At 42.3% G+C, this 192,117-nt stretch carries 168 protein-coding genes, 29 tRNA genes and 5 pseudogenes; 112 read left to right on the plus strand and 90 right to left on the minus strand.

Going from position 1 to position 192,117, the window contains the following annotated elements; genetic code table 11:
* Window positions 1–76: 76 nt before the first annotated feature.
* The 4 genes from V7K62_RS23060 to V7K62_RS23075 all read left to right on the plus strand — a co-directional run bounded on the left by V7K62_RS23060 (window position 77) and on the right by V7K62_RS23075 (window position 3,917).
* Window positions 77–1,279 carry a HEAT repeat domain-containing protein gene (locus tag V7K62_RS23060; RefSeq protein WP_334868195.1) on the plus strand — a complete coding sequence of 401 codons (1,203 nt, stop codon included), beginning with the start codon at window positions 77–79 and terminating at the stop codon, window positions 1,277–1,279.
* Between the two features lie 19 nt (window positions 1,280–1,298).
* Complete coding sequence (locus V7K62_RS23065; protein ID WP_334868197.1) at window positions 1,299–1,907, plus strand: hypothetical protein; 609 nt, start codon at window positions 1,299–1,301, stop codon at window positions 1,905–1,907.
* Between the two features lie 116 nt (window positions 1,908–2,023).
* The gene (locus V7K62_RS23070) at window positions 2,024–2,962 is read left to right on the plus strand and encodes a nuclease A inhibitor family protein (protein WP_334868199.1); all 939 of its coding nucleotides are present in this window, start codon (window positions 2,024–2,026) and stop codon (window positions 2,960–2,962) included.
* Window positions 2,963–2,993: 31 nt separating this feature from the next.
* Window positions 2,994–3,917 carry a hypothetical protein gene (locus V7K62_RS23075; RefSeq protein ID WP_334868201.1) on the plus strand — a complete coding sequence of 308 codons (924 nt, stop codon included), beginning with the start codon at window positions 2,994–2,996 and terminating at the stop codon, window positions 3,915–3,917.
* Between the two features lie 102 nt (window positions 3,918–4,019).
* Here the strand turns inward: V7K62_RS23075 and V7K62_RS23080 are convergent, their stop codons facing one another.
* From V7K62_RS23080 to V7K62_RS23090, 3 genes are all read right to left on the minus strand, one after another.
* On the minus strand, window positions 4,020–4,718 hold the full coding sequence (locus V7K62_RS23080; protein WP_334868203.1) for a DevA family ABC transporter ATP-binding protein: 699 nt from the start codon (window positions 4,716–4,718) through the stop codon (window positions 4,020–4,022).
* 72 nt (window positions 4,719–4,790) lie between these two features.
* A complete protein-coding gene (gene devC, locus V7K62_RS23085; protein WP_334868205.1) occupies window positions 4,791–5,966 on the minus strand; it encodes an ABC transporter permease DevC in 1,176 nt (391 codons plus the stop codon).
* Window positions 5,963–7,270, minus strand: coding sequence for an HlyD family efflux transporter periplasmic adaptor subunit (locus V7K62_RS23090; protein WP_334868207.1), 1,308 nt, complete (start codon window positions 7,268–7,270; stop codon window positions 5,963–5,965). Before V7K62_RS23090 ends, devC begins: the two co-directional genes overlap by 4 nt.
* Before the next feature lie 218 nt (window positions 7,271–7,488).
* Here V7K62_RS23090 and V7K62_RS23095 point away from each other — a divergent pair, with 218 nt between their 5' ends.
* Window positions 7,489–8,103: a TetR/AcrR family transcriptional regulator gene (locus V7K62_RS23095; RefSeq protein ID WP_334868491.1), complete on the plus strand. Its 615-nt coding sequence runs from the start codon at window positions 7,489–7,491 to the stop codon at window positions 8,101–8,103.
* Window positions 8,104–8,263: 160 nt separating this feature from the next.
* On the opposite strand, the gene infC is transcribed toward V7K62_RS23095, so the two are convergent.
* The gene (infC, locus tag V7K62_RS23100; protein ID WP_181928348.1) at window positions 8,264–8,776 is read right to left on the minus strand and encodes a translation initiation factor IF-3; all 513 of its coding nucleotides are present in this window, start codon (window positions 8,774–8,776) and stop codon (window positions 8,264–8,266) included.
* Between the two features lie 215 nt (window positions 8,777–8,991).
* On the opposite strand from infC, the gene V7K62_RS23105 reads away from it, so the two are divergent.
* The gene (locus V7K62_RS23105) at window positions 8,992–10,332 is read left to right on the plus strand and encodes a DEAD/DEAH box helicase (protein ID WP_334868210.1); all 1,341 of its coding nucleotides are present in this window, start codon (window positions 8,992–8,994) and stop codon (window positions 10,330–10,332) included.
* A 191-nt stretch (window positions 10,333–10,523) separates the two neighbouring features.
* Here V7K62_RS23105 and V7K62_RS23110 read toward each other — a convergent pair.
* Window positions 10,524–10,780: pseudogene (locus V7K62_RS23110) on the minus strand (helix-turn-helix domain-containing protein).
* Between the two features lie 244 nt (window positions 10,781–11,024).
* Window positions 11,025–12,941 (minus strand): DNA primase, encoded by a 1,917-nt coding sequence (dnaG, locus tag V7K62_RS23115; RefSeq protein ID WP_334868493.1) that lies wholly within the window; start codon window positions 12,939–12,941, stop codon window positions 11,025–11,027.
* 165 nt (window positions 12,942–13,106) lie between these two features.
* Between dnaG and tftA the strand changes: the two genes are divergently transcribed.
* The 8 genes from tftA (at window position 13,107) to V7K62_RS23155 (ending at window position 23,852) form a co-directional block, all read left to right on the plus strand.
* A complete protein-coding gene (tftA, locus tag V7K62_RS23120; protein WP_334868212.1) occupies window positions 13,107–14,459 on the plus strand; it encodes a hormogonium tapered terminus morphoprotein TftA in 1,353 nt (450 codons plus the stop codon).
* A 372-nt stretch (window positions 14,460–14,831) separates the two neighbouring features.
* The gene (locus V7K62_RS23125; protein WP_334868214.1) at window positions 14,832–15,920 is read left to right on the plus strand and encodes a TIR domain-containing protein; all 1,089 of its coding nucleotides are present in this window, start codon (window positions 14,832–14,834) and stop codon (window positions 15,918–15,920) included.
* Between the two features lie 231 nt (window positions 15,921–16,151).
* Window positions 16,152–17,177 carry a hypothetical protein gene (locus tag V7K62_RS23130; RefSeq protein ID WP_334868216.1) on the plus strand — a complete coding sequence of 342 codons (1,026 nt, stop codon included), beginning with the start codon at window positions 16,152–16,154 and terminating at the stop codon, window positions 17,175–17,177.
* Window positions 17,162–18,115, plus strand: coding sequence for an AAA family ATPase (locus tag V7K62_RS23135; protein ID WP_334868218.1), 954 nt, complete (start codon window positions 17,162–17,164; stop codon window positions 18,113–18,115). The genes V7K62_RS23130 and V7K62_RS23135 overlap by 16 nt, the downstream gene beginning before the upstream one ends.
* Window positions 18,108–19,820, plus strand: coding sequence for a VWA domain-containing protein (locus V7K62_RS23140; protein WP_334868219.1), 1,713 nt, complete (start codon window positions 18,108–18,110; stop codon window positions 19,818–19,820). Before V7K62_RS23135 ends, V7K62_RS23140 begins: the two co-directional genes overlap by 8 nt.
* A 1-nt stretch (window position 19,821) precedes the next feature.
* The gene (locus V7K62_RS23145) at window positions 19,822–21,471 is read left to right on the plus strand and encodes a formylglycine-generating enzyme family protein (RefSeq protein WP_334868221.1); all 1,650 of its coding nucleotides are present in this window, start codon (window positions 19,822–19,824) and stop codon (window positions 21,469–21,471) included.
* Between the two features lie 699 nt (window positions 21,472–22,170).
* Window positions 22,171–22,887, plus strand: a complete 717-nt coding sequence (locus V7K62_RS23150) for a hypothetical protein (protein WP_334868223.1) — start codon at window positions 22,171–22,173, stop codon at window positions 22,885–22,887.
* 41 nt (window positions 22,888–22,928) lie between these two features.
* Window positions 22,929–23,852: a hypothetical protein gene (locus V7K62_RS23155; RefSeq protein ID WP_334868225.1), complete on the plus strand. Its 924-nt coding sequence runs from the start codon at window positions 22,929–22,931 to the stop codon at window positions 23,850–23,852.
* Window positions 23,853–24,087: 235 nt separating this feature from the next.
* Here the strand turns inward: V7K62_RS23155 and V7K62_RS23160 are convergent, their stop codons facing one another.
* From V7K62_RS23160 to V7K62_RS23170, 3 genes are all read right to left on the minus strand, one after another.
* Complete coding sequence (locus V7K62_RS23160) at window positions 24,088–25,932, minus strand: tetratricopeptide repeat protein (protein ID WP_334868227.1); 1,845 nt, start codon at window positions 25,930–25,932, stop codon at window positions 24,088–24,090.
* Between the two features lie 123 nt (window positions 25,933–26,055).
* Window positions 26,056–26,826: a WecB/TagA/CpsF family glycosyltransferase gene (locus tag V7K62_RS23165; protein ID WP_334868228.1), complete on the minus strand. Its 771-nt coding sequence runs from the start codon at window positions 26,824–26,826 to the stop codon at window positions 26,056–26,058.
* 246 nt (window positions 26,827–27,072) lie between these two features.
* Window positions 27,073–28,140 (minus strand): glycosyltransferase family 4 protein, encoded by a 1,068-nt coding sequence (locus V7K62_RS23170; RefSeq protein WP_334868230.1) that lies wholly within the window; start codon window positions 28,138–28,140, stop codon window positions 27,073–27,075.
* 858 nt (window positions 28,141–28,998) lie between these two features.
* Between V7K62_RS23170 and V7K62_RS23175 the strand changes: the two genes are divergently transcribed.
* A complete protein-coding gene (locus V7K62_RS23175) occupies window positions 28,999–30,501 on the plus strand; it encodes an acyl--CoA ligase (protein WP_334868232.1) in 1,503 nt (500 codons plus the stop codon).
* A gap of 593 nt (window positions 30,502–31,094) precedes the next feature.
* Here the strand turns inward: V7K62_RS23175 and V7K62_RS23180 are convergent.
* A complete protein-coding gene (locus V7K62_RS23180; RefSeq protein ID WP_334868234.1) occupies window positions 31,095–35,765 on the minus strand; it encodes a GAF domain-containing protein in 4,671 nt (1,556 codons plus the stop codon).
* A 238-nt stretch (window positions 35,766–36,003) separates the two neighbouring features.
* Here V7K62_RS23180 and V7K62_RS23185 point away from each other — a divergent pair, with 238 nt between their 5' ends.
* From V7K62_RS23185 to V7K62_RS23205, 5 genes are all read left to right on the plus strand, one after another.
* Window positions 36,004–36,327 carry a YnfA family protein gene (locus V7K62_RS23185; RefSeq protein WP_334868495.1) on the plus strand — a complete coding sequence of 108 codons (324 nt, stop codon included), beginning with the start codon at window positions 36,004–36,006 and terminating at the stop codon, window positions 36,325–36,327.
* 673 nt (window positions 36,328–37,000) lie between these two features.
* A complete protein-coding gene (locus V7K62_RS23190) occupies window positions 37,001–38,449 on the plus strand; it encodes an ammonium transporter (protein WP_334868236.1) in 1,449 nt (482 codons plus the stop codon).
* A 194-nt stretch (window positions 38,450–38,643) separates the two neighbouring features.
* Window positions 38,644–39,510 carry an SGNH/GDSL hydrolase family protein gene (locus V7K62_RS23195; RefSeq protein WP_334868238.1) on the plus strand — a complete coding sequence of 289 codons (867 nt, stop codon included), beginning with the start codon at window positions 38,644–38,646 and terminating at the stop codon, window positions 39,508–39,510.
* A gap of 110 nt (window positions 39,511–39,620) precedes the next feature.
* Window positions 39,621–40,829, plus strand: coding sequence for a 4-hydroxy-3-methylbut-2-enyl diphosphate reductase (locus V7K62_RS23200; protein ID WP_334868240.1), 1,209 nt, complete (start codon window positions 39,621–39,623; stop codon window positions 40,827–40,829).
* A gap of 584 nt (window positions 40,830–41,413) precedes the next feature.
* Window positions 41,414–42,208, plus strand: a complete 795-nt coding sequence (locus V7K62_RS23205) for a class I SAM-dependent methyltransferase (RefSeq protein ID WP_334868242.1) — start codon at window positions 41,414–41,416, stop codon at window positions 42,206–42,208.
* Between the two features lie 95 nt (window positions 42,209–42,303).
* Here V7K62_RS23205 and V7K62_RS23210 read toward each other — a convergent pair whose 3' ends face one another.
* The 5 genes from V7K62_RS23210 to V7K62_RS23230 form a co-directional block, all read right to left on the minus strand.
* Window positions 42,304–42,456 (minus strand): lmo0937 family membrane protein, encoded by a 153-nt coding sequence (locus tag V7K62_RS23210; protein WP_334868244.1) that lies wholly within the window; start codon window positions 42,454–42,456, stop codon window positions 42,304–42,306.
* 308 nt (window positions 42,457–42,764) lie between these two features.
* Window positions 42,765–42,950: a hypothetical protein gene (locus tag V7K62_RS23215; protein ID WP_334868246.1), complete on the minus strand. Its 186-nt coding sequence runs from the start codon at window positions 42,948–42,950 to the stop codon at window positions 42,765–42,767.
* 242 nt (window positions 42,951–43,192) lie between these two features.
* Window positions 43,193–45,589 carry a glycoside hydrolase family 15 protein gene (locus V7K62_RS23220; RefSeq protein WP_334868248.1) on the minus strand — a complete coding sequence of 799 codons (2,397 nt, stop codon included), beginning with the start codon at window positions 45,587–45,589 and terminating at the stop codon, window positions 43,193–43,195.
* 70 nt (window positions 45,590–45,659) lie between these two features.
* Window positions 45,660–46,598 carry a cation diffusion facilitator family transporter gene (locus tag V7K62_RS23225; protein WP_334868249.1) on the minus strand — a complete coding sequence of 313 codons (939 nt, stop codon included), beginning with the start codon at window positions 46,596–46,598 and terminating at the stop codon, window positions 45,660–45,662.
* A gap of 61 nt (window positions 46,599–46,659) precedes the next feature.
* On the minus strand, window positions 46,660–46,983 hold the full coding sequence (locus V7K62_RS23230; protein WP_334868250.1) for an SDR family NAD(P)-dependent oxidoreductase: 324 nt from the start codon (window positions 46,981–46,983) through the stop codon (window positions 46,660–46,662).
* A gap of 978 nt (window positions 46,984–47,961) precedes the next feature.
* Here V7K62_RS23230 and V7K62_RS23235 point away from each other — a divergent pair.
* The 13 genes from V7K62_RS23235 (at window position 47,962) to V7K62_RS23295 (ending at window position 58,199) form a co-directional block, all read left to right on the plus strand.
* On the plus strand, window positions 47,962–48,456 hold the full coding sequence (locus V7K62_RS23235; RefSeq protein ID WP_334868252.1) for a DUF2231 domain-containing protein: 495 nt from the start codon (window positions 47,962–47,964) through the stop codon (window positions 48,454–48,456).
* Window positions 48,453–49,058, plus strand: coding sequence for a DUF2231 domain-containing protein (locus V7K62_RS23240; protein ID WP_334868254.1), 606 nt, complete (start codon window positions 48,453–48,455; stop codon window positions 49,056–49,058). Before V7K62_RS23235 ends, V7K62_RS23240 begins: the two co-directional genes overlap by 4 nt.
* Window positions 49,059–49,090: 32 nt before the next feature.
* Window positions 49,091–50,017 (plus strand): cytochrome c oxidase subunit II, encoded by a 927-nt coding sequence (locus tag V7K62_RS23245; RefSeq protein ID WP_334868256.1) that lies wholly within the window; start codon window positions 49,091–49,093, stop codon window positions 50,015–50,017.
* Window positions 50,007–51,662 carry a cytochrome c oxidase subunit I gene (locus V7K62_RS23250; RefSeq protein WP_334868258.1) on the plus strand — a complete coding sequence of 552 codons (1,656 nt, stop codon included), beginning with the start codon at window positions 50,007–50,009 and terminating at the stop codon, window positions 51,660–51,662. The genes V7K62_RS23245 and V7K62_RS23250 overlap by 11 nt, the downstream gene beginning before the upstream one ends.
* A 174-nt stretch (window positions 51,663–51,836) precedes the next feature.
* Window positions 51,837–52,502: a cytochrome c oxidase subunit 3 gene (locus tag V7K62_RS23255; RefSeq protein WP_334868260.1), complete on the plus strand. Its 666-nt coding sequence runs from the start codon at window positions 51,837–51,839 to the stop codon at window positions 52,500–52,502.
* A gap of 38 nt (window positions 52,503–52,540) precedes the next feature.
* Entirely contained in the window at window positions 52,541–52,786 is a 246-nt protein-coding gene (locus V7K62_RS23260; protein WP_334868262.1) for a hypothetical protein, read from the plus strand.
* A gap of 639 nt (window positions 52,787–53,425) precedes the next feature.
* Window positions 53,426–53,722 carry a chaplin gene (locus V7K62_RS23265; RefSeq protein WP_334868264.1) on the plus strand — a complete coding sequence of 99 codons (297 nt, stop codon included), beginning with the start codon at window positions 53,426–53,428 and terminating at the stop codon, window positions 53,720–53,722.
* A 121-nt stretch (window positions 53,723–53,843) separates the two neighbouring features.
* Window positions 53,844–54,131, plus strand: a complete 288-nt coding sequence (locus V7K62_RS23270; RefSeq protein WP_334868266.1) for a hypothetical protein — start codon at window positions 53,844–53,846, stop codon at window positions 54,129–54,131.
* A 176-nt stretch (window positions 54,132–54,307) separates the two neighbouring features.
* A complete protein-coding gene (locus tag V7K62_RS23275) occupies window positions 54,308–54,601 on the plus strand; it encodes a hypothetical protein (RefSeq protein ID WP_334868268.1) in 294 nt (97 codons plus the stop codon).
* A gap of 142 nt (window positions 54,602–54,743) precedes the next feature.
* A complete protein-coding gene (locus tag V7K62_RS23280; protein ID WP_334868270.1) occupies window positions 54,744–55,691 on the plus strand; it encodes a MauE/DoxX family redox-associated membrane protein in 948 nt (315 codons plus the stop codon).
* A gap of 111 nt (window positions 55,692–55,802) precedes the next feature.
* Window positions 55,803–55,946 carry a hypothetical protein gene (locus V7K62_RS23285; RefSeq protein ID WP_334868272.1) on the plus strand — a complete coding sequence of 48 codons (144 nt, stop codon included), beginning with the start codon at window positions 55,803–55,805 and terminating at the stop codon, window positions 55,944–55,946.
* A gap of 211 nt (window positions 55,947–56,157) precedes the next feature.
* A complete protein-coding gene (locus V7K62_RS23290; protein ID WP_334868274.1) occupies window positions 56,158–57,525 on the plus strand; it encodes an NAD(P)/FAD-dependent oxidoreductase in 1,368 nt (455 codons plus the stop codon).
* A gap of 263 nt (window positions 57,526–57,788) precedes the next feature.
* Entirely contained in the window at window positions 57,789–58,199 is a 411-nt protein-coding gene (locus V7K62_RS23295) for a peptidoglycan-binding domain-containing protein (RefSeq protein ID WP_334868276.1), read from the plus strand.
* A 424-nt stretch (window positions 58,200–58,623) separates the two neighbouring features.
* Here the strand turns inward: V7K62_RS23295 and V7K62_RS23300 are convergent, their stop codons facing one another.
* From V7K62_RS23300 to V7K62_RS23310, 3 genes are read right to left on the minus strand one after another with little or no spacing between them, the layout of a single operon-like run.
* Window positions 58,624–59,256 carry a nucleotidyltransferase family protein gene (locus V7K62_RS23300; protein ID WP_334868278.1) on the minus strand — a complete coding sequence of 211 codons (633 nt, stop codon included), beginning with the start codon at window positions 59,254–59,256 and terminating at the stop codon, window positions 58,624–58,626.
* A gap of 5 nt (window positions 59,257–59,261) precedes the next feature.
* Window positions 59,262–60,419, minus strand: coding sequence for an XdhC family protein (locus V7K62_RS23305; protein ID WP_334868280.1), 1,158 nt, complete (start codon window positions 60,417–60,419; stop codon window positions 59,262–59,264).
* Between the two features lie 33 nt (window positions 60,420–60,452).
* Window positions 60,453–60,656, minus strand: coding sequence for a hypothetical protein (locus V7K62_RS23310; RefSeq protein WP_334868282.1), 204 nt, complete (start codon window positions 60,654–60,656; stop codon window positions 60,453–60,455).
* Between the two features lie 303 nt (window positions 60,657–60,959).
* Here V7K62_RS23310 and V7K62_RS23315 point away from each other — a divergent pair, with 303 nt between their 5' ends.
* On the plus strand, window positions 60,960–62,126 hold the full coding sequence (locus V7K62_RS23315; protein ID WP_334868284.1) for a calcium-binding protein: 1,167 nt from the start codon (window positions 60,960–60,962) through the stop codon (window positions 62,124–62,126).
* 23 nt (window positions 62,127–62,149) lie between these two features.
* On the opposite strand, the gene V7K62_RS23320 is transcribed toward V7K62_RS23315, so the two are convergent.
* The 18 genes from V7K62_RS23320 to V7K62_RS23405 form a co-directional block, all read right to left on the minus strand.
* On the minus strand, window positions 62,150–63,757 hold the full coding sequence (locus tag V7K62_RS23320; RefSeq protein ID WP_334868286.1) for an MFS transporter: 1,608 nt from the start codon (window positions 63,755–63,757) through the stop codon (window positions 62,150–62,152).
* A gap of 4 nt (window positions 63,758–63,761) precedes the next feature.
* Window positions 63,762–65,078, minus strand: a complete 1,317-nt coding sequence (locus tag V7K62_RS23325; RefSeq protein ID WP_334868288.1) for a Gfo/Idh/MocA family protein — start codon at window positions 65,076–65,078, stop codon at window positions 63,762–63,764.
* Window positions 65,079–65,087: 9 nt separating this feature from the next.
* On the minus strand, window positions 65,088–65,321 hold the full coding sequence (locus V7K62_RS23330) for a hypothetical protein (RefSeq protein ID WP_334868290.1): 234 nt from the start codon (window positions 65,319–65,321) through the stop codon (window positions 65,088–65,090).
* A 502-nt stretch (window positions 65,322–65,823) separates the two neighbouring features.
* Window positions 65,824–66,537, minus strand: a complete 714-nt coding sequence (locus V7K62_RS23335) for a DUF4142 domain-containing protein (protein ID WP_334868292.1) — start codon at window positions 66,535–66,537, stop codon at window positions 65,824–65,826.
* Window positions 66,452–66,691 carry a hypothetical protein gene (locus V7K62_RS23340; RefSeq protein ID WP_334868294.1) on the minus strand — a complete coding sequence of 80 codons (240 nt, stop codon included), beginning with the start codon at window positions 66,689–66,691 and terminating at the stop codon, window positions 66,452–66,454. The genes V7K62_RS23335 and V7K62_RS23340 overlap by 86 nt, the downstream gene beginning before the upstream one ends.
* 14 nt (window positions 66,692–66,705) lie before the next feature.
* Complete coding sequence (locus V7K62_RS23345) at window positions 66,706–67,776, minus strand: aldo/keto reductase (RefSeq protein WP_334868296.1); 1,071 nt, start codon at window positions 67,774–67,776, stop codon at window positions 66,706–66,708.
* A 287-nt stretch (window positions 67,777–68,063) separates the two neighbouring features.
* Window positions 68,064–68,747 (minus strand): Crp/Fnr family transcriptional regulator, encoded by a 684-nt coding sequence (locus V7K62_RS23350; RefSeq protein WP_334868298.1) that lies wholly within the window; start codon window positions 68,745–68,747, stop codon window positions 68,064–68,066.
* A gap of 187 nt (window positions 68,748–68,934) precedes the next feature.
* Window positions 68,935–70,203 (minus strand): pilus assembly protein PilB, encoded by a 1,269-nt coding sequence (locus V7K62_RS23355; protein WP_334868300.1) that lies wholly within the window; start codon window positions 70,201–70,203, stop codon window positions 68,935–68,937.
* 252 nt (window positions 70,204–70,455) lie between these two features.
* A complete protein-coding gene (locus V7K62_RS23360) occupies window positions 70,456–71,643 on the minus strand; it encodes a HetZ-related protein 2 (RefSeq protein ID WP_334868302.1) in 1,188 nt (395 codons plus the stop codon).
* Window positions 71,644–72,263: 620 nt separating this feature from the next.
* Complete coding sequence (gene ureC, locus V7K62_RS23365) at window positions 72,264–74,012, minus strand: urease subunit alpha (RefSeq protein WP_334868304.1); 1,749 nt, start codon at window positions 74,010–74,012, stop codon at window positions 72,264–72,266.
* A gap of 46 nt (window positions 74,013–74,058) precedes the next feature.
* Entirely contained in the window at window positions 74,059–74,757 is a 699-nt protein-coding gene (locus tag V7K62_RS23370; RefSeq protein ID WP_334868306.1) for an urease accessory protein UreF, read from the minus strand.
* An 11-nt stretch (window positions 74,758–74,768) separates the two neighbouring features.
* On the minus strand, window positions 74,769–75,302 hold the full coding sequence (locus tag V7K62_RS23375) for an urease accessory protein UreE (RefSeq protein WP_334868307.1): 534 nt from the start codon (window positions 75,300–75,302) through the stop codon (window positions 74,769–74,771).
* 210 nt (window positions 75,303–75,512) lie between these two features.
* The gene (locus V7K62_RS23380; RefSeq protein WP_334868309.1) at window positions 75,513–76,382 is read right to left on the minus strand and encodes an urease accessory protein UreD; all 870 of its coding nucleotides are present in this window, start codon (window positions 76,380–76,382) and stop codon (window positions 75,513–75,515) included.
* Window positions 76,383–76,390: 8 nt separating this feature from the next.
* Window positions 76,391–77,023 (minus strand): urease accessory protein UreG, encoded by a 633-nt coding sequence (gene ureG / locus V7K62_RS23385; protein WP_334868311.1) that lies wholly within the window; start codon window positions 77,021–77,023, stop codon window positions 76,391–76,393.
* Window positions 77,024–77,185: 162 nt separating this feature from the next.
* The gene (locus tag V7K62_RS23390; RefSeq protein ID WP_334868497.1) at window positions 77,186–77,578 is read right to left on the minus strand and encodes an urease subunit beta; all 393 of its coding nucleotides are present in this window, start codon (window positions 77,576–77,578) and stop codon (window positions 77,186–77,188) included.
* Between the two features lie 29 nt (window positions 77,579–77,607).
* Window positions 77,608–77,937: an urease subunit gamma gene (gene ureA, locus V7K62_RS23395; RefSeq protein ID WP_334868313.1), complete on the minus strand. Its 330-nt coding sequence runs from the start codon at window positions 77,935–77,937 to the stop codon at window positions 77,608–77,610.
* Window positions 77,938–78,700: 763 nt separating this feature from the next.
* Window positions 78,701–79,051 carry a carbon dioxide-concentrating mechanism protein CcmK gene (locus tag V7K62_RS23400; RefSeq protein ID WP_334868315.1) on the minus strand — a complete coding sequence of 117 codons (351 nt, stop codon included), beginning with the start codon at window positions 79,049–79,051 and terminating at the stop codon, window positions 78,701–78,703.
* Window positions 79,052–79,136: 85 nt separating this feature from the next.
* A complete protein-coding gene (locus tag V7K62_RS23405; protein ID WP_334868317.1) occupies window positions 79,137–79,448 on the minus strand; it encodes a BMC domain-containing protein in 312 nt (103 codons plus the stop codon).
* 264 nt (window positions 79,449–79,712) lie between these two features.
* On the opposite strand from V7K62_RS23405, the gene V7K62_RS23410 reads away from it, so the two are divergent.
* Window positions 79,713–80,606, plus strand: coding sequence for an alpha/beta fold hydrolase (locus V7K62_RS23410; protein WP_334868319.1), 894 nt, complete (start codon window positions 79,713–79,715; stop codon window positions 80,604–80,606).
* Window positions 80,607–81,015: 409 nt separating this feature from the next.
* Entirely contained in the window at window positions 81,016–82,035 is a 1,020-nt protein-coding gene (locus V7K62_RS23415; RefSeq protein WP_334868321.1) for an acyltransferase family protein, read from the plus strand.
* A gap of 77 nt (window positions 82,036–82,112) precedes the next feature.
* Here the strand turns inward: V7K62_RS23415 and V7K62_RS23420 are convergent, their stop codons facing one another.
* Window positions 82,113–82,736 (minus strand): hypothetical protein, encoded by a 624-nt coding sequence (locus tag V7K62_RS23420; RefSeq protein WP_334868323.1) that lies wholly within the window; start codon window positions 82,734–82,736, stop codon window positions 82,113–82,115.
* Complete coding sequence (locus V7K62_RS23425) at window positions 82,736–83,371, minus strand: ParA family protein (protein ID WP_334868325.1); 636 nt, start codon at window positions 83,369–83,371, stop codon at window positions 82,736–82,738. Before V7K62_RS23425 ends, V7K62_RS23420 begins: the two co-directional genes overlap by 1 nt.
* Before the next feature lie 244 nt (window positions 83,372–83,615).
* Between V7K62_RS23425 and V7K62_RS23430 the strand changes: the two genes are divergently transcribed.
* On the plus strand, window positions 83,616–84,998 hold the full coding sequence (locus tag V7K62_RS23430; RefSeq protein WP_334868327.1) for a cytochrome P450: 1,383 nt from the start codon (window positions 83,616–83,618) through the stop codon (window positions 84,996–84,998).
* 116 nt (window positions 84,999–85,114) lie between these two features.
* Here the strand turns inward: V7K62_RS23430 and V7K62_RS23435 are convergent, their stop codons facing one another.
* Window positions 85,115–85,708 carry an acyltransferase gene (locus V7K62_RS23435; RefSeq protein WP_334868329.1) on the minus strand — a complete coding sequence of 198 codons (594 nt, stop codon included), beginning with the start codon at window positions 85,706–85,708 and terminating at the stop codon, window positions 85,115–85,117.
* Between the two features lie 253 nt (window positions 85,709–85,961).
* On the opposite strand from V7K62_RS23435, the gene V7K62_RS23440 reads away from it, so the two are divergent.
* From V7K62_RS23440 to V7K62_RS23450, 3 genes are all read left to right on the plus strand, one after another.
* Window positions 85,962–86,231, plus strand: coding sequence for a type II toxin-antitoxin system HigB family toxin (locus tag V7K62_RS23440; protein ID WP_334868330.1), 270 nt, complete (start codon window positions 85,962–85,964; stop codon window positions 86,229–86,231).
* A gap of 402 nt (window positions 86,232–86,633) precedes the next feature.
* On the plus strand, window positions 86,634–87,041 hold the full coding sequence (locus V7K62_RS23445; protein ID WP_334868332.1) for a helix-turn-helix domain-containing protein: 408 nt from the start codon (window positions 86,634–86,636) through the stop codon (window positions 87,039–87,041).
* Window positions 87,042–87,153: 112 nt separating this feature from the next.
* Complete coding sequence (locus tag V7K62_RS23450) at window positions 87,154–88,821, plus strand: HEAT repeat domain-containing protein (protein ID WP_334868333.1); 1,668 nt, start codon at window positions 87,154–87,156, stop codon at window positions 88,819–88,821.
* A 66-nt stretch (window positions 88,822–88,887) separates the two neighbouring features.
* Here V7K62_RS23450 and ccmS read toward each other — a convergent pair whose 3' ends face one another.
* A complete protein-coding gene (ccmS, locus tag V7K62_RS23455) occupies window positions 88,888–89,316 on the minus strand; it encodes a beta-carboxysome assembly chaperone CcmS (RefSeq protein ID WP_334868334.1) in 429 nt (142 codons plus the stop codon).
* Window positions 89,317–89,354: 38 nt separating this feature from the next.
* On the minus strand, window positions 89,355–91,163 hold the full coding sequence (locus tag V7K62_RS23460; protein ID WP_334868336.1) for an ABC transporter ATP-binding protein: 1,809 nt from the start codon (window positions 91,161–91,163) through the stop codon (window positions 89,355–89,357).
* Between the two features lie 276 nt (window positions 91,164–91,439).
* On the opposite strand from V7K62_RS23460, the gene V7K62_RS23465 reads away from it, so the two are divergent.
* The 3 genes from V7K62_RS23465 (at window position 91,440) to V7K62_RS23475 (ending at window position 94,872) form a co-directional block, all read left to right on the plus strand.
* A complete protein-coding gene (locus tag V7K62_RS23465) occupies window positions 91,440–92,288 on the plus strand; it encodes a prohibitin family protein (protein WP_334868338.1) in 849 nt (282 codons plus the stop codon).
* Window positions 92,289–92,454: 166 nt separating this feature from the next.
* Window positions 92,455–92,871 carry a DUF1824 family protein gene (locus tag V7K62_RS23470; protein WP_334868340.1) on the plus strand — a complete coding sequence of 139 codons (417 nt, stop codon included), beginning with the start codon at window positions 92,455–92,457 and terminating at the stop codon, window positions 92,869–92,871.
* A gap of 72 nt (window positions 92,872–92,943) precedes the next feature.
* Entirely contained in the window at window positions 92,944–94,872 is a 1,929-nt protein-coding gene (locus V7K62_RS23475) for an ABC-F family ATP-binding cassette domain-containing protein (RefSeq protein ID WP_334868341.1), read from the plus strand.
* Window positions 94,873–95,033: 161 nt separating this feature from the next.
* Here V7K62_RS23475 and V7K62_RS23480 read toward each other — a convergent pair whose 3' ends face one another.
* The 3 genes from V7K62_RS23480 to V7K62_RS23490 form a co-directional block, all read right to left on the minus strand.
* Window positions 95,034–95,648, minus strand: coding sequence for a hypothetical protein (locus V7K62_RS23480; protein WP_334868343.1), 615 nt, complete (start codon window positions 95,646–95,648; stop codon window positions 95,034–95,036).
* A 316-nt stretch (window positions 95,649–95,964) separates the two neighbouring features.
* On the minus strand, window positions 95,965–96,228 hold the full coding sequence (locus V7K62_RS23485) for a type II toxin-antitoxin system RelE family toxin (protein WP_334868345.1): 264 nt from the start codon (window positions 96,226–96,228) through the stop codon (window positions 95,965–95,967).
* Complete coding sequence (locus tag V7K62_RS23490) at window positions 96,228–96,473, minus strand: hypothetical protein (RefSeq protein WP_334868347.1); 246 nt, start codon at window positions 96,471–96,473, stop codon at window positions 96,228–96,230. The genes V7K62_RS23485 and V7K62_RS23490 overlap by 1 nt, the downstream gene beginning before the upstream one ends.
* Window positions 96,474–97,566: 1,093 nt before the next feature.
* On the opposite strand from V7K62_RS23490, the gene V7K62_RS23495 reads away from it, so the two are divergent.
* From V7K62_RS23495 to V7K62_RS23510, 4 genes are all read left to right on the plus strand, one after another.
* Window positions 97,567–97,962, plus strand: coding sequence for a hypothetical protein (locus V7K62_RS23495; RefSeq protein WP_334868348.1), 396 nt, complete (start codon window positions 97,567–97,569; stop codon window positions 97,960–97,962).
* 273 nt (window positions 97,963–98,235) lie between these two features.
* Window positions 98,236–98,994 (plus strand): ATP-binding cassette domain-containing protein, encoded by a 759-nt coding sequence (locus V7K62_RS23500; protein WP_334868350.1) that lies wholly within the window; start codon window positions 98,236–98,238, stop codon window positions 98,992–98,994.
* Window positions 98,991–99,623, plus strand: a complete 633-nt coding sequence (locus tag V7K62_RS23505; protein WP_334868352.1) for an ABC transporter permease — start codon at window positions 98,991–98,993, stop codon at window positions 99,621–99,623. The genes V7K62_RS23500 and V7K62_RS23505 overlap by 4 nt, the downstream gene beginning before the upstream one ends.
* Window positions 99,624–100,169: 546 nt before the next feature.
* Window positions 100,170–101,078 (plus strand): glycine betaine ABC transporter substrate-binding protein, encoded by a 909-nt coding sequence (locus tag V7K62_RS23510; protein WP_334868354.1) that lies wholly within the window; start codon window positions 100,170–100,172, stop codon window positions 101,076–101,078.
* Between the two features lie 446 nt (window positions 101,079–101,524).
* Here V7K62_RS23510 and V7K62_RS23515 read toward each other — a convergent pair whose 3' ends face one another.
* Window positions 101,525–102,154: a Uma2 family endonuclease gene (locus V7K62_RS23515; protein WP_334868356.1), complete on the minus strand. Its 630-nt coding sequence runs from the start codon at window positions 102,152–102,154 to the stop codon at window positions 101,525–101,527.
* A 303-nt stretch (window positions 102,155–102,457) separates the two neighbouring features.
* On the opposite strand from V7K62_RS23515, the gene ggt reads away from it, so the two are divergent.
* Window positions 102,458–104,269, plus strand: a complete 1,812-nt coding sequence (ggt, locus tag V7K62_RS23520; RefSeq protein ID WP_334868358.1) for a gamma-glutamyltransferase — start codon at window positions 102,458–102,460, stop codon at window positions 104,267–104,269.
* A gap of 47 nt (window positions 104,270–104,316) precedes the next feature.
* On the opposite strand, the gene V7K62_RS23525 is transcribed toward ggt, so the two are convergent.
* The 3 genes from V7K62_RS23525 to V7K62_RS23535 form a co-directional block, all read right to left on the minus strand.
* The gene (locus V7K62_RS23525; protein WP_292785151.1) at window positions 104,317–104,580 is read right to left on the minus strand and encodes a hypothetical protein; all 264 of its coding nucleotides are present in this window, start codon (window positions 104,578–104,580) and stop codon (window positions 104,317–104,319) included.
* A gap of 409 nt (window positions 104,581–104,989) precedes the next feature.
* Window positions 104,990–106,519: a M16 family metallopeptidase gene (locus V7K62_RS23530; protein ID WP_334868360.1), complete on the minus strand. Its 1,530-nt coding sequence runs from the start codon at window positions 106,517–106,519 to the stop codon at window positions 104,990–104,992.
* A gap of 29 nt (window positions 106,520–106,548) precedes the next feature.
* Window positions 106,549–108,192 (minus strand): M16 family metallopeptidase, encoded by a 1,644-nt coding sequence (locus tag V7K62_RS23535; protein ID WP_334868362.1) that lies wholly within the window; start codon window positions 108,190–108,192, stop codon window positions 106,549–106,551.
* Window positions 108,193–108,343: 151 nt separating this feature from the next.
* Here V7K62_RS23535 and V7K62_RS23540 point away from each other — a divergent pair, with 151 nt between their 5' ends.
* A complete protein-coding gene (locus V7K62_RS23540; protein WP_334868364.1) occupies window positions 108,344–108,958 on the plus strand; it encodes a TetR/AcrR family transcriptional regulator in 615 nt (204 codons plus the stop codon).
* Window positions 108,959–109,088: 130 nt separating this feature from the next.
* Here V7K62_RS23540 and V7K62_RS23545 read toward each other — a convergent pair whose 3' ends face one another.
* Window positions 109,089–109,535, minus strand: coding sequence for a DUF4332 domain-containing protein (locus V7K62_RS23545; RefSeq protein ID WP_334868366.1), 447 nt, complete (start codon window positions 109,533–109,535; stop codon window positions 109,089–109,091).
* Between the two features lie 778 nt (window positions 109,536–110,313).
* Here V7K62_RS23545 and V7K62_RS23550 point away from each other — a divergent pair.
* Complete coding sequence (locus tag V7K62_RS23550; protein WP_334868368.1) at window positions 110,314–111,516, plus strand: alpha/beta hydrolase; 1,203 nt, start codon at window positions 110,314–110,316, stop codon at window positions 111,514–111,516.
* 16 nt (window positions 111,517–111,532) lie between these two features.
* Here the strand turns inward: V7K62_RS23550 and V7K62_RS23555 are convergent, their stop codons facing one another.
* The 3 genes from V7K62_RS23555 to V7K62_RS23565 all read right to left on the minus strand — a co-directional run bounded on the left by V7K62_RS23555 (window position 111,533) and on the right by V7K62_RS23565 (window position 113,039).
* Window positions 111,533–112,051, minus strand: a complete 519-nt coding sequence (locus V7K62_RS23555) for a GNAT family N-acetyltransferase (protein ID WP_334868370.1) — start codon at window positions 112,049–112,051, stop codon at window positions 111,533–111,535.
* Window positions 112,035–112,334, minus strand: a complete 300-nt coding sequence (locus tag V7K62_RS23560) for a type II toxin-antitoxin system TacA family antitoxin (RefSeq protein WP_334868372.1) — start codon at window positions 112,332–112,334, stop codon at window positions 112,035–112,037. Before V7K62_RS23560 ends, V7K62_RS23555 begins: the two co-directional genes overlap by 17 nt.
* 72 nt (window positions 112,335–112,406) lie before the next feature.
* The gene (locus V7K62_RS23565; protein ID WP_334868374.1) at window positions 112,407–113,039 is read right to left on the minus strand and encodes a hypothetical protein; all 633 of its coding nucleotides are present in this window, start codon (window positions 113,037–113,039) and stop codon (window positions 112,407–112,409) included.
* 432 nt (window positions 113,040–113,471) lie between these two features.
* Here V7K62_RS23565 and V7K62_RS23570 point away from each other — a divergent pair, with 432 nt between their 5' ends.
* Window positions 113,472–113,903, plus strand: coding sequence for a biotin carboxylase (locus V7K62_RS23570; protein ID WP_334868376.1), 432 nt, complete (start codon window positions 113,472–113,474; stop codon window positions 113,901–113,903).
* A 197-nt stretch (window positions 113,904–114,100) separates the two neighbouring features.
* Here V7K62_RS23570 and V7K62_RS23575 read toward each other — a convergent pair.
* The 4 genes and pseudogenes from V7K62_RS23575 to upp all read right to left on the minus strand — a co-directional run.
* Window positions 114,101–114,313: pseudogene (locus V7K62_RS23575) on the minus strand (DUF2887 domain-containing protein); the annotation flags it as partial.
* Window positions 114,314–114,480: 167 nt separating this feature from the next.
* Entirely contained in the window at window positions 114,481–114,732 is a 252-nt protein-coding gene (locus tag V7K62_RS23580) for a YggT family protein (protein WP_334868378.1), read from the minus strand.
* A gap of 126 nt (window positions 114,733–114,858) precedes the next feature.
* A complete protein-coding gene (locus V7K62_RS23585) occupies window positions 114,859–115,212 on the minus strand; it encodes a hypothetical protein (RefSeq protein WP_334868499.1) in 354 nt (117 codons plus the stop codon).
* A 75-nt stretch (window positions 115,213–115,287) separates the two neighbouring features.
* On the minus strand, window positions 115,288–115,938 hold the full coding sequence (gene upp / locus V7K62_RS23590) for a uracil phosphoribosyltransferase (RefSeq protein ID WP_334868380.1): 651 nt from the start codon (window positions 115,936–115,938) through the stop codon (window positions 115,288–115,290).
* A gap of 279 nt (window positions 115,939–116,217) precedes the next feature.
* Between upp and crtH the strand changes: the two genes are divergently transcribed.
* Complete coding sequence (gene crtH / locus V7K62_RS23595) at window positions 116,218–117,720, plus strand: carotenoid isomerase (RefSeq protein ID WP_334868382.1); 1,503 nt, start codon at window positions 116,218–116,220, stop codon at window positions 117,718–117,720.
* A 31-nt stretch (window positions 117,721–117,751) separates the two neighbouring features.
* Here the strand turns inward: crtH and V7K62_RS23600 are convergent, their stop codons facing one another.
* Window positions 117,752–118,384 carry a DUF1003 domain-containing protein gene (locus V7K62_RS23600; protein ID WP_334868384.1) on the minus strand — a complete coding sequence of 211 codons (633 nt, stop codon included), beginning with the start codon at window positions 118,382–118,384 and terminating at the stop codon, window positions 117,752–117,754.
* 753 nt (window positions 118,385–119,137) lie between these two features.
* Window positions 119,138–119,596, minus strand: a complete 459-nt coding sequence (locus V7K62_RS23605; protein ID WP_334868386.1) for a hypothetical protein — start codon at window positions 119,594–119,596, stop codon at window positions 119,138–119,140.
* A 622-nt stretch (window positions 119,597–120,218) separates the two neighbouring features.
* Between V7K62_RS23605 and V7K62_RS23610 the strand changes: the two genes are divergently transcribed.
* Window positions 120,219–121,580: a serine hydrolase gene (locus V7K62_RS23610; RefSeq protein WP_334868388.1), complete on the plus strand. Its 1,362-nt coding sequence runs from the start codon at window positions 120,219–120,221 to the stop codon at window positions 121,578–121,580.
* A 720-nt stretch (window positions 121,581–122,300) separates the two neighbouring features.
* Here the strand turns inward: V7K62_RS23610 and purT are convergent.
* The 5 genes from purT to V7K62_RS23635 form a co-directional block, all read right to left on the minus strand.
* Window positions 122,301–123,464, minus strand: coding sequence for a formate-dependent phosphoribosylglycinamide formyltransferase (gene purT, locus V7K62_RS23615; protein ID WP_334868390.1), 1,164 nt, complete (start codon window positions 123,462–123,464; stop codon window positions 122,301–122,303).
* Window positions 123,465–123,529: 65 nt separating this feature from the next.
* Complete coding sequence (locus V7K62_RS23620) at window positions 123,530–124,012, minus strand: pentapeptide repeat-containing protein (protein ID WP_334868392.1); 483 nt, start codon at window positions 124,010–124,012, stop codon at window positions 123,530–123,532.
* A 59-nt stretch (window positions 124,013–124,071) separates the two neighbouring features.
* Entirely contained in the window at window positions 124,072–125,691 is a 1,620-nt protein-coding gene (locus V7K62_RS23625) for an ABC transporter permease subunit (RefSeq protein ID WP_334868394.1), read from the minus strand.
* A 44-nt stretch (window positions 125,692–125,735) separates the two neighbouring features.
* A complete protein-coding gene (locus tag V7K62_RS23630) occupies window positions 125,736–126,686 on the minus strand; it encodes an ABC transporter ATP-binding protein (RefSeq protein ID WP_334868396.1) in 951 nt (316 codons plus the stop codon).
* A gap of 205 nt (window positions 126,687–126,891) precedes the next feature.
* Window positions 126,892–127,746 (minus strand): mechanosensitive ion channel family protein, encoded by an 855-nt coding sequence (locus V7K62_RS23635; RefSeq protein WP_334868398.1) that lies wholly within the window; start codon window positions 127,744–127,746, stop codon window positions 126,892–126,894.
* Window positions 127,747–128,075: 329 nt separating this feature from the next.
* Here V7K62_RS23635 and V7K62_RS23640 point away from each other — a divergent pair, with 329 nt between their 5' ends.
* Entirely contained in the window at window positions 128,076–129,353 is a 1,278-nt protein-coding gene (locus V7K62_RS23640; protein WP_334868400.1) for an APC family permease, read from the plus strand.
* Between the two features lie 180 nt (window positions 129,354–129,533).
* Here the strand turns inward: V7K62_RS23640 and V7K62_RS31630 are convergent.
* The 3 genes and pseudogenes from V7K62_RS31630 to V7K62_RS23650 all read right to left on the minus strand — a co-directional run.
* Window positions 129,534–129,749, minus strand: a pseudogene (locus tag V7K62_RS31630) (sensor histidine kinase); the annotation flags it as partial.
* Window positions 129,750–129,788: 39 nt separating this feature from the next.
* Window positions 129,789–129,902, minus strand: a complete 114-nt coding sequence (locus V7K62_RS31635; RefSeq protein ID WP_442937329.1) for a histidine kinase dimerization/phospho-acceptor domain-containing protein — start codon at window positions 129,900–129,902, stop codon at window positions 129,789–129,791.
* A gap of 78 nt (window positions 129,903–129,980) precedes the next feature.
* The gene (locus V7K62_RS23650) at window positions 129,981–130,865 is read right to left on the minus strand and encodes an aldo/keto reductase family oxidoreductase (RefSeq protein WP_334868402.1); all 885 of its coding nucleotides are present in this window, start codon (window positions 130,863–130,865) and stop codon (window positions 129,981–129,983) included.
* A gap of 187 nt (window positions 130,866–131,052) precedes the next feature.
* Between V7K62_RS23650 and V7K62_RS23655 the strand changes: the two are divergent.
* The 5 genes and pseudogenes from V7K62_RS23655 to accD all read left to right on the plus strand — a co-directional run.
* Window positions 131,053–131,583, plus strand: a pseudogene (locus V7K62_RS23655) (HAD-IC family P-type ATPase); the annotation flags it as partial.
* 232 nt (window positions 131,584–131,815) lie between these two features.
* Window positions 131,816–132,916 carry a 3-isopropylmalate dehydrogenase gene (leuB, locus tag V7K62_RS23660; RefSeq protein WP_334868404.1) on the plus strand — a complete coding sequence of 367 codons (1,101 nt, stop codon included), beginning with the start codon at window positions 131,816–131,818 and terminating at the stop codon, window positions 132,914–132,916.
* A 216-nt stretch (window positions 132,917–133,132) separates the two neighbouring features.
* The gene (locus tag V7K62_RS23665) at window positions 133,133–133,393 is read left to right on the plus strand and encodes a hypothetical protein (protein ID WP_334868406.1); all 261 of its coding nucleotides are present in this window, start codon (window positions 133,133–133,135) and stop codon (window positions 133,391–133,393) included.
* Between the two features lie 116 nt (window positions 133,394–133,509).
* Window positions 133,510–134,421, plus strand: coding sequence for a prepilin peptidase (locus V7K62_RS23670; RefSeq protein WP_334868408.1), 912 nt, complete (start codon window positions 133,510–133,512; stop codon window positions 134,419–134,421).
* Between the two features lie 559 nt (window positions 134,422–134,980).
* Window positions 134,981–135,931, plus strand: coding sequence for an acetyl-CoA carboxylase, carboxyltransferase subunit beta (gene accD / locus V7K62_RS23675; RefSeq protein ID WP_334868410.1), 951 nt, complete (start codon window positions 134,981–134,983; stop codon window positions 135,929–135,931).
* Window positions 135,932–136,117: 186 nt separating this feature from the next.
* Here accD and V7K62_RS23680 read toward each other — a convergent pair whose 3' ends face one another.
* Window positions 136,118–137,539 carry an MFS transporter gene (locus V7K62_RS23680; protein ID WP_334868412.1) on the minus strand — a complete coding sequence of 474 codons (1,422 nt, stop codon included), beginning with the start codon at window positions 137,537–137,539 and terminating at the stop codon, window positions 136,118–136,120.
* A 493-nt stretch (window positions 137,540–138,032) separates the two neighbouring features.
* Here V7K62_RS23680 and V7K62_RS23685 point away from each other — a divergent pair, with 493 nt between their 5' ends.
* A complete protein-coding gene (locus V7K62_RS23685) occupies window positions 138,033–139,259 on the plus strand; it encodes an ABC transporter substrate-binding protein (protein WP_334868501.1) in 1,227 nt (408 codons plus the stop codon).
* A 16-nt stretch (window positions 139,260–139,275) separates the two neighbouring features.
* Here V7K62_RS23685 and V7K62_RS23690 read toward each other — a convergent pair whose 3' ends face one another.
* Genes V7K62_RS23690 through V7K62_RS23700 form a run of 3 tightly spaced genes read right to left on the minus strand, consistent with a single transcriptional unit; the run spans window position 139,276 to window position 142,406 of the window.
* Complete coding sequence (locus V7K62_RS23690) at window positions 139,276–139,668, minus strand: type II toxin-antitoxin system VapC family toxin (protein ID WP_334868414.1); 393 nt, start codon at window positions 139,666–139,668, stop codon at window positions 139,276–139,278.
* A 49-nt stretch (window positions 139,669–139,717) separates the two neighbouring features.
* Window positions 139,718–139,909 carry a type II toxin-antitoxin system Phd/YefM family antitoxin gene (locus V7K62_RS23695; RefSeq protein WP_334868416.1) on the minus strand — a complete coding sequence of 64 codons (192 nt, stop codon included), beginning with the start codon at window positions 139,907–139,909 and terminating at the stop codon, window positions 139,718–139,720.
* 49 nt (window positions 139,910–139,958) lie between these two features.
* Window positions 139,959–142,406, minus strand: coding sequence for an ATP-binding protein (locus tag V7K62_RS23700; protein WP_334868418.1), 2,448 nt, complete (start codon window positions 142,404–142,406; stop codon window positions 139,959–139,961).
* Window positions 142,407–142,660: 254 nt separating this feature from the next.
* Between V7K62_RS23700 and V7K62_RS23705 the strand changes: the two genes are divergently transcribed.
* From V7K62_RS23705 to petJ, 6 genes are all read left to right on the plus strand, one after another.
* Window positions 142,661–143,569, plus strand: a complete 909-nt coding sequence (locus V7K62_RS23705) for a carbohydrate ABC transporter permease (RefSeq protein WP_334868420.1) — start codon at window positions 142,661–142,663, stop codon at window positions 143,567–143,569.
* Entirely contained in the window at window positions 143,566–144,402 is an 837-nt protein-coding gene (locus tag V7K62_RS23710; RefSeq protein WP_334868422.1) for a carbohydrate ABC transporter permease, read from the plus strand. The genes V7K62_RS23705 and V7K62_RS23710 overlap by 4 nt, the downstream gene beginning before the upstream one ends.
* A 210-nt stretch (window positions 144,403–144,612) precedes the next feature.
* Complete coding sequence (locus V7K62_RS23715) at window positions 144,613–144,828, plus strand: hypothetical protein (protein WP_334868424.1); 216 nt, start codon at window positions 144,613–144,615, stop codon at window positions 144,826–144,828.
* Window positions 144,829–144,959: 131 nt separating this feature from the next.
* The gene (gene psbV, locus V7K62_RS23720; RefSeq protein WP_334868426.1) at window positions 144,960–145,451 is read left to right on the plus strand and encodes a photosystem II cytochrome c-550; all 492 of its coding nucleotides are present in this window, start codon (window positions 144,960–144,962) and stop codon (window positions 145,449–145,451) included.
* A gap of 251 nt (window positions 145,452–145,702) precedes the next feature.
* Window positions 145,703–146,122 (plus strand): plastocyanin, encoded by a 420-nt coding sequence (gene petE / locus V7K62_RS23725; protein WP_334868428.1) that lies wholly within the window; start codon window positions 145,703–145,705, stop codon window positions 146,120–146,122.
* Between the two features lie 235 nt (window positions 146,123–146,357).
* Window positions 146,358–146,702, plus strand: coding sequence for a cytochrome c6 PetJ (gene petJ, locus V7K62_RS23730; protein WP_334868430.1), 345 nt, complete (start codon window positions 146,358–146,360; stop codon window positions 146,700–146,702).
* Between the two features lie 542 nt (window positions 146,703–147,244).
* Here petJ and V7K62_RS23735 read toward each other — a convergent pair.
* Complete coding sequence (locus V7K62_RS23735) at window positions 147,245–148,783, minus strand: hypothetical protein (protein WP_334868432.1); 1,539 nt, start codon at window positions 148,781–148,783, stop codon at window positions 147,245–147,247.
* Between the two features lie 617 nt (window positions 148,784–149,400).
* On the opposite strand from V7K62_RS23735, the gene V7K62_RS23740 reads away from it, so the two are divergent.
* Together V7K62_RS23740 and V7K62_RS23745 are read left to right on the plus strand one after the other, a co-directional pair.
* Complete coding sequence (locus tag V7K62_RS23740; protein ID WP_334868434.1) at window positions 149,401–150,096, plus strand: esterase/lipase family protein; 696 nt, start codon at window positions 149,401–149,403, stop codon at window positions 150,094–150,096.
* Window positions 150,097–150,196: 100 nt separating this feature from the next.
* Window positions 150,197–150,856, plus strand: coding sequence for a cytochrome b N-terminal domain-containing protein (locus V7K62_RS23745; protein WP_334868436.1), 660 nt, complete (start codon window positions 150,197–150,199; stop codon window positions 150,854–150,856).
* Window positions 150,857–151,017: 161 nt separating this feature from the next.
* Here the strand turns inward: V7K62_RS23745 and V7K62_RS23750 are convergent, their stop codons facing one another.
* On the minus strand, window positions 151,018–152,937 hold the full coding sequence (locus tag V7K62_RS23750; RefSeq protein ID WP_334868438.1) for a cation:proton antiporter: 1,920 nt from the start codon (window positions 152,935–152,937) through the stop codon (window positions 151,018–151,020).
* Between the two features lie 326 nt (window positions 152,938–153,263).
* Between V7K62_RS23750 and V7K62_RS23755 the strand changes: the two genes are divergently transcribed.
* Window positions 153,264–153,336: transfer RNA gene (locus V7K62_RS23755), tRNA-Glu, on the plus strand.
* 90 nt (window positions 153,337–153,426) lie between these two features.
* On the opposite strand, the gene V7K62_RS23760 is transcribed toward V7K62_RS23755, so the two are convergent.
* From V7K62_RS23760 to V7K62_RS23770, 3 genes are all read right to left on the minus strand, one after another.
* Entirely contained in the window at window positions 153,427–154,014 is a 588-nt protein-coding gene (locus tag V7K62_RS23760; protein WP_334868440.1) for an SRPBCC family protein, read from the minus strand.
* Window positions 154,015–154,022: 8 nt separating this feature from the next.
* Window positions 154,023–156,041, minus strand: a complete 2,019-nt coding sequence (locus V7K62_RS23765) for a sensor histidine kinase (RefSeq protein ID WP_442937331.1) — start codon at window positions 156,039–156,041, stop codon at window positions 154,023–154,025.
* Window positions 156,042–156,857: 816 nt separating this feature from the next.
* Complete coding sequence (locus tag V7K62_RS23770; RefSeq protein WP_096535028.1) at window positions 156,858–157,193, minus strand: hypothetical protein; 336 nt, start codon at window positions 157,191–157,193, stop codon at window positions 156,858–156,860.
* Between the two features lie 437 nt (window positions 157,194–157,630).
* On the opposite strand from V7K62_RS23770, the gene V7K62_RS23780 reads away from it, so the two are divergent.
* Together V7K62_RS23780 and V7K62_RS23785 are read left to right on the plus strand one after the other, a co-directional pair.
* Window positions 157,631–158,137: an HNH endonuclease gene (locus V7K62_RS23780; RefSeq protein ID WP_322695765.1), complete on the plus strand. Its 507-nt coding sequence runs from the start codon at window positions 157,631–157,633 to the stop codon at window positions 158,135–158,137.
* Window positions 158,138–158,153: 16 nt separating this feature from the next.
* Entirely contained in the window at window positions 158,154–158,546 is a 393-nt protein-coding gene (locus tag V7K62_RS23785; protein WP_334868441.1) for an alr0857 family protein, read from the plus strand.
* A gap of 34 nt (window positions 158,547–158,580) precedes the next feature.
* On the opposite strand, the gene V7K62_RS23790 is transcribed toward V7K62_RS23785, so the two are convergent.
* Window positions 158,581–159,420: a polysaccharide deacetylase family protein gene (locus tag V7K62_RS23790; protein ID WP_334868442.1), complete on the minus strand. Its 840-nt coding sequence runs from the start codon at window positions 159,418–159,420 to the stop codon at window positions 158,581–158,583.
* Between the two features lie 508 nt (window positions 159,421–159,928).
* Between V7K62_RS23790 and V7K62_RS23795 the strand changes: the two genes are divergently transcribed.
* The 27 genes from V7K62_RS23795 to V7K62_RS23925 all read left to right on the plus strand — a co-directional run bounded on the left by V7K62_RS23795 (window position 159,929) and on the right by V7K62_RS23925 (window position 162,475).
* Window positions 159,929–160,002 (plus strand) — tRNA-Asp (locus tag V7K62_RS23795).
* A 4-nt stretch (window positions 160,003–160,006) separates the two neighbouring features.
* A tRNA-Glu gene (locus tag V7K62_RS23800) sits at window positions 160,007–160,083 on the plus strand.
* A gap of 3 nt (window positions 160,084–160,086) precedes the next feature.
* Window positions 160,087–160,159: transfer RNA gene (locus V7K62_RS23805), tRNA-Cys, on the plus strand.
* A gap of 10 nt (window positions 160,160–160,169) precedes the next feature.
* Window positions 160,170–160,245 (plus strand) — tRNA-Met (locus V7K62_RS23810).
* Window positions 160,246–160,248: 3 nt separating this feature from the next.
* A tRNA-Trp gene (locus V7K62_RS23815) sits at window positions 160,249–160,320 on the plus strand.
* 72 nt (window positions 160,321–160,392) lie between these two features.
* Window positions 160,393–160,463, plus strand: a tRNA-Glu gene (locus V7K62_RS23820).
* 7 nt (window positions 160,464–160,470) lie between these two features.
* A tRNA-Tyr gene (locus V7K62_RS23825) sits at window positions 160,471–160,593 on the plus strand.
* Between the two features lie 4 nt (window positions 160,594–160,597).
* A tRNA-Ser gene (locus V7K62_RS23830) sits at window positions 160,598–160,687 on the plus strand.
* A 4-nt stretch (window positions 160,688–160,691) separates the two neighbouring features.
* Window positions 160,692–160,766: transfer RNA gene (locus V7K62_RS23835), tRNA-Arg, on the plus strand.
* A gap of 21 nt (window positions 160,767–160,787) precedes the next feature.
* Window positions 160,788–160,862 (plus strand) — tRNA-Phe (locus tag V7K62_RS23840).
* A 6-nt stretch (window positions 160,863–160,868) separates the two neighbouring features.
* Window positions 160,869–160,943 (plus strand) — tRNA-Asn (locus tag V7K62_RS23845).
* A gap of 5 nt (window positions 160,944–160,948) precedes the next feature.
* Window positions 160,949–161,021 (plus strand) — tRNA-Gln (locus V7K62_RS23850).
* A gap of 3 nt (window positions 161,022–161,024) precedes the next feature.
* Window positions 161,025–161,100 (plus strand) — tRNA-Gln (locus V7K62_RS23855).
* A gap of 6 nt (window positions 161,101–161,106) precedes the next feature.
* Window positions 161,107–161,183 (plus strand) — tRNA-Leu (locus V7K62_RS23860).
* 6 nt (window positions 161,184–161,189) lie between these two features.
* Window positions 161,190–161,267 (plus strand) — tRNA-Leu (locus V7K62_RS23865).
* 1 nt (window position 161,268) lies between these two features.
* Window positions 161,269–161,341 (plus strand) — tRNA-Pro (locus V7K62_RS23870).
* A gap of 4 nt (window positions 161,342–161,345) precedes the next feature.
* Window positions 161,346–161,418, plus strand: a tRNA-Leu gene (locus tag V7K62_RS23875).
* A 10-nt stretch (window positions 161,419–161,428) separates the two neighbouring features.
* A tRNA-Met gene (locus tag V7K62_RS23880) sits at window positions 161,429–161,505 on the plus strand.
* 8 nt (window positions 161,506–161,513) lie between these two features.
* Window positions 161,514–161,586: transfer RNA gene (locus V7K62_RS23885), tRNA-Thr, on the plus strand.
* An 8-nt stretch (window positions 161,587–161,594) separates the two neighbouring features.
* Window positions 161,595–161,665: transfer RNA gene (locus V7K62_RS23890), tRNA-Gly, on the plus strand.
* 9 nt (window positions 161,666–161,674) lie between these two features.
* A tRNA-Gly gene (locus V7K62_RS23895) sits at window positions 161,675–161,746 on the plus strand.
* A 5-nt stretch (window positions 161,747–161,751) separates the two neighbouring features.
* Window positions 161,752–161,827: transfer RNA gene (locus V7K62_RS23900), tRNA-Val, on the plus strand.
* 6 nt (window positions 161,828–161,833) lie between these two features.
* Window positions 161,834–161,907 (plus strand) — tRNA-Arg (locus V7K62_RS23905).
* Between the two features lie 98 nt (window positions 161,908–162,005).
* Window positions 162,006–162,079 (plus strand) — tRNA-Ala (locus V7K62_RS23910).
* Window positions 162,080–162,085: 6 nt separating this feature from the next.
* Window positions 162,086–162,159 (plus strand) — tRNA-His (locus tag V7K62_RS23915).
* A gap of 7 nt (window positions 162,160–162,166) precedes the next feature.
* Window positions 162,167–162,249 (plus strand) — tRNA-Ser (locus V7K62_RS23920).
* Window positions 162,250–162,404: 155 nt separating this feature from the next.
* Window positions 162,405–162,475: transfer RNA gene (locus tag V7K62_RS23925), tRNA-Lys, on the plus strand.
* On the opposite strand, the gene nagZ is transcribed toward V7K62_RS23925, so the two are convergent.
* Window positions 162,476–163,564 (minus strand): beta-N-acetylhexosaminidase, encoded by a 1,089-nt coding sequence (gene nagZ / locus V7K62_RS23930; RefSeq protein WP_334868443.1) that lies wholly within the window; start codon window positions 163,562–163,564, stop codon window positions 162,476–162,478. It lies immediately after the preceding tRNA gene.
* A gap of 577 nt (window positions 163,565–164,141) precedes the next feature.
* On the opposite strand from nagZ, the gene pds reads away from it, so the two are divergent.
* From pds to V7K62_RS23950, 4 genes are all read left to right on the plus strand, one after another.
* A complete protein-coding gene (pds, locus tag V7K62_RS23935) occupies window positions 164,142–165,581 on the plus strand; it encodes a 15-cis-phytoene desaturase (RefSeq protein ID WP_334868445.1) in 1,440 nt (479 codons plus the stop codon).
* Window positions 165,565–166,497, plus strand: a complete 933-nt coding sequence (crtB, locus tag V7K62_RS23940) for a 15-cis-phytoene synthase CrtB (RefSeq protein WP_334868447.1) — start codon at window positions 165,565–165,567, stop codon at window positions 166,495–166,497. Before pds ends, crtB begins: the two co-directional genes overlap by 17 nt.
* Window positions 166,498–166,593: 96 nt before the next feature.
* A tRNA-Ser gene (locus tag V7K62_RS23945) sits at window positions 166,594–166,685 on the plus strand.
* A 193-nt stretch (window positions 166,686–166,878) separates the two neighbouring features.
* Window positions 166,879–168,198 (plus strand): ABC transporter substrate-binding protein, encoded by a 1,320-nt coding sequence (locus V7K62_RS23950; protein WP_334868449.1) that lies wholly within the window; start codon window positions 166,879–166,881, stop codon window positions 168,196–168,198.
* Window positions 168,199–168,261: 63 nt separating this feature from the next.
* Here the strand turns inward: V7K62_RS23950 and V7K62_RS23955 are convergent, their stop codons facing one another.
* The gene (locus V7K62_RS23955) at window positions 168,262–169,104 is read right to left on the minus strand and encodes a hypothetical protein (protein ID WP_334868451.1); all 843 of its coding nucleotides are present in this window, start codon (window positions 169,102–169,104) and stop codon (window positions 168,262–168,264) included.
* A gap of 527 nt (window positions 169,105–169,631) precedes the next feature.
* On the opposite strand from V7K62_RS23955, the gene V7K62_RS23960 reads away from it, so the two are divergent.
* The gene (locus V7K62_RS23960) at window positions 169,632–169,949 is read left to right on the plus strand and encodes a hypothetical protein (protein ID WP_265276097.1); all 318 of its coding nucleotides are present in this window, start codon (window positions 169,632–169,634) and stop codon (window positions 169,947–169,949) included.
* Window positions 169,950–170,148: 199 nt separating this feature from the next.
* Entirely contained in the window at window positions 170,149–171,876 is a 1,728-nt protein-coding gene (locus tag V7K62_RS23965) for a succinate dehydrogenase/fumarate reductase flavoprotein subunit (protein ID WP_334868453.1), read from the plus strand.
* 101 nt (window positions 171,877–171,977) lie between these two features.
* On the opposite strand, the gene V7K62_RS23970 is transcribed toward V7K62_RS23965, so the two are convergent.
* Complete coding sequence (locus V7K62_RS23970; protein ID WP_334868455.1) at window positions 171,978–172,400, minus strand: hypothetical protein; 423 nt, start codon at window positions 172,398–172,400, stop codon at window positions 171,978–171,980.
* Between the two features lie 340 nt (window positions 172,401–172,740).
* Here V7K62_RS23970 and V7K62_RS23975 point away from each other — a divergent pair, with 340 nt between their 5' ends.
* Entirely contained in the window at window positions 172,741–172,926 is a 186-nt protein-coding gene (locus V7K62_RS23975) for a DDE transposase family protein (RefSeq protein ID WP_334868457.1), read from the plus strand.
* Window positions 172,927–173,005: 79 nt separating this feature from the next.
* Here the strand turns inward: V7K62_RS23975 and ctpC are convergent, their stop codons facing one another.
* The 4 genes from ctpC to V7K62_RS23995 all read right to left on the minus strand — a co-directional run bounded on the left by ctpC (window position 173,006) and on the right by V7K62_RS23995 (window position 176,750).
* Complete coding sequence (gene ctpC, locus V7K62_RS23980; protein WP_334868459.1) at window positions 173,006–174,289, minus strand: carboxyl-terminal processing protease CtpC; 1,284 nt, start codon at window positions 174,287–174,289, stop codon at window positions 173,006–173,008.
* A gap of 213 nt (window positions 174,290–174,502) precedes the next feature.
* Window positions 174,503–175,729 carry a (E)-4-hydroxy-3-methylbut-2-enyl-diphosphate synthase gene (gene ispG / locus V7K62_RS23985; protein ID WP_334868461.1) on the minus strand — a complete coding sequence of 409 codons (1,227 nt, stop codon included), beginning with the start codon at window positions 175,727–175,729 and terminating at the stop codon, window positions 174,503–174,505.
* Between the two features lie 257 nt (window positions 175,730–175,986).
* Window positions 175,987–176,190, minus strand: coding sequence for a hypothetical protein (locus V7K62_RS23990; protein WP_334868463.1), 204 nt, complete (start codon window positions 176,188–176,190; stop codon window positions 175,987–175,989).
* The gene (locus tag V7K62_RS23995) at window positions 176,181–176,750 is read right to left on the minus strand and encodes an SMI1/KNR4 family protein (protein ID WP_334868465.1); all 570 of its coding nucleotides are present in this window, start codon (window positions 176,748–176,750) and stop codon (window positions 176,181–176,183) included. The genes V7K62_RS23990 and V7K62_RS23995 overlap by 10 nt, the downstream gene beginning before the upstream one ends.
* A 224-nt stretch (window positions 176,751–176,974) precedes the next feature.
* Here V7K62_RS23995 and V7K62_RS24000 point away from each other — a divergent pair, with 224 nt between their 5' ends.
* Both V7K62_RS24000 and V7K62_RS24005 read left to right on the plus strand, forming a co-directional pair.
* Entirely contained in the window at window positions 176,975–177,193 is a 219-nt protein-coding gene (locus V7K62_RS24000; protein WP_190955524.1) for a hypothetical protein, read from the plus strand.
* Window positions 177,194–177,651: 458 nt separating this feature from the next.
* The gene (locus V7K62_RS24005; protein WP_334868470.1) at window positions 177,652–178,686 is read left to right on the plus strand and encodes an isochorismatase; all 1,035 of its coding nucleotides are present in this window, start codon (window positions 177,652–177,654) and stop codon (window positions 178,684–178,686) included.
* Window positions 178,687–178,816: 130 nt separating this feature from the next.
* Here V7K62_RS24005 and V7K62_RS24010 read toward each other — a convergent pair whose 3' ends face one another.
* Window positions 178,817–179,710, minus strand: coding sequence for a LysM peptidoglycan-binding domain-containing M23 family metallopeptidase (locus tag V7K62_RS24010; RefSeq protein ID WP_334868471.1), 894 nt, complete (start codon window positions 179,708–179,710; stop codon window positions 178,817–178,819).
* A gap of 228 nt (window positions 179,711–179,938) precedes the next feature.
* Here V7K62_RS24010 and V7K62_RS24015 point away from each other — a divergent pair, with 228 nt between their 5' ends.
* On the plus strand, window positions 179,939–181,147 hold the full coding sequence (locus V7K62_RS24015; protein ID WP_334868473.1) for an HhoA/HhoB/HtrA family serine endopeptidase: 1,209 nt from the start codon (window positions 179,939–179,941) through the stop codon (window positions 181,145–181,147).
* 43 nt (window positions 181,148–181,190) lie between these two features.
* Here the strand turns inward: V7K62_RS24015 and V7K62_RS24020 are convergent, their stop codons facing one another.
* From V7K62_RS24020 to ispD, 3 genes are all read right to left on the minus strand, one after another.
* Window positions 181,191–181,538 (minus strand): DUF760 domain-containing protein, encoded by a 348-nt coding sequence (locus tag V7K62_RS24020; protein ID WP_334868475.1) that lies wholly within the window; start codon window positions 181,536–181,538, stop codon window positions 181,191–181,193.
* A gap of 163 nt (window positions 181,539–181,701) precedes the next feature.
* The gene (scpB, locus tag V7K62_RS24025) at window positions 181,702–182,253 is read right to left on the minus strand and encodes an SMC-Scp complex subunit ScpB (RefSeq protein WP_334868477.1); all 552 of its coding nucleotides are present in this window, start codon (window positions 182,251–182,253) and stop codon (window positions 181,702–181,704) included.
* Between the two features lie 171 nt (window positions 182,254–182,424).
* Complete coding sequence (gene ispD, locus V7K62_RS24030; RefSeq protein WP_334868479.1) at window positions 182,425–183,114, minus strand: 2-C-methyl-D-erythritol 4-phosphate cytidylyltransferase; 690 nt, start codon at window positions 183,112–183,114, stop codon at window positions 182,425–182,427.
* 69 nt (window positions 183,115–183,183) lie between these two features.
* Here ispD and V7K62_RS24035 point away from each other — a divergent pair, with 69 nt between their 5' ends.
* Window positions 183,184–184,143: a glycosyltransferase family 9 protein gene (locus tag V7K62_RS24035; protein ID WP_334868481.1), complete on the plus strand. Its 960-nt coding sequence runs from the start codon at window positions 183,184–183,186 to the stop codon at window positions 184,141–184,143.
* A 275-nt stretch (window positions 184,144–184,418) separates the two neighbouring features.
* Here V7K62_RS24035 and V7K62_RS24040 read toward each other — a convergent pair whose 3' ends face one another.
* A complete protein-coding gene (locus tag V7K62_RS24040) occupies window positions 184,419–184,889 on the minus strand; it encodes a CRR6 family NdhI maturation factor (protein ID WP_334868505.1) in 471 nt (156 codons plus the stop codon).
* 678 nt (window positions 184,890–185,567) lie between these two features.
* Between V7K62_RS24040 and V7K62_RS24045 the strand changes: the two genes are divergently transcribed.
* Window positions 185,568–186,014 carry a Fur family transcriptional regulator gene (locus V7K62_RS24045; RefSeq protein ID WP_334868483.1) on the plus strand — a complete coding sequence of 149 codons (447 nt, stop codon included), beginning with the start codon at window positions 185,568–185,570 and terminating at the stop codon, window positions 186,012–186,014.
* 68 nt (window positions 186,015–186,082) lie between these two features.
* On the opposite strand, the gene V7K62_RS24050 is transcribed toward V7K62_RS24045, so the two are convergent.
* On the minus strand, window positions 186,083–189,100 hold the full coding sequence (locus tag V7K62_RS24050; RefSeq protein WP_334868485.1) for a pentapeptide repeat-containing protein: 3,018 nt from the start codon (window positions 189,098–189,100) through the stop codon (window positions 186,083–186,085).
* Between the two features lie 143 nt (window positions 189,101–189,243).
* On the opposite strand from V7K62_RS24050, the gene V7K62_RS24055 reads away from it, so the two are divergent.
* Together V7K62_RS24055 and V7K62_RS24060 are read left to right on the plus strand one after the other, a co-directional pair.
* Entirely contained in the window at window positions 189,244–190,995 is a 1,752-nt protein-coding gene (locus V7K62_RS24055) for a DUF3685 domain-containing protein (protein ID WP_334868507.1), read from the plus strand.
* A 56-nt stretch (window positions 190,996–191,051) separates the two neighbouring features.
* Complete coding sequence (locus V7K62_RS24060) at window positions 191,052–191,759, plus strand: diacylglycerol/polyprenol kinase family protein (protein WP_334868487.1); 708 nt, start codon at window positions 191,052–191,054, stop codon at window positions 191,757–191,759.
* A gap of 157 nt (window positions 191,760–191,916) precedes the next feature.
* Here V7K62_RS24060 and V7K62_RS24065 read toward each other — a convergent pair.
* A pseudogene (locus tag V7K62_RS24065) lies at window positions 191,917–192,117 on the minus strand (hypothetical protein); the annotation flags it as partial.

Genomic DNA, 192,117 nt, shown 5'->3' on the forward strand with positions numbered 1-192,117 from the left:
TACCATATAATACACGGTAGGATAGGCTAGTCCTACCATGTAATACACGGTAAAATCAGCGTTTTTATGTTAAGTAATGTTTCGCCAACAGTATCACATTCGGGGCGCATCTCACCCGAATACACCAGCCACCGTTTTAAGACAGTTAGCTAGAGATTCTTATCTAGCTACAGTTCGTGCTGTCGCCAGAAATGCTAATACATTTCCTGAAACTTTGGAAGTGCTAGCTAGTCACCCAGATTTGACAACTCGTTTGGCAGTTGTTCGCAATCCCAACACACCACCCCGCGCACTTACTCAAATTGTTCTGAGTACCCAAAATTCAGGAAATACGCCAAATCAAACAGTGGATATGCTCAAAAGTGCATTTCCCGGCAATCATAATGATGTGCTGCAATCAATAGCTGGTAATCCTCGCACACCTATAGAAGCACTAGAGATTTTAGCAAGAAGAGAATTTATTGGTGCAACACCCGATCCGCAAGCGTTTTTTCCAGCTACAACCGATGATAGGATAGTGCGATCGCTTGCATACAACCCCAGCTTAACACCGCAATTACTGGGCATTCTGATCCAAGATCCTTCTGTAGAAGTGCGTCTTTGTTTAGTTCGCCATCCCAATTTGACAGAGGCTTTGTGGTTGCGTTTGGCAGAAGATACAGCAATATCCGTGCGTGAAGCTGTTGCTGCTGCAATCAATGCACCTGTAAGCATTTTGGAATTACTGGCGCGGGATGAACAAGTAGAGGTACGAACCAAAGTAGCCACTAACCGCAATACACCAATTACTGTTTTACAACTTCTCGCAAGTGACGAAAACCCCAGTGTACGCACTGCTGTAGCTAGTAATCCTCAGCTAGCTGAAACAATATTGACACAATTGGCTAACGATGAAAAAGTCGAAGTCCGCCGTGCAGTTGCTCAAAATGCCAACACCCCTGCACCCATCCGCGAAACCCTCCGCGATTTGATTGTGCAACCTACCACCCGCCAAACTAGTCCCACCTTGCGCGGACTCAATCGCCTCTACAATCCCAACACTGATGATATAACAACCATACTTGCAGAATACGCGAGTTCAGAAAACGCCTTTGTACGGTTGGTGACACTGCTTCATCCCCAAACTCACCATGAAGTATTGACACAAGGAGCGCAGTCTGCATCCTGGCTAGAACGCTACGCCGTTGCAGATAACCCCGCGACTCCAAGCGTTTTACGCCAGCAACTTACTCAGGATAGCAATCGAATTGTCCGCGCAGCCGCTAGAGTTGAGTTGTGAATAATTGAGGATGTTGCAGATGGCATACATTGATTTCACACTCGCCAAAGTTCGAGAGACTTTTCAGCTTGTAATTGATGAAAAGCGTAATCTGCTCAAAGATGTGTCGCCTATTCAACCTTCCGCCACCTTAACAACGCTCTTAGAAGAATATACTCAACTAGCAACTGCCATCAACACTGAAAAAGCCCGTTCAGAATTACTAATTATGCCAGTTTTAACGGAAGTTAGACGGCAGTTAAACTATCAAATTTCTCTGTTTTCTGGTACAGATTTTGATGTAGATGCTAGTAAAGGATTGAATGGGTTTTGTGATTTCATTCTCTGTGGTTCTGAAGAACAGTTTTACATTAAAGCACCTGTAATTACAATTATTGAGGCAAAGAATGAAAATATTAAAAGTGGCTTAGGACAATGTATTGCTACTATGATAGCCGCCCAGTTATTCAATCAAAATACTCAACAAGAACTTAAGACAATCTATGGAGTTGTCACTAGTGGAACCAACTGGCGGTTTTTAATGTTGGAAGGACTAACAGCATACATTGATATAGTTGAATACTACATCAATGATGTTGATAAAATCCTGGGTATTCTGTTGCAACCATTTCAATCGGCTTTGCTATAAGTATCTTCCTAAATCAGCATCTTTCAAAAGTTTCGGTGCGTTACGTACTCCGTTATAACACACTTTACACATACTAAGCTATTACTCAATAACAATTAATTTCAACCTATTACACTATGCAACCACAAACAGAGCAAATTCTAGCAACACTACAAGTTATTATTGAGCCTAAATCAGGCTTTCATTTACCAGGTCATGAAGATGGTGGATATATTTGTCCATTTGTTTGGGATGCATCCCAAAATGGTGAATTTAATATACTAAATCTCAGCCGTTCTCAAGGCTGGTTAAAACTCACAGACACTGATGCTACCATTAAAAATTGGCAGACAATGGATTATGCAAATAATTTTAATAGCTTTTCTTTGAATTCATCTGATAAAACTGCTTGGGCTGACAAAATAGAAACTTTATTTCAAATACTGAGTCAGAGTTTGCAAGACATGGAATCTTTTAATGTAAAAACCTCCTCTTACTTTCCAGAAAATGATTCAGTTGGTTTGATTGTTGGTAAAACAACAGATGAAAATTGGGTTGCTGTTTGCCCTACTTTTTATAAAGAAACGAATATTCCGCAAGGGCAAATTTCTCGTTCTCCTGTGATTCATTCCATGTCTGCTCAAACATTAGGAGAAAATACGCTAAATTTAGTCTCGCAACTTCAAGCAATTACTTCAGAACTAGGAATAATTCATTTAGAAGGAGATTTGGGTGGTGGTTATTACTATAGTTACGATTATCAAATCGTCTATAGTGCTGCTGAAACTAAAGAACTAGCGATCGCACAGGCTTTACAAGCTTCGGGAGCGCTAGAAATCAGCCAATTTCAGAATTTTTACCCTGATAAAGAATACTTACAGGATTGGTATAGAAATTCTGAAGCAAAATATGCAAAATACGATAAATTAAACAAATTTTTAAATCATGCTTTTGCAAAAGTAATGATGTACAGATTTAGCTTTTGGACTCAGGAAAATATATACATAATTGGTGAAACTCAGTGTGGAGATTGGGCTGGTTTATATATAGAAAGTGAATTTGTGTATAATCCCTAATTTTCAATCCTACACTTCAGCAAAATAACTTATGCACTCTGAAACACAACAATTGTTGGGTACATTACAAATACTCTGCTCAAATTGGTTTGTTTGGGAAACGACAAACCAGGGTGAATTTAACATTTGGAATTTGATGATTTCCGAAGGTTTTGTTAATCTCACTGACATAGAACTTACTTTTAAACATTGGCAAAAAATTGAAGAATGGGGAACTCCTACTAATCAGGAAGCTTTGGATTATGAATACGCTCCTCTGCGTTCTGAACGTAAGGATAAAACTTGGAATGAAAGTATTGCTTCTGAACGCCAAGGATATTATCAAAAAATACAGCAGCTTCTCACTAACAATTTTAACAATTTGCAAGCATATAATTTATCTATTCCCAAAGCAAAATATCAAGATTTTGCATGGGAACATCCTGATTTTTCTGTGTCGATTGTGGTCGCTGAAACTAGCAATAATCACTGGTTATGCCTTGCGCCCATCGTCCCTGATCAAGTAAGCGACGATGTCTACGCTCCCCATCAACCTACGACGCAAATTGTTTGCGAAGAATCAATAAACGCAGTCAACGAAAGTTTGATAGCTGAATTTAAATCCTGTCTTGACGATCTCACCCCAATTACGATTTACGGCTACCACTACGGCGGATATAACTGCACTTATCAACATCATCTCGTAGGTGCATACGCCAAAACTAAAACGACTGCCATTGAACTTGCGCTGCAAGCCGCAACAATGGTCATTATTTTAGAAAAGCCAAATGTTCATTATGCTGGTGATGCCTACGATAGCCTCAAACTCAGCGAGTTTATGAATCAGTGTCTGAGACATCGCACTCTCTACAATATTAGTTTTTGGGATGTTCGTTACACCTACCAAGGCGGACAAACCCCAGGGGGAGATTGGATAGGTGTACATTCAAGGAGCGAATTTGAGTACAATCCTTAGAAAGAGCGGTAAAAATATAATGTCTAAAAAGTCTGATTCGCAGTTCCAAAATCTCTTTACTTCACAAATTTGATTTGTGAGAATTGCTCATAAAGAATCTGCTTAAGATGCTACAACAGCAGCACGGTCATTTACTAACTTGCCATCTTCCATGTAGACGATGCGATCGGCAATATCTAGAATGCGGTTGTCATGAGTAACCAAAAGAATGGTACAATCTTGTTCCTTAGCTAATTTTTGCATGAGGTTGACCACATCTCGTCCCGATTTACTGTCAAGGGCGGCGGTGGGTTCATCTGCTAAAACAATTTTAGGACGACCAACTAAAGCACGAGCGATCGCAACTCTTTGTTTTTGTCCCCCAGATAAATCATCAGGATAATAATTCAGGCGATCTCCTAATCCTACCTCCTCTAATATCTGGGCTGACCGGGTTTTCATTTCTGTCGGCGAAATATTATTATGCACTTCCAAGCCCATTCTGACATTCTGGAGTACTGTCAGACTACCGTGCAAGTTGTGCGCTTGGAAAATATAACCGTTATTGCGTCGCACTTGGGTAAGTTTTGCTGTACTAGCGCCACACAGTTCTTGTCCCAATATCTGCAAACTACCAGATTGGGCAGAACGCAAGCCGCCTGATAAGGTGAGAAGTGTAGTTTTACCAGAACCAGAAGGCCCAGTCATAATAATAATTTCGCCAGCGTTAATATCCAGGTTGATATCAAAAAGAACTTGCTTGCGAAGTTGACCATGACCAAAGTAGTGGTCGAGATTTTTAACAGAGATGACAGGAGGCATACTAATTTTAGATTTTAGATTTTAGATTTTAGATTGGCGATTAGGGATTTCCCAGTCCCCAGTCCCCATTTTCTAAAACATATCTGCGGGGTCGGCAGACTGTAATTTACGAGTGGCGATCGCACCAGAAATTATGCACATAATCATAGTCAGCGTTAATACCGTCAAGGCTCGTGCTACGGTCATGTAAAGTGGTAAATTGGTGGCATTGCGAGTTAAAGCATAAAGTCCTAAAGGTGCGATCGCTCCTGGGATAAAGCCCAAGATGGCCAAAATTATCGCCTCTTCAAACACCACACCTAATAAGTAAAGATTGTTATACCCCATTGCTTTAAAGGTGGCGTATTCTTTAATATGAGAATTCACATCGGTAGAAAGTACTTGATAGACGATAATCACGCCCACCATAAACCCCATTGCTACACCGAGGCTGAAGATAAACCCAATGGCTGTATTTTTTTTCCAATAATCTGTTTCAAATTCGATAAATTCGTCTTTGGTGAAAACTTTAACATCATTATCTAGATGAGATTCTAAAGCTGCTTGCACCTGTTTTAAGTCATACCCTGGTTGTAATTGAACCAAACCTAAACTGACACTGCTGGCTTCTCGCTTCGGAAATAGCCGCAAAAAATTCTGGTCGCTGGTAATCAGGTTCCCATCAGCCGCAAAGGAAGCGCCGATTGAAAATAAGCCGCTAATGGTAATCGTGCGGCGGTCAATTTCAGTCGTCACAGTTTTCCCTTCTGCAACTTGAGCGATCGCTTCTTGATAATCTCCTCTAGAAGCACGATCAAACAGAAGGGTATCTGGTAGCTTCACCCGATCTATCTGACTGTTCACATCCGGTAAGTCAAAGGCTTGCTTTTCAGGATTGATCCCGATCACTAGCACAGATGTCTTTTGGCGTGTTTTAGGATTCTTCCAATCGACAATGTTGATATACATTGGTTCTGCTGACTTCACCCCTTGTACATCCATTGCCTGATACAGCCGCCGCCGCGTAAAGGTGGACGCATTTAACACGTTACGGGCTTGAGGGCTAACTAGAATAATATCGGCCTGGATACTGTGATGCAGCTTAGTATTACTTTCAAACAAGGCAGTCTGAAACCCTAGCTGCATGAACATGAGAACATCAGCGAAAGCAATACCTCCCAATGCCACCAAGAGACGGCTTTTTTCGTGACTCAGTTGCAACCATCCTAAAGGAGTTCGCTGCCGCAGTTGTTGAATAAATCCAATCATAGTTCAATCACCGCCTTTACTTGTAGATTGGTAAACTTGGCAGCTTTGGCGCTAGAAGCCTGATCTAGTCGCACATGAACTTCCACTACTCTGCCGTCAATATTGCTAGAAGGGTCACTGTTGACGAGATTTTGTCGCTGTACTTGCATCCCCATCCAATCGACGGTTCCCTGTAATTCTCCGGGAAGGGAATCGCTAATTATCTTGACCGATTGCCCCGATCGCACTTTGTTAACATCACTTTGATAAACTTCTGCAACTGCATACATCTGATCGGTTCGACCTAGTTCCACAATCCCGTCATTAGAAACGGTTTCTCCAGCTCGTGTATTAATCTTCAGAATTTGTCCCGCTTCGGGTGCGCGGACATAAGCCTGATCGAGTTGCGCTCTAATTTTTGCCACAGTAGCTTGAGCGCCCTCTACCTGTGCTTGGGCGTTGGCAATATCTGTAGGACGGACTTCAGCCGTTTGGTTAAGGGTGGCTTTGGCTTCGTTAATCTGTTGTTGCAAGCTAGCGAGGGTTTGGCTGCGGTTCGCTTTGGCTTCTTTAATCTGCTGTTCTAAAGTCGCAACAGTTCTGGTTTTGTTGGCTTGGTTTTCGATTACCTGTTGAGTAGAAGTTTCTGCACTTAGGCGTTTTTGATCGGCTTGCTGACTGGAAATTGCCCCTGCTTTGTATAAAGCGTCATAGCGTTGCACTTCTACTTGAGCGTTCCGCTTTTCGGCTGCGACGCGATCCACCGTTGCTTGTAAGCTTTGTCTTTGTCCTTGTAAGTCTGCTTCTAGGCGATCGATTGTGGCTTGCTGAGTTTTGATATTTCCCTCTAGTTCGACTTGCAGACGGCTTACAGCAGCTTGTTTTGCTCCAATTTCTCCCTGTTTGGCTCCCGCTTTTACCTTGTCAAGGCTGGATTTGGCAACTTGAACTTGTTTTTGGGCTTCAACCAAACTTGCTTGCAAGCGATCGCGACTATCCATAATTGCAATTACCTGCCCAGTCTTGACGCGATCGCCTTCTTTTACCAATAGTTTCTGAAGCAGACTTCCCTCAGTCGAAGAAGTTGCAGACAGTTTTATGACTTCTCCATTTGGTTCTAAGCGTCCCAATGCTGTAACTGTTTTTACTACTGGCTGAACAACTACCGGCGCTATTTGCTTTTCATTAGCGGTCGCCTGAAACTTTAGCACCGTATAAACACTAGCTCCACCTATAGCTAGAGATGCAATTATTGCTAGTGTAGTCGGCGATCGCCAAAGATTTTGGGAAGACTTTAAATCCTCTAATTTCCAGTTCTGCACCATAGTGTTCACCTTTTGCCATTAGGAACTTGTACTAAACTGTTCAGTTCAATTCATGCTAAACTAAACGGAGTAGTTTAGTCAATAGCAGAAAGCGAAAATTCTCAATTTAATATGTTGGCCCTGAGTTCTGCACCAGAATGCTTGTCACAACTGGGATGAATGACGTAGGGGAAATCGCCGCATCTATTAAAATTGTTTATCAGAGAGGAAGATTAAAAATGGTACGGATTAAAGGTGACGAAGTTGATCGAGATAATTCCGTTGATAAAGTGGAGCAAATTCTGCGAGGGGCAATGCAGGAGTTTCTCCAAAATGGCTATGCTGGTACAAGTATGGATCGGGTAGCAGTAGCGGCAGGTGTTTCTAAAGCGACAGTCTACAGCCACTTTCAAGATAAAGAAGGACTTTTTAAAGTACTGATTGAGCAACTAGCAAGCAAAAAGTTTAACTCTATATTTGGTGCAAAAGCTATTGAAGGAGAACCAGCAGCCGTACTGCATCACTTAGGAACCAAAGCATTAGAGCAGATGAATAACGACCAAGAACATAGTGCATTTATGCGAGTACTAATCGGGGAATCTGGTCGTTTTCCTGAGTTAGCTCAAATTTGTGTTCGGGCGATGATTAAGCCAGTGACGGAAACTCTCACTCAACACTTGGCCGCTCCTGAGCTAAATATACCTGACCCAGAGGCAACAGCGATGATTCTCTTAGGGACATTGGTGCATTTTCATATTACTCAGGATGTAATGCACGGGAAGGATATTATACCAATGGAAAGCGATCGCCTGATTGATGCCTTGATACACCTAATCACGAAATGCGCCGATTGATTTGGTTATATCCCGGCGCGTGGCGCTTGTTTGGTCGGAAAGTAAAATTGCCTTGAGTAACAGTTGACTGTTTTTTCTATAGAAGCTACAGTACTATCTCCGGCTTTTTTGGTTCCTTACAAGCTGCCACAAATATATCGTCTAGCGATCGCCAGATTAACTAGGCAGGAATAACTTGAACAATTAGTGCGCGTTTATCCAGCGACTGGATTTTACCTACTTGACTGAGATCATTTGCAATTCGGTCTAGCAGTTCTCCTGCTTGGTCACGATATTGATGTTCTCGGCCTCGTAAGCGAATCGCAAACTTTACTGAATCGCCTTTACTCAACCATTGAACTGCTTTCTCAATGCGTAAATTGTAATCAGCTACACCCACGTTTAGACCGAACCGAACTTCTTTTACCGTAGGTCTAGCACTCTGGCTTTGACGTTTTTTCTTTTGATACTGAAGCTTCCCATAGTTGAGAATCTTCGCGATCGGGGCGTCTTTACCTTGGGAGACTACAACTAAGTCAAGCTCTAAGCTTTCGGCTAGTTGTAGGGCCTCATTAGTATCGATCAGACCACGATTGTTATTCTCATGGTCAATCAAGAAGACGCTAGGTGACTTGATTTGTGAATTAATCAGTTGCTTTTGGATTGCGATAATGAATTTCTCCCATTTGTTCAATACTTTGCTTTACAAGCAGGTAATGCCAATTTAACACAACACTGAATCAGAGCAACTTTAACAACACAATGGACAGCAATCTGTTAGAATGCAGAACTGCGGCACTCGCTCTCAGTCTTGGCGCAACTGCCCATCCAGCCTTTCAATAATTTTTTATTCGTCCGCCTTAGACTGACGCCTCATTGGCGACAGGCCGATGTTATTTTTGGAGTCTTATGTCTTTTTCTCATCTCGGCTTGTCCAATGAAATTATCCGTGCCGTTACCGAACGAGGGTACACGGAACCCACCCCAATCCAGATGCAGGCGATTCCGGCTGTATTGTCGGGTAGCGATTTATTAGCTGGGGCACAAACTGGCACTGGAAAGACTGCTAGTTTTACACTGCCGCTCTTGCATCGGTTGTCGTCTAACAAGAGCAAAGGTACACCCAATGGATACCCACCAATCCGGGCGTTGATTCTCACCCCGACTCGCGAACTAGCTGCACAAGTAGAAGAAAGCGTGCGCGAGTACGGCAAGTACTTAAATCTAAACTCAATGGTGATGTTTGGCGGAGTCGGTATTAATCTGCAAAAACAGCGTTTGAGGGGTCGAGTGGATATTTTGGTCGCTACTCCAGGGCGACTGCTAGACCACGTACAGCAAGGCACGCTAAACCTATCGCATATTGAGGTTTTGGTGCTGGATGAAGCCGATCGGATGCTGGATATGGGCTTTATTAATGATATCCGCCGCATTCTCTCACTCTTGCCGAAACAGCGACAGAATTTGCTCTTTTTCGCGACTTTCTCAGACAAAATTAAGGCACTGGCCGCCGGACTGCTCAATCACCCGACGATGATTGAGGTAGCACGCCGTAACGTTACCGCCGACACGATCGCCCAGAAGGTTTATCAGGTAGACCGTGACAAGAAACGCCAATTACTTGCTCATCTGATTCGGCGAGATAATTGGTATCAAGTGCTAGTGTTCACTCGCACTAAATATGGCGCTGACCGTTTGGTGAAGCAGTTGGGTGAAGACCGGATTCAAGCACTGGCAATCCACGGTAATAAGAGCCAGCCGGTGCGTACCAATGCTTTGGCAAAATTCAAGAATGGCAGCTTACAGGTATTGGTGGCGACAGACATTGCTGCTAGGGGACTTGACATCAGCGAACTGCCCCATGTAGTTAACTTCGATCTTCCCAATGTACCAGAAGATTATGTTCATCGCATTGGGCGCACTGGTCGCGCTGGCGCATCAGGTGAAGCCGTATCGCTGGTGTGCGTCGATGAATACCCTCTATTGAAAGATATCGAAAAACTGATCGAGCAGCGCTTGCCAAGGGAAGCGATCGCTGGTTTTGCACCCAACCCTGATATTGAGCCAGAAGCGATCCCGAACGGACGGCAACACAGAGCCAAGCCCGGAGGTGACAAGCGTCCGGCTCGTACTCCTAAACCGTTACCACAGACATCGGCTAAACGTAAGGCAGCGCCACCTATCACCAATGGTGATAAACCTGGCGCTCGTTCATCTGCATCCCGCCGTTCTGCTAAACGCGATCGCTGATCTTCGTTCTTAGCCATTACCAAGAAATAAATTACCCAATCTTGTGGGGTGGACAGCATTCGACTGAGCGCTGTCCACCCTACAATAGACCTCTTGCATAAATCAATAAATTTGAACCCCACCCCCAACCCCTCCCCGCAAGCGGGGAGGGGAGACGAAGCGTAGCTTTGGCGGGGTGGGGTTCTTCGGCTTTAATAAGTAATCAAGCGGACATGATATAATTTGCCCTCGATGAACCGTTGAAACTCTCCTTTCATCAGATGCGATACTTCTAGCTGTGGAATGCTGAGGAGGTCACTAATTTCGCGCTGTTTCAAATTACGTTGCTTCAGAAGCCGGAGTACCTGAATCCCTATTTTTCCACGGGTAAAAAGTTGCTCTGCATCTTCTAAACCAAGTTAGCAAAGACGTTGCCGCTGCTTTCTTCAAAAACGGTTTCTTCTGTCACGATTGTTCTTCCCTCTCTAGCGCATCTTTATAGCGTTGTTTAATCAAGTCAACGTCAGTCTGTAAGGTTTTGATACCTTTCTTTGATTTCTGCTGATTTCCTATAAAAGCAAATCAGCACAATACCATAAAATGTCGTTTGTGCAACATTATGATGACTTTTAAGTAGAGGTGCTTGAGGGCAATGAGTGATGTCGGGATACCTCTGCGACACATCAAGAGTTAGGTTGGGCGTGAGTGCGATGCTACAACAAATCGGTGATGGAAAATAACCGTTGTCGATCTATTTTCTGAAGCTTGATTTTTTCAGCGTAGAAAGCCTGATAATAAGATTGATAACGCTCTGGTTCAGCTTCTGGATCGGTTTGTTGCCATAATTCCAAAAAGTGACGATAGCGTTTTTCCAGCATCACCAAATCCATGCAAGCGATCGCAGCTTGAACCACTAGCGGAGTCCGAGGTATTTCTATCTTCCATTTCTCGTTCAGATGAAACAGATGCGACACTAATCCCAAGTCTTCTGATAATTCTAAATATATGTTTTCCAGAGTTGAAATTAAATCTACCTGTTCCACCGCTCTTTCTAAAATCTGTTGCCATAAAAATCGGTGGTGAGAAAGGCTAAATTGCAAATCTCGTTCTTCTAGTTCGTCAATAATCGCTTGACGCTGTTCAGGACAATGTAAGTAAATCCTTAGTAATAACGCCTCTGCGTGTTCTAAAAGGCTGCGTTCTGTGGGGAGTGGAGAGTGAGAAACTTTGCCATCTCCCCATGCTTTCTTGGCTGACACTGGCTTCGAGTATGTAGCCGCAACCGGAGCAATTTGAGTTAAGAGATTTTCGACTCGTAGGGGTATAAGTCTGGTATCTCCCAAACTGAGTATTTCTGCACAATAAGAAACGTAATAGTTGAGTGTATCGCTGTTAGCTATATTTTTAAGTAATTTGACTAATTGCTGAGTTACTTGTTGAAAATCGGTAGCCTGTCTTAAGTCGCGGTCTTTAATAATTTCTTGAATCTGCCAATCCAACCAAAGTGGCGCATTCTTTAGCAGTTCTCCATAATCTTCTGGAGTGTGGCTATGCAAATATTCATCAGCATCTTTGCCATCGGGTAAATTGAGAATCTTTAGTTGAACTTCGCCTTTATATGCTAATTCGGCAATTTCACCGATCGCACGTTCGGCAGCATTGGTTCCGGCTTTATCAGCATCAAAGTTGAGTACTAATTGTTTCGATTCGGTGTAGCGTAATATTAACCGCACTTGTTCTAATCTTAAAGCTGTACCGAGTGAGGCGACGGCGTTATTAATACCAACGGCATGGAGGGCGATCGCATCAAAATATCCCTCTACCACCACCGCTTGATCGACTTGAGAAATCCCACCTTTAGCTTGATCCAAGGCAAATAATGTTTTACCTTTACTAAAAAGTTCCGTTTCTGGTGAATTCAGATATTTAGGTTGTTCATCAGTCAGGGTTCTACCACCAAAGGCAATGACACGCCCTTGGACATCACGAATAGGAATCATTAAGCGATCGCGAAATACATCATAATACCCGCCCCCTTCCTTGCGTGGCTTAATCAAACCCGCTTTTTCTAGTATTTGCGCTGGATAATGTTTATCTTCCACCAGATAGCGATGGAGAGTTTCCCAACCTGCGGGGGCATAACCTAAACCAAATTGCTGTATAGTTTCTTCTTTGAATTGGCGATTAGATTGCAAATACTGAAGTGCTTTTTGCCCTTGGGATTGTCTCAGGGCGTGTTGATAAAACTGTGCGGACGTTGCCAGAACTTCATACAACTGTTCACGCAAAGATAGCTGACGCTGTAATTCTTGGCGTTGTTCGGGTTCGAGAGTTTGCACAGGTACTTGATAACGCCGTGCTAAATCCAGCACCACCTCAGCAAAAGAACGCTTTCCCAACTCCATGACAAACTTAATCGCATTTCCCCCAGCTAAACAGCCGAAGCAATAGTACATCTGCTTGGTCTGGCTGACGGTGAAACTGGGAGATTTCTCATCATGGAAAGGGCACAAACCGACAAAATCCTTTCCGCTTTTGCGTAAAACTACGTATTCAGAGACGACATCTACAATATCAGCCCGTAGTTTAACTTCCTCAATTGTGTCTGGGTGCAAGCGGGGGATTTGCATGGCTTTGTCATTAGTCATTGGTCATTGGTCATTGGTCATGAACTTTGGAGAAATACCAAAGGACAAATGACAAAAGACTTCTGATAGCTATTATATTCTTGTTGCTAGACCAAGAATGATCTATACAATTGCTTACACTTAATTTTATCAGAGGAAATACTGAAAATGGGGCGTATTTTTATTTCAGCGGCTCACGGAGGCAAAGAAGCCAGAGGAATGGATGCAGGTGCGATCGCAGGTGGTACAACTGAAGCGAAAGAAATGATTCTGCTGCGGGATTTGATTGTCACGGAACTGAGGGCGCGGAATTTGGAAATTTTGGCGGTTCCTGATGACTTGAGTGCCGCCCAAACAATCACTTGGATCAATTCCCGCGGCCACCGGGGTGATATCGCCCTAGAAATTCAATCTGATGCAGCTAACAGCCCTTCTGTGCGGGGGGCTAGCGTCTTTTACATTGCTAATAATAGCGATCGCAAGAGTAATGCGGAACAGTTGCTAATGGGGTTGTTACGCCGCGTACCCCAATTACCCAATCGAGGAGTCAAGCCAGATACAGATAGTGGGTTGGGTAGTTTAGCATTCTGTCGCCAGACAACGATTCCAGCTTTAGTTATGCAAGTGGGGTTTCTCAGCAATCCAGAAGATCGGGCTTTGCTGCAAACCCGTCGCCGCGATTTTGCCTTGGGAATTGTCGATGGATTGGTAACTTGGAGTCGTGTAATTGACCCCACTCCTGGAACTCCAGTGGAACCAAATTATCCGGGAATTAATATTAATATTAACGGGCAAAATTACTCAGAGCAAGGAGTTTTAGTTAATGGTAATGCTTACATCCCCATTGATTTAGTAGATCGTCTACGGATTGACCTTTCAAAAGCGGCTAATGTCAATCGGATTACCTATCGCAAAGTAGTTTATGTCAAAGCGATCGAACTGCGAGATTTTAATGTTGCAGTCAATTGGGATGCTGCAACTCGTACTGTCAGCTTGCGCTCGAATTTAGTGGTTTGCCCTGGTCAATTTGAGCGGGTGATGTCAAACGGTAATACTTCCGAAATCCAGTTACAATTATTCCTGAGAAACAATAATGATAATGCTTTAGCAAAGTTTCCTGACATCCCAAAACTTTATCGAGAAGAAGCAGGTATAGAGGGAGTGAGCTATGATATTGCCTTTTGCCAAATGTGTGTAGAAACTGGATTTTTACGGTTTGGTGGTGATGTTAAACCTGAGCAAAATAACTTTGCCGGGTTAGGTGCGATCGGTGGTGGTTCGGAGGCTGCGTCTTTTGCAAGTGCCAGAATTGGAGTCAGAGCGCACATCCAACATTTGAAAGCTTACGCCAGTTTAGAGCCTTTAGTACAAGAAGTAGTAGATCCAAGATTTCGCTTTGTCACACGTGGAATTGCGCCATTAATTGATCAGCTATCAGGGCGGTGGTCAGCAGATTTAGATTATGGTACAAAGATTTCAGCAATGCTCAAACGACTATATGAATCAGCAGGACTTCTGTGAGTATTGAGTAACTTGTTATAGCAATTTTTTTAGGGCGTTGCGATCAAGCAATAATATTCAGAAAATTTCCGTTTAATTATGTTATGCGGAAAAATTTTTTATCACAGCAACGTGTATATATAGCAATTCTAAATCATTTGTGAAAGCTTCTCTTTTTTTTCTTCTCTAACGAGACGCTGCGCGTCTCGTTAGAGAAGGCGGTTCGTTAATTTTCACAACTCAGATAGGATTGCTATATGTAAAAATTCTATTTAGGGTAATTAGAGGGCAAAATTCAGGTATAATAGCCTGGATATAGATATTATCTCGAAAAATCCTCTAGTTCATGACAGTAAAGCTCAATTATGTGAGCAATATTAAAGCAAGTTCTTTATGAGTTTTTCCAGTGGTCATCGGCAAAGCATCTTATTTCTGGCTGCCAATCCTAAAGACACCACGCGTCTACGGGTCGATCAAGAGTTGCGGGACATTGGGGAAGGACTGCAACGCGCTCAAAAGCGTGACCAATTTCAGCTAGAGCAACGGTTGGCGGTTCGTCCTCGTGATATTCAACGGGCGATGCTCGATATCAGTCCGCAGATTATCCATTTCTCAGGACATGGGACGGGGGAACAAGGGCTAGTCTTTGAAGATGAAATTGGCAACACGAAGCTTGTGGACGGGGAAGCATTGGCAGGGCTGTTTAAACTGTTTGCTGACCAAATTCGCTGTGTTGTGCTTAACGGCTGTTATTCAGAAGTGCAAGCGAAAGCGATCGCTAATCATGTTGACTATGTAATTGGCATGAACCAGGCAATTGGAGATCGAGCGGCGATCGAGTTTGCGGTAGGGTTTTATGATGCGATCGGGGCAGGCCGTCCCATCGAGTTTGCCTACAAACTAGGGTGTGCAGCAATTGGGATGGCAGGCATTGCGGAACACTTGACCCCAGTGCTGCTAAAAAAATCCACATCTAATGGTGCCACTGTTCAACCCACCTCGGATACTTTTGTTCAACCTCCAGTTGAGCAATTACAGAATGTGCCAATCGATGTCTTTATCTCCTACTCTCATAAAGATGACGACCTGCTGTCAGAATTTGTGACTCATCTAGCTAACCTCAGACGGCAGGGTAAGATTACTGCCTGGTATGATCGCGCCATCGAAGCAGGAGAAGAATGGGAAGCTCAAATTAAGGGGCGACTAGAATCTGCTCGGATCATTTTGCTGCTGATCAGTCCCCCCTTCATGGGATCAGATTATTGCTATGACATAGAGATGCAGGGGGCGATCGCACGACACAATCAAGGCACAGCACGGGTGATTCCGATTATTCTCAGACCCTGTGATTGGAAAGATTCGCCATTCAGTAAGCTCCAGGTTCTACCAAAAGATGCCAAACCCATAACCCAGTGGAGCGATCGCGATGCTGCGTTTCTAAATGTGGTAGAAGGTATTCGCAAAGCGGTTAATTCCCTGTAAAATGAGTCAAAAAAGTAGATTACTCATAAAGACGGAGTGTGCTCATCGCGTAAAGGCAGAGTTAGAATCACTCCTTGGCAAAGTTCCGAATGTTCCTACCCTGATTTGTTTCTCTTCTAAATCTCAATACCATGTGGCTATCCAACTCTTGCAGTAAGTTTTTTAAGGCAGTATCGATACTAGAATTCAAGCGGGATCATCTGATATTTAGACATTAATTAAGGAGAATATATGCCTTCGCTTAAGCGTTTAGAGGCAAAACGTGAAGACCTAGAAGATGAATATGAAGAAGTTCGCAAAAAGTTGAAATGGTTCAAGAAAGAAAGAACGACCAAAACTGACTCAGAAGCTAAATATGAGCTAGAACAGCGAATTGAAGAGTATGAAGCAAAATTAAAAGAAATAGAAGAAGAACTCGACGAGTTAGAAGAACAGATTAATCAACCAAAACGAGTAGAAAACTCTGATTTAGAAAAAAGCCAAACTTTTGATATCTTATATAAATCACTATTGAAGTTAGGATACTGGGAACAGCACAATCTGTTTGAAGAGATTGCTGGAAAATACTCTCATGGTGTGTTTTTAATCCAAGGCAGTTCTAAGGACAGTGGCCAAAGATGGTTGCTCAATCGACTGGCTTCGATTATCCCTAAAATTTTGGAAGGAAAAAATATTGTTATTGACTTAAATCGAACTTCATCAAGGACAGATATTTTAGCAATTTGGGATGAATTTGCCGGAAGAGTTGGATTACCTGAAAAGAGTTTACCCTCTCAAATTACTGAAAAAGTTTGTGAACTATGGAAATCACAGAATGTTTTAATTGCGTTTAACAATGCTGATGAAACGATTAAAGAAAACTTGTGTGATTTACTTAACGAATTTTGGGCATCACTAACTCAAAAGATATTGGAAGATAATCATCAACAAAACCCATTTAAACTAATGATATTCCTGATAGACTATCAAGGTGTAATATCTCAGTGGAATGTTGGTTTTGTCGAGAATTACAATTCAGATTGGCAACCGAATTTACCTCTAGGATTACCCGCAATCAATCCATTTTTAGAGAAGGATATGAGGGATTGGTTAAATCATCATAGTGATTCCTTACCTCTAGCTATCTCTGCTAATAAGACAGAAACCATTAAGGTGCTTTTAGAAAAGCAAGGTATTCCAATGCCAACCTTACGAAAAATTTGCGATCTTTGTGGTTGTAATTGGTTTGAGCAGGAGAATAAATGGTTACGCTTCTAGATTCTAATCACCTTGAATATACTGGCACTAAGCAACCGAAGCCAAGGGATAGTTACAAAGGTAGGCTCATCTATCCTTACTTACCCAGCCAAAAATTAGTGGATGTTGTGAATCTAGCGATTTACTTAGGTCGTCCATTATTACTGAAAGGAGAACCTGGATGTGGCAAGACTCAACTAGCTCTTGCAGTCGCTTATGAGTTAGGACTAGATTTTGAGGCTTGGTATGTAAAATCGACTAGTCGAGCTAAAGATGGTTTGTATGTTTATGATACCGTTGGACGGCTACGCGATGCTCAATTAGCGGCATCTGGTTCTTTAACCATAGAAGAAAAGAAACGCTTTGATGACCCAATATCTTATATTCGTTTGGGAGCATTAGGTCGAGCTTTTATTAATCCCAAGCGGACGGTAGTTTTAATTGATGAGATTGACAAAGCCGACATCGATTTTCCCAATGATTTATTGCTAGAACTTGACGAGCAATTGATTCAGATTGAAGAGGTGCGAGAAAATGGGAAAGAAAAGGAGATTAAGGCAGTCAATTCACCGATCGTTTTTATCACTAGTAATGACGAAAAAGATTTACCTGACGCCTTTTTGCGTCGGTGTTTATTTTATTACGTCCATTTTCCCAGCTATGAGCAAATTGTGCAAATTGTCAAATATCGATTTCCTGATATTGCAGATGAACTGACAGATAAAGCTGTTTCCCGTTTTATGAAATTACGGGAATCTATGGAGGGTGAAACAGGTAAATTCAGTAAGAATGTGAGTACGAGTGAATTGCTCGATTGGATTAAGGCGCTGAAGCGAGATTCATTACAAGAAGTATTAAATAGGTTGTCGGGTGAAGCCCAACTACCTTACTTAGAGGTATTACTCAAAAGTTGGGATGCTCATGTGAATTATTTGAGGTTAACTAGCGATCGTGAATGAGCCAGCATTATTAGAACTATTCACCTGTTTAAGGAAAGCAGGTCTTCCTCTGGGGTTGGCAGAATATCATCTGCTGCTGGAATCTATTAATGCAGGTTTTGGTACTCGCGATCGCACTGCACTAGCCCAACTATGCTGCGCCCTTTGGGTAAAATCACAGCGAGAAGAGCAAATTTTTCACGATTATTTTGACCAGATAATTCCAGAGCGACTGGAACAAGACTTTTTTCCAGGCGAAACGGAGAAAACTAACTCAACGGACACCGAAGTAACACCCAATCAAAACAAAAAACAACCTCCAAAGAAATATAAAACGCCTCGAATCGCATCTTTGTTGGTATTAGGGCTTGCGGCTTGTGTTGTTGCGATCGGCAGCCCGTTTCTCTTCAAAAAGGAATCACAGGTTAATACTTTAAACTTCAGTGGCACTAATTTTCTTTTTCCTTACTTTATCGTAAATATAGGTGAAAAGGTAGCACATATCAAAATTACACGCACTGGTAGCAGGCATGGATCAGTCAGTGCAGAATTGAATGTTGGAAAGAACTGTCGCCCAAACGAACCTAACGATACTTACCCGATCAGTGATACTCCCCAAGTTGTTCAATTTAAAGATGGTGAATTAGGAGAAAAAACTCTCTTAATTCCCATTTCCAATGCTAGGAAGACTGATTTTTTTCAGAAGAAAATTACCTTATGCTTGATTGACCCTCAAGGTAAAGTTCAGCTTGGTGATCCCAACAAAGTGATTTTACTTATTCAAAATTATGATTATTTTAATCAACTATATTATTATGAATATTATTATGAATATTTTAACTTACTATTAATTATTTTTACCTGTATTATTCTGCTGCCTGTTGCTTGGAAGATGTGGAAAATTCAACAGACAGCCTCTTTTGCAGATGATGCGATCATTCCTGAAACTTACACCAACTTACCCAAAACAATGCTGTCTCCTGAAGTCATGCGGACAATGGCTGACGAGATTCAAGTTGCTAAAACAATCAGGCAATCGGACAACCAACTTAGCGAATTCCCCCTAATCGTTAACGATTTGCCCGTCACCCATCGACAAATGAAGCAAGGGTGGCGTTATCTGCGTCAGTTTAGTCGTGAGGGGCCACCCATCGAGCTAGATATGGAAGCCACTATTCAACAGGTTGCCCAGTACGGGGTTTTATTAAATCCTGTGTTGGTTCCACGACGTACCAACCGCATAGAACTTCTGCTGTTAATCGATCAGGATGGTTCGATGGTTCCGTTTCACCACCTTTCGCAACAGTTGGCTGATACAGCATTGCGTGGAGGCCGCTTCAGCCGGGTTAGGGTTTACTACTTTCATAACTGTCCAGATGAATATCTGTACCGCGATCGCTATCATTTAGAGGCGGAACCAATTGATGATTGTTTATCAAAGTTGCCTAAAACCAGAACAGTTTGCTTAATTTTCAGTGATGCTGGCGCAGCGCGTGGTGGATTTAGTTCTAGGCGACGGCGGTTAACAAAATTCTTTTTAAAAGAGTTACGGCAGTATGTACGTTATAGTACTTGGCTCAATCCGGTTCCTCGCGATCGCTGGGAAACTACAACCGCTCAGGACATTGCAGCTTTAGTTCCCATGTTTGAGGTAAATCGTCAGGAATTTTACAGGGCGATCAATGTCTTACGAGGACGGCATCAACCTTTGGGGGAAGTACGCTAAGATGACGAATTCTAATGCTTTGCTGCCTGAAACGCGCCCTCAGGAAATTGAGCAGGCGATCGCATCATTCCAGAGACGATTTACCGAAGCCCACGTATATTTAGCCTATCATGCTGCCTTGCCTATCGCTCTCACACCCCATTTGACCTACTGTCTCTGGGCAAATTTTCCGATGGACATCGAAAAGCAGCACTTGAAGGTGCCGTGGATTGCAGTAGCCGACTTGCTACTCTCTCCGCTCTGCCAAGAGGTAGGACATGAGCTATATGAGATGGATGCAGATTTACGCAATTATCTACTAGAGCAAATGATTCATCATCCTAGCTTCGGTCAGAAGCGTGTTGAGGAATTAGCCCATTTTTTACTGTCCTACGTACAGCGAGAATTGAATGATTCTAAATCATCTGTAAAAACTCTGGCTCAGGCTCAACGTTGGACGGCACTTGCATACCTCAATCCTGAAACTGTTGCCCATGATTTAGCTGCGACACTTGCCGAATTAACCCTCAGCGAAAAAACAGAATGGCTGCGGCTGACATCGTTAACAGAAGCGATCGCCACTCCCTTGCGTCAAGCTAATTTTGACTCCCTGCTAGCGTATCTTCAGGGGATGCGTCAACTGACTCGTGGCAATCATATCCAAGCAGAATCAACCCTCAAATCTTTGCCAACCCATAATAATCGAATTGTCGTAGCCGGAGTCACTTTACCCATTCCTGAGTTACAGGACTCTGATTGGCATATCAATCCAATTGCATCCAGAGCACCCTCTCTAAAGTCATTTAAATTTGAGACAGCTACACTGATTCGTCAACCCCAACTCCAGTTCATGGGGTTGGGTTCACCCTGGGTAATCGAGCGACATGAACAACAAGCAACCCTGTTTTATGAGCGATTAGAAGAGCAGATTTCCCTAGAAATGGTGCGTATACCAGAGGGCAAGTACTGGATGGGAACTGCACGAAAAGAAGGAGACTATCGCGAACGCCCTCAACATCCAGTCACCATTACGTCCTTCTTCTTAAGCCGTTTTCCTGTGACACAAACCCAGTGGCGGGCAATTGCCAAAACTACCAAAGTCAGGATTGAACTAAATTCTGACCCTTCCGACTTTAAAGGTGATAATTTACCTGTGGAGCACATTACCTGGTTTGAGGCGATCGAGTTTTGTGAGCGTTTGCAATTACAGACTGGGAAGCCCTATCGTTTACCCAGCGAAGCCGAGTGGGAATATGCTTGTCGAGCAGGGACAGAAACCCCATTCTATTTTGGCGAAACGATTTCTCGTCAACTTGCAAATTATGACCGAAGCAAACGATATCGTTCCGGGCCTAAAGGGCGATGGAGCCAACAAACTAGTGAAGTAGGTTCTCATAATGCAGCGAATGCTTTCGGACTAGATGAAATGCATGGCAACGTCTGGGAATGGTGCGCCGATCACTGGTATCACGACTATACGAATGCACCAGCAGACGGAAGTGCCCGAATTACTGATGATCGAACTTTCCCCAGAGTTATTCGGGGTGGTTCTTGGATACATGAACCAGATTCATGCCGTTCTGCCTATCGAAACGGCATTCCTCCTAAAAACAAAGTGCTTACAATTGGCTTTCGAGTAGCCGTGTCATTGCACAAAGCGAATCTCAAATGAGCTTGTAATGATGAGGCATATAGCAATCCTAAATAATTCGTGAACACAAAAATACCCGACTTTTTGGAGAAGTCGGGTATCTGAGCCGGACGATTTTCATATATCAAATAGGATTGCTATATTTATCGCACATTCTGCAGGTGAATTGGAAAATCTTGTTATTTTCCATAACCCAGGTACAACAACCTTTTCAGGACTTAAACTAAACCCCACATTCTGTAGGTGCGGCAGCTACGCCCGTCGTAGACATCACAACCTTGGCTGGGATCAAAATTGAGATTATTGACACTATTCTCAATAAATCGAGATGATTTGAGCCTAAACGCTTCTAAGCTAAACCATATCTAGTTTGCATATCTAAAATGTATATAACTCTTGTGGGGTGGGCATCTTGCCCGTCCTAATTATGCAAGTTAAATGTGTAACAGCTTATCACCCTCCATAGATAATAAAAAGTCTAAATCCTCTATCTGAAGTGGGTTTTAGGGGTTTTATCAAAATTCTGATTTTGACGAAACAACCTGCGTAGGACAGAATTTTAAGCATATTTACTCATGCAGAATGTGGGTTTATTGCTTTTCGTTACAAAAAGCTTCACAAGAATTTCTCAAGCAGTACCCTGACGGGTACTATTAACGCTGAACAGAATGTGGTAATTAATAGATTTATATCTAAGAATGAGGTAATAAAATATAACCTATGAGTATCCTTTCTGAACTTCAAAGCAAAAAACTTGGATTGCTTGAATTAATATCATTAGGCTTCAACTTATATATAAAAAAAAATCGGCTCTTTCTTGGTGTTTTTTTAATATACCTGCCTTTTTTAATTATTTCAGCCCTATTCTCATACTACTTCTTGATTTTCAGTTATAATTTATATTTTTTGGGTTTAATTTCGATTTTTAATATCTTTGTATATTCAATTTATAGTGCTACTCTTTGTATCCTTACAGAAAGTTGTGTTCTTCAGGAAAATATTCAACCTAAAGCTGTAGTAAAATGGATATTGTCGCACATGTTACCCCTGATTGGTTTAGAGATAAGATTTTTTATTACTTCCTATTTACTTTCTTTCTTGCTAGTCGTTCCAGGCATTATTTACTTTATAAACAATGACTTCTCCTCTCACGCTTTTATTCTCCGAGGTCAAAGAGGTAAGGCAGCATTTCTATACAGTAGAACATTAGTTAAAGGAAATTGGTGGAAGGCGTTTTTATTTACATTATTAACTTATCTAATCTTTTTAGGCTTGCAGGCAATTTTTACCAAAATTTTCAATATTAATATTACTAGTGTTGCAAACTCTTCAATATTAATTTCTGTTATATCCAGTGCATTAATACAATTAATTCTTCTTGGATTTGGAATTTGTAAAGTTTTGCTCTTTCTTAACTTAGAGTTTCAAAAACAATAACAGAAGAAAAAACTTTTTAATTTGTACGTCATAATTTAAGTATGGCTGAGTCATCTGTCCTAACTATTTTATTCTTAGCAGCAAATCCAGTAGGAAGCTCTCAGTCACGTTTAGAGCAGGAAGCACGAGATATTAGTGATGGGTTACTAAGAGCACGACATCGCGATCGCTTCAAATTTGAGCAACGATGGGCGGTACGTCCTAGAGATATTCAACTGGCTCTGCTAGAATGCAATCCTCAGATTGTTCATTTTGCTGGACATCGCAAACAGGACAAGATATTAGAAGAAAAAGGAACCATAACTCAAGAGTTTGGTACTGTTACAGAAACAGAAATTGAGCCAGAGGAAGGATTAGTATTTGAAGATGATACCGGACATATTCATCTTATCCCTGCCAATGCCTTAGCAGATTTATTTAAGTTATTTTCAGATCAGGTGAACTGTGTTTTCTTAAACGGTTGTTACACCGAGGATCAAGCAAAGGTAATTGCACAACATATTCCTTACGTAATTGGGATGAAGCAATCAATTACCGATAAAGCGGCTCTAGATTTTGCTCTGGGATTTTATGATGCGCTAGGATCTGGCCGGTCAATGGAGTTTGCTTATAATCTGGGCTGTTCAGCAATTCAAATGGCAGGACTGTCTGAACATTTGACACCTATTCTCTATAAAAAAACAGAATCTAATTCTATTTCTGTGCCAGATGATTCTTCCACCCTAAATGCTCTTCTAGTCAATGGTACAAATCGAAACATATCTTCAAAACGGCATATTCAAGAAAAGCGCGAAGACTTAGAAGAAGAATATGAAAATCTTCGTAAAAAGTTGAAATTCTTGAAGAAAGAATGGAATATTAAAACTGATTCTGAAGCTAAATACGAGCTTGCACAACGAATTGAACAGTATGAGATTCAGTTACAAAATATTGAAGAATTGCTTGAGGATTTAGAGATAAAATAAGGGGTAATAGCAACTATTCCCCATTTCCTATTTATTACTCGGCAACAATTAAGCAGTCTTAAAAAATTGAACAATTTCACGCAGATGATCGAGAAATTCTCCGTCAGTGGAAAGTTGAGCGATATCTACGACGGGCTACGCCTACGCATTTCTTGCTTCTCTACTCAAACTTGAAGTCGTTGAACAGTAAAGCTACGATACTTGGGAGCGGTTAAACCGGAATCAAATTACTTTCTTAGATATCTTGCTTATATTGTTCTAACAATTGCGGAATGTGATCGTACCCATCTACACCAATAACCGCAATAATTTTCGGACGATGTTGCTGTAAGAACTTTTGGAAAGCTTCTACTCCTATTTGTCCTTGTAAAATTGTCAGTAACCCTGCTGGTTGATGCCACTCACGAGAAGCTATTTGCTCCAAAAGATACATTCCCAAGCAGCCTGTGTAAACAGTTTTTTCGGAATTTTGCAGATGATAATAAGCTTCTGCCAAATAAGCTAAGTTCCGCCCTTGCAAATACAAATCGCCGGAAACTTGCGCTGTTTTAAAACCATCTTCAAGATATTTAATTGCCGTTTGGTGTTGTCCAATTACTAAATAGGCAATTCCTAAGCTGCTCACACATAAAGCTTTACTTTGAATATCGCCTAATTTTTCTGATAATTTTAAACCTTGTTCCAAATAGTTAATTGCAGCTTCATAAGTTTCTGGTTCTAGGTTTTCCAGTTCCTGAGCTTGCATAACTTCGCTGTAACCTAAATTTACCAGCGCGTTGGCTTCTCCTGTTTTATCGCCTGCTTGCCGACTGAATATTAATGCCCGTTGACTGTAGTTAATTGCCTCAGCATAATTTTGCTGTTGCACGTAGGTGCGGCTGAGGTGGTTGAGATTGGCAATTTCACAGGCGCGATCGCCTGCATTCCTGGCGATCTCTAGCGCCTGGTGATGAAAATCAAGCGATCGCTGATATTCTCCCAAAGCCCGCTGCGAATAGCCTAAAAGTGTCAAAATTCTTGCCTTTTCCTGGGTTCCCTCGCCTCGTCGCAGGGGTTCATCCAGATAATCTAGGGCATCTCGTAAATAAGTACCAGTAAAAGAGGCAAATATCCCGCCGTAAAAGGGAAAATACGGACGCTGGGCAAAGGTTCGCAAAATCTGGAGCATAATTTGAGAACAGGCATCGCTGTATACTGTCCCAATGCTCGCAAAACCACTTGCTAACTGACTCCAAATCACTGCAAAGGTCAAGAAAGTGGAAATGGACAACTTTGGCCCCGCCTTAACATCGTAAGCTTGTTGGTCAAACCAGTTAATTAGTCCCCGTTGCAAGAACTGTAAAATCAATGCCATTTCCACCCAATCTCTAAGGGTGATACCCCGCTGTCGCTGGGCAAACTCAATTGCCGATTCTTCCCTAGCTAAGGTACGAAGCAGTGTTTGGGGTAACTCACTATTGAGTTGTTTCGCCCAACTTGCCCAAGGGCCACGTTCTCCCGGTACGCCGCCAAATCCCAGAGATTCTTTTTGCTCGTACATCCAACTGAGCAAGTTGTCTTGCAATCGCTGCCAAGAAGCTAAACCACGGGTAATCCCTTCGGAAAATTGTTCTAAATCAGAATCTACCTGAGCAAATTGCTGTAACGCTTTTGACAATTGCTGTAGCTGTTGCAAATTTAGCGGATACTTCTGATTGGGGTCAGTAACCCGGATAAATACCGCCAGACGCTCGACAGCAGCGGCTGTGGTAATTTCTGAAACTGCGGAGGCGATCGCTTCTGTAGCTTTGTTTTGCTCTTGCCAGCGTTGCCATTGACTTTGAATGGTCTTAATGGCTCTCAAACTGCGAGTCGCCTTGGCTTTCTTGAGTTCGTCTTTTTGGCTATCTACTTGGCTTTGGAAGGCATTCAGGCGATCGCTCAAAGCTAGCTCAAAGACTTCCCCAGTACCGGAAGTAATTCCTTTAAGCAGCATTTGATACACCTGTTCTACAGAGCTAATTTTGCCCTTGAGGGTGGTTTCGACAATTTCATCGATTAAGGCAAGATAGCGATCGCTTAATGGCAGAGAGTCTGGCACTTTGGCTACTAGGAGAATGTCACGTCAATTCTAATTCTAGTCTTGACAGCACAGGTGGGGGAAATAATTGGCGACTTTTCAGCAGTCACGGTGATACAAATGCAAATTTTAGAAAAAATTTATTTAGCGATTTGCGATCATTCCTTGAGTGATTCGCTGTTTAACTACACGATAAAAAAACAATGGAATGCCTACAAGATAACGGTCTGATAGACGAGTAGGTTCAGTAATTAAGCGTGTTAACCACTCAAGACCATTATCAGTCAGCCAACGCGGCCCGCGATAGATAGAGTCAGTATAAAAATCTAGACAAGCACCTAAAGGTAAAAATACAGTAGTTTCAATTTTATTGAAATTATCTAAAATCCAGCGTTCCTGTAACGGCATACCAAAACCAACATATAAAATATTTGGTTGGAATTCATTAATTATTTCTATTACCAAATCATTCTCTTTTCCTGATTTATCAAAATAACCATTATGTCCCTGTACGCGTAAATTAGGCGCAATCGCTAGTAACTTAGTAATTGCCTTATCAACTACGCCGGGTTTTCCAGCTAACAAAAATAAAGAAAGGTTTTCTTTCTCACATTTTAATGCTAAATCTTCTATGTAATCTGGTGCTGTCATCCGATGTGTAGATTGCATTGAATAACCGTTGAATCTAGCTCCTACCAATACACCAAATCCGTCACAAAATACTAGATCAGCCTTATTCAAAAAATCTCGATACCAAGACTTTTCATAAGCAAAATTCATCGCTCTGATATTCACATGTCCCACAACTGTCTTTTTTTTGCTTTTTGCTGCTTCTATTAAATAATCAACTAATTCTTGTACTTTAACTTTATGGAATCTTGTATCAAATAGCTTCACTTCAGGAAAAGTTTTCATTTCTGCACCTCATTTATTAGCCACTATACCAAGTTTAGAAAAATCCAAACAACAAAATAATAATAGCTCTATTGCTCGCTTGATTTTTCCTAATCTTCTTAAATTCATCCTTTTCAACGCCTATTATCCTTATACAGAATTAATTGCGTCGTTTTTAAGTTTGGTATTTAATACATAGCGTAAGTCACTTGAACATCAAGGTAGCGATAGAACTAAAATAATTGCCTATTTTCATCAAGTCAGCTCTCAATCTAGAACTGCTGCATAAATGTATCTCAAAGATGTCAGATAATTGTTTATGTCTAAGTGTTTAACTCTGACTCGTGCATTATTTCCCAGAGATATTCTCAGATTTTCGTCTGCAATTAAGGATTGCATTGCCTCTGACAATTTTTGAATATCCCCCGGATTAACCAATAAACCATTTTGGTTTTGAGTAACTATTTCGGGTATTCCTCCTACTGCGGTAGTGATAACTGCCAAACCCCAACTCATTGCTTCTAGTAGTGCCATAGGCAGACCTTCGTTGTAGGAAGGTAACACAAATACATCAGCTTTACTTAAAAGATCGTCGCGTTTTTCTTGGTCTACCCAATCAAGAATAGTGATGTAGTCAATAAGATTTAGAGTTGGGATCAAACTACGAGCTTGTTCGACATCTCCATCCCCCGCTATAACCAACTTGGCTCGGCTTTGTTGAGCAACAGGTATAGAAGCAAATGCTTTAATTAAATCAAATGCACCTTTGCGCTCACCAATCCGCCCTAAAAATAAGAAAAATATCTGTTTGGAATCTATTCGCTGTGGGATTTGTGCGGGAATTTTTACCGGGTTAGGCAGAACAATAACTTGCTCTGACTTCAAACCAAGATTTTCAATGTAGAATTTTTTCCAGCTATCTGATAAAACAATGAAACGGGTACATTTACAAAACGACCAACTTAGCCACTGCTTAAGCCATTGAGGAAGTTTAGAGTAAAACAAATGAAAATCAGCACTATGAGTATGGATAATTACTGGTTTTTGAAATAGCCAACCAATAACAGTAGTGATTGAATGACGAAAAGCGCTACCTCTATCTGAAACATGGATGTGAATTAGGTCAGCTTTTTGGTTTAATAAGTTCCAAAATAACTCGCCTATTGCCTGCAAAAACACTAACACTTTATGGACAGCAGAACCATTCGGTAAAGTAGTAATGTGTTTAATTTGAATATCAGAGGTAGTTTCTTCAAGAATGAGCTTTTCCACAGAAACTATTCCACCTTGGCGATCCAAGCTTTCGCCTAACATAGTAATTTTTATGGCACTCATAATTGCTATTAATTTGTTTTTGAAATTGACCACACTGTTATATATAAACTATAAGAAAAAACTTATTCTAGTTTATATCCAAAGGCATACTCCAAAAGCATTTTGAGAGCTAATATTTACTCTATCTGCTTGATCGCGGCTCCACAGATTTATCAAATGTACACTTTTCCGATTTTACAGGATGATCTGCATAACAAAATTCTGCCATAGGAAGTGTAATGAGGATGTTTGAAAAGTATTATTGTTGATAATAAAATACCATAAACACAACCCTCCTTTTATATGAGGGTATGGCGGTTTTAAAGCCTCTCAGCAGTTGCGAGAGGTTTAGACAGGGGGTCTACAGTAGACGGCTTGCAACTTTTCAAACATCCACTTAAATAATGCTAGCTTTTGAACTCTGTAAACTATATCATGTATCACCTCCAGATCAACGACAATCTCCGAGAAACTGCCGATAAAACTATAGAACAAACTTAAACCGCGTCTACCTTGAAAACTGTAGTTTTTTGGAATGAGGGTAAAGCTCAGAACACAAGCTAAAACCCAAGAATATACTATCCTTAAAAACTCCAGGTTTCAAAATAGAGGGGGTTTGACTCAGAAAGTAGCCATTATAAACTGGGTACACAACGATACATAAAAAACTTCTTGCCTTGGTTCCCCTGGCCCCTCTGTTCGTACAGCGTTGACCATAGCAGAAGTTACAAGACCCTGGTAAGTTCATTTCTGATTTCCCGGCTTTTTCCATCTAGAACGGCACAATTTTTTGTTTCTAAGAAGAAAATCACTGTTTCGGCTATTGTTTGCGTAAGTCCTGTTTAAGCTAAATTATCTATTAACAGGTCGGAAAAACTAATGAATTTATTTGAGCTTTTAGTAGGGGAAGACAATCATCCAGCCCTAGTTACACCTGAGGGGCGATCGCTAACCTATAAGCAATTGCGCGAGAATGTTGTTAGACTGGTATCCCAACTCAACAGCTTTGGCTTGAAACGGGGAGAACGCATTGCCATTGCCATGACTAACGGTTCACCAATGGCGATTACCTTTTTGGCTGCCGCCATCTCTGGCACTGCTGCACCCTTAAATCCCAAATACAAACAAGAAGAATTTGCTTTTTACTACCAAGATACCCAAGCAAAAGCACTGATTACGTTGTCTGAGGGGCCAGAAGCAGCCATTGCCAGTATCACACCCGACATGATGCTGATTAATGCCAAGGTAAACACTGACGGCACATTAAGCTTTGAATTAGTCAAAACAGGCTCAGAACCAGCAGAACCCTCGAACCCCGCAGCCCCCAACGCTGATGATCTGGCGATGATTCTCCACACTAGCGGCACTACCAGTCATCCCAAGCGTGTGGCGATTCGTCATCGGAACTTAATCGCTTCAGCCGGCAACCTGATTAGTGCTTACTCACTCACAGCAGCTGATACTACACTGTGCCTAATGCCTCTGTTTCATGTTCACGGATTGGTGGGCTGTTTGCTGGCAACTCTGGCATCGGGCGGTACATTAGTTTGTCCCAATGGTTTTAATGCCCTGGAGTTTTGGAAACTGGTAGATACCTACAAACCCACCTGGTACTCCGCAGCGCCAACTATGCACCAGACAATTTTGGCACGCGCTAGCCGCAACACAGAAATTGTCAAAGCTAACCGGTTTCGTTTCATTCGCTCTAGTAGCGCTTCCTTGCCCCCGATTATTATTGAACAGCTAGAAGCAACTCTTAATGCTCCGGTGGTGGAATCTTACAGCATGACTGAAGCATCTCATTTAATGACCACCAATCCCCTACCGCCAAAAGTCAGGAAACCAGGTACTGTAGGTTATGGCTTCGGTGTAGAAGTGGGTATTATGGACTCTGAAGGCAACCTATTATCTAAGGGAAGCTTGGGCGAGGTGGTGGTAAAAGCACCCAATATTATAGATGGCTACGAAAACAACCCAGAAGCTAACGCCACTGCTTTTGTGAACGGTTGGTTCCGCACTGGGGATCAGGGTACAGTAGATGCAGACGGCTACCTCCGCTTGACTGGACGGATTAAAGAATTGATTAACCGGGGTGGGGAAAAAATTTCTCCTTTAGAAGTAGATGATGTTTTGCTGCGGCATCCTGCCGTCGCTGAAGCCTTGGCCTTTGCCGTCCCCCACAAATTTTTAGGAGAAGATATCCACGCTGCTGTGGTTCTGAAAGCAGAAGCTGGCGAAAAAGAACTTTTAGCTCACTGTGCAACTATGCTGGCAGACTTCAAAGTTCCTAAGCAAGTTCATGTTTTAGATCAACTACCTCGTGGTGCTACCGGGAAACTGCAACGGTTGACGATGGCGAAATTGCTGAATATAGGGGAATAGGGAATGTGGGAGTGGCTGCGACTTTGCTCAGTTACCCTACATAAAGCAAGCTACAGTCGGGGTTTATAGGACTAGCCCTTTCAAGGTGGGTAAAAATTTTGGTCAAAAAATTTCTCTTTAAGGGACTGATATGATGTCCGCATAATTAGTTATGCTAACCACAAGACTTCTTGCATAAATCAAAAATTAAGAACCCCACCCCGCATTTGCTTACGCAAACGCTCCCCTCCCCGCAAGCGGGGAGGGGTTGGGGGTGGGGTGTTTGGGACTTTTGCAAGAGATCTACAGTCATTGCACCCCACCCTTAATCCCCTCCCTGCTTGCGGGGAGGGGAGACAAAGCGTAGCTTTGGCGGGGGTGGGGTTCTTCGGGTTTAATAAGCAATCAAGCGGACATGATATAACAAATAAAAAAACATCCCAAATTCTCTTGTGGGATGGGTGTCCGCACCCGTCCTATATTCAGGGCGGACAAGATGCCCACCCCACAAGATGGATAATTTATTTCTTGTCAGTCCCTAATCTCTTTAGTCTGTGTTCTCTGCGTCTTTGTCGTTAAATAAATTACTTTTAAACCACTGTTCGTAGAGAGCGTCATTTTGAATTTTGAATTGTTAGGACTTTGTTTTTGATTAAAAAGTATTGAATGGAGTTGACAAATTCTTCTAATTCTAAAATTAAGTTAGTAGTATCTCTAAGGTCTTGTTCGCTAGCTAGTTGCTCTAGTTTGTCAGCGGCTAAGTACATAGCTCTGGCTCCAATGTTGGCACTAGCACCTTTAAGGTGATGAGTTTCTCGCGCTATTTGCCCAAAGTTATAAGTCGCGATCGCAGCTTTAATTATCTCTAAACGGGGTTTCATATCTTCAACGCATATTTGCAATAGATTTAATTCAAATTCTTGATCGTTTCCCGATATCTGATGCAAGTGTTCCCAATCAATTACTAAGTCAGTGTAAACTGTCTGTTCATACACAGGTGTCTCTTGTTGGGAAACGATCACACCTGTCCAATGCTCTAAAGTCGCAGCCAATTGTTCTTTAAAGACTGGCTTACTCAAATAGTCATCCATTCCAGCATTTAGACACGTTTGTTGGTCTTCTTTCATCACATTAGCTGTCATCGCAATCACCACAGGACGATGACCCAGGGCAAAAGCGTCTTCTTGCCAACGATGAATTTCTTTTGTGGTTTCCAAACCGTCGAGAATTGGCATTTGGCAATCCATTAAAATCAAATCATAAGGAATTTTTTCTAATAGCTGCAAAACTTCTTTTCCATTGGCAACGACATCGGCTTTGTAGCCCAAACTCTGGAGTTGCTTCAGGGCTACTTTCTGATTCACCAAATTATCTTCGGCTAAAAGAATTCTTAACTTGGATTTAGTCGCAAGCTTAGGGGAAGAGGAAGTAAAAATACTTGAAGTTTCTCTAGTCGGAATTTCTTCTGTAGCCTCTAGCCTCCTGCCTTTAACCCCTTGTTCTGATTCTGGCTGAGTTTCTAAAATATTTATGATGGCATCAAAGAGTCGTGATGGCTTAATGGGTTTGACTAAATAAGCAGCAAATCCGATTTTGAGCGCCTGTTGCACTTGCTCCCGTTGATTAGTAGAGGCGAGCATAATCAAAGGTATCTCAGCAATTGCAGAATTGGCTTGAATTTGTTCTTTTATTGTCATGCCATAAGTTTGGGGTATTTGCATATCAACCAAGGCAACATCATAAGATTTTCCCTGCTCACCAGCTTGCTGAATAACTTTAAGGGCCGTAGCAATACTGTCAGCTTGATCTACCTGCATTCCCCAATGAGTAGCTTGATGGTAGATGATTTTGCAATTAGTGGCGTTGTTATCTACTATTAACAAGCGGCGATTGTGCAAAAGTCCGCGTTCGGATTTTGGCAAAACAGGCTCAACAAGCTTGGTAAAAAGCACCTCAAACCAAAACTTAGATCCTTTCTCCATCTGACTTTCTACCCCAATCACTCCTCCCATCAAGGTTACAAGTTGTTTACAGATAGCTAATCCCAAACCGGTACCACCATACTTGCGAGTGGTCGAAGCATCCACTTGGGTAAATGGCGTAAAGAGTTTGCGTTGGTCTTCAGGGCTAATGCCAAGACCTGTATCTGTGATGGCAAAATGGATGGTGGCTGTAGTCGAGGAAAGCGAACGCAATTCGGCTTGTACTAATACTTCGCCAGCACTGGTAAACTTGATCGCGTTGCTGATTAAGTTCATCAGAATTTGCCGCAGCCTACCAGTATCTCCTTTGAGGTGGGTGGGAACGTTGTGATCAATCAGTGCGGCAATTTCTAATCCCTTGTTATGGGCTGAGGGAGCCAATAATTCCACCACTTCTTCTACACAAGTGGATAGGTCAAAATCTAGAGTTTCGAGAGCCATCTCTCCAGCCTCAAGTTTGGAAAGATCCAAAATCTCGTTAATTAAACTTAAAAGGGCGTCTCCACTACTACGAATTGTTTCCATAAAATCTCGCTGTTCTGCGTCTAAGGGAGTATCTAACACTAAACTAGTCATCCCCAACACAGCGTTCATCGGAGTGCGAATTTCATGACTGATATTTGCTAAAAAGGCACTTTTTGTCTGAGAAGCTAATTCGGCTTGGCGACGGGCAATTTCAAGTTCTTGTCGCTGACGAGTTTCTGCTGCTAATAGTTGGGCTTGGGTTAAGGCAATACCGACTTGATCGGCTATTTGGCGCAAAAGATGAGTTTCAAAGCTAGACCAGTGGTGGGAATCGTCACACTGATGAACTATGAGCAAACCGCGAAGTTCTTCTTTGACAAGAATGGGCACAACCAAATTGACTTTCACCCCAAACTGTTGCATTAATTCTAGATGGCTTTGTTCAACTTCCAACAAATCCAAGTTAGCCAGTCCGAAAATCTTACCTTGACGGTACTGTTGTAGATAGTACTGTTGTAGATATTCCGCTTGGAAGTAGGGGGCGGCGTTGTCTTGCTCTTTGATTGCTGGTAAGCCTGAAACAACTGCTTCAATAACAGTGTTTGCAGACTGATCTGGCATCAGCTGATAGATCAAAACTCGGTCAGTCTGGAGAATCTTTTGTACCTCCTCGACAGTAATTTGGAGAATTTCTTCAATTTGCAAAGACTGGCGAATCTTCAGGGTGATTTCGGTAAATAGTTGCGATCGCAAGTTTTGGCGTTGTATTTCTTCTTCAGCCTGTTTACGCTGGATAAATTGCCCCACTTGCTCACCGATAGAATTCATCATTTTGACCAAATCTTGGTCAGATGGCTGGATTTCACGGTTGAAGCAGGTAATGACACCGATAATTTTGTTACCGCTACGGATCGGAAAACCAAAAGCTGCGTGTAGTCCTACTTGAGCAGCAATTTTGAAGTTAGGGAAATTAATCTCTTTAACGATATCAGCAATCCAAACAGCTTCCGAGCTAGCCCAAACCCGACCAGGTAGTCCAATTCCTCGTGCAAAGGTGGTTTGCCGCTTCAGTGTTTCAAACTCTTGCATCTCAAGGAATGGTTTATGCCATATATCGAGAAAACGCAACACATTTGCTTGCTGATCCACCATCCAAATTTCACCCAAATCCCATCTCAAACTCTCACAGATCCCTTGGAGGATTTGGCGAGTAGCTTCGCCGATCGTGGCGGACTCTGCTAAGACGCGGGTTGCAGCATATTGTGCAGTTAGATGCTGTTGTGCGCGTTTGGCATCAGTGATGTCAATGCCAGTGCCAACGATGTATTCAACACAACCCTCATAGTCTTTTAAGGTGGTATTTGACCAGGCAATCAGCCGCCGACTGCCATCTTTCATTAGCCAATAGTTTTCATAATAATTGGAAGGTTGACCAGATCGTAACTGCTCAAAAACTGCTTTGATCGGCTCCACATCTTCAGGAATGAGGAACAAGTTCCAGCAATACCTACCCCTCACCTCATCAAAGGAGTAACCCGTTATTTGCTCACAAGCTTGATTGAAGCGAAGGATTTGTCCTTGAGAATCGAAAACTATTACCAACGCACCGACTGTATCAAGGACTGCTGAGATAAAGTTGCGTTCTTGATTTAAGGTTTCTTCTGTCTTCTTCCGCTCAACAACCTCACGATAGATGAAATAGTAGACTACAGCAAGAAGGATAAAACTTAGGCTGATAGCGATCGCAAGTATCAGAATTGTGTTGCGATTTCTGGCTTGTTTTGCTTGTGATTGCTGCTGAAGCCTCCCCTTTGCCTCGTTTTCCATCTCATTGATCGTCTTGCGGATATCATCCATGAGATTTTGTTGCTCGTTTCTTAGTAATACTTGCAACGCCGCCTCTAATCCCTTGTTCTGGCGCAAGTCGATAGTCTGTTTTAGTTCAGTAAGTTTAGCCGTTATCAGAAATTCAAGCGTTGCAATTTGCTTTTGTTGATTCGGTTGATCTGTTGTTAAACTCTTCAGCTTGGCAATTTCTTGATCGACGTTACTAAGTGCTGTTTGATATGGTTTTAGATAAAGTTTTTCTCCAGTGAAGATGTAACTACTTTGTCCAGTCTCAGCATCCTTGATCTGGGACAGTAGTTCTTCTAGGCTATCTACTTGGTTATCAGTGTTTTTTATTATACTGCGATTATTAGTAAATCCGGTTGTATTTTGATAAGAAACCACTCCAATCAGAACTAAAATTACCGACGACAAACCAAAACCTGCTGCAATCTTTTTGAAAAATTGCTTGCGTACCCTCTGCGCCTGTTTGCTTTTCTTGGTAACAAGTACCAAACTTGCTAAATTTCGCCGCAATTCCAGTTGCTTAATGACTTGACGACCTAATGTTCGTAATGCCTCCAGTTGTTCTAGAGTAAGTTCTCGTGGTACGTAGTCAATTACACACAGGGTTCCGAGCGCGTATCCTTCAGGGTTAGTCAGAGGTACACCAGCATAAAACCGAATATTTGGGTCAGATGTTACCAGTGGGTTTGTAGCGAACCGTTCGTCATCTGTTGCATCAGGCACAACCAAAACGTCAGGCTGTAGAATAGCATGGGCACAGAATGCCAAATCTCGGTGTGTTTCTAGGGCATCCAAACCGACTTTTGACTTGAACCACTGGCGATTTGTATCAATTAAGCTAATTAAGGCAATAGGAGTCTGACAAATATACGAGGCTAAACGGGTGAGGTCGTCAAAAGCGGCTTCAGATGGCGTATCCAGAATCTTATACTGTAAAAGCGTCTCAATTCTCTGTGCTTCGTTATCAGGTAATGGTGCTTTCATCCTTGAGCCTTATCTACATTCTGAGGAGTGGGGAAGAAGCAGGGAGCAAGAATTTTAGATTTTAGATTTTGGATTTTAGATTGAAATTTAATCCAAAATTTAAAATCCAAAATCCAAAATTGAATTGCCCAATGCCCAGTTCAACAAACTTACTTTAATTAATTAATTAATGACAATAGTTTAGTTAAAAGCGTTAGCGTAATTTTACGGAGTTCAACGTTATTAAATAATGAGTCAAATGATTAAGTCTCTGCTGTATTTTTGGTGGGCTGGTTTATTTGAAATTGGGGGCGGCTACTTGATCTGGTTGTGGTTGCGCGAAGGTAAGCCTTTCTGGTGGGGCATATTGGGGGGAATTGCTCTAGCTTTCTATGGGGTTCTGGCAACTCTCCAACCGGCAAATTTTGGCCGAGTGTATGCAGCTTACGGTGGCGTGTTTATCGCAATGGCAATGCTTTGGGGTTGGAAGGTAGACGGGGTAACTCCAGACCGCTACGACTTAATGGGAGTATGTTTAGCTTTAGTAAGTGTCTTAATTATCATGTTTGCTCCCAGAACTTAAGTAAAATTTCTAGATTATTTTTGACCAATAGTTTTATATGGTATTCCCTTTTAAACAGATAATAACCTCACGCAAAATTGCAAAAGTTTTTTAGCAACTAACCTGTGAAAAGTAGGCATCTGGATATGTACGCGTTTATACCGGAGATATGAAGAGAACTCATGATAGAGCTTGCAACTACATGAAGTACACTCCCCCGCCCAACGCAGGGGCTTTTCTTAGTCAGGAGAGAGTGGGCGAGATCGCGCGGGTGGGGTATTTTTTTGATTTATCCAAGAAGTCTATTTAGGTTTGTAACAGTAGGTAAGGGACTGACAAGAAATAAATATATCCATCTTGTGGGGTGGGCAGGAAAGCCCGCCCTGAATATAGGACGGTGCGGACACCCATCCCACAAGAGAATTTGGGATGTTTTTTTATTTGTCAGTCCCTAACTAAAAATTTGGAATTTTGTCGGGGTTGAATAAAATGCTATTCTTCAAAAAAAAAGATGCAATGTCATGATTGCGTGCGTACACCCTGATTTAAATCTTGGTAACAACGATCGGGATTATATTTTTGTTAACATTTCAAGAAAATTCAGGTTAAGTAACTTTCAAGACAAAAATGTGTCAATAAAAGTAATCAAATGTAGTTCAGTATACAAATCGTTGGTGCTTAGGAAGAAAAAGAAGTGTTGAAGAAAGTTGTGATGATTGGAGCTATCACTCTGCTGTTTTTGGGAGTACCGCTGATGGGCAATGCTTTCGCCCAAACCCCAGCTGCTGCTCCACCTGCTGCTGATACTGGAGATACGGCATTTATGCTGATTTCAGCAGCACTCGTGCTACTAATGACACCAGGATTGGCGTTTTTCTATGGTGGATTTGTGCGATCGCGCAACGTCCTAAACACATTGATGATGAGCTTTGTGTTAATGGCGATCGTCGGAGTTACCTGGATTTTGTGGGGCTATAGTCTTTCCTTTGCGCCAGGTTTACCGTTGATCGGTGGATTGCAATGGTTCGGGTTGAATGGTGTCGGGTTAGAGACTCAAGGCTACTTGCCGCATCTGCCTTACGAAGATGCGCTCAAAGCAACAGACTCCAAATATGCTGATGTTGTCTCTTACGCCGGAACCATTCCCCACCAGGCGTTCACGATTTATCAAGCCATGTTTGCCATTATCACCCCAGCCTTAATTTCTGGGGCGCTCGTTGAGCGGATGAGTTTCCGCGCCTATTCGCTGTTTGTGCTGCTATGGTCAACCTTTGTTTACGCCCCCCTGGCCCACATGGTATGGGCGAAAGGTGGATTTTTAGGTTTGTATGGCGGATTAGGTGCCCTGGACTTTGCAGGTGGCACAGTAGTTCATATTAGTTCTGGCGTTTCTGCTCTGGTAGCAGCGATCGTCCTTGGGCCTCGGAAAACCCATCCCGATCGTCTTAGCCCGCCGCACAATGTTCCTTTCATTTTATTGGGTGCTGGCTTGCTGTGGTTTGGCTGGTTCGGTTTCAACGCTGGGAGTGCTTTATCTGTTGCCAGTGGAACTTCTGGTAACTTAACAACAAATTTAGCAACAACAGCCTTTGTTGCCACCAATACAGCGGCGGCGGCGGCGGCTTTAATGTGGCTAATTTTGGAAGCAGTTTTACGGGGTAAACCGACCGCAGTGGGAGCGGCTACAGGAGCCGTTGCTGGTTTGGTGGGCATCACCCCCGCCGCCGGATTTGTCACACCGTTATCAGCGATTTTAATTGGTTTCATCACCGCCTTTGTTTGCTTCTATGCTGTGAGTTTCAAGCACAAGCTAGAAATTGACGATGCTTTAGATACCTTTCCCGTGCATGGCGTTGGTGGAACAGTGGGGGCAATTTTAACGGCGATCTTTGCCACGACTCAAGTCAACGGAGGCGGTAAAGACGGAGTGCTGCGTGGTAATTTGGGTGAATTGGGAGTTGAACTCATCGCAATTGCCGTTGCTTATGCGATCGCAGGTGTTGGTACGTGGATTATTCTCAAGATTATCGATGCTACAGTCGGGCTGCGAGTTAAAGAGGAAGCAGAATTGCAAGGTTTGGATATCAACGAACACGGTGAAGAAGGTTACAATTCTGAGTTTGGCGATCGTCCCACTCAGTAGAGAGTGCTGAGTCATTCAATTTTGGATTTGAGATTTGAGATTTTTCTTTCAATCCAAAATCCAAAATCCAAAATTGGCAGAGTCAGAAGTCATTCAATTTTAGATTTTTCTTTCAATCTAAAATCCAAAATTGGGCTAATTTGCGATCGCTAGCGTTAAAATTTGATTCAAATAATTGGTAAATTTCGCTAGTCGTGTCTACTTCTTATAAAACCTTTCCTATCTGGGCATTTTTCTCGCTGTTAACCAACGGCATCCTAATGTTGGCGGTCATTCTGCTACTTTGGCAACAGCAGAGATTGGCCGCTTTTTTTGGGATAATAACATCTCCAGAGCCAATCAACCTGAACAACTCACGCCAAATTGCTACACCTGATTTAGGTCGCCGTCACCAACTCACTTATCAAGAGTGGGTAGACATCCTCAAGCAAGAAGCCAAGGTCGCCGCTGACCAACGTCCTCCACATTTAACTATCCTGGCGGGAGATTCGCTGAGTTTGTGGTTTCCCCCTGAGTTATTACCTGAAGGTAAAAATTGGCTCAATCAAGGAATTTCTGGCGAAACCAGCGATGGACTCTTGAAAAGATTGAAGATATTTGACCGCACTCAACCAGAGGTGATTTTTGTGATGATTGGGATTAATGACCTAATTCGGGGGATGAGCGACGAGGTAATTTTAGATCATCAGCGGCAAATTATCAATTACCTACGACAGACGCATCCGACAGCACAAATTGTTGTCCAATCAATTTTGCCACATGGGGCAGAGGAAGCAACTTGGAAAGGACGAGATAAACTTCTGGCTGTTGCCAATAGTCGCATTCGCGAGTTGAATCAGCAACTGCAAAGCATCTCTACCAAAAAAGGGATCAAATATCTCGATTTATATCCGCTGTTTACCAACAAGCAAGGAAATCTCCGCCACGAATTTACTACTGATGGCTTACACTTAAGTGCTGAAGGTTATATAGTTTGGCGTTCTGCATTGCAGATTTATAGTGAAATCGAATTAAAACCCCAGCAAGAAAAAGAGGAAAAAAGCTTAAAGGGAAAAGGTTAAAGGCATTAAATCCCTTTCCCTCTCTCTGGTAATATCTTTGAATACAACTCTGTATAATTCGCGTCTGGGCGCGAGAAAATAAGAAATAGTGGTTTAAGTAGACAAATCTAATGGATACAAAAGCTTTTAAACGCACACTCCAACATTCAGAAAACTACAATCGCAAGGGCTTTGGTCATCAAGCAGAAGTTGCCACCCAGTTGCAATCTGAGTATCAGAGTAACTTGATTCAGGAAATTCGCGATCGCAATTACACCCTGCAACGAAGTAATGTCACAATCCGACTAGCACAAGCCTTTGGCTTTTGCTGGGGTGTAGAACGGGCTGTAGCAATGGCCTACGAAACTCGTCAGCACTTCCCCACAGAACACATCTGGATTACTAACGAGATTATCCACAACCCTTCTGTAAATCAGCGGATGCAGGAAATGAAAGTAGAATTCATCCCCATTGAAGGAACTAAAAAAGACTTTTCTGTTGTTGGAACTGGTGATGTAGTCATATTACCCGCTTTTGGGGCTAGCGTTCAAGAAATGCAGATACTTCACGATAAAGGCTGCAAAATTGTTGATACTACTTGTCCTTGGGTATCGAAAGTTTGGAATACAGTAGAAAAGCACAAAAAAGTCGATTATACTTCCATTATTCATGGTAAATATAAGCACGAAGAAACAGTCGCTACTAGTTCCTTTGCTGGCAAGTATTTAATAGTGTTGAATTTGCCAGAAGCAGATTATGTTGCTAACTATATTATTAATGGTGGAAACCGTGAAGAATTTCTGACAAAATTCGCGAAAGCTTGTTCAGCAGGATTTGATCCCGATCGCGATTTAGAAAGAGTTGGCATTGCCAACCAAACTACAATGCTTAAAGGCGAAACTGAGCAAATGGGCAAGCTTTTTGAACGTACTATGTTAGAGAAGTATGGCCCCACCGAGTTAAATCAGCATTTCCAAAGCTTCAACACCATTTGCGACGCTACCCAAGAACGGCAAGATGCTATGTTGGAGTTAGTGGAACATAATTTAGATTTGATGGTGGTAATTGGTGGGTTTAATTCCTCGAATACTACTCAGTTGCAACAAATTGCCTTTGAGCGGGGAATTCCCTCTTATCATATTGATACTGTTGAACGCCTTCAATCAGAATCTTCCATTGAACATCGGCAATTAAATGGGCAGTTAATAATTACAGAAAACTGGTTGCCAGATGGAGAAATTGTTGTGGGAATTACTTCTGGTGCTTCCACGCCCGATAAGGTGGTAGAAGATGTGATTGAGAAGATTTTTACATTAAAAGCAACAGCAGCACTGGTTTAACAGTAGACCTCTTGCAAAAGTCCGTAACACCCTACCCCCAACCCCTCCCCGCTCTTCGGGAGGGGAGACAAAGCGTAGCTTTGGCGGGGTGGGGTTCAAATTTATTGATTTATGCAAGAGGTCTAGTAGTCTGTCAAATTCATTTTGACGGTTAGAGGATGTTTTAAAAGTATTTGGCTGTGATTTTAGGCACTTTGATCCCCCCTAACCCCCCTTAAAAAAGGGGGAACCGGAATCAAAGTCCCCCAATTTATCGGGGGATTTAGGGGGATCTAAAATGTTTTGATACCGACAAGAGGACTTTTAAAACATCCTCTTAGAGAGACGCGATAAATCGCCGTCTCTACAGGGAATTATCCGTCAATTAGTTCTTGACAGACTACTAGTTCTCAGAGGGACTTGCAAATAAAAAATATCCAATTACTTCTTGTAGGGTGGATAAGATGCCCATCCTACAAGATTGGATAATTTATTTGTTATAAATTCCTCAGTTATCGATTTGATTTTTGGCGAAATACCACACCAATATCAGTTATCAGTAACTAATCTTCAGTGTTTGAATAATTTGTGAGAAACTAAAACAAATGGCTGTTTATGAGCAAATTGGGCAAGGGTATGATTTGACTCGTAGCGCTGACCCTGATATTGCTGCACGATTAGCTGTTCACCTGCAAATTCAATCACATTCCTCATATCTAGATGTGGGATGTGGCACCGGAAATTATACACTAGCTTTGGCAAAACATGGTGGTGTTTGGCATGGAATAGATCGGTCAAAACTGATGATTGATGCTGCTAAAAATAAGAGTAATGCTGTAGCTTGGCAAGTTGCACAAGTAGAGTCGTTACCTTATACTGATAGAAGTTTTTCTGGTGTATTATGCACGCTGGCGATACATCACTTTGCTGCAATAATCCCTGCTTTTAAAGAGATTTACCGTGTCTTAGTGGCTGGCCATTTTGTATTGTTTACTGCCACACCAGAGCAAATGAGCAAATATTGGTTAGTCGAATATTTTCCAGAAGCTATACATAAATCTGCTGAACAGATGCCAAGTTTGGAAAAGGTCAGATATGCTCTCTATGAGGTAGGTTTTGACTCAGTAAATATCGAACCTTATTCTATTTCTAAAAACTTGCAAGACCTGTTTTTATATAGTGGTAAATATCGTCCTGAAATATATTTAGATGAAAATGTCCGCTCTGGAATTTCTACATTTGCTTTGCTAGCTTCTGCTGATGAAATCGCCGCAGGGTGTCAAAGACTAGCAGCAGATATCAATACAGGACGCATTACTGAGATTGTCAAAAAGTATGAAAACAATCACGGAGATTATTTGTTCATAATTGCCGATAAAGTCGAGCTAAAGGGTGAATAATGAGTAAGGTACAATAACCGCATCCTCAACCTCCTCCTGCAAGCGAGTAGGGGACTATGATGTACCTTACTATGATTAGAAAACGCTATATTTCTTCACACATCACGCGCTTTGAAAAAATTATAGATAGCAAGGCCAATAGCTAAAAGCAACACTGCATGAATTAGATTTCCGGCAATATGAAGTGCCAGTCCTAATGCCCAAAAAGCAACCAGTACAACAACAATACCCCAAAGTATACTCAACATATATTTGTTCTGAATCAAATCAGTTTTAATTTGTTCAAATATTTTACTCCCTCGCTTCACTTTTTTTCTATTTCCCTTAAAAAATATTACTTTGCGCCATAACTCAAACTGACTTGGTATGCTTAATCTTTCGTTACTATTTAATTAGATAAAGGTAGTTAGATAAAGGTAGCGGTTCTGAACTGTCAGTTACAGCAAATCGCAATCAAAGGCACCACGGATAAAAGTACTAAAACCAATGCTGGGCTTTATTTTAGAATTAATTTTTGTAGCGGGTTTGATAAAAAACTGCTGTAACTGCCCCATCATTATCTCAAGCGACATGATTGCTCTCTAGTCGGAGTCTCTTCGAGTTGCACCATTATCAGAACAGCGATCGCATCGCCTACTGTTGCAGATAAGTGACCTTTATGACCTTGTGCGTCTGCTTTTGTATTCTGGTCTTCTCCAAATGAAATTTCGCCAGGGGCGATCTCGACTGGCTGTCCGTCCATAGTCTCCACAAACCAGCGTCCCGACAGTGGGATGATCCACTAAGTCCTCAATTTGACAACGGGACTGGTAACTTATACCGTCGCAGTCAGTCCAGATGTGCCAGTAGTCAATTGTTGGTTTATGTGATGAGTTATTCGGCAGAAAAATGGCTATTTTTTCTTGTGTGAGTAAGGACTAAATTTCTTATTTTCTAAGCACTAAAGTGCTTACTACAAACCCTTAAAACTTAAAGTAATTGTTACTAATCAACCACAACCGTGTAATTGCGTTGTTGCCATTTACTACTTTCAATCCAGAAAAAGGTAAAGCTGATTGGCTGTTGCTGGTGATCAGAAACAGAAATATCTACAAAATTAACTCCTAATTTTGTGGAAGTAGAAAGCGTATCTTGTGTAGTTTGCCAATTATCATCTGACCAGTGCAATTGAAAAGATGCTAAAGCATGAATTCGCAATGTCTGACCTTTTTTAGCTTGGCTGATTTGTCGGTTAAACTTCCAAATTTCCAATGATTTACACTGCTTTCTTTCGCCTAGATAGCGATTTGCCACTTCTGGAATAAAATCAAACACCTGTCCATCATGATTTGACCGTAGCAGCTTAATATACTCTGCGTGCGCCCACATTAAAGGCATGGCAGAACCTGTTGGTTTTCCTAAATACATATAAATATCAGGTATATCTGCCTTATCCCAAACCTGTTCTGGTAGCAAACAAGTGTCTGAAGCAAATCCTTCCATCGCCTTGATATATGTTTTGACATCGCCACCAGCAGCTATTTCATAATGTCCTCGTTCTCCTGTCAAAAGAGGCCAAGCACGTCCCTCACCCCAACTGACATAAGGACTACCATCTTCTTGCTGACCGTAACCGTCGTGATTGTAACGATGCCAACAAGGCCCAACGGGTATGTCTACTTTCAAGATTGCATCAATTACTTTGACAGAATCAACGATAATCTGGTCATCAGGTTTGCGAATTCCATAGCGTACTAATTGTAGAAATCCGCCATCGACAATTTCCTTCGCTGGAAATTCTGCTGGTTCACTAGGTGGCTGACTACTGATCAAAAGAGTTCCTTGGTTAGGATTTTCATTAGGTTGAGGATTATTAATATCTGAAGGAGTTATTCGGATATAATGCCGTTTGATTCCAGGCACTAAAGTTCCTTCAGTAGTTACTGTCCAAGCTTCGATGTGAGATTCTAAAAAATCTGCGTATTCTTCTATAAACTTTGCTGTTGGTTCATCCCCACGTTCACGAACAAATTGAGCAGCACAGATTAAGGCGGCAATATTGGATGCTAGTGTTGATGGTGAATAACCGCTATTTTCTTCCCAGCGTTCTTGTTGGGTAGCCGGGCCGTGACGAATTAAATAACCCGCCGCCCGCAGAACCATCGGATAGATATCGAAGTTTAAACAAGTATTCTGTTGGTGCAATAGCCATGCTAGAAGAATCGGAAATGCTACCTCATCTAGTTGGATACCTTTCCAGTAAGGTTTACCATCAACCCAGAAATTTTGGGCAAAACCGCCATCTTCTTGCTGACTAGTGGCGAGATAGATGAGCGATCGCACTGCTGTTTCTGTTTGACCAGCAGCCACTAAACCTGATACACTGCTAACCATATCCCGCGTCCACACAAGGTGATACCCTCCTTGATCTTGGTCGTCCTTGGCTTCACCCCAAGGGATGGCAAGGGATGCAATCAACGCACCGGGATAAGTTTTGTCTTCATGTGCTAACAACAAATTAATGCTGTTGTGATACAACTTTCCCTCATCGTAGGAAACATTTTCTAAGGGTCGGAGATTGCGGCGCGATCGCTTCCACTGTTCGTTATATTGCTGCTTCTGCTGTTCAAAAGGAATATTGAGCGACTGAAATAGTGTGGAAATTGCATTGTGCAAATTGCTGCCAAATGCTACTCCTAAAGTAAACTCTTTAGTGCTATCTAGATTTAGTTCTCCTGTCAGACTAATATTGCCATCCACAGCACTATCAAACTCCCAATCCATCTGAAAATTGTCAGCTAAATCTGTCCAGCCATCACTTTGACCGACGTAACCACAGGAAAGGCGGGTAAAGGGAACTGTTGCACCCAGTGCCAGCCATGTTCCTTCTTTCTGGGCTATCAAAATACGATGCCCAGCAGCCTCTATAGCGTAACCATTATTACCCATACCTCCGAGTTCCAGATGCGGCGCACATAAAGCATATAAGTGAAGTTGGGAGATAAAATCGCGCTCTCCTGTTAATTTTGTGTGCTGTAAGATGCAGGGAAAATGCGGATCGGCAATCACTTCTTTGATTACGGCATAACGTCCTTGTGGATCGGAATTAGTGATGCGGTATCCTAAACCATAAGTCCACATCGGTTCCACTTTGGATTCGAGATGGTGTTTCTCTTCGTGAAAAAAGCTTTTTCCATCAGAAATTAGATACTGCAAATCTCGAATTTGGGGTCTGTCTACTGTGGGATGATAGACTTCAGTAACAACACCATTCCAGATCGTAAACCAAATGTTACTGGAGGTAGAGTAAGCTGTTCCGACTGCATCTTTATTCGCTTGAGTCCATCGAGGTTCAATACCCGGTGAGCCAAAAGCTTCTGCTTGACCAATAATCTTTACCATAATTTATTGTGCCGATCAGCTTTGAGTGTATTTTAAAAATGCTGTATTTGATATTTGTGTGATCAAAAATTTATTCAGAAGTTGGCGAAAATTTGCGAGTAGCAGTTAAGGATTTGGCTTCAATAAAAATTTGTTTGATTTCAGGGTGCTTTTGGCGAATTTTTACTTCTAAATTTTCTACAGTTAATGCTATCTCCTCACCTGTCAGATTTTTAGAAAATTGAATTTCTAAGTTGAGTAATACTTCCTGTGGAGCAAGCTGCATTGTTAGCACCCGGATAACTTCTTGCACTCCTGGTTCTGTTTTTGACAAAGAACGGATATTGGTTATAGTTTGAGGATTAGCACTTTCACCAACTAATAATCCTTTACTTTCTCTCGCTAGTACCACTGCTACTATAGCCAAGATAATGCCAATAATAATTGAGGCAATGCCATCAAAATAAACATTATTAAATAGATGTCCTAAGAAGATTCCGATGAAGGCAACGAATAAACCTAAAATTGCAGCAGTATCCTCAAATAATATTGTAAATACTGTGGGATCTTTACTGGTTTTAATTGCTTGCCAGAAATTTTGTTTACCCTTGGTCGGCAAAAACTCTTTTAAAGCTACAGTCCAAGAATAACCCTCCAATACCATTGCCATACCTAACACAATATAATTCCACATTGGGTTTTCTAAAGGGCTAGGATGAATTAAATGAGTGATTCCTTCATAAATTGACATACCGCCGCCAAGGGCAAAGATCAGGATAGCAACGATGAAAGTCCAGAAATAAAGTTCTTGACCGTAACCAAAGGGATGGCTATCATCTGCTGGCTTTTGACTTCTACGAATTCCCAGCAAAAGTACCAGTTGATCGCCAGTATCTACCACCGAATGAATCCCTTCAGATATCATGGCAGAACTGCCAGTAATGGAGGCGGCGATAAATTTAGTAATAGCGATCGCTAAGTTAGCACCCATCGCTACAAATATAGTTTTCTTAGATGAATCAGATGCCATAAGAGTAAATAATTAATTATGCAGAAACTTCTAATTCACCATCCAGATGGGTAACTTCCCATTAGGTTTGTTCGATATCGTGCCATTTTTGAAGTCCCGCATTGTTTACCAAAATGTCAACAGTGCCGAATTTCTCGATAGTCTGGCTGAACATCGCCTTTATTTCGTCTTCTTTGCTGACATCAGCTTGAATAGAAAATGCTTCACCATTAACCGCTTTGATATCATTAACAAGTTTTTGGGCTGACTCCCCTCCTGAATGATAGTTGATCGCGACTGCTGCACAGGGTAAAGCTAAATAGCGAGCGATCGCTTCACCAATGCCAGAACTAGCACCCGTCACAAGTGCTTTTTGACCTTTGAGCAGGTAAGGGGAATAGCTCATAATGCTTTCGATATTTTTAAAACTTGTATTCGTTGTGAATATCTGAAGATTTGCAAGACATTGATGATATTTTTGCTTTTTGGGCGTAGTATTAGCTTGGCGATTTAAATTGTAAAATCAGTAAATTGTTGATTAAAAAAGTTTTGCCTTTTTATTATATTAAGAAATATCTAGTAGTTTTATAATCTATCCAGAGAAAGATAAATAGCATATTTTTGACTCAATAATATTTCAATCATTTGTCATTTCTGTGACAAGAGTATGTTTTCTTTTTAAGATTTGTAAAATTGTAATTTTAAATTTCATATCAATCTCAAGAAAGATTTATGGTATATTCAGAGCATGTTGGGTTATTGGTTAAAGTAAAATTTTTAGTTAATCAATCTAAAATCTAAGAGGGAGCATCTCACCTTTGGAAATATACCTGGCGATTATAAATCGCGGCTACAGAAACTCTCGTCCGTCTACGCGTACTCAAGGAATTTTAAACCCAGGATCGGTAGCTTTTGTCTGTATAGCTGCGAATTCCATTCGCCAGGGCTAGGGGTATTTTTACAAAAGTGAGATACTCCGAATCTAAGATGACCTAAATAAAAAACCATATAATAAGACGTTAAAGCATTTTTAGCAGCCTCTAAAATGTCTGATTAGATTGACTGTTGTCAATTCCATCTAATCAAAAATAACCGTTTTTTAGTTTTTGTAAATGCCAATTGAGATATGATATCAACTAAAAATGTGGTTAGTTTAGTGAGTTTTGACATTTGGGAAAAATAATTACTGAAAAATAGTAAGTAGGGAAAAATTTTTATTTCAAAATTTACTTGAAAAACTTCAGTGCATCGTAAATTTTTAATGTTTTTTAATTGGTTTAGCTGTGGTGTTAGCACAGTATTCTTGAAAATATGAATGGTGCGTTAGGCGGGTGGCAATTCCATGCAACGCATCTACATATTTAGACCCATGAAGGAGAAAGCGATGCCTGCTCTGTCTCTGAATAACCAAAACTTACCATACCCTGACCCTCTACACCCGATCATCGTCCATTTCGTAATCGCGATGGTGCTTTTTTCTTTCGTGTGCGATGTCCTGGGTTATTTCACCCGCAACGTGCGTTTGTTTGAGGTGAGTTTCTGGAATATGTTTGTGGCCTCAGCAGCCATCTTTTTAGCGGTGATTATTGGTCAGTTTGAAGCAGGTCTGGCGAACATCTACCCAGCAGTCCAACCAACCCTGAATTTTCATACGGTGATGGGTTGGTCGCTGGCGGCTATTGTCGTCGCCATTACAGCTTGGCGCTTCGTGATTCGCAACAGCACCCCACGGAAAGTACCGCCTGCTTACCTTGGTGCTGCAACGTTTTTAGTCTGCTTAGTGTGCTTGCAGGTTTATCTAGGAAGCAAGCTAGTTTGGGTGTACGGGTTACACATCGAGCCAGTTGTGCAAGCGATGAAGCAGGGAGTTTCGCCATGAACTGGCAACTCATTGACCAGTTGAGATTGAGGCTGAATGCTAACGGATTACCTTACGAGATTCCGATACATCCGCAATTGGTGCATCTAACATTGGGTTTGTTCATTATTGCGATCATTTTTGATATTGCCGGAGTGCTTTTTGCTTTAGAAAAACCAATCTTCAAATTTTTAGGTCTGGCTACTCTCCGTTCTGGTTTCTTTGATGTCGGCTGGTATAACCTCATCGGGGCAGCTTTTATCAGCTTTTTCACCGTTGCAGCTGGTTTTTTCGAGCTACTGCTAGCAACTCCACCAGTCGATCAAAAGAGCGCTTGGGGGTTAACTGCTGGTTGGACAATGCTTTTGCATGGTTTGGGTGGGGTTTTGCTGTTGGGAGCGATCGCAGCCATGACAGTATGGAGAGGTTTGCAACGCTATCGCTGGCGCAAGGATGCTTCCAGGCAAGTGCAGTGGAGTTACTTGTTAGCAGGTATGGGAATATTGGCAATATTATACGCTCACGGAACTTTGGGAGCGCAATTGGGAGAAGAGTTTGGAATTCACGTTACTGCTGCAAAGTTACTCCAAGAAGGTAAAAACCCAAATTTACTACTCAAATAATCAAGCGGGAAGTACTCTTATATAAGATTATTATGTTTAGTTTTTTTGAATATGTACTAATAGCGTTTTATGTCGCAGGGCTACTAATTGTCAGTCGCTGGATTGGACAACAGGCATTTTCTTGGATGCCTCTCCAGGCGACAGCAGAAGCACAACGAGTAGATGATTTATTTAGCTTTTTAGTCTCAATTGGAGCATTTATTTTGCTGGGGCTGGTTGGTGTTATGGTGTATGCGATCGCCTTCCATCGCGCCCGCCCAGAAGACTACAGCGAAGGACACCCTTCTAGAGGTGATGGGAGGCTAGAAATATTGTGGACAGCGACGCCAACTTTGTTAGTAGTATGGATTGCCTTTCAAAGCTTCAATATTTATCAGCAATTAAATATTCTCGGTTTAAACCAAATTGTGCATTTGCACACACCCCTAGAATCTGCACCCGCCGACGCCGCAATCGTTAGCGATGTCCCCAAACCTGCATCTGAAACAATTGATGTTTTCGTTAAACAGTGGGATTGGTCTTTTCGCTATCCAAATAATCTTACCAGTAAGGAATTACACTTGCCGATCAATCGCAGCACTCGCTTAAATATGCAAGCACAGGATGTAATCCACGGTTTCTACGTTCCTGAGTTTCGCTTAAAGCAGGATATTGTTCCAGGGCGGAAGATTGACATTGTGCTAACACCCATTCGCCCAGGCAAATATCGGCTGAAAGATTCTCAATTCAGTGGTACTTATTTTGCCTTGATGGAGGCAGATGTATACGTTGAATCCCTTGATAAGTATAATCAGTGGCTCGCGCAAACAGTCTCTAGCGATCGCACTGTCGCTAAAAATCAGGCAGTTGCCGAATATATCCAACCACCAAAAACATTATTTAAAAGCGGCTGGTACACCGTCACACCTGCTCAACCTGCTGTAGCGAATCAAAGGAAGATAAATAATAATGACACATGATTTGAGTGAAGCGATCGCCAAGGATAGAGAACCTGAAAATGGCTGGCGGCAATATTTCAGCTTCAGCACTGACCATAAGGTGATCGGTGTTCAGTACATGGTGATGACCTTCATTTTCTTTCTTCTCGGCGGGCTGTTGGCGATGATTATCCGGGCTGAGTTGCTCACCCCGGAATCAAATTTAGTTGACCGCCCGCTCTACAATGGTTTGTTCACCATGCACGGGACAATCATGATTTTCCTGTGGATTATTCCCTTCAATGCAGGTCTTTCTAACTACCTAGTGCCGCTGATGATTGGAGCGCGGGACATGTCTTTTCCCTTGCTCAACGCCATCTCTTTTTGGATTTTGCCACCAGCCGGTCTTCTCCTACTATCTAGTTTCTTGCTACCTAACGGGACTGCACAAGCTGGCTGGTGGTCTTATCCACCAGTTAGTCTGCAAGTTCCAGCCGGTCATTTGATTAACGGTCAGTCTATTTGGATAGTTAGCCTAGTACTAATCGGCATCTCTTCAATTATGGGGGCTGTCAACTTTGTCACCACTATCTTTTGGATGCGGGCACCAGGGATGACATTTTTCCGAATGCCTGTGTTTGTTTGGTCGGTTTTTAGTGCCCAGTTGTTGCAGCTGATTAATTTGCCTTCTTTGACAGCTGCATTGATACTGCTGTTATTTGACCTATCCTTCGGTACACAATTTTTTAAACCTGAAGGAAGTGGCGATCCGATCATTTATCAACATTTATTCTGGTTCTACTCTCACCCCGCAGTGTATATCATGGCGCTACCAGCCTTCGGTATTATTGCGGAAGTTTTGCCAGCCTTTTCTCGCAATCCTCTATTTGGTTATCGGTCAGTTGCGATCGCATCTTTAGGTATCGCCGTAGTCAGCATCTTCGTCTGGGTGCATCACATGTTCACCAGTGCTACCCCCGGTTGGATGCGGATGACCTTCATGGCCACCTCAATGTTAGTTGCCATACCCACTGGTGTTAAAGCATTTGCTTGGACTGCCACAATTTGGAGGAGCAAGTTGCACCTAGAGACACCAATGCTATTTGCGATGGGAGGTGCAGCGATGTTTATTTTTGGCGGTGTCACTGGTGTGATGCTTGCCGCCACGCCATTTGATATCCACGTCAATAATACTTACTTTGTAGTGGGTCACTTCCACTACATCGTTTTTAATACCATCACAATGGCAATCTTTGCAGCTATTTACTTCTGGTTTCCCAAGATAACTGGAAGGATGTACGCCGAGGGTTGGGGTAAGCTGCATTTCTGGTTGACCTTTATTCCTGCCAATATCACCTTCTTCTCCATGCACCCATTAGGTTTACAAGGAATGCTACGCCGAGTTTCCTCCTACGATCCCCAGTATCAGGGATGGAACGTGATCGCTAGCCTGGGGTCATTCTTGCTGGGAGCATCCACGCTGCCGTTTATTGCTAACATTGTCGGTTCCTGGCTATATGGAGCCAGAGCAGTTGATAATCCCTGGCACGCGACAGGATTGGAATGGACAACTTCTTCACCACCTCCGCGAGATAACTTTGAAGAGATTCCTGTTGTCAACAGACCTCCTTACGATTATGGCGATCCAAAATACTCATTCGTGGAAAATTCTGATAATGATGAGTGACGAGTTAAACCAATTTAAATTAAGTAAGTTTGTAGGTTGGGTTGAGGCTTTGCGAAACCCAACAAAACCAGGGATTCTTGGTGTTGGGTTTCGTTCCTCAACCCAACCTACACCTAATATGGTTCTATGCAACCTCACAGATAATCGGTATTAGACGAATTTTAATTACGAATTATGCAACGTCGCATCATCCATATAGATGAAAGTCCGATCCGTTTTGAGGGGTGGCGGCGACGCCTACCAAATTGGTTACAGCGTTTCTTGCCAAGTGGTGGCGGGAGTCATGAAGATCATCATGGCAAAGGAATGTTCGGGTTTACTGTATTCCTATTGTCAGAAAGTATCATTTTTTTGAGTTTTATCTTTACTTATGTTGCTCTGCGACTGAATACTAGCAACTGGCTACCACCCGGTATTTCTGGGCCAGAATTGTCTAAGCTCGTGATTATTAATACAGTAGTATTACTTTCTAGTAGCTTTGTTATTCAACCAGCAGAAAATGCCCTCAAGCGTAATCAACTCAGAAAATTTCGCTGGCTATGGCTGATAACGATCGCAATGGGAACCTACTTTTTAATTGGTCTATTAATTGAGTGGAAAAATCTGGATTTCAAGCTCACTACAGGATTAGTTGGTTCCACATTCTATTTGCTGACAGGTTTCCACGGTTTACACGTTCTGGCTGGTGTAGTGCTTCAGATAATTATGCTGATTCGCTCATTCATTCCAGGCAATTATAAGAAGACTCACTTCGGTACAAGTGCGACTACTTTATTTTGGCACTTTGTTGATGTAGTTTGGGTCTTCCTTTTCTCGCTTATTTACCTTTGGCGGGCATAAAGATTTTCAGTTCACCAAGTATTTTCAGGAGTAACTTTATGAATTTATTCATCCAAGAACTACCAACCTCAGAACTCGCCCCAAAAGCAGTTCAAGAAACTCCCGCACCAGGTAAAGACCCACTCATTGCACAAGGTTTACAAAAAGAGCAATATATTGGCATTATTGGGCTAGCGATCGCTCTAATTGCTGCTGTAGGATTTTTTAGTCGCAGAGTCGAATACGCTATTGGTTTTGCTTTGTTTCTTAGTGTCATTTTAATTGCGTTATTTTTATTCATATAGCTAGCGAATTTGTCATTTGTAAATACAAATAACTAATAGAGATATGAGTGAAAATAAATCAGGACTTACGCAAACAATAGCCGAAAAGAGTGATTTTTAGGTAAGGGCAATTCATGAATTTCCCCTACCGCGTGTAGTTTTGCATAAGTCCTATAAATTCGCAGTGAAGCTTACCCCTTAATGACGAAACCCCAGCACGAATTACAAAAGCAATTGCAAACTCTTTAAACCACAAGCCTTTGGGCTTTTCTTAGTGCCATTCGTTTAAATTGTACGATAGGGCTGAAACGAAGATGGGGTAAGCTTTATAGCAATTGTATGTTTAGCTACAACAGTACTTATTTGGTCAAGTGGGAAAAGTAGGAAAAGTGGGAAAAGTAGGATCTTTTGTAGGAACCCTTGATTATCATGTTGATAAGCTTTAAATTAGTGCGTAGTACATAGTCAAATTAAAATTTTGGCAGATGATAAAAGTTCCTTAATTCACAAAGAACTTGTGACAACCATCTTAACCACTTCCCCATGTCTTGCGTTTATACCCGCTCTAAAAGGAATTATCTCTTATTTGATAATTAATGCAAGAGAGGTATAGCACACTTAAGCACACAGATTGAAAACAACCAAAAAGAGTAAAACAAAATGTTAAAAATATTTTCAACAAAGAAACAAGCAACAAAACAAGCACCCACAGTCACTCAAGAAGATTGGGAATTGTTTGAAGAACTAGAATTGTTTGAAGAACTAGATGATGCTGATTTATTGAGTGTATTTGGCGGAGATTCAAGTGCAGAAGGTGCTGCTATTGGTAGTCCTGGAGTTCTTTCGGGGAACCTTATTCAAGTACCCGTTCATGTACCCGTTAACGTTTGTGGTAATACTATCAATGTAATTGGTCTACTTAACCCAGCTTTTGGAAATACTTGTGTAAATGCGTAACGATTTGCACTCTTTCGACTATTACGATTAAATGGCGATCGATCGCAAGCATTATGTATTCAATTTCTCTGATAAGTTCTTTGATGTCTGCTATCACAAACACTTAGGAGAATTATGACTTATGACTAACAACAAAAAAGTCTGGAAACGCCCTCAACTGGAGCAAGCAAAGCAAATGCAAGTAGACAAATTCCAAATCGACGAAATCGATTACTTGAAGGAACTTTCTGATGGTGAACTAGTTGCTATAGTAGGGGGAGCAAAAACGGTGTTGGCAGGCGGAATAAAGCAATTAGAAACGCATTTAGTGGATTTGGAAGCACAATTAGAAAAATTGAATCCACAAACAGAAGTGGGGAAAGCGTTGTTGAAATCGTTAGAAACTTTAGTTAAGGCTGCCGAAGCCTAGTTGGAAGAAGAGATAAGCTGATTATCTGAAGGTTAGACTAAATAATGAAAAATAGGGTGTAATTGAACACAAGTTTCCTATTAGCAGACGAGAGTTGAACCACCAACTCTCGTCTGCTAACATCAAAAGTACCAAAATAGAATCAATATAATTTCTATTAATGAACGAAGGAAGTTATGACAAACATTAAAATTGCTGACTTGGAAACTAGCTTGTTTGAAGAATTGAGTGATGCAGAATCAATAGCAGTAGTAGGAGGAATTGGTAATGATAATGGTATAAACACTGTGAACGGTAATGCAGCTGTTCAAATATACGGAAATCAAGCTACTCTCGGCGACATATCTCCTCAGCTTGGATTGATTCAAGGAAGTTTCAACCTCAACACACAAGCGAAAGGAGATGAACCCCTGTCACATATATTAGATAATATACCAGTTTTGTCTGGAAATGGTTCTCTCGGTAGCTGAAACGTAGATAGTATATATCTAATAAGAAATCATCTTTTTACAAATAGAGAAAGTGGTTGCTATAGTTAATCATTTTCTCTATTGGTAAAAATTTAGAATTGGTTTTAAGTTTTACCTTAACAAAAGGAGTGATTGGATAAAAGTGAGTTATGAAATTGGTAAAATATGTTTATTTTTAGTAGGTAGTATATTTGTGATAACAGGCATAGCAAAGGTCTTAGAACCCTGGAAATTTATCACTCATATTGCCTCACTAGACTTAGTAAAACTTCAATGCATAAAATCTGTCTCTTTGATATTTATTGCTTTAGAAACCGCTTTGGGAATAGCTCTAATTTTACAAGTTTTACCAGACCTAACTATTCTAGGTAGTATAATTATTCTATTTGGCCTTTCACTTCTAACATATTGGAGTACTTCTACAGGAAGAACAAAAGACTGTGGTTGTTATAATGGTTGGCTAGAAATTAGCCCCAACACAAGTTTACTACTCAATGCGCTTTACATCTTGCTATTAATCTTTGCTTGGGTTTATCGAACGCATGAGAATACTATCTTATGGCAATATATATTAACAATAATTAGTTTCATTGTTAGCGGTGCTTTGGCATCGGGACAAATTGAATATTACATTATAAATGGTCGTCCCTATTTTGATTTGACAAGTCTTAAAGTCAATCGGCAGTGGCAATCTCAATGGTTAGAAGGTACAATTGATGTAAGTCAAGGGTCAAAAATTGTTGTATTTTTAAGTCCTGAATGTCCTCAATGTAAAAACTGGTTAAAAATACTTAGACTAGTTCACTACCGGACTGATTTACCTGAAATTGTAGGAGTAGTTAATTGTAATGTTGAAGCAGCAAAAGATTACGCTAAGAGTTACAACCTTAATTTCTCTATAGTTGTAATTAAACCATTTCTTTTTAATCAACTGGCTATGGCTGTTCCGACAGCAGTAGTTTTAGAAAACGGAGTGATTAAAGAAAAATGGGTAGGAACTATGCCTCAGAAATTCGTTGCAGAAATTGCATCAGGAAGTAGGTCGATACCAAAAGGTTCTGGGCTAGTTTTAACTGCTCAAAATAGATAACTTAAAAATTTCCTCAAAGGAAGCATTTAGATGAAGTTAATTATTTCTTCAACTATGATGGATTTGTGTCAATAACAGCAAACGAGTAATTTTTATAATAAATAGTATTTAGTGAATAACCCCAAAAATAATTTGTTCCGCAAAGTAGCTTTGTTAGGAGTTATAGGTGTGTTATGTGGACTCACCCAATCATACTACCGCGATCGCTTGCTTAGTTCTTCTGGTGAAGTTCACTCAAATGTACAAGTAGTATAGAATATAAAGTCTTTATAAACATTGCTTAAGTGTCTTAACTGTACTTGCATTAAGCCCTTACTACAAGCGAATCAGTCTGGAAAAATGAATGACGATTAGCTTACACCATTCCCTACTCCCCATCTCAGTTGTGGTCTAAATACCTGAAAAATGCTGTAAATGCTTAACACCCTGGCAAAATCATGATTTGACAATATTTTGGAGATATTTTATGAACAGCCCTGTTTACCAAACTGTGATTATCGGTGGTGGCTTCACCGGCTTATTTACAGCCTTACACCTAGCTCACGAACATTATCCTCGCTCTGTAATTTTGATCGATCAAAATGAACGCTTTTGCTTTAAGCCGTTACTCTACGAATATTTCAGTGGCGAGATGGATACTTTTCAAGTAGTACCGCGTTTTGCAGAATTGCTAAAAGGTAGTGGTGTCATCTTTGTTCAAGATGCAGTGGAATCGATAGACTTACATCAACAAGAAGTCAAATTAGCTTCGGGAAACTCCTACAACTACAGTAACTTAGTATTAGCTTTGGGTAGCGTTACTGGTTATCATCATCTTGAAGGTGCTAAAGAATACGCTTTCCCTTTCTGGACAGAAGCAGATGCGATCGCTCTCGATCGACATTTAGGCGACTGTTTGCAAAAAGCAATCAAAACTGAAGATCCAGAACAACGTCGTCAACTGCTAACAGTAGTCGTAGTTGGTGGTGGTGCAAGTGGTGTGGAAATGGCAGCTACCCTAGCTGATTTACTCCCACATTGGTATACCGCTTTGGGAGGTAATTCTAGTGAAATCCGTGTGGTACTGCTCAATCACGGTAAAGAAATCCTCAACGGTGATATGAACGATCCTCTGCGCCCAATTGCTGAGAAAGAATTACAAAAACGCACGATCCCAATTGAAATCCTTACGGGAGCAGAAGCCACTACTATTCATGCCAACGCCATTGAATATAAACACAATGAGCAAATTGAGACGTTGCCAACGAATACCACAATCTGGACAGCTGGTACTTCTATTCATCCACTAATTAAAGATTTACCAATTTCCGAAGAACATCGAGATCGTCATAATCGCCCCCTAGTTACTCCCACAATGCAACTACTCGACTTTCCAGAAGTCTTTGCAGGCGGAGATTGTGTAGCAGTTCAAGATAATTCACTACCGCCAACAGCCCAAGTTGCTTATCAGCAAGGAGCCAATATTGCCCGAAATTTGAAAGCATTAGTGTTGGGCGAAGACCTGAAACCAGTAAAGGTAAATATACGCGGAACTCTCTTAAAATTGGGCTTAAATGATGCTGCTGCTAACCTTTTGAATGTTTTTGAAGTTGCAGGCGAATCCGCGCATTTAATCCGTCAAGGCACTTATTTAACGCTATTACCAACTCCAATTCATGATTTTAAAGCTGCTAGTGAATGGCTGGATGAAGAGATTTTTCATTACCACCTTGACCCTAAAGATGTCGGCAAAAAAGTTGTACAAGCAGTGGAAGTTGTTGGCGCAGGAGTTATGGGCATTTTAGTTGCCAGAAAATTATTGAAAATGTTGGGGAATGAAGAGAAAAAAGATTAGAGACTGAGAATTGGGAAAGGGGAAAAGGAGCGCAACCTTGTGCGACATAAATTTTAATACATTTAGTCATGCTTTTGTCACAATTTTGCAATAGCTTTGTCAATACGACGTGTAATGCTATAGCTCTGGGTTCGGAAATAGTCTCATACTAAACCCACACACCAGAGTCTAACGAGGAGAATCATTTAAGGCACAAGTCCTTATAAAGATGACTCTTCAAATCAGAATTGCAAAATTTCATATAGTTTGGAAGGAACAAGAAGATGAATTGGAAAGTACTTGCTTTGCTCCCTGCTTTGACTCTAGCTGCTGCTTTGCCTGCTTACTCTTTAACCAATAATAAAAGCCAAAATCCGGCTACTGCTACCCTAGTTGCACAAAGTACTCAGCAAAGCAACATGATGAAAAAGCCTAATGCTGTAACAAAGCTTAATGCCAAGCACAAGTCCAATAATATGGCAAGGCGTAGTACTGGTAGTGTACTGACAGTAGGCAGCAAGGGAGAGATAGTGAAAACTGCTCAGAATTCTTTAAAACAGCAAGGATTCTATACAGCAAGTGTGAATGGTGTCTTTGATAACAAGACTCGTACAGCGGTGATCAAATTTCAGAAATCTAAAGGATTAAGAGCAGACGGAATAATTGGACACCGGACTTTAGCAGCTCTTAAATAAAATGGTTTACTGAATATCCTTATTGCTGAAATGCCTTAAAGACAAAAGGCTAGGAAATAAATTCTAGCCTTAAAATAGTAAACCAAGTTTTTCTATTTCAATATTGCCTGCGGCTATGTCGCAGGCATTTGAATATTGTGCTAAAAAGCGATATCTAGGGTGGGCTACGCCAACGCTAATCCTCAACTCAGTGCAGCGGATTCAAGACAATATACTCGCAGCATTGCAAGAGATTTAATTTATATCATTCTATAAATAATAGACATCTGGTGAAATTAAATATGCCTTATCCATAACTCTTGTAAAGACGTAGCAGTGATATATCTCTACTATGCTTGAGTTACATAATATATAAACAAAAATAAAATTAAATACTAGCATCTCTTAGGCGCCAAGCGCAGTCGAGGCGTTGATTCTGTATTCACTATACTCCAGAAATCCCTCTGGTAATTGATAGCAATTGTTCGTAATCCTTTGGGGTATCAATATCGATATCCCCTAGAGGAAACGGAATGGAAAATACTTCATTGAGGTTATTATTAATAACTCTTTTTGCTCCTGAAGTTTCTTTCAAAGCAGCAAGTTCTGAAAAAAATATCTGACTAAATAGAGCAGGTACACCTAATGTCTCTGCATATTCACAAGCAATAATCGGTTTGTTTGTCGAATAATATGTATCAACAAGTTGATTGATAATTTGGTGAGAAACAAATGGCTGGTCGCAAAGTGTAATAACTACTGCTTCTATTTTTTGAGGAAGATTATTTAACAATTCAATACCACTCTTGATTGAAGCACTCATTCCACAAGCCCAATCCAAGTTTTTAACGATTCTAACGGGAAGTTGCTTAATTTGGGGATGAATCTGTTCTGCATTTGCTCCAAGTACTACTACCACAGGTTGACAAACTGAAGCGATCGCCATTTCTGTAATGTATTGCAAAAAACTACGTCCTTGGTAAAGCAATAGTTGTTTAGGTGTACCCATACGAGTAGATGCACCAGCAGCAAGAATCATAATGGCTATGGTTGATTTTTCATTGTCTATAGCAGTCATAAAAACTATGTGGTAAGTAGCAAGTTGGAGTTATTTTCATAGCATTGGTGAATTGGTTGATTGCGATTTCTTAAAAAATTACCACTGCGGTTTGTTAGCACTGCTTGAATTTCCGCAATAATAGCGATCGCTATTTCTTCGGGTGTATCTGCTCCAATGTCAATCCCAACAGGGCTATGCAATCTTTTTAATTGTTCAGTAGTATAACCTTTTCCTTGCAGACGTGAATCTTCCAGCAATTTTTCAGTCCGCAGCTTTGGGCCTAAAACCCCTATGTAGGGTGCAGGAGATGGCAGCAACATTTTCAAAATTTCTAGGTCGTCAAGGTAATTATGCGTCATGACTACAGCAACTGTGTGGGCATCTATAAATACCTGTTTATGTACAATTTCTCGCCGACTAAGAATGACATCACAAGGCATAGAAAATCGCGCTCTAGTTGCCTCATTAGCTCGACAATCGACTACAGTAACATCCCAACCTAATGCTTGAGCAAACTGGGCTACGGGTACAGCATCATAACCAGCACCAAATATTACTAAAGGTGTGGGTGGTTGAATGACTTCGATGAAAACTTCTGCACTGCCTAAAAGTAACTGATAGTTGTTTACTCTTGACTTTTGATTAGCAAAGGCTGTTTGACTATCTGCAATCAGAGATTGAATTAAATTTGGATCTTTGATGTCAGTGATAATTTTACCATCAGGATACAGCAGTAAACGCGACCCAAGTTTGACCTTAACTGCGCCTTCAAAGGCAAAGACTGTTGCAATAATACCCAAATGTTTTTTATGAAAGCACTCTTGTGTAAAAGCGATCGCATTCGGTGTACTTTCTCTCTCAAGACGTTCGATGAGAACTTGCACTATCCCATTGCACCCCAAACCAAAGCCCCAAAGAATATCTTCAGAGGCGGTGTTATCGTAAGTAACAACAATTGGCTGGCCATCCAACATTCGTTGTTGAGTATGTTCAAATACGTCGTTTTCTAAGCAACCAGCGCTGATTGTGCCAATCATCCGACCTGTATTTGTCATCAACATTTTAGCACCCGGTCGGCGATAGGTTGAACCTTGGGTTTTGACGACAGTGGCAAGGAAAGTAATTTCACCACTTTTTTGACTTGACTCGAAGCCTTGTAAAATTGCTTGTAATTCGTTCATTTAATTACTTATTTTTCTGTTTCTAGCAGTTTGTCAACTTGAGTAGGCACTCCTCATAAAACAAGTGATGACTGTACCATTGTGCATCCCTGCTAGTCTCAAACACTGCTTCGATTTGCCGCCTGTTAACGGATATACAGTATATGTTTTAGACTGACTGCGTTGTTTACCACCGTAGGCATTGCGGTGTTCTGCTATCCAAAGATAAGCGAAAACACCGTTGAAATCATGCCCCACAGGATAGTTGCCAACTGGAGTTATTTATCTATTATCAGAGTGAGTATACAAAGAATGGGAACCTATTTGAGATGACAACTCCAAAGGTATGATGAAATGTTAATTTACAGGGGTTGCGCGTGGGTTTTCTTGTGCCTTGTGAAATTCACTCTTGACTTATATCCATTGGATGTTGTTTTGGACACAGAAGTAGCTGGTGACGAAAAGAACATAGGCAAGTAAGGGTTTGATCTTTTTTTCGTGCCTTGCGGTCGATAACACGTTACTATACAGCAGTTACTCACAAACAAGTAAAGCAAGATTATGGCACTAATTATAGGCACTGATGGAGACGACATTTTGGTCGGAACTGATGGAAATGACAGATTTATCGCCAGTGCAGGTAATGATACCATTAGCGGTGGAAATGGTCACGATATCATTGATTACAGTGACTTAGGACAACCTGTAATAGTCCAGCCAGTGGTTATCCAAAAAGGTGCAATTGGAACTGACACGTTTAAAGATTTCTTTGAAACCGTGATCGCTGCTACAGGACAGATTAACAGTATTGATGCTACTTCTGACAGCACAAATGTATCAATAGTAGCTGACTTATCTAAAGAAAGACTAGAAATCAGAGTTGTAGGTTCGTCACCAATAGTAGTCAATGTGAAGAATTTTGTAAATGTAATTGGTACAAATCAAAATGACATAATTACTGGTGACGCTCAGGATAATGAATTAGCTGGCAGTGGCGGCAATGACATTATTAGAGGCAGCGCAGGCAACGATACCTTAAATGCCGGAGATGGTATTGATACGGCTGATTACAGCAAATTGGGTCAAAGCTCTACCATATTTATTGATGGAACTCTTCAAAAAGGTGGTGGACTAGGTAGAGATTTCCTTAGCAATTTTGAAAACCTTGTTGTTGATGCTAGTGCTGAAAATAACACTATAGACGCCTCAATTGCTCCTTCAGCACCCTTTTTATTTGGGCCTGATGTATCAGTCAACGTCAACCTTGAAACTCAAAGTTTCGTAGTGAATAATCTTCCTGGCGGAAACACAGCTAAGTTCACATTTATAAACTTTGATAATGTCAAAGGTACAAATCAAAGTGACACCATTGTTGGAGATAGGCAAAATAATCTGTTATTTGGTAATGCTGGTGACGATACACTTTCTGGGAAAAGTGGCAATGACATACTCACTGGTGGAAATGGTAACGATACTCTCACTGGTGGAGTAGGTGCAGATAAATTTGTTTTTACCAACATATTAGAGGGTGTTGACATTATTAAAGACTTCAATGCTGTTGAAGGTGACAAAATTCAGGTTTCTCAAGCAGGGTTTGGCGCTATTTCAATCAGTGACTTCAGTTATGATGCCCTAACTGGTTCTTTGTTCTTCCAAGAATCTAGATTCGCCATTGTTGAAAATAAGCCTATTGGTTTTCAAGCTAATTTAGACATTCAAATTGTTTAAGAATATCCTGTTTTCAGTCTTTTCTAGGCTCGTGCTTCTTGGGATTGGTGAGCATAAATCATGTGAGAAATAATCGGGGCTTCATCGCCTTGATGAAAGGCAAAAACCTTTTCACGCATCTCTCGATCTGCCACTGTAAACCGTTCATACTGACGTAAATGATCCACCCAAGACTCGACGATAAATGTCTCTAAGTAGCGATTCGGCTGAGATGTATCGTGAAAGATGCCCCACCGAATCGCACCATCTCGTAACCGCACTACTCGCAGGGCATGAATTGCCGCAATGAATTCTTCTGCTTTATCTGGATCAATACAATATTCAAGTGTGACTAAAACTGGCCCTTGTTCTGGTTGCAATTCAATTACTACTAGCGGTTCCGCCCGCCGTAATGCTGGGCCTAAATCCAGTTTTCCTGATAGCAAGCGATAACGCCGCGCTGTGAAGGTTCCCCCGACTAAGCCGATCGCAGCAACGAATAAGGCACTCCGCATTCCCCAATGTTCTGCCGCTGCACCCCAAACAATACTACCAATTGCCGAACCTCCTTGAAATACCATTTGATAAGTTCCTAGTGCCCGCGCCTGCACCCAAGCCGGAACCGCAAGCTGCACTGTAATATTCAAGCTCGATGTCATACTTGTCCAAGCAATTCCAGCCGCTAGCAAAGCCAGCAACACCAAAGGTACATTGTGAATAAATGCCAGAATTAATGTAGCAACTGCAAACACCAGAGTTCCTGCAATCACAACTCCATCGGCTGTGAGATGTTGCCGCACTTGTGGCAGCAAAATTGCACCGACAATCGCCCCCAATCCAAAGCAACCGAGTAGTAAACCATATCCACCTGCCCCCTGTCGCAAATCCTGTTGTGCTACCAAAGGCAGCAATGCTAACAAAGCACTCGTACAACTAGTTAAAACACCCGCCCGAATTAACACGGCTTGGAGAGCAGGAGAAAAGCGGACATAGCGAATACCAGCCCGCATAGAACCCAATACTCGCTCTGCGGGGAGGGCGCTTTCATAAAGCGGTTGGCGCTGCCAACGGTAAAGGATGATAATCACCCCGACAAAGGAGAGGGCATTAATCAAAAAGACGACTCCTGCATTTGCCGCTACCAAAATTAAGCCGGCGATCGCAGGGCCAACTGCTCTTGCAATATTAAATCCAGCACTATTTAAAGCGATCGCAGCCATGAGTTCCGATCGCGGTACTAATTCTGGTACAATTGCCTGCCAAGCTGGGCCATTCATTGCCGCTCCCAAGTTCAGCACAAATGTTAATGCCAGCAGTGACCACGGTGTAATTTTGCCTGCAAAAATTAATCCACTCAACATGAGTGCAGCAACCAGCATCCAGACTTGCCAAAACATTAGTAACCGACGGCGATCGAAAATATCTGCCGTTGCTCCGCCTGGTAATCCTAACAGCAGCATCGGCAAAGTTGCGGCTGTTTGCATCAGTGCCACCAATAGGGGAGAGGTGGTGAGAGAAGTCATTAACCAAGCTCCCGCTGTATCCTCCATCCAACCCCCAATGTTGGAGACAATTGAGGCAATCCAGCGATCGCGAAACAAAGATTTACGGAGCGGACTCCAAGCAGAGGTTGTCATGACTGCGGTATGCACGTATTTACTTCAGCATTCTGGGAACGGGGCCACGAGTGCTATCCAGTCCTGACACACGAGGTAGAGCGATCGTTTTGCCTGTTTGGGCGGCCTCGTAAATCAACGCTATCAGTTTTTGGTCTTGCAAACCTTCTTCACCAGGCGTATGGGGTTGTTTATTCTGAATCACACAATCTGCCATGTGATCGATTTCTAAAGCAAACTGGTTCTTCTCGCCTATCCGCACTTCGCTAATGTTTTCTGCCATGCTGTTTGTTGGAGATTTGCGGGAAATCATCATCCGCAAACCGTTATAAGAGAACCCCGGATCGAGTTGCGCCCAAGCATCAGAACCGAAGACACGAAAGCGACGCGCTTCGTGAAAGCCGTAGCTAGTGGAGCAAATCCCTAGTATCCCACTGGGAAAGCGTAGCTGGAAGGTAACACTTTCTTCTACTTCTTTGAAGCGCGGATCGCCAGGAGTGCTAAAGATTTGGGCGCTAATTGCGATCGGTTCTTCTCCCGTCAAATAGCGAGTTGCATTCAAGCAATAAATGCCCACATCCGGTAAAGAGCCACCTCCAGCTAAGGCGCGTTTCAATCGCCACTGGTTTAAGTCACCCCCCTGGTTTTGGCCGTTATCTGCCTGAATCACCTTCACAGTTCCCAATTCTTTGCTGCGGATCATCTGAATCATGGCGCGATGGTGCGGTTCATATTGGCAGCGATAAGCAATCATCAGCTTGCGATCGGCTTGTTTGCACGCATCGATCATCTGTTGTGCATCTTCGACTGTGGTTGCCATTGGCTTTTCACACAAAATATGCTTTCCAGCTTTCGCACCCCGCACCGTATATTCCCGGTGCATACTATTGGGCAACACAATATAAATCACGTCAACGTCTGGATTGTTGCGGAGATTGTCGTAATTCTGATAGTTGTAAACGTTCTGCGGTTTGATGCCATACTGCTGGGCAACTTGATTGGCTTTGGCAGCATCACCACTAACTAGTGCAGTCGGCTTTGCTAGTTTACATTCTGCAAACGCAGGCATGATTTCTTCTAATGTCAGTCTGCCAAGTCCGACGATCGCAAATCCCAAGCGTCGCTCTGGAGGTAATGCAGTTGGTGGCCCACCCGTATCAACCTCAGTCTTTTCCGAGATGGGCGCAAACTTAATCTGAGGCGGCAAGGGGCCTCCGCGTGGGGTAGCTGGCTGAGTTGGCTGTTGGGCAATAACCTCTTCGCCCATACTACCAATTGCCGCCGTTGAAATGGCTCCTAACCCAGCAGTAGTTAGAATCTGACGACGAGAAAATTTTCCTTTAAACAATTCAGGCATCGTGGTTCCTTAATGATGAAATTTTGGATTTAGTACAGCAATTCGTAGCGAATTAAATTTGGAAATACCCTGCAATGCCAATGCGTCGTCTGACAATGCCAATGCGTTGCCTGACAATGCCAATGCGTTGCCTGACAATGCTAATGCGTTGCCTGACAATGCCAATGCGTCGCCTAACAATGCGAATGCGTCGCCTGACAATGCCAATGCATCGCCTGACAATGCCAATGCGTTCCTCTGCAATAGACTTCTTGCATAAATCAAAAAAAGAACCCCACCCCGCCTTTGACTTACGTCAAAGTCTCCCCTCCCCGCTTGCGGGGAGGGGTGTTAGGGGACTTTTGCAAGAGGTCTAATTAAAAAATCTACGCTCTTACGCCAAACTGTACTTAGAGAACTCCAAGAAATAAATTATCTAATTCCTTCATGCAACGCTAATATAGCGCTTCTGGGTTGAGTGTAATACAGCCCCAACCCTTGTAGCGTTGGGGAGTAAGATTCCATTCTTCTCTCCTTTTAGGAGAGAGGAATGGAAGTGAGGTCAAAATGTATTGCTTCCATTCGAGAACCGCTAGATTAGATTTTTCTGGCTAAAACTCTTTAACGTAGATGCAGAGCGACTTGCCGCAGGCTATCGCCTTCTTTACGAGACGCTACGCGAGCTTGCTTTTTTGTAGGAGTACGCGCAGCGGACGCAAAGGGCAAAGTACAGGAAAGAAGAAATGTTTAACTGAACTGTATTGCCTTATGGGGTACTTGTTGGATTTGGGGTACTGCTTGGAGTTGGGGTGCTGCTTGGAGTTGGGGTGCTAGTTGAACTTCCAGGATTAACAAGGGAACGAACCTGTTGCAGGTGTTCTTGGAGGGTTGGTAGCGTTTGAGCAGCAAATGCTTTCACGTCTGGATCTTGTCCTTGTTGAGCTTCAGTCTCAAATGCGGAGACATCCTTTTCATGATCTTGAAGCATCTGATTCAAATATTGGCGATTAAACTTAGTACCAGAAAGTTTGGATAAGCTTTGTAGGACTTGCTTATTTTTACTGTCGAGACTAGTTGGCAGCGTTACACCTTTTTGAGTCGCCAACTGTTTGAGTTGATTGTTCACCTGGGTATGATCTGTAACCATCCGCTGTCCATACTGTTTTACTGCATTGCTAGTTCCACGTCTTGATGCCAGTTGTCCTAATTGGACTTCTGCTAAACCACCTTGAGCAGCTTCAGTCATAAACTGTTTGTCTGAAGAACTGGGGGTATTTTGCCCTGGTGTAGTTGGGGAGGTAGTTGGTGATGCAGTTGGTGACACAGTTGGGGATGGACTCTCAGTTGCTTGTACAGGTTGAGTTGTACCAGATGGAGCTTCAGATATATTGTCGTCATGAGGAGTAGTTGGTGTGCAACCAGTCGCCAGAGATAAGGCGATCGCTACTAGACCAGTAGAGAGTATTTTGAAGTTGGACATAATCAATGTTCTCCTTGGATAAAGCTATATTTTGAAATGTCGAATCAAAAACAAGTGCGATCGCACAGTTGAGTCCGACCACTAATGCTGAAATCATCAACCAGATGCCGTCAGTGCAAATTGTGCCAATAGATTCAACATTTTTTGTAAACAAAATAGTATTAATATTTACCCCAGCCAAGCTGGATTCATGGCTGTACTATCATTTTGGGTTGTGGTCTTATATCGCTCGTACTGCCCTTTAGCCGCTGCCTCACGGGTACGCGCTAACAGTGCTGTAACTCGTGCCTGATCCATTGGCTTAAACGTGCGGACTGCCTCAAAAGCTTGGTCTAAAATTTTCATGCTATCGATGCCAGTAATCACAACTGAGGTTGGCAAATTCATTGCGTAGTGCAGGCAGTCAATCGCGCTAACCGTATTGCTTCTGAGGATGTAGGACTCTCCAATCGATTTCATTCCCAGCACACCAATGTTGTTTTTGACTAGCACAGGTAAAACCTGGTGTTCAAAACTTCTAAAATGGGCATCCATCACATTTAATGGCATCTGCACAGTATCGAAGCGGAAACCATTTTGTGTAGCAGTTTCCAGCATCTGGAGGTGAATCTGGGGATTCTTATGTCCTGTAAAACCGATATAGCGAATTTTACCTGCTTTTTGCGCTTCAACGACTGCTTCCATTGCGCCACCGGGAGCAAAGACGCGATCGGGGTCTTCAAAACGCAGTATTTCATGATGCTGCAATAAATCAATATGATCGACCTGCAAATCTTTGAGCGATTCATCAATCTGCATCTTGGCAGCGCCTTTGGTGCGACCGTCGATTTTCGTCATTAAAAAGACTTTTTGGCGATAACCATCTTTAAGAGCATTTCCCATCCAACGGTGGCTACGTCCGTTGTTATAGTCCCAAGAATTATCCATAAAGTTGATGCCGCGATCGATGGCACTGCGGATCAACTTGATACTTTCTTGCTCTTCTTCAATTTTTCCAATGTGATACCCTCCCAAGCCAATCACAGATACTTGTTCTTTGGTGCGTCCGAGGTTGCGATACAACATTTCGCCGCGTCGCGTTGAAGTGGGTGAACTTTGGGCTACCAGTTGAGTATTTTCATCAACAGGTTTTGTTTCGGCGAGGGTCGGTTGCAAAAATCCTTCCGAAAGCGCAAGTCCTGCTGCCACTAATCCCGAAGCAGAAGCAGTTTTTAGCAAGCTGCGTCTACTGATTTCCATAATTGTCTCCTACAAGCAACAACAGAATTGAGCCGTATAGTATCACGGCTATCTGGCACAGAGACTCTAGCTAAGGTGTGTTTTGAAACATACTCCGCAAGATGCATTCACAATCTAAGCTGACTCATATTTTGCACCTCACCGTACAAACCCGTAAAAGGCAAATAAAAAGTACAAATGGACTAATTTCGTGAAGTACCTACACCTCTAATAAGCAAGTCAACCGAAGTATCTTGTCGGTTGACTTGCTTAATACCAAAATTTGTATCGCTGAATAAATAAAGCAATTACACTTTGCCAGCCAAGTTCATCAACTGTTTGAAGTTCAGAAGATAAGTGATGTTGTTGGCGCTATCAATTTTGATCCACCCTTTTTCATGTAGCTTTTCCATGATTTTGGTGGTTTCTTCAACACCGATTTCTGTCACCTCTGCTAAATCTTTAAAGGGAATGTTAAAAATTTCTCTTCCTAAGTCTGATTCCTGACCATAGCTTTCACCTAAAGTCACTAGGGTATGAGCGAGTTTAACCGCTGGTGGTGAAGACCGCATTTGCAAGCGCACGTTAATTTGCCGCAATCGCCGCACCATCAGTTGCAACATCCGGTGATGTAACTGCGGGTCTTTAAACAATATTTGAATAAAACGCTCTCTGGAAATACTAAGCAACTTCACGGGTGAAAGGGCAATGACATCGGTTGAGCGTGGAGATTCATCCAAAATTGCCATTTCTCCAAAAAAATCGCCACGGCCAAAAATTGCCAGAGCTACTGAATCTTCCCCGACGGTACGCCGGACTTTAACCCAACCAGAAACCACGAAGTAAACGGCGTTACCCCAGGCATCTTCCATCACAACAGCTCGCCCAGATGGGTATTCATGTTCAATTGCAACGTTGAGTAGCCATTCCAAAGTCTGTGGAGTGGCTGTACTCATTAAGGGGAAAAGTTCACTAAAAACCTCAGTTAGCATGAAATATTTGCAACAAATGGATTCAAGGGTGGGAAACTAACTTTGCTACTATAAGTTTGTTTAAACCGTAATCTTACTCAGAATACGATCGCAAAATTTGTATTTATTTGAAATGAACCTCTAAGCTCGATCGGTCTATGGTTCCATTACAACATAACAATTATGTATGCGATCGAAATCAGCGGTTTCACTGACAGACGGATGATTTGCTGCTTGTTGGTGGATTGCTATCTAGTGCTAAGATTATCAGCTGTTGGTCTAAATTTTTCACTAGTTGATTCAGGGCAGCCAAAGCCTCTAATTGCTGAGAGTCCAGGCTGGGATTGAGTAAAAGCCGTTCTTGTAGTTGATGTAACTTGAAACTTAGTTGCTGAGAAATTCCTAAAGCATCGCGGCCCAGACGCACCAACTGTTGTTGTTGATAGAATTTTAATGCTGCTCCCCGCAATACTTGGAGTGTTGCCTCTTCACCGTAGATTCCCGGCATGACTCGCAAGCGTAATAATAAGCGGTTTTTTTGATATACGTATTCCTTTTCTACCTGTTTTGGTTCTGCAACCGTAGTCACAGGTAAGGAAGCAAACCGCTTTAATTCATTCAGTACTCCTTGGAAAACCGAGAGCGGCAGTTTGTCTAATACAGACTGCAAGACTCCATTATCGCTCCACAGTATCCTGCCTTCGTAAGCTTGTCTTTCTAAGTACAGCCGACCAATTCCTCCAACCAAAATTCGCTCTAGTAATTCTTCTAGTAATTTCTTGGGTGGTAGTGTTGGCAGCACCTCAATCGGACTAAATAGTTCGGGACTTTTCGTGGTCAAAATAGGCAAATTGTTTGGTGCTGCTGCTTCGGAAGTCTCTCCCTCTTGACCTCTGGAAGTAGGGTTCAAGAACGTCGTAATTTGAGATAATTGGTCTAGCTCCGCGATCGGAGGCAAGTCTACGCGCTGCCTAGAATGTTGACGCTTTTGTGTCTCAAACACCATCAATATTGGTTGCTGATTTGATTCCGAGTCGGCATCTAGGGAGGGAATAGGTGTGTCAGTAACGGTAGCTGTGCTATTTGTTGGGGGAAAGTCCGCTATTGGCTGATGCACAAGTTTTGCATCTAGCTGGGATGTATTTTTATGGTTGAGGTAGGCTGATAGTATTCTCCGGTGAGCATCAGATGCGATCGCCTCAATCACCATTGTGCAATTGACATAAGACAAAATCCGACTAACATAATCTAAGGCCTCGCTCTCTTGTGGATGAACCATACCTAGCAAGAGGTTTTTGTCTTCTAATCTAAAGGGCAAAATCTGGTGGTAGAGGCAAGCTTCAAAGGACAAAAGACTATCAATCAGTTGGAATATTTGCTCGCAATCGCCTCCTTCCTCCCACCTAGCTTGAGTGGCAGTTAGCATAAGCTGTCTATTTGCTGCGGTATCATTTAGCTCACCCTCTGAAGACAACATAAATTTGATTCGTTGGTGTTTACTTATATTTTGCCTCTATTTCAATAGGTAGTTAATAAAGATACTTCGTTCGATTGTTAAAATTTAAACTATATATACTTAAGTAAATGTAAGTAGAAGATGAATTTTAGATTATAGATTGGGGATAATACTGAGGATTCGGCATTGGGCAATTCAATTTTGGATTAAATTTCAATCTAAAATCCAAAATCTAAAATCTAAAATTCTTAACTCCCCATTTCCCACTACAGACTACTCTTGTGTTCTTAAAGCTTGGGCTGCAAGATAGACTTTTGTCCATTCACCTAGCACTTGATGGGTTTTGAGTTTTAACTGTTGGGCTATTGCTTCTATTGAATTACCCGCTCTCCGCAAATCTAGAATCTGCCTCCCCAGAGGAGTCAATTTTTGATCAAGTTGCTGCCATTGGTTTTGCCTTAACCCCAAGTTATGTTCTTGCAAGGAAATTGAGAGCCAATTGTCTACGAGTTCTGGTTTACCTTTGAGGGCAAAAACACGCACAGCATGGTAACTAATTTTTTCTCGTAGACGGTATAATTCCTTAGTCTGCTTATTCAGTCTCTGGGCAATATCTTCCTGAGACTTACCTTGCAGATACAGTCTTAACCATTCCACTGCGTCTGTTCCCAGATTTTCTTGTAAATAATTTTCAAATTCTTTTTGTACTGACTGGCGTAGCCCCTGTTGTTCCTCTAGTTGTTGTGCTTCTTGATATTCTGCGATCGCCTGACTATCGACTAAGTTAACTCGATTGTCATTGTCGTCTGTAAGAACTTCTTCTGACACCAGTCTAATCAAGTCACGGCCCGGCACTTGGGTTAAGCCACCGCGCTGAGTGCGACGCAAGTAATTCACAAATCGGTAAGCTAATAGGGGTTGATTGCGTACTGGTCGCAGACAATATTCTTCTACACTGGCAAATAGCAGAGCATCCCCCAATCGTCTATCGGTTGTATATTTGGCAATATCAGCCATTTGCTCTTGCATCTGGCTATCGCTTTGCAGTAATTCTTGGAGTACTTCTTGTAACACATCCATCACACTGCGCTGGCGATCGCGGCTGAGGGAAACCCAAGTTTGAATTTTATTCCGTAATGTTACTAAACTCCCCAATCGCGTGATCAAGTTGCGATAAGCACGTTCTCGGCCCAGCCCCAAGTAGCGTTGACGTAAAATCCTCCAGCGATATTCCATCGCTTGCTTGGCGATATCGAGTTCTTTAGGATTAAACAGATCAAACCGTTTTGAGTCAGATCCCAATAGCCAGAGAATAATGCTTTGCCTTGCGGCTTCATTTTGGTCTGGACATTCCACAGCCAAGCGCTTTTGCCAATCTAGAGCCAGTTTTTCCACATCCGTTGCCATAGTGAGATTGCATTCCTCGAAACTCAATTTTGAAGTTTGCATCACAACCTCCATTCGCCCCACCTAATTGTTTAACTGGCAGCTGCCCCTGATTTCATGAGTTTCATGAAAATAGCTCAGTGTTTCTACTCTTATTACGTCTTAGTTCACTAAAATTATGCAGAAATTTCTACATTGATGTTTTATTTTCAATTCAAAATGCTTAGAACCCATGCATATCAAACACTTAGGTCACTTCTTGCCAATTTAAACTTTTTGTAAAGTTATATTTTTTCACTGAGAACAGAAATCTGCCTAGAGTGGTGAGGATACACCTTGCACGAAATGGATCTGGGAAATCTGACATTTTGTAACAGAGACGAGGAACGCATCTAATTTAACTAAATCTCAGACGTTATTTCACCCGTATAAGTTTCAACCTTCTACAATCCCTTACGTAGGAGAATACTTGCTTCAAAACTCAAAAAAGCCCAGATCCGCGATCGCCTTATACCAATTCTCTGTGAAGCTGTACATTATTTTGACCCCTCCCAACCTCCCCGATGCGTTGGGGGGTTGGGAGGGGTTCTTTCTATGCGTCTTCATAAAGCATTGCTATTATTAGCCATCATGCTGGTCTTAGTACTTTGGTGCTTGCTGCACCAAAGTACTAAGAAAATAGCTAGGAAGTTTTTTCAAAACAAAAAGTAACGCTGGGTCATAGGTAAAGAAGCGACCGGTTCACAAATTAACAATTCACCATTGGCTCTGACTTCGTAGGTTTCTGGGTTAACCTCAATCTTTGGAGTAGCATTGTTGTGTTTCAAATCCTCTTTCCTGACATTCCGCGTGTTGGAAACCGCTTCTATACGGCTAGTTAAGCCAAGCTGTGTAGATACATCTCGCTTCAAAGCCTCTTGAGAAACGAAAGTAATAGAGGTAGCCCCAATTGCTCCACCGAAAGCGGCAAACATTGGACGCATGTGAACGGGTTCAGGGGTAGGAATACTGGCATTAGGGTCGCCCATTTGTGCCCAGACAATCATTCCCCCTTTAATGACTAGCTGTGGTCTGACGCCAAAAAAAGCAGGTTTCCACAGACACAAATCAGCTAACTTTCCTTCTTCAACAGAACCAACAAGATGGGAGATTCCATGAGCCAGCGCCGGGTTAATAGTATATTTGGCAATGTAGCGCTTGGCTCGAAAGTTATCATGGTTTTCTCCAGAAACAGAAAGAACTCCTCTTTGGACTTTCATTTTATGGGCAGTTTGCCAAGTCCGCAGAATAACTTCCCCGATTCTTCCCATTGCTTGGGAATCGGAAGACATGATGCTAATTACACCCATATCATGCAATATATCTTCAGCTGCGATCGTTTGGGGACGAATTCTAGAATCAGCAAACTTAACATCTTCCTTAATATTGGGGTCGAGATGATGACATACCATTAACATATCCCGATGCTCTGCTAAGGTATTAATAGTGTAGGGACGAGTGGGATTTGTAGAAGCAGGTAAAACATAAGATTCACTACAAACTCTGAGAATATCTGGCGCATGACCCCCACCAGCACCTTCGGTGTGAAAGGTATGAATAACACGTCCTTTAAAAGCGTTAATGGTATCTTCGACAAATCCTGATTCGTTTAAAGTGTCAGTGTGAATAGCAACCTGTACATCATATTGTTCGGCAACATTAAGACAGGTATCAATAGCAGCCGGGGTAGATCCCCAGTCTTCATGCAGTTTCAAACCGATGACTCCGGCAGCCACTTGTTGTACTAAGCTATCAGGTACACTGCTATTACCTTTCCCCAAGAAACCTATGTTGATCGGAAAAGCATCAGCAGCTTGTAACATCCGGTAAATGTTCCAAGGGCCGGGAGTACAAGTCGTGGCGGTAGTACCAGCAGCTGGGCCAGTACCGCCGCCAATCATAGTTGTTGTACCGCAAGCAAGTGCAGTTTCAATTTGCTGAGGACAAATAAAGTGAATGTGTGTATCAATTGCTCCTGCTGTGACGATTCTGCCTTCTCCGGCGATCACCTCTGTACCTGGGCCAATATAAATATTGACGTTAGGTTGTGTATTTGGATTACCAGCTTTGCCGATTTTGTAAATCTTCCCACCTTTAATGCCGATATCAGCTTTTACAATACCCCACCAATCAAGAATTAAGGCATTAGTGATTACTGTGTCTACGGCGATCATTTTTTGACTTTTGTCTTCAGGGCCGTCTGCAAGTTCATCATCATTAATAAAGGGAGATTGTCCCATGCCATCTCGAATAACTTTCCCACCGCCAAATTTTACTTCTTCGCCGTAAGTGGTGTGATCTTGTTCTACTTCAATGAATAACTCCGTATCTGCAAGACGAACGCGATCGCCAACAGTTGGGCCAAACATAGAGGCATAATCCCGCCGATTTATCCGATAACTCATATTCTTGCTCCTAAATAAGTTAAAAATCTGTTGAGAATTTGCACAACTAGCTAGCAAATAATCTTTGAGGTAATTTTTGCTGCCGGATTTGGGCAATGTCAATCATGGGAGTACAAGACCACATCTGATTTAAATTCAAAGATGCACCTATTTGGTAAGTTATTTCTATATCTGGTGCTAGCTGGAGTAGTACTTGTTGTACCTGTAAGTGTCCCAATATGCTCAAGCGGATAGCAGCACCTAATAAACCAGTGATCAAGCTATGCACAAATGCCAGTACTGTATTTTGTTCACTTAATCCTGCAACTTGCCCAACGACACCAAAAATTACTGGATGTAAACAATAAATTTTCCCTGTAGCTGCATCTTGCTCGATAATTTTTAATTGAGAGTCTTTCCAGGTTGACAGGGCAACCATAAGTAAAGCACGTCCACTTTTGCGGCTAGTTTCACGAGTTTTTTCAATCAATGTTTGGGCAAATAATCGCTCATCTGCCTGATGCACAAGTTCTAAGTCAGCGATCGCACTTCCTCGATAAGCATGGATTAATGCCACAATATCTGTCGGGCCTACTTTGTTATGCAACAAAATCCGCAGGAAAATTTCTATCTCTTGTACTGAACGCACCTGACCTGATTGCACTAATGTTTCTAGCCCATGAGAAAGGGTAAAAGATCCAGAAGGGAAAAAAGAGTCGGACAATTGCATTAATGCAAGTTGCTGGCTAATGGAAGATACATTCATGAGTAGTCATGCTAATGCGCGTGTTCAGAAAACGTCAGATGTTCTTGAGGTGATAGCCGTTCGTAACCAATGTCTAAACCAGGAATGGCAAAATGACGGATTGTTGCTTCGATGACTTCTGCATCTACTACTAGCTCAACATATAACTTGCCATCCTCGATAATAATTGGCCAATGGTGATTGCCTAAGACATGGCCTAGATGAATTAAGTCGATAGCGCGTTGGTGTAGCGCTTCTTTTGCAGCATCGCTAACTGGTTCGGGAAAAGTTAATACCATGACCTTTTGCTCTTGCAAGTGAACCAGCAGTAGCTTACCTTGTTGAGTTTCAAAGATATCTCCTTCCCGCAGCGACCAATCCCGACTTTTTACAATACCAACTTCAATACCAGAGGTAGAATGAGTGTGAATTCGACCTTTGCCACTATCGGTTTGGCTCAAATAGACTTCTAAATAATCCTCTTGCAAACTAAGTTTTTCTATCCGTTTGGATAGGCTAGCATTCTCTGTGATATTACCAAGGTAAGTTTCTGCTAGTTCAATCATGGGAGATTAAGGTAAAATGGGTAGTTCAAGAAAGAATGTTAGTATAAATTTGCTGTGGCTGGTAAATCCAGTTTAAAAAAAAGCTTTAGTTATATATCAAACAGGCAAACCCAAACGGTGAATTAAGAAAGCTTTAAAAAAGTGTTATTAAACGGCGACCTTTAATTACTATCTAGTTGAAATCTTTCCTTAAATTCTTAATTTATAACTCTAGCTTTGGGATTTTTCTTCAAAGTTACGTACACAATTTAAAGCGTATAAGAGATAGTTTTTGAGTTCACGAGTGCCAGTTGCTATAGCTTTAATTACTAAACCTTTGCCTTGAGGCAAACAAGAGCTTGCTAACATTACACCAAGACAATTGATACCTTCGATATTTTCTAAATTTTCACTTAATAATTGAAGGTTTATTTGCGGTAAGATAATTACTAAATTGCCCAGTATAGGAGCTGGAGCAAAGAGATCATTGTTTTTAAAAGAATTGAGCTTTCCTTGCAAGCGCATGGCATCAGTAAACCATAGCTCTCCTTCGGGAGATGTCACTTGTAAAGAGTTAAAATAGTGATGAAATTCATAAAATTCTCCTCTTGCTAGTCTCCCAGGTACAATGATTTCGCTCCAGAAAAGTTTTCCTTTGGGATGGCATTTAATGCTTGTTGTTTGCTCAAAAGTTGCATCTTGAAAGAGGATGATTGGTTCTGGAACAAATTCTAAGGTTGCTCCTTCGCCAATTTCAATGTCATAATTGACGATCGCTTTCGTACCTGTAATCGGCATGGGATGGACTTTCGTGGCCGACTGATCACTTAGGTGAAGATGAGTATTAGCCGCAAGTTCCAAGGAGATATTTAGCTGATCATTTGCCAGTAGCCCTGGAGAGGTACTGGTAATATAAAGGTTAGCGTGATGGGGATTGGCAAGATCAGAACGGAAGGTGCGAGAAATACCGAGTGGATAAGCCGTATACTGATGGTTAACTATTGTATAACCGTGGCGATCGCACTCCAGCCCTAGCTCTAAGTTTTTTGTTCGTTTGGTGGTTGCCACCGGTAGCAAGCTATTCTCATTGATGATTAACACGATGGATTTCAACCTCTAATTGCCGAAGGGCTACCAAACAAAACAGTCTGTTCAATAAAATTTACTACCTCATCTAATCCTTCTTTTGTTTTGCAATTGGTATAGGCAATCGGTTTACCCCGACGGTATAAAGGAGCTTGTTGACGAATTAAATTTAAGTCTGCACCTACATAGGGAGCAATATCAATTTTATTAATGACTACTAAGTCTGCTTGTGCGAAGCCTGGGCCTTTTTTTCGGGGAATATCATCTCCTGCGCCAACATCAATCACAAAAATATAAGAATCTACCAAGTCGTAGCTGAAGGTGGAAGCTAGATTATCACCCCCACTTTCAATGAAGATAATATCTAGTTGAGGGTAAAGCATCTCTAAATCCTTTGCCGCTAAGAGATTCATGGATGGATCTTCTCGAATGGCGGTATGCGGACAGCTACCAGTTTCTACACCAATAATACGTTCAGCAGGCAAAAAGCCTCGACTTTTAAGACGGTCTGCATCTTCTGTAGTTAATAAGTCATTGGTAATAACTGCTACTTCAATACCTTTATTCATTAACATCGGAATGACACACTCTAAAAGAGCGGTTTTCCCGCTACCAACAGGGCCTCCAACTCCCAGTCTGGCTGCTGATCTTGACATCGCTAGTCTCCTTGCCTGAGCCTAATTGGTAGAACAACTAAGGTATAGCGTTTACTAATCACATGAGGTACATCATAGCCCTCTCCTCGCTTGCGGGGAGGGGGTTGGGGGTGGGGTTCTTGTACCTCACAAAGGCCGATAAGCGCTATAAGGTAAGCTACCCTATGAGTTATCTTTTGGTTGATTGTCTAAAGATCCGTCAACTTTGTTATTAAAACCATAAATCTTACGCGCACCAGCAAAAGGTATTAACTCGACTTCTTTTGCATCTTCATCTATTGGTTCAAATCTGACAGCTGTACCTGCTGGAATATTTAAACGCATTCCTCTAGTTTTATCTTGCAGACTGAATCGTTCAAATTCAATAACATTTCTGAGTTTACCTACATAGATAACTTCAGCGAACTTGAGAGCAGAGTTAACTTCATAAAAGTGGTAATGAGAGCCTACTTGAATCGGCCGATCTCCTGTATTAGCTACTAAAATTATAATCGGAGCTTGTTCAGCATTAATTTCTATTTCACCGTGAGCGGTAATAATTTCTCCAGGAATCATGATAGACATTCTCAATTTAAATTTATAAATTATGAGCGGATTAAGGGAACAATTGATCTCCGAATAGGCTCGTGTACAGTGACTAATTTTGTTCCATCGGGGAAGGTAGCTTCTATTTGAACTTCCTGAATCATTTCTGGAATTCCTTCCATGACATCTTCCCTTCCTAAAAGTGTTGTCCCATAATGCATTAATTCTTCTACGGTTTTTCCTTCTCTTGCCCCTTCCATAATTGCAGCAGAAATATAAGCTACTGCTTCGGGATAGTTGAGCCTTAAACCTTTTGCTCTACGTCTTTCAGCTACCAAAGCAGCTGTGAAAATTAGCAGTTTATCTTTTTCTTGGGGCGAGAGTTGCATAATATTTTTCCTGATTTTCAGACGATGTTTGCAAAAAGTTTCTTAATCTCTACTGTAGATTAAATTGCTTTTATTAGCGATCGCAGCAATTCTATCTGCTTCTTAGTTATACCAAAAATGCAATAGCAAATAATTATTTACAAAGGCAATTAAATTAAAAATTGTAAAAATAGATGAGCTAGTTAAAATATTTACAAAAATTAATCAGCAAAGAGATTAATTGTTGTTTTTGATCAAGCCCAAACGACATTAAGAACATTCAACCAGTCAACTTGTCTAGAAGAGTTTCCCCACCTAGATATTTCCTGGTGCGAAATTATAAACCCTAACTATTGATTATTTACAAAGTTTTATATCTGATTTGTCCAACAATTTCGCACCAGAGACTAGGCTAATCGATAGATTGAAACAACCTGTCCAGAGTAGGAAATTATCTTAACAATTACTGAGGAGGTTTATACATCCAAGGCATCATGTCTTGATTACGACTCCCTGCCCAAATATGGAGTGCCTAACTCATGACTATAAGTCACGAGTGTGCGGCTTAAAAATCATCAATGCCGATTGTAATGGAAGCGCCAACTTCATAAAAAAGTAGCCACACAGCTAGGATTAAACCTAGCCGAGGTGAGTAGGGCATTTTTAACAATGCCACAACGAATTGATTTGTTTACGCGATCGCGATTAAATAAATCATGTCGTAAACGCTGCCTTCATGAAACGTGTGCCGTTGGGACACTCCGGTTATAAACCGGAGGAGATGTTAACGAGTGTTCGACGATCTGACAATGGGATTTTCTACAGATTCTCGATACTGTTGGACTTGTTCTGTGTAACCAATTGGCAGAACAGCTTCAACGTTTTCATGGGGACGAGCAATAATTACCCAGGATTCAAGTGTACCGCCATAAACATTTTCTGCGGCTTCAATACCAGCAGCCATAGCGGCTTTTACTTCAGAAACATCGCCACGAATATTAACTGTAAAGCGAGCGCTACCTACTCTGATATAACCAACGAGGGTGACTCGACCAGCTTTTAGCATAGCATCTGCTGCTGCTAGCACCGCAGGAAAACCTTTCGTTTCAAGTGCTCCAACTGCCTGTAATGACATTATTAATCTCCTGTATGAATAAACGATATGGGGGCTACAAGTTAATCTTACGAAGGTTCGCTACAGATTTTGATGCCAAAATTGCTTAGAAAATGCGGAAAGGTTCTGATTCTTCAGTGAAATGGATTGGTAATATGGTTTCCACATTTTCCGGGGGATTGGGAACGATGTAGTGGGTGATTACTGTACCAATCTTTACTTGCTCTCCAGCGGCGATTCCGGCTTCAACAGCTCTATTTACTTCAGAAACGTGTCCCCGGACGGCGACTAACAAGCGAGCGCTTTCCGCTTGACCATAATAGACAATTGTGACTGCGGCAGCTTTGACCATTGCATCTGCTGCTGCTAAGACACTAGGAAAACCTAAAGTTTCAATTACGCCAACGGCCATTGGCATGGCATTAGCTCCTGGATTAAGGGATAGGCGATACTAATTGTACGTGGCTTTAGTCCCAATTTTGACATTTTGGAAAACTTTCTTTGATGCCAATAATTCTGAGGCAGTGGGGAGTGGAGAGTTAGGAGTTAAAATGTTTTGATAGCCACTGGGTGATGTTTTATATATTACAAATAATACTTGAGCATCTGAAGTTTGTGTAACTTTGTTGTTAAACAAAATCAGCGATGCGTGGAAGCAAGCTAATACGATAAACTGAAATTTATGTTTCCGAATTTTCTTCCTCCGGCAGTTGGGCAACTGACAGAACCTACTTCGATCGCACTAGCTCGGAGTATTCAAAAAACTGCGATCGCTACTCCTTTAATTAATCAACCAGTTACCACAACATTTGTCAAGCAAGGGAGTGGTGGAACTCCGATTTTATTAATTCACGGCTTTGATAGTTCTGTATTAGAATTTCGGCGGCTTTTGCCACTACTTTCTGAAGATAATGAAACGTGGGCAGTGGATTTGTTGGGTTTTGGGTTTACAGATAGACTCTCAGCAATTGCCTATAACCCAACTGCGATTAAAACCCATCTTTATTATTTCTGGAAAAGCCTAATTAACAAACCTGTAATTTTAGTGGGTGCTTCGATGGGGGGCGCGACGGCGATTGATTTTACACTGGCTTACCCGGAAGTGGTAAAAAAGCTGGTGTTAATTGATAGTGCGGGGTTAGCGGGTGGTTCCCCATTGAGCAAATTCATGTTTCCCCCATTAGATTATTTAGCAACTCAGTTTTTGAGTAATATGAAAGTGCGCGATCGCATTTCCCGCATTGGATATAAAAATCAAACTCTTGCCTCTATCGATGCGCTATGTTGTAGTGCATTACACTTACAAATGCCGAGTTGGAATCAAGCTCTGATTTCTTTCACTAAAAGTGGTGGTTACAGCGCTTTTAGACTTGATATCCTATCACAAATTGTCCAACCAACGCTAATTTTGTGGGGCGATTCCGATAAAATTTTGGGTACTGAGGATGCTATGAGATTTAAAATGTCAATTCCCCACAGTACTCTCACCTGGATTCAAGATTGTGGTCATCTTCCACACCTGGAACAACCACAAATTACCGCGCAGCATATTTTAGACTTTCGAGTTGAGTTGTAAGTAGGTGGGTGGGAAAATTTATAACTATGTCATTGCGAATGGAGCGTTCGCGCTTGCGTCTCGTAGAGAAGCGAAATGAAGCAATCACATGGGTTTCGAGGTTTTCACATTTTGTTACATAGTTCGGTTTATTTCAGCCAACCTACTTAGTTGGAATAGTAAAATTGGGTATCAAGGTAGCAGAACTAGCAATAATTTTTCTGTAAGGCTGATCTGTAAAGTTTTTTTCATCTATTGCTAATGGCTTCTGTCATAGCTACTATTTTTCTCTTTAATAGTGTTATTTTCACATAATTATAGGGAACTCTGTAGCTAGAGCGATCGCAAACCTGTCTAGCAAACAGACAGCGGTACATTAGAGTAGATTTGAAAGTTTACTAGCAGAAAGTCAGTTTATAGAGAAATAGCTATGAGAAGAGAAAGAAATAATAGTCTGGACACCTTAAAAGCATTAAGTATTGCTTTTGTTTTTCTCTGGCATTTACGACCTTTTCAATTTATTGTAAATGGTCATACACATATTACTGTATTTATTTTTGCTCAAATTCTGAGGGATTTGGAACTGCAATTATCTTTAACAGCCGTTCCGATTTTTTATATTGTTTCTCTTTACTTATTTTTTCAAAAGTCTGATGGCGTAGAATACTTTCAAAAGAGAATTACTAAGTTAATTAAAATTTACTTATTTTGGGTAGTTGTTCAGAATATATTTTTTATTATAGCTACAAGAGAATTTCCTAATTTTTCATGGCAACTTATTACAGGCTTACAACCAAGCTTACCACTCGTTGGAGATTCAGTTTTTTATTTTCTATTTAATCTTATTTGTTTGACAATTTTGGCCTTTTTATATCAACTGATCAAATCAGATTCCTCCAGAAAAATTATATCTTTTACAATAGGAATATTTTGTTTATGTTATTTTGAAGCCAGTTCTTTACTAAATATCGGCATTCCTTATCATTGGCTAATAAATTTTGTTATTTATGTTCCCATAGCTTTTTACTTAGCTAAATTTCCTGATAAAGTATTAAGCTTCAAATTCTACTACCTAATTGCATTTATACTGTTTTCGTTCCATGATATTTATTTACGTATATCTGGCTATTACCCAAGCATCTATGGAAGAATTGCGATTATTTGTGGAGCTATGACTATTTTCTGTTATGTTAATTCTCGAAAAGAAATAAAAGAGAATTTCTTAGTACAACAATTATCTAAATACTCTCTTGGTTTATTTTCATTACATAAATACTGGCAATACTTGTTCTTTCTATTAATTAATAATTATAAAATTGGCATAGATATAGGAGTTCTGGGAACTCCTTTGAGTACAATCTTTCTCATTCAAGGATTTTTTGTGGTATTTTTTACTGTGTTATCAATTTATTTATTAAAGTTAACTCCTTTAAAACAGTTTGTTATCTAGAGATCGATTCAGCAAGTAAAAACCAATCTTGCCTTCCCCTTCCCTACCAGGGAAGGGGAAGGCAAGATTAACTGACTCTAGTCAAGTAACCACATCTCATTAGAACTATCAGGATACTCATTTGGTTGATTTTGAGGTTGATTTTGAGCTAGTGTTTCCGATGACCGATGTGATTTTTTGTAGTTAAGTGGATTGTAGTGTTCTTTTACGGGTTTTATAGAACTAGTTTCTTTTACAGCTACAGCAAGTTTAGATTTATCTTCTGCTGTTTGTTTTAAGGCATTAATTTCTTCTATAAGCTGGGAATTTGCTTCTGCAAGTTGCAGTGCTGTTTTTTTAGTTTCATCAAGTTCTTGTGTTAGCTGTTCTAGTAATGATTTTTGTTCTGATGCAAACGTTTTTTGTTTAGATAATTTTGATTGCAAATCAGCAATTTCTTGTCCCAGAGATGCTTCTTTTTTGTGACTTGTTTCTAGATTACTTGTCAATTCTTTGATAGTTGTTTCTAAATCAGCCTTAGTGGGAGTTGTGCGCTTAGTAGAAGTTGGCTCAAGTGTTTGTGCTGAGGATTCCTCATCAGATAAAGCCTGTTCTTCGACAATTTTTTCTGCTGTAACTTCGATCGCAGATTCACCTTCTGGGGGTGTAAATTTTTGCGCCTCTTCTTGTAGTAAGTCAGAGAGACTTTGTTTCCTAACCATTATTCTTTTCTCCAATCACGCTGTAATTCATCAGCTGCACGGCGGTAGTCTAATTCCGCCTCCCGTGCATTTCCTCCTCGCCATTGAGTAATCGCTACACCTTCAAGTGCTGCTCGTTCATGAGCTTTATAGGCACGGATGAAGGTATTACAAGTAGGAATACCTAAGCGAGTTAGAGTGTTTTTTGCTTCTTGTGCTTCCCCCAGGCTGCGCGTATCGACTTTGGTGAGCAATACCCGATGGGGGGTTCCCAAGGGGATGACGGCTTCCTTGACTGTTTCCACGAGGATTGCTAAATCCATTGCGGCTGGGGGTGTAGGCAAAACTATATAATTTGCGATCGCAACTACCGCCACTAATGCTTCAGAGCGCAGGGCGGGAGGTGTATCCACCACTACTAAATCGTAACCTGTTATCTTTCCTAAATCACCTAAAAGTGTGGGATCGGTTTCTTGAGATAAATCAAACCCCATTCCCTGCTGACTGCGCCCAAACCACCAACTCGCAGAACCTTGAATATCTGCATCAATCAGCAACACCTTTTTTTTCTTCGCAAAGTTTGCAGCCAGATTGACTGCGGTAGTCGTTTTACCGACTCCTCCTTTACCGTTGAGAATCGCGATGATTTTTGGCACTGCTTGTTTCCGATGCTGCCTCTTGAGTGCTGTTAGCGGATAGCTAAGGTTTAGTCCGTGCTGAGTGCTGAGTGCTGAGTTAAGAGTTAGGAGTTATTATTATCCTCTTTGTCTTCCTTTCAGTCAACAGTCTTCAGTTCCCAGTTTCCAGTCCCCAATCATGAATATACCGCTTTCTGTAACCCTAAAGAACATGAAAACTCGTAACAATAAAATTTAGAAGCGATCAACTCCACAAAATCCGATGACAACAACTTACAATCTGCCTGATGGGCCTCAAATGCCGCGCTGGCTGCGGATGATCAAGTTTATTAGTCAGCCACTGAAATATGTGGATGATTTTGCCCAAATTTATGGTGATACTTTCACGATCAGGAGTAATCGCTCGGATAACCATCTAGTATATTTTAGTCAACCCGAAGCACTAGAGCAGATTTTTACTGCTGATTCCAGCCATTTTGAGGTTGGAAGGGGGAACATCGGACTAAAATTTTTGCTTGGCGATCGCTCCTTTATGTTATCAGATGGCGATCGCCACCAGCGCCAACGGCAATTATTAGCTCCTCCCTTTCATGGCGAAAGGATGCGGGCTTACGGCGAGGAAATTCGGGAAATAACCCGACAGGTGAGTCATCAATGGCAAATTGGCAAGCCTTTTAAGATCCGTGAGTCGATGCAAGAAATTACCTTGCGTGTTATTCTGCGGGTTGTATTTGGTTTGAATGAAGGACAGTTGTTTGAAGAACTGAGGCGATCGCTAAGTGACTTACTAGACTTCATCACTTCGCCCGTAATGTCCAGCGCCTTCTTCTTCCGGTTCATGCAAAAAGATTTCGGGGCGTGGAGTCCGTGGGGTTGGATTTTGCAACAACGGCAAAAAATTGATCGACTTATTTATGCTTTGCTGCGAGAACGTCGGGCCCAAGTCGATCAAAATCGCCAAGACATCCTGAGTTTGATGATGGCGGCTCGTTATGACGATGGTCAAGGGATGTCAGATGAAGAATTACACGACGAGTTAATGACGCTGCTAGTTGCGGGACATGAAACTACCGCTTCCGCATTGACATGGGCTTTTTACTGGGTTGACTATTTACCAGAGGTGCGTGAGAAGTTGCTAAAAGAACTTAACACTATTGGAGTTAACCCCGATTTGAGTAATGTAGCTAAATTGCCCTATTTGACAGCAGTTTGCCAAGAGACACTGCGAATTTACCCAATTGTCATGACTGCTTTCCCGCGGATAGTGAAAACCCCAATTACAATTATGGGCTACGAACTGCGAGAGGGAATGGTAATAGTCCCCAGTATTTATTTAGCGCATCATCGGGAAGAAGTCTACCCACAATCCCAGCAGTTCAAACCAGAACGTTTTTTAGAAAGACAATATTCACCTTATGAATATTTACCTTTTGGTGGCGGTAATCGTCGCTGTATTGGAATGGCATTTGCCCAGTATGAAATGAAAATTGTCTTGGCAACTGTTTTGTCGGAATTCCAGGTTTCGCTAGTGAATAAACGTCCTGTGCGTCCTGTGCGCCGTGGGTTAACTTTAGCTGCACCAGCCGGAATGCGGATGGTTGCTACACCTAAAGTTAAGCGTGCGAATACACCAGCCCTAGTTTAGATAATAGGACTTACGCAAAACTACACGCGGTAGGGGCAATTCATGAATTGCCCCTACCCAAAAATAAGGGTTTCGGCTATTGTTTGCGTAAGTCCTGGATAAGTAATAATTACGAATTACGAATTATCCTGACTTTGTTGCTTGTTGGCGAGTTGTTCATAATGTTCTTTGCCGCGATATTTAATTGTTCTCATAGGTTGATTTCCAACAATTGCTAAAGGTTCAACATTGGCAGTTACAACCGTACCAGCCGCCACAATTGCACCATCTCCAATGGAAACTCCTGGAACAATTAGGACATTTCCGCCAATCCAAACATTGCGCTCGATGACAACAGGTTTATGAATATAGACATTATGTTCATAAGGCAAATCATTACTTTGATAGTCATGATTTGCAGAGAGGATAACCACATTAAAACCAAGCGTGGTGTTGTCGCCAATAGTGATTCCACCACGACCATCTAATAAGACATTGGGGCCGATGTAGACTTTATTTCCTAGAGATACATTTTGCGGGTAGTCAATTCTAATATCTCGCTTAAATCGTAGACCTGAACCACAAAATTTTAATTGACTCTTGAGTTTTTGATGCTTATATCGCCTGATTTTGGTTTCTAGGTATTCTCCCCATCGTACCAGAAGAGGTACTAACCATTGTTCCAATAGTCGATCTAATTTATTCGTAATTTTATTTTTGATCTCTTTCATAAAACCTCACGTAAGTTCAGAAACCCTCTGGCTTTCAACCAGGGAGGGAAAACGACGCCGGTACTTTAGCACCCTTCACATTTATTAGGTTTCTTCAATTAGAGTATTTTCTCCCGTGTGAGTAGCGTTTTTCTAAAAGTAAGATGGGCAATGCCCAATAATAATCTTCGCGATTTGCTAAGATTATCCAAATCCAGTGAAAGCGGAACGAGTGAGTAATTAACTATGAACATTTACCGATCACTAAAAGTTTATGCATATTATCACACGTTTGAGGCTTACCGAATTTTGGGAAAAGCACCCGAATGCACAAACTAGTCTACGGCTCTGGTATAAAATTACATCATTAGCTCAATGGCAAAACTTTGTAGAGTTACGCCAAGCTTTTCCTTCAGCAGATCAAATTGGTAATTTTACAGTTTTCAACATAGGCGGTAATAACTATCGACTTATTACTCTCGTAGATTACAAGTATGAAAAAGTTTTTATCCGCTATGTCCTCATCCACGGAGAATATGACTAAGAGGACTGGAAAAATGATCATTGGTTTGCTTGATGCTACCATTCTTCGGGGTAACAATTTTAAAAATACTTTTTAGGGATTGAAACCCTCAGATATCTGAACAACAGTATAATTAATTAAAATCCCTTAGAGGTTGTTTGAAAAGTCCTCTTGTCGGTATCAAAATATTTTAGATCCCCCTAAATCCCCCGATAAATTGGGGGACTTTGACTCCGGTTCCTCCCTTTTTAAGGGGGGTTAGGGGGGATCAAAGTGCCTAAAATCACAGCCAAATACTTTTCAAACATCCTCTTAAAGGGATTGAAACGATCGGATATTTAGATAGTAATATGAGCAGAAGTGTTTGAGTTGCAATTAATCAAAATCCCTATTAGGGATTGAAACAATCAGATATCTGGTAAAATGACTCCTGGAACACCTGTTACTAAAACGTATATTGAATTACTCAAATCATTTCCTCCTCGTCCCGTCACTTCTGAGGAAGAATTGCTGGCTACGCAAGAAGTAATCGATTCCTTGATTGATAAAGGTGAATTAACACCAGATGAACAAGACTATCTCAATGTTTTAGGTACTCTAGTTTACGAGTATGAACAAAAACATCATTCTATACCTGATATTCATGGCGTAGAATTACTTCAAGCGTTAATAGCCGAATTTTGTTTGCGACAAAAAGAGTTAATTCCTATCTTTAAAACCGAGTCTATTGTATCTGAAGTCTTAAGTGGACAGCGCAAGCTAACAGTTAATCACATCGCCCGCCTCGCGGAGTTTTTTCACATTTCGCCAGCTGCTTTTTTTGAATCATAAGAGGGAAAACTTTACAGATACTTATTGCGTGTAGACTTGACAGGAAGCCAACTGATGTAGCAAGATTTATTTAAGTCCCTTTCGTCCCACATCTCGAAGTGGATAGGAGGCAATGCATGATTGGCAGTATTTCTTTAACCACGATCGCAGCAATTTAAATCAAGGCACTTACCGCATCTTTGAGCCGGAGTGGAAAGCAGAGATTCTCCACTGGTTCAGCCAAAAGGATGTGGATAAGCAGCAGAAAGAAGATTTTATCCAAGCTTTAATAGATTTTGATGACGGTTGCGGCGATTTTTATCGGTATCGCGCCTATATTTTGGCGGCTGAGGCTTTATCCCAGTTCCCAGAATGTAGTTTGGGTGATGCGATCGCTTCCCAACTGCTGAAATGGAGTTATGCTTATTTTCGGCAAGATAAAAGCGATTGGCAGATACTACCAAAACCATTGGTGCAGACAGCTAGAAAAACGCTGGAATTAACCGATAGAAAACGGGTTATTGCGGCTTTTGTGCATTTGGTTCATACTACTGAAAGTCGCACAGTTCTTAGACTTGCAGCCGAGAAGTTAGGAACACTTGATCCTGGGAATAAAAGTGCGATCGCAGCCTTGACACTGCTAACACCGATTGTTGAAAATAAACAAACATTCTGCCAGATAAGTGAAAATCCTGGGGAAATACCAGTTGGTGATGAAACTGCGATCGCCACTCTATCAACAACACTTGCAAACTCTGAGTCTGATAACGAACGTTTGCAAGCATCTAGAAGTCTCCTACAAGTAGACTCTAATAATCAAATTGCAATTCATGTCCTATGGGAGCTAGTTAAAAATCTGGGTCAATCCCCAAAACATCCAGATTATGCTCAGTATATCGCGGACGGAGCAACTAGAACTCTATCGCAAATCGACCCCAGTAATCAACTTGCAATTAATGCCTTAGTTCAACTAATTAAAACTGCTGAAGATCATTCTTACCTTAACTTAGCAGTGCAGGACTTAGGGCTTTTTGGTGCTGGTAATGAAGCTGCAATTGTAACTTTAATCGAGTTAATCGCCTCCACTAAAAATGATTATCTATTATGCGATGCAGTTGCGAGTTTAGAAAAAATTGATCCAGGTAATAAAATAGCTATACCAGCTCTATTAGAGAGGATTCAAACCTCTCAGGATGAATGTTTCCTTCGTAATGCTGCTTTCTATCTGGGAGAATTCGATCCTGGTAACAAAGTGGCACTTAGCACGTTATCTCAGATACTTGAAACCACTCAAGATGAATGGGAACGTTTGTATGCAGCCGAAAGCCTAGTAAAAATTGATCCTGGTAATCCGAAGGCGATCGCTACTTTATGCCAAATACGTGAAAGTAGTCAAAATAGATTCATGTGTTTGCAAGCATCTAAAAGTGTAGTAAATGCTTTTCAAAATTTAGAACAACTTGATTTAGGCAATAAATTAGTTAAAGAGAAGCTCAAACAAACCGTCTTTTTTCTTGTTCAGGACATTCAGATTTTTCAGGAAAATGATGACTACAAAAACGAATTCAGCATTAACCCCACACATGAACTATCCTATGAATCCTCTCTCTTGGATATAGCTGATATTTTAACGAAAATCCTGCAAAGCGAACATTTACTGGAAGTTGTCATAACCCTAAAAGACTATCTAAGTAAACAGTTCTACAAAAACACTTCATATCGCTACGAAGCTGTCTTTAACATTATCTGGCATTGTGCCGAAAATCTGACTTACCCAGATTTCCACAAAGCAATCAACTAAACAAAAAGCGCAGAGTTATTCCTCTTCCTCCGCGAACCTCTGCGCTTCCCTTAGCGTCCCTTTGCGTTAAAAAACAATCTCCTCCCTCATCCTCTCTTCCAGCACATCCAATAACCCATCCACATCCTTCCCAACCACCTCAAAACAAATCGGTGGTGCTGGTTCCGGTGCAAACTGAATTAACTTAATTTCCCCCTTCCCAATCCCAATCATCACAACTTCCACATCCGGCTGATGATTCTCAACAATTCCCAAAATTTCCTGAAGCCGATTCTCAACTTTAATATTTAACTTCTCTATCTGTTCTTTCGGACAATAAACAAAATGTGGCGTTGGTAGCAAATCAATACCAACAGTACCCTGACTGTCACCATTTGCTAACCACAATCCCCAAAACACCGCCGCCAACTCCTGCTGATTTGCTTTGACAAACTTATCCAACTGGCGACGCCACTTAGTATCACCTGATTCTGGTTGACTATTACCAAAAAACATAAATAATTTGTAATGAAGACACAGACAATAGGCGAAACTTATCTCAAACCTGACTGTACACGCCAGAGACTAGAATAAATTCCGTCTTTCTCCAGCAATTGCTCATGGGTTCCCGACTCTACTAATTTCCCATGTTCCATGACATAAATGCAATCGGCATTGCGAATGGTGGAAAGACGATGAGCGATCGCAATTGTAGTTCTATCGACTGTAATCCGTTCTAGCGATCGCTGGATTGCTGCTTCTGTTTCATTATCCACCGCCGAGGTTGCTTCATCTAAAATCAGAATGGGGGGATTTTTGAGAACTGCACGTGCGATCGCAATCCGTTGTCTTTGTCCACCAGATAACTTTTGTCCTCTTTCCCCCACAATTGTCTCATAACCTTCGGGCAATTCAATAATAAATTCGTGCGCCTCCGCTATCTTCGCCGCCGTGATAATTTCTTGCTCTCTAGTCTCAAAACTGCCATAAGCAATATTCTCCGCTACAGTGCCATGAAATAGAAACACATCTTGACTCACCAAACCAATGCAGCGGCGTAAATCTTGCAAATTCAAACTTTGCAAGTCAATACCATCGAGAGTAATGCTTCCCGTTTGCACTTCGTATAACCGCAACAAAAGTTTGACTAAAGTGCTTTTACCAGAACCGGTAGAACCGACAATTGCGATCGTTTTTCCCGCCGGAATATCCAACGACAGATTTTTAATAACTGGAAATCTATCTTTATAAGCGAAATAAACATTTTTAAATTGCACTTCACCCCGCACTTCATTCACAGGTAACGCCACATTTCCCGTATGAATAGCGATAGGAGTATCTAACAAATTCATGACTCGATTAGTAGAAGCCATTGCCCTTTGATATTGGTCAAAAGTTTCGCCTAATCTTGTTAAAGGCCACAGCAAGCGCTGGATTAAAAACACTAATACGCTGTAAGTACCTACAGACATTTCTCCCGAAACTGCTGCCATCCCGCCATATAACAGTAATGCCGTGAAACCAACCAAAATCAGCATCCGAATTAACGGTACAAAAGCAGCAGAAAGAGTAATTGCCTTAGAATTACTACGGCGATAAGCATCACTATCTAATTCCAAACGAGAGGCTTCATAAGCTTCAGATGTGAAGCTTTTAATAGTAGTAATTCCGCTGATATTGTTTGACAACCGCGAATTGAGGAAACCTACTTTTTCTCGTACTTCGGCGTAGCGAGGCGCAAGTAGTCGTTGATAAGCAAAGGAACCCCAGAGAATAAATGGCATTGGTGACAAAGCCATCCACGCTACACTAGGAGCCAAAATAAAGAAAGCAGCCCCAATAATTAAAACAGTTGCAGAAACTTGGATGATATCATTTGCTCCCCCATCCAAAAACCGCTCTAATTGGTTAATATCATCACTGAGGATAGACATTAAACCGCCAGTGCTGCGTTCTTCAAAATAAGCCAATTCCAACTCTTGCAAATGTTTGTATGCATCTAAACGCAAGTTATGCTGAATATTCTGAGCCAAATTCCGCCAGAGTCGAGCGTAGGCGTACTCAAAAACTGATTCTAGTATCCAAATGATCACAGTCAGGAAGGAAATAATCAAAAATTGTTGAAAGACATCGCGTACCCCTAACTGTGCAATTATCGAATCCTGTTGCTTGACTACCACATCCACCGCCACGCCAATTAAGCCGGGTGGTGCCAAGTCGAAAAATTTATTCAGGACAGAATAAGTAGTCGCTAGCCAAATTTGTTTACGATACTGGTGTCCATACTCAAGTAATCGCTGGAGAGGATGCGTTGAATGTTTACGCCTTCTTGCTGCCCGATGAGATTTTAATGCAGTAGCCACGGCTTTTTGCGGTTTCGTGTAACTGATATTACCACGGAACAAAGTTCTGAGTTCTAAGTTCTGAGTCTGAAGATTGATTCAGACAGACTAATGAGAAACTTAAACTAGTAACTTCAAAGCAAAACTAGGGACTGGGGAAGGTGGGGCCCCCTCTGGGGATAAGGGGTAATGGGGACTGGGAGACAAGGGGACAAGGGGAATAACCATGCCCAATGCCTAATAACAAATGACAAATGACAAATAACTAATGACTAATTTATAACTGGAGAAAGGAATTTGAAAAATCAGCAATTGGGTAACTGGCAAACCACAGTTTTCGGAATTGTGTTAGCCATACTAGTGATTATGGGGCTAAATTCCTTTATCATTATTAACCCAGGACAAGCAGGAGTAATCAGCATCTTGGGTAAAGCCAGAGATGGCGCTTTATTGGAAGGTATTCACGTGAAACCGCCTTTTATCACCGTGATAGATGTATATGATTTGACGGTGCAAAAATTTGAAGTACCAGCCGAGAGTTCTACTAAAGATTTGCAAAATTTATCTGCGAGATTTGCGATTAACTTTCGCCTCGATCCGATAAAGGTAGTTGAGGTGAGAAGGAAACAAGGAACATTAGAGAATATTGTATCAAAAATCATTGCCCCTCAGACACAAGAAGCATTTAAAATTGCCGCAGCCAGAAGAACAGTAGAAGAAGCGATTACTAAACGAAGTGAATTGAAAGAAGACTTTGATCAAGCGTTAGGCGATCGCTTAGACAAATATGGGATAATTGTGTTAGATACTAGCGTAGTTGATTTAGCCTTCTCACCAGAATTTGCCAAAGCAGTCGAAGAAAAACAAATTGCTGAACAGCGGGCGCAAAGAGCCGTTTATGTAGCACGTGAAGCTGAACAAGAAGCACAAGCAGATGTTAATCGCGCTAAAGGTAGGGCAGAAGCTCAAAGACTCTTAGCAGAGACACTTAAAGCCCAAGGAGGACAGTTGGTTCTGCAAAAAGAAGCAATTGAAGCTTGGAGAAGTGGCGGCGCTCAGATGCCGAAAGTCCTCGTTATGGGTAGCGACTCAAAAAACGGCGTACCCTTCATATTTAACCTTGGGAATGTCCAAAATCAACCGTAAAAGGGAAGTGGGCACATGAGATAACATGGTCTAAAATTATGTAATTTGCTCTGACCTAAAGCAAATTTTACAACACTTGGACGATTCCAAATCCAAAATAGTATTAAGTTGGGCTAGTCCCAACTCAAACACAACAGAAAAACCAATAAGATAATAGTCGAAGTTTATGTCAACCCCCAATCCTCAGAATCTCAGCGCCGAAGAAGCGAAAAAATTACTGAACAAATTCAACTGTCTAGACATTGCCCCTATTCTCAACTCATCAGAAAAGGTAGTAATTCGTAATGCCTTAATTTTGCTCACCCAGCTTGCCGATTACCAAATTTTAGGAATTTGTGCAGATACAGCAGAAGAAGGAATATTAGCAATGAAAACCTATTCTCTAGCTTTGGGTTATGAACCACCAGACAATTTACTTACACCTGAAGGCCCAGTTTATATAAAATTAAATGGTAAAAATGGCTTGTGTTATCTCGATTCATACTCTGGACATCATCGTGGAGTATTAGTGTCTTGCCAGTCTGACGATGAAGGGGGAATCAACGAGATGTATGGACACCTTCCCTTGGATTTATTTGTCTAGAATTCGCCGAATGTAGGTAGGGTATGAGCCTTGCCTACTAACTAATGAAAAATAATTAATGACTTGAATCTTATGAGTATTATTACACTACAATCAGTCAAAAAAGACTTTGGCATCAAGGAAGTTTTAAAAGATGCTAGCTTTAGCCTCGATGCTACCGATAAAGTTGGCTTAATTGGTACTAACGGTTCAGGGAAATCAACCATATTAAAAATGATCGCCGGGTTAGAATCCATTGATAGCGGTCAAATTTTAATCAACTCTGGTTCTAAAATCATCTACTTACCCCAGCAGCCAGATTTAGATGAAAATCACACAGTTTTAGAGCAAGTTTTCGCTGACAGTGGCGAACACATGGCTTTGGTGCGAGAGTATGAAGAACTTTCCGATAAATTAGCTCACTATCCAGATGATAGCCAACTGATGTCTCGCCTTTCTGTGGTGATGCAACGGATGGATACAAATGGTGCTTGGGAACTAGAAACTAATGCTAAAATCATTCTGACAAAATTAGGAATTTCTGACTTTGATGCCAAGATAAGTACTTTATCTGGAGGTTATCGCAAGCGCATTGCTTTAGCATCAGCCTTGCTAGCAGAACCCGATGTTTTGCTCATGGATGAGCCGACAAACCATCTTGATGCTCTTTCTGTAGAATGGTTACAAAGTTATTTAAATCGCTATCGCGGCGCACTTTTTCTGATTACCCACGATCGCTATTTTCTAGATCGCGTTACCAATCGGATCGTGGAAATTGACCGAGGCGACATTTACACTTACACAGGCAACTACTCATATTACCTCGAAAAGAAAGCTTTAGCTGAAGAATCTGCCGTAAGTAGTCAACGTAAACATCAAGGCTTGTTGCGCCGCGAGTTAGAATGGCTCAAAAAAGGGCCGAAAGCCAGAAGTACTAAGCAAAAAGCTAGAATTGACCGCGCTCACACTCTGCGGGATACTGAGTTTAAACAAGTTCAGGGTAAAGTTGATATTTCGACAGTTGGTCGTCGCATTGGTAAAAAAGTTATTGAATTAGATAACATTTCTAAAGCTTACGATGGACGTACCCTGATTAATAATTTCACCTACGAATTTAGTCCAGAAGACCGCATCGGCATTATTGGCCCTAATGGTGCTGGTAAATCCACTTTAATGGAGATTATTACTGGTCAGGTTAAGCCAGATTCCGGCATTGCAGAAATTGGTACTACAATTCACATCGGTTATTTTGACCAGCATTCTGAAGAATTACTCACAGCCTTAAACGAAAATCAGCGCGTGATTGACTACATCAAAGAAGAAGGAGAATTTGTCAAAATTACCGATGGGACTCAAATTACTGCTTCCCAAATGTTGGAGCGGTTTTTGTTTCCTGGTAATCAGCAGTATGCCCCAATTAGTAAACTTTCTGGTGGTGAAAAACGCCGTTTATTTCTGTTGCGGGTTTTGATGAGTGCGCCCAATGTCTTAATTTTAGATGAACCGACAAATGATTTAGATGTTCAGACATTGGCAGTATTAGAGGATTATTTAGAAGATTTTGCCGGGTGTGTAATTGTAGTTTCTCACGATCGCTACTTTCTTGATCGCACCATCGACACAGTATTTTCCTTTGAGGAAGGCGGTAATCTGAGGCAATATCCAGGTAATTACTCAGTTTATCTGGACTATAAGAAGGCTGAAGAGGCACAGCAACAAGCTGCGAACACTAAGGAGAAGCCCAAAAATACCGAAGTCCAAAATGGTGCGGCTTCACCCAAGGATGTAGAGAATACCAAGCGGCGGAGGTTATCCAATTGGGAGAAAAAAGAATTTGAGCAGTTGGAAGATAAAATTGCCGAGTTAGAGGCAGAGAAGGCAGAAACCGAGAAAACACTAGCGAATGTCTCACCGGGGAATTATAGCCAAGTGCAGAAATTGTACGATCATGTGGAAAAGCTCAAGCACGCGATCGATGTGGCGACTGAACGCTGGTTAGAATTGGCTGAGATGGAGTCTTAGAGGATGTTTTAAAAGCCCTGGCGATTTCTATTCTATGACTCTGTTGGCGAATTGCGATCGCTATCCTCAAAAGCTTGAGATGTCGTAGCGTCTCACCCCAGAAATTGCGGTTTACATGAATTCGCCCGGTGCTTCTATTCCCCCTCTGCAAGATGTGAAATCTAATTGCTCAATATGCCAACTAAAATGTGAGCTAATTCAGTTAATTCTTCAGGAACCCGATATAATTTCAGGTCTTCCGTTATCTGTTTTTCCTGACGGTTGTATATTGCAAATCGCCAATCTTCACCAGTCGTTACAGAACCATAAAGAAGTGGCAATTCTGAATTTATCCATTGATCGAGTGCAATCAGTTCAACTGCTAATTGTGTAAATCCTCTACTTAAATCTGCTTGTTTAGCTTCAATTACTAACAATCCCTTACCTTTATTAATGTAGTAATTTAAGCTGCCTTTTAGTTGGTCACTAACATTAATGGGATACTCAATATTCAATTGGGTTTGGGCAATTTCGCAAACTTCTAGTAATATCGGTGCGATAATTGCTTGCTTGCGGGCATCCTCACTAAGTAGCTTGACACGTCGGAGGTTGCGCTCAATTACTCGGTGTAATTCTGCAATTATCTCAGGAAGAAATTCTGTTTTTGGTAATTGCAACCGTTCGCGTTTATAAGAACAGCCAAGTTCAGCAAGAATATCTTCTGGGGAAAACGGAAGTTCAAAATATTTGCTGAATGTATAGCTTTGACCAGGTTGAATGATTCGAGGACGACTCATACAGCAGTTTTCCTGTCGATGGCATACACTACTCTACGATTATTCTTAACAGAACTGTATTAGAAAATAAGATATTTCAATTAAAAATATTCAAATGGTGCGTTGCGCTTTGCAACAACGCACCATTTGAATATCTATTGTCTACTGTAGTTTACCGCCGTAGGCATCGCCTACACAGATAGTTTTATCGTAATAAAGTTATAGCGGTTCTCGGCCCAAGTGATGTACAAGAACCCCACCCCCAACCCCTCCCCGCAAGCGAGGAGGGGCTATGATGTACTTCATGGGATTGGGAAACGCTATAAGGTTTTTGACGTTAACTTTTTCTATAAACATCTTTCCGATGCTTGCACTGCAAAATTTGTACAAGTTGACTTTCATCATCAATCTCATAACGAACTCTATAATCACCAATTCGGATACGATACTCGTTATCAGAACCTTTTAACTTGACAATTCCATCGGGACGTGCTTGGGAAGCAAGATTTTGCATTTTCTCAATAACACGCAGGGCAACATCATTTGGTAAGTTGTCAATCTGCTTTTGTACCGACTTTGAAATAACGATCGCATAACTCATTATCTCTGCTCTGATCGGTTAGCAAGATATTCATCTATAGTCACGGACTCACCATCTCGATACTCAGCGCGAACGGCTTGAATTTCTGCCAGTGTTTCTGCATCGTCTCCGTACAACGCTTCTTCGGCTTCAAAAATTTGTTGCTCAATTAGCTCTTGAAGTTGACGTTTTTCTGTTAAATCAAGGGAAGATATTGCTTCTGCTAAAGTTTCTAAGGAGAGTTGTAGTTTAACAATGGCTGGCATTTTTCTCCTATTGGGTGTGTTTTTTTCGCATTTTGACACCGTTATGCTGATTTTAACAGTTATATTTTTGTCAAGTCCAAAATCTTTGAGTTGTATTTCAGGGCAAACCCATCTAAATTTCAGGCTTGTGGGGTGCGGCGCAGCAATTGGATTCGCCTAACCCAGGAGTTAGCGCGTGACTAGCTGCATAAATCTGTGCTAATGAGGATGTTTATAAAGTCTAAATTTATTACTCGCCGGGCGACTAGAAGTCGCGGCTACACAGACAAAACCCACCTCCGTGGGTTTCAAACCCTCAATTTTTCCTTAGTCCGCGGAGGCGGACTACGTTTGTGTAGCCGCGAATTCCATTTGCTCTGGCTCTCAATTGACACTTATGGGAGCGGTATCACAACTTATATCATGTCCGCCAGATTACCCATAATAAAAGAACCCCACCCCCAACCCCTCCCCGCTCTTCGGGAGGGGAGACAAAGCATAGCTTTGGCGGGGTGGGGTGGGGTTCTTCGGGTTTAATAAGCAATCAAGCGGACATAATATTACGGGAGCGATATCACAACTTATGGGAGCGGTATCACAACTTACGGGAGCGGTATCACAACTTATGGGAGCGGTATCACAACTTATGGGAGCGGTATCACAACTTATGGGAGCGATATCACAACTTATGGGAGCGATATCACAACTTATAGGAGCGATATCACAACTTATAGGAGCGGTATCACAACTTATGGGAGCGATATCACAACTTATGGGAGCGGTATCACAACTTATGGGAGCAGTCTCCATTAAAGCTTTTACGAAACTTGGACAATTATCTCTATAGACCTCTTGCAAAAGTCCCCTAACACCCCACCCCCAACCCCTCCCCGCTCTTCGGGAGGGGAGACTTTGACGTAAGTTAAAGGCGGGGTGGGGTTCTTTTTTTGATTTATGCAAGAAGTCTTATAAATACCAACATTTAGTAATTAAATACCGAAAAATTACTGATATAACCTGAAAATTTTATGAGAAAAATTGCGAGTTATGCTGAACCGGAATGCAGTTTAATTGAGGTAAGTTAGCTCTAGTAGCATCTTAAAGAAGTAATTTTATGTCTCGTAAAAAACGTACATCCCGCGTTTTAGAAAAAGCTCAGTTAAGATCCGCTGGACTGAAATCGATTGTTCCAAACATCAAATACGATCAAGATTATAGTCTGGAAAAACTGATTGAGTCAATTGAGCAGTTACGTAACAGAATTGATGTTTACAATACGGCTCTGTCTGTGGTTGACTCTTCTAAAACTGAAATTGAAGATATGGAAAAAAATTTGAGTCAGCTTTGTGAGAAGATGCTGATGGTGGTTGCTATCAAGTACGGCAAAGACAGCCGCGAATATGAGATGGCGGGTGGTGTTCGCAATAGCGATCGCGCCCGTAAAATCAGGTCGAGCCGCTTGAAAAATGTTGCAGAACAAGCATTAGATGAGAATAGTAAAACTGCATAGTAGGGTGTGTTATGCCGAAAGCTAACGCACCGTTTTTATAATCTATTTAAAATCTCGTTTCCAGTCTCTGGCTGGAAATGCTAATCATTGCGGCTCTGCCGCGAGTAAGGGAGGCGGAGCCTCAACGATGGGCATTCCCAGTCAGAGACTGGGAACGAGACACAACAAGACAATCCAAAATGGTCTAAGCCAATTAGGAAAAGCAAATCGGGGGTTAGCACGCTAGCAAAATCAGCAGATAATACAATAGCTAGCGTCCCCCAAAAGCCACTCATGCCGCAAAATAACCAAACCGCCGTCGAATTCCGCGATGTCACTTTTAGCCGCAACCATCGCCCATTGGTGTCAAATCTCAATTTCACCATCCGCCAAGGAGAAGCATTAGTATTACTTGGGCGCAGTGGTAGCGGCAAAACTACAACAATGAAGTTAATTAATCGTTTATTCACACCTACACAAGGCGAAGTTTTTTTTGATGGCATTCCCACAACTCAATGGGATGAAATTAAACTACGGCGCAAGATTGGTTACGTAATTCAAGAAATTGGTTTATTTCCCCATTTCACTGTTGAACGCAATGTGGGTTTAGTCCCTTCTTTAGAAGGTTGGCAACCGAAACAAATTAAAACGCGGGTTTATGAATTGCTGCAATTGGTAGGCTTAGAACCAGCACAATTCGCCGGACGTTACCCGCACGAACTTTCGGGAGGACAAAGGCAAAGAGTCGGTGTAGCCAGGGCTTTAGCAGCAGATCCGCCGGTGTTGTTGATGGATGAACCCTTTGGCGCACTCGATCCAATTACGCGGCTAGAACTGCAACAAGAATTTCGGCATTTGCAGCAAGAGTTAGGCAAAACTGTTGTTTTTGTCACTCATGATATTCAAGAAGCCTTGGTTTTGGCATCGAGAATTGGTTTAATGTCTGGCGGAGAATTGGTAGTATTGGGGACGACAGATGAATTTATGCGATCGCAACACCCAGAAAGCCTCGCCTTTCTGCAATGTCTGCGTTCCCTGCAAGATACTTTATGAAAAATTTCTTCCTGGTTAAGTATGCCCCAGAAATTATTCAGCATACTCTCGAACATCTATTTTTGGTAGGCATTGCAATTGCAATTGCCATACTTGTAGGCATTCCATTAGGTATTTTAATTACACGTAAAACTTATCTCCGCCAACCAATTCTCGGCATCGCGAATATTCTCCAAACTATTCCTAGCTTGGCACTGTTTGGCTTACTCATTCCTGTTCCCATCATTGGCGGAATTGGTGCAGTACCAGCAATTGTTGCCCTGACTGTATATTCCTTGCTGCCGATAATTCGTAACACTTACACAGGTATTACTAGCGTCGATCCCGCGATTCGGGAAGCTGGGAGAGGAATGGGGATGACAGATAGACAATTATTATTACAAGTTGAGATTCCCTTGGCAATGGGAGTAATTCTAGCAGGTGTGCGAGTAGCAACGGTAATTGCCATAGGTATTGCAACTATTGCCGCAGCGATTGGTGCTGGTGGTTTGGGAGTGTTTATTTTTCGTGGCATATCAGTAGTGAACGATCAGTTAATTTTAGCTGGTGCAGTTCCGGCGGCGGTAATTGCATTACTGGCTGACTTTGCAATTGGCTGGTTGGAGAATAAATTAAAAATTAAAGGTTAAGCCTTGGCGACTAGAAGTCGCGGCTATACAGACAAAACCCTTGATTTTCTCTTAGTCCACGGAGGTGAATTTTGTTTGAAAAGTATTTGGCTGTGATTTTAGGCACTTTGATCCCCCCTAACCCCCCTTAAAAAGGGGGGCAACCTCTCTCAAAGTCCCCCAATTTATCGGGGGATTTAGGGGGATCTAAAATATTTTGATACCGACAAGAGGACTTTTCAAACAACCTCTTAGGGACTTCCAAATAAAAAAATACTGAACTACTTCTTGTGGGGTGGGGTAAAACCTTGGTTAATCAGCTATTTCAGACTCGTGTGTACACCGTAGGCAACCAAGGAGGGGGCTAAGATGTACCTTGTATGATTAGGAAACGCTATAAGCAGTTTTTTCTTCTCTTTCTTCTCTCTTTGTGTTCTCTGCGCCTCTGCGGTTTGTAAAAAAATGACTTTGACAAACACGCCCTACCCTTAACTGAACCGTGTTGAATTATTTTTGCCCAATACTTTTAAAACATCCTCTAAGATTTGAATTTATAAATGGTTTCTCATGAAAAGATTTTTAGCACTTTGTTTTTTAACTTTTGCCTTGTTACTCTTAATCACTGGTTGCACACCGAATTTAAATAGTAATAACGGTGGTAATATTATTGTTGCTTCCAAAGATTTTACCGAACAAGATATTTTAGGTGAACTGTTAGCACAGCAAATTGAGGCGACAACTAATTTAAAAGTATCTCGTCGTCCCCGTTTGGGTGGTTCGTTTGTGTGTCATAGTGCTATTACTGCTGGTAAAATTGACGCATATATTGAGTATACAGGTACAGCTTTTAATGCAATTTTAAAGCAAAAAGCAGTTAACGATCCTAAAGAAGTTTATGAGAAGTTAAAACAAGCATACTCCCAACAATTTAACCTGGAAGTCATGCCAAGCTTAGGTTTTGAAAACACTTTTGCGATGATTGTCCGGGGTGAAGATGCCAGACGCTACAACATTAAAACTCTCTCTGAAGCTACTCAATATACACCACAGTGGCGTGGTGGTTTTGGTTACGAATTTTTAGAACGGGAAGATGGTTTTCCCGGATTAGCTAAAACTTACGATTTACGTTTTGCCAAATCTCCCCAAATTATGGACTTGGGTTTAATATATCGGGCTTTGATTCAAAAACAGGTGGATATGGTGGCGGGGAATTCCACTGATGGACAGATTTCTCGCTTGGGTTTAGTTGTACTCAAGGATGATAAACACTATTTTCCACCTTACGAAACTGTGCCAATTGTCCGACAAGAAATATTAAAAAAGTATCCCGAATTAAGAAAAGCGATCGCCTCACTTGCTGGAAAGATTTCGGCAGATGAAATGCGACAGTTAAACTATTTAGTGGAAGGGGAATTACGTGATATTAAAGATGTTGTCCAAGAGTTTCGCAAATCAAAAGGATTAGAGGATGTTTGAAAAGTGTTTGACTGTGATTTTAATTGCGTTGTTACCCCCCTTAGTCCCCCCTTGTAAAGGGGGGAAACAAGAAAAATCCGGTTCCCTCGCCAATACATACGGGGAGGGTTAGGGAGGGGTAAAATATTTGATACATCAATCACGACTTTTAAAACATCCTCTTAGAGGATGTTTTAAAAGTATTTGGCTGTGATTTTAGGCACTTTGATCCCCCCTAACCCCCCTTAAAAAGGGGGGCAACCTCTCTCAAAGTCCCCCAATTTATCGGGGGATTTAGGGGGATCTAAAATGTTTTGTTACCGACAAGAGGACTTTTAAAACATCCTCTTAGGTTAATGTCATATCATGTCCGGTTGATTACTTATTAAACCCCAAGAACCCCACCCCGCCAAAACTGCGCTTCGTCTCCCCTCCCGAAGAGCGGGGAGGGGTTGGGGGTGGGGTGTCTACTGTTGTCCACGCAAAAAGTTCTTTAACCACCTAATGACTTCACTTGTTGTTTGCTCATTGGCCATTTGGAGACATTGCTGCACAATTTCTCTAACGTTAGGAAAGTAGCTGCTTTCTGTAAGCACATAACTTTCTGCTTGCAATCGATAAATTAATAACCGATTATTCTTTAATATCCAAACCTCTGGCACTCGATAAGGCAAGAAATCATTAATGTCGGTGTAGCTTGTCACATCTATTTCAATTGCTAAATCTGGTGGTGGATCTGACTCCCAATCAATTCTTTTTTTGCCTACTACTGCTCTGCAATTTTCAATGTAAAAGCAAAAGTCTGGTTCAATACCACTAATTTGTGGCAAGCTCATGGTGATGGGCGTAAATGATTCATATCTTTGCTCTAAATGATCTAGCAAAACCTTAGCAATATCTGCCAACAAGCTTGCATCTCTTCCATGCTCTGGTAGCGGTGCCATTAGTAAAATTTCCCCTCTTCGATATTTAATCCGAGGCGAGGAGCGATCGCCTAGTTGCTGACTTAATACTTGATAGTCTTCCCAGTCTCCCAAAAGCTTCAACACCGCGCCAGGTGGCAATTCGATTCTTTTTGGTGTAATTACGGTATCCATATTCGGCTGTTTCACCAATTTAAGTTAGCCAGTTGATTACAAGATACATTAAAAAGTTATTTGAAATTACTTATGCAAACATTTTTTCGATTGTTTCCATCATCAGAAACAGCCGAGAAGAAAAATTAGAAAATTGAATAAGATGTACGGCATTTGTCCTTACAAATTCAGGGTAACAAACATAGATAGGAATTTTAACAAGATTTAGCGATCGCTCTGCAACTGTGCAATCAACAAGCAAGCAGCGTATAAAATGCTCTCCCAGGCGCTAGGCTAAGAAATATCAAACCAAATGGTATAAAAATGTTTACTGTTGCTAAACCGAAGCGAGTTGCCTACGCAATCTTTTCTTTCACCGTCTTACTTTATAGCCAAGTGGCATCAGCCGCCTTAACTTTACCTCTACACAGCAAAAAGGGAATGGTGGTTTCAGCCCATCCCCTAGCAAGTGAAGCGGGAATTGAAATGTTACGCAAAGGTGGTAATGCAGTGGATGCAGCCGTGGCCACAACTTTTGCAATCTCTGTACTTGAGCCTTTTTCGGCGGGAATTGGCGGCGGCGGATTTTTACTGATGCACTCTGAGAAAACTGGCGAGATGAAAGCGTTAGATTTCCGGGAACGCGCACCCCTGAAAGCCACAAAAAATATGTATGTTGACGCAAAAGGAAAGGTGCGCCCGAATGCAAGTATTAATGGTTATTTAGCAGTAGGGACACCAGGAACGGTAGCAGGACTTTATGAAGTGCATCGTCGCTATGGTAAGCTTTCTTGGCAAGAGGTAATGAAACCTGCGATCGCACTCGCTGCATCTGGCTTTGTTATTGGTGATGCCCCAATTTGGCGTTCTCTGCAAACAAACCAATCCTCCAAGCAAGCAATTCTCAACAATCCAGCAGGGCGAGAAATTTTCACTCACAACGGCGAATTTTATAAACCAGGGGAGAAACTGGTGCAGCGTGATTTGGCACGCACTTTAGCAGCTATTGCCGAAAATCCCCAAAGTTTTTACACCGGAAGTATTGCTCATGCGATCGCTTCTGATATGCTAAAAAATGGTGGTTTAATTACTTTAGAAGACCTGAAAGCTTATAAACCAATCTGGCGCACTCCCGTTTGTGGCAACTTTCGCAAAGCTAAAATTTGCTCAATGCCACCACCATCATCAGGAGGCGTTCATCTATTGCAGATTTTAAATATTATTGGTGACACTGATTTAAAATCTTTAGGATGGCATCATCCCGACGCTATACATTTAATGGTAGAAGCAATGAAGATTGCTTACGCCGATCGCTCAGAATATTTAGGCGATCCTGATTTTGTCAAAGTCCCTGTACAAGAACTGCTCAGTCCAGCTTACGCTAAAAAACGCCGTCAAGAAATTAATATGGAAGTGGCTAGACCTTCGACTGAGATCAAGCCAGTAGATAAAGAGACGCTACAACGTTTTAGTCAAACTAACAATCAGAGTTTGAGAAAAAATATCATCCCGTTATCTGATCAATCTCTCAAACTGCACGCGACTCGGCATGAATCTCTAGAAACTAGTCATCTTACTGTTGTTGATCAAGAACACAACGCCGTGAGTCTGACTTTCACGATTAATCTGATTTTTGGTGCTGGTGTGGTGACACCGGGAACTGGAATTATCCTCAACAATGAGATGGATGATTTTGCTGCTGCGCCAGGAGTGCCTAATGCCTTTGGTTTAGTTGGTAACGATGCTAACAGTATTGCACCCCGTAAAACTCCCCTATCCAGTATGACTCCCACAATTGTCACAGAAAATGGTCATTTCCGGATGGCAGCAGGTGCGCCTGGTGGTAGCACCATCATCACCCAGGTTTTGCAAGTGATCCTGAATGTGCTGGAATACAACATGGATGTTGGTGCGGCTGTTTCTGTTCCACGCATACATCATCAATGGCTTCCAGATGAGTTACGTGTAGAATCATGGGGTTTGGATGCTCTGACTGTGCAAGAATTACGCCGTCGGGGGCATAAAATTAAGGAAACTACTCCTTGGGGTAATGGTAATGCGATCGCTGTTACATCTGATGGAACTTTAGAAGGGGCGGCTGATCCTCGCGGTGAAGGTTCTCCCAGAGGTTTGTGAGGGAGACGCAAGGACACAAAGAATAACTTATCACAAATGACCAATGACTATTGATTTTGAATTGTTGACTCTGCGTAGCTGCTGCTGCCAAACTCGTTTGCCCGTGCGCTAGGTACTAGTGTCCAACCTGCTTTCAAAAGTTTTTGATAAGTTGCCCAACCTTTAGAACCACCTGGTATTTGATAATCTGGGACTGCAAAATGTCCAAAAGCTGTGTAAGGACGCCAGGGTTGATTGGGTTCTGTCTGCAAATACAGAATTTTCTCTCCGTCGCCACCAGACTTAGATAACCAGCACATTTGTCGATGCATTGCAAACTCCTTTGCTTTTAGCTAGTAATGCATAATAGCAGACCTTTGTCAAGCTAATTATCACCCTTGGGAGGAATTTTTTGCTTAATACTCATGTAATTAAGTTCTATTCACTACGGGATAATTGCTTAACAATTCATAGTCTGGAAGACAGCTGCTAAGGACATAAAGATAAACAGCTTTGCCTCACCTTCTTTATCGGGTGAGATTTTTCTAATGTTATCCGCGTTTTTGGCGATCGTGTGTAACAATAACTACTGTTTTGGCTGAGGTTCGCAATCAGACTATTTGTTTTTTCTGCTTACATATATAAGCGCAGATTCTGGAAATTAATTGTCAACTGCCCCACCCCCTCGTAGGTGGGGCAATTGATTTGTATATTGAGTGTCTACTTATCGGATCTATGTTATTAATTCTTCGCCTGTGGCTGCGAACCAGGAATCGTTACATCTATTGGTGTCACCTGTGTTGCTAGCTGCGTCAATGGCGGTTGAATGGCGGTTTGATTCCCCACTACTAGAGTCACAATCTTTTCTGGCTTGAGGTATTCTCGTGCTACCCGTTGGACATCAGCGGCTGTGGTGGCGGCGACGGCTTTTTGATAGCGAAAGAGAAAATCAGCCGGATAGCCGTAATATTCGTATCGCATCAACCGTGATAAGGTTTGGCTAGGGTCTTGAAAGTTGAACACAAAGGAGTTGAGTGTAGACTCTTTGGCAAAAGCGAGTTCTTTTGCAGTCACTCTTTGAGTTTGGGTACGCTTGATTTGGGCTTGTAAAGCTTTGACAAACTGGACGGTAGCGTCCGATCGCGTTTGTCCACCAGCAATAAACATGCCAGGATAATCGAAACGGGGACTCCATTGGCCATAGACAGAGTAAGCTAAACCTTGACGCGATCGCACTTCATTAAATAAGCGTCCACCAAATCCATTTAACACCCCATTCAATACATCCAGCGCTGCATAATCGGGATTGTCAAAACGTCCGCCTAAATGCCCCAGAAGTACACTACTTTGGGTTAGTTGTGGCTGATTTATAAAAAAGACTCCACCTGTATTAGCTGGCAAAACCTTTGGTAATGTGGGTTTAGCAATACCTGGGTTGCGGTTCCAGTCGCCAAACTTAGCTTGAATGAGCGATCGCATTTTCTTCGCCTCAAAATCGCCCACAATCCCCAAAATTATATTATTGGGGTGAAAATATTGTTGATAAAACTTGAGCAAATCCTCACGCTCAACCCGATCTACTGTTGCATACTCGATCGTGCGAGAGTATGGGCTATCTTTACCATAGATCAATTTCCGAAATTCTCGACTAGCAATCCCATCTGGATTGTCATTACGACGGGCAATGCCACCTTTTGCTTGTGTCTTAGCTAAGTCTAGCTTTTCTTGAGCAAATACAGGCGATCGCAGCACCTCAGCAAACAACCCAAACACCGTTTCTAAATCTTCACTGAGTGCGTCAAAGCTAGCATTACCAGAAGCTTCAGTAATACTAGCTTCCACAGATGCCGCCCGTTGTTCCAGTATCTCATTGAGTTCATCAGGTGAATGCTTTTTAGTTCCTCCAGTTCGCATTACCGCGCCTGTAAAACCAGCCAACCCAACTTTCTCCATTGGTTCCAAGCGATTCCCTGTCCGTACAAACGCCGTCCCATTCACCAACGGTAACTCGTGATCCTCCATCAAATACACAACCAAGCCGTTTTGAAGCACAAACCGCTCATACTTGGGTAACTTAATTTCAGGTAGCGCTGGTAGCTGCAATTCTGTGTAATGCTTTGCTTGAGTCGTCGCCGCTAGAGAAAAATTAGAAGTTAAAAGTAAACACGCAAAAACAGCAACTAAAGCATAAATCAGCCCCTTTCCATTTTGGATTTTAGATTTGAGATTTGGGATTTTGAATTGTTTACCCTTCACCTTGTACCTCTGCATATCTCTCTCCCTTTGCGGTTCTATTTCTCTTAAGCTTCTTTCGACAACAACTTACCAATCGTCCGATTTTCTGGCGTAAAAGTCTCTTTGGCCACCCGCACAATATCAGCCGTCGTCACCGCCGAAATGTCATCCAACTGCTTAAACAAATTCCGCCAAGAGCCAGTTTTCACTTCATATTCCAACAATTGTTGAGCCATTCCCATATTGGAATCGAGGGTACGTAACAAACCCGCCCGTGCTTGGGTTTTCACCCGTTCCAAATCAGCCATAGCGACAGGCTCAGTTTTTAATTTGTCAATTTCTTGGCGCAAAGCCACCGCTAACTCATCGACTGTATGATTAGGAGCCGTGAGAGCATAGAAAAATATCAGATTTGGGTACTTATCTCCGGGAAATCCACTGTAACCTTGAGCATTTAGCGCTAAACTTTGCTTTTCTACCAAAGATTTATATAGCCGCGACGTGCGCCCATCACTTAATAAACTGCCAATGATTTCATAGATTGCATTATCTGGATGAGTCACTGCCGGACGATGATAACCTTCTAAATACCAGGGTTGAGAAGCTAGCTGTAAAGTAACTTCCCGTGTTTGTTTTTGTGGTGGTTCCACCGGGATTTTTTCAACAGCTTTGGTTTTTGCTTGATAGCGGCCAAAATAAGTTTGTGCCAATTTTTTCACCTCAGCCGGGTTGACATCTCCGACAATAGCGATCGCTAAATTACTTGGTACGTAGTGAGTATCAAAAAAATTCTGGACATCTTCTGCTGTCAGATTGCGGATATCTTCGTCATAACCAATCACCGGGCGTCTGTAGGGATGCACTTTGTAAGCAGTATCGACAAACTTTTCCACCATCTGTCCAATGGGTGAATTCTCCACTCGCATCCGCCGCTCTTCTAAAATTACATCTTTCTCTTTATAAAACTCACGACGAATTACCGGATCGAGAAATCGCTCCGACTCCAACGACATCCAAAGTTCTAGCTTATTGGCAGGAAAGCTGTAAAAATAACGGGTGGCTTCAGTAGAAGTATTGGCGTTTAAACCCACGCCTCCCGCTTGTTCGACTATTTGCCCCAATTCGTTTTGCTTGACTAGCTTATCTGCTTGCGATTCTACTTGCTTAAACTCAGTTTCTAACCGAGCAACCTCAGCTTTTTTACCATCGGCTTTTGCGGTTTTAATTTGCGTATTCAACTGCTCTAAAGCATCAAGTAGCGGTTTTTCTTTTTTGTAGTCTTGTGTACCAATGCGCGTTGTCCCTTTAAACGCCAAATGTTCCAGAAAGTGAGCTACGCCAGTTTTGCCATCTACCTCATCCACGCCACCGACATTTGCATAAGTAAGAAAAGAAACTACTGGCGCTTGATGGCGTTCCAAGACAAGGAATTTTAGACCATTGTCGAGGCGAAACTCCGTTAACTGCTTGATGACTCGATCCAGATAAGGTTGGATGGAACTTTGAACTGGCGGGGTTTGAGTTTTGGTTTCTTGAGGAGGAGATGCCGTCTGAGTTTGAGCCAGAGCAACTTCTGGCAGTAATCCCCACGAGAAGACGATCAAAGCCAACAAAGTGACAAACAACCGCCCCAATATGACAGATACTTGATCTGACCAATCCAAAATCCCCAATCTAAAATCTAAAATTGACCGACTGCTCTGGTTCATAAGCGAAAATTAAGATAAAGTTACATTACCTAAATAACAGGATACTTAGCAAAAGGGCGTTAATCTGGTATTGAGCTTTCAGTAGCTCTTTGTACTTGACATTAGACAATAATGCTACAAGTCCTGTTACGGATATCTAACCATAACTGTTATGCGAGTTTTTAATTCTTCCCCACCTTCAGAAGCTCAGACGCGCACCCGGATTTTAGAGGCAGCACAACGGTTGTTTGCCTCTAAGGGATTTGAGGGTACTACCACCCGTGACTTAGCACAGGCGGCAGGTGTAGCTGAAGGTACTCTATTTCGTCATTTTGCTAATAAAAAAGCGATTTTGGTGGAAGTCGCCACGAGTGGCTGGGTAGAGATTCTCACAGATTTGCTGACAGAATTAAGTGAAATGGGCAGCTATAAAGCCGTCGCTCAGGTGATGCGCCGGAGGATGTGGAATTTCCAAAAAAATTCCGATTTGATGCGCGTTTGTTTTATGGAGGTGCAGTTTCACCCGGATTTGCGCGATCGCATTCAATTAGAAGTCATTACTAAAATGACCGATGTGGGCGAAGCGTTCTTTCAAACAGCAATGGATAAAGGCATTTATCGTCAAACGGACGCCAAGTTAGTTGCTAAAGTTTTCTTAGGAATGTTTGCGATCGCAGGTTTTTCCAACAACACTCTCATCGAACCTGACGCCTCTCCTCAACAAATGCAGGAAATGGCCGAAGGACTCGCTGATATCTTTCTTAATGGTGTCTTGGTTAAAGAGTAGGGCATGGGGGATTGGGGATTGGGAAAGAGGAGGCAGTTCGCAAAGCCTCTCGCACACAAGGAAAAAGTTCTTTAATTTTGAATTTTGAATTTTGAATTTTCAATTGGTTTCTCCCTCATCCCCCCAGTCCCTAGTCCCCAGTCCCCACTGTTTTCGCTTGCTGACTCCACTGTTGTACTAGCTCAATTGCTGGACACAAATCTCGTCGCTGCATTGTTGCTACCTGCAAGCGCATAATTTGTTGGTATAATCTGTGAGTGGGAGTTTGAGCTAACTGTGCCACAGAAGCAATACCCGCATGGAGCAATAAACCACAATATTGTGTCCCGACACTAGGAATACGCGCCAAGTCAGCTAAAGCCATCCATTTATTTACATACTGAAGATTAATCTGTAGTTTATTTGCTAACGCTAGTCTTTCCTCTAAAGTTTTCCCTTGTTTGACTAGCGCTACTGTGCTAGTAATCCCACAATTTTGGAGTTGAGATTGTTCTTCATGGCTCAGTCCAGGTAATTCCTCAATTGGCCAATCACTAGATTGGATACGACTTCTACTATCTTTGGGTTTAGCAGACATTTTTGAAATTAATATATAGGCTTATTTAAATATTGTGACAGTCGCTTCTTCGCAAAAGTCCGCTCTTGTGGTTTAGTATTTGTATTGCCGTGCTATTTTAACCCAATCTTCTGCAATTGCGATTGTTTCGCCTAACAATGCGATTGCATCGACTTGCAAAAATTATGTAGAGTCGCTCAATATTTTTACTAAAAATAGAGGTAAGTCTAACTTTTGCCGAAACAGTTCAAGATCAGCGCCTTAGAGGATGTTTGAAAAGTATTTGGCTGTGATTTTAGGCACTTTGATCCCCCCTAACCCCCCTTAAAAAGGGGGGCAACCTCTCTCAAAGTCCCCCAATTTATCGGGGGATTTAGGGGGATCTAAAATATTTTGATACCGACAAGAGGACTTTTCAAACAACCTCTTACAGCTTGTCTATGTAGCTGACTTTTCTCATCATCTGGAAAAGCCTACCAAAAACCCCACTCAACAGAGAATCGGTATAACTATTGCCAACCTTAGCATTAGCGGATAAATTGTACTTCTTTGGAGTCGTTATACCGCTCTATAATCTCAGGACTTACGCATTGACAGAGACAACCAACTGTGAATTACCTCTCGTTACAAGGCTCTGCCTTGTAATGCTCTTGTGGGAGGCTCTGCCTCCTGGTTTGACGGGAGGCAGAGCCTTATGATCGCATTTCCAGGCAGAGCCTGGAAACGAGGCAGGGTAAGACTTTTAGCTTAACAAGCTAACCATCCATATTATGCTCAATATGTAAAGTGCGTAAGTCCTATGTTTACTAAACCCAAAATACTTTTATCATGGCTAGCATTATTACTAAGTTTTGCAAGTCTACTTCTTAGTTCTTGGATTATTCTTCCTGCTCCAAATATGTTTTTACTGACGCTAGCAGTGGGAGCGCCAGAAGTCAGTCCTTGGTTATTCTTATTAAATTTTATCTTTTTATTGCTGTCTTTATTTTACATCCGTCGCCGTAAATTACAGCGTTTAGCTGGTATTTTCAGTTTAATTGGATTGCTACTTTGTGGATCGGTGTTAGTGAATATCCCAATAACTCAAATGCAGATGACTCAAGCGATGAAACAAGGATTGGGAGCAAATTATCTAGAGCAAATTCCAGTCCAAGTAAGGGCTAAGATGCAAAACCATCCTTTTGACTTAGTTAATTTCTTCCGGGGTATTCCATTAGGTAAAACGCGTCATCAAAAAGATATTCTCTTTGCTTCTCCTGCGGGAGTGTCTTTAAAAATGGAAGTTTACCAACCCTCAGAGGTAGGAAAATATCCAGCAGTGGTAGTAATTTATGGTGGAGCTTGGCAATATGGCAATACTCATGCCAATACCGAGTTTAATCAATATATTGCTAATCATGGATATACGGTATTTGCGATCGACTATCGACACGCACCTAAATATCGTTTTCCATCTCAGTTAGATGATGTGCGTACAGCCCTGAATTTTATTCGCAAACATGCAGCTGAATATGAAGCCGATTCCGAACGTATGGTACTTTTAGGACGTTCTGCGGGAGCGCATCTAGCAATGTTAGCGGCTTACCCTGTAGATGCACCACCCATTCGTGCTGTGGTGAACTATTACGGGCCCGTTGACTTAACTGAAGGATACAAAACACCCCCAAATCCCGATCCCATTCACAGCCGCGCTGTTTTAAAAGCATTTCTCGGTGGTTCTTTAGAAGAATTACCTAATCAGTATCAAATTGCTTCACCGATAAATTACCTAACCCACCCTTTACCGCCAACTTTATTAATTTACGGTAGTCGTGACAATTTGGTAGAAGCGCGATTTGGTAGACAGATGTATGAGCGTTTACATAACTCTGGTAATACTGCGGTTTTTCTAGAGATTCCTTGGGCAGAACACGCTTTTGATGCCGTTTTCAACGGTGTGAGCAATCAATTAGCGTTGTATTATACTGAGAGGTTTTTGGCTTGGGCGTTGTTCAAGCAATGATTTTATTAAGATACACTTAAATTTCAAAACGTAGACAAAGTTCCTCAATCGCTTTAACAGGTAAATAAAGCTTGAAGGAATGTTCTTTAAATTGTTGAAAACCGTACTTTTGGTAAAAGTTAACTGCTTTTTCATCTAGAGCGTCTACAATTACTGCAACAGATGCAACTTGCTCTGTAGCTCTTAGGACACGCTTCAAAGCATCTATCAGAATCACTCCTCCTAAACCTTGACCTTGACGACTGCTATCAACAGCAAGACGACCAAGTAAAATAGCTGGCAGCAAAGGATACCGAGGTAAACCCTTGGTAAAGGTTTTGTCTAGATTAGTAATATTTACTGTATAAGTTGAAAGAGTGTAATAAGCAATAATATCCATGCTTGGAGAGTCAATCAAAACAAACACTGTAGCGACTTTTTTCTTCAGGTCTTGAGATGCAGATTTAACTATATAGGCGTCTAAATTATCATTTCCACAAGCAAAAATTGAGCGGTTGTGCCTTTTACTATCTAGCAACTCAATCGTTAACACCATTTTTTGGGATTATTTGTTTGTAACGTAAAGCTGCTGCGATGAGAGAATCGGAAGGTTTCGGTAAGTTTTGCAGAGCTTCTACAAAAGCTTCAGCATCATCTAAACTGAGCTTGAGTGTTTGATGCTGCTGTATAACGTTGTAAGCTGCTTCCTGAACGCTGGCGATGACAAAATCCGTCAAGGTGACTCCCTGTAAATCCGCAGCTTTTTGCCATAGAGCTTTTATCTCTGGATTAACGCGTGCTTCTAATCGAGCTGTCTGTTGCAAGGTGTTATCACTCATAAAACACAAATATAAGTCTATATTTAAAGTCTATACGGCATTATGCCGTATCTATTAAAAATATTTCAATATTTACTTTTGAGGCCAGCGCCAATTGTAGCGATTCCATTCGTAGATGCCTTGAATTTCATACTCAGCGCCGTTGAAGAAGCGGACGACGCAATTAGTAGAGGAATCATCGCGTAGGCGTAGCCCGTCGTAGACATCGCTAATTTCTTCGACCTTAATCACCATACAGGGAAACCATTCCCGCTTACAAGGGCCATTCTCTTGCACCCATTCCCATAGTGCATTGGAAACTTCAATGCGATCGCCTACTCTTAACTTTAGTGCATCCTCAAAATAAGAATACTTATCAAAATGATATGACTCAACACGATTCAGCCACTGTAAACCATAGCGTTGGCGAATAAATTGGACTGTTCCAGAGTCATTTTCTAGTAACCAGTCGTTGAGTAATTGCACTTTCCAAGTGCGGTTGCGTTGTTCTTCATCCTTAACAAACTGTAAAAATACTTCTAACTCCTCTGGGGTAAGTTCGTCTAAGGGATTGGTAATATTTGGCATCCCAGAGGGAGAATTTCCCTGAATTTGCTCGACCAGTCGCAGTAATATCTGTTTCTGCGTGTCAGTGAGAGGACAGCTTGCGGCATCACAACTATTAAAGGCTGCAAGCATAGCTGTTTCGATCTCATCTGGAGTCATAAGTTAATAGCAATTGAGGGTTTATTTCCCTAATTATTACAAATGTTAAATTAAAGTCTCCAATCACCTTGTAGTTAAATCTGGACATAATTAAACTTAAGATGCCTTGTAAGTGGGTGGACAAAAATATTTACAGTCATTGCGAGCGAAGCGAAGCAATCCCAGCCCTTGCGATTGCTTCGCTTCGCTCGCAATGACGTTGTGTAATTAATTCTGTTCCACTACTTAAGTGGGTGGAGGGACAGTATGAGAATACGGTGTTGAAGGGGACGGCGACCATTGCATCAGATATAGTACCTGATTGGGAATTGATAGTGGAGCAGGTATTTGCAGTGGCGAATTAATCAGGGAAGTAGAGAATAGAGAGTAGGGGTATGTTGTAAGCTGAGGTTATAAATTAAATAATTATTGAATTAAGTCATGGGGTCTTTTATGCAGTTGCGCTCACTCACGGTCATTTTTATTTCCTGTCTCATCACCTTTCTATCGTGGGTGATTGTTCCCCCAGCTGTAGCCCTGACACAGATTAAACTATTTGATGTCTCTTATAAAGATTGTCCACCAGAATTAGCACAAGGGGCTGTGATCAGTAGTGGTAGCGCCGCGGCCAATTGTTTTATTGTCATTGGCAAAGCAGAAAATGGCACCAACAAAACAGTCTACGATGCAGATATTTTTGGACGCATCTATGATGCCAATAATGACTCAGTGATGCAAAACCGCACTCGCTTAGGTTCCATTACTGAGGTGCCACCAGGCATTAGCGATTTTGAATTGAGGATTTCTGTACCTGCGAATCAGCCTACTCCGTTGAAGCTAAAGCAGTTCAAGGCTGCCGGGTTTAGCGGTCAAGTGCGTAAGTAATAAATGTTAAGTTAACTTTTTCCGCTATAAGTCCCGCACTTTATCCCAAGATTCGGTGTCGGGATGAATAGCGGGCAAATACCAATATAGCGTTTCCTAATCACATGAGGTACGTCATAGCCCCCTCTCGAAGAGCGGGGAGGGGGTTGGGGGTGGGGTTCTTGTATCTCACTCAACTGAGAACCGCTATAGTTCCTTCACAGAATAAAGTAAAGGAAAATACTTGTAAATAGACGGTGATAAAATTCTTCGTCTTTGGAAAACTGAACTTCTACAAAATAAAGTGGTTCATCACCAAATCCTTCTAGAGAAGAAAATACTCCATCTAAACGAAAAGAACGTTGTTTGATTTCTGGTGCAATAAACTTATAAACATTGGTCTTATTATGAGATTGACCAATAACTTTAAATAAAGTACTAGTAGATTATTAAAATGTATCGTATAATATTGCGTCAGTTTTCAACTATTGCATCCATGATTATGCTTATTAGGCTTGACATTACATAAGTCTGAGCTGGTTAGCCCAGACCTAAAATTCATTAGTTGAACATGGAGCAAACTGCAAATTCTGTGCTATCAGATGGATTGCAGACCACCACCTACTATTTGAAGCAGTATAATAGCTAACATTGCGGAAAAATCCATACCGCCCAAAGGGGGAATGATTGAGCGGAACAGATTCAGATAAGGATCGGTGATCTGGCTCAAAGTGGTAAATGGTTGGTTGTACCAGTTGATATTGGGGAACCAGGTCAATAAAACGCGAATAATTAGCAAAACAGTATAAATCTGGATGAAACTGGCCAGAGTGTTAATCAGAAGGTACATGGATTTGTTGGTTTCCTACTAAGTGTCAAACGCGGTCTTATCTTTAATTTTAATTTAGTCCATGTCATGGTGTTTGCGGATTTCACATTTACCACACTTGAGACTTTCACCACGCCTGAACAAACTTCAGGAGTCTTTAGTGAGGGAGCGGTCATTGGTTACTTGGGGTGAACTACTATTCACGTTCCCTAGTTGCTTTCGCACTTCATCAATTGTGGCATTTAGCTGGGCAATTTTATCTTCTAGCGATCGCCTGGCCGTTTCTATGCCGATGCTCTCGCTTTCTGAGGCTTTCATCTGACGCCGCTTTGCTGCTATTTTCTTAGCTTCGCCTTGGCTATCTGTCAGTTCTGTCTCCTCTTCTGCTAGCAATTGAGGATCGCGTCGAGAAGCAATCAGTGCCCCGATAACACCGCCAAATACGCCACCAACAAACGCCCCTGCTACAAAACCACTGCCAAAACCATCTCGCTGACTCATATCTTTACCGCCTTCAACAAACCTTGCAACTTTTACAGTAGTTATGCTATTTTCCTGCCCTAGCTGCATAGTAGCTTAAGTCCCAAAGATGCGATCGCCTGCATCTCCCAATCCCGGTACAATATACCCCTTGCTGTTCAATTTTTCGTCAATAGTCGCGGTGTAAATTATTAAACCTGGATAAGCTTCACTCAATTTTTGCAAAGCTGGTGGAGCCGCTACGACACAAACAATCCTTATCAGAGATGGATCAGCACCCCGTTGGGTCAATTCTGCCATTGCCGCCATCATTGACCCTCCAGTTGCCAACATTGGATCGGTAACTAACACTCGTGTTTGGGGGTCAAATTTTTCTGGTAACTTGTTTAGATAACAATGAGGTTGCAGTGTCTCTTCGTCTCGCGCCAAGCCCAGGTGGTAAATCGATGCTAAAGGCAGTAAAGTCTGCGCTCCCTCTAATAATCCTAGCCCAGCCCGCAGAATCGGCACTACTGCCATAGGCACTTGCGGATCAATTACTGTTGCTGGACAGGTATCCAAAGGACTCTGCACCGCTGTTTCTTGGGTCGGCAACCAGTCTCGCGCAGCTTCATAAGTCAGCCATCTTCCCAACTCAGTCATGGCGCTACGGAACAATACTGAAGGCGTGCCTGCATCACGGGCAACTGCCAGCCAGTGTTTGATCAGGGGATGGGGTGGAACATAAACGCGCAATTGTAGCGTCATAGCCAGAAATAGGCGCCTTTTTATTGTATAAGAACTGAAACACCATAATACTCTTTCCTGCATCCGGCTGACAGCTAAAAATTAACGCTCTCAATTTTATTGATAAATTTTTTCATTAGTAGTTGACATTAATTCTCAATCAAGGCTATATTCTTATACAGTGTTCTCCTCTCTTTTAAGGATCGGCAGACGGGATTAGTCAGCAGTAGCTAGGCTCGTCCCTCTTTTTTTTTGATTGGGCATTAGGAATGGCGGAGAATAACTAATGACTAATGACTAATGACAAAAATGCAAGATATTGATGCGATCGTGATTGGGTCTGGGATTGGTGGATTAGTAACAGCGACCCAGTTAGCGGCGAAGGGAGCGAAAGTGCTGGTACTGGAACGTTATTTGATTCCAGGTGGTAGCGCTGGTTATTTTGAACGCCAAGGCTATCGATTCGATGTTGGGGCATCAATGATTTTTGGGCTGGGACAGAACGGTACTACCAACCTACTCACCCGTGCATTATCAGCTGTAAATGTCAGCCAAGAAGCGATCGCAGATCCGGTGCAGATTCACTATCATCTACCCCAAGGTTTAGACCTGAAGGTTGACCGGGTTTATGAAAAATTTTTGCAAAATCTTATTGCTCATTTTCCCCATGAAGAACAGGGGATTCGTCGCTTTTATGACGAATGCCAAAAAGTATTCAAGTGCCTCAACAGCATGGATTTACTGTCGCTGGAAGAACCTCGGTATCTACTGCGAGTCTTTTTCCAACATCCTTTAGCGTGTCTCGGTTTAGCTAAATATCTGCCCCAAAATGTCGGTGATGTGGTGCGGCGCTACATCAAAGACCCGCAATTATTGAAATTTATCGATATGGAATGTTATTGCTGGTCTGTGGTTCCATCAGACATGACACCAATGATTAATGCTGGAATGGTCTTTTCTGACAGGCATTATGGCGGAGTTAACTATCCTAAAGGCGGGGTGGGGCAAATTGCCCAAAAACTGGTAGAAGGTCTAGAGAAGGCTGGAGGTCAGATTCAGTACCAAGCTAGAGTCACGAAAATTCTTACAGAACAGGGAAAAGCGGTAGCTGTGCAACTGGCTAATGGTAAAGTATATCGGGGTAAACGCATAGTTTCTAATGCTACACGCTGGGATACATTTACACAATTACTACCAGCAGCTGAAATGCCAGATAATGAGAAAAAATGGCAACAAAACTATCAAAAATCTCCCAGCTTCTTGAGTTTGCATATCGGGGTAAAGGAGTCAGTTTTACCTACGGGAACAGAGTGTCACCATATTTTGCTGGAAGATTGGGAAAAGATGACAGCAGCAGAAGGCACAGTTTTTGTTTCGATTCCCACATTGCTTGACCCAGATTTAGCACCAAATGGATATCAGATCATTCATGCGTTCACCCCTCACTGGATTGATGATTGGCAAGAACTTTCTGTGAGTGAGTACGAAGCGAAAAAAGAAAAGGCGGCTTGGCGAATTATTGACCGCTTAGAGAAAATTTTTCCAGGTTTAGATGCCGGATTGGATTATTTAGAAGTGGGGACACCGCGCACCCATCGCCGCTTCTTGGGTCGTGAGGATGGCACTTATGGGCCAATTCCCCGGCGTAAGTTGTGGGGGTTATTAAACATGCCCTTTAATCGCACAGCTATTTCAGGACTTTATTGTGTAGGGGATAGTACCTTTCCAGGTCAAGGGTTGAATGCAGTCGCTTTTTCTGGGTTTGCTTGTGCCCATCGGATTGCAGTAGATTTAGGATTTTAACGTGCATCAATCAAAGCGATTAAAGGAAGAGTTACTGCTGATCTAGTGTTTTTTTATTCTGAAAATTAGCTAGTTCTGATGCTAAAGTTTCTTCTAACGCATCTATAATTGCTTGCGGATCAACAGCTTCTTTCATAATTTGGGCTTGCGGATCAGAGCGATTTTTGACATTAGGAATATCTTGGCGTAATTCCTCAACTAAGGCGATAAGTTTCGCGATTTTCTGCTCAGAGAGCAGGTTAAGCTGAAGGCTAAGTTGCGCCCGTTGCTCTGCTAATTTTTCCTGCCGCTCTTGTTTAATCAACACCCCAGTTGTAACTAACAGGGAACCTGCGGTCAGTGAAAATTGTAGCCAAGAAAATGGCGGGGGATCGAATCTTGATAATCCTAAACGTCGTGGTAAAACATTGGGTGTTACCCACACAATAATTCCTAACAGGATGCTATACAGAAATACCGGACGGCCAAAAAAGGCTGTTACTGTTTCTACAACCCGTTGATGTTGAGGTACGTCTTTTTCATAACGTCTGTGCAGTGCAATGATAGTCTCAATATTTTGACTAATCGCTTCCGGCAATGGGGCAGTGGGCAAAATGCTTTGGCAAGGTGCTGAAGATGATACTTGCGGTGAATCTTTTGGATTTGGTTTATCTTGGGAGAGCATGGATAGTTTTTTTGTAGCACATATTTCTATAATTTAATAACTCAAGTTTTAACTATTGATCTATACTTGTAGGTAGAAAAATGTATGAAAGTACCTATAGACATATCTTGGCAGATTGCTATACTAGTGCTACATGATGAGGAGGCGGTATCCTTGAAAGGAGTGAGACTAGCATAAATTGCCAAATATTTAACTCTTATAATGAAGTAGTTACAGTAAATTCAGAAGCATATACAATTGACTCAATGATTAAAAAAAAACTTAATCTTGCATAAATATTACTAGTTTATATTTAGATATATTTAGACATTTCGAGGATGTTTGAAAAGTATTTGTCTGTGATTTTAGGAATTTATTGATTTCCTCTGATCACCCTATAAAAAAGGGGAACCAGAATAAGGGTTCCCCAAGTTATCGGGTAAATTAAGAGTATCTAGAGCGTTTTAATACCTCTAATATAAATTTTTAAACATTCTCTTAGAGGTTGTTTGAAAAGTGGTCGGCTGTGATATCAGGCACTTATCGATCCCCCCTAGCCCACGCCAGTCGCTCCACTTGGGGAGACCCCATCGCGCAGCGTCTCGTAGAGAAGACCGCGCTGGCTCCCCTTAAAAAGGGGGGAAACGGAATCAAACTCCCCCAATTTATCGGGGGATTTAGGGGGATCTAAGAGTATTTGATACATCACTAAGGACTTTTCAAACATTCTCTTAGACGGTATTTTAATTGAGATTGCAAGTCAAACGTAGACAGTTAATTTTTGGAAGTTGAAAAGTTCAATTCCTCTTGAATACTTTTAGCATCATCATACAGATTTGTCACTCTCAAATCATTACTTGGACAGCTAATATCTTGAGATTTTTGCCCTTGATACCTGACTTGAGTTGACGTACCGAACGAAACAGGTTTCGCACATGGTTTATATGGTAAATTTGACAATAATTTAGCTGCTAAAATATCATTAAAAAATTTCGTGGCTGTGTTAACTTTGATTTCACCTACACCTTTTTTGTTGCAAACAGTGTAATTTGCTTTTCCGGATGGTAATACGCGAATTCTATATTTGCAGGTATTTGTAGAGCCACTATTAATAATAACTGCTGGCTGTTTGGGATTTGGAGTTTGGGCAAGTATTCTCAGAGGCAAAACATATAAGGGTGTAGCTAACAATAACGAAGCTAGACTAATTTTATATATGTTAAAAACTTTCATTTTCACCTCACATTAATTTTTTGAGTTACCTAATTAGGTCAGAACTGATTTGAGATATCTTATGCAACAGAAAATTCTGCAATAGCACTTGCTTGGTTAATACTTGATTAAGTAATATAGCGGTTCTCAGTTGAGTGAGATACAAGAACCCCACCCCCAACCCCCTCCCCGCAAGCGAGGAGGGCGCTATGACGTACCTCATGTGATTAGGAAACGCTATATTAAATTCGTGAGCAGTGCAATTACTAAACAGAAATTATGGTGACTTTTTAAAAGTATAGTTGATTGGATATTTTTTAGATATGTCATTATGATGTCAATGTTATGTCAGGATAACACTCATTTTTTATGTGGTATTACTGTCGGATATTTACTGTGGATTTCGTAATAAAAGCCTTCAGTGAGACAATTATGGCATTACGATCGATCGCGCCGGAGAAACAGTCAGCGCGATACGCAAAACAGATTCGCGCGTGGATGTGGTAGGTTAGGGCACGCTGAAAATCGGTTCGTTCGTTACCGTGTCTTTTCAGCGCCGGTTACAAAACTTTTCATAATTGTGCTTTAATTGTGAGCGGTTTTTGTTTTTCAAGAATCTTCCTCACACACAAAGCGATCGCTGATGCTACTCACACACAAAGAAAACATTGTAAAATTTAGCTGGCTTTTACCCAGCTTCTTAAGCTTGCTCCTGTTTGGCTCTACTGTCAAAGCTAATGCTGCGATGCCTGCGGCGGGCGTAGCCATCGCAAATTGGCATTTTGATAGCAATCGTAATCATCTGGACTTCACCACAGATCAGAATGTTCAACCGAAAGTACAACTACTTACCAACCCAACTCGTTTGGTAATTAATTTGCCTGGAGTTACATTAGGATATCCACAGACTAGTCAAAGAGTGGGGTTAGTAATTCAAAACATTCGCATTGAGCAGTTTAACGCAGAGACTACCCGCATGGTAGTTACTTTAGCACCCGGTTACACCTTTGATTTAGCACAGGTGCAACTGCAAGAAGAATCTCCTAATCATTGGTCTGTGGAGTTACCCAAGCCAGTACCATTGACTGCAACCCAGCCAAAATATTTAGAAATAACTCCCAGTATTTCTCCAACAGTGAGTAATAATAGCACTCTGTTTGCTGGCGTGGTTCCGATGCATTCACCGATGAAAGCGCTGGAACCTCAAATTAAAGCCTTGATGAGTCGCTACAGTTTTTTGAAAACAGGAATGTTTTTTCTGGATTTGGATACTGGGGATTATTTGGATATTGGAGGCGATCGCGTTTTCCCCGCTGCTAGTACAATCAAACTGCCAATTCTCATCGCCTTTTTCCAGGATTTAGATGCTGGTAAAGTCACCCTTCAAGAAAACCTGACTATGCGGGGTGACTTAGTAACCAATGGTTCTGGAAGTATGCAATATGAGCGAGTTGGTAAGAAATATACAGCTTTGGAAACCATCACTAAGATGATAACCATCAGTGACAATACTGCCACCAACATGATTATCGATCGCTTAGGTGGAGCGGCGAAATTAAATCAGCGTTTCCGTACTTGGGGACTGAAAGACACAGTAATTCGCCATCTTTTAGCTGACTTGAGAGGAACCAACACCACAAGTTCTGAAGACATGGCGCGGGTGCTGGCTTTAGTTGTGAATAACAAGTTAGTTTCCTCGCAGAGTCGGGAGCAAGTTTTAGATATTCTGCGTCACACCACAGTTCGTACACTGCTTCCCGCCGGTTTAGGAAAAGGTGCAGTCATCGCCAACAAAACCGGAGATATCGGCTTTCTCATTGGCGACGCGGGATTTATTACTATGCCCAATGGTAAGCGCTACTTGGCTGCAATCTTTGTCACCCGTCCCTATAAGGACAGCAGGGGGAGAGACTTTATTCGTCAAGTTTCCCAGCTTGTTTACAATTACCTGAATCAAGAGAACCCGGTTGCTGCGGTTAATTCCCCTAATAGTGTTACGAGATAGCAGCGTAATGGGCGGTTAGAAATCGCGTCTACACAAACAAAACCCACCTCCGTGGGTTAAAAAACCTTAATTTCACCTTAGTCCGCGGAGGCGGACTTTGCCTGTATAGCCTAATACGGTTCAGTTAAGCCTAAAATCCTTTGTCAAAGTCAATTATTTTTAACGTAGACGCGGAGCGGCACCACAGAGGCGCAGAGGACACCGAGAGAAGAAAGAGGTTAACTGAGCCGGATTGCTGTATAGCCGCGAATTCCATGACTCTGTTGGCGAATTGCGATCGCTATCCTCAAAAGCTTGAGATGTCGTAGCGTCTCACCCCAGAAATTGCGGTTTACATGAATTCGCCCAGGCTTAAGTTGACAATAATGACAGCTTAAGCTCCTACGGTAATTAGAGGATGTTTGAAAAGTGTTTCGCTATGATTTTAGGCACTTTTAGATCCCCCCTAACCCCCCTTAAAAAGGGGGGAACCGGAATCAAAGTCCCCCTTTTTAAGGGGGATTTAGGGGGATCTAAAACTATTTGATACCGACAATAGGACTTTTCAAACATCCTCTAAGAGGTTGTTTGAAAAGTGTTTCGCTGTGATTTTAGGCACTTTGATCCCCCCTAACCCCCCTTAAAAAGGGGGAAACCGGAATCAAAGTCCCCCTTTTTAAGGGGGATTTAGGGGGATCTAAAACTATTTGATACCGACAATAGGACTTTTCAAACATCCTCTTAGATAATTGTGATTTTACTTGCTGCTTTAGTAGCTTTTTCCCTAGCCTCTTGAACATTAGCACCCTTCGCTAAAGCTACTCCCATTCGCCGATATGGATGAGCATTAGGTTTACCAAATAATCTAATATCTACATCTTTTTCTGACAAAGCCTCGGCTATACCAGTAAAAGCAATAGAATCAGATTTTTCTGAAGCTAAAATTACTGCACTAGCTGATGCTCCTAACTGTTCTATATGAGGAATTGGCAAGCCTAAAATTGCTCTTAAATGTAATTCAAATTCATTGAGATTTTGTGAGATTAATGTCACCATTCCCGTATCGTGTGGTCTGGGAGAAAGTTCGGAAAAAATTACTTCATCTTGGGTAATGAAAAACTCAACGCCAAAAATTCCGGCTCCTCCTAAAGCATCAGTGACTTTTATGGCTATTTCTCTTGCTCTTAATATCTTATCTTCAGAAATTAGTGCGGGTTGCCACGATTCTTGATAATCGCCTCTTTCTTGGCGATGACCAATAGGAGAACAGAAAATTGTCGGTGCATTCCACTGTTTAATTGTCAGCAAAGTTATCTCAATTTCAAAGTTAATAAATTCTTCGACGATCACCTTTTGACTGTCTCCTCTAGAATTAGCGCTCGCATAATTCCAAGCTTTCTCAACCTCACTCTTATCCTGCACTACAGACTGACCTTTACCAGAGGATGACATCACAGGTTTAACAACATTACTAAACCCAATTTCATCAGAAACTGCAATTAATTCTTCTAGAGTTGTTGCATAACCATATTTAGCCGTTCTGATGCCCAATTCTTGATGCGCTAGTTCCCGAATTCTGTCGCGGTTCATTGTATAGTTAGTAGCAGCCGCACTCGGAATAACTGTAATCCCTCGCTGTTCAAATTCGATCAACTTCTCTGTTCGGATTGCTTCAATTTCTGGTATAATAATATCTGGCTGATGTTTTGTCACTACAGCTTCTAAATCATCAGCACTGAGCATAGAAATAACTTCATAAGCATCAGCAACCTGCATCGCCGGAGCATTAGCGTAGCGGTCAATGGCAATCACATAATTACCAAGACGTTGAGCAGCGATCGCAAATTCTTTGCCTAGTTCTCCTGAACCCAGTAACATCAATTTTTGGGGCAACTTAATACTCATTAACTTATCCAGGTCAATCTCAATCTAATAATCTTATAATTTTTTGTGTTTTCTTTATCATCTTCTCAAGAATTAAATATAGCTCCACGTTGTTCTAAATCTTGACGTTGCAGATAATCTAAACCAGTACCTACGCCAAGCTGACACTTATCTACTAGAGTCTCTAACCAAATAGTCTCATTAAGAGTTGTACCTCGTAAATCAGCATTTCTTAAGTCGGCTTTCGTAAAATTTGCAAATAATAGGTCTGCATTGACTAAACTACTACCTTGTAGATTTGCTCCTGATAAATTTCCTCGAATGAAGTTTACACCATCTAAAATTAAACCAGATAAATCTGCTCCGATAAGATTAGGAAATTTTAGCTGACTTGGATATTTAAAAAACCGCATCATACAAATTATATTTGCTTCATTTAGTTGCATTTTGGTTAAAAAGTCATAACGAGCTATCCCCAGTTGCTTAAGAATTTTTAGACGCTTTGTGGGACTTTGTTCTAAAAACTCGATAGCTGTATAGCGTAGGTCTTGAGTAGGGATATTTAGCATGATTATTAAATTTTAACGATGTTAGATCCTCGACTTCTCAAAGAAGTCGGGGATCTAATTTAACGTCCTGCCAATAATGCTTTCGTAGCAGATTCGCCTGCTAATCTCACCCGTTTTGTTAACTGGAAGTTTAACAATGTTAGAATACTCAACTCAGCTAGGAGTGCCATAAAAATTGTTGTCACCCCACAGTATTGTATCGCTGCCCAAGGAAAAGTTGAAAATAACCAGACAGTAGGATATTCCGATGAGGAGATGTCGAGAAATTGTAGAATTATCGGTGGTAGAAACATTGCTGTACCTAAAGTCCCAATTGCCCAGAAAGAACGCTTGGGAGTTTTCAGCAAAAGTATCAATTGGGCAATGGTAGCGTAAATCATCATTAAGCTGATAGACAAAGCTATAGCTAAAAGTACTTTAAACCTGTCAATATCGCTACTCAGCCAAGTTTGGTCATTGTTTGCATCAAAAACAGATGTAAGTGAAACCCAAACTAGCCAGGGGATAGTAACAATTGTCAGATTAATGGCGATCGCTACGAGTGCAGGGCTTTTTTCAGCCGAAATTAGATCCTGCCATAAATTTTTGCGGCTAGAAACTCCCTGATGTCGATATCTTGCCCAATCTTGTACATCTTGACGGTGAGGCGAAAGAACCACAATTAAACTTAAAATCAACACCAAGTTGTACACTGCTAGCAAAACGAGATTTCCCCCAACCCGTTCATCCCATCTTTCATTATTTAGATCAGTTTGTACGGTAAATCCCCACATCATTAATTGGCAAAATGCTACTAATAAATAACTTTGTTCCTTGCTAATTATTGAGCCTTTAGGATTACGGAAGTTACGTTTAACAACTTGCAAAATACCGTAACTGCACAATCCAAAGTTCAGTAAGTGGAAACCAACAACACTCACAACACTTGTCCCTAATGGTAAATAGAAAAACTGCAAGTTTCTTAGGGCAGAACCATCGGATATATGGAACAAATTAGGAAATAAATAATTTGTTACATCCCAAGGATTAAAGAGTCTAAACCAAGCCGTTGAATTATTTAAAGTGTTGCTATCAGATGATGCCAGCACCATCGTTATGAACAAAAAAAGCAAAACTACACTACTACCTAAAAAACCAACTAAAGGCTGAAAACTGCTACCCGAACGACTAAATAAGCCCAATAGAAGTGCAGCACTGTAGAAGAAAATGCAGCTAGCAGCAAGAATTGCGTAGTAACTCAAAATGCCACTAAAGGCAATTTTGGCAGAAAGTCCAGCCCACAAATGTAAAGGAACTGCTAGTAATATACTCAGATAAATTAAACTCGGAACTCCTAGCAACTTCCCAGTCAATATACTTGTTTCTGATTGGGGACTGAGACGGATGAAATTCAGCGTACCGCGAGTTTCTTCTTTGGCTAAATCATTGATTATTAAATAAGTTCCTGCAACTAATAGTGTAAATACAAAAATTACACTCAGCGTCAGAAATATATGTTCCCAATGCTCTGGCCAAGTATCATCGGGAAATTGCGGTAACTGATATGAAAAAAGTACCAGTTGCAATAGTAAGGAAGTCGCAACTGCGATCGCTACATTAAAAAACTTCAGGCGTCCTTTGAGTTCCCGGAATAGTTGCGGATTCCAATCGCCGATTTTGTCTATTAAATTGGGCATCATAGCAAAAAATTCTCCAAAAATGGGGAGTGATATTTATTGACGAATCAAGATGCTTGTTTGTGACCTAATTTTAAGAAAATACTTTCTAAGTCTTCTTGCGTGCAATGAAAATCAGTCAGGGGAATACCTGCTTTGATGAGCGATCGCAACAACTCAGCACTATCTTCATCTTTGCCCGAAAAATTCACCCGCACACTGTTTTTTCCTGGTATTACCTCCCACTCTTGTACCAAAGGATGATGTTTGAGTTCATTCAAAAGCGTCTCTAGGTTCCCCAAAGTTGATAACACAATTTGCTGATGGGCTAGACGTTGATAAAGTTGCTGTAGGGAAGTACTTTCTACCAAGAAGCCAAGTTCCATAATTCCCACAGAAGTACAGAGTTCCGCTAAATCACTGAGAACATGGGAAGAAATGATCACAGTCATCCCAGCTTCTTGCAAAGCCTTAATGATTTCGCGAAATTGCATCCTAGCAATGGGGTCAAGCCCAGAAACAGGCTCATCTAGTAATAGTAAAATTGGTTCGTGGATAATGGTTCGCGCTAAACTTAAGCGCTGTTTCATCCCCCGCGACAGAGTAGAAATCTGACTATGGCGTTTATTACCAAGTTGGATTAGTTCTAAAACTTCATGCAGGCGTTGAGTGCGGCGCGGTTCTCGCAAACGATACAGACGCGCAAAATAATCTAGGTAATCCCAGACTGTCAGATCCTCATATAGCGGGTAGTCATCGGGTAAGTAGCCTAGACGACGCTTAAGTTTAGGATTACTCTTGTCACGGAGTAGGCGATCGCCATTAATATAAATTTCACCCGTAGTTGGTTCCTCAGCAGTTGCCAACATTCGGATGAGAGTTGTTTTACCCGCGCCATTCGGCCCAATCAATCCATATACTTCCCCCGCCTGAATCTCTAAATCAACATCATTGACAGCAACGTGCCGGTCAAATTGCTTAGTTAGTCCACGGGTACAAATTGCTAATTCTTTTACCATCGCTGCTGGGGTGCGGCTTGTGATTAACAGCTAACCTAACCTTTTTCTACAGCATTTGTCCTGCTTGTTTCAGAAATTGAAACTGGCTTTAAGAAAATAGGTGACATAAAAAAGTAGGTAAGGCATCTGCCCTATCTACTTTTTAATTCGTATTCTGCTATTTAGTAAATATTTGCAAATGAAATCTTGATTTTTTACTCTAATATCAAGTTATTTCCGATAGTGGTGGGATGACATTATTAATCCCATTACCAGATGAACCGCTAATTGCATAACGGTATTCGGGAATTGGATACCCAGCTTCGCTAAAGGTTTCACGGATGGCTTTATTAGTGTCGAAGTAAACCTGCCAGTAATGGTCATTATTGCAATAAGGACGGACTGCTAGTACAGGGCCTGCAAAGTTGAAATCCTGAATTTCTACATCCAGTGCTGGATTTTGGAGAACATTAGGAATTTGGCTAATTTTCGCTTTTAAAAGTGCGATCGCTTCGTTGTGTTTCACATCATGATGGAGTTGAGCCACCAGATCAACCCGACGGTAAGGATTGGCGGAATAATTCTGGATATTGTCAGCAAAGATTTTATTATTAGCAACAATCGTCAATACGTTATCAGGCGTATTAATACTAGTTGTGAACAGCCCAAGTTCTGTAACAGTACCTGTGACACCTGCCGTCGTGATGAAATCACCAACTTTGAATGGTCGAAAAACGATTAAAAATGCTCCAGCTGCAAAGTTGGCCAGTAGTCCCCCCCATGCTGCACCAATTGCAATGCCTGCTCCTGCTAGCAATGCAGCAAAGGAAGTTGTTTCAACCCCAAAGAAGCCGAGAATTGCCACAACTAGAATAATTCTCAACGTAACGCCAATGATATTCAGAAGATAGTTAATGAGTGTCGGGTCAACGTGTTGGCTTCGGAAAGCACGTCGCACTAGCTTCAATGCAAAATCAATCAAGCGTTGAGCAATCAGCCACAGAGCGATCGCACCTAAAACTTTTAGTCCAAACAGAGTTAAAAGTTGACTAGCAACCAGGCTAATTTGTCTGAAATCCATAATTTTTTTTGTTTGTGAATTATTAAACACAATAAACATACAAGAAATTAAATCAAAATCATGTATAAATACTTTTTTTTTAATTTTTGCTGTACTGTGCAGCAAAATAGCAAAGTGTTCTCGGAGGAGGCCAAGTTCTTTAGGCAAGGCTTTTATCGGGCTTCCTATGCTGGTGAGATATAGCTAGACTTCATATATAAACCCTTTCAACTTTGAGGATATGCCTCATTTGAGCGAGAACCGATATATTCCCAACCGCCTAATCTCAGCTTGATTATCTGCGTGCTAGTCAACGACTATAAAACTATATATTCCTAAAGAGGTTACAGGTGTCAAGCAAAAAAATCGGTTTTTGGTCTGTGTGGGCATTGGGTGTAGGAGGCATTGTCGGTGGACTTTTTCCAGCGCTGGGAGTTGTAATTCAAGTAACTGGTGCAGGCGCACCACTAGCATTTGCGATCGCCGGGACAATAGCTTTGATAACTACTTATGCTTATGCAAAGCTTTCGGTAGCTCATCCATGTCGAGGCGGGACAGTAACCTTTTTAAACCAGGCTTTTGGTTCAGGGCTGTTTAGTGGGACACTGAATCTTCTACTATGGTTTAGCTATGTAGTCATGCTTTCCTTTTACTTGCAGGCTTTTGGTAGTTATGGAGTTAGCCTGTTCACAGAATCTACTCAACCTATTTGGAAGCATTTACTGATTAGCTTGGCAATTTTAGGGACAACTGGACTAAATCTACTAACTGCCAATCATATTGGTAAATCTCAAATCTGGATTGTCAGCTTCAAACTGGGGATTTTGATCCTGTTCATTACTATGGGAAGTAGTCATATCGACATTTCCCGTCTAGAACCAGTTTCAGTATCGTCGCTACAGTCAATTTTGGCAGGAGCAATGGTGATCTTTTTGTCTTATGAAGGCTTTGAGCTAATCGCCAATGCAGCAGAGGATCTTGTCAATCCCAAGCATACTTTGCCACGAGTTTATTACTCTGTAATCGGGTTCGTTATTTTGCTTTACGTTTTAATAGCACTGATTACATTGGGAGCAGAACCAATAGAACAGATTTTGGCAGCAAAAGACTATGCTTTGGCTGAAGTTGCCAAACCAATTATGGGGCAATTTGGATCTGTTTTGATTACTATTGCTGCTCTTTTCTCAACTATCTCGGCTAGTAACGCCACACTCTACGGTTCAGCTCGTTTTAGCTCTGTTATTGCTAAATCTAGGGGGTTTGACTCTGGCAGCCAAATAAATGGCATAGATCAATCTTCAATTGGCTTATTTATTACTAGTGGTATCACTCTCATAATCGCCAATTTCTTTGATATAAGTCGGATATCAACGATGGGTAGTGCTGGGTTTCTCCTAATATTTACTGCGGTTAATTTAGCTAATGCTCGTATGTATCGTTATACGAAAAGCAAGCAGTGGATTTCAATTATAGGTACTGGAATATGTTTGGTGGCACTAGGAATGTTAATTTGGTTTGCTTTGCAAACAGATCCACAAACCGTCTGGGTTTTAGTGTTCATGGTAGGAGTAGCCATAGGCATCGAAGTAATCTACTACCTGTCAAAAAACCGACAGCTACACCTTTGAAGAAGCTTACCTCAACTCTAGGATGTATTTGTAATAGTCCACGTTTGGATTAATTTAACTAATACATGAAAATTGCTGTAATTTAACTTGAATTCGCTAACAGTGCCTTCTGCGTTGGTGGGTCGTTAAATATAGCTATTTGTTTTAGATTTTCATTATGAATCATCTCTTAAAGGTGATTTAAGAATGGCTCATCAGCGGTAACTTTATCTGGAACGTCGAGCCTTTACCCTCATTGCTCATCACATGAATGTTACCGCCGTGAGCCTGGACAATTTGTTGAGCGATCGCTAATCCCAACCCAAATCCGCCGCTTTCTCTGGCACGTTCTGTGTCAACTCGGTAAAAGCGATCAAAAATGTAAGGTAAATCTGCCTCTGGAATTGGAATTCCAGAGGCAGATTACCTGAATTACTGCCCGATCTGGGTGAGGTTCTAAGACCCAACTTGGGCATTGGTCAAAATCGCAGAAAGGGGCGATCGCAACTCATGAGAAGCATCTGATGTAAAGCGTTGTAGCTGGTTATAGGCTTGCTGAACGGGTTGCATAGCTTGATTCGATTTCTGAGTACAAATCTTTATCAACCGTAATCAGGGTACAGCCGAGAGTGATTTGTGCTGCCGCTTTTACTGACCGGCGTTTGCGGCGATTTCGTTCAAATCGCTGACCGTTTGAGGAGAAAGCTGCAACGTTGCGGCTTTGAGGTTCTCGCGGAGGTGGTCGACGGACGACGTGCCGGGAATTAGCAAGATATTCGGAGAGCGCTGTAGAAGCCAGGCGAGTGCAACCTGCATCGGCGTAGCGTTCAGAGACTTCGCGGCACCCTCAAGTGCCGAAGATTGTAGCGGCGTGAACCCGCCGAGGGGAAAGAACGGTGTGAACCCAATGCCCTTGGCCGCAAGTTCGTCGATCAGGGTGTCATCCTCGCGATGAGCCAGGTTGTAGTGGTTCTGAACACAGACGATTTCGGTGATTGACTCCGCCTGCGTGAATTGTTGGGAAGTAATGTTACTGAGACCGATGTGACGGATGAGACCCTGAGCCTTGAGGTCAGCGAGTGTGGCGAGCGGTTCTTCGATAGACCCTTCAGAGGGCCCTTCGGTTCCTCCTACACGCAGGTTGACGACGTGGAGGGCCTCCAGACCGAGGTTGTGCAGGTTATCGTCTACAGCAGCTTTCAGTTCTTTGGCTGAAAGAGCAGGGTTCCAAGACTGGTCCTCTCCCCGGCTAGCGCCTAACTTGGTAACAATGACCAACTCCTCTGGATAGGGGTGGAGCGCCTGTCGAATGAGTTGGTTGGTGATGTGCGGACCGTAAAAGTCGGCTGTGTCAATGTGGTTGATTCCGAGCGCAACCGCCTCGCGCAAGACGGCGATCGCTCCATCGACATCGCGCGGTGGCCCCCATACATGGGGCCCAGCGAGTTGCATAGCGCCATACCCCATACGGTTCAAGGTTAGTGAAGTCCCTGGGAGCGTGAAATTGCCGCCGAGTTTCGTTTGATCAGTCATCTTGCTTTGCCCTCCGAGTTCTAGATTTGGTGTACGTTGAACACACGCGATTCTTTGCCGATCGATTTATGTCTCCCGACCCGAAATGATAAAGCTATGTTCAACGTCAAATAACCCTGGTATCAAAAAGTGCCATAACCAGCGCAGTTTGCGATTAGCTTCTACCGTAATCACCGTAACATGGAGTATGGCAAACCAAGGGTTACGAGTGCTAGCTTTTGCCACCAAAGAAGTTGCCACTAAGCGCTCTTTAAATCGCCATGATATCGCTCGAGGACTGGTGTTTTTGGGACTTCAAGGCATAATCGATCCGCCTCGTGATCAAGCGATCGCCGCAGTAAAAGCCTGTCAATATGCTGGAATTCAGGTAAAAATGATTACAGGCGACCACGCACTAACAGCAGCTGCGATCGCCCGCCAAATGGGAATTTGCTCGACTGAAGCACAAGTTTTCACCGGACGGCAATTAGCTCAGATGGATGAAAAAGAATTCAGCCAAGCAGCTCAACAAGGTATGGTATTTGCGCGAGTTGCGCCAGAACAAAAATTGCATTTGGTGAAAGCGTTGCAGTCTCAGGGTGAAATTGTTGCTATGACTGGAGATGGCGTAAATGATGCTCCCGCTCTCAAACAGGCAGATATTGGTGTAGCGATGGGCATAGCCGGGGCAGAGGTTGCCAAAGAATCGGCGGATATGCTTCTAACTGACCACACCTTTAACATTTATCCAAGCTCTCATTTGTATGGGTGTAGGTTTGCCAGTGGTGTTTATAGCTCTCATCTTGCAGCGTTTCGATCCGCTCAACTAGGGATATAGGACTTTTTTGGTAGTTTCATCCAATGCCAGATGATTACGTTAGAGCCACACCCAAATAAATTAAAAACTCCATCAGTACATTTTGCTAGGTATGATATTTAATCTGTAAGCATTTACCTAGTAATAATCAGCTATGACCCAGAACTACCGCATTACTCTACTACCCGGCGATGGCATCGGCCCTGAAATTATGGCAGTGGCGGTAGATGTGCTGAAAGTCGTAGGGAAGCAATTTGATCTGAAGTTTGAATTCCAAGAAGCCCTCATCGGTGGTGCAGCAATTGATGCCACAGGCGAACCCCTACCATCTGCCACTCTAGATACTTGCCGTAACAGTGATGCTGTGTTACTCGCCGCGATTGGTGGTTATAAGTGGGATTCTCTACCATCTAATTTACGCCCAGAAGCAGGTTTATTGGGGCTACGTGCGGGTTTGGGACTATTTGCCAATTTACGCCCAGCGAAAATTTTGCCCCAGTTAATCGATGCCTCAACTTTGAAACGCGAAATTGTCGAAGGCGTGGATATTATGGTGGTGCGTGAACTCACTGGTGGCATTTACTTCGGTAAACCTAAAGGGATTTTTGCTACAGAAACTGGTGAAAAACGCGGTGTGAATACAATGGTTTACACCGAATCGGAAATTGAACGTATTGGGCGAGTGGCTTTTGAGGCGGCTAGAAAACGCGGTGGAAAACTTTGTTCGGTAGATAAGGCAAACGTATTAGAAGTATCTCAGTTGTGGCGCGATCGCATCACCCAACTTTCTCAGGAATATCCAGATATCGAACTCTCTCATTTATATGTAGATAATGCTGCTATGCAGTTGGTACGCGCTCCCAAGCAGTTCGATACCATAGTTACAGGCAACTTGTTTGGTGATATTCTCTCTGATGCTGCTGCCATGCTCACGGGTAGTATTGGGATGTTACCCTCAGCTAGTTTGGGTGCTTCTGGCCCTGGCGTTTTTGAACCAGTTCATGGTTCCGCCCCAGATATTGCTGGACTTGATAAGGCAAATCCTTTAGCACAGGTTTTGAGTGCGGCGATGATGTTGCGCTACGGTTTAGACCAGCCAAAAGCAGCAGATCGGATCGAACAAGCCGTATTGCAAGTTTTAGAGCAGGGCGATCGCACGGGGGATATAATTTCTCCAGGAAAAAATCTTTTAGGTTGCCGCGCTATGGGCGATGCATTGATTCAAGTACTCGACCAAGCCAAAATTGCTGGGTGAGGTTGGGGTGTAGGGAAAAGTTTGTTCGTTTTGCCAAGACTGTGACTCCCTCACAGCAAAGCGTCTAGGTCGGAAACCTCCACTCCAGTTTGGCATTAAATCCCCTTTATGTTACAGAATTACGAATTTTAAAGTGCAACCTGGGCAATTTGGCAACCTTTGCTATAAGTTTCGGGTAGACTAAAGGGAAATCTAGCAATCAAATAACAGTCGATAGTGTACGCATTACGACAAGGACAAGCAAATTTTACCGCCCCGAAGAACCAATCGCCTCTGATTGATCCCGCCGTAATCAGGGCCGCTGGGCAGATTTACTACACTCACTGTGAAGTACATCCCGAAATAGCTGGGCAACCTTCCGGTGTAGCAATTAATCGCATGACTCATCGAGGTAAAGTTATTTTTACTAACCAACCAGTTCTATTACCTCAAGAATGTTTTGTGCCCTTGAGTCAAATTGAATCGCACATGTATTAGTCATTAGTCATTAGTCATTAGTCATCGGTCATCGCTCATTAATCATTAGTTCTCGACAAAGGACAAAAGATAAACGACAAATGACACAGGACAAATGACAAAGGACAAATGACTTTATGGACATTTTGTTCGCCATCCCGGCGAGTGTAATGGTCTTTGCTTTAGGTGCATCTATTGGTAGTTTTCTCAATGTTATTGTTTATCGGCTACCTGCTGGGTTGTCAATCCTTTGGCCGCCTTCTCGTTGTCCTAAATGCTTAAACCAGCTAAAAGCTTACGACAATGTACCAGTGTTCGGCTGGATTTCCTTAAGAGGGCGGTGTCGATATTGCAAAAGTAAAATTTCTGTCCGTTATCCCGTGGTAGAAGGGGTAACGGGCATAATTTTTTTACTGATTTTTTTGATATTTAAAGTTTCGACTTTAACAATAGGCTATTGGGCTTTTTGCAGTTGGTTATTGGCGCTATCGCTCATCGACCTAGATACAATGACCCTACCCAATCCACTTACTCAGTCGGGTTTAGTGGTAGGGATTTTGTTTCAAATGGTGGTTGGTTTTCTACCAGAGGCTAGTTACGTGGCATTGGTAAATCACCTGATAATGGCGATAGTTGGTGCAGTATTGGGCTTATGGTTGTTTGATGCGATCGCCCTATTGGGTTCAATTGCCTTTGGTAAAACTGCAATGGGTGCAGGTGATGCCAAATTAGCAGCCATGATGGGAGCCTGGTTAGGCTGGAAATATTTACTCTTAGCTAGTTTTATTGCCTGTGCTATGGGAGCGTTAATTGGCAGCGGTGTTATTATGTATAGACGCATACTCCTACGGAGAAGCAAGCTACGCAAAGCGTCTGTCTGCGACACGCGGCGCGAACGTAGAGAAGCCCCCAGTCAAGAGATATCGCTACAAAGGTTAGGACAAAAGATGCCTTTTGGCCCTTTTCTGGCTTTAGGATCTGTGATTACCCTGTTTAGTGGCAAAGCCATTTTGTCTAGCTACCTGCGGTTATTTTTTCCAGCGTCTTGAATTGGAGTGCGGGAGCAGGGGAGAAGTTGCAGTAAGTTTTTCCCCTCTGCCCCTTTGCTCCTCTGCCTCTTGTACCCCATACCCAATGCCCATTCATAAAAAATATTTATAATTCGTGACTGTAACCAACATTACCCCATCTGCCCTTCACATTTTGATAATATTCAGCTTGTGACTTGTATTACCCTCTTAACGACGATTAACCGTTGGCAAGCGCAACTAGTACAACAGATGCTGATTGTTCAAAACCTAGCAATACGAATAATTGATTTGGGTGGGAGGGGGAGAGCATCTTATTTGGAGGTTAGTATTCTCATGGCTTTGTCAGTACGTCCATATAATTAAGTCTGCTGAAAAAAAGAGTAAGAGACTTGTATTGGTATAAGTATTTTCGTTAAGCTGGCAACCAAAGATGAAAATTAAGGTCTGAATTGCTTAAAAGCGTAGTTTAACGACGTAGCCATTAGTCATTAATAAAGAAAAATGATTAATGACTAAGGACAACCCAATACGGTTTGACATGTTTTCGACCTCATACCCACTTAAAATAAAATAAAAAATGGCTAACAACGAAGAATCACGTGGTTTAAAGTCTCTATTTGATTGGTTTGCAAATCGACGGAAGTCAGGATCTACCAGCCTCGAACGCCAAGAACGTGAAATCGCGGACGGGCTATGGCATAAATGTTCTAAGTGTGGCGTATTGGCATATACAAAAGACCTGAAAGCTAATCAGATGGTTTGTGCCGAATGTAGTCATCACAATCGGGTAGACAGCGATGAGCGCATCCGTCAATTGATAGATCATAATACCTGGAAACCGATGGACGAGCATTTGCGTCCAACCGATCCCCTAGAATTTCGCGATCGCAAACTCTATAGCGATCGCTTGCGGGAAACCCAAGATAAAATTGGCTTAATAGACGCAGTTAGAACTGGTTTAGGTCAAATCAATAGTTTGCCCATTGCCCTTGGGGTTATGGACTTCCGTTTTATGGGTGGTAGTATGGGTTCGGTCGTGGGAGAAAGGCTGACCCGGATGATTGAGCAAGCCACTCAACGACGCTATCCTGTAGTTATCATCTGCACCTCCGGTGGCGCGAGAATGCAAGAAGGAATGCTCTCTTTGATGCAGATGGCGAAAATCTCCGCAGCCTTACAGCGCCATAAAGACGCCCGACTATTATATATTCCCGTTTTGACCAATCCCACAACGGGCGGCGTTACCGCTAGTTTTGCAATGTTGGGCGATATCATTTTGGCAGAACCCAAAGCAACCATTGGTTTTGCTGGTCGGCGAGTGATTGAGCAAACCCTGCGGGAAAAACTACCCGAAAATTTCCAGACTGCTGAAGATTTGCTCCAGCACGGTTTTGTTGATGATATCGTACCCCGTACCCAATTAAAGAACACTCTAGCCCAGCTGATTGCCCTACACCAGCCTGTATTAACAACACCTCACATGCTGTTGTGGGAAACAATGTCCTTGACTTCTACTGCCGCAGAATAAAGCATAGGGCAATTCAATTTTGGATTTTGGATTGACGATAGCGTAACCGCGTACTCTTACAGAGAAGCAAGCTACACGCAGCGTCTGTCTGCGAGACGCTGTTCGCGTTCCTAGAGAGCGTCTTTTGGATTAAATTTCAATCTAAAATCCAAAATCTAAAATCTAAAATTCTTACTCCCCACTTCCTCATCCTCTCCCCGGCTCTTGAAGAAACATGAGTGGAACAAGGGCTACTAGTCGGAATAGACCAGAAAGGGCAAACAAACCTAGTAAGCCTCCAGACTGAGAAAATTGGAGGAGAAAGCTGCCTATAGTTGTGCCCAAAGCACCACTCGCTCCAGCAACGGCAGCGGCGATCGCAAAATAGATAGACTGATTTTTAATTGGTGCGATCGCTAATTGTATATTGTTGCTGCACAAGTCAATGGCCGCCCAAGTACCTCCAGCCAAGATGTGTAACAGAGGTAGCCACAACCAGATGTCAAGGCGATTAGCATCAATACCCAGCCACAAGAGTGGTGTGACTCCAACCAAAATCCCAATACAGATTAGAATGGGACGATTGCCTATCTTGTCTGCTAATTTTCCCCAGAGGATGACCATCAGCAAAGTCGCCCCTGCCTGAAGGCTGTTGTAGATAGTCACGTAACTCACATCCAAATCCAGCGTGTCCAGCATATAGAGGTTAAAAAAAGGACTGCTGAGGTTAACAGCAAGATTCCAGAAGCTGAAATACAGCAGAAATATCAAAAAGTTAGAGTTTTTCCAGATGCTGTTAGTTGACTGGTCTTGTGGCGGATGAATTGATTGAAGTACTTCAGAAGATTCATCTTTTGCAACCTCTGATTGAATCTCACTTATTTGAGGTAACTTGCCATAATAAGTGTTTTGCGATTGCGGATTCATATCCACCTGGAAATACTGACATCCCAATCCCACAAGCCCAAAGACAACGCTTATCAGCAGAACTACCCCATAACCTTGTAGAGATCCCCCATACCAATGTGATACAACTAGACCGGCAATTGGTACGCAAAGCAAAGTGGTGAGGTTAGCAGCACTATTGCGTATTCCAAAAAACCTGCCTCGTAATTGTCGGGGAACTATCATTGCCACCCAACTTAGCCAAGATGCAGTTCCTAGTCCTCCCAAAAGATGGCTGAATAGAACAATCAAGAGTGTCAATATCACTAACTGGTGAGTATCAACCACTCCCCAGCTGACGCTTGCAATACTAATTACTAAAACCAGCCATAGCAGCCGACCAATTCCGTGTGTCCGAAGCGAATATTGAAAGCGGCTGGTGCTGCGTTCCGACAAGTAAGCACCCAACGGCTGAATGAGATTGACCAACATGGGGATAGAAGACAGCATCCCAAATACCACTGGACTAGCACCCAATTCCACCAAGAAATTGCTGAGTAAAATCCCACCAGTTCCAAGAGAGTAAACCGCTGCTAAGACAGAATCCGCAGTGGAAGCTTTTAAACTAGTGCGAATAGTATCCTTAGGAATTCGATACTTTGGAGAAAGTGTTGTGAGTGGTGAGGCAATCTGGGTAAACTTCAGAGTCAGTGGCGCAGTTGTTTCAACCTGAACAGAATCCATAATCTATGTTTATGGGTGAAGTATCCGGGGAGAAAGCCGGTTGCAAACGAACTCAGTATGCTTTAATTAGCATTCCTGATAAGTTTTTGTTATTTTAGCTTGCAATTTTCAACAAAAATTTCAAATAAGTAAAATCTCACTTTTTAAACAAGATATAACGCTTCTCGTTTATGTGATGTACACCCGTAGAGGCACGGCAGTGCCCATTGGTGTCAACTTAAGCAGAAATCTTCTGACTGCATGAGTTTTGCCCTCATCCCCTAACCCCTTCTCCCAACATGAGAGAAGGGGTTAGGGGATGAGGGCAACCTTGGAACCCTTTATCTAACCTAACTTCTACCTTCCGTTGACACATATAAGCAGTGCCGTGTGCCTATACCTAGCGATATAATTTTGTACTGCATCTAGATGGGAACCGCTATATATAAGTGAGGAGAAAGACTTTTATCTGTCTGTGATCAATAAAAGATTATTTAATTTTTTGGGATTGGCGATGGCGATCGCGATCGCCATCGCTATTATTGCTTGTCAAAGTCTACAATTACCAAGCAAACCCTTAGCATCTACCGCAGTCACCATCAAACTCAGTGGTTGGGGAGGCTCCCCTATTGAGCAAAAACTCTTGAGACAAGTACTGCAAGACTTTGAGGTACAACATCCAACTATTAAGGTCAAATATGAGGTAATTTCCGACCAATACATGGATGTAATCAAAACTCGTTTAGTTGGGGAAGCCGCGCCTGATGTCTTTTATCTAGATGCACTAGAAGCTCCTTTCTTGATGAGTCAAAACGTCCTGGAACCGTTAGATGCTTACATCACCCCCAAATTTGACCTAGTAGACTTCGAGGATACCTTACTCGACAGCTTTAAATATCAGAACCAGATTTATGGTCTTCCCAAAGATTATTCCACCCTGGCTCTGTTTTATAACAAAAAAGCTTTTGCCGCCGCCGGCTTAAGTAATCCGCCAGCGACTTGGGATGAATTACGTAACTACTCGAAACAATTGACAGGCAAAGTTAACAAATACGGCTTTGGAGAAATCCCAGAATTGGCGCGTCAGGCTTATAAGATTAAAGCCTTTGCTGGACAACTTGTTGATCAAAATGGTTATGCTACCTTTGCCAGTGAAGCAGGTTTACAGGGTTTAGAGTTGGTAGTAGCTCAGTATCAAAAAGACCAATCCTCTGCTCAAAAATCTGATGTGGGGACAAACTCAGGTAGTGAAATGTTTGGTCAGAATAAAGTGGCAATGGTGATTGAGGGTAACTGGGCAATTCCCTATCTAACTGAAACCTTTCCTCAACTAGAGTTTGCTACCGCCCAATTGCCTACTATTAATGACAAAAAAGGCACGATGGTCTTTACAGTTGCCTACGTGATGAATAATCTTGCACAGCACAAAGCCGAAGCTTGGGAGTTGATTTCTTATCTCACGGGTAAAGAAGGAATGCAAAAGTGGACAGGAACAGGGTTTGCTTTGCCAACACGTAAATCAGTAGCAAAGAATTTGGGCTATGACCAAGATCCACTGCGATCGCCATTAGTGGCGGGAGTTAATTACGCTACACCGTGGCAGGTAGGTCAGTATCCAAGTGCGATCGTGAATAACTTTGATAACCAGTTTGTCAGCGCCTTACTTGGGCAACAACCATTAAAGCAGGCGATGTTGAAGGCAGAGAATGAAGCTAATCAGCAGATTAAGGCGATGGAGTAAACAATCTTTCTTACCTTCACCAAATTACTTCTGAGTAGAAATTTGCTATCTCTTTATCTGCTGTAATTATTGCAGCTTGATTACTTCTGTCCAGTGCGACGACAACTCGATCTAATGGATCTCGATGACCCCATTTTAAATTGACACTTTCTATCCAAATATTTTCATCAATGGGTACAATCTGAACGGTACTAGACTTTTTCAGCCTTACTAAGTAATCGTTAAGATTGACTCCTAAATCTAGTTTTTTATTTTTGATTTTTATGGCAATTTCCCATATAGCTATAGAAGGGACAAGACCATTTTTATCCCTTTCCATCTGGTTGCACGCTTCTTTAGCTTGTTCAGAAAGTTTGGCTGGCTCTAAACTCCACCAGATTAGGGCACAAGTGTCAAGGACTATCTTCACAATTGTGGCCATTCCTCAGTGGTTGGTGTAGTTAAATCCTCAAAGTACTTCACTTTACCGCGCATTTCCCCAAATAACCTTCTGTTGAAGGTGCTTGTGCGTATTTGGAAATTTTCACAACTGGTTTACCGCGATCGGTAACTACAATTTCTTCTCCTTCTGACTCTACAAGTCGTAGGAACTCAAGAAGTTGAGATTTGAGTTCACTTTTGGAAATTGATTTCATAATAACCGTAGTCATGACTATAGTCATATTCTAATAGGACATAGCATGAACTATTGCTCAATTGCTAATACAATCCCCATTCTAATTTCAGAGTTTCTAATTTAGGATTCTTTACACTCATTCTCTTACACTCTTCTAAAAATTCTTTGACTTGTTCTTCATTAAGACTTAAGCCACCATCTTGTAGATTATTGATGTAAGTAATCACATCTGAAGTTGTTAAATCCGAACTTATTTCTTCTAAGAGAATAGCATTTCTAACTTCCCGACAAACCAACTCAATATCTGATGAAGTAAATCTCGTACTTTTATCCGCCAAAACTTCAAAAATAATTAGCTGATTTATATCAATTTTGGACAGGTAGTGTTTGAATAAATCTCTTCTTTCTACTTGAGAGGGTGGGAAAATAGGAATCTTCCAATCCAATCTACCAGAACGCTTCAAAGCACTATCAATACCACTCAAATAATTAGTAGCAGCGATGACAATTACATCACTACTTTGCAGATTATTTAGTTCTATGAGTAATTGGTTGATAGTTGCTTTTTGGTCTGTATGTGCGTTGTCTTCATTACGATTAAACCCAATACTATCTAACTCATCAATGAATAAAAGTGAAGGAGATTTTTTTTTAGCTTGAGCAAAGATATCTCGAATATTCTTTTGGCTTTGCCCTATCCAAACACTGACAATATCGGCAGGAGAGAACTTAAAGAAATATCTCCCCGACTCATTAGCAAAAGCATTTGCCAGTAGAGTTTTTCCACATCCCGGTAAGCCATAGAAAAGAATTCCACCAATTGAACTCTTATGCCCTTTAGATTGCAGCTTCAGGAGTCTAGTTAGTTTTTCTTTTTCTTCGTTTAGCCCTTGTACTTGGCTAAAGTCAAGCTTAAATTCTTTGATGCGGTTAGTAATTGGATATGCTTGTACTAAACTAGGTTTTTTAGCCCCATACTCAAAAGATGGATAGTCGATAGAGTCAAATGATACTGCGACTAATTGGTGTTTTTCATAATCAGGAGCCATGATTACAACTTGGAAGCGATCGCCATAATATCCAGAAAACTTATATTCTAATATTTCCTTAGCTTTTTTCAGTTGGTAATAGTTGCGTGCGATTTCAAAACCGGGAATTACCAACCAAAGACTTTCTAGTTGATTCGGCCATACTTTTGATTTTCTCAAAACTCTCTTAATTGAATCTAAAAAAAGATTAGTATCCTGAAAATCCTGGTATTTAAGAGTTTCTATCTCAACCACTACCTGATTTTTTACATAGACTTCTATGATTTCACTTTGGTACTCTTCATCATCATCTGATGTATCTTCATCGATTGTTTCTTCATCCCTAGAAGTCAACTCAACTTCACAGCCGATATTAGACAATCCATATCCTAGACTTTCCAACGTTTTGATAGCAAAATACTTAAGGTAAATATATTCTTTACTTTCCTGCTGCCACTTCAGAGTGTAAAAATGTTCAGCCTTCATGTTCAGTAATAACTGAGATTCAGCCTGTACTTGAGCCTTTTGTAGTTCTACAAAGTAATCTTGCAAAGATGCATCATCTTCCTCTATTTCATAATATGGAAGTTCCAGTAGGAGACGAAAATGGGCGTACACTTCCTCTTTATATTCAATAGAGGCTTCATTTGGATATTTACACCTGAGAGTAAAAGTAAAAGGAATTTTACTAGCAACTCTATCTACCAAGTATCCTAAAGCATCTTCTTGCTGATGAGCCTGGATTTCTAATAGCGATGGACAATGAAATAAAATAAAAAACTGTTCGGAATTATATTTATTGGCAGATAGAGATATCTGTTCAAACTGCTGATCAAATTTTTCAGAATCAAGCAACTCTAAACCAGTGTTACCAAGTATAATGCTGGTCATAGTTGAGCGATGAAACTGAAAGATACTAGCATTAGAAATAGGATTTTCTTGTTCATCTTTACAATCTTGCTCTGAGGCAATACTGGTCGGAATTTTCCTAGTGGCAGCTATAGGTGTACTATCATAACCTCTATACTGATATTTTCTAATTAATTCATAATTAAAGATTTTGACAACAATATCACAGAAGAAATCTTCTACTTGTGGAATCAAAAAAATACCTACTGGCTGATGAGAATCTAAACACGCTTGGAATCGTTCATATTCCTGTTCAGAGCCAAAATCAAACAAGTAGTAGAAAAAATCATGTTTGACTGAAATTGCCTCTCTTAGTTTAGCTGAAATTGATTGACATTCAGCAACTTCATTTATTGGTTCTACACCTTTAATAGAAATAGCTATTTTTGTATCTAACGGAATATGCAAATCCAACCGAGGATTTGCACAAAGACCCAATTCATCAAGGGCAGTATTAAAATCATCTATGAATGATTGACTTCTACGCTGGTAGCCAAATTGTTCTATGATAGTTTTGACTCGTAGGTTATTTTGAGTTTTACCAGTTCTCTGGAGTTTACTTTTAATTGAACGTAAGTAGGCTGTATATGACATTTTGTGTCCTATGGCTTGAGTCGGGTTAATTAGCATCCCCAAGGAAACTAAATATATAGTTCCCTAAGTTACATATACAACTAACTCACACAAGCGATGTCTCTTGACTCGTTGCTTTGCATCTACGCTTTCCAAAGTAAAGTACAGAGACTCATTTAATCAGGTTAAATATTTTTGTACAGGAGTACCATAAATAATCATGCACGACCTATCGCTACAGTCGGTTTAGTGCGGGATTAAGCGGAGGTTCAGTAGTGTTTGAAATCAACAGGCGACGGAATAACCCCAGGTGGAACATCACCGAAGGCTTGGCGGGGTATATGTTTATGATGCCCACCATTCTAGTTTTGGGGACTTTTGTAGTCTTACCCATTCTCTACGCTGTTTTTCTTTCCTTGCAAAAAGTTCAACTTCTTGGCGGTATTGAGTACAAATTCATCGGTTTTCGGAACTTCACGCGATTAGCTGAAGATGAACGGGTTTGGATTGCTTTGAGAAACACAGCCGAATATGTAGCTATTGTTGTCCCAACTCAAACTATCTTGGCTTTAATTCTGGCGGTAACACTGAATTCTGGGATTCGTGGTAAAAACTGGTGGCGCATCCTCTATTTTTTGCCCACAGTCACTTCTTCAGCAGTGCTGACGCTGATCTTTATGTGGATTTATAACACTGATGGGCTACTAAACAATTTTCTCGCTTTTGTGGGGCTACCTACTTATAACTGGTTGGGCGATCCAGCAGTTGCGCTCAAAGGCATTATGATCATGAACATTTGGTCAACCGCGCCGTTTTTCATGGTGATTTATCTGGCGGCGTTGCAAGATATACCCCAAACTCTTTATGAAGCGGCGGAACTTGATGGCGCAGATGGGTGGCGGCAGTTTATTTACATTACCCTTCCCTTGCTTAAGCCTGTAACCTTCTTTGTGGTATCAGTGGGGGTGATTGGAACTTTTCAACTTTTTGACCAGTCTTACATCTTCTCTGGCGGTACTGGCGGGCCAAACAACGCTACCTTAACTGTGGTGCTGCTAATTTATCAAGCTGTGTTTCGGAATTTACAAATGGGATATGCAGCTGCGATCGCATTTTTGTTAGCAGCAGTGATTATTGCCATCACTTTGATTCAGCGGCAACTTTTCGGAGGTGAACGCATTTGACTAACACCTCTGGCTTATCCTGCCTCAAAGCCCTGTTGTACGTCTTGCTGACACTCTATGCGATTATTACCCTGATTCCCTTTCTCTGGGCACTTTCAGCATCATTTAAGCCGCTATCAGAGATTGTCAGTGGTGAACCCAACTTTCTCCCCAAGAATTTTACTCTCGATAACTACAAGCAAATCTTTCTAGAAGAACCGCTATTTTGGCGCTGGTTATTCAACAGTGTGGCGATCGCACTCAGCGTCACGCTTTTAAACTTGTTGTTAAATTCAATGGCTGGTTATGCCTTGGCAAGACTGCACTTTGTAGGCAAGCGCTTTTGGTTCTTCCTAATTTTGGCTGTGCTGGCAGTACCGGCGCAAATCACCCTAATTCCCACATTTTTGATTTTGAAAGCGATCGGCTGGCTGAATTCTTACCAAGGCATGATTGTGCCTAGCATGGTTAATGCCACTTTTATCTTCATGATGCGGCAGTTTTTCGTTAATTTTCCTAAAGAACTAGAAGAAGCAGCTCAACTCGATGGCTTAAATACCTTTGGAATTTTCCGACATATTGTCTTACCTTTGGCAAAACCAGCACTAGCAGCGCAGGCAGTTTTTGTGTTCATGGGGAGTTGGAATAATTTTTTACTGCCTCTAGTTATCCTATTTGACCCAGAAATGTTTACCCTCTCTTTAGGGCTGAACACCTTCAAAGGTCAATACATCAGCTATTGGAACTACATTATGGCGGCTTCTATGGTCTTTACCCTGCCAGCTTTAGGCATTTACGCCTTTTTTAATCGTTACTTTATTCAAAGCGTCACCTTTACCGGGGGAAAAGGTTAATAGGCATTGGGCATTGGGGATTGGAGATTGGGGATTAATTCTTTGCTCTCCCTGTTCCCCATGCCTGATTTCTCAGACCCCAGAACCCATTCTCCATCCCCTATGCCCCATGCCCCATCCCCCAAACAGTATTTTGGGCAACAAATTGCACTCCTAACGTGATATTGGTATTACAGCGACTCAATCTCTATCTATTAGTTAACAAGCATTATGGGTTTTGCAGACCTATCGATCGCAGAGATAGCAGCCGACTACAGCATTCCTGTAGAAAAAGTGTTTTCTCTGTGCAACCAACTGGGAATCGCCTACAAACACCAAAAGACCCGTTTGGCGTTAGAAGATGCAAAGGCAATTATTTCCCAAATATCGTCTGAAATATGCCCAAAAGGTACTAGCGACTCAGTGGGTGATAACGAAGTCATCTGAAGGGTTATCTCGGCTTTGGCTAATCACTGATAGCTAATGACAAAAAATAATCAGTCATTAGCAATTAGCAGCTTGGAGATTGAGAATCGCGTTCTTAGCTGTGTTGAACGTCAAAATCTTTAAGGGGAAACATGTTTAGAAAACTAATTGGCGTTGTTGTGGCTACTGTTTTACTCTCGTTTCAGTTGCTTGTCGGTAGTGCGACAGCAGTGGAACTGGACGAAGCTACCCGAACAGTGCCATTAAATACTCAAGGCGATACTGTTGTACTCAGCCTTAAACAAGTCAAAGAAGGCAAACGCTTATTTAATTACGCTTGCGCCCAATGTCATGCTGGTGGAGTTACCAAGACAAACCAAAATGTGGGACTCACTCCAGACGATCTGGCACTGGCAACACCCAACCGTAACAACGTTGAAGGCTTAGTAGATTACCTGAAAAATCCCACTACTTACGACGGGGAAGAAGAGATTTCCGAAATACACCCCAGTCTCAAAAGCGCAGATATTTTCACAGCAGTGCGAAATCTGACGGATGATGACTTGGAGGCGATCGCTGGTCATATTCTCTTACAACCCAAAATCGTTGGTACTAAGTGGGGAGGCGGAAAAATCTATTACTAAATCCTGGAACTGAGTCTTTGGGAATAGGGAATAGGGCATTGGGCATTGGGCATTGGGAAGAATTCATTCCTCATTCCCTATTCCCCATTCCCCATTCCCCATTCCCCATTCCCTACTGATTGCATAGCTTTTTGCAATAAATTGCTCTCCATTCTTAAAAAAAAATTGGATCTATGACAGATTGTCATACTTTGGCGTTGATTTTATTTAAAATGAGTAAAGAGAAAAAAATTGTTTGTTAGGAGAGAGCTATGAAATTAATTTCGGCAAGCTGGCGGCGTCTTGGTTTAGCTGTGTTGACAATCCTTTTAGTTGTTAGCAGCTTTGCTGTTTTTACTCCCAGTGCTTCGGCTGAAACCTACAAGGTGAAATTGGGTAGCGATAAAGGAATGCTGGCATTTGAACCGAAAAAGTTGACCATTAAACCAGGCGACACAGTTGAATGGGTGAACAATAAAGTCCCTCCCCATAATGTTGTGTTTGATGCAGCCAAAAACCCCACTAAGAGCGCCGATTTAGCTAAATCTCTGTCTCATAAGAAGTTGCTCATGAGTCCTGGTCAAAAGGAAACAACCACCTTTGCAGCAGACGCACCTGCTGGTGACTACACCTTCTATTGTGAACCTCACCGTGGTGCTGGTATGGTTGGTACAATCACTGTCGAAGGCTAGAAACACTATCGTTTGACACAAGATGATTACTCAGTGAAATTAGCTCATAGCAATACGCCACACTCTTAGAGTGACGCACAAATGGCGGTAACGAGTCCTATCCTTTCCTAAGACGCTAAACAACCTGTAGCGCTGGAGAGGTGAACTCGTTACCGCCAATTTTGATCAAATTTGACTTAATTGGGGATTAATCGCGTTTATACTCTTGCTGGAGGCTTGTTGCGAGGAAATTTTCTTGAGAATACTTTTATTAATTCTACTGTCGGCGATCGCCCTATTCAAATTCACATTCATTAGTCCAGCACTAGCTGCCGAAATCTCCAACGGTGCTAAAATTTTCGAGGCTAACTGCGCTTCTTGCCATATAGGTGGCGGTAACATCCTTATCAGCCAGAAAACCTTGAAAAAGGAAGCATTGTCAAAGTACCTAGAAAATTATGATCGGGACTCAATCGAGGCGATTATTCACCAAGTGCAAAATGGTAAAAATGCCATGCCTGCCTTTAAAGACAAGTTAAGTTCTGAGGAGATTTTGGAGGTAGCTGCTTACGTTTTTCAAAATGCAGAACAAGGCTGGTAAAGTAGCTATACCGTCTAATTCTTGTGGGGTAAGCGTTTTATTGCCTATTTTTAATTACTGGCGGGATGGACGCACACCCCACAAGATTGGAGAATTTATTTGTTGGAAATCCCTCAGTGCATTTCCTTCTTAGAGGATGTTTTAAAAGTGTTCGGCTGTAATTTTAGGCACTTCTAGATCCCCCCTAACCCCCCTTAAAAAGTGGGGAACCGGAATCAAAGTCCCCCAATTTATCGGGGGATTTAGGGGGATCTAAAACGTTTTGCTACCGACCAGAGAACTTTTAAAACATCCTCTTAGAACCTTCTAACGAACTTTCTACTTTAGTAGTTGACGAACTAGCGATCGCCAGTTCGTCAACTACTAAAAACAATATTTTAAACAGCACTTACGCAAACAATAACCGAAACCCTGATTTTCAGGTAGGGGCAATACCCCTGCGGAAAGCCGCTTGTTTACGAACGCGAACAGCGCAGACAGACGCGCTGCGAATGCATCTAAATGAATTGCCCCTACCTGAATCCAAAATCACCTGCTGGTGATTATTTTTCTGGATTAGAATTTTGTCTGTTTTCCTTCACTTGGCGCAACTGTTCCACTAATTTTTGATCCGCTTCAGCAGAGGTTGTAGCCTCACCCTTATTGATTCTCGGCAGCAATAACGGTTCGGAAGTAGTAACTGCCGATGAAGGCGTGGGCTGGCTATTTCTGATTCGCAGTTCAGATAATGGTTTGGGAGTAGCTGTCGGTGAGAACTCAGGCTGATTGCCATTGACTCCTGGTGCAGCTAATGGTTTGAGAGTACCTGTCGGTAAGGACGTGGGCTGGTTATTTCTGATTCGCAGATCAGGTAATGATTTAAAAGTAGCTGCTGGTGAGGGAGTCAGCTGATTGTTATTGATTCCCGGTGCAGATAATGACGAGGGCTTTTGCTCTTGAGTAGTCCCAGTAATATTGATCGTGCTGTTTTGGAAACGTAGGTTAAATGGATAGGAACTAATCTGTTTATCTCCCTTGGGGGATTGCTTGTTGAAGTATTGCCTTGCTTTTAATTGCAATTCTGGGGAAATTAACTTGTCTTGAAATTTGATATCTAAGACCTTACCATCAGGATCTACCACCAATACACCCAAAACAGCACCTTCCAGATTGGACTTATCCGTGGATAATGTTTGGCGGATGACTGGTTTTTGTTCAGCGTTGGGGTATTGTTGCTGGACTTGCTTTCTCAGGTTTGTGTAGGAGTCTAACTGTGCAATTGCCTGTTGAGTTCCCTTCGCCGATAAATCCGCTGTCTGGAGTGTGCTTCCTCTAGTTCCGATTAAAGTATCCCCATTCCTTGGAGCTTGTTTTAGAGAATTTATCAGCGGGTTTTGAGCAATTCTAGACGCATTCTCAATTGGTTGCGTCATTTGCGAAGTCGGATTTACCTGTGCTGTTGCAATGGGGGTACTGTCAGATAAAATTGGAGGTTGGGCATTCCGCAGAATATCATCAGGTATTTGCTGCGACTGCAATTCTGGCAACCTATCTGGCAACCTATTTATAGCCAGCGGCTTAGGTGGCTCGTATTTGCTGCGAGTCTCACTCATCCGAGGGACTGCTCGAGAGAATCTGGCGCTGGTATTAAATTTAGAACTATCAAATTTAGATGCGTCAAACCGTAAATTATCACTAGGAATCATCCGCAAAGACTGTCTTGTAGGCAAGGAGGAGACTCGATAGTTATTCGATGATGGGGGTAGGGGAGGCAGTACCAGCTGACTAGATGGTGATGGCGCTAATGGGGTTAATCCAGGTTGGACGCTAAAGTTTGGAGCAGAAAGTGGGGCGACTGGAGGTAATTGTTGTAAACCAATTTGGGGTGTGCTTTGCGGCAAACGGTTTTGATCGGCTTGGCTCAATTCCAAAAGTCCGACTGTTTTGGATGATGCTGTTTCTTTGGGCTTGTTAGAATCCATCGGCATCAATGGCACGATCATAGCGATCGCACCGTGGATACCAAGGGAGGCTATAGCTGCTATCCCAATTGGCTGGCTTAAGATATCTGGTATATTTTTTAGCAGGGAGACGTAAGACATAGCTGTTATCGTTCACTCACTCAGTTGCAGTTGACTAGCGATTTTCTCTTTCCGATATTGCAATCTCTTGCAAGAAATGCGTTCCTCATAAGGAAATAATAACTTCCTCTGCTGGCAATCAAAACGCCAAAATTGCCATTTATTCAAGTTTTTAATTAATCAATGAGGCTGTATCATATTCTTCCAAATTTGAGCTTGCTAAAGAGATATTTGAAAAATTACTACTTTTGATTTTTTATTGTTATGACGCACACAATTAAGATTAATATCTGGGAGTTTTATAAAGTTTAAGTGAACGCACAAGTTTGAATACATAAAAACACCTGCCGAAGTTGCGTTGTTTTTTCTACTGTTGTTCAGTCAACTACGCTTCTGTAACAGATGGCACACTTGCTTGTCCGAGACTAGTCCCTATGTGAAAATACTACCACATCGGCAGCCCATCAAACTGTTGCAAATTGTACAATTTTATTGACATTCTAGCCCTAAATCCCACCAAAGCTATTTGGGGTTTTCTCAAAGGAGTGAATTAGACGATCGCAATTCTAGCTCCTGGATCATGACTACTTCTTCGTCAAAAAAGTTCAAGCTCTCAATCATTGCATCCAAAATTTAAAATGCCGTTACCGACAGTTATTTTGCCTGGATATCTAGAAAGCGCGATCGCTTACCGCCAACTCGAACAATCCCTACAAAAGTTAGATTTTCCCACAGTTACAGTACCACTGCGACGACGTGACTGGCTACCCACTCTCGGAGGAAGACCCGTAACGCCGATTCTCCAACAACTCGATCGCACGATCAAGCAGACGTTGCAGCAACATAATGCTACTCAAGTTAATTTGATTGGTCACTCAGCCGGAGGTTGGATATCTCGCATCTATATGGGAGAAAAGCCCTATTTAGCACGCGGTGATGTCAAACCATTTCTCTGGCAAGCGCATCCCTTGGTTGCTACTCTGATCACCTTGGGTACACCCCACATTAGCCAAGAACGCTGGACACGCCACAATCTAGATTTTGTCACCAATAACTACCCAGGAGCTTTTTACAAAAACGTTCGTTATGTTTGTGTCGCTGGCAAAACTATCTATGGCCAAAGGCGGCGCGGTAGCTGGTTAGCTTACAGTAGTTATCAATTAACCTGTGGTAAGGGTAACACTTGGGGAGATGGAATCACACCCATCGAAGCTGCTCACCTAGAAGGGGCAGAAAATCTGGTGATTGAAGGTGTGAGGCATTCTCCCAGAAGTCCTGGGATTTGGTATGGTTCAGCAGAACCCTTAAAAGCTTGGGTGCAATATTTGATTTAAAAAACTTTATTTTTCTCGGAACAATGCAACATTTATTAATATTTCTTAGCTAAAATTGTAATAAGAATAAATACTTAGTTAAGAACAGGAGGGGTGAGCCATGCAAAGCACCCAGTTCGATCAGATTTTGCGACGAATAGCGACGATATTATCAGTCGTGATTTTGACTCTGTGTTTAATTTATGTCTCTACCGGAGTAATGCTTTCTTTTTACTATGAACCGACAGCAGGAGGAGCTTATAACTCCCTAAAGATGATTAATACCCAACTGCCATACGGTTGGTTGTTTCTGAGAGCGCATGATATTGCTGGTAACGGAGTAATTGCGATCGCTCTAATTCAAATTGTGGTGATGTTTTTGGGTCGGCAATTTCGCAAGAGTTGGCTGGCTGCTTGGATTAGTGTGATTTTGTTGACCCTAAGTGCGATCGGGCTGAATTGGACAGCGATGATCCTAGATTGGACTCAGGAAGGATACTGGCGTTTTAACATTGAACTAGGAACCATCGAAGCTATTCCTTTTATTGGTGGACAACTGCGCGAAATTTTAACTGGGGGTGGAGCGATTAACACAGTTACTGTCGAACACCTTTACACAATACACAGTTATCTGATTTCGATGGCGACGCTAATTCTTGCCATAGTTCATTTATCTGCTTTACTGTGGCAGGAATGGGAAATATATCAAGAAACGCCAAGAGTAGAAATTGGTAATTTGCAACAACCACCAGAAGGCAAATTTGTTCCTTCCCAAAGCTAATAAAGAGTGCTGAGTTAGGAGTTACAGCGTATTGCAGGTAAATGAAGTACACGGGTAGGGGCACAACATGTTTGTTGTGCCCCGACGATGATCTGTACCTCACCTTGGCGTAGCCTCTCGTAGAGAAGTTGCAATCTGCTGTATATTCTTCCTCAGCCTCCTTATCCCCCAGGAACTTCACTAGCGGAAAGTTGAGACAATTGGGACAGGGATAAGTCTTCAACCTCTGGTAACTTTTCTAGAGCGAGGGGAGTGGATTGGGTGGCGCCAGATAAGCGTTTTAAAAGGCTAGGTCTGGGGTCATGTAACAGATAAATAATCCGATCGCCAATTTCCCAATCTTGGTTAGCTGGCATTACCTGTAAACGTTCTTCTCGTTCTACCAATAGCGGTATCAACACCCCAGTCCGAATCTTTTCTTGAATGCGATCGTATTGAGTGGAAAATTCCAACTCATTCAGAGTGGTTGTTCCCAACTTAACTCGCCCATCATTCAAATACTCATTCCAAGTTTTAATCGCTAAGTCTGGAATAAAAGCTTGATTAACTTTATTACTAGCCGAGTTAGTCGCTTGCGGATCGCGGGGAAAAACAGCTAAGACACGCGGCGGATTAAATTCCTCAGCTGCTCGTTGAGCCAAAACAAAATTTACCTCGCCATTACTTGTCATCGCCAAAAAAGTACCCATAGAGGCAAGTCCTGCCTCTTCTAAAACAGCAGCATCCAGGGCACTGCTGGCAATAACCCGCAGATTTTGCGCCTCGGCTTGCACAAGACATTCGGGGTCAGTATCAATCATGACCACGTTTTCTCCCCGTTCTTGAAAGAAGCGGGCAATCAAAAGACTCAAGGGATTACAACCCACAATCACTGCCCCAGTTACGTCCTTGGAGGTGATTTGCAGCCATTTAGCAACCCAGCCAGCTGTTAGCCCCTGGCAGACAACAGTCATGATAATTGTCAGGAAAACTAGAGCTTTGATGGAATCACCGCCGTTAATGCCTCGCTGTGTCAGCGAAATCGCAAAAAAAGAAGCTATAGAGGCGGCAACAATTCCTCTCGGAGCAACCCAGCTTAAAAACAGTTTCTGTCGCCAATTTAAGTCACTGTTCCACGTACACAAGAGGATATTAATCGGGCGAACGACAAACATTAGTACCAAAACGGTGAATAAACTACCCCAACCCAAAGCAAACACACTCGCAATCGATAGGTCAGCAGCTAATAAGATAAATAGTACCGAGACGCTGAGAATTGTCAGCTGACCCTTAAAGCTCCGTAACAGACGTTCTTCTGGTACTGAGGAGTTAGCAAAGACTGCCCCTGCAACTACTGTTGTCATTACTCCCGATTCACTGCGGATCATTTGCGATAAGCTAAACAGGCTCCAAAGTATCGCCAATACGACTAAGTTTTTTAGCTCGAATGACAGAAAACTGGCGCGTTTGAAAATCAAACTCATCAGATAACCGCCAGCACCACCAATTGCCGCACCAACGCCCAGGCGCATGAGTAAACCAACGATCGCATTAATCGGGTCAGAATCGTCGTTCAAAATCGTATCGAGGACAACGAAGGCGAGGATCGCCCCTACAGGGTCAATTAAAACCCCTTCTCCTTCCAAAAGTGTTGCCACTTGCCGATCTACATTGATTTGTTTGAGCAAAGGGCCAACGACGGTTGGGCCTGTCACCACAACTATGGAAGCATAGAGAAAAGCTATGTTCCAGGGAAATTCACCCAGCCAGTGGGCTGCCATACTCCCACCAAGCAATGTGATCAGCGTTCCTTGAGTGACAAGCAATTGTAGGCTGACTGAAACTCTGCCTAACTCTCGCAGATCCAAGTTAAGTCCACCTTCAAACAAAATTATTGCCGTTGCTAGGGCGACTATAACTTCCAGTCCAGTGCCTAGTACGTGGGGATGCAATAGCCCTATGCCATCGGAGCCAAACAAGATGCCCAACAGCAATAACAAGACGATGCTGGGTACACGAAGGTATGCAGCCAGCACTTGGGCGCTAATGCCTGCAAAGACAGCGATCGCCATCTGTAGGGTAATTTCAAAAGATGCTTCCATGTTGTAGATTTTGAGCGATTTATTTCAAAATCTTTTGTAAAAAACCGTAGATATTAACTCTACAGGGTACAACATCATACCCTTTGTTCCTTGCTGTCTTCAGCGTTTCTTATATCTGTGTATGCCCCTAAATTCCCAGCGCCGAACGCTGACGCACCCTGCGGCTGACCGCAGAAGCATCTACGGACTTTTTTGTGTGTCTCCATATCTTTGTATCCTCTTCAAGCTTTTGCTCCCACCCAGTTTAGCTGCCACAAACTTTTTTTGGCAAAACCTGTTGACAACGGCAAGGAAATTGGTTAAGTTATAAAAGGTCTGAGTCCGATGCCCCCATCGTCTAGAGGCCTAGGACACCTCCCTTTCACGGAGGTAACGGGGATTCGAATTCCCCTGGGGGTACTTAAAAACAATAAAAAGCAAAAGCTTTTTTGTTTGAAGTTTAAAGATAAAAACCATCATTTAGTAATACTCTAAATGATGGTTTAACTATTATACATAGGGTTCTTTGCTGGCGAGTTCTGCTACACGTTGGTGAATAGCTAGAAGATTTAACCGCAAATCTTTGCTCAGGCGATTTTCAATAATTCCCACTGGCATAGTGAGTTTAGGCCAAACTTGAATTGTGTAGGACAGATTTGTTCCCATATACTCACCAAAGGAATAAGGCTCTAAGCACCAGCTACCAGAAAAGTCTTTAAAATCTCCCTCTACCATACGGAAATTAATTGCTTTGGGGAAGCATTCTTCCAAATCTAGAACTACCCGCGCACAAAATTTGAAATTCAGTAAGCGCTGGGAGCCTACTTGCTCCAGCCTAATCCCACCATTGGGATGCTCGATGAGACGACTTTTGGCGAGGTTGGGGATGAAGTCAGGTAAGGCTTCATAATTTGTCAGAACCTTCCAGATTTGCTCTACTGGTTGGGGAATTTGGACTTTGGCACAGATTTGCCGCTGTCGCTCTGCTATTTTCTTAATTTGAACTTCTACCTTGGCAAGCAAATCCCCTTCTAGGTTGTTGTCATCAGTGGGAGACTGCAAATCAGGGTTCTCTGTTGGGTTCTCTGTTTTAGTCACTTTCAGAATTATGGTTTGCTTTCGTCAGAAAATTGGGGCAGAGTCAAGGTGAAGCAAATTTCGCTCTGTTCCGAATCCGAGATTGGGAGACTTTCAATCGCGATCGCTCCATTCAGATGCTGCACTAAAGACTTGACTAGAGCAAGTCCCAAGCCAGTCCCTGGAGTCCAGCGCCCTTTTCCACGACGGAATTTATCAAAGATGTAGGTTGCTTCTTCTTCAGAGATAGCCCGTCCTGTATTCGTCACCTTCATGATAACTTGATCAATTTGTTGATCAACTCGGTGAGCAGCTTCAAGGTGGACGATAGTATCATGCTCTGAGTATTTACAGGCATTCGTTAACAATTCTTGCAGGATGCGGTCAAAACTCTCTACTTCAGTTTGCAGTTTTAGCGAATCTTCTGGCAAATCTACAGAAATCTTTAATCCCTTTTCGCCAAGTTTTTTTTCAAAAGATGATGCTATATCCTGGATTTTAGTATTTAAATCTATAGATTCTAATTGCGGGGCTTCGTGAGGCGACTCTAGCTTTTGGAGTGTCAACAAGTCATTAATCAAGTTGATTTCCTTTGTACATTCCTGCTCTAGGATATCCATATATCTACCCTGACGCTCTGGTGCTATTCCTGGCAAACGCAAGTTCCGAATTGACATCAGCATATTTGTCAAGGGATAGCGTAAGCGATCGCTCATGTTACTCAAAAATTCATCTTTGAGTTCGTTAAGTTTCCGCAGTTGTTCAACATACTGCCGTGTTCTTTCATGCAATTTCGCTTGGAGTTCCAGGCTACTCTGGAGTTTTGCCGTCCGCTCATCTACCAAAGTTTGCACTTGGCGCAATGTCTGTGACTGAATTATGGCGTTACTCACTTGAGCACAAACCATTTCCACAAGATTTAATTCTGCTGGTTGCCAATTGCGAATCACAGATTGCTGTAGCACCAAGAATCCTAAAATTTTACCTTGACTCTCTAATGGCACTAAAAGTATTGCAGGCAATTCCTCTATTGCAAATAATGGAGCAGCTGTCAAGGTCTCGTTTTGATCTGTATAGTCATCGAAGATTACTGGTTTTCCAGAATCCATGAAGGCACGCTGGCATAAACCACAGTCTGAAACCAAGAAAGACTTAGCTAAGGTGTCTAGTTTACTAGTGCCGGAACTTTGTGTTTCCCTAGCCCATTCACCAATCACGGTAGCTTTCGCTTTGGGAATTTGTTTTTTAGCTTGAGTCCTAAATAGTGGATCTGTATATTTCAGTAATATGAGCAAACCCCGATCGGCCTGTAGAGATTCGGCAGTCGAGGCGATAACTAACTGGAGCATTTGATTCAGCTCCAAGTTGCTACGACTCAATAAAGTTAATTGCTTGATCAAGTTTTGATGCTGCTTGCTCTTTTGCAGAGACTGCTCTTGATGAGTAATTTGTTGAGCTTGTGCCACTCCAGAAAAAGCGATCGCGCAAGCCGACTCCACTTCTTTGAGCAATTGTTTTTCTGGTTCACTCCATTCATAAGGCTGGAATTTAATCAGATTAATCACTCCATTATTATTGCCACCAAACCGAGTCGGAATTGCCAAAACCGCTTTTATCGGTAGTGGCAAATATTGACACCCAGTTACCAGACTGTTCTGAATGATGGAAATGTCTTCAATAGTCAATGGTTGGGCAGCACATTGCAGCACTGGCGAGTGCATAAGTAACTGTTCCATTGAAAACATTTCTTCTGGGTGTGGCAACCCTAGATACTCATCAGCACACCAATTAGTAGTAGTTGCTTCGTCGGATGTCTCATCCGCCACTGAAACCAAGCAGCAGCAATCTACTTGAAAAGCAACTCCTAGCAATTGGGCAATATCTTGCAGCATCAATGCTGTAGCCGAGCTATTAGCAATGATTTGGTTAATTTTTTGTACCAACTCGCGGGCAGGTTCTTCCTGATGCTGCATCAGCTTGACTTGGTAAGGTTGTAGTCGATCTATGTCATCTACGTAATGTGGCGGCGATGATAAAGGCTTTTTCATTTTTGGCACGCCCTCGGATAATAACCCCATTGTTCTTGCACCCAACCTCTTGGCATTATTCTTCACCTTTAGTTGTGTTGCTACACCCTGATAATTGACAAATTTTGTGTAAATACTTTCTCTCACCTGTTATAGCCCTTTTCTATCTCAGATGGCCAAATTTCCACTTTATCAAGCAAATTGCTACATTGGTACATAAGTAATAGAATACTTAAGATATCCTATAAATGCTTCAGTTAGCTTATTTTTAACTGCTCTATTTTGAAATAATGCACTAACTTTATCCTGTCTGTAAGTATACATAAACCGTAATTTCTCTGGAATTACAGCAAAATTACCCTTTATATCACGTAAAATTACGGAACTTAATTTATAAAGTTTTATTACATTTTTTTAAAAACTATTAGGTTTAACAAGCTACTCTTTAATCTCCGTAACTCTCAGTAAAATATCAATGAAGTGAAGGAGGCAGGAGGTTGTTCTTGCAGTATAGGCTTCTGTTCTCTACGAGAGACTGCGCCAACGAGACGTACTCACGTTCAGACCACACTATCAGTGTAGGTAGCTAGTCTGTGAGCGTCTTGCTCTCAAACTGTGGCAGAGATTTGGAGTAGAGCTTAAATTCTTGCTAAATTTTGAATGCAGCCCAGTTATTAGTAAAAATAACTGGGCTGCATTTGTCTAAATATAAAACTAAACCACATCTACTTTGAGAACTATATATAGTTTTTAAAGTAGTAAGAGTATCTTTGTACTCTCTGCTGGTAGTAGCGGACTAGATGCCCGCCCTACTCAAGGTTTCAAAATGGACGAGGTTTATCCAGCCAAGCTCTCGACACTCAGGGGAACCATATCGCCATTCCTCGTCAGTCCTAACAACATCGGTTGTTGGGGTTGAATTAGTTGACCTGTCAGTACACAGCGTTCTTCTTGCTGAGCTGTGGCAGCTATGCTAGCTCGAATGTCGGATCGCGAAAATCGAGGCTTCCACTCACCTGATTTTTGCTGGACATAATTCCAAAGGATATCTCGGATCAGAGCTTGATATCCCTGATTCCCAGCTATTTCTTTGAGTTTATCTTTGAGTTCCCGCTCTAGGCGAATGCTGGTAACTTCCATATCGGTGGTTGGGGTGCGAGCGATCGTATGCATCAGTTTTTCTCCTTAAAGGTATAGACAGGATAGTAATACAAGTGTAGTATGTTTAAAGGAATGTTCAATAGGTGAAATTTTCTGTGAAATCCATTTACCCCATCTCTACTTCAATTTTGTGCGCTACCAATTGCCGAACCAATTGGGAATCAGCTGCTATGGAAGTGGAGTATTTATTTATGGGCGATGGAAGCCGAAATCATGGGCAAATCACAGAAGGTAATGATGATTATAAGTATGTAGGTATTAGTGCACTAATTGCAAAACCACAACTAGATCAACAAAGCGGGGGTTACAGGCAAAGGAATCCTGTACCAATATGAGACCAGAAAATTTTCCGGTCAATTCTAACCCCCGCTTCACCGAAAACTTGAAGCGGGGGTTTTTTTATAAGGAGTTAAGCTGTGACGATATCTTCCATGCGCGGCGCGAACGCAATGCAAGTGTTAGAGCAATCTGTGGTGGTGTTTTCTCAAAATTACTTGCCACTATGTCGGGTCAATATCAAGCGGGCAATTGTGCTGTTAGTAACCAACAAGGCGCAACCGTTGGGTTTTACCACAGAAAGCGGATGGCAAGTTCACTCACCCAGTTTGGTAATTGATGTGCCAAAACATATTCGCTTGACAATCACTTCTAATGAGCGGATGTGGAAAGTTCCGCCAGTGAATCGGCGGGAAGTCTTGCGACGAGACCATCACAGTTGCCAATATTGCGGCAGCGGCAAACATCTAACGCTAGATCATGTGATGCCGCGTTCTAAAGGTGGTTCTCACACTTGGGATAACGTAGTCGCAGCTTGTGAAAGATGTAACTCCCGTAAAGGCGATCGCACCTTATTTGAAGCTGGTATGCAACTGCGTACCAAACCAAAAGCGCCAATCCACCCCGCGATTTCTTTTGCTGAACAGTTTTGGATAGATATGCAAGCAAACCTGGAATAACAGGAGAGCATAAGGAATGCTGAAATTAACTTACACTGAAAGCAGTTTTGATTTGGAATGTGTCACTCTGTCGCTAGAAGAATGGGTAGCGCAGCGAGTGATTTTAGCCCTGCGAGTTGGGCAAAGTTTTTGCATTGAACCCACTACCGCTTCCTTTTTGCTTCCTGTTGATTTGCTAGGAGTAGAAGTACTCAGGGCTGAGGTAAAAAGAGATGACAGAGAAATTATTGCCCTCTGTGCCTGCGATGCCGAATATATGGAAGTCACATTGCGGGGTTCTTGGCTATCAGCTAGTTCTAAGGATGCTGTAGGTGTGTTTGTCACCACTATGAGCGATCGCGCTGAGTTCTTTTTGCATAAACTTTGGCAGGAAGCTCAAGAGAGCAGTGCTTCTGTCATGAGCGAATAAACATAATAGTAGGGTGAGGAGAATTTCTCACCCTTTATTCCTCTATTTGCAGCAGTTCGGGAATTGTCACAAATCGGTAGCCTTGCTGTTTAAGTCCGCTGATGATTTGTGGCAAAGCTTGTACAGTTCTTTGGCGATCGCCACCGCCATCATGCATTAAAACAATAGAACCTGGTTTCGCGCCTTTCAGGACATTATTTACAAATGCCTGCGGTTTGGCGTGAGGGTCAGTATCGGCTGAAGTTAGCGACCACATAATTACAGCGTCTTTCTGGCTTTTGGCGTAAGCGGCTAGTCCGTTATTTAAAAAGCCTCCAGGAGGACGAAACAGAGCAGTTTTGACTCCTGTAGTTTTGTATATCAGGTCAGAAGTGCGATCAATTTCACTCTTGGCTGTGGCTTCATCCATTCGCCGATACCAATGATGCCAAGTATGGTTGCCAATGGCGTGTCCCTCGCCTACCTCACGCTTGGCTAGGTCAGGATTTGCTTGCAAAGCCTGTCCTACCCAAAAGAATGTCACCTTAACATCATTTTGCTTCAGGATATCCAGCATTTCTAGGGTTGTCTTCGGCCAGGGGCCATCATCAATGCCTAGAGCAATGACTTTCTCGTTATTTCTGGGATGCACCTGATAAACTGTTTTTCCCTGAAATTTAGCTGGGACTGTAAAGGTAGGGTTTTCTACTTTGACTGATGGCGGTAATTGGGCATTAATTTGGGCTTTTGCTGGATGATCTTGAACTTGTGCAGTATGGATTTTGCTTAAAGGCTTGTTCAACCCCAATTGTGGGTTGATACTACAAGCTGTAATCGTAGAGGCGATCGCGACAACACTAATTATCTGTTGTCGCTTGAAGTAGTTGTCTGTCACGTCAGGTTTTTAAATATTCACCCAATCATAAGCTGTAGTTTGACCTTTGAGAGGGTTTAGCACGTTGAAATCTAAGTGCAGCAGCTTTTATAGACAATTTCAAAAAAACTTTCTGAAACCCCTTGACACCTCTTGTAGTATTTTGTAGTATATATGTAGTGAGGCGAAAGACAAAGCTTCGCAAGGGTCAAAATCATGTTCTACATACAACTAAAGGACAGGTGTTGAAATCAACCAAAGTCCTTAGTAAACAAAGCTGCTCCTACTTGCAAACCATCGGCAGTAGAAGCAAGAAACGAAAAAAGTTCTAAGTTTGCACTCATCAAAACCACTGAATACATCCGTAATATACAACAGGCTTGCTACCTAGAGTTTCGGTTGTTTTCCTAACAGTTTCTAACAGTAAAAGCTAACTTTTCTGAACCTTGAAAACTGAATAAGAAATGGGCAAGTTCACCAAAAATCTGTACCTAAAAACCTAAAAGTTTAGGCACAGATTCCAAAAAATCGGGGTGTAGCTCAACTGGCTAGAGCGTTCCGTTGTCTGCGGAAATGTTGCGGGTTCAAATCCCGTCACCCTGGTTATAGTCCCGTAGGCGAATAGTTTAAGCCATCAGCCTCTCAAGCTGAAGATTGCGAGTGCGAATCTCGTCGGGACTCCCAAATGGTCAGGTAGCCAAGTTGGTAAGGCGTTGGTCTGCAAAACCGATTAGCGCGGGTTCAAATCCCGCCCTGACCTCTGGTGCGATCGCAGCGTAGCTTAATTAGCAAAGCCCCAGGTTCATACCCTGGTATATGCGGGTGCAAATCCCGCCACTGCCACCAAATGCAGGGATGGTGTAACGGCAACACCTCGTGACTCCAAATCCGATGTTCTAGGTTCAAATCCTAGTCCCTGTGTCAGACAATTTTGGATTTTAAATTTTTTAATCCAAAATCTAAAATTTAAAATCTAAAATTCAGTCAATTATGCCCTCGTGGACGAATGGTTAAGTCAGTGTTCTTTCAAAGCACAGATGCGAGTTCAATTCTCGTCGAGGGAATGATTATGGGTCGGTGGCCGAGTCTGGCTGAAGGCGACAGTCTGTAAAACTGTTCTTTTTTGCACGCAGGTACCCTTCTCTTCGAGACGCTACGCGAACGGGAAGCAAGCTACAAATCCTGCTCGACCCATTATGGAGAGGTGGCTGAGTGGCCCAAAGCATCCTCCTGCTAAGAGGAAACGGGTAGTTAATACCCGTCGCAGGTTCAAATCCTGTCTTCTCCGCCTTGAGAGTGTGGTGTAACTGGATAACATCTCAGTCTACGAAACTGAAGATTTGAGGGTTCAAATCCCTCCGCTCTCGTTACATGATCTCTTATTTTATCCCCCGGTAGCTCAGTTGGTAGTTAGCGCCTGTTTGAAAAACAGGAGGTCGTCGGTTCGATTCCGACCTGGGGGGCTTCGTTGCCTCATAGCTCAATGGTAGAGCAAGCGGCTGTTAACCGCGCGGTTGTAGGTTCGAGTCCTACTGAGGCAGCCATTCATTGCCGGGTAGACGAATTGGTAAGTCGCATCGCTCTGAACGATGAGGTTGCAGGTTCAAACCCTGCCCTGGCAATAAAGCCCTGTGGTGTAATTGGCAACATAGCGCCCTTTGAAGGCGAAGATTCCAGGTTCGAGTCCTGGTGGGGCTGCCAAACCCTGCTCTTGTAGCCCAATTGGAAGAGGCTGCCGTCTCAAAAACGGTAAGTTGTGGGTTCGATTCCCACCAAGAGTACCAAAATTTGCTCCTGTAGCCCAATTGGAAGAGGTGACAGACTTAAAATCTGTTTGGTTGTGGGTTCGACTCCCACCAGGAGTACCAACGGGGTGTAGCGCAGCTGGGAGCGCGGGAGTTTCGGGAACTCCAGGTCGCAGGTTCAATCCCTGTCACTCAGATTTTGCCCTTGTAGCCCAACGGAAGAGGCGCTTCGCCTAGAACGAAGAGGTTGCTGGTTCAAATCCAGTCAGGGGTATTGGTGAATATGCGGGGATAGAGCAACGGTGGCTCGTCAGGCTCATAACCTGAACATCGGTAGGTTCGACTCCTGCCCCCGTCACCAAAATTAGTGCTGGTGTAGCTCAATTGGCAGAGCAACTGATTTGTAATCAGTAGGTTGCAGGTTCAATTCCTGTCACCAGCTTGACTGATGCGGGTGTGATGTAACGGTAGCATGAGACGCTTCCACCGTCTTCGTGCGAGTTCAAATCTCGCCGTCCGCTCTGAAACTTGCGGGTGTGATGTAATCGGTAGCATCTGAGTGCGCCATACTCAGTGCGTGGGTTCAACTCCCTCCACTCGCTTGCGTAGTCCTGTAGCTCAATTGGTAGAGTGTCTTTCTTACAAGAAGAATGTTGCGGGTTCGATTCCTGCCAGGACTACCAAATATTGGGAGTGTAGCTCAATGGAATAGAGCTTCGAGCTTCTACCTCGAAAGTTGTGGGTTCGAGTCCTACCACTCCCGCCTAAACAAGTCAAAAGTTAAAAGTCAAAAATCAAAAGAATGAATTTAATTATTTCTCTTTCTTTTTAGTTTTACTTTGCTCTTTTTACTTATTTGATGGGGTCATAGCTCAAATGGATAGAGCGCCTGCCTTGCAAGCAGGAGGTTATGGGTTCAAGTCCCATTGATTCCACTGATGGTATCTGAAGCCAAAGTGGTCGAGGCACTGGTTTGTGGAACCAGTCATAGCGGGTTCAAGTCCCGTCTGATACCCTTCAATGGAAGATGCTGCTGAATGGACGGCAACCAAGCTTGAACCTTGGAGTACAGGCAACTGTAGGGGTTCGATTCCTCCATCTTCCTCTTTTTCCACCTGAAGCCGAAAAGCGAGGCACTGTGCTGATAACACAGAAATAGGAGGGGCAGTACCTCCCTGGTGGATTTATATCTAGTGTTGGTGTTAACAACGCTTGCGATGTCAGCGATCGCACTTGCTCATTTCTTTTTCAAATTAACGAGGGTGGTTGGCATAACGGCTGTGCATCGGGCTTTTAACCCGCAGAAATAGGTTCGACCCCTATACCACCCATTATGAATAGGAACTAGCGATCGCTAGTTGAGCATGTTGCAATAATATCTCTTTATCCAGAGCATGTATGGGATATTGCGGTGTTACTGCCAGTAGTTTCTCAATTCTTTCTCTAGCTGCTTCTACCACTGCTTCATCTAAGCTACCGTTACTGAGGGAGTCGGCAAAATCTTCAGCAATCTGATAAGTTCTTTCTATAGATGATGAATTAATATTGCGCGAGACAATAAACAGGTCGCAGCCTGCATGAAGTGACCGCGCCACAGTACCAGCTTTCATAAACATATCTGAGATCGCTTTCATATCTAAATCGTCAGACACAACCACTCCCTCAAAGCCAAGTTCCTCTCTAAGTATGGTTTTGAGGATAGCCTGGGAAAGCGTTGCAGGTAGATCAGGATCTATCTTGGGAAATAAAATATGGACAGTCATAATCAAAGGAATCTGTACTTCGATTAGGGCTTTGAAAGGTATAAGTTCTCGAAGTCGCAGGTCTTCTAGAGTTAAATTTAGTATTGGTAGCTCAATGTGAGAGTCGTTGCTGGTGTCTCCATGTCCGGGGAAGTGTTTGGCGCATCCAATAATTCCTGACTCTTGCAATCCAAAGTAGTAGTCACGGGCACCTTGAGTAACAGTTTCGGGAGTGTTACCAAAGGCGCGAGGCCCAATCACCGGGTTATTGGGATGGGAAAAAATATCTGCTACGGGTGCCCAGGATAAGTTTATGCCCAGTGATTTTAGTTCTACTGCTGTGGCTTTTGCTACTTCACGGGCGTGCGATCGCAGCAACAAGGCATAAGGAAAACGGGTAATTGGCAATGGTGTACGAATTACACGACCTCCTTCATGATCCAGGGTGATAAACATGGAATCACGTTCAGTATATTCTCGTATCTGGTTGTTCAAATCCTTGAAGCTTTCTAGCCAAACCTGATATGGAGTGCCATCCAGAAAGTTCTTGGCGAAAAAGATCACCCCAATTGGTCTCAATTCATTGAGTGCGCGTTTATCGTCATCGCTTAATTTAGTGCCGGAAATACCTAGAACCAGGTGATGTCCAAAGCGCCTTAGCTCCTGCGATACACTCATAATCTTTTACCTATAAGTTGTAAGGTAAACAACTGAGTTGTTCAACCTAGAGGACATAAACATTTATCCTACACCCTCGTAGGAGCGGAAAGTTTTCAAAGGTAAGTTTTTTTATTCTTGTCCTAATAGCGAATACTGAGTATATAGAGGATCAGATCCCCGACTTCCTGAAGAAGTCGGGGATCTTTTTGTTTGTAACTCATTTGGGATTGCTATATGTGGGAAATTAACTAGCTGTCTTTAAGCAATGCCCCAGACATTTTTTCAGAGCAAATACACAAATCAGCAAAGAAATCAACTACTTTAAGACAACGTTTTGAATTACCTATTTTCAGTCAAAGGAAATACTTTTGTTTCGCTAAATCCTCTATATGTAAAAATAGATGAAATGCACGCCGCAAAGCTATTGCCAACAATGGTATTGGCAATTTAGTTGGGTAGGTGCGCGTAGGTAAAATTCCCTTGGGCAAAAGTTTTTTGGGGAAGCGATCGCACAATAACTGCCAAATGTAACGGATTGCAACGTATAATGAGAACGATAAAACGGTTAAGAAATATTGAAGAGCAGTAGGGTTACATGCGAGTAGCGATCGCGGGAGCGGGACTAGCAGGACTTTCCTGCGCGAAATATCTCACGGACGCAGGTCACACACCCATTGTCTTGGAACGTCGAGACGTTCTAGGCGGTAAAGTGGCCGCGTGGAAAGATGCTGATGGAGACTGGTACGAAACAGGCCTGCACATCTTTTTTGGGGCATATCCCAATATGTTGCAGTTATTCAAAGAACTGGACATTGAAGATCGGTTGCAGTGGAAAGAACACACAATGATCTTCAACCAGCCGGATGCACCAGGTACTTACAGTCGCTTTGATTTCCCAGATTTGCCGGCACCAATTAATGGTATAGTGGCAATTCTGCGAAACAACGACATGCTGACATGGCCAGAAAAAATCCGCTTTGGCATCGGCTTATTGCCGGCCATGATTCAGGGGCAAAAGTACGTTGAAGAAATGGACAAATATTCCTGGACAGATTGGCTGCGTAAACAGAACATTCCAGAACGGGTCAATAAAGAAGTTTTTATTGCCATGGCCAAGTCGCTGAACTTCATCGGGCCAGATGAAATTTCGGCAACCATTCTTTTAACGGCCCTCAATCGTTTCCTCCAGGAAAAAAATGGCTCGAAAATGGCCTTTCTGGATGGTTCGCCAACAGAACGATTGTGTCATCCCCTAGTAGATTACATCACCGAACGCGGCGGAGAAGTACGCTTGAATGCCCCCTTAAAAGAGATTTTGCTGAACGCCGATGGTAGCGTGAAAGGATACTTGATTCGAGGATTGAATGGGGAAGAGGATGAAGTTTTCACGGCGGATTTGTATGTATCCGCCATGCCGGTTGACCCTCTGAAGGTGATTTTGCCAGCACCTTGGAAACTTATGGAGTTTTTCCAAAAGCTAGACGGGTTGGAAGGCGTGCCTGTGATTAACGTGCATTTGTGGTTTGATCGTAAACTTACACAAATTGATCACTTGCTATTTTCGCGATCGCCCCTCCTCAGCGTTTATGCTGATATGAGCAATACCTGCCGTGAATACGCCAACCCCAATCGCTCAATGCTGGAATTAGTTCTAGCCCCGGCAAAAGATTGGATTGCCAAATCCGATGAGGAGATTGTGGCCGCAACTATTGCCGAGTTAGAAAAACTCTTCCCCGATCACTTTGGGGGAGACAATCCAGCAACATTGCTGAAATCTCATGTGGTGAAAACGCCCCGTTCAGTTTACAAAGCGACCCCTGGTCGTCAACAGTACCGTCCCTCGCAAACAACCCCCATTACTAACTTCTATCTCAGCGGGGATTACACCATGCAACGCTACCTAGCCAGTATGGAAGGTGCCGTACTTTCTGGTAAGCTGACAGCGCAGGCGATTTCTGAGGCCCTCCCGGTAGCAAATTCCTCAAACCTGCAAACGCTCACCCGACCGCCCGCAACGAATGCTGCAACTGCCTGATTCCCCCCCGCGCATGAAAACGCTGGTCTCTGTAGACGAGTCATACAAACTTTGTCGGCATCTCACAGCAAAGTATGCCAAGACTTTTTACCTGGGTACTTTGCTGATGAATCCGGTAAAACGTCAATCTATTTGGTCAATTTACGCTTGGTGTCGCCGTACAGATGAATTGGTGGATGGCCCCGCATCTGCTATTACCACGCCAGAAACCCTAGACCTATGGGAACAGCAGCTGGAATCGATTTTTGCGGGACGCCCATTAGAAAATTACGATGTAGCTTTAGTTGATACCCTCCAGCGCTTTCCGATGGACATTCAGCCCTTTCGGGATATGATTGCCGGTCAGCGCATGGACTTATATCGCAGTCGTTATGAAACCTTTGAGGATTTATACCTCTACTGTTACCGCGTTGCTGGCACTGTCGGCTTAATGTCAACAGCGGTTATGGGTGTCGATAGCACCATATACACAGCACCGTGGCGGCAGAACAAACAACCTTATCTTCCCATAGAAGAAGCGATCGCTCTCGGAATTGCCAATCAACTCACTAATATCCTGCGGGATGTGGGAGAAGATGCCAAGCGGGGGCGGATCTACATTCCCCTTGAGGACTTGGCAAAATTCAACTATACCGAGCAAGACTTCTTCAAAGGTGTGGTAGACGATCGTTGGCGGGCATTGATGCGCTTTCAAATTGACCGCGCCCGCCAATTTTACACCACATCCGACCAGGGAATTACTTATTTAGCATCCGATGCCCGTTGGCCCGTATGGGCGGCATCGATGCTGTACGGTCAAATTTTAGAGGTGATTGAACGCAACGATTACGATGTATTCAGTCAGCGGGCTTACGTCCCCCAGTGGAAAAAGTTACGCACCTTGCCCATAGCTTGGATGCGATCGCAAGTCCTTTGAGCAATTAGTCATTTGTCCTCGTCGTTACAAATGACAAATGACAAATGACTATTGACTCTTCCCAACAAACCTGCTACCATTATTATTCGTGAGTCAGGAGAGGTGGCTGAGTGGTCGAAAGCGGCAGATTGCTAATCTGTTGTACGGCAGGCAACTCCGTACCGAGGGTTCGAATCCCTCCCTCTCCGTTTTTCAGCCTTTGATACACCGAGTATATTCTGTGTACAAAAATAAATATTAATGCCGGGGTAAATACTTCTACTCCCAAAGATGGATGATATGATTTATCCTTTGGAGTCTAGAGTAAGATCCAGCTAAGTTACAAATCTAGTTTGAATCTTATTTTTAGGCTCCTAAATATCTGAGGAGTGAAAGTAATTTATGAGAAAACTTAGCGCCGCTTTAACCTTCAGTATAGCTACCCTAGCAACTGGGTTGCTAGTTGGGGGTTGTGGTGATACCAGTACCCCTAATGGCACAGCTAACAGTGGAAGTACCGCTACCCCAGCGGCATCAACTACTACAACCAGTGGTAAAGGACTAAAAATTGGTTCCCTACTACCGACAACAGGCGACTTAGCTTCTGTGGGACAGCAGATGCTAGGTTCCGTCCCTTTATTAGTCGATACGGTCAACGCTTGCGGTGGGGTGAATGGCGAACCTGTTAGCTTGGTGCAAGTAGACGACCAAACCGACCCGAAAGCTGGAGCTGCGGGTATGACCAAACTAGCAACCTTGGACAAAGTGGCCGGTGTAGTTGGCTCCTTTGCCAGCAGCGTTTCTAGTGCAGCAGTCTCCATTGCCACACCGAATAAAGTCATGCTGGTTTCTCCTGGTAGTACCAGTCCCGTCTTTACTGAAAAAGCCCAAAAAGGTGACTTCAAAGGCTTTTGGGCGCGTACAGCCCCCCCCGATACCTACCAAGCACTAGCTTTAGCCCAACTTGCCAGAAAAAAAGGTTTCAAGCGAGTTTCTACAGTCGTGATTAATAACGACTATGGCGTTGGTTTTGAAAAAGCATTCGTGCAAACCTTTGAAAAATTGGGGGGAACCATCGTTAATAAAGATAAGCCTGTCCGCTACGATCCGAAAGCCCAGACATTTGATACAGAAGCGGCTGCTGCTTTTGCTGGTAAACCAGATGCAGTTCTGGCTGTACTCTACGCGGAAACTGGTAGTCTGTTTTTGAAAGCCGCCTATCAGCAAGGTGTGGCGAAGGGAATACAGATTTTGTTGACAGATGGGGTAAAATCACCTACTTTTCCAGAACAAGTTGGCAAAGGCAGTGATGGTAAATATATTTTAACTGGAGCGATCGGTACAGTACCTGGTTCCGATGGTAAAGCATTAGAAGCTTTCAACAAGCTGTGGAAGGATAAAAAGGGTGGTGCGCCAGGGGAATACGCTCCTCAAGCTTGGGATGCGGCTGCTTTATTGACATTGGCGGCACAAGCTGCTAAAGAAAATACAGGCGTTGCTATAGCCAGCAAAATCCGTGAAGTTGCTGATGGGCCTGGTACAGAAGTTACTGATGTCTGCGAGGGACTGAAATTACTTAAAGATGGTAAAAAGATTAACTACCAAGGAGCCAGCGGCAACGTAGATGTTGATGCTAACGGCGATGTTGTCGGTGTATACGATGTTTGGACAGTAGGGGACGATGGCACAATCAAGGTGATTGACAAAGTTACCCCTAAGTAGAAACTTAGGAGTTAGGAGTTATGAATTTAATCTTAATAATTCCTAACTCCTAACTCCTAATTCTTAAAGCCCACTGAAGTTGTAACCAACTCCTAACAATAAGCCCACATCAGTTTCATCGAAAAATCCGGCATTCACAGCAGCCGTTGCCGTAAATTGAGAAGTTAGGGGCACATCAATGCCAGCAGATGCCAAAAAAGCAATTTGCGAATTATCACCAGTTTTGTAAGCTGCACCCACTCCGATGTAAGGAGCGATCGCTAATGGTTCGCTAAAAGCATCTGCTGATTTGAAAGTAAAATCGTAGGTGATAGGAACTAGAACTGTGGTGTTGTTCCCAAATATGGCTGAGGGTCGCACCGAGATAGAATTTGTCAGTCCGATTTTGCTGACTACCGCAAAGTTACCGTCGCCCAAAGACGTGTCACCACCATTCAAACCAATGTTAGCAGCGACGCCAAGATAGCTGCTACCACCACGGGTAGTTCTACCTAAATCAATATCCGATTGCGCCACTTTGGGAGCAGAGGGTTGAACAGTAGTTTGAGAAGTCGGTTGTACAAACTCAGAGGTGAGTGTCGCAGATGAGGTTGCGACTGTGCCTGGAACGGGTGTGGGTGTTACACTGGCATTTTCCTGTATCGCAGTGTTAGGTAACTGGTGTACCTTAGTTAAATTTGTGACTGTAAAAGTTTCAGTTGTTTCTTTAGAGAGATTTTGGCTTGCAGTGTCGAGTTCTGGACTAAACTCGTTGGGAGACGCTACGGTTGCGGAAGATTCGGTTAATGGTTGACTGCTCACCTTGTCTACTGTCTGGGCGCTTGCAGATAAGCCGCTACTCAGGAATGCAACAGCAGCTATACTTGGCAACCAAAAAACACCTTTACGAAGAAAAATAGTATTCACATTCACTCCTAAAACAATGTTGCCACGAAAAATAAAGGTTTTTGTTGATTTAAGTCAACAAATTCGGGCAATACTCAAAATTTAACATCAAAAAATCGGTTTTACACCCTGAATTTACTTGATTTCTCTAGTTAATATTTACTAGCAAAAAATTAAATACTATAGCAATCCTGAATCATTTGTGAGAAACAAAATACCCGGCTTCTCAAAGAACTCAGGTATCTGTGGGTTACAATTTTCACAATTAAATAAGATTGCTATATATTCTGAATATCCTCAATTTGACAGATGACATTAAGCAAAAAGACTATTTGTTAAGGAGGTGATCGGGATTGCGATCTCTCCCATGTTCGCGCAGCGTCTCGCAGAGAAGGGAAGAGGTTTTCTTCCAGCACAGCTTCCTTGCCGTTAAAGGCGGCTTGATTGTGAAGTGATATTACGAAGCTTGCAAAAATATTTAGAAATTGCCGACAAGTCAAACATAGTTCTAACGTAGAACCTATTAGGAGAGACTTGAGGCAAATGTGATGAGCGGAAATAATATTCAAAAGTATCGGTTTGTCTGTACCCTGACTTTCGGTGATATCTACGGTCAAATAATTGTTTGGTTAATTACAATTACCCTAAGTTTGGCATCAGCTTTGGCGCTGATGGGTGCCAAGCGACCCGTGTACGCTTTAGCAACGGCGGGTCTCGTCGTTCTGCTATCGCTACCTTTCTTGTTGTTTGCGTTTGTCACTACTTTGTTAAATCATATTGAAGTTAGTCCTGTAGGGCCGGGAACCAAAATGGAACCTATACCAGGTAATGTGTCTCAGCAACAACCTGTACAAGCAACTAGCTAAAGAGTTAGGAGTTATGAGTCACTCCATCTGTGCCATAACTCTTCATTTTTAACTTTTCACTCCTTAATTTCAAAATGTGTCATAACATCCCTGTCTATAGGCAGGGAATTTTTTTGTAGAGATGCTACTGTCGCAACGCACTACCTGATTAATCACGTCTCTACAATAGAACAGCAGTTGTTTGCAGTCGGGGCTAAATATGCTGGAACATGATGTGATTATTGTCGGGGGTGGATTGGCGGGATGTCGCGCTGCTGTGGAAATTGCCCGCACCGACCCTAGTTTAAATATTGCTGTGGTTGCCAAAACCCACCCAATTCGTTCCCACTCGGTTGCGGCTCAAGGTGGTATGGCTGCGTCGCTGAAAAATGTTGATTCGGAGGATAGTTGGGAAGCACATGCTTTCGATACTGTCAAGGGTTCTGATTATTTGGCAGACCAAGATGCTGTGGCAATTCTCGCTCAGGAAGCGCCAGATGTGGTAATTGACTTGGAACATATCGGCGTTTTGTTCTCTCGTTTACCCGATGGGCGCATTGCCCAACGAGCTTTTGGGGGACATTCCCACAACCGCACTTGCTATGCCGCTGACAAGACCGGTCACGCGATTTTGCACGAATTGGTGAATAATTTGCGGCGTTATGGGGTGCAAGTTTATGAAGAATGGTATGTAATGCGTCTCATTTTGGAGGAAAATGAGGCGAAGGGTGTGGTAATGTTCCATCTTTTGGATGGACATATAGAGGTGGTGCGGGCTAAGGCGGTGATGTTTGCCACTGGGGGTTATGGTCGCGTTTATAACACTACCTCTAATGATTACGCTTCTTCGGGTGATGGTTTGGCAATGACTGCGATCGCCGGTTTGCCCCTCGAAGATATGGAATTTGTGCAGTTTCATCCCACTGGTTTATATCCGGTAGGGGTGCTGATTTCAGAAGCGGTACGGGGAGAAGGGGCGTATCTGATTAATAGTGAAGGCGATCGCTTTATGGTGAATTATGCACCTAGTCGGATGGAACTAGCTCCTCGTGATATTACCTCACGAGCGATCGCTTACGAAATTCGCGCCGGACGTGGTATTCATCTCGATGGAACTGCTGGAGGCCCCTTTGTTTATCTCGATCTACGCCATCTGGGTAAAGAAAAAATTATGAGTCGCGTTCCCTTCTGCTGGGAAGAAGCCCATCGTCTAGTAGGCGTTGACGCGGTAACTCAACCTATGCCAGTCCGCCCGACAATTCACTATTGTATGGGTGGTATACCAGTTAACACTGATGGTCAAGTTCGTAGTAGTGGCGATGGTTTTGTTGATGCTTTCTTTGCTGCGGGTGAAACATCTTGTGTTTCCGTACATGGTGCCAATCGCTTGGGGAGTAATTCACTGCTGGAGTGTGTAGTTTATGGTAAGAGAACTGGGGCTGCGATCGCCAAATTTGTGCAAAAACGTAAGTTACCCTCTGTAGATGAGCAACGGTATGTAACGGAAGCCCAGCAACAAATTCAAGCTTTGCTAGAACAACCAGGACAGTATCGCATTAACCAAGTCCGTGAAGCTTTTCAAGATTGTATGACTGAGTACTGTGGTGTTTTCCGCACTGAGGCATTAATGAGTGAAGGTTTGCAGAAACTAGAAGAAATACAACAAAAATACCCTCAAATTTATTTAGATGACAAAGGTAGTTGCTGGAATACGGAACTCGTGGAAGCCTTAGAATTGCGAAGTTTGATGGTAGTAGGACAGACAATTTTGGCATCAGCCCTAAATCGCCAAGAAAGTCGTGGCGCTCATTTCCGCGAAGATTATTCTCAGCGAGATGATGCTAACTTTCTCAAACACACAATGGCTTACTATTCACCAGCGGGAATTGAGATTCAATATCGACCGGTGGCGATTACTATGTTTGAACCAAAAGAGCGGAAGTATTAGCAAAGGATAAAGTATGAAAAATAAAAGCTGAAATACCTTATTTTTCATACTTAATTGATTTTATAAATTAGATGGGGTGTTGGATAATGACACACACTTGACTAAGGAATTAGAAATAGGTCAAGATATCCAACAAATTCTCTAAGACTAGGAACACTATTAGTAAGTTGTATATATAGAAACTCATAATCGAGATTAGATGCAAGTCGATTGAGTTGGTTCTCGCTTTTGTTATAACCTTTACCTACAAGATTATAAATCTGTTTCATATCATCGGAAGGTTTAGGTCTTGCTTCCATATCATCAGTCTTAGGGTTAAATCCAAAAGATTCTTGAATTCTCTCTGGCGTTAGGCTTGCATCTATTTTGATAAAATGATTATATTCTGCTAAAAACCATGTTTCTATTTCTATCACAGCAAGAACTATGTCTATAGAAATTGTTCCTGCTGGCAAAGAATAACGCAAACCAGTTATAAGCTTAGATTTTTGAGATATGGGTATTGGATAAACATGTCCTGACAATATTCCACTAAGTCTAATTTCATGTATTTTTAATTGTTCCAGGTAATATTTGTTAAAACTTATTTACAAGTTATACTAATTATGGTGATATGTACTTAATAATAGTCCATTAGCAAGGCTCATACTCAATTCTAATGCTATTCCTCTACATAAGTAAGTTCATCGCGAATTGACAGAGCAACAGGAACTACCCTCAAACATTCAAGATATGATTAGTCAGCAAAAAACCTACAGGGTTTTACGATCGCACCTACATAATCCGAGATTTAGCAGTAAGTGCAAAAATATTTTCTGTATGCCGTAAAATTCTTACTATAAAAACAAGATTTTTATTTAAAATATGAACGATTCACAAACTTGGTATATTGTCAAGCGTTCTGCTGGAAATTGCGAAATTATCCCCAGCGACCAAGTTGGCGATGATAATCTAGAGATTATAGAACAGTGGGGGCCTTTTAGTTCGCAAGAAGAAGCGATCGCTCGGCGGGTTGGACTTATTAGGGCTGGAAAGTGCCAACCAGTTTAAGTTAGTAGTTAGAAGTTGACAGTGACGGCCTTTATTCCTAACTCCTCACTATTCACTCCTAACTTTAATTCCTAACTCTTCATTTTTCTGCCGTGGGTGTACCCTTAGCAGTAATTTTTTTACCTATGACTTCCACTGCTTTAGCGAATTGAGGGTCTGCTAGGGTAGCAAGTTTATCACGTTCATGGAGCCACAATTCCTCCATCTGCTTTTTGGTCAAATCCACTTTCACATCTGGCGAAATGCCTTTGTGATTGATATCTGTACCATTGGGGGTATAGTAATGAGCAATTGTCACCGCCAATCCTGAACCATCTTCCAGGGGACGCACCGATTGCACTAGTCCCTTACCAAAGGTTTGAGTACCGACCAAAGTAGCACGCTTATTATCCTGCAAAGCCCCTGAGAGGATTTCACTGGCACTAGCTGAACCTTTGTCTACCAGTACCACCAACGGTTTATTTGTCAAGGCTCTTCCGTTTGCCTCTTCTTTTTCTGCCTCTCCTTGGCGTTCAACGGTGGAGACAATCTTACCTTTATCTATCCACATCCGGGCAATATCAACACTAGAGAAGAGTAAGCCGCCTGGATTACCACGCAGATCAAGGATATATCCAGCTACCCGTTTGCTTTCTAAATCTTTGATGGCAATTTGCATTTCTTTGCCAGCATTGGCGCTGAACTGGTTCAAGCGGATGTAACCAAGATTTCCCGCTGGGGTTTTCTTTTGAGAAAATTTAACTGGATGGATTTCAATTCGCGCCCGTTTGATGTCAAACTGTTTTGTCTTACCGTCACGCTCAATTGTCAAGCTGACTTGAGATCCTGCTTCACCTCTAATCAAGGATACTGCCTGATTGGTATCCATCCCCTTAGTGTCTTTGCCGTCAATTTTGAGGATGATATCTTTTGCCAAAACACCAGCTTTAAAGGCTGGTGTATCTTCAATTGGCGCAATTACAACCAACTGCTTGGTTTTTTCATCCTGACTAATGGTGATCCCAATGCCTGTCAATTCTCCAGAGGTATCCACTTGCATATTCTTAAATTCCGCTGGGTCCATAAACCGGGTATATGGGTCTTCTAGCTTTTTCAGCATTTCCCGAATGGACTTATACGCATCCTGCGGATTACTGTAGGACTTGCTCAAGTATTCCTTGCGAACAGCCTGCCAATCTACCTGATTAAAAGTACCGTCTACATATTGGCGTTGAACAATTTGCCAAACTTCATCTACTAATTCTTTAGGACTTGCTTTAAATAAAGCCTGACCTCGCGAGTGAATGCCAAGGCTAGTAACAGCGATCGTGGAGAGTGTAACTGCCGTAGCACCCAAAACAAGCCTACTTTTTGTAATCACCATAATGACAGCTGCGTCAGAGGGAAAATATATAGTCAGTATGCTCAATCTAACACAGGCTACCACTGTACAGACGGAGTATGTATTTCTAATTTAAACAAAATACTTGACAATCTGCCGAATTTGAGGATTGGGCATTGGGAATGGGGCATGGGGCATTGGTTATTCTCCTTGTCTCCCTCATCTTCCTCTGCTTCCCCTGCCCCTCTGCTCCCTTTATGGTTCTACCCAGCGTTCATCTGCCTTAATGAGGTTAATTAATTCCTCTACACCTTTATCTTCTGGGACTTTTTTAATTTCTTCTCGACCACGATACAAAGAAATGTAACCAGGGGTTTTGCCAACATAACCATAGTCGGCATCTGCCATTTCTCCGGGGCCATTGACAATGCAACCCATAACTGCAATGTCTAGCCCAGTTAAGTGTTTAGTGGCTTCCCGAACTTTGTGCAGCACTTCCTCTAGGTTAAACAAAGTGCGTCCACAGGAAGGACAAGCGACGTATTCCACCATCGTTTTTCGCAATCCCAAAGCTTGGAGAATGCTGTAACAGACGGGAATTTCTTTTTCTGGTGCTTCTGTTAGTGAGACGCGAATTGTATCACCAATGCCATCAGCAAGTAAGGTAGCAATACCAGCCGTGGATTTAATTCGCCCGTATTCACCATCACCGGCTTCCGTAACGCCTAAATGTAACGGGTAATCCATACCCAGGTCATCCATGCGCTTGGCAATGAGGCGATAGGCGGCTAGCATCACAGGTACTCGTGAGGCTTTCATGGAAATTACCAAGTTGCGGAAATCCAAAGATTCACAAATACGGATGAATTCTATGGCAGATTCCACCATTCCTTCTGGGGTGTCACCGTAGGTAAATAGCATCCTTTCAGCGAGGGAACCGTGATTTACCCCAATTCGCATCGATTTACCTTGATCTCGCAAAGAAACTACTAGAGGTTCTAGGGTTTCGCGGATTTTATCGCCAATTTCGTCAAATTCGGTTTTAGTATACTCAGTTCGATTGATGTTTGGCTTTTCAAAGACATACAAGCCCGGATTAATCCGCACTTTCTCAATATGTTTGGCGACTTCCACAGCGATTTTTAGCCCATTGTGATGGACATCAGCCACTACTGGCACGTCTTGGTAAGTTTTAATTAATTTTTGTTTAATTTCTGCTAAAGCTTTAGCATGAGCCATACTCGGCACTGTGACGCGGACAATTTCGCAGCCTATTTCGTGCAGACGACGAATACCAGCCACGGAACCATCAATATCAAGAGTGTCTTCGTTAATCATTGACTGCACCACAACGGGGTAGACGCCGCCAATGGTGACATTTCCCACCTTTACGGGACGGGTTTTACGCCGCTTAATAGTTGTATCAAAGGTGGCTTGAGTTGATGTGATGCTTGAAGTGTTGACTGTGGGCAGAGTTTGCATAACCTGATTAGGTAAATTTGCTGTAGCTCAAATATCAGATTTAATAAATCTCTGTTTCCCAGATTGCCACAGCTAGCGCTTTTTTGGACGATTAATATAGAAAAAAATGGAGAATGAGGCAGGGAAAGAAACAAAGGGCAATTGAGGAGTTTTGCTCTTTTGTAAAGATATGCTGCTTAAAAATCCTTTTAAGTGAGTAGTTTGAGTAGCGATCGCTTTAACCCGCCTAAGTTGCGATGCTCCTAGATTTACAAACATCAGATATCAGCCACTTTTACTAGAATGGCACTAATAAAAGATACAGCCCTTGCCCTGACTGGTTCCCAGACTATAGGCTGGGAACTAGTCAGGGAGGCTCCGCCTCCAGTAGCTTGACGAGAGGCAGAGCCTCTTTGAATACATTCCCAGCCTCCAGGCTGGGAACGAGGCGACACAAGCCTATGGGCTTTTTTTAGTGCCATTCCGCTTTGACTATACCTCCGTATTTATGGGAGAAAACATATTGACCAGATTCTAAACCAGTGGCATATTCCTCTAGCCAGTTCTGAAAATTTGAAGCGACGAGTTCTCTCTTGCCGTCATCGTGCCACATCTGAATAATTTGTCCAACTTTGCCACCTTTAGCAGGAGCTAAGTCTAGACAATCATGGTTGCCAGCACCGTCATAGGTTAGTGGTATCCATAACGGACTCCACCAATCTGTACAAATTCCTATTCCTGGTTCTGGCTGACTTTCACAACCATCGAAATTACCTCCGTCTAGAAGTTCCTTCCAAACTTGCCATTCATCTTGAATACGTTCAAGAGATAGAAATTCTCGTCCATTAATCAGCCCATAATCGTAGCCTGATTGTCCATTATGGATACGGTAAGAACTCTTGACATCATCAGGAAACTGTATCAGCAGAGCGTCTTCTACTGCCTTGATCTGACTCTCTGATGCTCCAGGGTTCCATGTATCAAGAACTTGTGGAGCATTAGCTTTGAGCCAGAATTCTATTCTTGTCCAAATTTCCTGCATACTTTGTTTTGCCTTATGGTTGGTTTACAGATGAGTGGTTAGATCAACGGTTGACGATGTTGCGAAGTTTGGATGAGAGCGATAACTTCGTTAAACTTCGTTAAGCTTCACTAACGCTAAATTTTGTTTTTAATAATACAAATATACTATTAAATAAATAAGATGAGGAGCGATCGCCCCTACCACGAGCTAAATTAGACTTATCACCAAATTCTTTGACGGCCATGCTAGAAAAAACATCTACATTCCAGAAAGCCATAGAAGCGGTAGAAGCATTAGATCCAGAAGCTCAGGCTATTCTTGTAGATATTATCCAAAAGCGCCTCAAACAACAGCGACGGGATGACTTATTAAAGGCGGTTGCAGAAGCTCGTGAAGCCTATGCTAAAGGGGAAGTACGTAGTGGAACTGTTGCTGATTTAATGGCGGAGTTGGATGATTGATGCAACTGCTATGGAGTGCAAGATTTATTCGAGATTTTAAGCGTTTAGCCCGTCGAAATCAGCAATTACGCTCTGTAGTTGAGCAAACATTACAATAACTTGCTGAAGATCCCTTTTACCCTAGCTTGCGTACTCATAAACTTAAAGGGGATTTATTGGGTACATGGGCTTGTTCGGTAGACTACAACAATCCTATTCTATTTGAGTTTGCTCCTCATCCAGATTCTGGAGAATTAGTAATTTCTTTGTTGACCTTAGGTTCTCATGATGATGTTTACTAAGGTATAGCGGTTCTCGCTTAAGTGAGGTACAAGAACCCCACCCCCAACCCCCTCCCCGCTCTTCGAGAGGGGACTATGATGTACCTCATGTGATCAGGAAACGCTATAACGCTAGACTTAATAAAATTTGGGGATTGAAATTATAGATGTTATTACAGAATAAAAGCGACTGTAATTATGAACACCCAAATAACACCCGAACTATCCATTCCTCCGCACTTTAACCCCGCTAAGGTGAGCGAAGTCTGGCGCGTACCTTACCAAGAACGTGCAGCAGAAGCTGAAATCTGGGCAAAACAACAGGAGATCAAACCTGCATCTTTAGATAAAACCAGCATTTGCTTACTATTAATTGATGTCCAAAACACCTTCTGCATTCCTGGATTTGAATTATTTGTAGGTGGAAAATCCGGTACTGCGGCGGTGGATGATAACGTCAGGTTATGTGAGTTTATCTATCGCAACTTGGGAGTAATTACGAAAATTGTACCCACCCTGGACAGCCACACAGCAACGCAAATTTTTCATCCGATCTTTTGGGTGAACGCCGCCGGAGAACATCCAACGCCAGCAGCGACTAGCATCACTGCTGAAGATATCGAACAAGGTATTTGGAAAGTAAACCCAGCAGTAGCTAACAGTATTACTAATGGGGATTACGAATTATTAGAAAAACACGCTTACCATTACGTTAAGCAACTAAGTCAAGACGGGAAATATCCGCTTATTGTTTGGCCTTATCATTCTATATTGGGTGGTATTGGTCATGCTTTAGTTTCATCAGTAGAAGAAGCGATATTTTTCCACTGCATTGCGCGTCAGAGTCAGACACAATTTGAAATCAAAGGTGAAAATCCCTTAACAGAAAATTATTCCATCTTACGTCCAGAGGTGTTGGAGGATTTTGAGCAACGTCCACTTGCTCAAAAGAACATCCGCCTGATAAAACAACTTTTAGAATTTGATGCTGTTATTATCGGTGGTCAAGCTAAAAGTCACTGCGTTGCCTGGACAATCGACGATTTATTAACAGAAATTAAACAGGTAGATGCTAGCCTTGCGAAAAAAATCTATCTACTAGAAGATTGCACTTCCCCCGTTGTTGTTCCCGGTGTTGTTGACTACACAGAACAGGCAGATGCAGCATTTACAAGGTTTGCAGAAGCAGGAATGCACATCGTAAAATCTAGCGAACCCATAGCATTTTTTTAAAGCAAAGTATCACAAAGGAACACAGAGATTTCCGCCGCGTTCCTACCCTGCGGGAAGGCGTTCGCGTAGCGTCTCGTAGAGAAGCGCCTATGCATTTCCCTCTGTGTTCCGCTGCGTTTAAAAACAAGCCTCATTTCTTCAAATAACCCTTGGGATCTTGCGCTACCCAACCTAGAGATGAGCTAGAACGTACTTCAAAATGGAGATGCGGTTGAGTGGATGTTGGTTTTCCACTAGTGCCTACCGTTCCTAGTAAGTCTCCTTTTTTCACTTGTTGACCGACAGTAACTTTGATACTGTCAAGCTGGGCGTAGCGGCTTTGAAGTCCGCCACTGTGGTTAATAATGACCAACTTGCCATAAGAACCTTGATCGCTGGCAAAGGCTACAGTTCCAGGTGCGATCGCTAGCACATTAGTACCAACTGCTGCTAATAAGTCAACACCACTGTGGAAGAAAACTTCACCTGTTGCCGGATTAATTTGCCACCCGTAAGCTAATCCCACAGTTACCACTTGTGCCAAAGGATATCCAGACAGGGATGCACGGTTTGGCGTAGCTGCGTCAGTAGGTAAAGGGGACTTAGTTACAACACCATTGGGCGACCAATTTACCCCTGGAACAAATACGATTCTGGGGTCTTGTTGGCAACCATTCACCTCAAAAAGGCTATCAGCACGAACTTTGTATTGTGCCGCCACTTGTCGCCAAGTCTCACGGCGAGGGACTTCGACTACAATCCCATTGTAGGGAGGAATTTGAAGCACACTACCAATGGCTGCGATCGCACCATTCTGCAAAGCTGGATTCATACCGATAATAGTTGTTGGAATGAGATTGTAGCGCTGCGCTATGCTTTCCAAAGTTTCGCCACGAACAACTTTATGGCGTTGGAAGCGAGATAGGGCTGGAGTTGGGCAACCACCCACAGCAGCGTTAGCACTGTTCGAGTATGGCAGTATGCTTACTAGGCCCAAGGCGCTAACTAAGCTACAGAGAAACAGTTGACGAAAGGGTAAAGTCATGTACACAGATCAAGAGCGGATTAACTTTAGATTTTAGATGGGAAGAGTGGGGATTGGGGACTGGGGACTAGCCACTAGGGACTGGGGATTAGAAACTTGGAAGACAAGGGAGAATAATCATGCCCAATCCCAATCCCCAATTTCTCGTAAATTGATCTGTCCACTTGCCGTTAGCTTGACTACACTTAGAAATTAGCAACTGCATTGCTGTTCTTGAGCAAAACGATTATGAATTTATCCTTAAAGCAACTGGCGGTTTATGTGTTTTTACTGGTAATTGGCGGTGGTGCAGGTTTGTTTGGCAGTCGCTATCTTCTGCCACAAAATCGCTCGTTCCAACAGTTAAAAAATGTAACAATGGCTTCGCCCCCAGAATCCGTAGTTCCGAATTCTCCTAACGGAGCTATTGGGGCTACTGGTGGCGATAACGTGAATTTTATTGCGACGGCAGTGCAAAAAGTTGGCCCGGCTGTAGTGCGAATTAATGCCACTCGCAAAGTAGCCAATCCGATCTCTGACGCTTTGAAAAATCCCATCTTGCGGCGATTCTTTGGAGAGGATGACCAACCAATTCCTCAAGAACGCATTGAGCGCGGTACAGGATCGGGATTTATTTTGAGCGAAGATGGAGAATTACTCACCAACGCTCATGTAGTAGCAGATACAGATACAGTACAAGTTACCCTCAAGGATGGTCGGAGTTTAGAGGGGAAGGTGGTAGGAGTTGATTCTGTGACAGATGTGGCGGTAGTGAAAATAAAAGCGAATGGTTTGCCGACAGTGAAACTGGGCAATTCGCAAAACCTGGTGCCGGGACAATGGGCGATCGCTATTGGCAATCCTCTGGGTTTAGATAATACTGTCACTATCGGTATCATCAGCGCTACCGATCGCACTAGCACTCAAGTTGGTGTCCCAGATAAGCGAGTCAGCTTTATCCAAACTGATGCCGCAATTAACCCTGGTAATTCTGGTGGGCCCTTATTAAACGCCCAAGGCGAAGTGATTGGTATTAACACTGCCATCCGCGCTGATGCTCAAGGACTCGGTTTCGCCATCCCCATTGAAACGGCCGCCCGCGTCGCCAATGAACTTTTTACCAAAGGGCATGTGGAACATCCCTTCTTGGGTGTTGAAATGGCAGACCTTTCTCCGATCAGAAAACAGCAGATTAATCAAGAAAATCAACTAAACATTCAGCAAGAAGCTGGGATTGTAATTAAAGGAGTCACAGACGATTCCCCAGCCAAGCGTGGAGGACTGCTTCCTGGAGACGTGATTCAAAAAGTTAACGGTAAACCAGTCAAAACCTCAGCCCAAGTTCAGAAACTGGTAGAGTTCAGCAAAGTTGGTGACATTTTAGCTATCGAAGTCAACCGCAGCGGTAAAGTTCAAACCTTCAAAGTACAATCAGGAGCTTATCCTGAAAAGAAGTAGTCAATAGTCAATAGTCCCAGAATGTTTGACTACTGACTATTGATTATTGACCATTAGACAAATGCTCTAACTGCATTCTTTGTTCCATCTGGCGCAGAAAATAACCCGTCATCATGGCCGATGCTAGAAGCCCAGCTAAGTTGTCGCGATCTGTTGTGATTTGCACATTGAAATTTTCTGCGGGGAGCATTCCCACTAGCCCTTGGACATTTTGCGAGATGATTTGTTTAATTTCGGGGCTGGCGGACTGAGCAACCCTAGCTAAAACATCAGGAGACTGATGCTGTAGATATTTGAGTAACTGATTGGGGTATTCCTCAGAGTGGTCGGAAAGAAGTTGATTAGGGTGTTCCTCAGAGTTGTCATTTAAAAATTCAGGATTAAACACCATTGGCAGTTTTATTTAGCTTAATTGCTAACTCCACTTTAAACCATAGTACAAGGCTAGCGCATTCACGACGGGTATTAAGTCTTTAAGAGGAAAGGGCATTGGGCATTGGGCATTGGGCATTGGGCATTGGACAGTTAGTTGTCCACTGTCAACTGTCCACTCCTTACTCCCTCATCCCCCCACTCCCCACTCCCTTTAGTTCTAGTTCTAGTTCTAGTTGTTCTTCCTTCTGGCTGGTAGAAAGTATTTGCGGGAGTTGTTCGATTTGGAAATACTGATGAAATTTCGGCGTTACTTGGAGTGAGTAGGAGCGAGAATCGCTGTCTCGGCGCTTGCGGATGAAACCGAGTTCGACGAGTTCTGGAACGTGTTGATATACTCCCGAACCGCGCAAGTTAATCAAGTCGCTCTGGAGTATGGGACTATTGAGAGCGATCGCTGCCAAAGTCCGCAATGCACCTACACCCAATTCTACTGGTATTATAGTTTGCACTAAATCATGAAAGTCAGACCGTAGTTGCAAACTGTAACCATCTGGGGTTTCTATTACCTCTAGGGCGCTATCTCGGTGGGCATAGTTGTCCATTAGTTCAATTATGCCTTCTTTGACAGTGGCGCGATCGCACGCGGCATACTCGGCGATTTCGCCGAGCGACAAGGGTTTACCCTTTAAATAGAGAATTGCTTCTATCTTCGTCGCTGTGGCTGTAATCATTTAGTCATTAGTCATTAGTCATTAGTCATTAGCAGTCTGACAACTAACAATCAACAAGTGTATGGGATTGTATCTTAATAACATAAGTCAAAGAATATTTTGACACTCTCAAATTAGAAACTAGCCATTGAGCATTGGAAAACACTTTTTTGTTCCCCTAATCCCCAGTCCCTAGTTCCCAATCCCTCTACTTGTGAGAATAAATTCTGCGATCGCTAAATCTTGTGGAGTGGTCACTTTTAAATTTGTCTCCTCTCCCTCGACAATTCGGACTTCGATGCCGCACTTTTCAAATAAAGCCGCGTCGTCAGTTACTTCCCAACCTTGACGGACACCTTCAGCATGGCACTGTTTTAACAACTTAACATCAAATCCTTGGGGAGTTTGTGCCGCCCATAGTTGCCGTCTGTCGGGTGTTTGTTTAATTATGCCTTGTTCATCGACAACTTTGATGGTGTCTTTGACGGGTACACCAGCAATTAAACCGGGACAGTGGCGAATGGCCTCGGCACAAGAGTTAAATAAATCTGGTGTGACCAGGCATCTAGCACCATCATGAATTAACACTTGTTCTGCGGCTATTGGCAGAGATTGCAAGCCATTGTAAACAGATTTTTGGCGGGTGGAGCCGCCTTGAATCAATTCCACTGGTTTAGTCAGCTTCAGATCGGCGATAATTGCTTTGAACTCCGGCCAATCGGTAGATTGAGAAATAATCCCGATCCAACTGATTGTACTGGCGGCTTCTGCGGCTAATAAAGTCCAAGCAATAATTGGTTGCGATCGCACGACTAGCAGGAGTTTATTGCGGTTACTCCCCATTCTTTTTCCGATTCCCGCAGATGGAATTAGTAAATACACAGAATTCCTCAATCTTTAAGCTATATATTTTCCCCTAAAATAGGGAGCGAGTAAGCGTCAATAAATATTATGCGAGTAGTAGCCCTTGTACCTGGCGGAATTGGCGACCAAATTCTCTTCTTTCCGACTCTAGATGACCTGAAGCGCAATTACCCTAACGCTCAGATAGATGTCGTTGTTGAACCCCGGTCAAAGGCTGCCTACCGAGTGAGCAAGTCGGTTCACGAGGTACTGAACTTTGATTTTAATGACCGTAACAGTCTGGCAGATTGGGGTAATTTAGTGGGGACAATTCGCGATCGCGAATACGATGTTGCCATTGCTGTTAAGCAAAATTGGTTGGTGGGTCTTTTACTCTGGTTGACGGGAATTCCTGTACGTATTGGCTACCAAGGCAAAGGATCGGGTTTTCTTACCCATGCTGTGCCATTCAAACCATCCCAATATGCGGCAGCAGTCTACCATGACTTGCTGCAACCGTTGGAAATAAATAGTCCTGTCCCAGAGTTAGCAGTAAATGTGCCAAAACCAGATATTGAGTGGGCACAAAAGGAACAAAAACGTTTAGGGGTTCATGAAACAGGCTATATCTTGATTCATGGCGGTTCTGGCCAGTTATCCCAGGCTAAAGAACCAGATAAAATCTACCCTGTCGAAAGTTGGCATCAAATTATTCAAGGCTTCCAAGACAAGCAGCCGGATCTGCCTGTGGTGGTGATTAAGGGAACTGACGATGAGCAGTTTGTGCGATCGCTTCTGGGGTCTTCTCCAGATATCAAGGTGACTGCCCCAGATGATATTGGCAAGTTAACTGCTATAATCGCCGGTGCAAATTTGATGTTGTCTACTGATAGTGCGGCACTACAACTAAGTGTTGCAGTCCAAACTTATACCATCGCCCTATTTGGGCCCACTGATCCAGCTAAGTTGTTGCCGAAAAACGATAAATTCCTGGCTATTGAATCCCCCACGGGAAAAACGGCGGATGTTTCACCAAACGCAGTTTTGGAGAAAATTTGGGGCGGCTAAACCAGCACTTTGTCCTAATTTTTGCAATCAATCTACTTGGATATCTTGTAAAAGTCCCTAAAACCCCACACGCCAGATGCTCATGGGGGAAACCCCCTAACGCTCTCTACGAGACGCTGCGCGAACGCGGACTCGCTAACGCTGCGCTATGCGCTAAAGGGTCTCCCCTTAATCCCCTCCCCCTTAGCAAGGGGAGGGGAGATAAAGCGTAGCTTTGGCTCTTTGGGGTGATTCGAGTTTAATAAGCAATCAATCGGACATGATATTATTCGGCATTAAAATATCTCAAAAAAAGCATCATCTAATTCATAACCCAGCATTTGGGCCATAGACTTCAGCCGCGAGAGGCTGGGGATATCCTGCTGTTTGAGCCAATCACCCAAAATAAAGATTTTGTGCATCAAAAATATCTCTAAGGCTTCAGGATTGTACTGAATGCCTTCTTGGGAACTGAACTGGTGTGGTACAAGCATGGCGGCATAACGAGCAAATTCTCCAGCTTTCCAATCTAGTAAAAATGCTAACCAGGGGTATTTGGCATCTAGGCGCACAAACCACAGCCGCACCTCTGGAATTTCTGAGAGTTCCCGTGGGTCGCCAGGTTGGAGATTGTAATTGATATCAAAGCGTAGCTGCTGTTCATGGGATGCGACCCCATCTTGCAACAGTTTTTCAATCACCGTTGACGCAGGCGACAAATCCAGATTGTTAATGAAGTCATTATTGAGTGCGATCGCAATTGTTATTGATTCAGCAGCCACTTTCTTGATGCTCAACTGTAGGATCGAGGATCTACAGTAGCAGCTTTCAGGGATTGACGCTACATTGACTTTTAATAGCACAAAGTCTTCTTCACAAATCAATTAGTATTTACTGATACTTTTTTGCTGATAATTTGGTCAACCCATACAAGTTTTAGCCCCAAATCTGACCTGCTGAAATTTATTTGATACTTTTGCTTAATTTTCGCTGGTTATAACAAATATACATCCAGTTACTAGCCTTGATCTGAGCCGCTGGCGATGCCGAAGGCGGGCTACGCCTACGCCAGTCACTTACCGATTTTTACTAAAATTAAATGTTACTTTTCTCATTGCTATAATTACTCGCATCGAACTAAATAATTACTACACGATTAATATATGCCATTAGAATTAGCCTACTTGGGTAAGGCAATACCTGCCCCAAGGTGGACATTTACAGCAATTTTAAGTTAAAGTTGTAATGAGTTTGTTTTAGATTAAGGTCTGACAAAGTAGCCGTCAACAAGCAAAAAAATCATTATCGCCACCTGTTACTTCCACAGCATCAAAAGCCAAAAAATAAGTACAGGTAAAACAGCGGTGTGCAATATCATTGCATATATTAAATAACCAATAAACATTTAGATGGGAAAATTCCCCCAACAGTTAACAAGCTGTAATATGCAAAAACAAACAATTACTACAAGACCAATTCGTTCCCTACAAGATGCGCTTGAGCGCTGTCAAATCCTGGGTATGCGCGTCAGTCGTCAGCGTCGCTTTATTCTGGAACTACTTTGGCAAGCAAATGAACATCTTGCTGCAAGAGAGATTTACGATCGCTTGAACCAAGAAGGCAAAGAGATCGGTCATACCTCTGTTTATCAAAATTTAGAAGCATTATCCAGTCAAGGCATCATTGAATGTATTGAACGCTGTGATGGGCGTTTGTACGGCAATATCAGTGACTCTCACAGTCATATAAACTGTGTGGATACAAATCAAATTCTTGATGTTCATGTGGAACTACCAGAAGATTTGATCCGCAAAATTGAAGAAGAAACAGGAGTGCGAATTACTGACTACAGTATTAACTTTTTTGGCTACCGCAACCCGCAAGAGGGCTAGGGATTGGGGATTGGGGATTGGGGACTGGGGACTGGGGACAAGGAGAAGAATAACCAATGCCCTATTCCCTATTCCCCAATAAAATTATTGCCAAAAACTGTCTCATCATCGGACTCATCATCATCTAAATCTAGTTGCGAAATTCGGCCTTCGGAGCTTTCTATTAGTCCCATCGCAGGGGTCTTGTTCCAATTAACATTTGTGTTTGGCGTGATTTTTACGGTGTTTAAGAAGGGCTGCTGCGCTCGCAAATGTTTCAGTTTTTGAAACAACTCTTTAGAGAAGGAGGCACCATTATCAGCGGCCAATTTTTTGTTATTCTCAGCAAGGATGGCATCAAAAAAACAGGCGTTGGTGAGATTAGCTGAATTAAGGTTTGCACCTGTGAGGTTTGCCTGTTGCAGGTTTGCACCTGTGAGGTTTGCGTGTTGCAAGTTCGCGCCTGTGAGGTTTGCGTGTTGCAAGTTCGCGCCTGTGAGGTTTGCGTGTTGCAAGTTCGCGCCTGTGAGGTTCGCCCCCATTAACTCCGCATTAGATAAGTTTGTTTGCTCAAGATTTACCCCAGTTAACATCACTTGCAATAAAGATGCTCCCGATAAATTGAGTCCAGCCAGAGACTTGATTCGGATTGCGAAGGCACTTTTATGCAAAACCGTTGTCCTAGCAATTAGCACACTCAGCACCTCTGGATTGAATTCTGTCAAATTGACTGGATTCCCACAAGGCCAAAAAGGAACTTTTGTTTCTCGGTAGCAAGCGCAAAGCAATAAAAACACATTTAGTCCTACCGCAGCATTCACCTGTTCAACATTCACAGGGTTTTGCAGGGCGTGAAAATGAGTCAAAGCGTTGTGGGCTATCCCCTCATCTAACCAACGTCCTTGACAGTAAGCACGCCAGAAAGATAAAAGACGTTGAAACAAAACTTCAAACGAAAATTTGTGCTTTTGTTGGCGACGCAATCCGGCGATCGCCAGTTCTTCAATTTCTGGGCTAACTATCCCGTAACCTAGTAAACTATAAATATTCTGGGCTACGCTACTGGGAGAATCAAGTACAAAAGTGGGCGTACCATAAGCTTCATCTTGGTACTGAGTCAGAAATTTAAGTTGGGCAGCAATAGCATCAGCACAAAGAGATTCTCCTAACTTGAGATGCGAAAACTCAATTAAACTACTTTTTGCTGCGCTTTCGCTTGAGCTTTCTACATCCCAAATTTTAAAATAAAACCCTGGTAAAGGATTAAATTCACCAGCTAGATTAATTTGATGACGTTGCGAGTGTAAAATTTTGAGAGCGATCGCTTGCATCTGCTCAAGTAAATCTTGGGGATGACGACCAGCAAGTAAATTAGCGATCGCTTCTGGAGTTCGGTGGATATGAGCCGATCCTGAGCGCAGTAGCATCGTTTTGCTCCCACCAATTAGCGGATAACCCAACAACCATAGACTTAGGCGATGATAAATTTCCCATAACAGAAAAGACTTTTGGGCATTAGCAGCTAACTGCAATAGTTCATCATCTAGCAATCCCTCGCGGTGCAAAATGCCCAACAAATGCAGCATTAGGGGTTGACGGATCAGGGTAGATAATTCTCTAAACTTTGATTGGTTGGTAAATAACCCTGCCTGTTTTAGCAATGTAAAGAAATTTTGAGCAATGGGCAATGATTGCACTTTTGTCCACTGTTGAAACCATTGCTTGAATTCGCCCACATCCAACGGCTGAATAATAATTCGCCTCAACAATAGCGGTAGTTCCGAGACAATTTCTGGTAACGTCGTTGACCGACTCGTCAACACAATTTTGTGTCGGTGCTGAGATTGAAAATTTAGTAATTGCTGAATAAAAATTGCTTGTGCCCTGATACCCTGAGCAGAATGAGGCAGTTCATCCAGACCATCCAGCAGCAACAGACAAGGGAGATTTTCTTGCTCTAACCAAGTAGAAAGATTAATCGGAAAGGCAGAATTTAGAGTTTCGATTAAAGTTTTACCGTATTTTACATCTCGCAACCTAATTACTATAGGCATCCAAGTAGGGTACAATTCCTCTGCTACCTGTGCTGCCCAAAGTTGGCAAAAACTAGTTTTTCCATAACCAGGTTCTGACTCAATAACAGCGATCGTTTCTAAATCAGTTAGCTGTTGCTGCGCCCATGTTTTTAAATCAACTGGTTTAATAGTTTTTTTATCTTGCTCAGAAATATTTTCCTCTATTGGTAAGCCTTTTTGTGGGACATAGATATCCTTAAGAGCAAAGGATTCCATCAGCAAAGGTATACTGAGGTTTTTAATCAAACTTGCACGGTAATGTTCTCGGTGCAAATCAATTTTCTCACCGACTGGAGAACCAATTTCTGGGGCGATCAAACTGGGAGATAATGAAATCCCCAAACGGAAAAATTTTTGCAGTTGGGCTAAAGGTGCAGCATTCTCTGTGACGACTACTAGTATGTCACCAGGAAGTGAGTTGACCAAACGCTGTGTTAAAAGTTTAGCTTCAGGTTCCTCTGCACCATTGGCAACTAACCAAGCTATGGCAGCGTTATTTATTTGTTGCACCAGTAATGAATCTGCAACCGAAGACAGTGCTTGTTCAGCTTGCGTATCAGTCAATTTACCCGGACTGAGAGTTTTCAGCAATCCTTGTAGTTGCGGATCTTGGAGGATCAGTTTACCTACGTTCTCTTTAAGTATGTGTGGTTGTATGGGTATAATTGCCCGGTCTAACCACGGTTTTTGGAGGCTTGTTTCCTGCTCTAGAATTACTTGCAAAGCCTGGAGATAGGCAATTTGAAACGCTAGCCACGTCCCTTCGTTACGTTTTAACGGTTTTTTTTGGCTGAGGCTACGCAACAGTTTTTCTGTCAACTGGGAAATAACACTGATTTCTTCCCAAACAATACTTAAGGGCAGTTCTAAAACCTCTACCAAGCTACAGATATCAAAAGGCATCAGGCTTTTGACTTGCATATCCTGAACAATACGGTAGGCAATACCTGCCAATTGTCCCGATGAAAATCCTCTGATTTGATTGATTGCGATCTGACGTTCTGCCAACCAGTGCCGAATACTCAGGTTCATTTAATCACACAGTGAAGGCTGTTTATGGCAATTATGATCGATTTATCAGTTTGCGAAAACAGGTAACAATGAGGAAGACAAAGTTTTGGATCAAAGCTGTTTTCTGATTGGTAAAAAACAGTGCTTGTGTAATTGAGTGGACTATGAGCGATCGCCCTCTAAAATTATTGTTAATCGACCAAGACCCGATTTTTCGTTTGGGATTACGGGTAGCTCTGGAAGCGATTCCTAACTTGGAAGCGATCGCAGTTGTAGAAACTGATACCGTTGCCTTGCAGATTTTAGCAGAAATTGCCGAAAAAGACCCTAACCAGGTAAATTTGGTGGTTTTGGAATTCGGTAATGGTCGCTCTACCACCAGTCAACAGCTAGGTTTTCAATTCTGTCGGCAACTCAGAGCCTTATATCCCAACCTACCAATTTTGCTCCTCAGTTCTGTGCAAGAACAAGGACTGCTATTGGCTGCGAAATCTATTGGTGTAAATGGCTACTGCCCCAAAGGTACACCACTTCCTGAGTTAGTCGCTGCCATGCAAGAAGTTACATATGGTGGTTCCTATTGGTTTCAGGACACGAAAGCAATAATAACTTCTAATTCCCCACTCCTCACTCCTAACTCCTCACTCCCTTTCTCTAAACTGCGAAATAATTTACGTTTGTCAGGAATCGCTAATATTGACGTTACCCTAGCCGCAGTAACAGCACAATTACAAGTTCCCGGACTATCAGTACTAGATCGTGCCATTCTAGCTGGACGGCGGCGAGAACTGCTAGCAGCCCGTTGGTTGCTAAATCGGTTGTTGGTTTCATCACAAGAAAGGCAAGAGGAACAGATTCCGGTTGCTGATCAGCCGCCTCTGACTCCTTCATTAAGTAGTGCCATTCAACAAAGGCAAACTGTATCACCTTTACTTAGTCCGGGAACCCTACAATCTGCCTTGTTTACATCTTGTGTTACTAAACTTCAATTTGCTTTACGAAATGTCACAGATATCCCTTTAGAAATTGACATCTTGCGTGAGGATAAAAAACGAGAATTACTTTATCTTATCCTGCAAAAATTGGCTGAACAGTTGGATGAACTGCGTACTTCTCAAATAGAGATAAATCAATTATATGAACTAAGAAATACCTTGATATGTGATTTATGGCAAGTAGCAATTACAGACTTTTTTGGGAAGTTTTCTCGGATAAAAATAGGTAATAGAAATATAGAAATCGTTAATTTGTTGCTGCAAAATACAGAGATTGTGCAAAGAGATATTCTGAATAAAATCCCGCTAGTTTGTGAGTTATATTCTTATCTTTTACTTCAAACAGAATTGAACATTGATAATACCTCCTATCCGATAGTGAGCGCAGAAGCCAAGTCCCAAGCATTAATGATTTTAGAGAACTTGTTGATTCAAGTAGCGAATGGGGTAGTGCAACCACTGTTAAATTCTTTAGCAGATGTAGAAGAGATGAAGCAAAACTTTTATGTGCGCCAATTAATTTCTACAAGAGAGATTGAACGGTTTAGAAATGATTTGTCGTGGAAATATAGATTAAAAAATTATATAAATGAGCCAAAAGCAGTTTTTGAAAGTCGCTATGAACTATTTGTAATTGCGCCTCGTGGTATTGCCAATACTTCAGTTTATGCTCCGCGAAATCAGGAGTTAGTAAAACTTTCTAATATTCCTTTAGTCGTGACATTGCTCCTTGAATTTAGTGATGCGATCGCACCGCGTTTAAAATCACTATTAGCTTTTGTCGGTAGCGGTATCGTTTTCATCCTTACCCAAATAGTTGGTCGGGGTTTAGGTTTAATCGGTCGTGGTATTCTTCAAGGTATTGGTAGCGTTTCGTCAGTAGAAAAGAACTTTAGACGAAATAGCGATCGACCGAAGTGAACCAGGCGCTCAGAGAGGCAGCTTTCTGTAAGCCTTTCTCCAATGACAAATGACAAATGACAAATGATTTTATCGGGCTAGCAATTTCTTATGTTTACGCTACCAGTCTGCTTGTCATTGGCGAGGGACTGCGTAAGCTGTTTGCTGTGAAGCCGGATTTGACTCGCAAGGTAATCCATATTGGTGCAGGGATGTGGGCTTTCGGCGTCCTGCTACTGTTTAGCCACTGGGAAATCGGAATTATACCTTTTGCTACCTTTATCGGACTTAATTACTTGTTTTACCGCTACCGAATCATCGGCGCAATGGATACCCAAGATAGCTCACCTGGTACGGTTTATTTCGCGATCTCAGTGACGCTGCTGTTCGGGCTACTGTGGCGACCGGATGGGCCAGTAGATAGCGCCCCAATCGCTGTAGCTGGGATAATGGCGATGACCTGGGGTGATGCACTAGCAGCATTAATCGGTAGACGTTTCGGGCAGCATAAATACCAAGTGGGAAATTCTGTACGTTCCTGGGAAGGTTCAGCAGCAATGTTTGTAGCGAGTACAGTGACGATTTTCTTAGTGCTGTTATTGCTACCTGGTTCGTCGCTGAGTCCCCTAGCAACGCCTTTCGGTTCAGGATGGGCATTGTTGACGGCGGTGGTAACTGCTACTTTTGCAACCCTAGCAGAGGCAGTCTCACCCCACGGCACAGATAACCTCAGCGTACCTCTAGTAGCGGCTGGGGTAGTGTGGGTAGCAATGCAGGGGTTTTAAACCAAAATTTAATATTCCCTCGTTCCCAGTCGATAAGAGATCCCCCAACCCCCTTAAAAAGGGGGCTTTTGATTGAGATACCCCCCTTTTTAAGGGGGGCTAGGGGGGATCGAAGCTTCAGGTTTTGAGTGCGTAAGTTCTGAGAGTTTTAGAATTTTCAAAATTTCGAGTTCAAAGGTGCAACTTCCGAGTTCAAAGGTGCAACTTCCGAGTTCAGAGGCTCAACTTCCGAGTTCAAAGGTGCAACTTCCGAGTTCAGAGGCTCAACTTCCGAGTTCAGAGGCTCAACTTCCGAGTTCAAAGGCTCAACTTCCGAGTTCAAAGGCTCAACTTCCGAGTTCAAAGGCTCAACTTCCGA

This window comes from Nostoc sp., from assembly GCF_036917935.1.
GTDB lineage: Bacteria > Cyanobacteriota > Cyanobacteriia > Cyanobacteriales > Nostocaceae > Nostoc.

Bases quoted from the DNA above. Each gene is read 5' to 3' on its own strand.
- V7K62_RS23060 (WP_334868195.1), top strand. From the start codon at position 77: ATGTTTCGCCAACAGTATCACATTCGGGGCGCATCTCACCCGAATACA.
- V7K62_RS23065 (WP_334868197.1), top strand. From the start codon at position 1,299: ATGGCATACATTGATTTCACACTCGCCAAAGTTCGAGAGACTTTTCAG.
- V7K62_RS23070 (WP_334868199.1), top strand. From the start codon at position 2,024: ATGCAACCACAAACAGAGCAAATTCTAGCAACACTACAAGTTATTATT.
- V7K62_RS23075 (WP_334868201.1), top strand. From the start codon at position 2,994: ATGCACTCTGAAACACAACAATTGTTGGGTACATTACAAATACTCTGC.
- V7K62_RS23080 (WP_334868203.1), bottom strand. From the start codon at position 4,718: ATGCCTCCTGTCATCTCTGTTAAAAATCTCGACCACTACTTTGGTCAT.
- devC (WP_334868205.1), bottom strand. From the start codon at position 5,966: ATGATTGGATTTATTCAACAACTGCGGCAGCGAACTCCTTTAGGATGG.
- V7K62_RS23090 (WP_334868207.1), bottom strand. From the start codon at position 7,270: ATGGTGCAGAACTGGAAATTAGAGGATTTAAAGTCTTCCCAAAATCTT.
- V7K62_RS23095 (WP_334868491.1), top strand. From the start codon at position 7,489: ATGGTACGGATTAAAGGTGACGAAGTTGATCGAGATAATTCCGTTGAT.
- V7K62_RS23105 (WP_334868210.1), top strand. From the start codon at position 8,992: ATGTCTTTTTCTCATCTCGGCTTGTCCAATGAAATTATCCGTGCCGTT.
- dnaG (WP_334868493.1), bottom strand. From the start codon at position 12,941: ATGCAAATCCCCCGCTTGCACCCAGACACAATTGAGGAAGTTAAACTA.
- tftA (WP_334868212.1), top strand. From the start codon at position 13,107: ATGGGGCGTATTTTTATTTCAGCGGCTCACGGAGGCAAAGAAGCCAGA.
- V7K62_RS23125 (WP_334868214.1), top strand. From the start codon at position 14,832: ATGAGTTTTTCCAGTGGTCATCGGCAAAGCATCTTATTTCTGGCTGCC.
- V7K62_RS23130 (WP_334868216.1), top strand. From the start codon at position 16,152: ATGCCTTCGCTTAAGCGTTTAGAGGCAAAACGTGAAGACCTAGAAGAT.
- V7K62_RS23135 (WP_334868218.1), top strand. From the start codon at position 17,162: ATGGTTACGCTTCTAGATTCTAATCACCTTGAATATACTGGCACTAAG.
- V7K62_RS23145 (WP_334868221.1), top strand. From the start codon at position 19,822: ATGACGAATTCTAATGCTTTGCTGCCTGAAACGCGCCCTCAGGAAATT.
- V7K62_RS23150 (WP_334868223.1), top strand. From the start codon at position 22,171: ATGAGTATCCTTTCTGAACTTCAAAGCAAAAAACTTGGATTGCTTGAA.
- V7K62_RS23155 (WP_334868225.1), top strand. From the start codon at position 22,929: ATGGCTGAGTCATCTGTCCTAACTATTTTATTCTTAGCAGCAAATCCA.
- V7K62_RS23165 (WP_334868228.1), bottom strand. From the start codon at position 26,826: ATGAAAACTTTTCCTGAAGTGAAGCTATTTGATACAAGATTCCATAAA.
- V7K62_RS23170 (WP_334868230.1), bottom strand. From the start codon at position 28,140: ATGAGTGCCATAAAAATTACTATGTTAGGCGAAAGCTTGGATCGCCAA.
- V7K62_RS23175 (WP_334868232.1), top strand. From the start codon at position 28,999: ATGAATTTATTTGAGCTTTTAGTAGGGGAAGACAATCATCCAGCCCTA.
- V7K62_RS23180 (WP_334868234.1), bottom strand. From the start codon at position 35,765: ATGAAAGCACCATTACCTGATAACGAAGCACAGAGAATTGAGACGCTT.
- V7K62_RS23185 (WP_334868495.1), top strand. From the start codon at position 36,004: ATGATTAAGTCTCTGCTGTATTTTTGGTGGGCTGGTTTATTTGAAATT.
- V7K62_RS23200 (WP_334868240.1), top strand. From the start codon at position 39,621: ATGGATACAAAAGCTTTTAAACGCACACTCCAACATTCAGAAAACTAC.
- V7K62_RS23205 (WP_334868242.1), top strand. From the start codon at position 41,414: ATGGCTGTTTATGAGCAAATTGGGCAAGGGTATGATTTGACTCGTAGC.
- V7K62_RS23210 (WP_334868244.1), bottom strand. From the start codon at position 42,456: ATGTTGAGTATACTTTGGGGTATTGTTGTTGTACTGGTTGCTTTTTGG.
- V7K62_RS23215 (WP_334868246.1), bottom strand. From the start codon at position 42,950: ATGGACGGACAGCCAGTCGAGATCGCCCCTGGCGAAATTTCATTTGGA.
- V7K62_RS23220 (WP_334868248.1), bottom strand. From the start codon at position 45,589: ATGGTAAAGATTATTGGTCAAGCAGAAGCTTTTGGCTCACCGGGTATT.
- V7K62_RS23225 (WP_334868249.1), bottom strand. From the start codon at position 46,598: ATGGCATCTGATTCATCTAAGAAAACTATATTTGTAGCGATGGGTGCT.
- V7K62_RS23230 (WP_334868250.1), bottom strand. From the start codon at position 46,983: ATGAGCTATTCCCCTTACCTGCTCAAAGGTCAAAAAGCACTTGTGACG.
- V7K62_RS23235 (WP_334868252.1), top strand. From the start codon at position 47,962: ATGCCTGCTCTGTCTCTGAATAACCAAAACTTACCATACCCTGACCCT.
- V7K62_RS23240 (WP_334868254.1), top strand. From the start codon at position 48,453: ATGAACTGGCAACTCATTGACCAGTTGAGATTGAGGCTGAATGCTAAC.
- V7K62_RS23245 (WP_334868256.1), top strand. From the start codon at position 49,091: ATGTTTAGTTTTTTTGAATATGTACTAATAGCGTTTTATGTCGCAGGG.
- V7K62_RS23250 (WP_334868258.1), top strand. From the start codon at position 50,007: ATGACACATGATTTGAGTGAAGCGATCGCCAAGGATAGAGAACCTGAA.
- V7K62_RS23255 (WP_334868260.1), top strand. From the start codon at position 51,837: ATGCAACGTCGCATCATCCATATAGATGAAAGTCCGATCCGTTTTGAG.
- V7K62_RS23260 (WP_334868262.1), top strand. From the start codon at position 52,541: ATGAATTTATTCATCCAAGAACTACCAACCTCAGAACTCGCCCCAAAA.
- V7K62_RS23265 (WP_334868264.1), top strand. From the start codon at position 53,426: ATGTTAAAAATATTTTCAACAAAGAAACAAGCAACAAAACAAGCACCC.
- V7K62_RS23270 (WP_334868266.1), top strand. From the start codon at position 53,844: ATGACTAACAACAAAAAAGTCTGGAAACGCCCTCAACTGGAGCAAGCA.
- V7K62_RS23275 (WP_334868268.1), top strand. From the start codon at position 54,308: ATGACAAACATTAAAATTGCTGACTTGGAAACTAGCTTGTTTGAAGAA.
- V7K62_RS23290 (WP_334868274.1), top strand. From the start codon at position 56,158: ATGAACAGCCCTGTTTACCAAACTGTGATTATCGGTGGTGGCTTCACC.
- V7K62_RS23295 (WP_334868276.1), top strand. From the start codon at position 57,789: ATGAATTGGAAAGTACTTGCTTTGCTCCCTGCTTTGACTCTAGCTGCT.
- V7K62_RS23300 (WP_334868278.1), bottom strand. From the start codon at position 59,256: ATGACTGCTATAGACAATGAAAAATCAACCATAGCCATTATGATTCTT.
- V7K62_RS23305 (WP_334868280.1), bottom strand. From the start codon at position 60,419: ATGAACGAATTACAAGCAATTTTACAAGGCTTCGAGTCAAGTCAAAAA.
- V7K62_RS23315 (WP_334868284.1), top strand. From the start codon at position 60,960: ATGGCACTAATTATAGGCACTGATGGAGACGACATTTTGGTCGGAACT.
- V7K62_RS23325 (WP_334868288.1), bottom strand. From the start codon at position 65,078: ATGCCTGAATTGTTTAAAGGAAAATTTTCTCGTCGTCAGATTCTAACT.
- V7K62_RS23335 (WP_334868292.1), bottom strand. From the start codon at position 66,537: ATGTCCAACTTCAAAATACTCTCTACTGGTCTAGTAGCGATCGCCTTA.
- V7K62_RS23345 (WP_334868296.1), bottom strand. From the start codon at position 67,776: ATGGAAATCAGTAGACGCAGCTTGCTAAAAACTGCTTCTGCTTCGGGA.
- V7K62_RS23350 (WP_334868298.1), bottom strand. From the start codon at position 68,747: ATGCTAACTGAGGTTTTTAGTGAACTTTTCCCCTTAATGAGTACAGCC.
- V7K62_RS23355 (WP_334868300.1), bottom strand. From the start codon at position 70,203: ATGTTGTCTTCAGAGGGTGAGCTAAATGATACCGCAGCAAATAGACAG.
- V7K62_RS23360 (WP_334868302.1), bottom strand. From the start codon at position 71,643: ATGGAGGTTGTGATGCAAACTTCAAAATTGAGTTTCGAGGAATGCAAT.
- ureC (WP_334868304.1), bottom strand. From the start codon at position 74,012: ATGAGTTATCGGATAAATCGGCGGGATTATGCCTCTATGTTTGGCCCA.
- V7K62_RS23370 (WP_334868306.1), bottom strand. From the start codon at position 74,757: ATGAATGTATCTTCCATTAGCCAGCAACTTGCATTAATGCAATTGTCC.
- V7K62_RS23375 (WP_334868307.1), bottom strand. From the start codon at position 75,302: ATGATTGAACTAGCAGAAACTTACCTTGGTAATATCACAGAGAATGCT.
- ureG (WP_334868311.1), bottom strand. From the start codon at position 77,023: ATGTCAAGATCAGCAGCCAGACTGGGAGTTGGAGGCCCTGTTGGTAGC.
- V7K62_RS23390 (WP_334868497.1), bottom strand. From the start codon at position 77,578: ATGATTCCTGGAGAAATTATTACCGCTCACGGTGAAATAGAAATTAAT.
- ureA (WP_334868313.1), bottom strand. From the start codon at position 77,937: ATGCAACTCTCGCCCCAAGAAAAAGATAAACTGCTAATTTTCACAGCT.
- V7K62_RS23400 (WP_334868315.1), bottom strand. From the start codon at position 79,051: ATGTCATTACAGGCAGTTGGAGCACTTGAAACGAAAGGTTTTCCTGCG.
- V7K62_RS23405 (WP_334868317.1), bottom strand. From the start codon at position 79,448: ATGCCAATGGCCGTTGGCGTAATTGAAACTTTAGGTTTTCCTAGTGTC.
- V7K62_RS23410 (WP_334868319.1), top strand. From the start codon at position 79,713: ATGTTTCCGAATTTTCTTCCTCCGGCAGTTGGGCAACTGACAGAACCT.
- V7K62_RS23415 (WP_334868321.1), top strand. From the start codon at position 81,016: ATGAGAAGAGAAAGAAATAATAGTCTGGACACCTTAAAAGCATTAAGT.
- V7K62_RS23420 (WP_334868323.1), bottom strand. From the start codon at position 82,736: ATGGTTAGGAAACAAAGTCTCTCTGACTTACTACAAGAAGAGGCGCAA.
- V7K62_RS23430 (WP_334868327.1), top strand. From the start codon at position 83,616: ATGACAACAACTTACAATCTGCCTGATGGGCCTCAAATGCCGCGCTGG.
- V7K62_RS23435 (WP_334868329.1), bottom strand. From the start codon at position 85,708: ATGAAAGAGATCAAAAATAAAATTACGAATAAATTAGATCGACTATTG.
- V7K62_RS23440 (WP_334868330.1), top strand. From the start codon at position 85,962: ATGCATATTATCACACGTTTGAGGCTTACCGAATTTTGGGAAAAGCAC.
- V7K62_RS23445 (WP_334868332.1), top strand. From the start codon at position 86,634: ATGACTCCTGGAACACCTGTTACTAAAACGTATATTGAATTACTCAAA.
- V7K62_RS23450 (WP_334868333.1), top strand. From the start codon at position 87,154: ATGCATGATTGGCAGTATTTCTTTAACCACGATCGCAGCAATTTAAAT.
- ccmS (WP_334868334.1), bottom strand. From the start codon at position 89,316: ATGTTTTTTGGTAATAGTCAACCAGAATCAGGTGATACTAAGTGGCGT.
- V7K62_RS23470 (WP_334868340.1), top strand. From the start codon at position 92,455: ATGTCAACCCCCAATCCTCAGAATCTCAGCGCCGAAGAAGCGAAAAAA.
- V7K62_RS23475 (WP_334868341.1), top strand. From the start codon at position 92,944: ATGAGTATTATTACACTACAATCAGTCAAAAAAGACTTTGGCATCAAG.
- V7K62_RS23480 (WP_334868343.1), bottom strand. From the start codon at position 95,648: ATGAGTCGTCCTCGAATCATTCAACCTGGTCAAAGCTATACATTCAGC.
- V7K62_RS23485 (WP_334868345.1), bottom strand. From the start codon at position 96,228: ATGAGTTATGCGATCGTTATTTCAAAGTCGGTACAAAAGCAGATTGAC.
- V7K62_RS23490 (WP_334868347.1), bottom strand. From the start codon at position 96,473: ATGCCAGCCATTGTTAAACTACAACTCTCCTTAGAAACTTTAGCAGAA.
- V7K62_RS23495 (WP_334868348.1), top strand. From the start codon at position 97,567: ATGTCTCGTAAAAAACGTACATCCCGCGTTTTAGAAAAAGCTCAGTTA.
- V7K62_RS23500 (WP_334868350.1), top strand. From the start codon at position 98,236: ATGCCGCAAAATAACCAAACCGCCGTCGAATTCCGCGATGTCACTTTT.
- V7K62_RS23505 (WP_334868352.1), top strand. From the start codon at position 98,991: ATGAAAAATTTCTTCCTGGTTAAGTATGCCCCAGAAATTATTCAGCAT.
- V7K62_RS23510 (WP_334868354.1), top strand. From the start codon at position 100,170: ATGAAAAGATTTTTAGCACTTTGTTTTTTAACTTTTGCCTTGTTACTC.
- V7K62_RS23515 (WP_334868356.1), bottom strand. From the start codon at position 102,154: ATGGATACCGTAATTACACCAAAAAGAATCGAATTGCCACCTGGCGCG.
- ggt (WP_334868358.1), top strand. From the start codon at position 102,458: ATGTTTACTGTTGCTAAACCGAAGCGAGTTGCCTACGCAATCTTTTCT.
- V7K62_RS23525 (WP_292785151.1), bottom strand. From the start codon at position 104,580: ATGCATCGACAAATGTGCTGGTTATCTAAGTCTGGTGGCGACGGAGAG.
- V7K62_RS23530 (WP_334868360.1), bottom strand. From the start codon at position 106,519: ATGCAGAGGTACAAGGTGAAGGGTAAACAATTCAAAATCCCAAATCTC.
- V7K62_RS23535 (WP_334868362.1), bottom strand. From the start codon at position 108,192: ATGAACCAGAGCAGTCGGTCAATTTTAGATTTTAGATTGGGGATTTTG.
- V7K62_RS23540 (WP_334868364.1), top strand. From the start codon at position 108,344: ATGCGAGTTTTTAATTCTTCCCCACCTTCAGAAGCTCAGACGCGCACC.
- V7K62_RS23545 (WP_334868366.1), bottom strand. From the start codon at position 109,535: ATGTCTGCTAAACCCAAAGATAGTAGAAGTCGTATCCAATCTAGTGAT.
- V7K62_RS23550 (WP_334868368.1), top strand. From the start codon at position 110,314: ATGTTTACTAAACCCAAAATACTTTTATCATGGCTAGCATTATTACTA.
- V7K62_RS23555 (WP_334868370.1), bottom strand. From the start codon at position 112,051: ATGGTGTTAACGATTGAGTTGCTAGATAGTAAAAGGCACAACCGCTCA.
- V7K62_RS23560 (WP_334868372.1), bottom strand. From the start codon at position 112,334: ATGAGTGATAACACCTTGCAACAGACAGCTCGATTAGAAGCACGCGTT.
- V7K62_RS23565 (WP_334868374.1), bottom strand. From the start codon at position 113,039: ATGACTCCAGATGAGATCGAAACAGCTATGCTTGCAGCCTTTAATAGT.
- V7K62_RS23570 (WP_334868376.1), top strand. From the start codon at position 113,472: ATGCAGTTGCGCTCACTCACGGTCATTTTTATTTCCTGTCTCATCACC.
- V7K62_RS23580 (WP_334868378.1), bottom strand. From the start codon at position 114,732: ATGTACCTTCTGATTAACACTCTGGCCAGTTTCATCCAGATTTATACT.
- V7K62_RS23585 (WP_334868499.1), bottom strand. From the start codon at position 115,212: ATGAGTCAGCGAGATGGTTTTGGCAGTGGTTTTGTAGCAGGGGCGTTT.
- upp (WP_334868380.1), bottom strand. From the start codon at position 115,938: ATGACGCTACAATTGCGCGTTTATGTTCCACCCCATCCCCTGATCAAA.
- crtH (WP_334868382.1), top strand. From the start codon at position 116,218: ATGACAAAAATGCAAGATATTGATGCGATCGTGATTGGGTCTGGGATT.
- V7K62_RS23600 (WP_334868384.1), bottom strand. From the start codon at position 118,384: ATGCTCTCCCAAGATAAACCAAATCCAAAAGATTCACCGCAAGTATCA.
- V7K62_RS23605 (WP_334868386.1), bottom strand. From the start codon at position 119,596: ATGAAAGTTTTTAACATATATAAAATTAGTCTAGCTTCGTTATTGTTA.
- V7K62_RS23610 (WP_334868388.1), top strand. From the start codon at position 120,219: ATGCTACTCACACACAAAGAAAACATTGTAAAATTTAGCTGGCTTTTA.
- purT (WP_334868390.1), bottom strand. From the start codon at position 123,464: ATGAGTATTAAGTTGCCCCAAAAATTGATGTTACTGGGTTCAGGAGAA.
- V7K62_RS23620 (WP_334868392.1), bottom strand. From the start codon at position 124,012: ATGCTAAATATCCCTACTCAAGACCTACGCTATACAGCTATCGAGTTT.
- V7K62_RS23625 (WP_334868394.1), bottom strand. From the start codon at position 125,691: ATGATGCCCAATTTAATAGACAAAATCGGCGATTGGAATCCGCAACTA.
- V7K62_RS23630 (WP_334868396.1), bottom strand. From the start codon at position 126,686: ATGGTAAAAGAATTAGCAATTTGTACCCGTGGACTAACTAAGCAATTT.
- V7K62_RS23635 (WP_334868398.1), bottom strand. From the start codon at position 127,746: ATGGATTTCAGACAAATTAGCCTGGTTGCTAGTCAACTTTTAACTCTG.
- V7K62_RS31635 (WP_442937329.1), bottom strand. From the start codon at position 129,902: ATGCAACCCGTTCAGCAAGCCTATAACCAGCTACAACGCTTTACATCA.
- V7K62_RS23650 (WP_334868402.1), bottom strand. From the start codon at position 130,865: ATGACTGATCAAACGAAACTCGGCGGCAATTTCACGCTCCCAGGGACT.
- leuB (WP_334868404.1), top strand. From the start codon at position 131,816: ATGACCCAGAACTACCGCATTACTCTACTACCCGGCGATGGCATCGGC.
- V7K62_RS23670 (WP_334868408.1), top strand. From the start codon at position 133,510: ATGGACATTTTGTTCGCCATCCCGGCGAGTGTAATGGTCTTTGCTTTA.
- accD (WP_334868410.1), top strand. From the start codon at position 134,981: ATGGCTAACAACGAAGAATCACGTGGTTTAAAGTCTCTATTTGATTGG.
- V7K62_RS23680 (WP_334868412.1), bottom strand. From the start codon at position 137,539: ATGGATTCTGTTCAGGTTGAAACAACTGCGCCACTGACTCTGAAGTTT.
- V7K62_RS23685 (WP_334868501.1), top strand. From the start codon at position 138,033: ATGGCGATCGCGATCGCCATCGCTATTATTGCTTGTCAAAGTCTACAA.
- V7K62_RS23695 (WP_334868416.1), bottom strand. From the start codon at position 139,909: ATGACTACGGTTATTATGAAATCAATTTCCAAAAGTGAACTCAAATCT.
- V7K62_RS23700 (WP_334868418.1), bottom strand. From the start codon at position 142,406: ATGTCATATACAGCCTACTTACGTTCAATTAAAAGTAAACTCCAGAGA.
- V7K62_RS23715 (WP_334868424.1), top strand. From the start codon at position 144,613: ATGGGTTTTGCAGACCTATCGATCGCAGAGATAGCAGCCGACTACAGC.
- psbV (WP_334868426.1), top strand. From the start codon at position 144,960: ATGTTTAGAAAACTAATTGGCGTTGTTGTGGCTACTGTTTTACTCTCG.
- petE (WP_334868428.1), top strand. From the start codon at position 145,703: ATGAAATTAATTTCGGCAAGCTGGCGGCGTCTTGGTTTAGCTGTGTTG.
- V7K62_RS23735 (WP_334868432.1), bottom strand. From the start codon at position 148,783: ATGTCTTACGTCTCCCTGCTAAAAAATATACCAGATATCTTAAGCCAG.
- V7K62_RS23740 (WP_334868434.1), top strand. From the start codon at position 149,401: ATGCCGTTACCGACAGTTATTTTGCCTGGATATCTAGAAAGCGCGATC.
- V7K62_RS23745 (WP_334868436.1), top strand. From the start codon at position 150,197: ATGCAAAGCACCCAGTTCGATCAGATTTTGCGACGAATAGCGACGATA.
- V7K62_RS23750 (WP_334868438.1), bottom strand. From the start codon at position 152,937: ATGGAAGCATCTTTTGAAATTACCCTACAGATGGCGATCGCTGTCTTT.
- V7K62_RS23765 (WP_442937331.1), bottom strand. From the start codon at position 156,041: ATGAAAAAGCCTTTATCATCGCCGCCACATTACGTAGATGACATAGAT.
- V7K62_RS23770 (WP_096535028.1), bottom strand. From the start codon at position 157,193: ATGCATACGATCGCTCGCACCCCAACCACCGATATGGAAGTTACCAGC.
- V7K62_RS23780 (WP_322695765.1), top strand. From the start codon at position 157,631: ATGCAAGTGTTAGAGCAATCTGTGGTGGTGTTTTCTCAAAATTACTTG.
- V7K62_RS23785 (WP_334868441.1), top strand. From the start codon at position 158,154: ATGCTGAAATTAACTTACACTGAAAGCAGTTTTGATTTGGAATGTGTC.
- nagZ (WP_334868443.1), bottom strand. From the start codon at position 163,564: ATGAGTGTATCGCAGGAGCTAAGGCGCTTTGGACATCACCTGGTTCTA.
- pds (WP_334868445.1), top strand. From the start codon at position 164,142: ATGCGAGTAGCGATCGCGGGAGCGGGACTAGCAGGACTTTCCTGCGCG.
- crtB (WP_334868447.1), top strand. From the start codon at position 165,565: ATGCTGCAACTGCCTGATTCCCCCCCGCGCATGAAAACGCTGGTCTCT.
- V7K62_RS23950 (WP_334868449.1), top strand. From the start codon at position 166,879: ATGAGAAAACTTAGCGCCGCTTTAACCTTCAGTATAGCTACCCTAGCA.
- V7K62_RS23960 (WP_265276097.1), top strand. From the start codon at position 169,632: ATGAGCGGAAATAATATTCAAAAGTATCGGTTTGTCTGTACCCTGACT.
- V7K62_RS23965 (WP_334868453.1), top strand. From the start codon at position 170,149: ATGCTGGAACATGATGTGATTATTGTCGGGGGTGGATTGGCGGGATGT.
- V7K62_RS23975 (WP_334868457.1), top strand. From the start codon at position 172,741: ATGAACGATTCACAAACTTGGTATATTGTCAAGCGTTCTGCTGGAAAT.
- ctpC (WP_334868459.1), bottom strand. From the start codon at position 174,289: ATGGTGATTACAAAAAGTAGGCTTGTTTTGGGTGCTACGGCAGTTACA.
- ispG (WP_334868461.1), bottom strand. From the start codon at position 175,729: ATGCAAACTCTGCCCACAGTCAACACTTCAAGCATCACATCAACTCAA.
- V7K62_RS23990 (WP_334868463.1), bottom strand. From the start codon at position 176,190: ATGGCACTAAAAAAAGCCCATAGGCTTGTGTCGCCTCGTTCCCAGCCT.
- V7K62_RS23995 (WP_334868465.1), bottom strand. From the start codon at position 176,750: ATGCAGGAAATTTGGACAAGAATAGAATTCTGGCTCAAAGCTAATGCT.
- V7K62_RS24000 (WP_190955524.1), top strand. From the start codon at position 176,975: ATGCTAGAAAAAACATCTACATTCCAGAAAGCCATAGAAGCGGTAGAA.
- V7K62_RS24005 (WP_334868470.1), top strand. From the start codon at position 177,652: ATGAACACCCAAATAACACCCGAACTATCCATTCCTCCGCACTTTAAC.
- V7K62_RS24010 (WP_334868471.1), bottom strand. From the start codon at position 179,710: ATGACTTTACCCTTTCGTCAACTGTTTCTCTGTAGCTTAGTTAGCGCC.
- V7K62_RS24015 (WP_334868473.1), top strand. From the start codon at position 179,939: ATGAATTTATCCTTAAAGCAACTGGCGGTTTATGTGTTTTTACTGGTA.
- V7K62_RS24020 (WP_334868475.1), bottom strand. From the start codon at position 181,538: ATGGTGTTTAATCCTGAATTTTTAAATGACAACTCTGAGGAACACCCT.
- scpB (WP_334868477.1), bottom strand. From the start codon at position 182,253: ATGATTACAGCCACAGCGACGAAGATAGAAGCAATTCTCTATTTAAAG.
- V7K62_RS24035 (WP_334868481.1), top strand. From the start codon at position 183,184: ATGCGAGTAGTAGCCCTTGTACCTGGCGGAATTGGCGACCAAATTCTC.
- V7K62_RS24045 (WP_334868483.1), top strand. From the start codon at position 185,568: ATGCAAAAACAAACAATTACTACAAGACCAATTCGTTCCCTACAAGAT.
- V7K62_RS24050 (WP_334868485.1), bottom strand. From the start codon at position 189,100: ATGAACCTGAGTATTCGGCACTGGTTGGCAGAACGTCAGATCGCAATC.
- V7K62_RS24055 (WP_334868507.1), top strand. From the start codon at position 189,244: ATGAGCGATCGCCCTCTAAAATTATTGTTAATCGACCAAGACCCGATT.
- V7K62_RS24060 (WP_334868487.1), top strand. From the start codon at position 191,052: ATGACAAATGATTTTATCGGGCTAGCAATTTCTTATGTTTACGCTACC.